This window comes from Allobosea sp. P4_E12 (assembly GCF_056401655.1).
In genome coordinates, this window is the sequence record NZ_JBFUIY010000001.1 from 1 (window position 1) to 225,162 (window position 225,162).

208 protein-coding genes, 1 tRNA gene, 2 other RNA genes and 1 pseudogene (1 of these 212 only partly in view) are annotated in these 225,162 nt (G+C 64.8%); 74 read left to right on the forward strand and 138 right to left on the reverse strand.

Annotated features, from left to right (window positions below; translation table 11 throughout):
* The 9 genes and pseudogenes from AC1DW9_RS00005 to AC1DW9_RS00045 form a co-directional block, all read right to left on the reverse strand.
* Positions 1-131, reverse strand: a pseudogene (locus tag AC1DW9_RS00005) (IS110 family transposase); the annotation flags it as partial.
* Between the two features lie 246 nt (positions 132-377).
* Positions 378-2,447 (reverse strand): M3 family metallopeptidase, encoded by a 2,070-nt coding sequence (locus AC1DW9_RS00010; RefSeq protein WP_476775134.1) that lies wholly within the window; start codon positions 2,445-2,447, stop codon positions 378-380.
* 30 nt (positions 2,448-2,477) lie between these two features.
* Positions 2,478-3,197: an NUDIX hydrolase gene (locus AC1DW9_RS00015; protein ID WP_441489240.1), complete on the reverse strand. Its 720-nt coding sequence runs from the start codon at positions 3,195-3,197 to the stop codon at positions 2,478-2,480.
* A gap of 13 nt (positions 3,198-3,210) precedes the next feature.
* Positions 3,211-4,110, reverse strand: coding sequence for a PhzF family phenazine biosynthesis protein (locus AC1DW9_RS00020; protein ID WP_441489241.1), 900 nt, complete (start codon positions 4,108-4,110; stop codon positions 3,211-3,213).
* Complete coding sequence (locus tag AC1DW9_RS00025; RefSeq protein ID WP_441508438.1) at positions 4,107-5,237, reverse strand: endonuclease/exonuclease/phosphatase family protein; 1,131 nt, start codon at positions 5,235-5,237, stop codon at positions 4,107-4,109. The genes AC1DW9_RS00020 and AC1DW9_RS00025 overlap by 4 nt, the downstream gene beginning before the upstream one ends.
* Before the next feature lie 17 nt (positions 5,238-5,254).
* Positions 5,255-6,103 (reverse strand): pyridoxal kinase PdxY, encoded by an 849-nt coding sequence (gene pdxY / locus AC1DW9_RS00030; protein ID WP_441508439.1) that lies wholly within the window; start codon positions 6,101-6,103, stop codon positions 5,255-5,257.
* Positions 6,104-6,204: 101 nt separating this feature from the next.
* Complete coding sequence (locus AC1DW9_RS00035; RefSeq protein ID WP_441508440.1) at positions 6,205-6,612, reverse strand: nuclear transport factor 2 family protein; 408 nt, start codon at positions 6,610-6,612, stop codon at positions 6,205-6,207.
* 58 nt (positions 6,613-6,670) lie between these two features.
* The gene (locus AC1DW9_RS00040; protein ID WP_069879884.1) at positions 6,671-7,702 is read right to left on the reverse strand and encodes an ABC transporter substrate-binding protein; all 1,032 of its coding nucleotides are present in this window, start codon (positions 7,700-7,702) and stop codon (positions 6,671-6,673) included.
* A gap of 168 nt (positions 7,703-7,870) precedes the next feature.
* On the reverse strand, positions 7,871-8,839 hold the full coding sequence (locus tag AC1DW9_RS00045; protein WP_441508441.1) for a carbon-nitrogen hydrolase family protein: 969 nt from the start codon (positions 8,837-8,839) through the stop codon (positions 7,871-7,873).
* 93 nt (positions 8,840-8,932) lie between these two features.
* On the opposite strand from AC1DW9_RS00045, the gene AC1DW9_RS00050 reads away from it, so the two are divergent.
* Complete coding sequence (locus AC1DW9_RS00050; protein ID WP_441489246.1) at positions 8,933-9,850, forward strand: LysR family transcriptional regulator; 918 nt, start codon at positions 8,933-8,935, stop codon at positions 9,848-9,850.
* 116 nt (positions 9,851-9,966) lie between these two features.
* On the opposite strand, the gene AC1DW9_RS00055 is transcribed toward AC1DW9_RS00050, so the two are convergent.
* On the reverse strand, positions 9,967-10,758 hold the full coding sequence (locus tag AC1DW9_RS00055; protein ID WP_441489247.1) for an ABC transporter permease: 792 nt from the start codon (positions 10,756-10,758) through the stop codon (positions 9,967-9,969).
* Positions 10,755-11,639 carry an ABC transporter ATP-binding protein gene (locus AC1DW9_RS00060; RefSeq protein WP_441489248.1) on the reverse strand — a complete coding sequence of 295 codons (885 nt, stop codon included), beginning with the start codon at positions 11,637-11,639 and terminating at the stop codon, positions 10,755-10,757. Before AC1DW9_RS00060 ends, AC1DW9_RS00055 begins: the two co-directional genes overlap by 4 nt.
* A 197-nt stretch (positions 11,640-11,836) precedes the next feature.
* Here AC1DW9_RS00060 and AC1DW9_RS00065 point away from each other — a divergent pair, with 197 nt between their 5' ends.
* The gene (locus AC1DW9_RS00065) at positions 11,837-12,361 is read left to right on the forward strand and encodes a DedA family protein (protein ID WP_441508442.1); all 525 of its coding nucleotides are present in this window, start codon (positions 11,837-11,839) and stop codon (positions 12,359-12,361) included.
* A 211-nt stretch (positions 12,362-12,572) separates the two neighbouring features.
* Positions 12,573-12,947: a ComEA family DNA-binding protein gene (locus AC1DW9_RS00070; protein WP_441508443.1), complete on the forward strand. Its 375-nt coding sequence runs from the start codon at positions 12,573-12,575 to the stop codon at positions 12,945-12,947.
* A 416-nt stretch (positions 12,948-13,363) separates the two neighbouring features.
* Here the strand turns inward: AC1DW9_RS00070 and ilvC are convergent, their stop codons facing one another.
* Positions 13,364-14,383, reverse strand: coding sequence for a ketol-acid reductoisomerase (ilvC, locus tag AC1DW9_RS00075; RefSeq protein WP_043237478.1), 1,020 nt, complete (start codon positions 14,381-14,383; stop codon positions 13,364-13,366).
* A 21-nt stretch (positions 14,384-14,404) separates the two neighbouring features.
* The gene (locus AC1DW9_RS00080) at positions 14,405-15,061 is read right to left on the reverse strand and encodes a TetR/AcrR family transcriptional regulator C-terminal domain-containing protein (protein ID WP_441508444.1); all 657 of its coding nucleotides are present in this window, start codon (positions 15,059-15,061) and stop codon (positions 14,405-14,407) included.
* 200 nt (positions 15,062-15,261) lie between these two features.
* On the opposite strand from AC1DW9_RS00080, the gene AC1DW9_RS00085 reads away from it, so the two are divergent.
* Entirely contained in the window at positions 15,262-15,807 is a 546-nt protein-coding gene (locus AC1DW9_RS00085; protein WP_441508445.1) for a DUF924 family protein, read from the forward strand.
* Between the two features lie 15 nt (positions 15,808-15,822).
* Here AC1DW9_RS00085 and AC1DW9_RS00090 read toward each other — a convergent pair whose 3' ends face one another.
* Genes AC1DW9_RS00090 through AC1DW9_RS00110 form a run of 5 tightly spaced genes read right to left on the reverse strand, consistent with a single transcriptional unit; the run spans position 15,823 to position 19,815 of the window.
* Positions 15,823-16,044, reverse strand: a complete 222-nt coding sequence (locus AC1DW9_RS00090) for a hypothetical protein (protein WP_441508446.1) — start codon at positions 16,042-16,044, stop codon at positions 15,823-15,825.
* Between the two features lie 9 nt (positions 16,045-16,053).
* Positions 16,054-16,596, reverse strand: coding sequence for an acetolactate synthase small subunit (gene ilvN / locus AC1DW9_RS00095; protein ID WP_069879874.1), 543 nt, complete (start codon positions 16,594-16,596; stop codon positions 16,054-16,056).
* Between the two features lie 34 nt (positions 16,597-16,630).
* Positions 16,631-17,320: a glutathione S-transferase family protein gene (locus tag AC1DW9_RS00100; protein ID WP_441508447.1), complete on the reverse strand. Its 690-nt coding sequence runs from the start codon at positions 17,318-17,320 to the stop codon at positions 16,631-16,633.
* The gene (locus tag AC1DW9_RS00105; protein ID WP_441508448.1) at positions 17,317-18,024 is read right to left on the reverse strand and encodes an aspartate/glutamate racemase family protein; all 708 of its coding nucleotides are present in this window, start codon (positions 18,022-18,024) and stop codon (positions 17,317-17,319) included. Before AC1DW9_RS00105 ends, AC1DW9_RS00100 begins: the two co-directional genes overlap by 4 nt.
* Before the next feature lie 30 nt (positions 18,025-18,054).
* Positions 18,055-19,815 carry an acetolactate synthase 3 large subunit gene (locus AC1DW9_RS00110; protein ID WP_069879871.1) on the reverse strand — a complete coding sequence of 587 codons (1,761 nt, stop codon included), beginning with the start codon at positions 19,813-19,815 and terminating at the stop codon, positions 18,055-18,057.
* 318 nt (positions 19,816-20,133) lie between these two features.
* Here AC1DW9_RS00110 and AC1DW9_RS00115 point away from each other — a divergent pair, with 318 nt between their 5' ends.
* On the forward strand, positions 20,134-21,594 hold the full coding sequence (locus tag AC1DW9_RS00115) for a GGDEF domain-containing protein (protein WP_441508449.1): 1,461 nt from the start codon (positions 20,134-20,136) through the stop codon (positions 21,592-21,594).
* Between the two features lie 2 nt (positions 21,595-21,596).
* On the opposite strand, the gene miaA is transcribed toward AC1DW9_RS00115, so the two are convergent.
* The gene (gene miaA / locus AC1DW9_RS00120) at positions 21,597-22,517 is read right to left on the reverse strand and encodes a tRNA (adenosine(37)-N6)-dimethylallyltransferase MiaA (RefSeq protein WP_441508450.1); all 921 of its coding nucleotides are present in this window, start codon (positions 22,515-22,517) and stop codon (positions 21,597-21,599) included.
* 18 nt (positions 22,518-22,535) lie between these two features.
* Between miaA and serB the strand changes: the two genes are divergently transcribed.
* Positions 22,536-23,423, forward strand: a complete 888-nt coding sequence (gene serB / locus AC1DW9_RS00125; RefSeq protein ID WP_441508451.1) for a phosphoserine phosphatase SerB — start codon at positions 22,536-22,538, stop codon at positions 23,421-23,423.
* A gap of 141 nt (positions 23,424-23,564) precedes the next feature.
* Here serB and AC1DW9_RS00130 read toward each other — a convergent pair whose 3' ends face one another.
* From AC1DW9_RS00130 to AC1DW9_RS00175, 10 genes are all read right to left on the reverse strand, one after another.
* Entirely contained in the window at positions 23,565-23,900 is a 336-nt protein-coding gene (locus AC1DW9_RS00130) for a DHCW motif cupin fold protein (protein ID WP_476775136.1), read from the reverse strand.
* Positions 23,901-24,053: 153 nt separating this feature from the next.
* Positions 24,054-25,577, reverse strand: a complete 1,524-nt coding sequence (locus AC1DW9_RS00135) for a Do family serine endopeptidase (RefSeq protein WP_441508452.1) — start codon at positions 25,575-25,577, stop codon at positions 24,054-24,056.
* A 125-nt stretch (positions 25,578-25,702) separates the two neighbouring features.
* The gene (locus AC1DW9_RS00140; protein WP_043237452.1) at positions 25,703-25,894 is read right to left on the reverse strand and encodes a DUF2065 domain-containing protein; all 192 of its coding nucleotides are present in this window, start codon (positions 25,892-25,894) and stop codon (positions 25,703-25,705) included.
* 19 nt (positions 25,895-25,913) lie between these two features.
* Positions 25,914-26,831: a protease modulator HflC gene (hflC, locus tag AC1DW9_RS00145; protein ID WP_441508453.1), complete on the reverse strand. Its 918-nt coding sequence runs from the start codon at positions 26,829-26,831 to the stop codon at positions 25,914-25,916.
* Positions 26,828-27,994 carry an FtsH protease activity modulator HflK gene (gene hflK, locus AC1DW9_RS00150; protein ID WP_441489263.1) on the reverse strand — a complete coding sequence of 389 codons (1,167 nt, stop codon included), beginning with the start codon at positions 27,992-27,994 and terminating at the stop codon, positions 26,828-26,830. The genes hflC and hflK overlap by 4 nt, the downstream gene beginning before the upstream one ends.
* A 150-nt stretch (positions 27,995-28,144) precedes the next feature.
* Positions 28,145-28,669 (reverse strand): dihydrofolate reductase, encoded by a 525-nt coding sequence (locus tag AC1DW9_RS00155; RefSeq protein ID WP_441489264.1) that lies wholly within the window; start codon positions 28,667-28,669, stop codon positions 28,145-28,147.
* Positions 28,666-29,148: a GNAT family N-acetyltransferase gene (locus tag AC1DW9_RS00160; protein ID WP_441489265.1), complete on the reverse strand. Its 483-nt coding sequence runs from the start codon at positions 29,146-29,148 to the stop codon at positions 28,666-28,668. The genes AC1DW9_RS00155 and AC1DW9_RS00160 overlap by 4 nt, the downstream gene beginning before the upstream one ends.
* Complete coding sequence (locus tag AC1DW9_RS00165; RefSeq protein ID WP_441508454.1) at positions 29,145-29,798, reverse strand: CPBP family intramembrane glutamic endopeptidase; 654 nt, start codon at positions 29,796-29,798, stop codon at positions 29,145-29,147. The genes AC1DW9_RS00160 and AC1DW9_RS00165 overlap by 4 nt, the downstream gene beginning before the upstream one ends.
* On the reverse strand, positions 29,798-30,013 hold the full coding sequence (locus tag AC1DW9_RS00170) for a thymidylate synthase (protein WP_441508455.1): 216 nt from the start codon (positions 30,011-30,013) through the stop codon (positions 29,798-29,800). The genes AC1DW9_RS00165 and AC1DW9_RS00170 overlap by 1 nt, the downstream gene beginning before the upstream one ends.
* Before the next feature lie 327 nt (positions 30,014-30,340).
* Entirely contained in the window at positions 30,341-31,792 is a 1,452-nt protein-coding gene (locus tag AC1DW9_RS00175) for an MFS transporter (protein WP_441508456.1), read from the reverse strand.
* Between AC1DW9_RS00175 and AC1DW9_RS00180 the strand changes: the two genes are divergently transcribed.
* A complete protein-coding gene (locus AC1DW9_RS00180; RefSeq protein WP_476775137.1) occupies positions 31,791-32,540 on the forward strand; it encodes a TetR/AcrR family transcriptional regulator in 750 nt (249 codons plus the stop codon). The two genes, AC1DW9_RS00175 and AC1DW9_RS00180, sit on opposite strands and share 2 nt — an antisense overlap.
* A gap of 238 nt (positions 32,541-32,778) precedes the next feature.
* Here AC1DW9_RS00180 and AC1DW9_RS00185 read toward each other — a convergent pair whose 3' ends face one another.
* From AC1DW9_RS00185 to AC1DW9_RS00205, 5 genes are read right to left on the reverse strand one after another with little or no spacing between them, the layout of a single operon-like run.
* Positions 32,779-33,975, reverse strand: a complete 1,197-nt coding sequence (locus AC1DW9_RS00185; protein WP_441508458.1) for an aminotransferase-like domain-containing protein — start codon at positions 33,973-33,975, stop codon at positions 32,779-32,781.
* 29 nt (positions 33,976-34,004) lie between these two features.
* Positions 34,005-35,648: a bifunctional 3-(3-hydroxy-phenyl)propionate/3-hydroxycinnamic acid hydroxylase gene (locus AC1DW9_RS00190; RefSeq protein WP_441508459.1), complete on the reverse strand. Its 1,644-nt coding sequence runs from the start codon at positions 35,646-35,648 to the stop codon at positions 34,005-34,007.
* Positions 35,645-36,433 carry an IclR family transcriptional regulator gene (locus AC1DW9_RS00195; protein WP_441508460.1) on the reverse strand — a complete coding sequence of 263 codons (789 nt, stop codon included), beginning with the start codon at positions 36,431-36,433 and terminating at the stop codon, positions 35,645-35,647. The genes AC1DW9_RS00190 and AC1DW9_RS00195 overlap by 4 nt, the downstream gene beginning before the upstream one ends.
* Positions 36,430-37,296, reverse strand: a complete 867-nt coding sequence (locus AC1DW9_RS00200) for a fumarylacetoacetate hydrolase family protein (RefSeq protein WP_441508461.1) — start codon at positions 37,294-37,296, stop codon at positions 36,430-36,432. Before AC1DW9_RS00200 ends, AC1DW9_RS00195 begins: the two co-directional genes overlap by 4 nt.
* Positions 37,297-37,306: 10 nt before the next feature.
* A complete protein-coding gene (locus AC1DW9_RS00205) occupies positions 37,307-38,149 on the reverse strand; it encodes a VOC family protein (RefSeq protein WP_441508462.1) in 843 nt (280 codons plus the stop codon).
* A gap of 141 nt (positions 38,150-38,290) precedes the next feature.
* On the opposite strand from AC1DW9_RS00205, the gene AC1DW9_RS00210 reads away from it, so the two are divergent.
* The 4 genes from AC1DW9_RS00210 to AC1DW9_RS00225 all read left to right on the forward strand — a co-directional run bounded on the left by AC1DW9_RS00210 (position 38,291) and on the right by AC1DW9_RS00225 (position 43,966).
* The gene (locus AC1DW9_RS00210; RefSeq protein WP_441489275.1) at positions 38,291-39,184 is read left to right on the forward strand and encodes a LysR family transcriptional regulator; all 894 of its coding nucleotides are present in this window, start codon (positions 38,291-38,293) and stop codon (positions 39,182-39,184) included.
* A 252-nt stretch (positions 39,185-39,436) separates the two neighbouring features.
* Complete coding sequence (locus AC1DW9_RS00215; protein ID WP_441508463.1) at positions 39,437-40,741, forward strand: MFS transporter; 1,305 nt, start codon at positions 39,437-39,439, stop codon at positions 40,739-40,741.
* Positions 40,742-40,822: 81 nt separating this feature from the next.
* Positions 40,823-42,460, forward strand: coding sequence for a benzoylformate decarboxylase (gene mdlC, locus AC1DW9_RS00220; protein ID WP_476775138.1), 1,638 nt, complete (start codon positions 40,823-40,825; stop codon positions 42,458-42,460).
* A 48-nt stretch (positions 42,461-42,508) separates the two neighbouring features.
* Complete coding sequence (locus AC1DW9_RS00225; RefSeq protein ID WP_441508465.1) at positions 42,509-43,966, forward strand: aldehyde dehydrogenase family protein; 1,458 nt, start codon at positions 42,509-42,511, stop codon at positions 43,964-43,966.
* A 21-nt stretch (positions 43,967-43,987) separates the two neighbouring features.
* On the opposite strand, the gene AC1DW9_RS00230 is transcribed toward AC1DW9_RS00225, so the two are convergent.
* A complete protein-coding gene (locus AC1DW9_RS00230) occupies positions 43,988-45,931 on the reverse strand; it encodes a hybrid sensor histidine kinase/response regulator (protein WP_476769042.1) in 1,944 nt (647 codons plus the stop codon).
* Positions 45,932-45,937: 6 nt separating this feature from the next.
* Positions 45,938-46,702: a Crp/Fnr family transcriptional regulator gene (locus AC1DW9_RS00235; RefSeq protein ID WP_441508467.1), complete on the reverse strand. Its 765-nt coding sequence runs from the start codon at positions 46,700-46,702 to the stop codon at positions 45,938-45,940.
* A 139-nt stretch (positions 46,703-46,841) separates the two neighbouring features.
* On the opposite strand from AC1DW9_RS00235, the gene AC1DW9_RS00240 reads away from it, so the two are divergent.
* Positions 46,842-47,573, forward strand: a complete 732-nt coding sequence (locus AC1DW9_RS00240) for a response regulator (protein WP_441508468.1) — start codon at positions 46,842-46,844, stop codon at positions 47,571-47,573.
* 296 nt (positions 47,574-47,869) lie between these two features.
* Here the strand turns inward: AC1DW9_RS00240 and AC1DW9_RS00245 are convergent, their stop codons facing one another.
* From AC1DW9_RS00245 to AC1DW9_RS00265, 5 genes are all read right to left on the reverse strand, one after another.
* Positions 47,870-48,865, reverse strand: coding sequence for an ABC transporter ATP-binding protein (locus AC1DW9_RS00245; RefSeq protein WP_441505365.1), 996 nt, complete (start codon positions 48,863-48,865; stop codon positions 47,870-47,872).
* Between the two features lie 460 nt (positions 48,866-49,325).
* Entirely contained in the window at positions 49,326-49,658 is a 333-nt protein-coding gene (locus AC1DW9_RS00250) for a c-type cytochrome (RefSeq protein ID WP_441505364.1), read from the reverse strand.
* Positions 49,659-49,701: 43 nt separating this feature from the next.
* Positions 49,702-50,085, reverse strand: coding sequence for a c-type cytochrome (locus AC1DW9_RS00255; protein ID WP_476775140.1), 384 nt, complete (start codon positions 50,083-50,085; stop codon positions 49,702-49,704).
* 151 nt (positions 50,086-50,236) lie between these two features.
* Positions 50,237-50,689: a baeRF12 domain-containing protein gene (locus AC1DW9_RS00260; protein ID WP_441505363.1), complete on the reverse strand. Its 453-nt coding sequence runs from the start codon at positions 50,687-50,689 to the stop codon at positions 50,237-50,239.
* A 122-nt stretch (positions 50,690-50,811) separates the two neighbouring features.
* Positions 50,812-51,213, reverse strand: coding sequence for a hypothetical protein (locus AC1DW9_RS00265; RefSeq protein WP_441505362.1), 402 nt, complete (start codon positions 51,211-51,213; stop codon positions 50,812-50,814).
* Between the two features lie 155 nt (positions 51,214-51,368).
* Here AC1DW9_RS00265 and AC1DW9_RS00270 point away from each other — a divergent pair, with 155 nt between their 5' ends.
* From AC1DW9_RS00270 to mgtA, 3 genes are all read left to right on the forward strand, one after another.
* Positions 51,369-53,183, forward strand: coding sequence for a PHA/PHB synthase family protein (locus AC1DW9_RS00270; protein WP_476854995.1), 1,815 nt, complete (start codon positions 51,369-51,371; stop codon positions 53,181-53,183).
* A gap of 169 nt (positions 53,184-53,352) precedes the next feature.
* A complete protein-coding gene (locus tag AC1DW9_RS00275; RefSeq protein ID WP_441505360.1) occupies positions 53,353-53,565 on the forward strand; it encodes a ChaB family protein in 213 nt (70 codons plus the stop codon).
* Positions 53,550-56,153 (forward strand): magnesium-translocating P-type ATPase, encoded by a 2,604-nt coding sequence (gene mgtA, locus AC1DW9_RS00280; protein ID WP_441505359.1) that lies wholly within the window; start codon positions 53,550-53,552, stop codon positions 56,151-56,153. The genes AC1DW9_RS00275 and mgtA overlap by 16 nt, the downstream gene beginning before the upstream one ends.
* Before the next feature lie 106 nt (positions 56,154-56,259).
* Here the strand turns inward: mgtA and AC1DW9_RS00285 are convergent, their stop codons facing one another.
* The 5 genes from AC1DW9_RS00285 to thyA all read right to left on the reverse strand — a co-directional run bounded on the left by AC1DW9_RS00285 (position 56,260) and on the right by thyA (position 62,196).
* Positions 56,260-57,243: a zinc-dependent alcohol dehydrogenase family protein gene (locus tag AC1DW9_RS00285; RefSeq protein ID WP_441505358.1), complete on the reverse strand. Its 984-nt coding sequence runs from the start codon at positions 57,241-57,243 to the stop codon at positions 56,260-56,262.
* 22 nt (positions 57,244-57,265) lie between these two features.
* The gene (locus tag AC1DW9_RS00290) at positions 57,266-58,003 is read right to left on the reverse strand and encodes a CBS domain-containing protein (protein ID WP_476854996.1); all 738 of its coding nucleotides are present in this window, start codon (positions 58,001-58,003) and stop codon (positions 57,266-57,268) included.
* Positions 58,004-58,280: 277 nt separating this feature from the next.
* Positions 58,281-59,876 (reverse strand): MBL fold metallo-hydrolase RNA specificity domain-containing protein, encoded by a 1,596-nt coding sequence (locus AC1DW9_RS00295; RefSeq protein ID WP_441505356.1) that lies wholly within the window; start codon positions 59,874-59,876, stop codon positions 58,281-58,283.
* 124 nt (positions 59,877-60,000) lie between these two features.
* Entirely contained in the window at positions 60,001-60,849 is an 849-nt protein-coding gene (locus AC1DW9_RS00300) for a universal stress protein (RefSeq protein WP_441505355.1), read from the reverse strand.
* Positions 60,850-61,296: 447 nt separating this feature from the next.
* Positions 61,297-62,196 carry a thymidylate synthase gene (thyA, locus tag AC1DW9_RS00305; protein WP_441505375.1) on the reverse strand — a complete coding sequence of 300 codons (900 nt, stop codon included), beginning with the start codon at positions 62,194-62,196 and terminating at the stop codon, positions 61,297-61,299.
* Positions 62,197-62,607: 411 nt separating this feature from the next.
* Between thyA and AC1DW9_RS00310 the strand changes: the two genes are divergently transcribed.
* The 6 genes from AC1DW9_RS00310 to AC1DW9_RS00335 all read left to right on the forward strand — a co-directional run bounded on the left by AC1DW9_RS00310 (position 62,608) and on the right by AC1DW9_RS00335 (position 65,836).
* Positions 62,608-62,913, forward strand: coding sequence for a PepSY domain-containing protein (locus tag AC1DW9_RS00310; RefSeq protein WP_441505354.1), 306 nt, complete (start codon positions 62,608-62,610; stop codon positions 62,911-62,913).
* A 36-nt stretch (positions 62,914-62,949) separates the two neighbouring features.
* Positions 62,950-63,312: a transfer-messenger RNA gene (ssrA, locus tag AC1DW9_RS00315) on the forward strand.
* A 62-nt stretch (positions 63,313-63,374) separates the two neighbouring features.
* Positions 63,375-63,989 carry an SspB family protein gene (locus AC1DW9_RS00320; RefSeq protein ID WP_441505353.1) on the forward strand — a complete coding sequence of 205 codons (615 nt, stop codon included), beginning with the start codon at positions 63,375-63,377 and terminating at the stop codon, positions 63,987-63,989.
* 9 nt (positions 63,990-63,998) lie between these two features.
* Complete coding sequence (gene fumC / locus AC1DW9_RS00325; protein WP_476775143.1) at positions 63,999-65,393, forward strand: class II fumarate hydratase; 1,395 nt, start codon at positions 63,999-64,001, stop codon at positions 65,391-65,393.
* 15 nt (positions 65,394-65,408) lie between these two features.
* Positions 65,409-65,615, forward strand: coding sequence for a DUF4169 family protein (locus AC1DW9_RS00330; protein WP_441505352.1), 207 nt, complete (start codon positions 65,409-65,411; stop codon positions 65,613-65,615).
* A complete protein-coding gene (locus AC1DW9_RS00335) occupies positions 65,612-65,836 on the forward strand; it encodes a ribbon-helix-helix domain-containing protein (RefSeq protein WP_069879848.1) in 225 nt (74 codons plus the stop codon). Before AC1DW9_RS00330 ends, AC1DW9_RS00335 begins: the two co-directional genes overlap by 4 nt.
* A 113-nt stretch (positions 65,837-65,949) precedes the next feature.
* Here the strand turns inward: AC1DW9_RS00335 and AC1DW9_RS00340 are convergent, their stop codons facing one another.
* Positions 65,950-69,546, reverse strand: a complete 3,597-nt coding sequence (locus AC1DW9_RS00340; protein ID WP_441505351.1) for an AsmA family protein — start codon at positions 69,544-69,546, stop codon at positions 65,950-65,952.
* Positions 69,547-69,652: 106 nt separating this feature from the next.
* Positions 69,653-71,086 (reverse strand): FAD-binding oxidoreductase, encoded by a 1,434-nt coding sequence (locus AC1DW9_RS00345; RefSeq protein WP_441505350.1) that lies wholly within the window; start codon positions 71,084-71,086, stop codon positions 69,653-69,655.
* A 249-nt stretch (positions 71,087-71,335) separates the two neighbouring features.
* Here AC1DW9_RS00345 and AC1DW9_RS00350 point away from each other — a divergent pair, with 249 nt between their 5' ends.
* Both AC1DW9_RS00350 and AC1DW9_RS00355 read left to right on the forward strand, forming a co-directional pair.
* Positions 71,336-71,896: a thioesterase family protein gene (locus AC1DW9_RS00350; RefSeq protein WP_441489286.1), complete on the forward strand. Its 561-nt coding sequence runs from the start codon at positions 71,336-71,338 to the stop codon at positions 71,894-71,896.
* Positions 71,897-71,988: 92 nt separating this feature from the next.
* Positions 71,989-72,270, forward strand: a complete 282-nt coding sequence (locus tag AC1DW9_RS00355) for a DUF427 domain-containing protein (RefSeq protein WP_441505349.1) — start codon at positions 71,989-71,991, stop codon at positions 72,268-72,270.
* Here the strand turns inward: AC1DW9_RS00355 and AC1DW9_RS00360 are convergent, their stop codons facing one another.
* From AC1DW9_RS00360 to AC1DW9_RS00370, 3 genes are read right to left on the reverse strand one after another with little or no spacing between them, the layout of a single operon-like run.
* Positions 72,271-73,071, reverse strand: a complete 801-nt coding sequence (locus tag AC1DW9_RS00360) for a potassium channel family protein (RefSeq protein WP_441489288.1) — start codon at positions 73,069-73,071, stop codon at positions 72,271-72,273.
* Positions 73,072-73,117: 46 nt separating this feature from the next.
* Complete coding sequence (locus AC1DW9_RS00365; RefSeq protein WP_441505348.1) at positions 73,118-73,786, reverse strand: class I SAM-dependent methyltransferase; 669 nt, start codon at positions 73,784-73,786, stop codon at positions 73,118-73,120.
* On the reverse strand, positions 73,783-75,033 hold the full coding sequence (locus AC1DW9_RS00370; RefSeq protein ID WP_476775145.1) for a BtaA family protein: 1,251 nt from the start codon (positions 75,031-75,033) through the stop codon (positions 73,783-73,785). The genes AC1DW9_RS00365 and AC1DW9_RS00370 overlap by 4 nt, the downstream gene beginning before the upstream one ends.
* Before the next feature lie 161 nt (positions 75,034-75,194).
* On the opposite strand from AC1DW9_RS00370, the gene msrB reads away from it, so the two are divergent.
* On the forward strand, positions 75,195-75,635 hold the full coding sequence (gene msrB / locus AC1DW9_RS00375) for a peptide-methionine (R)-S-oxide reductase MsrB (RefSeq protein WP_441489291.1): 441 nt from the start codon (positions 75,195-75,197) through the stop codon (positions 75,633-75,635).
* 56 nt (positions 75,636-75,691) lie between these two features.
* Here the strand turns inward: msrB and AC1DW9_RS00380 are convergent, their stop codons facing one another.
* Positions 75,692-77,347: an acyl-CoA dehydrogenase family protein gene (locus AC1DW9_RS00380; protein WP_476854997.1), complete on the reverse strand. Its 1,656-nt coding sequence runs from the start codon at positions 77,345-77,347 to the stop codon at positions 75,692-75,694.
* Positions 77,348-77,465: 118 nt separating this feature from the next.
* Here AC1DW9_RS00380 and AC1DW9_RS00385 point away from each other — a divergent pair, with 118 nt between their 5' ends.
* From AC1DW9_RS00385 to AC1DW9_RS00395, 3 genes are all read left to right on the forward strand, one after another.
* Positions 77,466-79,841, forward strand: coding sequence for an ATP-dependent helicase (locus tag AC1DW9_RS00385; RefSeq protein ID WP_441505346.1), 2,376 nt, complete (start codon positions 77,466-77,468; stop codon positions 79,839-79,841).
* A 122-nt stretch (positions 79,842-79,963) separates the two neighbouring features.
* A complete protein-coding gene (locus tag AC1DW9_RS00390) occupies positions 79,964-80,410 on the forward strand; it encodes a GNAT family N-acetyltransferase (protein WP_441505345.1) in 447 nt (148 codons plus the stop codon).
* 31 nt (positions 80,411-80,441) lie between these two features.
* On the forward strand, positions 80,442-81,389 hold the full coding sequence (locus tag AC1DW9_RS00395) for a 50S ribosomal protein L11 methyltransferase (RefSeq protein ID WP_441505344.1): 948 nt from the start codon (positions 80,442-80,444) through the stop codon (positions 81,387-81,389).
* Between the two features lie 41 nt (positions 81,390-81,430).
* Here AC1DW9_RS00395 and AC1DW9_RS00400 read toward each other — a convergent pair whose 3' ends face one another.
* Together AC1DW9_RS00400 and AC1DW9_RS00405 are read right to left on the reverse strand one after the other, a co-directional pair.
* Positions 81,431-81,559, reverse strand: coding sequence for a hypothetical protein (locus AC1DW9_RS00400; protein WP_441476779.1), 129 nt, complete (start codon positions 81,557-81,559; stop codon positions 81,431-81,433).
* Between the two features lie 53 nt (positions 81,560-81,612).
* Positions 81,613-81,843, reverse strand: a complete 231-nt coding sequence (locus AC1DW9_RS00405; protein ID WP_441489296.1) for a hypothetical protein — start codon at positions 81,841-81,843, stop codon at positions 81,613-81,615.
* A 304-nt stretch (positions 81,844-82,147) separates the two neighbouring features.
* On the opposite strand from AC1DW9_RS00405, the gene AC1DW9_RS00410 reads away from it, so the two are divergent.
* Positions 82,148-83,992: an aminopeptidase P family protein gene (locus AC1DW9_RS00410; RefSeq protein WP_476854998.1), complete on the forward strand. Its 1,845-nt coding sequence runs from the start codon at positions 82,148-82,150 to the stop codon at positions 83,990-83,992.
* A 75-nt stretch (positions 83,993-84,067) separates the two neighbouring features.
* Here the strand turns inward: AC1DW9_RS00410 and AC1DW9_RS00415 are convergent, their stop codons facing one another.
* The 4 genes from AC1DW9_RS00415 to AC1DW9_RS00430 form a co-directional block, all read right to left on the reverse strand.
* Positions 84,068-84,367, reverse strand: coding sequence for an AzlD family protein (locus AC1DW9_RS00415; protein ID WP_441489298.1), 300 nt, complete (start codon positions 84,365-84,367; stop codon positions 84,068-84,070).
* Positions 84,364-85,074, reverse strand: a complete 711-nt coding sequence (locus AC1DW9_RS00420; protein ID WP_476775147.1) for an AzlC family ABC transporter permease — start codon at positions 85,072-85,074, stop codon at positions 84,364-84,366. The genes AC1DW9_RS00415 and AC1DW9_RS00420 overlap by 4 nt, the downstream gene beginning before the upstream one ends.
* Positions 85,075-85,086: 12 nt before the next feature.
* Positions 85,087-85,950, reverse strand: a complete 864-nt coding sequence (locus tag AC1DW9_RS00425; RefSeq protein WP_441489300.1) for an AraC family ligand binding domain-containing protein — start codon at positions 85,948-85,950, stop codon at positions 85,087-85,089.
* Between the two features lie 83 nt (positions 85,951-86,033).
* Positions 86,034-87,275, reverse strand: coding sequence for an MFS transporter (locus AC1DW9_RS00430; RefSeq protein ID WP_441489301.1), 1,242 nt, complete (start codon positions 87,273-87,275; stop codon positions 86,034-86,036).
* 97 nt (positions 87,276-87,372) lie between these two features.
* On the opposite strand from AC1DW9_RS00430, the gene AC1DW9_RS00435 reads away from it, so the two are divergent.
* Together AC1DW9_RS00435 and AC1DW9_RS00440 are read left to right on the forward strand one after the other, a co-directional pair.
* On the forward strand, positions 87,373-88,362 hold the full coding sequence (locus tag AC1DW9_RS00435; protein WP_441505342.1) for an AraC family transcriptional regulator: 990 nt from the start codon (positions 87,373-87,375) through the stop codon (positions 88,360-88,362).
* A gap of 186 nt (positions 88,363-88,548) precedes the next feature.
* On the forward strand, positions 88,549-88,812 hold the full coding sequence (locus AC1DW9_RS00440) for a hypothetical protein (protein ID WP_441489303.1): 264 nt from the start codon (positions 88,549-88,551) through the stop codon (positions 88,810-88,812).
* A 79-nt stretch (positions 88,813-88,891) separates the two neighbouring features.
* Here the strand turns inward: AC1DW9_RS00440 and ligA are convergent, their stop codons facing one another.
* Positions 88,892-91,039: an NAD-dependent DNA ligase LigA gene (ligA, locus tag AC1DW9_RS00445; protein WP_441505341.1), complete on the reverse strand. Its 2,148-nt coding sequence runs from the start codon at positions 91,037-91,039 to the stop codon at positions 88,892-88,894.
* A gap of 227 nt (positions 91,040-91,266) precedes the next feature.
* On the opposite strand from ligA, the gene AC1DW9_RS00450 reads away from it, so the two are divergent.
* A complete protein-coding gene (locus tag AC1DW9_RS00450; protein ID WP_441505374.1) occupies positions 91,267-92,067 on the forward strand; it encodes a DUF2189 domain-containing protein in 801 nt (266 codons plus the stop codon).
* 1,014 nt (positions 92,068-93,081) lie between these two features.
* Here the strand turns inward: AC1DW9_RS00450 and AC1DW9_RS00455 are convergent.
* From AC1DW9_RS00455 to AC1DW9_RS00555, 21 genes are all read right to left on the reverse strand, one after another.
* Positions 93,082-95,166: a DEAD/DEAH box helicase gene (locus AC1DW9_RS00455; RefSeq protein ID WP_441505339.1), complete on the reverse strand. Its 2,085-nt coding sequence runs from the start codon at positions 95,164-95,166 to the stop codon at positions 93,082-93,084.
* Positions 95,167-95,321: 155 nt separating this feature from the next.
* Positions 95,322-97,022 carry a DNA repair protein RecN gene (gene recN, locus AC1DW9_RS00460; protein ID WP_441505338.1) on the reverse strand — a complete coding sequence of 567 codons (1,701 nt, stop codon included), beginning with the start codon at positions 97,020-97,022 and terminating at the stop codon, positions 95,322-95,324.
* A gap of 66 nt (positions 97,023-97,088) precedes the next feature.
* Positions 97,089-97,991, reverse strand: coding sequence for an outer membrane protein assembly factor BamD (locus AC1DW9_RS00465; RefSeq protein ID WP_441505373.1), 903 nt, complete (start codon positions 97,989-97,991; stop codon positions 97,089-97,091).
* Positions 97,992-98,166: 175 nt separating this feature from the next.
* Positions 98,167-99,111 (reverse strand): UDP-3-O-acyl-N-acetylglucosamine deacetylase, encoded by a 945-nt coding sequence (gene lpxC / locus AC1DW9_RS00470; protein WP_441489309.1) that lies wholly within the window; start codon positions 99,109-99,111, stop codon positions 98,167-98,169.
* A 310-nt stretch (positions 99,112-99,421) separates the two neighbouring features.
* Positions 99,422-101,122, reverse strand: coding sequence for a cell division protein FtsZ (gene ftsZ / locus AC1DW9_RS00475; RefSeq protein WP_441489310.1), 1,701 nt, complete (start codon positions 101,120-101,122; stop codon positions 99,422-99,424).
* 105 nt (positions 101,123-101,227) lie between these two features.
* Positions 101,228-102,520 carry a cell division protein FtsA gene (ftsA, locus tag AC1DW9_RS00480; RefSeq protein ID WP_069879824.1) on the reverse strand — a complete coding sequence of 431 codons (1,293 nt, stop codon included), beginning with the start codon at positions 102,518-102,520 and terminating at the stop codon, positions 101,228-101,230.
* A gap of 29 nt (positions 102,521-102,549) precedes the next feature.
* Complete coding sequence (locus AC1DW9_RS00485) at positions 102,550-103,512, reverse strand: cell division protein FtsQ/DivIB (RefSeq protein WP_441489311.1); 963 nt, start codon at positions 103,510-103,512, stop codon at positions 102,550-102,552.
* Positions 103,479-104,393, reverse strand: coding sequence for a D-alanine--D-alanine ligase (locus tag AC1DW9_RS00490; protein ID WP_441505337.1), 915 nt, complete (start codon positions 104,391-104,393; stop codon positions 103,479-103,481). The genes AC1DW9_RS00485 and AC1DW9_RS00490 overlap by 34 nt, the downstream gene beginning before the upstream one ends.
* A gap of 278 nt (positions 104,394-104,671) precedes the next feature.
* The gene (gene murB / locus AC1DW9_RS00495; protein ID WP_476854999.1) at positions 104,672-105,598 is read right to left on the reverse strand and encodes a UDP-N-acetylmuramate dehydrogenase; all 927 of its coding nucleotides are present in this window, start codon (positions 105,596-105,598) and stop codon (positions 104,672-104,674) included.
* Positions 105,595-107,007, reverse strand: coding sequence for a UDP-N-acetylmuramate--L-alanine ligase (gene murC / locus AC1DW9_RS00500; protein ID WP_441505335.1), 1,413 nt, complete (start codon positions 107,005-107,007; stop codon positions 105,595-105,597). The genes murB and murC overlap by 4 nt, the downstream gene beginning before the upstream one ends.
* A gap of 71 nt (positions 107,008-107,078) precedes the next feature.
* Positions 107,079-108,179, reverse strand: a complete 1,101-nt coding sequence (gene murG / locus AC1DW9_RS00505; RefSeq protein WP_441505334.1) for an undecaprenyldiphospho-muramoylpentapeptide beta-N-acetylglucosaminyltransferase — start codon at positions 108,177-108,179, stop codon at positions 107,079-107,081.
* 5 nt (positions 108,180-108,184) lie between these two features.
* Complete coding sequence (locus AC1DW9_RS00510; RefSeq protein ID WP_441489315.1) at positions 108,185-109,318, reverse strand: FtsW/RodA/SpoVE family cell cycle protein; 1,134 nt, start codon at positions 109,316-109,318, stop codon at positions 108,185-108,187.
* 109 nt (positions 109,319-109,427) lie between these two features.
* The gene (murD, locus tag AC1DW9_RS00515) at positions 109,428-110,849 is read right to left on the reverse strand and encodes a UDP-N-acetylmuramoyl-L-alanine--D-glutamate ligase (protein WP_441505333.1); all 1,422 of its coding nucleotides are present in this window, start codon (positions 110,847-110,849) and stop codon (positions 109,428-109,430) included.
* 2 nt (positions 110,850-110,851) lie between these two features.
* Entirely contained in the window at positions 110,852-111,934 is a 1,083-nt protein-coding gene (gene mraY, locus AC1DW9_RS00520; protein WP_069879816.1) for a phospho-N-acetylmuramoyl-pentapeptide-transferase, read from the reverse strand.
* Between the two features lie 19 nt (positions 111,935-111,953).
* Positions 111,954-113,381 carry a UDP-N-acetylmuramoylalanyl-D-glutamyl-2,6-diaminopimelate--D-alanyl-D-alanine ligase gene (locus AC1DW9_RS00525; RefSeq protein ID WP_441505332.1) on the reverse strand — a complete coding sequence of 476 codons (1,428 nt, stop codon included), beginning with the start codon at positions 113,379-113,381 and terminating at the stop codon, positions 111,954-111,956.
* A complete protein-coding gene (locus AC1DW9_RS00530) occupies positions 113,378-114,835 on the reverse strand; it encodes a UDP-N-acetylmuramoyl-L-alanyl-D-glutamate--2,6-diaminopimelate ligase (RefSeq protein WP_441505331.1) in 1,458 nt (485 codons plus the stop codon). Before AC1DW9_RS00530 ends, AC1DW9_RS00525 begins: the two co-directional genes overlap by 4 nt.
* A gap of 25 nt (positions 114,836-114,860) precedes the next feature.
* Positions 114,861-116,642, reverse strand: coding sequence for a peptidoglycan D,D-transpeptidase FtsI family protein (locus AC1DW9_RS00535; protein WP_113513789.1), 1,782 nt, complete (start codon positions 116,640-116,642; stop codon positions 114,861-114,863).
* On the reverse strand, positions 116,639-117,028 hold the full coding sequence (ftsL, locus tag AC1DW9_RS00540; RefSeq protein ID WP_113513791.1) for a cell division protein FtsL: 390 nt from the start codon (positions 117,026-117,028) through the stop codon (positions 116,639-116,641). Before ftsL ends, AC1DW9_RS00535 begins: the two co-directional genes overlap by 4 nt.
* Positions 117,029-117,030: 2 nt before the next feature.
* Positions 117,031-118,071: a 16S rRNA (cytosine(1402)-N(4))-methyltransferase RsmH gene (rsmH, locus tag AC1DW9_RS00545; protein ID WP_441505330.1), complete on the reverse strand. Its 1,041-nt coding sequence runs from the start codon at positions 118,069-118,071 to the stop codon at positions 117,031-117,033.
* Positions 118,068-118,547, reverse strand: coding sequence for a division/cell wall cluster transcriptional repressor MraZ (locus AC1DW9_RS00550; protein WP_441489322.1), 480 nt, complete (start codon positions 118,545-118,547; stop codon positions 118,068-118,070). The genes rsmH and AC1DW9_RS00550 overlap by 4 nt, the downstream gene beginning before the upstream one ends.
* A 353-nt stretch (positions 118,548-118,900) precedes the next feature.
* On the reverse strand, positions 118,901-119,365 hold the full coding sequence (locus tag AC1DW9_RS00555) for a MarR family winged helix-turn-helix transcriptional regulator (protein ID WP_441505372.1): 465 nt from the start codon (positions 119,363-119,365) through the stop codon (positions 118,901-118,903).
* Between the two features lie 172 nt (positions 119,366-119,537).
* Between AC1DW9_RS00555 and AC1DW9_RS00560 the strand changes: the two genes are divergently transcribed.
* Both AC1DW9_RS00560 and AC1DW9_RS00565 read left to right on the forward strand, forming a co-directional pair.
* Positions 119,538-119,963 (forward strand): organic hydroperoxide resistance protein, encoded by a 426-nt coding sequence (locus tag AC1DW9_RS00560; RefSeq protein WP_113513797.1) that lies wholly within the window; start codon positions 119,538-119,540, stop codon positions 119,961-119,963.
* Between the two features lie 129 nt (positions 119,964-120,092).
* The gene (locus AC1DW9_RS00565) at positions 120,093-121,046 is read left to right on the forward strand and encodes an MBL fold metallo-hydrolase (protein ID WP_441505329.1); all 954 of its coding nucleotides are present in this window, start codon (positions 120,093-120,095) and stop codon (positions 121,044-121,046) included.
* 46 nt (positions 121,047-121,092) lie between these two features.
* On the opposite strand, the gene rnpB is transcribed toward AC1DW9_RS00565, so the two are convergent.
* An RNA gene (gene rnpB, locus AC1DW9_RS00570) (RNase P RNA component class A) lies at positions 121,093-121,484 on the reverse strand.
* Between the two features lie 59 nt (positions 121,485-121,543).
* A complete protein-coding gene (locus AC1DW9_RS00575) occupies positions 121,544-122,170 on the reverse strand; it encodes a lytic transglycosylase domain-containing protein (RefSeq protein ID WP_441505328.1) in 627 nt (208 codons plus the stop codon).
* A gap of 464 nt (positions 122,171-122,634) precedes the next feature.
* On the opposite strand from AC1DW9_RS00575, the gene AC1DW9_RS00580 reads away from it, so the two are divergent.
* The 6 genes from AC1DW9_RS00580 (at position 122,635) to AC1DW9_RS00605 (ending at position 129,036) form a co-directional block, all read left to right on the forward strand.
* On the forward strand, positions 122,635-123,384 hold the full coding sequence (locus AC1DW9_RS00580; RefSeq protein ID WP_476855000.1) for a TerB family tellurite resistance protein: 750 nt from the start codon (positions 122,635-122,637) through the stop codon (positions 123,382-123,384).
* Positions 123,381-124,166, forward strand: a complete 786-nt coding sequence (locus tag AC1DW9_RS00585; protein WP_441489327.1) for an N-acetylmuramoyl-L-alanine amidase — start codon at positions 123,381-123,383, stop codon at positions 124,164-124,166. Before AC1DW9_RS00580 ends, AC1DW9_RS00585 begins: the two co-directional genes overlap by 4 nt.
* Positions 124,167-124,291: 125 nt before the next feature.
* A complete protein-coding gene (locus tag AC1DW9_RS00590) occupies positions 124,292-125,956 on the forward strand; it encodes an efflux RND transporter periplasmic adaptor subunit (protein ID WP_441505326.1) in 1,665 nt (554 codons plus the stop codon).
* Positions 125,957-125,966: 10 nt separating this feature from the next.
* Entirely contained in the window at positions 125,967-126,716 is a 750-nt protein-coding gene (locus tag AC1DW9_RS00595) for an ABC transporter ATP-binding protein (RefSeq protein WP_441505325.1), read from the forward strand.
* Positions 126,713-127,945, forward strand: coding sequence for an ABC transporter permease (locus AC1DW9_RS00600; protein WP_441505324.1), 1,233 nt, complete (start codon positions 126,713-126,715; stop codon positions 127,943-127,945). The genes AC1DW9_RS00595 and AC1DW9_RS00600 overlap by 4 nt, the downstream gene beginning before the upstream one ends.
* Before the next feature lie 119 nt (positions 127,946-128,064).
* Positions 128,065-129,036: a diguanylate cyclase domain-containing protein gene (locus tag AC1DW9_RS00605; protein WP_441505323.1), complete on the forward strand. Its 972-nt coding sequence runs from the start codon at positions 128,065-128,067 to the stop codon at positions 129,034-129,036.
* A 6-nt stretch (positions 129,037-129,042) separates the two neighbouring features.
* On the opposite strand, the gene AC1DW9_RS00610 is transcribed toward AC1DW9_RS00605, so the two are convergent.
* The gene (locus AC1DW9_RS00610; RefSeq protein ID WP_441505322.1) at positions 129,043-129,408 is read right to left on the reverse strand and encodes a winged helix-turn-helix transcriptional regulator; all 366 of its coding nucleotides are present in this window, start codon (positions 129,406-129,408) and stop codon (positions 129,043-129,045) included.
* Positions 129,409-129,530: 122 nt separating this feature from the next.
* On the opposite strand from AC1DW9_RS00610, the gene gstA reads away from it, so the two are divergent.
* The gene (gene gstA / locus AC1DW9_RS00615; RefSeq protein WP_069879800.1) at positions 129,531-130,139 is read left to right on the forward strand and encodes a glutathione transferase GstA; all 609 of its coding nucleotides are present in this window, start codon (positions 129,531-129,533) and stop codon (positions 130,137-130,139) included.
* Between the two features lie 14 nt (positions 130,140-130,153).
* Positions 130,154-130,537, forward strand: a complete 384-nt coding sequence (locus AC1DW9_RS00620; RefSeq protein ID WP_441505321.1) for a nuclear transport factor 2 family protein — start codon at positions 130,154-130,156, stop codon at positions 130,535-130,537.
* 119 nt (positions 130,538-130,656) lie between these two features.
* Here AC1DW9_RS00620 and AC1DW9_RS00625 read toward each other — a convergent pair whose 3' ends face one another.
* From AC1DW9_RS00625 to AC1DW9_RS00645, 5 genes are all read right to left on the reverse strand, one after another.
* Positions 130,657-131,079: a GNAT family N-acetyltransferase gene (locus AC1DW9_RS00625; protein ID WP_441505320.1), complete on the reverse strand. Its 423-nt coding sequence runs from the start codon at positions 131,077-131,079 to the stop codon at positions 130,657-130,659.
* Positions 131,079-134,834: a methionine synthase gene (gene metH / locus AC1DW9_RS00630; RefSeq protein ID WP_441505371.1), complete on the reverse strand. Its 3,756-nt coding sequence runs from the start codon at positions 134,832-134,834 to the stop codon at positions 131,079-131,081. Before metH ends, AC1DW9_RS00625 begins: the two co-directional genes overlap by 1 nt.
* A gap of 129 nt (positions 134,835-134,963) precedes the next feature.
* Positions 134,964-135,875: a methylenetetrahydrofolate reductase [NAD(P)H] gene (metF, locus tag AC1DW9_RS00635; RefSeq protein ID WP_441489334.1), complete on the reverse strand. Its 912-nt coding sequence runs from the start codon at positions 135,873-135,875 to the stop codon at positions 134,964-134,966.
* The gene (locus AC1DW9_RS00640) at positions 135,875-136,891 is read right to left on the reverse strand and encodes an ArsR/SmtB family transcription factor (RefSeq protein ID WP_476770606.1); all 1,017 of its coding nucleotides are present in this window, start codon (positions 136,889-136,891) and stop codon (positions 135,875-135,877) included. The genes metF and AC1DW9_RS00640 overlap by 1 nt, the downstream gene beginning before the upstream one ends.
* A gap of 124 nt (positions 136,892-137,015) precedes the next feature.
* Positions 137,016-138,365 carry an aminotransferase-like domain-containing protein gene (locus AC1DW9_RS00645; RefSeq protein WP_441505370.1) on the reverse strand — a complete coding sequence of 450 codons (1,350 nt, stop codon included), beginning with the start codon at positions 138,363-138,365 and terminating at the stop codon, positions 137,016-137,018.
* 159 nt (positions 138,366-138,524) lie between these two features.
* Here AC1DW9_RS00645 and AC1DW9_RS00650 point away from each other — a divergent pair, with 159 nt between their 5' ends.
* Positions 138,525-139,388, forward strand: a complete 864-nt coding sequence (locus tag AC1DW9_RS00650) for a DMT family transporter (RefSeq protein WP_441505318.1) — start codon at positions 138,525-138,527, stop codon at positions 139,386-139,388.
* A gap of 146 nt (positions 139,389-139,534) precedes the next feature.
* Here the strand turns inward: AC1DW9_RS00650 and AC1DW9_RS00655 are convergent, their stop codons facing one another.
* Both AC1DW9_RS00655 and AC1DW9_RS00660 read right to left on the reverse strand, forming a co-directional pair.
* Positions 139,535-139,738, reverse strand: coding sequence for a cold-shock protein (locus AC1DW9_RS00655; RefSeq protein ID WP_043233603.1), 204 nt, complete (start codon positions 139,736-139,738; stop codon positions 139,535-139,537).
* A gap of 130 nt (positions 139,739-139,868) precedes the next feature.
* Positions 139,869-142,067, reverse strand: coding sequence for a glycoside hydrolase family 3 N-terminal domain-containing protein (locus tag AC1DW9_RS00660; protein ID WP_476855001.1), 2,199 nt, complete (start codon positions 142,065-142,067; stop codon positions 139,869-139,871).
* Positions 142,068-142,189: 122 nt separating this feature from the next.
* Between AC1DW9_RS00660 and AC1DW9_RS00665 the strand changes: the two genes are divergently transcribed.
* Together AC1DW9_RS00665 and AC1DW9_RS00670 are read left to right on the forward strand one after the other, a co-directional pair.
* Positions 142,190-142,816 carry a YitT family protein gene (locus AC1DW9_RS00665; RefSeq protein ID WP_441505316.1) on the forward strand — a complete coding sequence of 209 codons (627 nt, stop codon included), beginning with the start codon at positions 142,190-142,192 and terminating at the stop codon, positions 142,814-142,816.
* A gap of 69 nt (positions 142,817-142,885) precedes the next feature.
* On the forward strand, positions 142,886-144,031 hold the full coding sequence (locus AC1DW9_RS00670) for an alpha-hydroxy acid oxidase (protein ID WP_476855002.1): 1,146 nt from the start codon (positions 142,886-142,888) through the stop codon (positions 144,029-144,031).
* A gap of 84 nt (positions 144,032-144,115) precedes the next feature.
* Here the strand turns inward: AC1DW9_RS00670 and ettA are convergent, their stop codons facing one another.
* Positions 144,116-145,768, reverse strand: coding sequence for an energy-dependent translational throttle protein EttA (ettA, locus tag AC1DW9_RS00675; RefSeq protein WP_476855003.1), 1,653 nt, complete (start codon positions 145,766-145,768; stop codon positions 144,116-144,118).
* Positions 145,769-145,873: 105 nt separating this feature from the next.
* The gene (locus AC1DW9_RS00680) at positions 145,874-146,797 is read right to left on the reverse strand and encodes an SDR family NAD(P)-dependent oxidoreductase (protein WP_441505314.1); all 924 of its coding nucleotides are present in this window, start codon (positions 146,795-146,797) and stop codon (positions 145,874-145,876) included.
* Between the two features lie 83 nt (positions 146,798-146,880).
* Between AC1DW9_RS00680 and AC1DW9_RS00685 the strand changes: the two genes are divergently transcribed.
* The gene (locus AC1DW9_RS00685; protein WP_476775150.1) at positions 146,881-147,504 is read left to right on the forward strand and encodes a TetR/AcrR family transcriptional regulator; all 624 of its coding nucleotides are present in this window, start codon (positions 146,881-146,883) and stop codon (positions 147,502-147,504) included.
* 83 nt (positions 147,505-147,587) lie between these two features.
* Here the strand turns inward: AC1DW9_RS00685 and AC1DW9_RS00690 are convergent, their stop codons facing one another.
* Positions 147,588-148,499 carry a DMT family transporter gene (locus tag AC1DW9_RS00690; protein WP_441505312.1) on the reverse strand — a complete coding sequence of 304 codons (912 nt, stop codon included), beginning with the start codon at positions 148,497-148,499 and terminating at the stop codon, positions 147,588-147,590.
* Positions 148,500-148,629: 130 nt separating this feature from the next.
* On the opposite strand from AC1DW9_RS00690, the gene AC1DW9_RS00695 reads away from it, so the two are divergent.
* Positions 148,630-149,064 carry an Lrp/AsnC family transcriptional regulator gene (locus AC1DW9_RS00695; RefSeq protein WP_476855004.1) on the forward strand — a complete coding sequence of 145 codons (435 nt, stop codon included), beginning with the start codon at positions 148,630-148,632 and terminating at the stop codon, positions 149,062-149,064.
* Positions 149,065-149,089: 25 nt separating this feature from the next.
* On the opposite strand, the gene AC1DW9_RS00700 is transcribed toward AC1DW9_RS00695, so the two are convergent.
* Positions 149,090-149,737: a dihydrofolate reductase family protein gene (locus AC1DW9_RS00700; RefSeq protein WP_441505311.1), complete on the reverse strand. Its 648-nt coding sequence runs from the start codon at positions 149,735-149,737 to the stop codon at positions 149,090-149,092.
* A gap of 171 nt (positions 149,738-149,908) precedes the next feature.
* Between AC1DW9_RS00700 and AC1DW9_RS00705 the strand changes: the two genes are divergently transcribed.
* Positions 149,909-150,715 carry an MBL fold metallo-hydrolase gene (locus tag AC1DW9_RS00705; RefSeq protein ID WP_441489344.1) on the forward strand — a complete coding sequence of 269 codons (807 nt, stop codon included), beginning with the start codon at positions 149,909-149,911 and terminating at the stop codon, positions 150,713-150,715.
* A 91-nt stretch (positions 150,716-150,806) separates the two neighbouring features.
* A complete protein-coding gene (locus tag AC1DW9_RS00710) occupies positions 150,807-151,133 on the forward strand; it encodes a hypothetical protein (protein ID WP_441489345.1) in 327 nt (108 codons plus the stop codon).
* A 19-nt stretch (positions 151,134-151,152) separates the two neighbouring features.
* Here the strand turns inward: AC1DW9_RS00710 and AC1DW9_RS00715 are convergent, their stop codons facing one another.
* On the reverse strand, positions 151,153-151,893 hold the full coding sequence (locus tag AC1DW9_RS00715; RefSeq protein ID WP_441489346.1) for a 3-oxoacyl-ACP reductase family protein: 741 nt from the start codon (positions 151,891-151,893) through the stop codon (positions 151,153-151,155).
* Positions 151,894-151,996: 103 nt separating this feature from the next.
* Between AC1DW9_RS00715 and AC1DW9_RS00720 the strand changes: the two genes are divergently transcribed.
* Positions 151,997-152,602 (forward strand): TetR/AcrR family transcriptional regulator, encoded by a 606-nt coding sequence (locus AC1DW9_RS00720; protein WP_441489347.1) that lies wholly within the window; start codon positions 151,997-151,999, stop codon positions 152,600-152,602.
* A gap of 1 nt (position 152,603) precedes the next feature.
* On the opposite strand, the gene AC1DW9_RS00725 is transcribed toward AC1DW9_RS00720, so the two are convergent.
* A complete protein-coding gene (locus tag AC1DW9_RS00725) occupies positions 152,604-154,421 on the reverse strand; it encodes a monovalent cation:proton antiporter-2 (CPA2) family protein (RefSeq protein WP_441489348.1) in 1,818 nt (605 codons plus the stop codon).
* A 105-nt stretch (positions 154,422-154,526) separates the two neighbouring features.
* Positions 154,527-155,537 carry an aldo/keto reductase gene (locus AC1DW9_RS00730; RefSeq protein ID WP_441505310.1) on the reverse strand — a complete coding sequence of 337 codons (1,011 nt, stop codon included), beginning with the start codon at positions 155,535-155,537 and terminating at the stop codon, positions 154,527-154,529.
* A gap of 148 nt (positions 155,538-155,685) precedes the next feature.
* Between AC1DW9_RS00730 and fliK the strand changes: the two genes are divergently transcribed.
* The 5 genes from fliK to AC1DW9_RS00755 all read left to right on the forward strand — a co-directional run bounded on the left by fliK (position 155,686) and on the right by AC1DW9_RS00755 (position 160,940).
* Complete coding sequence (fliK, locus tag AC1DW9_RS00735) at positions 155,686-157,239, forward strand: flagellar hook-length control protein FliK (RefSeq protein ID WP_441505309.1); 1,554 nt, start codon at positions 155,686-155,688, stop codon at positions 157,237-157,239.
* Positions 157,236-157,529 (forward strand): EscU/YscU/HrcU family type III secretion system export apparatus switch protein, encoded by a 294-nt coding sequence (locus tag AC1DW9_RS00740; RefSeq protein ID WP_476768411.1) that lies wholly within the window; start codon positions 157,236-157,238, stop codon positions 157,527-157,529. The genes fliK and AC1DW9_RS00740 overlap by 4 nt, the downstream gene beginning before the upstream one ends.
* A gap of 46 nt (positions 157,530-157,575) precedes the next feature.
* Complete coding sequence (locus tag AC1DW9_RS00745; RefSeq protein WP_476768410.1) at positions 157,576-158,718, forward strand: GNAT family N-acetyltransferase; 1,143 nt, start codon at positions 157,576-157,578, stop codon at positions 158,716-158,718.
* Positions 158,719-158,888: 170 nt separating this feature from the next.
* A complete protein-coding gene (gene mog, locus AC1DW9_RS00750; RefSeq protein ID WP_441505369.1) occupies positions 158,889-159,434 on the forward strand; it encodes a molybdopterin adenylyltransferase in 546 nt (181 codons plus the stop codon).
* Positions 159,435-159,521: 87 nt separating this feature from the next.
* A complete protein-coding gene (locus tag AC1DW9_RS00755; protein ID WP_441505306.1) occupies positions 159,522-160,940 on the forward strand; it encodes a mannose-1-phosphate guanylyltransferase/mannose-6-phosphate isomerase in 1,419 nt (472 codons plus the stop codon).
* 8 nt (positions 160,941-160,948) lie between these two features.
* On the opposite strand, the gene AC1DW9_RS00760 is transcribed toward AC1DW9_RS00755, so the two are convergent.
* The 19 genes from AC1DW9_RS00760 to AC1DW9_RS00850 form a co-directional block, all read right to left on the reverse strand.
* Complete coding sequence (locus AC1DW9_RS00760) at positions 160,949-161,518, reverse strand: glutathione peroxidase (protein ID WP_441505305.1); 570 nt, start codon at positions 161,516-161,518, stop codon at positions 160,949-160,951.
* A 225-nt stretch (positions 161,519-161,743) separates the two neighbouring features.
* Positions 161,744-162,127 (reverse strand): response regulator, encoded by a 384-nt coding sequence (locus AC1DW9_RS00765; protein ID WP_043233413.1) that lies wholly within the window; start codon positions 162,125-162,127, stop codon positions 161,744-161,746.
* 10 nt (positions 162,128-162,137) lie between these two features.
* Complete coding sequence (gene cheB / locus AC1DW9_RS00770; RefSeq protein ID WP_441489355.1) at positions 162,138-163,253, reverse strand: chemotaxis-specific protein-glutamate methyltransferase CheB; 1,116 nt, start codon at positions 163,251-163,253, stop codon at positions 162,138-162,140.
* Complete coding sequence (locus tag AC1DW9_RS00775) at positions 163,250-163,846, reverse strand: chemoreceptor glutamine deamidase CheD (protein ID WP_441489356.1); 597 nt, start codon at positions 163,844-163,846, stop codon at positions 163,250-163,252. Before AC1DW9_RS00775 ends, cheB begins: the two co-directional genes overlap by 4 nt.
* On the reverse strand, positions 163,843-164,691 hold the full coding sequence (locus AC1DW9_RS00780) for a CheR family methyltransferase (RefSeq protein WP_441505304.1): 849 nt from the start codon (positions 164,689-164,691) through the stop codon (positions 163,843-163,845). The genes AC1DW9_RS00775 and AC1DW9_RS00780 overlap by 4 nt, the downstream gene beginning before the upstream one ends.
* A gap of 24 nt (positions 164,692-164,715) precedes the next feature.
* Positions 164,716-166,716, reverse strand: coding sequence for a methyl-accepting chemotaxis protein (locus AC1DW9_RS00785; protein ID WP_441505303.1), 2,001 nt, complete (start codon positions 166,714-166,716; stop codon positions 164,716-164,718).
* Positions 166,717-166,792: 76 nt separating this feature from the next.
* A complete protein-coding gene (locus AC1DW9_RS00790; RefSeq protein WP_069882586.1) occupies positions 166,793-167,302 on the reverse strand; it encodes a chemotaxis protein CheW in 510 nt (169 codons plus the stop codon).
* Between the two features lie 2 nt (positions 167,303-167,304).
* The gene (locus AC1DW9_RS00795; protein WP_441505302.1) at positions 167,305-169,611 is read right to left on the reverse strand and encodes a chemotaxis protein CheA; all 2,307 of its coding nucleotides are present in this window, start codon (positions 169,609-169,611) and stop codon (positions 167,305-167,307) included.
* A gap of 9 nt (positions 169,612-169,620) precedes the next feature.
* Positions 169,621-169,980, reverse strand: coding sequence for a response regulator (locus tag AC1DW9_RS00800; protein WP_441476827.1), 360 nt, complete (start codon positions 169,978-169,980; stop codon positions 169,621-169,623).
* Positions 169,981-169,985: 5 nt separating this feature from the next.
* Complete coding sequence (locus AC1DW9_RS00805; RefSeq protein ID WP_441505301.1) at positions 169,986-170,282, reverse strand: STAS domain-containing protein; 297 nt, start codon at positions 170,280-170,282, stop codon at positions 169,986-169,988.
* Positions 170,283-170,378: 96 nt separating this feature from the next.
* Positions 170,379-170,867 (reverse strand): response regulator, encoded by a 489-nt coding sequence (locus AC1DW9_RS00810; protein ID WP_162768079.1) that lies wholly within the window; start codon positions 170,865-170,867, stop codon positions 170,379-170,381.
* A gap of 76 nt (positions 170,868-170,943) precedes the next feature.
* Positions 170,944-172,398 carry a methyl-accepting chemotaxis protein gene (locus AC1DW9_RS00815; protein WP_441505300.1) on the reverse strand — a complete coding sequence of 485 codons (1,455 nt, stop codon included), beginning with the start codon at positions 172,396-172,398 and terminating at the stop codon, positions 170,944-170,946.
* 107 nt (positions 172,399-172,505) lie between these two features.
* Positions 172,506-173,474, reverse strand: coding sequence for an ABC transporter ATP-binding protein (locus AC1DW9_RS00820; RefSeq protein WP_441489362.1), 969 nt, complete (start codon positions 173,472-173,474; stop codon positions 172,506-172,508).
* The gene (locus tag AC1DW9_RS00825; RefSeq protein WP_201788703.1) at positions 173,467-174,444 is read right to left on the reverse strand and encodes an ABC transporter ATP-binding protein; all 978 of its coding nucleotides are present in this window, start codon (positions 174,442-174,444) and stop codon (positions 173,467-173,469) included. The genes AC1DW9_RS00820 and AC1DW9_RS00825 overlap by 8 nt, the downstream gene beginning before the upstream one ends.
* An 11-nt stretch (positions 174,445-174,455) precedes the next feature.
* Positions 174,456-175,958, reverse strand: coding sequence for an amidohydrolase family protein (locus AC1DW9_RS00830; RefSeq protein WP_441489363.1), 1,503 nt, complete (start codon positions 175,956-175,958; stop codon positions 174,456-174,458).
* The gene (locus AC1DW9_RS00835) at positions 175,958-177,157 is read right to left on the reverse strand and encodes an amidohydrolase family protein (protein WP_441505299.1); all 1,200 of its coding nucleotides are present in this window, start codon (positions 177,155-177,157) and stop codon (positions 175,958-175,960) included. The genes AC1DW9_RS00830 and AC1DW9_RS00835 overlap by 1 nt, the downstream gene beginning before the upstream one ends.
* Before the next feature lie 21 nt (positions 177,158-177,178).
* Entirely contained in the window at positions 177,179-178,114 is a 936-nt protein-coding gene (locus AC1DW9_RS00840; protein ID WP_441489365.1) for an ABC transporter permease, read from the reverse strand.
* A complete protein-coding gene (locus AC1DW9_RS00845; protein WP_069879765.1) occupies positions 178,104-179,096 on the reverse strand; it encodes an ABC transporter permease in 993 nt (330 codons plus the stop codon). Before AC1DW9_RS00845 ends, AC1DW9_RS00840 begins: the two co-directional genes overlap by 11 nt.
* Before the next feature lie 65 nt (positions 179,097-179,161).
* Entirely contained in the window at positions 179,162-180,730 is a 1,569-nt protein-coding gene (locus tag AC1DW9_RS00850; RefSeq protein WP_476855005.1) for an ABC transporter substrate-binding protein, read from the reverse strand.
* Positions 180,731-180,981: 251 nt separating this feature from the next.
* Between AC1DW9_RS00850 and AC1DW9_RS00855 the strand changes: the two genes are divergently transcribed.
* From AC1DW9_RS00855 to AC1DW9_RS00865, 3 genes are all read left to right on the forward strand, one after another.
* Positions 180,982-181,692: a GntR family transcriptional regulator gene (locus AC1DW9_RS00855; protein ID WP_052513480.1), complete on the forward strand. Its 711-nt coding sequence runs from the start codon at positions 180,982-180,984 to the stop codon at positions 181,690-181,692.
* Complete coding sequence (locus AC1DW9_RS00860) at positions 181,689-182,396, forward strand: flavin reductase family protein (protein WP_201788634.1); 708 nt, start codon at positions 181,689-181,691, stop codon at positions 182,394-182,396. The genes AC1DW9_RS00855 and AC1DW9_RS00860 overlap by 4 nt, the downstream gene beginning before the upstream one ends.
* Positions 182,397-182,480: 84 nt before the next feature.
* Positions 182,481-184,259 carry an SLC13 family permease gene (locus AC1DW9_RS00865; RefSeq protein ID WP_441489367.1) on the forward strand — a complete coding sequence of 593 codons (1,779 nt, stop codon included), beginning with the start codon at positions 182,481-182,483 and terminating at the stop codon, positions 184,257-184,259.
* Here the strand turns inward: AC1DW9_RS00865 and AC1DW9_RS00870 are convergent.
* The 6 genes from AC1DW9_RS00870 to AC1DW9_RS00895 all read right to left on the reverse strand — a co-directional run bounded on the left by AC1DW9_RS00870 (position 184,251) and on the right by AC1DW9_RS00895 (position 191,825).
* Positions 184,251-185,150 (reverse strand): DMT family transporter, encoded by a 900-nt coding sequence (locus AC1DW9_RS00870; protein ID WP_441489368.1) that lies wholly within the window; start codon positions 185,148-185,150, stop codon positions 184,251-184,253. The genes AC1DW9_RS00865 and AC1DW9_RS00870 overlap by 9 nt on opposite strands.
* Positions 185,151-185,240: 90 nt before the next feature.
* Complete coding sequence (locus AC1DW9_RS00875; protein ID WP_441505297.1) at positions 185,241-186,530, reverse strand: ArgE/DapE family deacylase; 1,290 nt, start codon at positions 186,528-186,530, stop codon at positions 185,241-185,243.
* Between the two features lie 158 nt (positions 186,531-186,688).
* Complete coding sequence (locus AC1DW9_RS00880; RefSeq protein WP_441505296.1) at positions 186,689-188,296, reverse strand: ABC transporter ATP-binding protein; 1,608 nt, start codon at positions 188,294-188,296, stop codon at positions 186,689-186,691.
* The gene (locus AC1DW9_RS00885) at positions 188,296-189,132 is read right to left on the reverse strand and encodes an ABC transporter permease (RefSeq protein WP_476775152.1); all 837 of its coding nucleotides are present in this window, start codon (positions 189,130-189,132) and stop codon (positions 188,296-188,298) included. Before AC1DW9_RS00885 ends, AC1DW9_RS00880 begins: the two co-directional genes overlap by 1 nt.
* Positions 189,129-190,106, reverse strand: coding sequence for an ABC transporter permease (locus AC1DW9_RS00890; protein WP_069879759.1), 978 nt, complete (start codon positions 190,104-190,106; stop codon positions 189,129-189,131). The genes AC1DW9_RS00885 and AC1DW9_RS00890 overlap by 4 nt, the downstream gene beginning before the upstream one ends.
* A 162-nt stretch (positions 190,107-190,268) precedes the next feature.
* Positions 190,269-191,825, reverse strand: a complete 1,557-nt coding sequence (locus AC1DW9_RS00895; RefSeq protein ID WP_441505294.1) for an ABC transporter substrate-binding protein — start codon at positions 191,823-191,825, stop codon at positions 190,269-190,271.
* Between the two features lie 229 nt (positions 191,826-192,054).
* Here AC1DW9_RS00895 and AC1DW9_RS00900 point away from each other — a divergent pair, with 229 nt between their 5' ends.
* Both AC1DW9_RS00900 and AC1DW9_RS00905 read left to right on the forward strand, forming a co-directional pair.
* Entirely contained in the window at positions 192,055-192,858 is an 804-nt protein-coding gene (locus tag AC1DW9_RS00900; RefSeq protein ID WP_441505293.1) for an IclR family transcriptional regulator, read from the forward strand.
* Positions 192,859-193,136: 278 nt separating this feature from the next.
* On the forward strand, positions 193,137-193,571 hold the full coding sequence (locus tag AC1DW9_RS00905; RefSeq protein ID WP_441489374.1) for an NUDIX hydrolase: 435 nt from the start codon (positions 193,137-193,139) through the stop codon (positions 193,569-193,571).
* 56 nt (positions 193,572-193,627) lie between these two features.
* Here AC1DW9_RS00905 and AC1DW9_RS00910 read toward each other — a convergent pair whose 3' ends face one another.
* From AC1DW9_RS00910 to AC1DW9_RS00935, 6 genes are all read right to left on the reverse strand, one after another.
* Positions 193,628-194,641 carry an inorganic phosphate transporter gene (locus AC1DW9_RS00910; RefSeq protein WP_441505292.1) on the reverse strand — a complete coding sequence of 338 codons (1,014 nt, stop codon included), beginning with the start codon at positions 194,639-194,641 and terminating at the stop codon, positions 193,628-193,630.
* Positions 194,642-194,653: 12 nt separating this feature from the next.
* The gene (locus AC1DW9_RS00915) at positions 194,654-195,298 is read right to left on the reverse strand and encodes a DUF47 domain-containing protein (protein ID WP_441489375.1); all 645 of its coding nucleotides are present in this window, start codon (positions 195,296-195,298) and stop codon (positions 194,654-194,656) included.
* A gap of 129 nt (positions 195,299-195,427) precedes the next feature.
* Positions 195,428-195,503, reverse strand: a tRNA-Ile gene (locus tag AC1DW9_RS00920).
* A 121-nt stretch (positions 195,504-195,624) separates the two neighbouring features.
* On the reverse strand, positions 195,625-198,030 hold the full coding sequence (locus AC1DW9_RS00925) for a methyl-accepting chemotaxis protein (RefSeq protein WP_441505291.1): 2,406 nt from the start codon (positions 198,028-198,030) through the stop codon (positions 195,625-195,627).
* Between the two features lie 277 nt (positions 198,031-198,307).
* Positions 198,308-199,531, reverse strand: a complete 1,224-nt coding sequence (locus AC1DW9_RS00930; protein WP_441505290.1) for a TadE/TadG family type IV pilus assembly protein — start codon at positions 199,529-199,531, stop codon at positions 198,308-198,310.
* Positions 199,532-199,670: 139 nt separating this feature from the next.
* Positions 199,671-200,081 (reverse strand): acyl-CoA thioesterase, encoded by a 411-nt coding sequence (locus tag AC1DW9_RS00935; protein WP_441505289.1) that lies wholly within the window; start codon positions 200,079-200,081, stop codon positions 199,671-199,673.
* Between the two features lie 255 nt (positions 200,082-200,336).
* On the opposite strand from AC1DW9_RS00935, the gene AC1DW9_RS00940 reads away from it, so the two are divergent.
* Positions 200,337-200,759, forward strand: coding sequence for a VOC family protein (locus AC1DW9_RS00940; protein ID WP_441505288.1), 423 nt, complete (start codon positions 200,337-200,339; stop codon positions 200,757-200,759).
* On the opposite strand, the gene AC1DW9_RS00945 is transcribed toward AC1DW9_RS00940, so the two are convergent.
* From AC1DW9_RS00945 to AC1DW9_RS00955, 3 genes are all read right to left on the reverse strand, one after another.
* Entirely contained in the window at positions 200,760-201,983 is a 1,224-nt protein-coding gene (locus AC1DW9_RS00945; protein WP_441505287.1) for an MFS transporter, read from the reverse strand.
* Between the two features lie 204 nt (positions 201,984-202,187).
* Positions 202,188-203,570 carry an aldehyde dehydrogenase family protein gene (locus tag AC1DW9_RS00950; RefSeq protein ID WP_473965327.1) on the reverse strand — a complete coding sequence of 461 codons (1,383 nt, stop codon included), beginning with the start codon at positions 203,568-203,570 and terminating at the stop codon, positions 202,188-202,190.
* A 13-nt stretch (positions 203,571-203,583) separates the two neighbouring features.
* Positions 203,584-205,239, reverse strand: coding sequence for an acetolactate synthase large subunit (locus AC1DW9_RS00955; protein ID WP_441505285.1), 1,656 nt, complete (start codon positions 205,237-205,239; stop codon positions 203,584-203,586).
* Positions 205,240-205,562: 323 nt separating this feature from the next.
* On the opposite strand from AC1DW9_RS00955, the gene AC1DW9_RS00960 reads away from it, so the two are divergent.
* Both AC1DW9_RS00960 and AC1DW9_RS00965 read left to right on the forward strand, forming a co-directional pair.
* A complete protein-coding gene (locus tag AC1DW9_RS00960) occupies positions 205,563-206,357 on the forward strand; it encodes a hypothetical protein (RefSeq protein ID WP_441505284.1) in 795 nt (264 codons plus the stop codon).
* Positions 206,358-206,416: 59 nt separating this feature from the next.
* Positions 206,417-207,460, forward strand: a complete 1,044-nt coding sequence (locus AC1DW9_RS00965) for a 2-dehydropantoate 2-reductase (RefSeq protein WP_476775154.1) — start codon at positions 206,417-206,419, stop codon at positions 207,458-207,460.
* Positions 207,461-207,488: 28 nt separating this feature from the next.
* Here AC1DW9_RS00965 and AC1DW9_RS00970 read toward each other — a convergent pair whose 3' ends face one another.
* Positions 207,489-209,198: a putative bifunctional diguanylate cyclase/phosphodiesterase gene (locus AC1DW9_RS00970; RefSeq protein ID WP_476775155.1), complete on the reverse strand. Its 1,710-nt coding sequence runs from the start codon at positions 209,196-209,198 to the stop codon at positions 207,489-207,491.
* A gap of 363 nt (positions 209,199-209,561) precedes the next feature.
* Positions 209,562-209,849 (reverse strand): HlyU family transcriptional regulator, encoded by a 288-nt coding sequence (locus tag AC1DW9_RS00975; protein ID WP_069879743.1) that lies wholly within the window; start codon positions 209,847-209,849, stop codon positions 209,562-209,564.
* Positions 209,850-210,054: 205 nt separating this feature from the next.
* Between AC1DW9_RS00975 and AC1DW9_RS00980 the strand changes: the two genes are divergently transcribed.
* The 4 genes from AC1DW9_RS00980 to AC1DW9_RS00995 all read left to right on the forward strand — a co-directional run bounded on the left by AC1DW9_RS00980 (position 210,055) and on the right by AC1DW9_RS00995 (position 211,915).
* On the forward strand, positions 210,055-210,426 hold the full coding sequence (locus AC1DW9_RS00980) for a hypothetical protein (protein ID WP_441505281.1): 372 nt from the start codon (positions 210,055-210,057) through the stop codon (positions 210,424-210,426).
* Complete coding sequence (locus tag AC1DW9_RS00985; RefSeq protein ID WP_441505280.1) at positions 210,423-210,974, forward strand: TetR/AcrR family transcriptional regulator; 552 nt, start codon at positions 210,423-210,425, stop codon at positions 210,972-210,974. Before AC1DW9_RS00980 ends, AC1DW9_RS00985 begins: the two co-directional genes overlap by 4 nt.
* A 176-nt stretch (positions 210,975-211,150) precedes the next feature.
* On the forward strand, positions 211,151-211,468 hold the full coding sequence (locus AC1DW9_RS00990; protein WP_441505279.1) for a hypothetical protein: 318 nt from the start codon (positions 211,151-211,153) through the stop codon (positions 211,466-211,468).
* 177 nt (positions 211,469-211,645) lie between these two features.
* Entirely contained in the window at positions 211,646-211,915 is a 270-nt protein-coding gene (locus tag AC1DW9_RS00995) for a DUF2798 domain-containing protein (protein WP_476768567.1), read from the forward strand.
* A gap of 61 nt (positions 211,916-211,976) precedes the next feature.
* On the opposite strand, the gene rpoD is transcribed toward AC1DW9_RS00995, so the two are convergent.
* The 3 genes from rpoD to AC1DW9_RS01010 form a co-directional block, all read right to left on the reverse strand.
* On the reverse strand, positions 211,977-214,010 hold the full coding sequence (rpoD, locus tag AC1DW9_RS01000) for an RNA polymerase sigma factor RpoD (RefSeq protein WP_476855006.1): 2,034 nt from the start codon (positions 214,008-214,010) through the stop codon (positions 211,977-211,979).
* Between the two features lie 199 nt (positions 214,011-214,209).
* A complete protein-coding gene (dnaG, locus tag AC1DW9_RS01005) occupies positions 214,210-216,114 on the reverse strand; it encodes a DNA primase (protein ID WP_441489392.1) in 1,905 nt (634 codons plus the stop codon).
* Positions 216,115-216,221: 107 nt separating this feature from the next.
* A complete protein-coding gene (locus AC1DW9_RS01010) occupies positions 216,222-216,692 on the reverse strand; it encodes a GatB/YqeY domain-containing protein (protein WP_441505277.1) in 471 nt (156 codons plus the stop codon).
* Positions 216,693-216,839: 147 nt separating this feature from the next.
* On the opposite strand from AC1DW9_RS01010, the gene carA reads away from it, so the two are divergent.
* The 5 genes from carA (at position 216,840) to AC1DW9_RS01035 (ending at position 220,469) form a co-directional block, all read left to right on the forward strand.
* Positions 216,840-218,048, forward strand: a complete 1,209-nt coding sequence (carA, locus tag AC1DW9_RS01015; protein WP_476855007.1) for a glutamine-hydrolyzing carbamoyl-phosphate synthase small subunit — start codon at positions 216,840-216,842, stop codon at positions 218,046-218,048.
* 9 nt (positions 218,049-218,057) lie between these two features.
* The gene (locus AC1DW9_RS01020) at positions 218,058-218,384 is read left to right on the forward strand and encodes an NIPSNAP family protein (RefSeq protein WP_441505275.1); all 327 of its coding nucleotides are present in this window, start codon (positions 218,058-218,060) and stop codon (positions 218,382-218,384) included.
* Between the two features lie 175 nt (positions 218,385-218,559).
* Complete coding sequence (locus tag AC1DW9_RS01025) at positions 218,560-219,402, forward strand: prephenate dehydrogenase/arogenate dehydrogenase family protein (protein ID WP_441505274.1); 843 nt, start codon at positions 218,560-218,562, stop codon at positions 219,400-219,402.
* A 105-nt stretch (positions 219,403-219,507) separates the two neighbouring features.
* A complete protein-coding gene (locus tag AC1DW9_RS01030) occupies positions 219,508-219,933 on the forward strand; it encodes a group III truncated hemoglobin (RefSeq protein WP_441505273.1) in 426 nt (141 codons plus the stop codon).
* A gap of 218 nt (positions 219,934-220,151) precedes the next feature.
* Positions 220,152-220,469: a hypothetical protein gene (locus AC1DW9_RS01035; protein WP_441489398.1), complete on the forward strand. Its 318-nt coding sequence runs from the start codon at positions 220,152-220,154 to the stop codon at positions 220,467-220,469.
* 149 nt (positions 220,470-220,618) lie between these two features.
* On the opposite strand, the gene AC1DW9_RS01040 is transcribed toward AC1DW9_RS01035, so the two are convergent.
* A complete protein-coding gene (locus tag AC1DW9_RS01040) occupies positions 220,619-221,551 on the reverse strand; it encodes a LysR family transcriptional regulator (RefSeq protein ID WP_441489399.1) in 933 nt (310 codons plus the stop codon).
* An 88-nt stretch (positions 221,552-221,639) separates the two neighbouring features.
* Here AC1DW9_RS01040 and AC1DW9_RS01045 point away from each other — a divergent pair, with 88 nt between their 5' ends.
* Both AC1DW9_RS01045 and AC1DW9_RS01050 read left to right on the forward strand, forming a co-directional pair.
* Positions 221,640-222,533, forward strand: a complete 894-nt coding sequence (locus tag AC1DW9_RS01045) for a DMT family transporter (RefSeq protein ID WP_441505272.1) — start codon at positions 221,640-221,642, stop codon at positions 222,531-222,533.
* A 66-nt stretch (positions 222,534-222,599) separates the two neighbouring features.
* Positions 222,600-223,166, forward strand: coding sequence for a GNAT family N-acetyltransferase (locus tag AC1DW9_RS01050; RefSeq protein ID WP_441505271.1), 567 nt, complete (start codon positions 222,600-222,602; stop codon positions 223,164-223,166).
* A gap of 145 nt (positions 223,167-223,311) precedes the next feature.
* Here the strand turns inward: AC1DW9_RS01050 and AC1DW9_RS01055 are convergent, their stop codons facing one another.
* Positions 223,312-224,568: a class I SAM-dependent methyltransferase gene (locus AC1DW9_RS01055; protein WP_476768560.1), complete on the reverse strand. Its 1,257-nt coding sequence runs from the start codon at positions 224,566-224,568 to the stop codon at positions 223,312-223,314.
* Between the two features lie 196 nt (positions 224,569-224,764).
* Between AC1DW9_RS01055 and AC1DW9_RS01060 the strand changes: the two genes are divergently transcribed.
* A protein-coding gene (locus AC1DW9_RS01060; RefSeq protein WP_441505269.1) for a methyltransferase domain-containing protein crosses the window boundary here: on the forward strand, positions 224,765-225,162 show its 5' portion. The gene runs 295 nt beyond the window's last position; the window shows 398 of its 693 coding nt (coding positions 1-398); it begins with the start codon at positions 224,765-224,767; the stop codon falls past the right edge of the window.

Below are 225,162 nucleotides of genomic sequence, written 5' to 3' on the forward strand. Positions count from 1 at the left end.
TCGGCGAAAAACTCAACAAGCGCCTCGGGCTCGCTGGCGACCTTGATCTCGCGGGCGATCTTACCCGTCGCATCGACCACGCACACGCTGCTCTCTGTCAGAGAGACATCGATTCCAGCATAATGCTCCACGGCTGTTCCTCTCATGATGCTTGAGGCCGATCGCTCGGACCTCGTTTTCAACACCATCATTCTGAGGGACAGCCACCCAAAATGGCTATTCGAAGCGCCGGCCCATTACGGCATCTAGTCTAGTCTGCAGCACGCGTCGTGGTCGGGCTTGTCCCGACCACCTGTACTTCCGTCCAAGCTCCACGCTTCGCCCCCGACGGTTCAAGACGTGGATGGCCCGCGTGACAGGGAGAGCCTGCGCTTCGCCTACGCCGCCAGGCCTCGCTTCTCCAGCAGCGCATCGGGCGTGGGCAGCCTGCCCCTGAAGAGCGTGTAGGCCTCTGCCGGATCACGCGTATCGCCCGCCGAATAGATGAAACGCTTCAGCTTGGCGGCGACATCGGCAGCGAAGACGTCTCCAGCCTCGATGAAGGCATTGAAGGCGTCGGCATCCATCACCTCGGACCAGAGATAGCTGTAATAGCCGGCCGAATAGCCGTCGCCCGAGAAGACATGGGTGAAATGCGGCGTGCGGTGACGCATGATGATCTCGGCCGGCATGCCGATACGCTCCAGCTCTGCCGCCTCGAAGGCAAGCGGATCGACCGTTGCTGGATCCTTCAGCGAATGGAAGGCGAGGTCGACCAGCGCCGAGGAGGTGTATTCCACCGTCGCAAAGCCCTGATTGAAGGTCTGCGCCTTCTTGATCTTGTCGATCAGCCCCTCGGGGATCGGCTCGCCGGTCTCGGCATGCAAGCAATAGGCCTGCATCACCTCGCGCGTCAGGAACCAGTGCTCGTAAAGCTGGGAGGGCAACTCGACGAAATCGCGCGAGACCGAGGTGCCGGCGAGCGAGCCATAGGTCACGTCGGACAACAGCCCATGCAGGGCGTGGCCGAATTCATGGAACAGGGTGCGCGCATCGTCGATCGAAAGCAGCGCCGGCTTTCCGGCTGCGGGTTTCGCGAAATTGCAGACATTGACGATGATCGGGCGAACCTCGCCGCCGAGCTTCCGCTGGCCGCGATAGGCGCTCATCCAGGCGCCCGAACGTTTCGATGCGCGGGCGAAATAATCACCGAGGAAGAGCCCGATATGCCGGCCGCCCACGTCGCGGACCTCAAAGACGCGGACATCGGGATGATAGCCAGCGAGATCGTGCTTCTCCTCGAAGGTCAGGCCGAAGAGCTTGCCCGCGGTGTCGAAGGCTGCAGCGATGATGCGGTCGAGCTGGAGATAAGGCTTCAGCACCGCCTCATCGAGCGCATAGGTCTTCTGGCGCACCTTCTCGGCATAGTGGCGCCAGTCCCACGGTCGGATCGGGCCATTCTCGCCCTCCTCCTGCGCGAGCAGGGCAAGGTCAGCCGCTTCCTTCGCAGCCCGCGCCTTGGCCGGCTTCCAGACCAGTTCGAGCAGCCCCCGGACATTCTCCGGCGTCTTGGCCATGGAATCGTCGAGCTTGAAATGCGCGAAGGTCTCGAAGCCGAGCAGCTTCGCCTTCTCGGCACGCAAAGCCACCATCTCCGCGACGATGGCGCGGTTATCCGTCTCGCCGCCATTCTCGCCGCGCTTGCTCCAGGCCACGAAGGCCTCCTCGCGGAGCTCGCGGCGGGTGGAGAAAGTCAGGAAGGGCTCGATGATCGAACGTGAAAGTGTAACCGCATGCTTGCCATCATGGCCCCGGTCGCCAGCGGCATGGGCCATCGCCGCCCGGAGGAAGGGCGGCACGCCCGCGAGCTTGGCCTCGTCATCGAGGACAAGCGCATAGGAGGCCTCATCCTTGAGCACGTTCTGGCTGAACTGCGTGCCGAGCCCCGCCAGCCGCTCGTTGATCGCGGCAAGGCGTTTCTTTTCCTCGGGACCAAGCTGCGCACCCGAGCGAACGAAGCCGCGATAGGTCCGCGCCAGCAGGCGCTTCTGTTCGGCGTCCAGTCCCAGATTCTCGCGCTTCGCGAAGACCACATCGACGCGGGCGAACAGGGCCGGGTCCATCATGATTGCCGACCAGTGCCGCGAGGTGACCGGTGACATCTCGCGTTCGATCGACTGCAGCGCCTCGTTCGTGTCAGCCCCGGCGAGATTGTAGAAGACACCGCCGACGCGGCTGAGCGCGCGGCCCGACCGTTCCAGCGCTTCGATCACGTTGGCGAATTCAGGCACTGCCGGATCGTCGGAGATCGCCGCGATCTCCGACTTGTGCTTGGCCAGAGCCGCCTCGAATGCCGGCGTGATGTGTTCAGGCTTGATCACCGCGAAGGGTGGCAGGCCGAAGGGTGTCTCCCAGACGGCGGCGAAGGGATTGTCGACGGGTAGCGGCAAGGCTTCTGGCGCGGTCATCTCGTTCCGTTCCGGAAAAACAGGGGAAGGTCAGTCTTGAGCGTAGATATGGGCGAGATAGCGCCGCATGAAGGGCGGCATGTCGAGATGGTCGCTCTCGGCAAGATTGCGCACAATCACGATGTCGGAGAGTTCCGGCTCCGCCTGCTGCTTGATGCGTGACAGCATGATCTCGCGCGCCTCCTCGGCCGACCAGGACAGCGCCACCGGCCGCATGAAGGCGACGCGCCCCGTCAGGATCACCGCCGTCCAGCTTTCATCGACGTCGATTTCGCCCAAGGTCAGTCCGGTCTCCTCACAGAGTTCGCGGGTGACGCTGCCGGCAAGGTCGAGCATGCCGTCGTCCCTGAGATCTTCGCGATCCGGCGTACCGGCGGCGAAATAGACTTTGCCCGCATTGGCGGTGTGGTCGCCCATCACGCCGCAGAGAAAGGCGCCATCCGCCGCCCTCAGGGCCGCCATCGCATAGCCGTTGCGGACCACCGGGCCGGGATGGCCAAGATCGCGCCAGGTCATGAAGGCGGCGTAATCCGTCTCGAAATAGCGTGCGCTGAACACGCCATCCGCGATCGCGCCGCGATGCTGCAGCATGATCCGGCCATTGAACATCGCCGGCTTGCCGGCGCTGATCCTGGCCCAATGCGCGGCAATGGCAGTGTGGTTCTCCCGCGCGAAGACCCAGTCATGCGGCTCGACCACGGCCTCGACCCGCGCAAGCGGAACGATCGTCCCGTCGACAACACCATTCATCATTCGGTCCCACTCACAGCAGCACGCCCTCGCTCACCAGCACAGCTTCGCCGCCAATGCTGGCCGAAACGAGTCCACCGCGCTCGACCCGCAAAGTGAGTTCGATCTGCGACGGCCGTCCCATCTCGTACCCCTGCTCGATGACGAGGCGGTGCTCGCCATCGCCGGGACGATCGAAGGCCATCACAGCGGCGGCGAAGGCGGCAGCTGCGCCACCGGTCGCGGGGTCTTCGCCGATGCCCATCCCTGGCGCGAACATGCGGGCATGGAAGTGATGGCCCGCATCGCGGGTCTGCCGACAATAGACGAAGGCGTTGGGATGCTCGGCCGGCTTCATCACCGTATTCCACCGCATCATGTCGAGCGTGATGCGGCCCATCGCCTCGAGGCTCGCCACCGGAACCAGCGTAAAGCCGACTCCACCGGAGAATACGCCTGGCTCATGGGCATCGAAGCCGATCTCGGCAGGATCGAGCCCGAGCGCAGTTGCAAGCTCCACTGGCGATGCCGCTTCTCCGATCCGCTCCGGCAAGCGCGGCAAGGTGAAGGTCGCCCTGCCCTGATCATTCCCGACCGAGACGTCGCAGGAGACGGCACCGATCCGCTCCTCCAGGACGAGCTTGTCGTTTTCCCTGCCCGCCTGGGCATCGTGGAGAGCGAGCAGGATGGCTGTGCCGACGGTTGGATGGCCGGCGAATGGCAGCTCCCGGCCCGGCGTGAAAATCCGAATGGCGGCACGGTTGGCCGGGTGGGCGGGCGGCGCGACGAAGACCGTCTCGGACAGGTTGAATTCGCGCGTGATCGCCTGCATCGCCTCGGTGTCGAGGCCCTCTGCGTCCAGCACCACCGCCAAAGGGTTGCCGGCGTGACGTGCCCCGGTGAAGACATCGAGCGTGACGAAGCGGCGTTTCACGGCAACCCTCCCTTGGTGGCAGGCACGACCAGATCGATGGTCAGCGGGCAATGATCCGACGCCTTTGGCCTGTCCCAGCCGACGCGCGGATAGCGGTCGCTGCAGGTCGCCAGCCGCGCCATCGAACGATCGGGCTCGCGCGGATCGAGCGGCACGCGATAGGGCAAACCTCGCCGGATCATCTGCATGGCCGGATTGGGGTTCGCAGCCGCCAGCGCCGGCGACAGCAGGATATGGTCCAGCGGCATATGGCTATCGATGAGCCGCTGTTCGGCCTCCGACCAGTAGCGCCGGAAATGCGTCCAGCGCTCATGCTGGAGCAGATGCATGATCGGGTCGACAGCGAAATCCTCGAGCAACGGCTCGATGCCGCTATCCCCTTCGTCGACCAACTCGCCAAGTGGGCCAAGGCCATGGCGATAACCGTTGAGATCACCCAGCACGATCCAGTTGGCTTCGCGCCAAGACGCCCCGAACCAGGTCTTGACGATGTGCCTGACGGCCAGGGCCTCCGCCCGCCGGATCGGCAGGGTCTCCTGCCGGCCATCGTCGCGGCCGTTGTTCATCGACTTGAAATGGCAACCGAAGAGCGTCAGCGAACGGTCACCGAAGCTCAGCTCGACAGCGAGGCAATCGCGGGCAAAGACCCTGTCGCCCGGCCTGATGCCGAACCGCGCGAGCGAAGGATCATAAGCGCCGGCCTGGCCGAAGCTGAGGTCCTTGTGCGAGACGACACGGACCGCCTGGGGCGCCAGCAGATCGCGCCGGGCGCCAAAGCCGATATCGATGTCGCGCCTGTCATTGCCGTCGATCAGGGCGAAATGGCCGTAGCGGTAATCGGCGATGCGATGGACGTAATTGGCAAAGAACGCCTGCAGGCTCGCGAGCGAATCCACTTCCTGCAGCATCCAGATATCGGCTTGCGCCTCGGCGATGGCGAGCGCCGTCATCTGGCGCTTGTCGTCCTCAAGCGCCACCGCGAGCGAGCGCTCGACGGCATCGCGCTGGTCGGCGCGCGGAAAATGAAACAGCGACATCGCCGCAGAGGTGTCGATGCGTCCGCCATTCTCGAAGCGGTGGCGCGTCAGCAGGTTTTCGACATTGAAGGTGCCGACGCGCAGTTTCATCGAATTCAGCCTGCGGCTCAGATCGCTTCGGGCGTGAAGAGCTGCGAAGGCGTCACGAACTCGTCCTGCGCGGCGACCGTCAGGATCTCGCGCGAGCCGGCCTCCTTCGTCCGCTTCAGCAGGCCGTAGATCGAGGACGAGGCCTTGCTGAGGGCAGCGGCAGCCGATCCCTCGCGCATGTAGTGGACAAAGAAGAGGGCGGCGATCGCATCGCCCGCACCGTTGACGCTGATATCGATCTTCGGCGTGCGCACCCGGAAGGCGCCCTTGGCGTCGGCCGCCATCAGGTCGATCGCGTCCGCCGGCGTTTCTTCCGTGACCAGCGATGTCACCAGCACGACTTTCGGGCCGGCATCGCGCAGCGTTTCGACGGCGCGGTGCGCGTCGGCGATGGTCTTCACCTCGATATCCGTCAGGAGTTCGAGCTCGAACTGGTTCGGCGTGACGATATCGGCAGCCGGCACCGCCTGTTCGCGCATGAATTCGGGAATGCCCGGCCGCACGAAAATGCCGCGCCCGACATCGCCGATCACCGGATCGCAGCAATAGAGCGCATCGGGATTGGCCGCGCGGACACGTTCGACGGCAGACAGGATGGCGTGGCCGATATCGGCCGATCCCATATAGCCGGAGAGCACGCCGTCGCAGCCCGGCAGCACCCCACGTTCGGCAATGCCTCCCATCACCTCGTCGATCATGCCGCCCTCGAAGACCCGGCCCTTCCAGTCCCCGTAGCCCGTGTGATTCGAGAATTGCACGGTATGGATCGGCCAGACCTCGACCCCAAGTCGCTGCATCGGGAAAACGGCGGAGGCGTTGCCGACATGGCCAAAAGCGACATGGGACTGGATCGAGAGGATGTTCATGGCGCGCAGCATAAGCCTTCAACGAAACGACGCGGCGAACCTAGCGGTTGCCGCGCCGGGAGCAAATCGAAAGCGTTGATGCAGGCGATGACAAACGGCGATCAGGCAGAGCCGAGACGCATCACGCTGGCCGTGTCGGTGAACTGCGTCAGGCTTCGCACCTTGCCGTCTTCCACAGTGACCAGATCGACCGCCTCGAAGCTCTGGGTACGACCGGTCGGCACATGGGTGACATCGGCGCTCCAGTGAAACGAGGCGCGAGCGCCTTCGACGAGCAGCCCCAGCGTCCTGAACTTCGAAAAGGCGAACGTGCCGATCAGCCCGGCCATCTGCTCCCGAACCGCGGCACAGCCCGTCTGGGGGCTGCACATGGGCCCGAGATCCTCCGCTCCCATGAAATGGAACCGGCAATCGGGATGGAAGAAGGCCATCACTCCATCAAGATCCCCCTGCACACGCGCCTCATAGGCGCTCAGGAGCAAGGTCTCGATCGCAGCGCGCTCGGTCATCTCGGCTCTCCCAATGGAAGAGCCGAGTTTGACCGGCCTGCAGAAAGGAGTCGAGAGACTACGATCCGGCGGCGGCCTTCTTCGCGAAGCTGTCGATGAAGGTCTTGTTCAGGTCGACATTCGAGGTCGCAAGCTCAGGATCGAGCAGTTTCAGCGAGTCATACATGCTCTTCATCGCATCTGGCGTGGAAATGCCGGTGCGCGAATAACTTTCCTGCGAATTCTTGACGGCGCGCAGATAGAGCGGCTTGTCGCCGAGATGGTATTCGGCGGGGACGAGATCGGCGACATCCTCGGGCTTGGCCGTCTCCAGCCATTTCAGGGACTTGACCAGCGCGTTGACGAGTTTCTGCGTCGTGACCGGGTTCTTCTCGGCGAAATCATTCTTGAGATAGAGCACGGCAGCAGGGTTTGAACCGCCGAACAGCGCCTTGGTGCCGGCCTCGGTGCGGGTGTCGATCAGCGCCACGACATCGCCATCCGCTTCGAGCTTCGAGGTCACGGGATCGAGATGCGAGATGATGTCGACCTGGCCTTGCTTGATCGCGGCAACGGCGCTGGCGCCGGCACCGACACCGATGATCGGCGCGTCGGTCGCCTTCAGGCCGGCCTTGACCATGGCATATTGCGCGGTCAGCGAGGTCGAGGAGCCGGGCGCGGTGACGCCGATCTTCAAGCCCTTGAAATCGGCCGCGGATTTGACCTTGTCGGCAAGCTCCTTGCGCACGGCGATGGTGATCGCCGGGAAACGCCCGAGCTCAACCACGGCGCGGATGTCCTGCCCCTTGGCCTGCATCCGGATGGTATGCTCATAGGCGCCGGTCACGACATCGACCGAGCCGCCGACGAGGGCCTGCAACGACTTCGCGCCACCGCCGAAATCGTTGATCGTGACGTCGAGCCCCTGCTCCTTGAAGAAGCCCTTCTTCTCCGCGACCGTCAGCGGAAGATAATAGAGCAGCTGCTTGCCGCCGACGCCGAGCGTGACATTCGGCTTCTCGGCCGTCTGGGCCTGTGCGCCAAACGGCACGAAGCCGAGAGAGGTGGACAAGGCGAGCGCGGCCAGCGCGCCGCGACGGGTGAAGCTCATCGAATTTCCTCCTGATGGGATCGGTTTGCGCTTCTGAACTGGCGCAGTCGGCCCCGACGATAGGCGAGATTGCCCGGCACGGGCAACCTTCGCCTCCCCGATCAGCCCGAGGCCCGGAGCGCAACTTTCGTCTGAGTCCCCCAGGCGAACGCCGGTGAGCCCGCGTCGCTATAGCGTCCCCTCGCCCCGGAAGGACGCAACGCCCTGCCGGGTCCGGTTGACGATGAGGCGTGTCACATCCGGGCGGGCATAGTGTCCGGCCTGATCGAAATTCTGGCGCTCGCGCCTGACCTCGCGATGATCAAGCGTCGCAACGAGAAGCTCCTCGCGCCCCGTCACGGGCTCGATCACCCATTTGCCGTCAGGGCCGGCGATGCCGGAGCCGCCATCAGCGAGGATCTCGGGGCAGGTTTCCAGCATGGCAGCAGCAGGACTGCCGGCCGGCACATCCTGCTTGCGCATCAGTCCCGAGACCGCCAGCACGTAGCTGCGCCCCTCGCGCGCCAGGAAGCAGGTCGTATCCACCGTGTTGCGGAGGTTCCCCGGCCAAAGCGCCACATGCAGATTCTCACCCTGCGCGTACAGCGCTGCTCGCGACAGCGGCATCCAGTTCTCGAAGCAGTTCAGCCCGCCAACCGTGAAGGCCCCGACACGGTGCACCTGAAGACCATGTCCGTCGCCCGGCGCCCAGCTCAGCCTCTCTTCATAGGTCGGCATCAGCTTGCGATGCACCGACGCGATCATGCCATCCGCACCGATATGCACGCGCGAGCAATAGACGCTGTGCCCGCCGCGATCTGCCGGCCGCTCGATGATGCCGAGCATGACGGCGATGCCGCCGCGCTGCGCCGCAGCGCAGACCGCAGCCAGATGGCCGGCCTCGATCTGAACGGCCTGATCCAGATAATGCGCGTGAATCTCCTTCTGCAGCGACGATTCAAAGCGCGCCCCGTCGGTATGTTCGATCCAGAAGGGATAACCCGGCACCAGCGCCTCCCCGAACGCGACGAAGCCGCACCCTGCCGCGGCGGCGCGCGCTATCCAGTCGGCCACCTTCCCCAGTGTGGCATCGCGATCGAGCCATACCGGAGCGATCTGGGCGAGGCCCACGGTCAATCTGTCTGATACGGCGGTCATCGAGCCCCATCCCTGGCCTTGAGTGTGTTGCGRTGGCCGGGTTAAGGACGCGGACAAGATCAGTCCAATTAATCCTTGGAATACCCCTCGATCATGCCACCTAATGTCACTCTGGTGCAGCTGCGTTGTTTCGCCGGCGTCGTCGAACATGGCGGCTTCACGGTGGCGGCCGACCGCCTCTGCCTGTCGCAGTCAGCCGTGAGCCAGGCGGTCGCGGGGCTGGAACGGACGTTGGACGCCGCCTTGCTGCTGCGCGGCCGCGATGGATTGGTGCTGACGGCAGCCGGCGAAGCGGCCCTTGTCGAGACGCGTGCGGTACTCGCGGCCGTCGAACGGCTCGGCACTTGCAGCGGACTTGCCGGCAAGTTGAGCGGCACCTTGCGGATCGGCGTCGTACAGAGCGCAGCCATCCGGCTGCTGCCCGCATGGCTGCGGCGCCTGCGCACCGAGCATCCCGGCATCACGGTGAGCTTGTATGAAGGGACGGATCCGGAGGTCACCGCCTGGATCCAGGCCGGCGTGGTCGAGATCGGCATCACCAGCCGCACCCATCCCGAACTGGCAGCCCGCCCGGTCTATTCCGACGACTACCTCGTCGTTGTTCCCGCCGACCACGAGCTTGCATCCCGGGCCTCGCTCCCGCTCGCTGCCCTGGACGGGCAACGCATGCTGCTCTCGGGAGGCGGCTGCGAAACGCTCATCCAGGAACTCCTGACAGCAGCAGCCAGCCATCCCGAGATCGCCTGCCTCGTGCGCGACAACGCGACCTTGCTCAGCATGGTGCGTGAAGGGCTCGGCCTGACGATCATGCCCGAGCTGGCCCTCGACGACAGCCGCGGCGTGGTTGGGATCCCCCTCCGCCCGAACCTCCGTCGCACCTTGCACGCCGTATCGCCGCCCGCGGAGACGCTTCGCCCGGTCGCGACAGCCTTCCTGACCCTGATCGAAAACGGCGCCGCTGTCGGGCTCAAGGCTCGTCAGCAGCGCCCCAAGACAGCAAGCGCGGGGTGAACCGGCAGCGCCAGCCTAAAGCATCGGCCCGAAAAGTGGATTGCGGTTTTCGGGAAGGCCGATGCAAATACAGATGAATAGATCATCAGACTGGATACGATATCCGGTCTGATGATCTAAGTCGTCGTGGTCGCGCTCTGTCCGGGCCGCCAGACCAGCAGGCGCTTCTCGACGAAGGTGACAAGCGAATCGATCACGATGACGAAGAGCGCCAGGATCAGCATGCCGGAGAAAACGCCGGTGACATCGAAGACGCTCTCGGCCTCGTGGATCTTGTAGCCGAGACCGGCCGACGAGCCGAGATATTCGCCGACGACCGCACCGACCAGCGCAAAGCCGACAGAGGTGTGCAGCGAGGAGAACATCCAGGTCAGGGCCGACGGCCAGTAGACATGGCGGAAGAGCTGGCGCTCGTTCATGCCGAGCATGCGGGCATTGGCGAGCACCGTCGGCGAGACCTCGCGGACGCCCTGGTAGACGTTGAAGAAGACGATGAAGAAGACCAGCGTGAAGCCGAGCGCCACCTTCGACCAGATGCCGAGGCCGAACCAGAGCGCGAAGATCGGCGCCAGCACCACGCGCGGCAGCGCATTGGCCGCCTTGATATAGGGGTCGAACACCGCCGCCATCAGCTGCCGGCGCGCGAAGGTGAAGCCGAAGAAGACGCCCGCCGCCGAGCCGATGACGAAGGCGAGCACGGTCTCGGTCAGCGTGATGCCGAGATGGAAATAGATGTCGCCGCCAGTGAGCTGAGTCCAGGTCCGACCAAGGACCTGCAGCGGCGTCGAGAAGAAGAACTGGATCGTCTTGGTGTCGCCGAGCAGCGGATAGACGGTGAAGACGTGCCAGATCAGCAGGAACACGACCGCGACGAGAATCTGCAGTGCAAGGAGCGTCAGGCGGTTCACGAGGCGTCTCCCTGCACCAGTTCCTTGCCTTCGCCCATGGCGTAAGCCTTCTGCACCTCGATGCGCAGCGACGACCAGATGTCGCGATGGATCTCGTGGAAGGCCTTTTCCAGCCGGATCTCGGCGATATCGCGCGGGCGCGGCAGGGTGACTCTGTAATCGGCGACGATTCCGGCGGCCGGCCCCGCCGACATCACCACGACGCGGTCGGAGAGCGCGATCGCCTCCTCGAGATCATGGGTGACGAAGATCAACGCCTTTCGATCCTTCGACCAGAGATCCAGCAGCAAGTTGCCCATGATCTGCCGGGTCTGCGCATCGAGCGGTCCGAACGGCTCGTCCATCAGCAAAATCTCGGGATTGCGGATCAGCATCTGCGCGAGGCTGACGCGCTTGCGCTGGCCACCCGAGAGCATATGCGGATACCGATCGACGAAGGCACGCAGGCCGACACGGCCGAGCCAGTCTCGCGCACGGGCATCGGCCTCCGCAGCCGGCACGCCCATCGGCTCCAGCGCCACGGCGACATTCTGCAGCGCCGTCTTCCACGGCATCAGCGCGTCCTGCTGGAACAGGTAGCCCGCGCGCACATTCAGCCCCGCGAGCGGCTTGCCGAATATCCCGACCTTGCCGGCAGACGGGGTCAGCAGCCCAGCCGCAGCATTGAGCAAGGTCGACTTTCCACAGCCGGTCGGCCCCACGACCGAAACGAACTCCCCGGCCGAGACGGTGAGATCGATGCCGGTCACCGCCTTGTAGCGATGCCCGCCTGCAAGCTGGAAGGTGATGTCGATGCCGCTGAGATTGACAGCTGGCGCGGTATCCGCCCCGGGCACGCCAGCAGGGCCCGCACCAGCGTGCAGGCGGTCTTGAAGCTCCATAAAGCGTTCCCCAACGGCCTGCTGCGCCAAGCGCCTGGCCGAATATCGCGTTCGTTTGGCGAAACTCTAGGTGATCGCCTCCGGAAGGCAACCCAACCTTGGTCTTGTCCGGCAGATTCGCCGCAGCGCGCAGCTGTTGCATCCACGGCCCGAGGCAGCGATAAGCCAGCGCCTTGGCCTGAAAGATCTCGACCCTCATGCAGCAACTCGAAAGCCTGATGCAGGGACTCGTCGAGTTCATGCGCACCAACCAGCAATGGGCGATCCCGATCGTCTTTCTGGTGGCCTTCGCCGAATGTGTGGCGGTGCTGTCCTGGCTCGTACCCGCCACGGTGTTCTTCACCGCCTTCGGCGCGGCGGCGGGAGCCTCCGGTCTCGACCTGGTTCCGCTGGCTTTCGCGGCCTCGCTCGGCGCGGGTTGCGGCTTCTGGATCTCCTATTGGGCCGGCATCGTGCTCGGCCCGCGCATCGGAGAAACCTGGCCGCTCAAGAAGAACCCTGAACTGCTCGAGAAGGGACATGCCTTCTTCGAGAAATGGGGCATCTTCAGCATTCTCATTGGCCACTTCTTCGGGCCGCTGCGGGCGGTCATCGCCATCGTCGCCGGCATCGTGAAGATGCCGTTCCTGCCGTTCCAGCTCGCCAACTGGGCCGCGTCTTTCGCATGGGGCTTTGGCCTGCTCTATGGTGCCGGACGGCTGGCCGAGTTCGTCACGCGCTGATCCCGAAAACCGTCCGAACACTGAACGGCGCATTCAGGGCGGGTTCAGGCCAGAAGGCGCGAATTGACGGCGTTGCGTCGCGATATCGCCACTCACCAGTGCGGATCTGACGCGGCACGCCGAACGGCTCCAGGCTGCCGGCGTTGTCGAGGCGGGCGACCCGGCGCCTGTCCGATGCTACCCTCCCGGGGCAGGACTATGGAGTCCAACCATGAGCCTTTCGCGCATCATCTCGCCGATCGTCGCCCTCGCGCTGACCGCCGGCTTCGCCTTCGCACAACAGCCCGCCACGCAGCCGAGCGCCCCCGCACGTGCCCCGGCCCCAGTCACGACGCCCGCAGCGCCCGCCGCTGGCACAGCCGCCAAGCCTGCACAGCCCGCAGCCGCCGCTCAGGTCAAGAAGATCAACATCAACACCGCGACCGCCGCCGAACTCGACAGTCTCAAGGGCATCGGCGAAGCGCGCTCCAAGAAAATCATCGAGGAGCGCTCCAAGGCGAAGTTCAAAGACTTCAATGATCTCGTGAAGCGCAGCGTCCTGCCCTCGAATGTCGAGTCCGACATCAAGGACAAGATCACCTTCTGACCCCGCTATCCCTGCGAGGAGAAAGGCCTCCGGCGCAAAACGCCGGAGGCCTTTTCCGTTTTCGATGGTACCGCGTTCTTCGCCAAATCCTGCCGTCTGACGCAAACGCCCTTCAGTATCCGAAAAGTCCGAACACCGCGGCGAATACGATCACGAGCGACACTGCAAGCAAGGCCCGCGCACAGATAGGGCTGTCAATGACACTGTTCAGATTCATCGTCCTCATGGCCGCCTCCACGTACGACTGCCTCGACGAACGCATCGGACTGGAACCGGTTCCACGCCCGGAAAGGCGAGAGGGCGGACACATTACTGCATCCGCCCTCTCGGAATCAATGATTTGTTAACCCTCTCAGGCGCTTGGCGAGCGGTATTGCAGCGGCTCGCCAAGTCCGTGAGTCAGAGCCTGAGCCCGATCAGTTCTTGGTCTTGTCGACCAGCGCCTTGGCCTTGATCCAGGGCATCATGTCGCGCAGCTTGGCGCCGACTTCCTCGATCGGGTGCGCGGCCATACGGGCACGGGTGGCCTTGAACGAGGTCTGGTTGACCTTGTTCTCGAGCATCCAGTCGCGGGTGAACTTGCCCGACTGGATGTCGGTCAGCACGCGCTTCATCTCGGCCTTGGTCTCGGCGGTGATGATGCGCGGGCCGGTGACATACTCGCCGAACTCGGCGGTGTTCGAGATCGAATAGTTCATGTTGGCAATGCCGCCCTCATAGATGAGGTCGACGATCAGCTTTACTTCATGCAGGCACTCGAAATAGGCCATCTCGGGTGCATAGCCGGCCTCGGTCAGGGTCTCGTAGCCAGCCTTGATCAGCTCGACCAGGCCGCCGCAGAGCACGACCTGCTCGCCGAAGAGGTCGGTCTCGCACTCTTCCTTGAAGGTGGTCTCGATGATGCCGGCGCGACCGCCGCCATTGGCCGAAGCGTAAGACAGGCCGAGATCATGGGCGTTGCCGGTGGCGTCCTGGTGGATCGCGATCAGGGTCGGCACGCCGCCGCCGCGCTGATACTCCGAGCGCACGGTGTGGCCGGGGCCCTTCGGCGCGACCATCAGCACGTCGAGGTCCTTGCGCGGCTCGATCAGGTTGAAATGCACGTTGAGGCCGTGCGCGAAGAGCAGCGCGGCGCCTTCCTTCATGTTGCCATGCAGTTCGTCACGATAGATGTCGCCCTGCAGCTCGTCAGGGGTCAGCATCATCATGATGTCGGCGGTCTTGGCGGCCTCGGCCGGGGTCATGACCTTGAAGCCTGCTTCCTCGGCCTTCTTGCGGGTGGCCGAGCCGGCCTTCAGGGCGATGATCACGTCCTTCACGCCGGAATCGCGCAGGTTGAGCGCGTGGGCATGGCCCTGCGAGCCATAGCCGACGATGCAGACTTTCTTGCCCTTGATCAGATTGATGTCCGCATCGCGGTCGTAATAAACGCGCATAGGTTGCTCCTTGGTCTCGCGTTAGGGTTTTTCTTTGCCCGGAGCGGCTTCAACCGCGCCGTACAGAGTGAGGAATTGATCGGTCGCGCGCGCTGCATCGCGCTCGTTCTCCGCTGGGCTCAGCACGAGCGCATCACCCAGCAGCAGCCTGATCTGCACATCGCGCCCGACAAGGCCGAGGAATGTGCGAAAGGCGGTCTCCGTATCATCGAAAGCCAGGAGCCCCGCCTCACGGCCTGCGGCGAGAACCGGCTTCAGGCGTTCGCCAATGGCGACACGCCCGTTCGCCAGCACGATCCCGCCGAGATTGCCTGCCTTCGATCCCGCCTGGCTGATGGCAATCCGGTTCAGTGCAATCGAGGTGTCGCTGGTGATCACATTAAGCCAGTTCGCGGCAAAACGTATCAGGCTATCGCGCAGCGTCAGGGCATCGAGTTTCTGGCGATCATAATTGCCGGCGCGCACCTTCGAGGCCTGCCACTGCACGGTCGCGGTCAGCAGGCCGTCACGATCGCCGAACCACTTGTAGAGGGTTTCCTTCGAGCAGCTCGCACGCCGGGCGACAGCCGTCATCGTCAGGTGCTCGCCCTTCTCGACCATCAGGCCAAGCACAGCATCCAGCACGGCCTGTTGCCGGGCTGTCAGTCCTTCGCTCGATGTATCTGGAGTGGCGCTCAAGGATCAGTACCGTACGTTACGGTTCGGTCTCTACAGGAAGGTTTTTCTGAGCGCAAGGGCCAGCCTGCGAAGATCCTCGACACGGGCCCGGCCGGGTTTCGCTTCCGCCCGGAATGCGTCAATCTGCGCCGCCATCCGTCCCACCGGTTGGGGCAATTGCGCTTCATGGACAACGCGTTATCCGATCTGGAGATACAAGTATGAGCTTGCCTACGGCCGCCGAGACCGTCGCCTTCTGGCGGCAAGCCGGACCGGATAAGTGGTTCGACAAGGACGACGCCTTCGACCGGGAAATCCGCGATCGCTTTCTCGAGGCCCAGCGCGCCGCCGCGGCGGCCGAGCTCGGCTCTTGGGAAGAGACCCCCGAAGGCGCCTATGGGCTGCTCATCTTGCTGGACCAGTTTCCACGCAACCTGTATCGCGGCTCGCCCGAGGCCTTCGCCAGCGACGATCTCGCTGTCGAGGTCGCCGAGCGCGCCATCGCCCGCGGCTTCGACCAGCACTTCACCAATCCGGAGCGGCGCTTCTTCTACATGCCCTTCATGCATTCCGAAGAGCTGGACCATCAGGAACGCTGCATCGATCTGAGCCGCGCCTCGGGCGATGAGGACAGCACCAAATACGCGATCATCCACCGCGACATCATTCGCGACTTCGGCCGCTTCCCGCATCGCAACGCCATTCTCGGCCGGGACACGACACCCGAAGAGCGCGCATTTCTCGACGCGGGCGGCTTCAGCGGCTGAGGCTGCCGCGGGAGGCTAGCCTCCTCCCGCCTGCTGGCTCGCGATGCGCTGCAGGAAGATCGCCGCAATCGTCAGCAGGAAGCCCGCCCACCACAGCGGCGAACGCAGGCTCTTGCCGCTGCCGGGAGCTTCCGGCGGCGCCTTGCCATTGAGCCGCTGGATGATCGGCCAGGCGAAGCAGCCGAACCCGGCCCCCCCGAGCGCAAGCGCCACCATATTGAGCGAAGCCGCATCCATCGCCCTAGATCACATCGCCTCAGGGCCACGGCTCATCGCCGCGATGCCGGTGCGCGAGACTTCGGTGAGCCCGACCACGGTCATCAGCTTGATGAACCGCTCGATCTCCTCGGTCGAGCCCGTGAGCTCGAAGACGAAGGAGGTCAGGGAGGCATCGAGTGTGCGCGCGCCGAAAGCCGCCGCAAGCCGCATTGCCTCGACCCGATGGTCGCCCTTGCCGACGACCTTGACCAAGGCAAGCTCGCGCTCCAGCGCCTCGCCCTGCAGCGTCAGGTCGACGACCCGGTGCACGGGCACCAGCCGGTCGAGATGTGCCTTGATTTGCTCGATGACGTTGGCGGTGCCCGACGTGACCACGGTGATGCGCGAGATGTGCTTCTCGTGCTCGGTTTCCGAGACGGTGAGGCTCTCGATATTGTAGCCGCGGCCCGAGAACAGCCCGGCGATGCGGGCGAGAACGCCCGGTTCATTGTCGACGATCACCGCCAGCGTGTGGCGGGCGACCGGCTGGATCTTGGGAGCGTTCGGATAATGCGTGGCTGACGTCGGCATCGGACACCTGCAGGAGCTGAAGCGGAATTCGGAACTAGACGTGACGGAGATTGGCGATGGCGGGCTCGTCGACCTCGTCCTGGGTTACGATCCAGGGCTCGGCCAGGGCGGCCTTCAGCCAATCCCGATAGGAGGGATGGTCGAGCACCGCGGCCATATAGGCCGCACTGACCGGGTCGACCGGGATCGAATAGGTATCGAGCCTTGTGACGACGGGCGCATACATGGCATCGGCTGCCGAGAAGCCGCCGAAGAGGAAGGGCCCTCCCTCCGCCTCGCCGAAGCGGGAGCGAGCCTCGCGCCAGAGTGCAGTGATACGGGCGACATCCTTCGCGACGTCGCCCCCGCGATCGCGTGCCGCAAAGCGCTTGCCGAGATTCATCGGACAGGCCCGGCGCAACGCGAAGAAGCCAGCATGCATCTCGCTCGACATGGCACGGGCATGGGCGCGCGCCGCCCGGTCCCTTGGCCAGATCCCGAGATCGGGATAGCTGTCATGCAGGTATTCCATGATCGCGAGCGTCTCCCACGCCGCAATGTCCCCGTCGACCAGCGTTGGCACGGTGCCGCCGCTGCCCGGAGCCTCGGCGAAGATCGCCTCCTTGAAGCCAGGCTCGTCGAGCAGGACGAGCTTCTCATCGAAGGCAATGCCCTTGGCGCGCAGCACGAGCCAGGCCCGCAGCGACCAGGACGAGTAGCACTTGTTTCCGATCAGGAGCTTCATGCCGCCTGGCTCGCCGTTTCCAGGCCGAAATCGAGCGCCGCTTCGACATGCAGCGCCGTCGTGTCGAAGACCGGGATGTCGAAATCCGCTTGCGAGACCAGGAGGGTGATCTCGGTGCAGCCAAGGATCACCCCGTCCGCGCCCTGCTTTACCGCCGCTGCGACGATGTCGAGATAGCGTGCCTTCGAGGCAGGCTCGATCCGACCACGGCAGAGTTCCTCGTAGATGATGCGATGGACATCGTCGCGCTGTTCGGCATCGGGAACCATGGCCTCGACGCCGAACGCAGCGAGGCGCTCGCGATAAAAAGCCTGTTCCATCGTGAAGCGCGTCGCCAGCAATAGCGGCCGCCGCGACGGGCTTTTGCGGATCGCCGTCGCGGTCACGTCGGCCAGATGCAGGAACGGCACGCGAGTCGCAGCCATGATCCGGTCCGCCAGCTTGTGCATGGTATTGGTGCACAGCAGGATACAGTTCACGCCCGCCCGCTCGAGCCGGATGGCGCTGTCGGCCAGGAGATGGCCGGCCGCAGCCCAGTCCCCGCTCGCCTGCATCTCGGCGATCGGCGCGAAATCGAGCGAATGCAGCAGCACATCCGCCGAGTGCAGCCCGCCCCGAAGGGCGCGCACCCGCTCATTGAGCAGCCGGTAATAAACCGCGGTCGATTCCCAGCTCATGCCGCCGATCAGGCCGATCGTGCTCATGCCCGCGCCTCCTCGCCCGCTTGCCGATCGTCAGACAAGCTGCTTGCCCCTGGCATCGATGATATCGCCCGTATTTCCCTCGAAATCGGGCAGGATCATCTCGTTATGGGCCTTGCCCGACGGGATCATCGGGAAGCAGTTCTCTTCCTTCGCAACAAGGCAGTCGAAGATCACCGGCTTTGGCGTATCGATCATCTCGCGGATCGCATCATCGAGCTGGTCCGGATCCGAGCAGCGGATGCCGTGGCCGCCATAGGCTTCCGCGAGCTTCACGAAATCGGGCAACGAAGCCGAATAGCTCTCCGAATAGCGCCCGCCATGCAGCAGTTCCTGCCATTGACGAACCATGCCCATATATTCGTTGTTCAGGATGAAGATCTTGACCGGCAGCCGGTGCTGCACCGCCGTCGACATCTCCTGCATGTTCATCAGGATGGAGGCTTCGCCGGCGATGTCGACGACAAGCGCCTTCGGATGGGCCATCTGCACGCCGATTGCCGCCGGCAGGCCGTAGCCCATGGTGCCGAGTCCGCCGGAGGTCATCCAGCGGTTCGGCTCCTGGAAGTGGAAGTACTGCGCCGCCCACATCTGGTGCTGGCCGACTTCGGTGGTGATGTAGGTGTCGCGGTCCTTGGTCAGCTCATAGAGCCGCTCGATCGCGTATTGCGGCTTGATGACCGCACCGGACTGCTTGTAGCCGAGGCTGTTGCGCGCGCGCCAGCCGCTGATCTGCTCCCACCAGCCCTTCAAGGCCTCCTTGTCGACCTGCGGGCTCGTCTCGCGCCAGATCCGGACCATGTCCTCCAGGACATGGGCGCAATCACCGACGATGCCGATGTCGATCTTGACGTTCTTGTTGATCGAGGACGGGTCGATATCGACATGGATCTTCTTCGAGCGTGGCGAGAAGGCGTCGAGCCGACCGGTGATGCGGTCGTCGAAGCGTGCGCCGATATTGATCATGACGTCGCAGTCATGCATCGCAAGATTGGCTTCGTAGGTGCCGTGCATGCCCAGCATGCCGAGCCACTGCTTGTCGGCCGCCGGGAAAGCGCCCAGCCCCATCAGTGTCGAGGTGACGGGATAGCCGGTCAGCCGCGCCAGTTCGCGCAGCAGCGCCGAGGCGTGCGTGCCGGAATTGATGACGCCGCCGCCAGTGTAGAAGATCGGGCGCTTCGCCTTGGCCATCAGTTCGACTGCGGCCCTGATCTTGTTCAGGTCCCCCTTGACCGTCGGACGGTAGGTCTTGTGCTGGTTGTCGCGCGGGCGGGTGTACTCGCCCTTGGCGAACTGGATGTCCTTCGGAATGTCGACGACGACCGGCCCGGGACGGCCGTTGGCGGCGACATAGAAAGCCTCGTGCAGGATGCGCGGCAGATCCGCGATGCTCTTCACGAGATAATTATGCTTGGTGCAGGAACGCGTGATGCCGACCGTATCGCATTCCTGGAAGGCGTCGGAGCCGATCAGATGCGTCGGGACCTGCCCGGTGATGACGACAACCGGGATCGAGTCGAGCAGCGCGTCGGTCAACCCGGTGACGGCGTTGGTCGCGCCGGGGCCGGAGGTCACCAGGACGCAGCCAACCTTGCCCGAGGAGCGCGCATACCCCTCCGCTGAATGGACGGCACCCTGCTCGTGCCGGACCAGAATGTGCTTCACCTTGTCCTGGAGGAAGAGCGCGTCATAGATCGGCAGCACGGCGCCGCCGGGGTAGCCGAACAGATGTTCGACGCCTTGATCCTGAAGCGCACGGACGACCATTTCCGCGCCGGTCATCATCTCGCTCATGTCGCTCTCCTCGGGGGTCTTCGGGTCAGTTCAGGGAAAATCGGGCAATAAAAAAGGCCCTCGGAGGGGCCTGGGCGTGCGCTGGCGTCAGGGGCCAAGCGGTTTGTTCAACCGCCCCCTACCAGCGCACCCGTACGAGAATAAGCTTGCGCATCGCGCCCGACATCCTTTGCGATAATTGCGGCACGCTAGACGACCGGTTTGGCATGGTCAAGCTGCAAAAACTCATGGCCCTCAGTTCCGAAAATCCCATGACGAAAGGGAACACTTTTTCAAGAACGGCCTTGCTAAGGTCCTTGCGCGCGAAACGGGGCCGCCATGTATCAGGAAGTGCACACCGAAAATATCGTCGAACGCGCCCATGCGCCGGAAGTGGCCGAACTTCTGCAGCGCTTTGCCCTGCATGCCCCTGGCGCAGGCGGCGTCTCCTACGAGGCGCTGCTCAAGGACCTCATGCCCCGCTTCGGCGACGACCTCATGGTGTGTGTCCCGACCGGAGACGGCGACTATCGCTATGAGCATTACGGCCGCGAAATCACACGCTATGTCGGCGGCAGCCGGCAGAGCGAACGCATCTCGCAGATGACCCCTCAGGTCGCCCGGTTCACGATCCAATGCTATGATCAGGCCCTGACGCACGGCAAGCCGATGTATACGGTGCATCGCTCCCTCAAGACCGTCCGGGTGTGCCTGTGGGAGCGACTGGTCCTGCCGACCACCGGCACAAATGGCGATCGCTTCCTTGTCGTCTTCAGCCGGCCGCTGCAATTCCGCGAGGAACTGCTGACCACGGTTCTGGAGACCTCGCCCAGCGGCATTGTCGCATTGCGGGCCGTACGCGACGATGACGGCAATATCGAGCGCACGATCATCATCACCGCCAATCGCCGCGCGGCACTGATGGCGGGCCATCCCGACGAGAACCTGCTCGACACGGACGCCCGCACGAGCCTGCCCTTCCTCTCTGACGCCATGATCTGGCGCCGCTGCCTCTATGCCATCGAGCTGCGCCGCAACGACATCTTCGAATCCAGCTTTACGGTGAATGGCCGTGAGATCTGGCTCCAGCTCGCACTGGCGCCGCTCGGCGACGGGCTGGTGATCACGCTCACCGACATCTCCGAGCTGATGATCGCGAACCTGACGCTGCAGAGCCGGGCCGCAACGCTGGCGCTCGAGATCGGCCGGGAGCGTGCGACCCGACGGGCGCTGTCGCATGAGATCGGCCAGCGCGAGGAACGCGAGCAGGAACTGCGCCGCCTTGCCGAGACAGATCCGCTGACCGCACTCCTGAACCGGCGCTCCTTCATCGAGAAGGCCAATCGCGAGATCCTCGCGTGCGAAACGGACGGTGACGATGCGTCCCTGATCATCGTCGACATCGACCACTTCAAGAGCGTCAACGACACGCATGGCCATGTCGCCGGCGATGCCGTGATCAGGGCCTTCGCCGATCTCCTGCTTGGCCTGGTCAGGCCCGAGCGCGATCTGGTGGGGCGTTTCGGCGGTGAGGAGTTCGCCGTCTTCCTGCCACGCACCGGCTCCGCGGCCGCGATGCGCATCGCCCATCGTATCCAGGATGCGCTGACGATGCGCGAACTGCCGACCTCCGAGACGATGTCCCTGCGTGTCACTGCGAGCCTCGGGGTGGCGACCCGCGAGAGTGCGGAGAGCTTCGCGGAGTTCTTTGCGCGCGCCGACAGCGCCTTGTACCGCGCCAAGCACGAAGGCCGCGACTGCATCCGCTTCGCGGGGGCAGACGTCGCCGAAGCCGCCTGATCTCAGGCCCGTGTCTCCAGCTCGCGCAGCGCAAAGCCGAGAGCGGCCTCGGGGGCTACAGCATGCCAGCCCGCCATCTGGTGACGGAACCACGTGACCTGGCGCTTCGCATAGGCACGCGTGTCGGCCTGCCCCCTGGCAATGGCTTCCTTGAGGCTGAGCGCCCCGTCGAGATGGGCGATCAGGCCGGGCACGCCATGCGCGCGCATGACCGGCAGCAGGGGATCGAGCCCGCGCGCCCGTAGCGCTGTAACCTCTTCGAGGGCGCCCTCCCCCATCATCTGCTCGAAGCGTCGATCGATGCGGGCACGCACCAGATCGCGTTCGGGCGAGACGAAAAGCTGGAGCAGCGCTCCCCCGTCCAGCGGGCCTGGCTTGCGTGCGCCCTGAAAACTTGCCAGCGACCGCCCGGTCGCGGCAAAGACTTCCAGCGCTCTCATGATCCGCATGCGGTCGCTCGGACGCAGCCGCTCGGCCATGACGGGATCGCAGCGTTGAAGTTCGACATGGAGCGCAGCCGTCTCGCGCGCCTCGGCATGGGCACGAAAGGCCGAGCGAACTGCCTCGGGCACCGGCGGGATTTCCGAAAGGCCCTCGGTCAGCGCCTTGAAGTAGAGCCCCGTCCCGCCGACCAGCACCGGAAGCGACCCGTTGCCCGCCAGCTCGTCGAGGAGCGCGCTGACATCAGCGACATAGCGCATCGCCGAATGGTTCACGGCGCCGTCGACATGGCCATAGAGACGGTGAGGAACCATCGCCTCGTCGTCGATCGTCGGCCGCGCGGTGATGATCCGCAGATCGGCATAGACCTGCATCGAATCCGCATTGACGACGGTTCCGCCAAAGCGGCGCGCGATCTCGATCGCCAGCGCGGACTTGCCGCTCGCCGTAGGACCTGCGATGAGCACCGCCCTGTACGCCACGCTCAATCGGTCCTTCTCATGCTCGTCGCGACACTTGTTTCCGCTCACGGCCAGGCGCTGCTGAGCGACGCCCTGCTGACGCGTCTCGCCAATGCCGTATCCGGCGTAACCCGGCAAGCCCGCCTGGATGACGAGGTCGCAGCAGACCTCTTCGCGGATGGGGCGGACGCACGCAAGCTCGAAGCCGACATTCGGGCGGCGCTCGACGGAACCGCGGTCGATATCATTGTCCAGCCGGCGGCGACACGCCGTAAGGCGCTGTTCCTCGCCGACATGGATTCGACCATGATCGGTCAGGAATGCATCGACGAACTCGCCGCCTATGTCGGGCTCAAGGACAAGGTCGCAAGCATCACCGAACGCGCCATGCGCGGCGAGATTGCCTTTGAACCGGCGCTGCGCGAGCGCGTGGCGCTGCTGAAGGGCGTCCCGGCATCGGTCGTGGACGAGATCATCCGCGAGCGCATCACGCTGACGCCCGGAGGCCGGCAACTGGTGCGCACCATGCGCGCCAACGGAGCCTATACGGCGCTGGTCTCGGGTGGCTTCACCGTGTTCACGGGCCCGCTCGGCGCGACCATCGGCTTCGACGAAGATCGTTCCAACACGCTCCTTGTCGCAAACGGCGTCCTGACCGGCGAAGTCGAAGCCCCGATCCTCGGCAAACAGGCCAAGCTGGACTCGCTTGTCGAACTGCGCGAGCAGCGCAGCCTTTCAAGAGCCGCGACATTGGCGGTCGGCGACGGTGCCAACGATCTCGCGATGCTCGGCGAGGCCGGGCTTGGCGTCGCCTTCAGAGCGAAGCCGGCGGTTGCGGCTGCGGCAGATGCCCGGCTCGACCACGCGGATCTGACGGCGCTGCTCTACGCTCAGGGCTATCGCGGCGACGAGATCATCCAAGCCTGAATTATCGCACCGGATCGCGAATCCCGCCCGATAAGCCAGGCTTCGGTGTCTGCATCGCCCCGCAATCCGCCCTTCGGCCGATGATCCTTGTGTTTGCATCGGCTTTCCCGAAAACCGCAATCCACTTTTCGGGCCGATGCTTTAGTCGACGATGAACAGCTTTGCGCCCCTGGGCGCCTGTGAGCGATGCGCCTCGGCCTGATCGGCGACCTGATAGCTCATGCCAGGCCGGAGCGCGAAAGCGCGACCGTCTTCCAGCACGGTCTCCAATTCGCCCTCGAGGCAGAGCAGGACATGCCCCTTCGAGCACCAGTGATCCGAGACGTAGCCCGCGGAGTACTCGACCATGCGAACCCTGATCGCATTTTCCGCCGGTCCGAAGAAACGCGTGCGCCAGATCGCCTCGCCCTTCTCGCCTGGGTGACGCACCGGCTCCACTGAACTCCAGTCGACCGTTCCGAAAGGAATCTCGCTCATCCGCATCGCATATCCACTCCGCTGCTCGTCGCCCTGATCGCACACCGGACGGAGCGCAACCAATGCAAATTGCTCATCGGCCCGATCGCAATCCGGAGAAATGAAAAGGGCGGCCACGAGGGCCGCCCTTGATCCTGTCCAAGACCAGCTTGGTCAGTTCATCGTGACCGCGACGAAACGAACCTCACCCTGCCCGTTCGCGACCAGAAGCAGAGCCGACTTCTTGCCCTCCTTCTTCAGCGTATCCAGGCGCTTGGTCACGTCCTCGGGCGAGTTCACCGCCTCCTGGCCAACCTCGACGATCAGTTCACCAATCGAGATGCGCTTGTCCGCGGCATTGGAGTTGGGATCGACCTTGGTGATCACCACGCCCTTGGTGCCGTCCTTGATGGAGTAGCGCTTCCTGAGCTCGTCCGTCTGCTGCGAGAGCTCCAGACCCAAGGCCGTGGTCACGGCGGGCTTGGCCGGTTCGGCATTCGGCTTGGCAGAGGCCTGCTGGACCTTCTCGCCATCCTCGAGCCGGCCGAGCTTGACCGTCTTGACGACTTCCTTGCCCTTGCGGACCACCGTGATCGGCGCATCCTTGCCGACCGCCGTACCGGCGACAATCCGCGGCAGATCGCGCGAATCCTTCACTTCCTTTCCGTCGAACTTGACGATGACATCGCCCACTTCAAGTCCCGCCGGCTTGGCCGGGCCCTTGTCATCGATGCCGGCAACGAGCGCGCCGCGCGCCGTGCCGAGACCGAGCGCCTCGGCGGTGGCGTCGTCGACGCTCTGGATACGGACGCCGAGCCAGCCGCGGCGGGTCTCGCCGAACTCACGGAGCTGATCGACGACATTGACCGCCAGCGACGAGGGAACGGCAAAGCCGATGCCGACGGAGCCGCCGGTCGGCGACAGGATCGCGGTGTTGATGCCAATGACCTCACCGGCCATGTTGAACAGCGGGCCGCCGGAATTACCCTTGTTGATGGCCGCATCGGTCTGGATATAGGTGTCGTAGGGGCCCTGCTGGATATCGCGGTTGCGGGCCGAGACGATGCCCGACGACACGGAGCTGCCGAGGCCGAACGGATTGCCGATCGCCATGACAGGGTCGCCGATCCGCATCTTGTCGGAATCCCCGAACTTGACGGCATCGAGCGGCTTGTCGTGCTTCACGCGCAGCACCGCGAGATCGACCTTGGTGTCCTTGCCGATGATCTCCGCCTTCAGGCGCAGGCCACTGTTGAAGATCACCGTGATTTCGTTGGCGTCGCCGATGACGTGGTTGTTGGTGACGACGATGCCGGAGGAATCGATCACGAAGCCCGAGCCGGCCGATTGCGACCGTCGCTGCTGCGGCGGCTGGCCCTGGCCTTGGCCCTGCTGGCCCTGACCGCGGCGGTTGAAGAACTCCTCGAACAGATCGCCGAAGGGCGTATCGGGGCCGAGCTGCGGCAGTTGCGGCAGGTTGCGGCTGCGCGTGTCGCTCGTCGTGACAGCCGAGATATTGACCACCGCCGGCATCACCCGCTCGGCCAGGTCGGCGAGCGAGATCTGCCCCTGGACCAGCGGCGACACTCCCGTCGGCGGCTGGGCGATCACGGGCGTCGCCAGCATCGGCAGCGCCGCGACGCCGGCCACGAGCGCGGCCCGCGCAAGCCCGGAAGCGGAAACGATTTTCAGTGCCATCAATCAGGGTCCTCGTGAAGAAGCAGGCCGATCGTGCGGCCAGGATGTTGGCCTAGAGATTGAACCTCAAATTGCGGCGGAAGGGCGACACACAATCACGTCACCAGGCATTCCGACCGCCGCTTCTACACCCCGATGCGTACGAGCCAGACGAGGAGCACCCCGAACACGGCTGAACCGATACCGATCAGCCGCATTCGGTCTGCTGGCGTCTCCGCTGCGCTGCGCAAGGCATCCTTCGCCAGATTTGGAATCGCTGCGAACAAGATGCCTTCGATGGCGAAGACGAGGCCGAGCGCCGCGATGAAATCCAGCATACGCGACGCTCGCTATCGATCAGGGACTGGCCGCCGGGGCCGGCGTTGCAGCCGAGCTCTGGGGACGTCCCGTAGGGTCGTTGAAGTAGCGGAAGAACGGCGAATCCGGCGAAAGCAGCATCCGCGTGTCCCCCGGCTTGATGCTCGCCTCATAGGCCTGCATCGAGCGATAGAAGGTGAAGAACTCGGGATCCTTGCCGAAAGCCTCGGCGAAGACCTTGTTCCGCTCGCCCTCGCCCTCGCCTCGGATCTCGTCGGAACGACGCTGGGCTTCGGCGACGATCACGGTCGCGTCACGCTCGGCGCGGGCCCTGATCTCCTGCGCCTGCTGGGCGCCAAGCGCACGCGCCTCGGCAGCTTCGCGCTGACGCTCGGTCTGCATGCGCTGGAACACCGCCTGCGAGTTCGCTTGCGGCAGATCGACCCGACGCAGGCGGACATCGACGACCGTCATGCCGAAGCGGGCCGCCTCGCGGTTCACGTCGTCGCGGATACGGCTCATCAGCCGCGACCGGTCGGTCCGGACCACCGAGATGAAGCTGGCATCCGCGAGGACCGCGCGAACCTGACCATTGACGATCGAGGCAAGCTGCGAGTTGGCCCGCGGGATGTTGTTCACCGCCTGATAGAAGCGCAGCGGATCGGAGATCCGGTAGCGCGTGAAGGCGTCGACGACGAGCCGCTTCTGATCCGACGCGATGATTTCCTGGGCGGGAAGGTCGAGATCGAGGATGCGGTTGTCGAGCAGCGTCACCTGCTCGAAGGGGGCCGGCAGCTTCAGGTAGATGCCCGGAGCGGTGACGACGCTGCGGACCGCGCCGAAGCGCAACACGATGGCCGACTGGGTCTGCTGGACCACGAAGGTCGCGGCATAGAAGACGATCGCGGCGACGGCGAGGACGACAAGCGCACCAATGCGCAGGATGGAACCGTTCATCGGGTCGCTCCCGCCTGCGGCGCACCCGGCGCAGCGCGCCGTTGCTGGAGTTCGTTCAGCGGCAGGTAAGGCACGACACTTTGCCCGTTACCCCTCTGGTCGAGGATGATCTTGTCGGTGCCACCGAGCACACGCTCCATCGTCTCGAGGAAGAGACGCTCGCGGGTCACGGCCGGCGCCGCCTTGTACTGCAGATAGACAGCATTGAAGCGGCTGGCCTGGCCGCGCGCTTCCGCGACGGTCTGCTCCTTGAAGGCTTCCGCCGACTGGACCAGTTGCGCCGCACGACCGCGCGATTCCGGCACGACCCGATTGGCATAGGTCTGCGCCTCGTTGCGCAGGCGTTCCTGGTCGGAGCGCGCCGCCTGGACGTCACGGAACGCGTCGATGACCTGCTGCGGCGGATCGACCTTCTGCAGCTGGACGAGGCGGATCTGCACGCCAGCCTTGTAGCTGTCGAGCGTCTCCTGCATCAACTGGCGCACTTCGGTCTCGATTGCGGCACGATCCGTCGTCAGCACGGGCTGGATGTTGCGCTGGCCTATCACCTCGCGCATCGCGCTCTCGGCCACAGCCTTCACCGTGCCCGGCGGATCCTGGATATTGAAGACATAATTCTCCGGCGCGGCCGGATCGATCTGCCACTGCACGATCACGTCGATATCGACGATGTTCTCGTCGCCGGTCAGCATCAGGCTCTCTTCGCCGACATCCGTCTGGCGCGAGGTGCGGACCGATTCGATGGTGCGGAAGCCGACTTCCGTCGTGATCACATTGGTGACCTGGGGCTTGATCACGCTACCGATCGGGTAGGGCCAGTTGTAGTTCAGGCCTTCGCCGGTCTTGCCGATATATTTGCCGAAGCGGAGGTTGAGACCAACCTCGTTCGGCCGGACGATATACCAGCCCGTCATCAGCCAGATCACGATCAGGGCCAGGATGCCGAGAACCAGGCCACGTCCGCCGAGATTGCCGCCCGGCAGCAAATCCTTCAACCGATCCTGACTACGGCGCAAAATTTCTTCCAGATCCGGTGGCGAACCACCGCCACTGCCTCCGGGGCCCTGCCCCCACGGGCCGCCGCCGCCGCCACCACTTCCGCGCTGGCCCCAGGGTCCTCCCCCGCCGCCACCGCTACCGCCGCTCTGGTTGCTCCAAGGCATACTCGTGCCGTTCCTCACATCTGTACCACACGTGCCATAGGCGAACGGCGGCTGTTTGTCAGCGCCCTTAGGGAACGCGTGTCCGTGACTTGGTCATCGGACACGGATTCGTCAACGACGCAAGCCCTTCATCGTCAACGGAAACAGCGTTCAGGCCCGGCGGCGAAAGGTCGCGAAGGTGAAAGCATGCTCGTCATCGGCACTGCGAGGGTGGTTCTCCTGCTTCACGCGCTCGAACGCCGCCCTGTCCCAGACCGGAAAAAGGGCATCGCCTTCGGGCTCAGCGTGAACCTGGGTCAGTTCAACCCGATCGGCCAACGGCAAGGCCTGGGCGTAGATCTCGGCGCCCCCCGCAACAGTGACGGAATCCGCGCCCATCGCGAGGCCCAGCCGCTGACCGGCCTCGATCGCCTCGTCGAGGCCATGCGCGACATGAACGCCGTCGGCATTAAAACCGGGATCGCGTGTCAGGACGATGGTCTCGCGCCCCGGCAACGGCTTTCCGATCGAGAGAAAGGTCTTTCGCCCCATCAGCACCGGCCGGCCGAGCGTCAGGCCACGAAAATGCCTTAGGTCCGTCTTCAGCCGCCAGATCAGGCGATTATCGTCACCAATCACGCCATTATCGGCGACGGCGGCGATGATCACGATGGGAAGGGCTTGAGGTCCGCTCACACGCTCTCTCCCAACCGCCGCAGCGCGTCGCCGTCGAGGCGTTTGACCGTCCATTCCGATTGCGCGTTCGCGCCGAGAGAGCGGTAGAACACGCGCGAGGGCTCGTTCCAGTTCAGCACCCACCAGGCCAGGCGCGGCAGCCCCTCGTCGACGCAGCGCTTCGCCAGCCCTGCGATCAGGGCCTTGCCGATGCCTTTGCCGCGGAATTCAGGCCGGACATAGAGATCCTCGAGCCAGATGCCATGGCGGCCCGAGAAGGTCGAATAGGTATAGAACCAGACGGCGAATCCCGCAGGCGCACCTTCCCATTCGGCGATATCGCAGGCGACCTTGGGATCTGGCCCGAACAGGGCCTGCGCGAGTTGCTCTTCGCTGGCCGCGACCTCGTGCAGAAGCTCTTCGTATTCGGCGAGCTCCCTGATGAAGGTCAGGACGAGACCGGCCTCGTCGGGTCGGGCTGGACGGATGGAAAGGGTCATAGGAAGGTCCCCGCGACTACGATCGCCAGATTCATGCAGGCATGCAGCAGAATGGGTAGGCCGATTCCGCCGGAAACCTCGCGTGCATAGCTCAGGAACGCGCCAGCCGGCAGAACCGATACGACGTGCAGCAGCCCGTTCTCGATATGCAGCAGTCCGAAGGCCAGCGTCACGATCACCAAGGCCGGCCATGCGGAGAAGCGCTGGCGCAACCGCGTGAACAGCAGGCCACGGAACAATGCTTCCTCGACCACGGGGGCGAGCAGCACCGCATTCAGAAAACCGAGCCAACTGCGCTCCGAGCTGGACATCGCCTTGATGTCTTCGAGCGACCCTAGCAGCCCCGATGCCGCGACGGTCGCCTCGATAGCCAGTACGAGCAGCAACACGGCCACGAACCGGATGACGATGCGCCGATCCGCCGGCCACGAAAGGGCCGATGCACGCCGCCATGGTAGATCGCTCATCGCCCCGACTGCGAACACCGTGCCAAGCCCAACGCTCAGAAAGAACGCAGTCTCGCGAGCATCGAAGCCAAGGGGACGGCCAACGAGCGCTGTGGCCAGAACCGCGGCACCAGCCACCCCCGCATACCCGAGCGCGACCGCAAACAGAACCTGCCCGAACGCCGGAACAACTGCGCGGTCCATCATCCCGCGATCGGTGCCTTGATCGCCGCGTGCGCGTCGGAGGCTTCGAGCGCCACGTCCGAATTGAGCTGCAGCCGGGACCGGTCGAGACGGCCCAGATAGCGATGTGGATCACCGAAGAAGTGCGCAGCTTCGCCGAAGCCGAACTCCGTCACCCGGGCGGCGATCTGGGTCGGCAACGCGTGGCTTACGGTGTTAAACGGCTTTCCGAGCACGCGCATTATCCGCAGAATCGCTACGATCGCTTCGTTACTCCTTAGGATGAACCGAGACAACGCGCCATCAGTCGAACCGGCAGCTCCCCGGATCAGTCCGCAAGCAGGCCCTCACGGTCAGCAGCATGCCGCAGCCCCGAAGACGCGAGCGCTAGCTTCGCCGTTCGTCCCAGGCACGGCTGGCCTCATCTGAAACCCAAGAAGCCACCGCCTCATGACTGAAGCGATCGAGGGCATGAGCCGAAGATGGCGCCATGCGACATCGTGCCGAAGGCTCGAGATGGCGCACGACGCGCCATCTCCGCTTCGCACCGCGACGTCCAGGGTTCACACGCTGTCAGCGTTCGGCTGCTTCTGTTGCGCAACGAGGGCGACGATAATGCTGAGGACGATGCCCGCGGCTGCCAGCCAGAACGCCCGTTGGATGCCCTCGGCCACGGCGATCCGCAACGCGTCGCCCGCCAATCCGCCGACCTGGGAATTGGCAACGGCGATGAGAACCGCAAGGCCAATGGCGTTACCGACATTCAGCGTTGTCGACGCCATTCCCGAGGCGACGCCCTGCTCGTCATGATGAACGCCGGAAGCGGCCGCAATCCACATGCCGGTCCAGACAACACCCTGACCTATGCCGGAAATGATCAGCCCTGGGAGGATGATGAGGTAACTGCTTTCCGCAGCAGCACCGGGAACCATCAATGCCGTTCCGATAGCCCCCACGGCCATGCCGCCAATCAGCGTGGAGCGGATCGAAAGCCGCGTAACCAACCGCTCGCCGACCTGCGTCCCCACCGCAATCGCTATCGAGGGAACCAGAAACGCGAGCCCGGTCTGAAGAGCTGTGAAACCCTGCACGTTCTGGAACAACACCGTCAGAAAATAGGGCAGTGTGCCGAATGTCGCCATGTACAGGAATGTGATTGTCATTCCGGTCAGGAGGCTGCGATTGCGGAACAAGCGCAAGGGCATGAGCGGATCGGCACTCCGTGCTTCGATCACCACGAAAGCGGTGAGCAGGGCGGCAGCCAGGACAAAGCTCCAGATGATGCTGCCCGAACCCCAGCCATATTCCGGCCCCTGCACAAGCGCGAAGACGAGCAGTGTCGCCCCGGCGGTGACAGTCAGCGCGCCCGGCAGGTCGAAGCTGCGGCGTTCATGCCGCTTCGGGTCCCGCGGGATGACGAGGAATGCCGCGACGATGGCAATGCCGGCGAGCGCGACATTGACATAGAACACTGAGGGCCAGCCAAAGGCACTGGTGAGGAGACCACCGGCGATCGAACCGATCGTGAGGCCGCTTGCTCCGGCGCCACCCCAGACAGCGAGTGCCCTGTTGCGCTCCGGCCCCTCGGCAAACAGGCGGTTGACCAGGGACAATGTCGCCGGAAACAGGAATGCGCCTCCGATACCCTGAACCGCGCGCGCCAGGATGATGACTTCAGGGCTCCAGGCCAAGCCACCGATCAATGACGACAGCGCATAGAGCCAAAGGGCAAAGACGAACATTCGCCGCTGGCCGATCAGGTCGGCTGCCCGGCCGCCGAACAGCAGGAAGCCACCGGTGAACACCGTGTAGACACTGACCACCCATTGCAGGGTCTGGCCCGAAAAGCCCAGGCCCGCGCCGATCTCCGGCAACGCGACGAAGACGATGTTGAGGTCGAGTGCGATGATCAGTTGCGCGAAGGCGAGCAGCGCCAATGTCGCGCCGCGTTTTCCCCCAAGACCTCCCCTGACCGATGATCCGTCGGGCAGCGATGCCAGTTCCGATGCGCTCATGCGTGTCTCCGCTTCCTCGTTCTTTGTTGATCGACAAAGAATGAAAGCTTGCCAACCGGAGTCAAGCGAATTATTTACCGATCATCAAAGAATGGGGGCATCGATGGCGCGGCCACGGGAGTTCGATCGAGATCTGGCGCTTGAAAGGGCTCGCGACGCATTCTGGGCACGCGGCTACGAGGGAACGTCGATTGCTGATCTGGTGGCGGCGCTGGGTCTTGCCTCGGCACGCATCTACGCAGCCTTCGGCTCGAAGGAGGATTTGTTCCGGGAGGCGGTTGGGCTCTACGAGGAAGGCGACGGCAGCTTCGTCGCACGAGCGCTGGCCCAGGAGCCGAGCGCAGTGAAGGCCGTCGAAAGGATGCTAGGCGACGCCGTCGAGACCTACACGAAGCCCGGACGCCCATGGGGTTGCATGGTCGTATCGGCCGCGACCAACTGCGCCGTCGAGAATGACCGCGTGCGGGAATGGCTGGCCGAACGCCGCCTGAAGCAAACGGCGACCATCGTCGACAAGTTGGTGCAAGCCGTACGCGCCGGCGAGCTGAGACAGGATACCGACACCGACGCGATGGGCGACTATGTCACTGCGCTGATGCACGGCCTTTCCGTGCAAGCGCGGGATGGCGTGCCAGAGCAACGCCTCCTGACCATGTGCGACCTGGCCATGCAGAGGATGCGCGACCTGGTTGATCCCACCCATGAGGCTGTCATCGTGCCCAACCAGTCTGGGGCGGAGAGCATCTAGCGCCCCCGTCAGCCAGCCAGGATACCCTGGCGGCCAGGGGCGCTGGCCACAGAATGCAACCTTCGTTTGAGACAGAGGGAAACAGGCCCTCTCCCCTTCCCTGAACCTGTTGGTCAAACTTGCCGCCCGCGAGAGGGCGCGGCACGCGCAGGCGGAGAGCAACTGCGTGATTCAAGTGCCGTCGAGGATCGAGCACGCCGCGAACACGTCCCGAAACGCCAGGCCGGACCTCATCGCGTCAGCCCCGATCGGCCCCCGGCGCGCTGTCCCCCAGCACCTGCGCCAAGCGCCGCACGCCGTCCTGCATCCGATCGAGAGGTGCAGCTGAAAAACTGAGGCGTAACGCTGCCGCACCCTGCCCATCGGGCTGGAACGCAGAGCCGGGGACATAGGTCACTCCGACTTCAGCCGCACGGCTCAGCAAGGCATGCATGTCGAGATGCGCTTCCAGGTTCAGCCAGATGAACAGGCCTCCCTGGGGAACGATCCAGCTGGCGCGGTTGCCGAGCTCCGACTGGAGCGCCGCCAGCATCGTGTCGCGCCGAATGCGATAGGCGTCGCGAAGCCGGCCAGCATGTGTGTCGAGGATGCTGTCGAAAAGATCGAGGAGACAGGCCTGGGCAAGGGTACCCGCCTGCAGATCCTCGCTTTGTTTCATGAGAGCAAGTTTCGCGACCACCGCACGGGGGGCGACCAGCCAACCGACACGAAAGCCCGGCACGACCGCCTTGGAGAATGTACCGAGATAGATCGTCCGCGCGTCCTCGATCGAGCGGGCCTCCGTGTCGACCGCCAGCAGCGGCGGCAACGCCTCGCCCTCATAACGCAGCATCTCGTAGGGGTCGTCCTCGACGAGGATCGTATCGAGCTCACCGGCCAAGGCGACCAGTTCGCGCCGTTGGGCGAGCGACAAGGTCGCTCCGGTCGGGTTGTGGAAATTCGACATCGCGTAGATCAGCGCCGGCCGATCGTGAGTCCCGGCCCGTGCCGCTTCCAGCTCGCGCATCCGCGCGCCGTGCGCGGCAAAGACCTGCAGCGCCCCGGGATAGGTCGGCGTCTGGACGAGCACGGTCGCCCCGGGCTCGACCAGCAGCTCGGCGACGAGATCGAGCGCCTGTTGCGCGCCATTGGTGAGGAGAATGTTATGCCTGTCGCATTGCACGCCCTTGGCGCGCATGTAGGCGCTGATCCGGTCGCGCAAGGCAGGATCGCCCTCGCTAGCGCCATATTGCAGCGCAGCCCGCGCCGTTTCCGGTTTCGACAGGATCCTGGCCAGGCTGTCGCGGATCTCGGCAACGGGAAAGAGCGTGGAATCGGGTTCACCAGGTCCGAACGACACGCAATCGGCCGCCTTCGGCATGGTCGCAAGGCCACGAATGGCAGATGGTACGATGCGGTTGGCATAGCGCGAAAAGCGCCGCTCGAAGGCGGTCATCCGTGGTCCTGCGTGCGTGTCGGCGGTGCTCATCGGGTGGAAACCTCGGGTTCTGCAGGAGCCGGACCAGTGGCGGACGTGGTCGCATTCCAGGTTTGGCCAGCAAGATCGCGCATCGATCGCGCCATCCGGGCGATCGATGCGCTTTCCGCGACGCTGGCCGCGGCGACATAACGATCCGGCCGGACCAGCATCAGGATGTTGCGCCCAGCCGGCGACAGCGAGCTCATATGCCCGTCAGTGTCGCGTCCGGCGGAAACGTCAGGGCGGTCTTGAGAGGGATTGAAGGTGGTCGGCAGCACCGCGACGCGACGGAGCGAGCGAAGCCCGAAGCCTTCGGCCGTCGCCGCCATGCGCTGTGCATCCGGACCATAGGCGACGAGCGCGAACTGGCCGCCCATGACATCGTCCAGCCGCTGATAGCGGCGGTCCGTCATCTGGAGCAGCGGTTGCGGGAGCATCCGTCCGGCAAGACGCATTCCGCCATCGTCGGGAACGACAAAGCCTTTCTCATAGAAGGGTTTGGGCTTGTATTTCATCTGCGTGAAATGCGCGTGGATCCCCGGCGCCAGTTGGGCAAGCCGAAAGCCGAGTTGGATCATGGCCGCCTGCCGCCGGGAGGTCGGCATCATCACCCGCCCCATCTTGATGGCGAGCTGGATCAGGGCCCATGCATGCGGTGCCCGCTCGCGCTGATAGGTCGCCAGAAGCTCCGGCCCGAGCCGTCCCGAAATCACCTCGGCGAACTTCCAGGCAAGGTTATGCGCATCGCGGACACCGCTGTTCATACCCTGGCCGGCAAATGGCGGCGACAGATGCGCCGCATCGCCGGCCAGGAAGATGCGTTGCGTGTTCCAGCGATCGGCGATGCGGGCATGGAAGGCGTAGACTTGGCGACGGACGATTCGTGCGTCGGCATCGGGCCCGTGGGCTTCGAGCAGCGCACGCACATGGTCGGGGTGAGCCGCGCGCTCCTCGTCTTCGCCGTCGCGCAGCATGAATTCGTAGCGGCGGATTCCGTCCGGGCCGGGCAATGTGATCAGGGGGCGGTCGGGATCGCACACGACCCGCGTCTGGCGCAGCTGCTCCCGGGTCGAGGCCAGATCGACGATGAGCCAGCGTTGGCGATAGGTCGAGCCGCTGAGCGTTGCACCGACGACCTTGCGCAAGGCGCTGCTGGCACCGTCGCAGGCCGCCAGATAGCGGCCGCGAATGGCAATGCCGCCGCCGCTTCCAGAACGAAGGGACAGCGACACGCCGGAACCATCTTCCGCCACCGTCTCGCAGGAATGGCCGAACAGCGTCACCACATTGGGGAAACGGTCGAGCCCCCGGCGTAGCGCGGCTTCCAGCTTCGGCTGGGTGAAAGCGTTGCGCCGCGGAAAGCCATATTCCCGGGTGGCCGGCTCGACCTTGGCAAAGCAACGCCCGTCCCGGGTGAAATAATGTGAACCGTAGTCCAGGGCCACATCCTGCAGGACCGAATCGAGCAGGCCGGTTGCCTGCATGGTACGCAGCGACTCGTCGTCGATGGAGACCGCCCGTGGCTCCTGCACCGTGCTGCAATTGCGCTCGACCAGGATGACGTCGAGGCCAGCCTGTCCCAGCAGATTGGCCAGGGTCAGTCCAGTGGGACCGGCTCCAACGATCGCGACATCGCATTCCTGAATCATTGCGACACGTCCGCTCCGTCGAGCCGAGATCCGGACAACCGATCGCCCAGCAGGCTGGCTGAAGAGACGAGCAGGAGCACGAGTCGATGCTCGAGCTTTTCGTCCAGGCTGGCAGCATCGAGAACGAGGCTGATGCTGGCGGCAATGCCGAGCTCCGGCACCGCGACCGGGACGGCAATGCCGACGAGTCCCTCGTCGATCTCGCCGCGCGTGATGCAGTAGCCGCGCTTGCGGATGCCGGCCAGCAGATCGCGCAGTTCGGCGATCTTCATGGGCAGATCGGCCTGGTCGGCGCCGGGCTGCCCGCCGAAACTCCCCGCCACAAGCCGGGCCAGCCGTCGGGGCGGGACCAATGACAGGATCGTCTTGGACGTGGCGCCTCGCGTCAGCGGCATGGGCCGACCGCGTTCATAGGATGGCCGCGCCGGTAGATTTCCGACGGCTTCGTCGGCGACGCACAGCACGGTGTCGCCATAGAGACGCGCCAGCAACGCCACACAGGGGACACCCGCCTGCGCGATCAGATCATGCAGGCGGGACTGCCCGGCGCGCACCAGCGGATCGGTCAGGCGCACCAGCCGATCGAATTCGACGAAGGCGGGGCCGAGACGATAATGCGCCTCGTAGGCCGGTTCGAGAAACCCCTCGCCGACCAGCTCCCGCACGGTGCGATAGACGGTGCTCGCCGGCACGCTTAGCGCCTCCGACATGTCCTGAACCGTCCAGCTTCCCTTTGTTTCCCGGAACAGCCGAAGCAGACTGACGAAGCGGCCGAGCGCGTTCATGTCCGGTCCGGATCGGCTTCGGAGACGATCGGATTCGTCAGCCGACCTATCCCTTCGATCGAGACCTCGACCGTGTCGCCCGCTTGCATGAACAGTTGGGGCTCGCGCTTGAAGCCGACCCCGCCAGGCGTGCCGGTGATGATGACGTCCCCGGGGGCCAGCGGCGTGAAGTCCGAGACATAGGCGATGATGTCGGCGACGGGGAAGATCATCTCTCCCAGCGTGGCAGACTGAACGATCGATCCGTTGAGGCGAGTCTCGATCCGGGCCCGCGCGAACTCCACGATCTCGTCCGGCGTCACCAGTTCTGGGCCGAACGCCCCCGTGCCGGGGAAGTTCTTGCCCGGTGTGAACTGGTGGGTATGGCGCTGCCAATCCCGCAACGTGGCGTCGTTGAATGGCGCGTAGCCCGCGATCAGGTCGAGAGCCGAAGCCTTCGGCACCCGGAAACCGGGTCGGCCGATCACCACGGCCAGCTCCCCCTCGTAATCGAGCGCCTTGGATAGCCGCGGCAGCAGGATCGGCGCCCCATGCCCGATGAGCGTATCGGCAAACCGCGTGAAGATCGCGGGATGCGCGGCCTCCGGCCGCCCCGTCTCGCGACGGTGCTCCTCGTAGTTGAGGCCGACACACAGGATCTTGCCGGGATTGGGCAGAATCGGGTCGTAGCGAAACTGGCCCTCGGCATAATCGGCCTGGATCGGCTCGCGCACCGGCTCGACGAGCCCTAGCGCGGCGGCCTCCAGATAGGTCCGCAAGTCGGGAAGCACCGCGCCGAAGCGCGCTCCAAGATCGAAAATGCCGTTGGCGCCCGCAACGCCGTAGCTGGCGCGGTTCTCGGCTCTGAACGAAACGAATCTCATGGTGTGCTCCTCACGCGCGCAGGATCGCGCGCCCCCATAGGTTGAGCGTCCGCTCGGCATGGGGCCACTGCATGACCGGGCGATCGTGGACGACCTCCAGCTCGGCTGAGACCTCGATCCAGTTCCCGTCCGGATCCTCGATGAAAATGAACAGGTTGTTCCCGGGCCCATGCCGCCCGGGGCCCCACATCAGCGACACGCCGCGCGCGGCGAAATGATCCGACCAGTCGCGGATCGTGTTCCATTCGCCGGCTTCGTAGGAATGATGATCGATGCCCTGCCGGTCCTGCCGGAAGCAGGCCAGGTTGTGATGCTCGTGATTGCCGCGCATGAAGCACGTCATGACGCGGCCGGCGTCATCGACCACCCTGTCGGAGACGCCGAAGCCGAGCTTGCCGGCATAGAACCCTTCGATCGCTTCGACGTCCCGGGTTGCCAGCGTCAGATGCTGGATCGGTCCGCGGATGCGTCCGCGCGGCCCGGCCGTATCGGCGATGGCGCGGCCGAAGATCACCTCGTTGCCATCGGGGTCACATACGGAGAAGGCGTCGCTCTCGAACAGCGACACGGAAGCGTCGGCAGGCTCGAGCCCTTGCTCGACCGCCCGGGCACGCAGCCCCTCCAGCCCTTCGCTGTCGCGTACCGCAAAGCCTGCATGCTGGAGTGTCTTGGCCGGTCCCTGTGTCAGCAGCACGCGACGCTGCGGACCCACCAGCAGCGCCTCTTCCCCATCCAGCCGGATCAGCTCCATGTCCATGACCTCCGCATAGAAGGTGGCGAGCCGCTTCACATCCGGCGTTCTCAGATTGAGGTGGTGCAGATAGGCGCTGGCTTGCAAGGCGGTGAGCATCATTTTGCTACTCCATTCTTGGAATAGCGATATTATTAAGATAATGGATGAGTCAATTTCCCATATTTTGAGATTTTGACAAGATATCTCCACCTAATGGCAACGGCCGTCGGCTCGTTGCCAGCTTCGAGGGACGTCGCTTCGGTGAAACTCAATGACCGGCTTAGCCTCAAGACCCTGAAACTGATCATGGGCGTGGAGCGCCATGGCAACCTTTCGCTGGCCGCCGAGGAACTTCACATTGTGGTTTCGGCCGCAAGCCGTCGGATTCGCTTCCTCGAGGACTCGCTCGGCTTCCGCCTGATCGAGCGGACAGGCCGCGGGATCGGGCTGACGGCGCCCGGCCGGGCGATCGCGGCGCATGCGCACAGGATCCTTGCCGATGTCGACGAGCTTGAAGACGAGTTGCGTGACATCACGGACGGCGTCCTGGAGCAGATCAGACTGTCCGTCTCGGGGCCCGCGCTATTCCATGACCTCCCGGAGCAGTTGCGGAGGTTTCTCGGCGCCTTCCCACATGTCCGGCTCTCAGTCGAGGAACTCACCAGCAATGCAGTTGCCGAGAGCGTCCTCAATGGGCGGGCCGAGCTCGGTATCCTGCTGGGTGCGGAATCCAGCCCAGGCCTGCGCCTGAGACCCTATCGTCGCGACGCACTCGGGATCGTCGTCAGCCCCGAGCATCCTCTTGCGGGCGCGGCTGCTGTTCGCCTTGCCGATCTGCTCGACCAGGATTGGGTTCTGCCACCGGACTCGGCAATCGGGCATTTGCTGGCCCGCGAGGCCGCAAGCCATGGCGCGGAATTGTCTACGCGCGTCCGCGTCCATGGCATCGCGTCGATCTGCCGGGTGGTCCAGGGCGGTCTCGGCATTACGGTGCTGCCGATGCGCAGCGCGGCGCGCGAAATTGCAAGCCGAGGCCTTGTCGACATCCCGCTTGCCGAAGACTGGGCGCCTTGCAACCTGCATCTGGCGACCCAGCGCAACGCCGTTCTTACTCCGGCATTGACTGCTCTCGTCGATATGCTCGCGATCGAGTGAGACAGACCGGCGCGAACTCCAGCCGCCGCCCGAGCTCCTGAGACGCCCTCCCCGGCGCCCGCTCTCCGGGCGTTCCATTGTCGGCGAAGCCCGCTCCGCTCCACCCCGGCGGCAGTTTCCCGAATGCGAACGATGCTTGACGAAATACCGCTCGACCCGGAGCGAGGCCCACACCCATTCTCATTGCAACGATAGATCCTTCGCAGGCAGGCAGCATTGCGAAGAAGAAAATCTATGCAAGAGAGGAACGCCATGTCGGTCGCAGCACTGAACAGTCAATCTGCGCTTCTCAACAAGGATCGCACGAAGGTCGCCCTCTCCTGCTTCCTTGGGTCAGCGATCGAATGGTATGATTTCATGCTGTACGGGTTCCTGGCGCCTCTCGTCTTCGATAAACTGTTCTTCCCGCATGCGGACCCGGTCGCCGGCATGATTGCCGTGCTCGGCATCTTTGCCGTCGGCTTTGTCGCACGACCTCTCGGCGGCCTGTTCTTCGGTCACTTCGGCGATCGTCTCGGCCGAAAGCCGGTCATGGCGGCGACGCTGATTTTGATGGGTCTATCGACGACGGCCATCGGCCTGTTGCCGACCTATGATTCCATTGGAATCTGGGCGGCGGGCTTCCTGCTGGCCCTGCGTTTCCTGCAGGGCTTCGCCCTTGGCGGTGAGTCGACCGGAGCGCCGGTGCTGATGCTGGAGAGCGCGCCTGAAGGCAAACGCGGCGTCTTCGCCTCGATCGCCCAATCCGGCAATTTCGCCGGCGTCGTGATTGCGACACTGGTCGTATCCTTTGCCGCCGCGCTGCCGAGCGACGTCCTGCTGACATGGGGCTGGCGCGTGCCCTTCCTGTTGAGCATCGTGCTCGTGGGCCTCGGCTTCTACGTGCGGCTCAAGGTCGAAGAGTCGCCCGTATTCGAAGCGACGCGGACGCCTCCTGCGCGGGTACCGCTGTTGCAGGTGCTCGACAATTACAAGCGGCCGGCACTGATCGTGTTCTGCTGCGCCCTGGCGGAGTCCGGTGTGTTCTATCTCACATCCATCTTCGGCCTTTCATACGGGGTGAAAACGCTCGGCATCGATCAGGCCACGCTGCTGCGCGGCGTCCTGCTCGGCAATGTCATTGCCATCGCAATGGTGCCGCTGTTCGGCGCGCTGTCGGACCGTATCGGGCGGCGGGTGGTGCTGGGCACCGGCTTCGTCCTGGCCGGGCTCTATGTGGCCTTCCTCTTCTTTCCGCTGCTGCAGACCCGCGACACCCTGCTGGTCGTACTGGCCACGGCCATTCCCGGGGCGCTCATCCAGCCGATGCATATCGGCGTCACCTCGAGCTTCTATCCGGAGTTGTTCCCGGACACGCGCGTTCGCTTCAGCGGGGTATCACTTGGGCGGCAGTTCGGCACGATCTTCGGCGGCGGCGCCATGCCCGTCATCGCAGCGAGCCTGCTCGCCTGGAGCGGCGGCAGCCTTCTTCCCATCCTGATCTACTTCAGCCTGGTCTCGGTCATCGCCATCGGCGCCGTGATGGCTGCCGAAGAGACCAGGCTTCGCGCGATCTGAGCAAGAGCCGAAGCCGCCGCCTTCACCAACGCTTGCTCGCATCGGCGCGCGACGCGGCCGCAGCAAACCAATGGAATTGCCATGCAGACAGCAGACCAGTCCGCGGCCCTGCCCTCCGCCCTCACAAAACCGGCCGGCACTGTGCGCGATGCGACGATCGCCCTTCTCCGGTCGCTCGGGATGACGACGGTGTTCGGCAATCCCGGCTCGACCGAGCTTGCCTTCCTGCACGACTGGCCAAGCGATTTCCGCTATGTGCTCGCCCTGCAGGAAAGCAGTGCCGTCGGGATGGCCGACGGCCATGCCCAGGCAACCGGCTCGGCGGCCTTCGTCAATCTCCATTCCGCGGCCGGCGTCGGCCATGCGCTTGGGAGCATCTACACAGCCTACCGAAATCAAACGCCGCTGGTCATCACAGCCGGGCAACAAGCACGTGCGCTGCTGCCGCTGCGCCCATTTCTCGGCGCCGCCTCGGCTGCGGAGTTTCCCAAGCCCTATGTGAAATGGAGCTGCGAACCGGCGCGCCCGCAGGATGTGCCGCTGGCGATCGCCCAAGCTTACGCCATCGCCATGCAGAAGCCCTGCGGCCCTACCTTCGTCTCGATTCCTGCCGATGACTGGCAAGTTCCCTGCGAGCCCGTCGAGGCCCGGCCAACCAGCGGGGATTTCGGGCCCGATCCTGAAGGTCTTCGGGCATTCGCCAACGCGATCGATGCCAGCGAACGCCCGGCCATCGTCGTCGGTGCTGCGGTCGCACGGGACGAAGCGTCGGCACTTGCCGTTGCCCTCGCAGAACGTCTGGGCGCCGCAGTCTGGGCCGCACCGGTGGCAAGCAGAGCCTCGTTTCCGGAGGATCACCGGCTCTTCAACGGCTTTCTGCCCGCCGCCCCCGAACCGCTTGCCAAGATACTGGGACGGCACGACCTGGTGCTGATCCTTGGCGCCCCGGCCTTCACCTTTCACGTTCCCGGCGATCTCGCAGGCCTCAGGTCAGGGCCTCCCATCTTCCACATCACCGACGATGCAGATGCCGCCGCAGCCGCCATTGGTGGAGTGAGCTTGCTCTCGACGATGCGTCCCGCGATCTCCGGTCTGCTCGCGACTGTGCCGCTCCGCGATCGCCCACCCGCCACCGTTCGCGCCCCGGCACCGCGGATCGCCCCGACCGAACCGGTCCTGGCGAGCTTCGTCATGCAGACGATCGCAGATCTGCGTCACCCCGGCAGCGTGATCGTGGAGGAGGCGCCCTCGCACAAGGAAGCGCTCCAGCGGCATCTGCCGGTTCGGGATAACGGCTTCTACTGCATGGCGAGCGGCGGTTTGGGCTTCGCGCTGCCGGCATCGGTTGGGATTGCCCTCGCCAGGCCAACCCAAGCCGTCATCTGCGTGATTGGTGATGGATCGGCGATGTATTCCATCCAGGCCTTGTGGACCGCCGCACAGCACCGCCTCCCGATCACAGTGGTGGTTCTGAACAACGGTGGCTACGGCGCGATGCGCGCCTTCAGCCAACTCATGAAAAGGGCCGCACCACCGGGCATCGACCTGCCCGGCCTGGACTTCCCGGCACTCGCCGCCGGGCATGGCTGCGCGGGCGTGCGCGTCGCGCGCGCCGATGACCTCGCGCCGGCTCTTTCAGAAGCCTTCGCCAGCGCGAAGCCGCGGCTCGTCGAAGTGTTGGTCGATCGGGCCGTGCCTGGCCTCTACGGACTGGATTGAGGCGTTTGCGGCCACGGCCCCGCGCCGATGAGCCAGGAGGATATCGTCGTGAAACATCTGCCGAATGCGATGAACTGGATCAACGGGGCCTGGTGCGACAGCGCGAACCGCGTCCCCAGCATCAATCCTGCCACCGGCGGGCTCATCGGGTCCTTCGCGGACGCGACGCAAGCCGATGCGAAGCGCGCCGTTGCTGCCGCTCGAAACGCCTTCCTGCACAGCCCCTGGCGCGATGACCGGAGCTTGCGCGCCCGCGCCCTCAATGTGATCGCCGATCGCTTCGAAGCACGCGCCGAAGAACTGGCGCAGATGCTCGCAACAGAGAATGGCAAGATCCTGCCTGAGGCCCGGTTCGAAGTCTCCACGGTCGCGCCCAAGTTGCGCTACTGCTCAGCCTTGGCGCTCTCCCAGCATGGCCGGGCTCTGGAGGTTCGACCGGGCGCTTATTCCATGGCCTTGCGCGACCCGATCGGCGTCGCCGGACTCATCGTGCCGTGGAACAGCCCGGTCGTCCTGCTGATGCGCTCCCTCGGCCCGGCCCTCGCCGCCGGCACGACGGTCGTCGCCAAAATGCCTGGTCAGACCGCGCAGGTGAATGCTCTCGTCGCGCAGATCCTTTCGGAGATTGCGGAGTTGCCACCTGGCGTCGTGAACATCTTTTCCGAGAGCGGCATTTCCGGCTCGGGATTCCTGGTCGAGTCGCCCGACGTGCCGGTGATCAGTTTCACGGGCAGCACCCGCACGGGCCGGGCGATCGCGGCAGCCGGCGCATCGCGCTTGAAGCGCTTCGGCCTCGAGCTCGGCGGCAAGACGCCGATGATCGTGTTCAACGATGCCGATCTCGCGGCAGCGCTCCCGCAACTCGAGAAGGCCATCACAGTCTTCGCTGGCCAGTTCTGCATGGCCGGAAGCCGGATCCTGGCGGAGCGCGGCATCGCTGACCGTCTGCGGCAGGCCCTTGGCGCGCGGCTGGATCAGGTCAGAGTCGGCCCGGCATCCGATCCGAGGAGCGAAATGGGCCCGTTGATCGACAGGCGAAGCGTGGCCCGCGTCGATGCGATGGTGGAGAAAGCTCTGGCGGAGGGCGCTCAGGCCATCGTCCGCGGCGGCATCCCGCGCGAGCCTGCACTCGCGGCGGGGGCATTCTATCGACCGACACTGCTCGAGGTCTCCGATGCGAATCTGGTGATCGTCCAGGAAGAGGTGTTCGGACCGGTCGCGACCTTCCAGGTTTTCGAAGGCGAAGCGGAGGCCATCGCCCTCGCCAACAACAGCGATTTCGGCTTGGCCGCCAGCGTCTGGAGCCGCGATGTCGATCGGCCTCTCCGTGTCGCGCGCGAACTGCAGGTCGGCACGGTTTGGATCAATGATTGGGCCGCCATCCACGACGAGTTCGAGGAAGGCGGCTTCAAGCAAAGCGGCATCGGCCGACTGAATGGCCTCGCCTCTCTTCACGATTTCCAGGAGACGAAGCACATCGCGCTCAGAGCCGGAGGACTGCGATGAGAACCTGCTATGGCAAGCTGTTCAAATCGGGTCGCTCAGCAACTCCCGTAGCCGGACCGCCAGCTCCCGAGCGGTGTATGGCTTCCTGAGCCAGCTCCCCGCGGCGGCGAATTCTCGCCTTGCGATACTGGGCTCCGCATATCCTGAGGTGAAGAGGACCTTGATTCCGGGCCGGATGCGGCGGGCTCGCTTCGCCAGTTCATCCCCGGCTATGCCGCCAGGCATGATGATATCGGTGAAGAGCAGCCGGATTTCCGGGTGCTGCGAAAGCAGGTGGAGCGCCTCTACCCCGGTATTGGCCTGCAGCACCCTGTACCCTGCGTCCTCCAGCCTGGCGACGACGACATGGCGGACGCGCGCATCGTCCTCCGCCACCAGGATCGTTTCGGTCCCCCCTGGAATCTGGTTGTTATGTCCATCAGGGACTGGTGCTCGCCCAGGGGCACGCACAGGACTTCTCGTGGCTGCCGGCAGATACAACCGAACGCAGGTTCCCTGCCCCAACTCGCTGTAGAGCTGCACATGTCCGCCGGACTGTTTGGCAAAACCGTAGACCATGCTGAGACCAAGACCGCTTCCGGCGCCAACGTCCTTGGTCGTGAAGAACGGCTCGAAGGCGCGTTGCTGTGTTTCGGCCGACATGCCCCTTCCGGTGTCGCTGACGGAAATCAGCACGTAATTTCCTGTCCGCACATCCGGATGAATGCGGCTATAGTCGGCATCGAGCCGAACCGAAGCAACATCGACCGTAAGACGCCCGCCACGCGGCATCGCATCGCGGGCGTTCAAGGTGAGATTGAGCAGAGCGTTTTGCAGCTGCGACCCATCAATCAGAGCGTGGTGCGGCGCCCCCGTCACGACCGTGCGCAACTCTATGGACTCTCCAAGCGTGCGACGCAGGAGAGCTGAGAAGTTGCCGACCAGTTGGCTGACATCCATGAGCTTGGGATTGAGCGGTTGCCGGCGGCCAAAGGCCAGCAACTGTTCCGTCAGCTTGGCGCCGTCATCAGCGGCATCTTGGGCTTCGCGCACCAGATCGTGCAGCCTCCCGCTCTCGATGCGCCTTTCGATCATCTCGAGATTGCCGCTGATGACCGTAAGCAGATTGTTGAAATCGTGCGCGATACCGCCAGTCAAATGACCGACCGCCTCCATCTTGTGAGCCTGGCGCAACTCTTCTTCGATTTTTTGCCGGCTCGTCAGATCTCGGACGAAGCCGGTGAAGATACGGCTGCCATCGGCGACGGCCTCACCGATGGCGAGTTCCATCTGGAATTCGGTTCCATCAGCGCGCAATCCGGTCACCACGCGCCCGAAGCCTATGATGCGCCTTTCGCCGGTCGCCAAGTAGCGCGAGAGATAGCCATCATGCGCCTCCCGGTCCGGTGACGGCATCAGGATCCGGACGTTCGACCCGCAGACCTCATCCGCCGCATATCCGAAGAGCCGTTCGGCAGCGGCGCTGAAGGACAGGATCGTACCGATTTCATCGATGACGACCATCGCCTCCGGCACCGTGTCCAGGATCGAGCGCAGATGAGCGGAGCTGGCGGCGAGTTCGGTTTGCGTGCGCCGCAGATCGCTTACGTCGATGTTCACCTCCACGATCGAATAGCCTGCCCGGCTCTGCGACTTCACCGCGACCCAATGGCTCGCGACAGATATGGCACGCCCATCCCTGTGTCGGTGGGTCAATTCGCCCTTCCAGAGATTATGTTTCTTCAAGTAGGCGCGGATATCTTCGAGCGGCCGCGGGAAGACGGTTCGCAGAAGGTCATGCGCCACGACGCCGACCGCTTCCTCGCGGCTCCAGCCGTACAGATCCGCGCAACCGGATGTCCAGCGGCTGATCACCCCATCAAAGCCATGGACGATAATATTGGCACCATCGAGAATCCGTACGATCTCATCAAGACTGAAGTCACTGGTAACGGTGGACTCCATCGTCATCCCCGCGGATTGCATCAACTCTCAGTGAGGCCAGACCGCGCGCCGCACCGATGTCATGGTCGGCGGACGATCCTCATCATCGTCGCCATCCCCTTCACCAGCAAGCCTTGCCAGCCTTGCCAACTGGCGGATGATGATCGCGCTGCGTCCGCTGGGCGCGATCACGCCGCAGGCGATGAGCTTGCTCATGCTGCGCGATACGGTTTCGATCGTGAGGCCCAGATAATCCGCCATATCCAAGCGCGTCATCGGAACCGCGAGCAACGGCGAAGTCGGCCGACCTCCGGCCCGGCGGCGGGCAATGAGGAGCAGGAAGCTGCTCACGCGCTCTTCGGCGCTCTTGCGAGCAAGCAAGACCATCTGATCCTGGGCCGCAGCCATCTCGTCGCAGAACTGAGCAAACAGCTGCGGGCGAAGCTCGGGGCACCGATTGATCTCGTCCTGGAAACGGGAGCGGGCAAAGCGGCGCAGCTTTGCCGGTGTTATGGCTTCAGCCGTATAGAGATAATGATCCTTGAGCGACACACCCAGAAGATCTCCGGGATAGATGAAGCCGGTAATCACCCTGCGGCCATCGCTCATGATCTTGAAAACGCGCAAGACGCCCTCGACAACTTCGAAGACATGCGTTGCCTCGTCTCCCTCCCAAAAGACCGCAGCTCCAGTCTCGACCTTCTCGATGGGTTGCCGCCTGAACAAGCTCCCCAGGTCAGGAGCTGACACCTGCGCGTCCGGGAAGCTGCCGCGCGGTAAGCCTAAGCACGAAACACTGATGCCCGCTAACATGACACTCCCCTGCATAACCACTCATAGCCGGAGAATTGAGCGCCCTTCAGTGACGACGAAACGATAGGCCAGTTACCGTTGGTATAAAATTGTAACGGATTGTACGCTGGCTCGACGACTGTGATCCGGAAGCTCAGACATGGCCGAACAGCAAGCCCGGAACGAGCATCTTCTTGTCGTCGACGACGATATGCGCATCAGGCAGATGCTGGTCCGCTATTTTGAGGATGAGGGCTATCGCGTCACGGCGGTCGCCAACGGCCAGGGCATGCGCGAGTGCCTTCAGCGAACCTCGATCGACATGATTCTGCTCGATCTCGTCCTGCCCGCCGGCGAGGACGGGCTCGGATTGGCTCGCGAAGTCCGCTCCCACTCCGACGTTCCGATCATCATGCTGACCGGACGGAACGACATCGTCGACCGGGTCGTTGGGCTCGAGATCGGTGCCGACGACTATGTCGCCAAGCCGTTTCATCTTCGCGAGTTACTGGCACGGCTGCGTACGGTCATGCGCCGGCGTCACGCGTCAACAGCACCTGATCACAATGACCATCGCGCAATCGTCAGCTTCGATGGCTGGCGCCTCGATCTCGGACGACGCCAACTCCTTAGGGCGGACGGCTCTGACATCGTTCTCACGACCGGAGAGTTTGACATGCTGGCTGCGCTGTCAAAACACCCCGGACGCGTATTCTCCCGAGAAGTACTGATGGACATCACACACGGGCGGAGGCTGGAAGCTTTCGATCGAACGATCGACGCCCAAATTTCACGCCTGCGCAAGAAAATCGAGCAGGACCCGACGAGGCCGACGCTCATCAAGACGGTGCGAGGGGTCGGCTACGTCTTTACCGGAAAACCATCGCCCTGAAATCATCTACACTTATTTACTGGTAATAAATTCCGTCATTTCTGGAGAGCAAGGCCGGATACGATCAGGCTGATCAATATATTAGCCTGATCGACCTGCCCGCTCGATATTCGTACGATCCCATTAGGCAAACTGCATGGCAAACACCTAGGCAAGCATCTTAGCCCTGGCGGATCGATGTATCGAGAACTATCGCCAGCTCGCGATTCATGAGCCCCGCTCGCGGCCGCGCACCCGCTCTCGCGCGGGATCGCTCGATCCAGCGAGATGCGCGCACGCGCCCGCCGCGTCACGTTTCATCGACTGCTCGCGAAATCCTCCTCCGTGTCGAGGCGCGCGAACCCATTGACGATCAGATCGTATTTCACCACTGAAACTGCCAGGTTCCGTGCCCAATCGACCACGTCATTCCAGGGATCGACCACCCTTCCCGTCGCAGAAAGAAAGGTAATGACCGTCGCGATCTCCGTCTGACCGCGGACGACAAGCACGCCACCCAAGCCCAATATTAGAATTCCGCCTACGCTATAACTCAGATTCATCAGAAAATTCATTGAGAACTTCAAAGCGAATATTCCCATACTAATATCAAATACGATATTTAAATCGTCGTCATTCTGATTATCTCTGCCATATTTGCTGACAGTCAAAATATCAGATCCAATTTTTCGCAATAAAACTATTCTACCAGCAACTCTTGGATTGATTGCCCTCTGAATCAATGGAACAATAACGATTTGCGGCGCGAGAATTGCTGCACTCACCAGCGCCATTCGCGGCTCCAGTATCAAAAGGTAGCTGAAGACGCTGATCAAGAACCCAATCTCCACGATCGGGATACTGATGCTGGACCCGACGAAAGCGCCAACATCGTCACTTTCCGCCATAATCATTGACAGACCGACGGCATCGTTACCGTCTTGTCGTGACTTGGCCGAGCGCGTTGCAAGGCGAGTGTCGATCGCAACGCGCAGGGCCCGGGTCGCACTTTCCCCAATCCAAGCTCGATAGAGATTCATGAGGAGCTTGAGCAGCCCAAAACTGAGTATGATCACGGCTTGTGCGGTCACAAGCAGGAGAATGTCCCTGACCGCCCCTCCTTTGACCGCCGTATCGATCACCCTTCTTTGAATTTCGATTGGCGCGGCATTCAAGAGGAATACAGCGACAGAAATGACGGAAACCCATAATTGATGCCATCCGCTGATGCGAAAGACAAAATGAAAGAGAGACTTCGGCAGCGGTTCCGAGCCAGACAAATTTAGAGAAGTAGATGAAGGCTGGCTGAACATATGATTATTATTCGAACGAGACTGTTCGTTTGCGCCCAACCGCGACCACGCTCCGGCATCGTGGCATAAACAGCAAACTCTTTGGTATTCGGAGTGAGAATGCCCCGACGTTCGGCTGGAGAGCCCGTCGTGCGCGACCGGTTGAGCCCAAGTCGATGAGATGGGCGCCCCAATGGGCACGCTGCCGCCTGCTGGGAGAAGTGGCCAATGGAATTGGGGTCACGGCAAGTGATCCAGCCTCCTTACCGGGCCAAGCCTTCATCCCGTAGGCCGATCGTCGCATGGATGGGCGAATGGTTGGACCCAGATCGTTCATCAGGATACGCTCCACGCCAGGCTGATCATCATCGTTAGCTCAGCAGCCGACAGTTCCGTTGACCTGGATCAACTCCGCAGCGCCGGTCTGATCCTAAGGGCTGCGGCCCCCTGCGTCTGACATTGCGCTGAAACGAGGGCGGACTCAGCGCGATCTGAGGCTCAGGAGATAGGAGATGATGTCGTCGATTTCGGAGCGGCTGAATTGGTAGCGCGGCATTTGACCGTGAGGCGTCTGGAGAAACACCCGGAGCGAGAGCTCGGTCTGCTGGCTCGTATCGGCTATCGCCCCGAAATCTGGAGGCGTGCGGGCCCGATCTCGGTCCTCCCCGGTGATGCGATGGCATGCAGCGCACCATGTCGAGGCCAGATTGCGGCCAGCGGCAGCATCGCCGATACTCTGCGCAGCCGTCACATCGATCCCGATCATGGTCACCACCAGACCGAGGAACGAGGCGATCCTGAGAGGCTTGTCCATTTCCATCCTCCTGCGCAGCAGCCTGGCTCGCACACGCCTGGCCTTACCGGAACTCTGGCCTCCACTTTCGCGAAATCCGCCGGATATAGGCGACAAGCCCGTCGGTTTCGCTTTCGGTGAGACGAAACTCCGGCATTCCCGGGTGACGCACCACGGTTCCGTCAATCAAGACGGGAGCGGGATTGCCGCCGGGGTAACGTTCGGCGATGAGCGGAAAGCGTGGCGACCTGGGGTTGGGACTTTGACCTGTGCGCCCGACAGCATGACATCCACTGCAACGCTGAGCGACTTTCTTGCCCAAGTCCGCACTCTGGGCATTCTCAGGGCGTTGCGCATCCGCCGGCATCGCGTTCACGGCACTCGCCATAATACCAAGGCATGCGCCAAAGAGGAGCAAAATCGCAGAATGAGAGGGCTGTCGCTTCATGGTTTCAGCCTATCGGCCCTATCGCAGCTCGCATTGACACAGATCACGCTCTCTATCCGGCTCTCGCGATCCCCGGGCCGGCCTTCGCCCAGGGCCCGGAACTAAAGCCAGACACGGTGAAAATCACCTCCGGCGGAGGGCAATCAGCCGTTCACCTCAAAAGATGGCGCTCGATCTCGCCGACAGGCAGATTCGTCAGGTCCTTGACGATTTCCGCCACGACAAGAGCCTGCACGGCCGGAAGCAGCTGGCGACGCAGTTCACCCAGCACCTTGGGCGGCGCAATCAGGATGATGCGCTTGACACGGTCGACGCCGCTCCGTCGAGACAGAAAGAGTGCAACCTCGCCAACAAACGAGACCTCGGCAGCTGCGTGGCGGCTATTTGCTTCAACCGCGCTGCGCCCCTCGCCGAGAGACTGATGGACCCGACCTGGACGATCCGTCCCAAGCTCGCGATCGGGGGCGGACGGCCGTTCCATCGTGTGAAGGACCTGCAGCCGCAATCGGTCGACATCGCCATCATTTCGCAGGATGAGCGCCTTGGCGCCGTCGCACACGACAAGCCAGCTATCGCGTTGAACAAGGGGGAGACTGCTGGACATGGCTTGCCTCCTCCAGGCGCGACTGAGGCGCTACTGAGTTTCTCGGCCACGAACGGACAGGGTCCTGCGCTCGACGCCAAGAATGCATCAGGAATCCTTTCGGCGCCACAGCCGTATGCTGTCTATGCCGCGAGCTTACCTGCCCGGCCCGCTTCTTCGACAGCCTCAGTTGCGGTCGCGGTGACGACGGCCATTTCCTTGCGCATGATCGTCGCCAGTTGGTCGAACTCGGTGGAGTAGTCGCTCGCGATGCCCTGGCTGAACTTCCGGTGCGCCTCGACCGCTTCGCCAATTTCCTGGCAGTGACTGAGGGCATTGCACAATTCGGCCTGCGCCTTCATGCGCCGCCCCATAAAGGAAAGCCATTCTGCCCCCACAGTCAGATTTGCCTCCAATATGGCCTGGGGTACGGAAAGGGCGGTCGCGAATTGCGCCTGCATCGTTTTGCCCATCCCCTCCGGGAAGCCAAACGACGGGAAACCCAGTTTGTCGGGGCTGCTGGCGCGGTTCGTTGAAGCTACCATGTCTCGCCTCCTCTGAAGGCAGCGCACCAAGCGCTGCCTGGGTATCGATCATCAAGAACAATCCGGCGAGGGTCGCCTTGATGCAGGTCAACCACCGAACGGATTGCGACTGATAGTTTGTGTTTCGCGCGTGCGCTGGTGACGGGAGTTCGAACATGAATGTCGAATCCACCCTCTTCACTGATCCGAACACCACTCCTCATTTGACCAATGCGCCGCCCCTCCCGCCGGAGGCTCCACCACAACAGGACAGGCTTGGTCCCGAAGAGCCGTTGGATCGTTTCCTGCACGCCGGCATCGGCCGGATGGCCGCAGGTTTCTCGCCTATGGGCCTCGCAGAGGCCTGGTTCGATTGGGCCGTTCACCTATCGGTTTCGCCCGCCCGAATGGCCGAGATCGCCATCACCGGACTGTCGGAGGCCAGTCGCTTGGCCGAGMTGAATGTCCAGATGTTGACCAAGGGGGGCGAATGCTCGCCTTGCGAGCATTCGTTGCCTCAGGACAAGCGGTTCCGTCACCCAAGCTGGCGACAATGGCCGTTCGCGCTCTTCGCGGAATCCCTGCTCGCCTGCGAGAGAACACTCGATGAGGCAAGCCGCCACATTCATGGTTCGACTGAGCACCACATGGCACTGTTGCGCTTCGTGGGCCGGCAGGCCCTCGATCTCGTTGCTCCCTCCAATTTTCCGATGACCAATCCAGAGGTCCTGGATGCGACGCTGAAGAGCGGCGGGAGCAATCTCGTACGCGGTGCAAGCTTCGCGCTCGAGGATCTGCAGCGGCTTCTCGCCAGACAGCCACCGGTTGGCGCAGAGGCCTTCGTTCCCGGTCACACGCTCGCGATCACTCCCGGGCGGGTCGTCCATCGGACGCCGCTGGCCGAGATCATCCAGTATGCCCCTGCGACCCCGGCGGTGCATGCGGAGCCCGTCGTGATCATCCCCGCCTGGATCATGAAGTACTACATTCTCGATCTGCGCCCACAGAATTCGCTCGTGAAACATCTCGTCGACGCGGGCTTCACGGTGTTCATGGTCTCATGGAAGAATCCGAGCGCGGCCGATCGCGACGTCGGCCTCGACGACTATCGGGTTCAGGGTGTGCTTCCTGCCTTCGCCACGGCGCTGGCCATCACTGGCGCCAGACGGGCCCATGCCGTCGGCTACTGTATCGGAGGCACATTGCTGGGTCTCGCGGCCGCCGCGATGGCGCGTGACTACGACGACCGAATTGAGACCCTGACATTCCTGGCTGCGCAGACCGATTTTCGCCAGGCTGGCGAGTTGAGCCTCTTCGTCGACGAGAGCCAGCTGGCGATCCTCGACGACATGATGTCGGAGCAAGGCATCCTCGAAGCCTCGCGCATGGCGAGTACATTTCATCTGCTGCGCTCCAACGACCTGATCTGGTCTCGGATGATCCGTCACTATCTTCTCGGCCAGCGAGAGCCCATGGGCGATGTCGCAGCCTGGTCCACCGATGCGACACGGATGCCGTCCCGCATGCACAGCGAGTATCTGCGCTCGCTTTACCTCAACAACGACCTGGCGGAAGGACGCCTCCTGGTTGACGGACACCCGGTGTCCTTACGCGATATCCGTCGCCCGATCTTCGCCGTCGGTACCGAATGGGACCATGTCGCGCCCTGGCGCTCTGTCTTCAAGCTGCACATGCTGACGGATGCTGAAGTGACCTTCGCCCTTACGAATGGCGGCCACAATCAGGGCATCGTGTCCCCGCCTAGCAGGGCAGATCGCCATGTCCGGATCGCGACGGCGAAGATGCATGAACGGCATCAGGGACCAGAGCATTGGCTTCAGGCGGCGGAATACCATGAGGGTTCTTGGTGGCCTCACTGGTTTGCTTGGCTCGCCCTCCACTCAAGCAGCCAGACGTCGCGACCGCAGAGCGTCGCCACGCCCGGGGACGAGGCACTGGGCCCCGCGCCGGGGCTCTATGTGCACGGTTAAGCCCGCTGATCGAACGCTTCCCGGCGCGTTCGTGGAAAGGACGCCACCTCGCGCAAGGGATCGAAATGCGGGCCACATAGGCGCAGCTCGCGAGAACCGAACGTGCAGGGCCGCATTCGCGATCAATGCACCGTCCCAGCTCCGGATCCGACTGACGGGAGATCGCCTCATGCCTTATGCAAGGCTCGAAGACCTTCCCGCTTCTGTTCGGGCGCATTTGCCTGCCCACGCTCAGGAAATCTACCGCGCCGCTTTCAACAGCGCCTGGGAAGGCTACGCAGACCGGAGCGCTGAGGAGCACGAGGAAATCGCTCACCGCATTGCCTGGGCGGCCGTGAAGCACAGCTACCGCAAGGAGGGCGAGCAATGGATCGTGCGCTGAGCCTCGCGAAAGAGGCGCCCACGCGGTCGGGACCAGCCAATGGAGTGCCCGCCTTCTGGTCGGGCGACAATGACGAGATCTTGCGAGTACTCGATGTGCGGCCGGAGGGGATGACCTCCGAGGAGGCGCGCGCGCGAATGGGCCGCTATGGCCCGAATCTGGCTGTCACTGGCGTGCGCCGCAGTCTCGTGGGCAAGCTAGGCAAGCGACTTTGTGAACCCCTTATCGCCATCCTGCTCATTGCAGCCACGATCTCGGGCGCCACGGGAGACTGGCAGAGCTTCCTCATTATCCTGATCATTGTCCTGTTTTCCATCGGGCTCGACATTGCCCAGGAACACAAGGCCGAGACCACCATTGAGGCGTTGAGGCGCTCGGTCGCGGTGACGGCGTCGGTACGTCGCGATGGCAGGCTTCAGGAACTCGCCGTCAAGGAAATCGTACCGGGCGACGTGCTCGAACTCCGTGCCGGCGAACTCGTGCCCGCGGATGGCGTCGTGCTTTCCGCGAATGGCGCACTCGCCAACGAAGCACTCCTGACCGGCGAACCCTATCCCGTGGAAAAGCATCCGGGACCTTCCTCAGGGGCTTCGCTCTCCGACGCCTTCAACGCCCTGTTCGGCGGAACCAGTATCGTCGGCGGGGAGGCAGTCATGCTCGTGGTCGCGACTGGCGGTGCCACCTGCTTCGGCGCGATATCCAGCTCCGTCCAGGCGAAGGAGCCCCCGACCGCGTTCGAGCGTGGCGTGCATGCGCTCGGCATGTTGATCCTGCGGCTCACCGGGTTCCTGGTCCTCTTCGTGCTCCTAACGCAGCTTGTTCATCACGGCCTGTCGCTCGAGAGCTTCCTGTTCGCCGTTGCACTTGCAGTAGGCCTCACCCCCGAACTGCTGCCGATGGTCATGACGGTCACCCTCGCGCGCGGAGCGGTGCGGATGGCCACGAGCCAGGTCGTGGTGAAACGGTTGTCCGCCATCCACGATCTCGGCGCAATGGACGTCCTGTGCACCGACAAGACCGGCACCTTGACCGAGGCGAAAATCGTGCACGTCGCCAGCTTTGGGGCAGACGGCATGGAAAGCACACGCGCGGCACAGTTGGTGCGCCTGAACAGCCGTTTTGCCAGCGGCATGCGCAGCAATCTCGATGACGCGATCCTGGCCGGAGCGCCGACAGGTTTCGATGGCGGCTGGGCGCATGTCGACGATCTGCCTTTCGATTTCGAGCGGCGGCGAGCATCGGTCCTCATTTCGCACGGCACCGCCTCTGAGTTGATCACCAAGGGCGCACCAGAAGCGATGCTCGCCCTGTGCACGCAGATCGAGGCATCCGACGGGATCGTGACGCCGCTTGATGAGACCGAGCGGGTCAAAATCGCGACGCTGCTGGACGAGAGGGGGCGACAGGGCTTCCGTCTGCTAGGGATCGCCAGACGCGACATGCCCGCCAGCTGCCATCATGCAGAACTCACCGATGAAGCCGGGCTCACCTTTGTCGGTTGCGCCGCCTTCCTCGATCCTCCCAAGGCATCCGCGACGGAGGCTGTAGCCCAGCTCATCAAGGCGGGCGTCCGCGTCAAGATCATCTCTGGCGATGCCGCACCGGTCGTCGAGCACCTCGTCGAGACACTGGGCCTGCCGACCCGCGGCCTCATGACGGGAGAGGAGATTTCCGGCCTGTCCGAGATTTCCCTGGCTTCCCGAGCCGAAGGAGCCGACCTCTTCGTTCGCGTCTCACCCGACCAGAAGAGTCGGATCGTGCGCGCCTTGCGTCGGCATGGTCATACCGTCGGCTTCATCGGTGACGGTATCAATGACGCGCCCGCCATCCATGCGGCCGATGTCGGTCTATCGGTTGAAGGCGGGACCGATGTCGCTCGCCAGGCAGCCGACATCATTCTGCTGGCGCCGGATCTCGGCGTGCTGGCCGGGGGACTGGCAGAGGGCCGGCGCACCTATGCCAACATCATGAAATATGTCCGTATGGGAACGAGTTCGAACTTCGGCAACATGCTGTCGATGGCGCTTGCGTCGCTGGTGCTGCCTTTCCTGCCGCTGGCACCGCTCCAGATCCTTCTGAACAACCTGATCTACGATCTATCCGAGATCGGAATCCCCTTCGACAGGGCCGACGAGGAAACACTCGCCGCGCCGCAGGTTTGGGACATGAAATCGGTCCTGCGTTTCACGCTCATCATGGGACCGCTCTCATCGCTGTTCGACATCGCAACATTTGCCATGCTGATTTGGGTCTTCGCTGCGGACATCGCGATGTTCAGGACAGCCTGGTTCGTTGAATCGATTGCGACGCAGATCCTGGTGATCTTCATCATCAGGACCTCACGACCACTCTGGCGAAGCAGTCCTCATCCTGTTCTCATAGCAACGTCGCTTGGCGCCCTCGCGATTGCGCTCGCCCTGTCTCTGAGCCCGCTTGGCAGCTATTTCGGATTTGTCGCGCTGCCTCTGCCCATCCTCGCCGCCGTTGCCGGGCTTACTCTCGTTTACCTTGCCGCAGCCGAAGGGCTGAAGTCCCTCGCCATGGAGAACCGCCGCGGCAAGCCTGGCCGGCGCCGGTCGCCCCTCTAATGCATTGCGTAGAATACCAGAAACCGACCTTTGCTTGAGCGATGCTCGCAGTTGAGAGGATCGACCGCGCCCTTCGTATCCGGACGTTCCAGCCCATGTGACAGGGTCAGGGAACCAGTACTGCGGCGCCCTGGAGCCGTCCCGCCCGAAGGTCGGCAAGAGCCACATTCGCCCCGTCGAGTGGATAGGCCGTTGTCGTCGTCCTCACATCGGCCTGCTGAGCGATGGCGAGAAACTCCGTCGCGTCCTGCCGCGTCAGATTGGCAACCGAAACCAGTTGCCGCTCTTCCCAAAGAATCTTGTAGGGAAACTGCGGAATGTCGCTCATGTGGATACCGGCGCAGACAACCCGGCCGCCCTTGCGCACCGATCGCAGCGCGCCCGGCACCAGATCGCCGATCGGAGCGAAGATGATCGCCGCATCCAGTTGCTCGGGTGGCGCCGAGCCGGAACTCCCTGCCCACCGCGCCCCCAGCGAAAGCGCAAGCGTCTGCGCCGCCTCGTCACCGTTGCGCGTGAAGGCATAGACGTCGCGCCCCTGCCAGCAGCATAGCTGCACCAGGATGTGGGCAGCAGCGCCGAAGCCATAGAAGCCGATCCTGCGTCCCTCCCCGGCAATCCGAAGCGAGCGCCAACCGATCAGCCCGGCGCACATCAGCGGTGCGGTGGCGACCGGATCGTCGAATCCATTGAGTGGAAAGGCGAATGCCGAATCCGCCACGACATGGGTCGCGAAGCCGCCATCGCGAGTGTGCCCGGTAAATGTCGGCGCGTCGCAGAGGTTTTCGCGCCCCGAAGCACAATAGGGACAATGGCCGCAGGTGTGCCCCAACCAGGGGATCCCGACCCGCGTTCCAACGGCTGGTGTTGTAACGCCCGCGCCGACCGTCTCCACGATACCGACGATCTCGTGCCCCGGAACGATCGGCAGCCTCTGAGGGGTGAGTTCGCCATCGACGATATGCAGGTCGGTACGGCAGACGGCGCAGGCTTCGATCCGCACCCCGATCTCGCCGGGACCTGGCAGCGGGTCTGGCCGCTCCTCGAGAAACAGGGGCTGGCCGATCCTATGCAGCACCATGGCTCTCATCCGCCCAGATCCCTGGCAGCTGTCACCGGGCTTTCGAGATCTCATTTGGCGAGATCTCCTCTGGCAGGACCACGACCCCTGACATCGGCTCGACCCAGGCGAGTTGATCTGACACCGATTTGACGCCGGCGACGTTTTCAGCAGCGACGTGCGCTGCGCGTCGCTCGCGTTCGTCGAAGATCGTCCCGGTCAGTTCGACAGCGCCCTTATCGACATGGACGCGGATGAGCCCGCCCCCACCCCAACWCTGCCCGGAAAGCTCCGCCTGGATGGCAGCTCGGATCTGCTCGTCGTCCGTCGCCTGCGTATCGCCTGGCGACAGCGCGCGGGCCATCGGGCGCAAGAGATCCGATCGAGCGACGATACCCACGATCTTGCCGTTGTCCACGACGGGAAGGCGCTTGATGCTGCGTCGACTCATCATCTCGACGACCTCGTCGAGCGTAGCCCCCTTGGATATGGTGACGGCTCCATTCGTCATGACCTCTTCGACCTTCCGGCCATGGGCATGGACGTATTCATCGGCCACCTTTCCGGGGCTGACGAGAAATTCGAGCCACCAGGATCGTTTGCGCTCGGTCCCGAGTTCACTCCGGCGCAGGAAATCGCCTTCGCTCACTATCCCGACCAGCGTCCCGTCGCCCTCGACGACGGGCAGGCCACTGATCCTGTGAGCCAACATGAGCCGGGCAGCCTCAGCGACCGATGTCGAGGGCCGGATGCTGATAACCGGCGTTGTCATCACCGCTTCGACGAACATGGGAATCTCCTGTCGAGCGCCGCTTCCAGGCTGTTGACCAAGCGCCCCGAGACCGTTGTCGCGCGCGACCGCGACCACGATCCAATCTATAAAATGATTGGCCATCGAAGTTCAGTATGAAACATGGCCTGCCGTCCCGCCTTGATCCGAATCAAGAGCCGTTCGGCGCAAAGCCCCCATGGCGCTGGGTGTGTTTCACCGCTGCGGGGAGAAAAGGCCCTTCGCCGTGTCCTTTCAAGGCGTCCCTGAGATCGACCGTCGCGGCATTTGGCGACACCTATTCTTCGCCTGCAAGTGCTCTTCGCAAACGCCGGATCATCACGCCGCGCGAACGCTCGTCTGCGGCCTTGTCCATAGCCTCGTCGATATCGAGCAGGAGGCGCGAGCGCTCGTTGTGCCAGTCAAGCCGACCAATTTGATCCGGAGAGATGCGCCGCGGGAGGCCGATCGCAACAGGTTCTGCGCCGTTAGCAGTCAGTTCGTAGGTATCATCGAGCAGGGGTGACAAAATCTGCTCGGGCCGGAGCGACCTGCTCAACCGCATCCGCATGGCAGCTATGGCCGGTTCCTCCCCATGAACCAGAAAAAGGTTCAGTCGGAGCGGCAAACGTTCGCGAACCCAGGCCTCCAGTTCCGAACCGTCGGCATGGCCGGAATACATGTCGAGCGAGCGGATGCGCGCCCGCACGTCGATATCCTCGCCCTGAATGCGAACGCGCCTCGCTCCATCCTGAAGGATCCGCCCGAGCGTGCCTTGTGCCTGAAACCCGACGAACAGGACGGTTGCGTCTTCGCGCCAGAGCCAGTTCTTCAGCCGGTGGCGAATCCGCCCAGCCTCGCACATGCCGCTGGCTGCAATGATGACATGAAACCCTTGCCGCAGGTCAAGAGCCTTGCTCTGCTCAACGGTCTCGGTGAACCGTACGTTGCCGCCCTGAAGTGCGGCAACAAGCTCGTCACCGTGCTCCAATTCGCTTGCGTGCTGTTGAAAGGCGCCGCTCGCCTTGGTGGCGAGAGGAGAGTCGACATAGATGGGAGTAGGCGGGATCTCGCCATCCTTCATCAGGCCGACCAGATCGACGAGAAGCTCCTGCGTCCGCTCGACCGCAAAGGACGGAACGAGAAGTACGCCATTGCGACGCGCGGCTGCTCTCACCTCATCTCGCAACAGCAGGCGTCGACCGCCCGAGTTCGTCTCGATGCGGTCGCGGTCGCCATAGGTTGACTCGCAGACGAGGTAATCGAAATCCCGCGGCGCCTCCGGATTGGGCTGCAACAGCTTGTTCTGGGGGCCGATGTCGCCTGAAAACAGGATGCGCATGCGGGTATCGCCCCCCAGCTCCTCGAGCTCGACCTCGACTGACGCGGAACCAAGCAGGTGGCCCGCATTCCAAAACCGCGCGCGCACTCCGGGCGCAACCAGCGCCCACTCGTGATACGTCACAGCCTTGAACTGTATGAGACTGCGCTCAGCATCCTCCGCGGTGTAAATGGGGTCTACCTCGCGATCACGGCCCCGACGCGCATTGCGCCGATTGAGCTGCCTGACCTCATTTTCCTGAATGTGACCGGAATCCCGCAGCATGATGGCGCAGAGGTCGATGCTCGCCGCGGTGGCAAGGATAGGCCCTGCGAAGCCACCCTTGACGAGCTTCGGGATGAGCCCGCTGTGGTCGATATGTGCATGAGTCAACAGAACAGCATCGATCGCTGACTCCCGGAATGGAAATGCGCGGTAGTTCAGTTCCTTTTCGGTCTTTGCCCCCTGGAACATACCGCAGTCGACCAGCACGCGCGCTCCCAGTGTCTCCAGCAGGAAACATGAGCCGGTCACGGACTGCGCAGCACCGAAGAAGCTGAGTCGTATGGGCATCGCTGCCGCTCCTGAACGAACCCCAAGTTGAAACACCTCGGTCGCGTGCTGCAATCTGCGGGCGCAGCCAGTCCAAGTGGCCCGCGGGACATCGCGACGCATCCCTGCGCCGGAGTTCCCGGCCTCAATGGGACATCATGCAACATGTCGGCGCGGCCTTGAGCAGATCGTTTGTCACACCGCCCAAAATCCATTCGCGCATGCGGCTATGCCCATATGCCCCGGAAACGATGAGATCGGCCCCTTCTTGCCGGGCGAGTTCGGTGATCTGGTCGACTGGATCGCCGAGACCGTCCTGCCGCAGCACGGGACGCGCCGAGACATGGTGCTCGGACAGGTAGTGGCAGACGTCCTCCACCCCCTGCTCGCCAGCGTCCGCGCCAACGGAAACGACTTTCACCGCCTCGGCCTGCCTGAGGAGCGGCAGGGCGTCCCAGATGGCGCGCCGGGCTTCCCTTGTGCCCTTCCAGGCGACCACAATCCGCTTGGCTGAAAGAAACTCGAACCGGGGTGGCACGAGAAGAACGGGGCGCCCAAGATCCATGATGAGTTCTTCAGGCCCAACCGCCATGCCGCTATCGCTCACGTCGCCGGGAGCACGTCGGCCCAGCACCACGAGGTCGGCGGCACGTGACTGCGCCAGGATGAAGCCACGAGGCTGGCAGACCGTCGAACGCCATTCGATCCTGCTCGTCGTCCCCGCGGCCCGGCGAAAAACCTTCTCGGCCTCGATAAGGTTCTCCGCTGCCGCCCTCTTGGCATTCTCGACCAGTATGGGGTCCATTGCGACCGCCCCGTCGCCATAGTACGGGAGGACAAAATCTTCAGCGGCGATGCCGATCAATCGGCTCGAAAACCGGTGGGCGAGCGATGCGGCGAGCCCAATGAGCCCTTCTGCGTCTGGGCCGGGATAAACCAGAGCCATGATGCTGACATAGCTAATGCTGCTGGGTTTCGCCCTTGCCGGTGACATGCGGCTATCTCCTGCAGATCGTATCTTGGCCTGGGGCAGGCTCCCGCGCCGATGAATTGGGGGGATCCATGCTAGCCAGCACTGCAGCGCAGTTGGAATGGATCGAGCCTACGAGGCGTCTCCTGGAATGCTCCAGCAGGCAAAGCCGGGGGCTGCCGCCTATCTCGCACTTGCTAGAAGTGAGACGATTGCGACCAAGGATGCGTCGGTTCCTTCGAAGCATATCCGTGCCTCTTGGATGCCATTGAGAGCGCAGTCTTGCAGATGCTGACGCCAGCCCAATTGATCTAACGCAAGAATATCCTGCGCCTGATGCGCAACCCGCATCAATTCTCGTCGGACAACCTCATTTCAGCGCTCGACCGACGTCGACGGCGCGGCCCGAACTCCCCGGAGAGGTCGCGGTCACTGCTCCTGAAAAACTCAGCTGGGCTAGAACGATCGAGCTCAGACCGCCACGTCGGCCTTGATCGCCGCGTGAGGCGCGTAGCTTTCGACGTCAAAATCGTCGATGCGGTACTCGTCTATCGTCGCCGCCCGTCGGGTGAGCCGCATCGTGGGAAATGGCCGGGGCTCACGCGAAACCTGCTCCCGGGCCTGCCCCAGGTGATTAAGGTAGAGATGGACGTCCCCACCCACCCAGATCAGTTCGCCAGGACGGAGGTCCGCCTGCTGGGCCAGCATGAGTTGCAGTGCAGCGGCGCCGACAAAGTTGAACGGAGCTCCGAGGAGCAGATCAACCGACCTCTGGAACAAGAGGCAGTTCAGCCGCCCATCCGAGGTCACGTGGTACTGATACACCATGTGGCAAGGCGGAAGCGCCATCGCACCGAGTTCCGGCACGTTCCATCCATGGAAGAGCATTCGGCGGCTCGTTGGATTCGTCCGCAGCGCCTCGACCAGTGCCGCGATCTGATCATGCTCGCGGCCGTCGGCGCCCAGCCAGCGGCGCCATTGCTTGCCATAGACAGGGCCAAGTTCGCCCCAGCGAGCAGCAAAGGCGTCGTCCTCGACAACACGCTGCTCGAACGCGTCCTGCGAGATGGTCTCGCCTGTCTCACGGCGATAATGCGCAAGCGGCCAGTCGGTCCAGATTCGGACGTTCTCGCGAAGCAGAGGTTGGATATTGGTGCCCCCGGTCAAGAACCAGAGCATCTCCTTGACCGCGGTTTTCCAATAGACGCGTTTCGTCGTGAGGATAGGCGCACTGCCATCCGACAAATCGAATCGCACCATGGCGCCAAAAAGCGAGCGAGTGCCTACACCAGTACGGTCCAACCGCTCGTCTCCGCGCTCCAGGACGTCGGAAAGCAGGTCGAGATACTGGAATTCTGGATGCCTTCTGATCACTAGCCGCCTCCGCGAAGAGTCCGGGAGCTCTTGCCACTCCCAGGCTCGTTGGCCCTGAACATGTGTGTTAGCGGCACGATCCGTGCGTGCAACATATATACTGACAGGCTTCGAGGTCACCAGGCATCGGCAGGTTTGCCGCCGTGCAGCATACACAGGCAGCGGCCTCACTCGCCGGCCCCGTTCCAATGCACCGCCGCCTCCAAACGGTGGTGCGAACCTCCCCACTGGGCCTTCTCCGGCATCGCACATCCTGGAGACGGTATCGCATCGTCTGGAGCCATCGCATTGCAGTGCACACATGCGCTCACGGCAATGCGATAAGCCGCAAGGAAGCGCCTCAGACCAGCCGAAACAAAGCCATGATTGAGCCGCTCCCTGCCTCTGTTCAGGCTAGGGAGAACCAAAATGTCGATTCGCAGCGCAATGTGGCTCCTGCCGGTCGCCGTCCTGCTCTCCTTCCCTGCCGTGGCCGCCAACACCATGCCGTCCCCCGCTCCGAGCACCCGTGAAATCTCGATTACGGAAGCCCGCGAGATCGCTATCGATCACGGCATGGTCTGGATCGAGGATATCGAGCGCCATGGCGGTCGCTGGGAGCTCGGCGGGGTCGACAGTAACGGCGCCGAGATCGCGATCGATGTCAGCGTCAGTAACGGCAAGGTCCTCAGGATCATCCGGGATGAGCCAAATCTCGATATTCCGTCCCGGTGAGAGCCGGCGAAATTGCTTCGGATGGAGTGACGATGCTCTCTTTCCCCGCGCGCTCCGAGTCCCTATATTCGGTTTGCCACTCGCAAGAGCGGCTATGGCGATAAACGAACGTCGAAATAAGCCTTTCGGACCCGGGGGCGGTACCCGGCGCCTCCACCAGAGCCCGTGCGCGATTCGCGAGACGGGCTCCGGCGGGGGCGAAATAGGATCGACGAGGGTGTAAAGGTCGTTCTTTTGCTCGGCATGGTTCCGCCGTTATCGGGCCATTGCATAGTTGCCAACGACAACAATGCTCGGGTTGCTGTCGCCGCGTAAGCGGTGCTGGTTCCCAAACCAAAGCCCTTGCGCTTAGCCGCGTAAGGCGGGGCTCGGAGGCGCCTGGCAACAGAAGCCTCCACTTTTTTATGCGAGGGCCGGCGACTTTCTGCCTTGCTCGGAAGCGGACACGGATAGTCGATACGATGGTACAGGATATTCTTCGCTACGATCTCATGGTGCAGGACGCGCTGAAGGGTGTCGTACGGAAGATCCTGGCCGAGGCGAGCCGCGATGGCCTGCCGGGTGAGCACCATTTCTACATCACGTTCCGCACGACGGCCCCTGGCGTGCGCCTCTCGCAGCGACTGCGCGAAAAGCACCCGGACGAGATGACGGTCGTGCTCCAGCATCAGTTCTGGGACCTCAACGTCAGCGACCACGCCTTCGAGGTCGGTCTCTCGTTCTCCGGCGTGCCCGAAAGGCTGCTGGTGCCCTTCGATTCGATCACCACCTTCTTCGATCCCTCGGTCCAGTTCGGCCTGAAGTTCGAAACCCAGGAGGCTCCTGAAGAAGCCTCGGCGAGTGATCAGACCGCGGGAGCCGGAAAGGCACCACGCGGAGCCGGGTCCGAGCCCAGCGTAGCCGCCCCAACACCGCTTGCGCTCCCGGTAAAGCCACAATCCGCAAGTGCCACTGCGAAGAACAAGGCAGCCACCGACGACGAAGCGGACCCGGCGAAGGCCGACGCGGGCGCGGATGGTGACGAAGGCGGCGGCGCGCAGGTCGTCAGTCTCGATTCCTTCCGCAAGAAGACCTGATCAGAGCCTATGCCGGACACCCGCACAGAGACTGACTCCTTCGGCCCCATCGCCGTTCCTGCAGATCGCTACTGGGGTGCTCAGACCCAGCGCTCGCTCGAGAATTTCCGCATTGGCGGACCGAGCGAACGCATGCCGCTCCCGCTGATCCATGCTCTCGTGCTGGTCAAGAAGGCTGCCGCGCACGTCAATGCGCGGCTGGGGTTGATCGACCAGCGTGTCGCCGGCGCCATCGGCCAGGCGGCGGATGAAGCATTGGGCGGTCGCTTCGACGACCACTTCCCGCTTGTCGTCTGGCAGACCGGCTCCGGCACCCAGACCAACATGAACGTCAACGAGGTCCTCTCCAACCGCGCCAACGAGATCCTCGGCGCCGGCCTCGGCGCGAAGAGCCCGGTTCATCCCAACGATCAGGTCAACCGTGGCCAGTCGTCGAATGACAGCTTCCCGACCGCGATGCATATTGCCGCGGCGCTCGAGATTTCGCGCCTGCTGCTTCCGTCCCTGCGCAAGCTCGAACAGGCACTGCAGGACAAGGCACAGCGCTTCGCTTCGCTGATCAAGATCGGCCGGACGCATCTCCAGGACGCGACGCCCGTCACGCTCGGCCAGGAATTCTCGGGCTACGCCATGCAGATCCATCTTGGCATCGGGCGGATCGAGGCCTCGCTCGGYGGGCTGCATGCGCTGGCCCAAGGCGGCACGGCGGTCGGCACCGGCCTGAACACCCATCGCGACTTCGCCGCCTTCTTTGCCAAGGAAATGGCGGGGCTCACCGGCCTGCCCTTCCGCCCCGCCGCCAATGCGTTCGAGGCGTTGGCGAGCCATGGCGCGCTCACCGCCGCCCATGGCGCGCTCGCCGCGCTTGCCATGGATCTGTTCAAGATCGCCAATGACATCCGCCTGATGGGCTCGGGCCCACGCTCGGGTCTCGGCGAGATCAGCCTGCCCGAGAACGAGCCCGGTTCCTCGATCATGCCCGGCAAGGTCAATCCGACCCAGGCCGAAGCCTTGACCATGGTGGCCACACAGGTTCACGGCAACCAGGCGACAATCGGCTTCGCCGCGAGCCAGGGCCATTTCGAACTGAACGTCTTCAAGCCGGTGATCGCTGCCGCCTTCCTGCAATCGGTCAGGCTGCTCGCCGATGCCGCAGACAGCTTCCGCGTGCACTGCATTGAAGGGATCGTCGCCAATGAGGACCGGCTCGCCGAGTTGCTGTCCCGCTCGCTGATGCTGGTCACAGCACTTGCACCGGCCATCGGCTACGACAAGGCTGCCAACATCGCCAAGGCCGCCCATCACAATGGCACGACCCTGCGCGAGGAAGCCTTGAGGGCCGGTGTCGACGCCGAGTTGTTCGACAGCACGGTGCGGCCCGAGCGCATGCTCGGCCCGTCCTGAACAAGGCCGGGCGGAATGGCAGAGATCATCAATCTCCGGCGCGCCCGCAAACAGCGCCAGCGCGTAGCGGCCGAAGCCAAGGCCGACCAGAACCGTATCGACTTCGGACGGAGCAAAGCCGAGCGCAGCCTGACTGAAGCGCGGCGCGATAAGGCCATCCACGAACTCGACGGTCACAAGCTTGCGCTTTCACCCGATGACAAGGGCGAGACCCCGGGGTGAGCCGCGAGCGCAAACATTCTCTCGCCATTGCCGGGCACCGCACCAGCGTATCGCTCGAGGAGCCGTTCTGGGCGGCACTCAAGGAGATTGCCGGGCAGGAGCGCCGCACGCTTGCCGCACTCGTCGCCGATGTTGATTCCCGCCGCGGCGAGGCCAATCTCTCCTCCGCGCTGCGCCTGCACGTGCTGGCGCATTACCAGCGCCTGGCGGGACGCGGCTGACGGGCATCGCCTCGCCTGAGGAGCCAGATCCGCTCAGTTTCGAGGCTGATGGACACGCCGCTTCAAACCGGAAAATACTGGAATCACGGCGTGAAGCTCGTCGGTCAGTCCGGCTACGGAGTCCGCGAGAGCGGACGCGGCACGGGCTCTATCTGCAGGGGCGGTCCCAGCGATGGAGCCGGTGTCACCGGTCGCAAAATCTGCTCGGGAAAATTCTCGCGGGGTGCGCCAGGCAGGATCAGCGGGCCGCCAGGATGCTGAGGTTGAGCTGCACGCGTTGCCGCAGCGCGCGCCTCGATCTCCGCTCTGCGCCGCGCCTCGTCTGCTCGCCTGGCCTCTTCCACCCGGCGCTGCTCCTCGAGACGTTGCGCCTCCTGGGCGCGCCTGGCTTCTTCCAGGGCGCGCGCTTCCGCGGCACGGCGCTCGTCTTCGGCGCGCTTCTCCTCGGCAAGGCGGCGTTCTTCCTCCGCTTTCAGGAAGTCTGCAAGCTTGCGTTCGTTCTCACGCATCTCACGCTCGGCGCGCAGGCGGCGCGCATGCATTGCGCGCTCGCGTGCATCCGCCTCGAAGGCTTCGACCCGCTCCATCTCGCGGGCCAGCGCTCGCGCCGCCACGGCATTCGCGAAAGCTCCGACATCGGTCTCGCGCCGCAGTCCCGATAGCGGCCCGCGCCACGCCACGCCAAGTGCCGGCGCCGCCATCGGCCAGCCCTTGGGCAACGGGCCGAGTGGGCGCAGCCCCAGCCTCAGATCGGCGGTCAGCGCCCTGAGGTCGATCACTCCACTTGCCTCGGCCTGGAGATCCCCGCGCTCGATCGTCAACGGGGCGAGCCGCACGAGGCCACCGGCGAGCGTGAAGGGCAGCGTAATATCACCCAAAAGCCATGAGCCGCGGTCAAGAGCATCCGCCAGCCGGGTCTGCAAACGGCTGGTCTCGCTCTCGGATGCATCCTCTCCGGTCCCGGCAATGACGCGGGCATAGCCACCGGGATCGAACCGGGTGAGACTCGCGCCTGCGATGGTGAAACTACCGGCTCCCCCCAACCCCGCAACCAGCCGCGCGGGGCTCTCTCCGGAACCACCGCCCTCCACTTGACCTGACAGCTTCCCGGCAAGTGCGTTGCCGGTGAGCATCGCGAGATCGAGCTGCGCCAGCGCGATCCGGCCGGAAAGCTGCGCAAGCCCGCCTTCACGCCGTGCCGTAAGCCGCCCGGAGACCTTACCACCGGCATAGCTTCCCGAGAGCGCCTCGATCTGGATTTCGCCGGGGCTGGCATGCAGGGAGAAAGCCGCATCGTTCAGGGCGATATCATCACTGAAGAGCAGGGATTTGGCTTCGACCGACAGGCTGATCTCGCCAAGGCCCGAGGCCATGCCGAAACGGACCGCCGACCAGTTGCTGCCCGGAGATGCCGCCGCGGTTCCCAGGGACGAGCCGATCACGCTCCTCAGATCAACATATGGCAGCGCGAGCTTGCCGGAGATTGGCCCCTCTCTCGGCAAGGCCAGCGTCCCCCGTGCACTGCTTCCGCCAAGATTGGCGACAAGACCATCAAGCGCGATCTGGTCGCTGGCGAAGCGAACCATGCCATGCGCGTCCAGCACCGCATCGGGCAGGGCGCGCGCGAGCCCCTCCGGCAGGATCTGGCCGGGACGATCCGCTTGCACGGTCAGTCGCGGCACATCGGCGCCCGCCTCGCCGTCGACCACGATCGACAATCCAGGCCCCGCCAGCGAGCCACTGAGGCGCCCTTGCTGACGGTCGAGAACGAGCCTGCCAGGTCCACCCTGCATCGGTACCGGCAGGCCGAGAGCGGCGAAGAGCTGTCGACGATCGGCAAGATCAAAGCGCAGATTGGCTCCGGTCCATGTCCCGCTCCGGTCCAACCGCGCATTCAGGGCCAGCGTTCCGGCTTGCGCGCCGCCTTCCAGCAGCAGGGCCGTGTCGCCGGCCACCGTGCGCGTCAGGCGGTAGCTTGAATCCAGCCGTGAGAGCCCGTCCCCGGCGCGCCCGAGCGCTTGACGGAGCGCCTCCGGCAGAAGCGGCCCGGCAAGGGCTGCAAGCGCCTCGAAGCGTGGCGCACGAATGCGACCGGAGATTTCGCCCCCTTCCGGCAGCAGCGCACCGGCGCCGTTGACTGAAACTCCGCCGAACCCGTCGACGGCAAGCCGGCTGAGCCGCCAGTTGCTGCCCTCGCGTGCGAGAGCAAGCTGGGCGGAACCGGGCGGCGCATTGCGAAAACGGGCTCCGCTCAGCGACAGGTCGAGCGCCAGGTCGCGCGTCCCGATCAACCCGGCGAAACTCCCGCCCGCTGGCAGGGTATTGAGATCGAGCCCCTGCACCGCGAGCTTTGCCGCCAGCCGATCCGCGGCAATCTCTCCGGATCCGTCCAGCCTGACGCCGGAAGCCCCGGCGATGGTCAGGTGCTCGAAGCGCAGCTGTTCCGAGCTCCAATCGCCAACCGCTTCCGCATCGATCTGCCTCAGATCTGCAATCAGGTCGGAGAGGGCTGGATCGAGCCCGGCCCGCGCCAGCGCCAGCCCGACGCGGCGCGCGTCATCCGCCTTGAGGTTGAGCTTGCCACGAAATCCTGTGGCGTCGACTGCGCCCGTTGCACCGACCAGGGCGCCTGCGACGCGCAGCGAGGCCGATGCATTGGCCAACCCGACCTCGTTCAGCCGCCCACGCAGGGCGACAGCCGAAAAATCCTCGCCGCGCCACGCGAATTGATCGAGATCGAGGCTGAGATCGAGCGCGCCGGGAAGCCCGCGCAGGGCCCGCGCAAAGCCAACGCGTTCGCCAAGTGCCGTGGCCAGCGCGTCGCCATCCACGCGCCGCGCCCGCAAGGCAACCGAGCCTGTGCCTTGCATGGGCAGGAACTGCCCCTCGCCCTCCAGCCGGGCAACGCCGCCGGCAAGATCGACCGTAAGCCCGCTCAACTCGAACAGGTGACTGCCGCCGCTCACCCGCCCCGAAAGGCTGACGGCTCCACCCGGCGCAGCCGTGAACAGACCGTCCAGTCCTGGTGTGACGCCGCCCTTCTCGGTCGGCAACAGGAAGGCGCCGTCAAAGCTGAGCTGGCCCTCCTCCCCCGTCACGGTGGCCTTGGCGCGCAGGCGACCATCCGGCTCGATCGTTCCTGTCGCGAGGCGCAACGAGGAGCCGCCGACCTCGCCCTCCATGCGCCATGGGCCGGCAAGGCTGACCGCGGTGAGTTCCGCAGCGATCGGCGACACTGTGACGGGGTCCTTGCCCGCCTCCCGCCAGATTAGCGCCGAGCGGCGCACGCTGAAATGGTCGAGGCTGGTCTGCACAGGCAGGCCCGCACCAATCGGATGCGGCAGCAGCACCGCGCCTGCATCATTGGCAACAAGCGAGAGCGTCGCGCCTTCGACATCAGCGTCGGAGAAACGGAACTCACCACGCGCAAGCGCGGTCAATGCAAGCTCGACGGTGAGATGCTCGATCGTCGCGTGGCTCGCCTGTCCACCTTGATCGCCGATGCGGACATCGGCCAGGGTCAGCCGCGGCGACGGCAGCAATCTCAGGCCGATGCCGCCGGCAACGCGCGTCTCCGCGCCGAGCGTAGCGCTGAGGCGCTCCTCGATCTGCGGTCGATACAGTCGCCAATCGACAAAGCCCGGTCCGATCAACGCGGCCAGCAATGCCAGCACCAGGAGACCGGCCAGAACGGTCAGGGTCTCACGCACCTTTTAGCATCATCCCTCTTGTCGGCGGTTATGCGATCTTGCCGCCAACTCGCGGCGAGATCACGACATTCCAGTTCCCGATACCGCCGCGCAAGCTGTCTGGATGTCACAAGACCAGGATTTTGCCTGGATTGAGGATGTTCTGCGGGTCGAGCGAGCGCTTGAGCAGGCGCATCACATCCAGTGTCGCCGGGCCGTGCTCGATCTCGAGATACTTGATCTTCTTCTGACCAACGCCATGCTCGCCTGTGCAGGTGCCGCCCATGGCGAGGGCGCGCTTCACCAGCCGGTCGATGAAACCGCGGCAGCGCTCCATCTCGTCCTCATCGGCGAGGTCGACGAGTGGCTGGGTATGGAAATTGCCGTCTCCGACATGGCCGGCGATCGGGGCGATCAGACCGCTGGCCTCGATGTCACGCTTGGTTTCCTCGACGCATTCGGCAAGCTGGGAGATCGGCACGCAGACATCGGTCGCGACCGATTCAACGCCCGGCCGCAAGGCGCGAGCAGCCCAATAAGCGTCGTGGCGAGCCTGCCAAAGCTTCGACCGGTCCTCGGCCTTGGTCGCCCAGTCGAACGGTCCACCGCCGAAATCGGCGGCAATCTCGCCGAAGCGCTCCGCCTGCTCCTTCACGCCGGCCTCCGTGCCGTGGAACTCGACGAAGAGCATCGTCGTCTCCGGCAAGCCGAGCTTGGAATGCAGGTTCACGCCACGGATCATCACATCATCGAGCAGTTCGATGCGCGCGACCGGCAGACCGGACTGGATCGTCACGATGGTCGCGTCGCAGGCTGCCTTCACCGAAGGAAACGGGCAGACGCCGGCCGAAATCGCCTCCGGGATGCCGTGCAGCTTGAGCGTGACCTCGGTGATAATCCCGAGCGTGCCCTCCGAGCCGACGAGCAGGCGGGTCAGATCATAGCCGGCGGAGGTCTTCCGCGCGCGGCTGGACGTCTTCACGACCGAGCCGTCGGCCATCACCGCGGTCAGAGAAAGGACATTGTCCTTCATCGTGCCGTAGCGCACCGCATTCGTGCCCGAGGCGCGTGTCGCCGCCATGCCGCCGATGGACGCATCCGCGCCGGGGTCGATCGGGAAAAACAGCCCCTGGTCGCGCAGATGCTCGTTGAGTTCCTTGCGGGTCACGCCGGCTTCGACGACGCAATCGAGATCCTCGGCATGAACGGCAATGATGCGCTTCATCTGGCTGAGATCGACGCAGACGCCACCGAACGGCGCGTTGACATGGCCTTCGAGCGAGGTGCCCGTGCCGAATGCGATCACGGGGACGCCGTGGCTCGCACAGAGCTTGACGATCTCCGACACCTCTTCGGTGCTCTGCGGATAGACGACCGCATCCGGCGGCTGGTTCGGAATCCAGGTCAGCGTGTGGCCGTGCTGCTCCCGTACCGCCAGGCTCGTCACCAGCCTGTTGCCGAATCGGGCGGCGAGCGCCCGCGTCACCGCCTCGATCGCAGCCGGCGACGGCGGCAGGGTTGCGGCAGAGGCGGCATAAGAAGCAGTTGCAAAAAGGCTCATTGTCTTTTTCCGGGCTTGGCGCTTAACTTGGAACTGGTCGGCTTCGGAAGCGGTTGAATCTGACGAGGCAGACCGTAGCGATAGCAGGCGGGTTTGTCCTGCGTGTCGCCGTCGGCGGCAAGATCGCCGGGCGCATGGGAGGCGGTGCATCAGGCAGGGCATAGCTCGTCCGGCGGCGTCTTCAAGACGATGGTAGCGTGTCAGTGGAGTTCCGTTCCGCCGCACGCAACAACTCTGCGGGAGGCGGCCATGAAAGACGAGATCCGCGCTCCGGCGCTGTTCTTCTCCCCCTTCGTATCGTCCGCAATGCGGGTCGAAACGCCCTGGATCGACTATAACGGCCATCTCAACATGGCCTATTATCACGTGCTGTTCGATCGGGCCGTCGACGAGGTCTTCTCGCTCGTCGGCCTGAACCAGGACTATGTCGACACGCGCAACGCGTCCTATTTCGCGGCCGAATGCCATATCCTCTACAAGCGCGAATTGACCGAGGACGACCTCGTGCGGGTCACCGCACAACTGATCGCCTTCGACGAAAAGCGCCTGCACTACTATCTCGAAATGCGGCATGCGAGCGAAGGCTGGCTCGCGGCGACGAGTGAAAACCTCTCGCTGCATGTCGACATGGCGACCCGCAAGGTTTCGCCGTTTCCGCCCGATATCCTGGCCAATCTCGCCCTGATGAAAGCGGCGCATTGTCGCATGCCGCTGCCGGCCACGATCGGGCGCATCATCGGCATGCCGAAGAAGACGACGATCACGGTCGAGGATCAGCACGACGAGCGCGAGCTCGAAACGCGCCACTGAGAGCGGCAGAGCCGGCGCAGGCTGCCTGCCCCTGTCACTGGGCCCGACGCAGCCCCATCTTGGGCGATCAGCGACGGCCGAAAGGGGCGGAGATGGTCAAGGCAACCTGGAACGGCGCCGTTCTGGCAAAATCCGACAACACGGTCGTGGTCGAAGGCAACCACTACTTTCCACGCAGCGCGATCCGCTCTGAATTCTTCAAACCAAGCGAGACGACGTCGATCTGTCCGTGGAAGGGCACGGCCAACTACCATTCGATCGTCGTCGCAGGCGCTGAGAACAGGGACGCCGCCTGGTATTATGCCGAGCCCAAGGCCGCTGCCGCCGAGATCAAGGACCGCGTCGCCTTCTGGAAGGGTGTGGAGATTTCCTGATCAGTCGTTGTGATCGGGGATCTTCAGGACATGCCCGCAGGCCTTGCAATGCACGGCGTCCGGCTCGTGCCGCTGCAGTGCGCATTGCGGGCAGGGAAAGGTGACCTTGTTGGGCCGGAAGATCGCTTGCGCCAGACGCACGAACAGCGAGATCCCGACGATCATCACCACGATCGAGGTCAGCTTGCCGGCGGTGCCGGGCAAGGTGATGTCGCCGAAGCCCGTCGTCGTCACGGTCGCGACCGTGAAATAGAAAGCGTCGACATAACCCGCGAAGCCCGCCGTCTCGCGAAAGAAGAAGGTGTAGATGAAGCCCGTCACCACGAACAGGAAGGTCACGATATTGACCACCGCCCGTGCTGCGCTTTCCCACTCGGGGTAGCCCGCAGCGCGCAGCCGTTCCCAGATCAGCCCACGCTGTGACAGCGACCAGAGCCGCAGGATGCGCAGGAAGCCGAAATTCTCCAGCCATTGCGGCGCGAGCAGTGTTGCCAGGATGAAGAGATCGAGCAGCATGCTCGGCCGGCGCAGCAAGCGCGGAATCTTCGAGGAGGCCAGCATTCGCGCGCCGATCTCGATGACCATGATCACGGCGACGGAGTAATCGAGCCAATAGAAGAGCGGCCGTTCGCGGATCAGCGGTGTCGCGATGAAGAAGGCGATGATCAGCAGGTCGACGACCGCTGTCGCAAGCTGAAAGCGCATCGCCCCGGGAGAGCGGCCATGGTAGAGCTGGCGCAGGCCGTCCCGCAGTCTTTCGACCTGCCCTTCCCTGCGAACAGACGTCGTATCCTCGGCCATTCCATGGCGTTACAGGCCAAAGGATGGCGCGTCCAGCACCCGCTGCTCAGGCGGCCCGCCGCGTTGCCACGGCATGGATGGCGTAGCCGCGAAGGAGCCGGGTCGTGCGGCTCTCGACGCCCTCGATCCGCGACAATTCGGCGATTGCCTCGGGCAGATCATGCCTTGGCGTGACGTGAAACAATGTCAGCCAGCGATTCAGCATGGCCCTGAACGACGCAGGCAAGCCGGTCTGGTCGCCGAAATCGACGATATGCAGTGAACCGGTGGCCGTCAGCGTCCGCAGCGCCTGAGCGATCACGCCCCGCCAGGGGGGAATCATCGAGAGCGCATAGGAGATGACGATGCGATCAAATCCATCGCGCCCGAACAGGGCCGCCGCGTCGAAGCAGGTCGCGTCTGCCTGTGCCAGATGGATGCGCTCCGAGAGCCCCGATCGTGCCACGCTTCTCTCCGCCGTCGCGAGCATCTCGGCCGAGACGTCGAGACCGTAGCACTGCGTGCCCGGATAGGTCCGGGCGAGCTTGATCAGGTTGCGCCCTGTGCCGCAGCCGATTTCCAGGATCGCGCTGCCCGGCGCAGGATCGAGCTCGGCGATGAGCCGGTCCCGGCCAAGCAGATAGAATTTGCGGCTGGCGTCATAGATATGGCGCTGGTGGCGATACATCCGGTCCATCAGGCCGGCGGCCTCGGTCGTGGCGCGGCCAGCGCTCATGCCACCGCCCCCTGCAGCACATGGAGATGGAAGGCGCCATAGATCGACGAGCGATCGCGCGCTCCAAGCTCGCGGCTGCGTGCTTCCTCATAGCGCCATTGCGCGAGAATCGAGGCCGGCACCCGGCCCGGCAGCAGCCGCTCATCGGCAGCCGTCCGGAAGATTACGCGGGCGCCGGGTCGCGCCGTGCGCGTGATCTGCGTCCAGAGCGCCGTGAGATCCGCATCATTCATCCAGTCCTGAGCATCGAGCAGCACATAGGCATCGCAGCTCTTCGCAGGCTGGCTCTCGAGAAAGGCCGTGATCGCGCTCTGGTGATAGGCGACGTGGCCCGCCCGCTCTCGAACGGCCGCGAAATTCCGGCTTTCAAGATAGGGCGGCAAGGATGCGTTCTCGTCCGTCGCATAGCCCCGTCCAAAGGCCTGCCGGGCAAAATAGTTCGACTTCAGGTCGAAGCCGCAGGCCAGCCTTTCAAGCCGGCGCCGGAGCACGCCGCGTATCCCGGCGTCGCCGTCAGCCGCGAGGGCCTTGTACTGGGCCGGCGGGATGCCCAGCCCATAGAGCGAGGCCGGCTGGCGCACCAGCCAACGCACCAGGGGCTTGTCGAAGACGGGAGCGATATGCCTGTCGAACAGGGCGCGCTGCTCGGCCATGTCGCGAGCCTGCAGCATCACGCCCGGATCGCAGCCGAGCGTACGGCCAAGGAGATGTCCAGCCCCGATGAAACGGCCGAGCAGGCCGTACCGGTAGAAATTGCGGGCAAAGACCTGGATGCGCCGGCGCCCGCTCAGGCTGCGGCCTTCCCAGTAGCTGCGAGAGACGGCATCGAGGCGTGGCGCGATCTCGGCGTCATAGAGCGCGATATTCGCCTGCGATTGCGCCTCGCCGAAAAAGCGCAGGAACTGCTCATGGCCTGCCAGGCTGTCGAGTGCGGCGAGCTTGAGCTTGCCGAGCGCGATATGGGCGCCATTCAGATCGACAGCGCTGATCTTCGCCGGGTTGGCGGTGAGATAGGACAGGATGTTGCAGGAGCCGGACGCGATTGCCACGACATGATCATCGGGGCGCAGGTCCAGTGCCTCCATGTCGACGACCGGGTCTTCCCAGATCTGCGGATAGACGAGCCCGGAAAAGGCCAGGGTGAACAGGCGCTCCAACATCCCCGCCCGCGACAGCGGCTTGCTGCGATGCACCGCCGTGGTCAGGCCCATTGTGGTTTCCCGCCGAACCGTACGCGCCGTCTGCATTCTTCGTTCCTCGCGCGGTCCGTTGTGATGGCGAGCCGACTAGAGGAGTCGCGTGACGGTTGGGTGACGCGCCTTGCGGATCAGCTATCCGTGAGGGCGGGCTGACGTGGAGCGCAATCATCCCCATATTCCGCCCGAAACCTTTGAACGGGAGAATGACGATGGGACTGTCCGGACTGTTCGGCGGCAAGGTCAGGGAAGCCGGTGAGTTCGAATTCCAGTTGACCGACGAGGAGTGGCGCCGCCGCCTGACCCCGGAGCAGTACCACGTGCTGCGCGGGCATGGCACCGAGCGCGCCGGCTCCTGCGCCTTGAATTTCGAGAAGCGCGCCGGGCGGTTCACCTGCGCCGGTTGCGGCAACCCCTTGTTCCAGTCCGGCAAGAAATTCGAGAGTGGCACGGGCTGGCCGAGCTTCGACCAGCCACTGGAGGGTGCGGTCGGTATCAGCGAGGACAATAGCTACATGATGCAGCGCACCGAGGTGCATTGCGCCCGCTGCGGCGGCCATCTCGGCCATGTCTTCCCTGACGGCCCGCCACCGACCGGACTGCGCTACTGCATCAATGGCGTGGCGATGGATTTCGCTCCGGCCGAGGCCTGAGCCAGTCGGCCGGCCGCGCTCCCCTTCGGGAGGGCGGCCGCGCAAACGCGTGAGTGCTATTCCACCGCCGGGACGGCCCGATGCGCCAGCGCGGCAGCATCCACGGACGCCGGCAGATCGCCGAAATGGCCCGACCAGCGCCCCTCGAGCCGCGTCGCGATGAAGGCGTCTGCGACCATGTGAGGTGCGTGGCGCAGCAGCAACGAGGCCTGCAGCGCCAGCGCCAGCCGCTCGACCAGCCGCCGCGCCTGTCCTTCGCTTCGCACCAAAGTGGGTATCTCCGACTCCAGCGCGCTCAAATGCGCATCAAAGCGATTGTCGGCGCCGGYCGCGCGTCGCATCTCCTCGATCAGCGCCACGAGAGAGCCCGGCTCTCGCTCCAGCGAGCGCAGCACATCGAGACAAATGACGTTGCCCGAGCCCTCCCAGACGCTGTTGAGCGGCGCCTCCCGATAGAGCCGGGCCATGGGGTTTTCCTCGATAAAGCCGTTGCCGCCATGGCATTCCAGCGCCTCGACCACCACCGCCGGCGCGCGCTTCGAGACCCAGTATTTCGCAATCGGCGCGCCGATCCGCGCCAGCAACCGGTCGCTCTCGCTCGTTTCCTGACGGTCGAGCGCCGCAAACAGCCGAAAGGYGAGCCAGGCTGCAGCCTCGGCCTCGATCGCAAGATCGGCCAGCACGTTCTGCATGATCGGCTGATCGATCAGCCCGCGCTGGAAGGCGCGCCGATGGGCCGCGTGATGCGCCGCCAGCGAAACGGCGAGCCGCATCTGCCCGGCCGACGCCGCCGCAATGTCCAGCCGGGAGCCCTGGTTCATCGCCAGGCCGGTGCGCAGGCCCCGGCCTGGCTCGCCGATCATCTGGCCGATCGCACCGCGGAATTCGACCTCGGACGAGGCATTCGAGCGATTGCCGCATTTGTCCTTGAGCCGCTGGATCGCCACGCCGTTGCGCGAGCCGTCCGGCAGCCAGCCCGGCACGACGAAGCAGGAAATGCCCTCGGCGGTTCGGGCCAAGGTCAGGAACAGGTCGGAATGCGGCACCGAGAAGAACCACTTGTGCCCGGTCAGAGACCATGTCCCGTCGCCATTGTCCTCGGCGATGGTCTGGGTCTGGCGCAGGTCAGAGCCTCCCTGCTTCTCGGTCATTGCCGTGCCGACGGTCGCCCCTGTCTTGGCGGAGGCGGTCGTCTGGCGGCGGTCATAGCGGTTGGAGCTGACCAGGGCGCCCCACTTGCTCCAGAGGTCGGGTTCCTGCCTCAGGACCGGGATCGCGGCATAGGTCATGCTGATCGGGCAGCAGATGCCGCTTTCGCCCTGACTCCAGAGATAGGAGAGCGCAGCACGCGCCACCTGTGCGCCCGGGCCCGGCCTGTTCCATGCGAGCGAATGGGTCTCCTGCTCGATCGCAAGCCCCATCAATTCGTGCCAGGCCGGATGGAACTCGATCTGGTCGATGCGGTTGCCGAACCGGTCATGCGTCCTGAGTTCGGGCGGGAACCTGTTCGCCAGTCGCGCCAGGTCCTGCACCTGCGCCGAGCCGACAATGCGCCCTGCCGCGTGCAGGCGCTCCGAGGCCCAGCCTGCATCGAAGGCGGTGGCCGCCGCCTGCAACACGGGATCAGCCGCGAAGGCGTCGTAATCGCACAGTATGGGAACCTGGTTCGTCACTTCATGGGTGGAATGGCGGGAGGCGATATCCACATTCATCGCGGCGCGTCCTGACGATCGGGCGAGCATTCAACGCCCAACAGCCTTATCCAGCAATCTGCGGCGCGACAGCCTATATTGCCTCTGGAACGAATCACGATCAAAGCGACCTGAAGCCTTGTCCGATCACACCACGTCCGCCCCTCTGCCCCGCCCCGGCGGCCTCGCCGCCCGCGCCGCCGCACAGCCGGCGGCAGGCTATCTGGCAGGCCTCAACCCGGAGCAGCGGCAAGCGGTCGAGGCCACGGATGGCCCTGTTCTGGTCCTGGCAGGCGCCGGCACCGGCAAGACCCGTGTGCTGACCACGCGCATCGCCCATCTGATCGCCACCAACCGCGCCTATCCGTCCCAGATCCTCTCGGTGACCTTCACCAACAAGGCAGCGCGCGAGATGAAGGAGCGCATCGCAAGCCTCGTCGGCCCCGTGGCCGAAGGCATGCCCTGGCTCGGCACCTTCCACTCGATCTCGGCCAAGATCCTGCGCCGCCATGCCGAGCTCCTCGATCTGCGCTCGGACTTCACCATTCTCGATACCGACGACCAGATTCGCCTTATGAAGCAGGTCATCACGGCCGCCGGGATCGACGAGAAGCGCTGGCCCGGCCGCATGCTGGCGGGCTTCATCGACAGCTGGAAGAACCGCGGGCTTGCCCCCAAGGACGTGCCGCCGGGTGAAGCCGGCGTCTTCGCCGGAGGCAAGGGCGGCGCCCTTTATGCCGCCTATCAGGAGCGGCTGAAGACGCTGAACGCAGTCGATTTCGGCGATCTGCTGCTGCACTGCCTGACGCTGTTCCGGGAGCATGCCGATGTGCTCGCGACCTATCATGAGCGCTTCCGCTACATCCTGGTCGACGAATATCAGGACACCAACACCGCCCAGTATCTCTGGCTGCGCCTGCTGGCGCAGGGCCGGCGCAACATCGCCTGCGTCGGCGACGACGACCAGTCGATCTATGGCTGGCGCGGCGCCGAGGTCGACAACATCCTGCGCTTCGAGCACGATTTTCCCGGCGCGGTCGTGGTCAGGCTGGAACGGAACTACCGCTCGACCGGGCATATCCTCGCCACCGCCTCAAAACTGATTGCCCGCAACGAAGGCCGGCTCGGCAAGACATTGCGCACCGAGGACGAAGCCGGGGAGAAGGTCACGATCACCGGCGCCTGGGACAGCCAGGAGGAAGCCCGCCTGATCAGCGACGAGATCGAGGCGATGCAGAGCAAGGGCGAAAACCTTGCCGAGGTCGCCATCCTCGTCCGCATCTCCGCCCAGATGCGCGAGATCGAGGAGCGCTTCGTCCATGTCGGCGTGCCCTATCGCGTCATCGGCGGCCCACGCTTCTATGAGCGGGCCGAAATCCGCGACGCCATGGCCTATCTGCGCTGCGTGGTGAGCCAGACCGATGATCTCGCCTTCGAGCGCATCGTCAATGTGCCGAAGCGCGGGCTGGGCGACGCGACGGTCCAGCTTCTGCACAACCACGCCCGGGCAACCGGCCTGTCGCTGCTGCAATCGGCCCGTGCCGTGGTCGAGACCGAGGAACTGAAGCCGAAGGCCCGCACCGCGCTGCGCGAACTGGTCGAGGCCTTTGCCCGCTGGTCGACCAAGGCCGAACACATGAAGCAGGGCGAGCTTGCCGAGCAGGTGCTGGAGGAATCCGGCTATACCGAGATGTGGCAGAAGGATCGCTCGGCCGATGCCGCCGGCCGCCTCGAGAACCTCAAGGAACTGGTGCGCTCTCTGGACGAGTTCCCAGACCTGCCGGCCTTCCTTGAGCACGTCTCGCTGGTGATGGATGCCGATGGTGGCGAGGCCGGGGCGCGCGTCAGCATCATGACACTGCACGCGGCCAAGGGGCTCGAATTCGATACTGTCTTCCTGCCCGGCTGGGAGGAAGGCCTGTTCCCGAACCAGCGCGCGCTCGACGAAAGCGGCCGCGCCGGGCTGGAAGAAGAGCGCCGCCTCGCCCATGTCGGCCTGACCCGGGCCCGCAAGCGCCTGAAGCTCCTCTTCGCCTCGAACCGTCGGATTCACGGCCTCTGGCAATCGAGCCTGCCGAGCCGCTTCATCGACGAGTTGCCGGAGGAGCATGTCGAGGTCGTGCAGGCGCCGTCTACCTATAGCCAGGGCGGCTACGGCGCCTCGCGCTTCGACCGCATGGAAAGCTTCGGCTCCTCATACCAGACACCAGGCTGGCAGCGCGCTCAGGAGAATCGTGCGCGGAACGGCGGCGGCTCAGGCTTCTCGGACAACAGCGGCCGCGGTTTCGGCCAGGGTGGCTCGGGCTCGGGCCGCCAGCGCGGCCCGGTGCTGATCGAGGGCGAGTTGACGGCGAAATCGACCGGCAGCTCCGCTTTCGATGCCGGCGCCCGTGTCTTCCATATCAAGTTCGGCCCGGGCTCCGTCGCGAGCGTCGACGGTAACAAGCTGACCGTCGATTTCGACAAGGCGGGCCGGAAGATGGTGCTGGACTCGTTCGTGCAGAAGGCGGGCTGAGCAAGCGCAGCCGTCATGTCCGGCGCGCCGATGCAGAGCATCGCCGAAGCGGTTATGCAGGCCCGGATTGCCCCAGGCCGGTTCCGCAGGAATGCCGGCTCCAAGCCAGCAGGATCAGCACGATGCCCGACGTCGCGGTCAATCTGACCGACACCGCCAATCCCGATCTCCACGCGGTGATCTCGCAGGGCCTGCGGGACTACAATGTCGAGATGGGCGGCGTCAGCGACCACAGGCCACTGACGATCACCATCAAGGACAGCAGGAGTGATGAACTGATTGGCGGCCTGCTCGGTCGCACCTCGCTCGGCCTGCTGTTCATCGACCTGTTCTATGTGCCCAAGACCCAGCGCGGGTCGGGCCTCGGCACCCGCATTCTGCAGATGGCAGAGGCCGAGGGTTTTCGCCGAGGTTGCCGCAAGGCGGTGCTCTACACACTCAGCTTCCAGGCGCCGGACTTCTACAAGCGCTTTGGCTGGAGCGTCTTCGGTGAGATCGCGCTCGAACCGCCCGGAGCGACCCGCTATTTCATGACCAAGGACCTCGCCGCCCCTGCCGACGGCGCATGACATCCGCCCCTGCCCCTGCTATCCCGCCCGCATGCGTGAAGGTCTTCTCCCAGCCACGGTCGCGACCGTGCTCGAACTCTCAACCAGCGGCGACAAGGCGCGCGCGCTGACGGAACTGCTCGGCGAGATCTTCGATCCGACCGAGACGGCTATTTCCTCCTTTGAGATCGAGGACGGCGTCACCACGCTCTCGCTCAGCGCGCCGTGGAAGGTCGAGATTTATTTCGCGACCCATCCCGATGAAGACGCGGTGCGTGACATGCTGCGCCCGATCGTCGGCGACAGCATCGATTCAACCCCCTTCACCACCGTCAACCAGAAGGATTGGGTCGCCACCAGCCTCGACGGGCTCAAGCCCGTGCGGGCCGGGCGCGTGCTCGTCCATGGCGCGCATGACCGCGGCACGGTGCGGGTGAATGATGTCGCGATCGAGATCGAGGCGGCGCTCGCCTTCGGCACCGGCCATCACGGCACCACCGCCGGCTGCCTGCTGGCGCTTGATGCCGAACTCAAGAAGCGCCGCCCGCTGCGCGGCCTGGATGTCGGCACCGGCACCGGGATTCTGGGGCTCGCACTGGCGATGCAAACGAAGCGCCGCGTCGTCGCCGGCGATATCGATGCCGTCGCAGTCGAAGTCGCAGCGCGCAATGCTCGCGTCAACCACGCGCCAGGGGCGCTCGATCTCTATGTCGCGCCCGGCCTGCTCCACGCCAAGGCAAACCGGCCCGACCATTTCGATCTGGTCTTCGCCAATATTCTGGCCGGCCCGCTGAAGCGTCTCGCCCCGTCGCTCGCGCGCGTGCTGGCGCGGGACGGAACCCTGATCCTCTCCGGGCTTCTGGCGATGGATGTCGCCGGGATCGTCTCGACCTACCGGCACCAGGGCCTGTTCCTGGCGCGCCAGTCCCTGCGCGAGGGTTGGGCCACCCTCGTCATGAAAAGGGGCGGCGCGGCCCCAAGACCGCGCCGCCCCTACTAGGCCAGCCACCCAAAGAGGGTGTTGTCGCTCCGAGCTCAGGCTCAGAAGGCGATGTGGCCGTACTTCTGTTCCGCCTCGGCCTGCAGGGCGCGAGCGTCATGCCAGACGGCGGCGGTGAACTTGGCCGTATCGACGACCCATTCGAAGACGTGCTTGACGATGGCGATCATGGTCTTGGTCCTTTTTGGAGCGCGGGCGGCCTCTTCGGGCGCGGCGCTAAAGATCAGCGGTTGAACGGAAGCGCGGCGTCGTTCTTCAGCGCCGTTTGCGGAAAGCCGCCGAGCACGATCTCCGCCTCGTTGACGAGGTAGGAGCGCGCGCGCAGCTCACGGATGGCGGAGCGGCGACGGCTTTCGATCATTGCGACATAGAGGCGCTGCCAGAAGCTCAGACCCGCCGTGTTCATGGCTTTGGCGGCAGGCAGGGCTTCGGTCGCATTCAATACATAGGTCACAGGTCCATCTCCTCATTCCAAACGAAGGACAGTCCCGGTCGCTTCCTCGTTCTCTTATGCAACCAAAGTGGTACTTCTTCGCACTTGCGAGAAGATGATTTCGCAGATGCGAGATATGCGCATGACGCATGCGTACCCCAAATTTTCATTAACATTTGACGCCCACCGCATAGCGAAGAGGCAAAACGCCCAAAACGTCGGCTATGAGGGCCTGCCGACAAAGCAGGCAAGGATGTCGCATTTGCGCTGGCCTTCCGCCGGTTCTGACGCGACGATGGCGGGTATCGCCATGTTTGGACCCGCCATGACCGAATCGCCCGCGCACAATTTGCCGACCTGCCGCTTCCAGTCCTTTTCCGAACCGAGCAATCCGGCCGAAGTCGCGCCCCGCGTCGCGGCCCTGCGCAAGGCGCTCGCTGCACAAGGCCTGGACGGGTTCATCGTGCCGCGCGCGGACGAGCATCAGGGTGAATATGTTCCGGCCCATATGGCGCGGCTCGCCTGGCTCACCGGCTTCACCGGCTCGACCGGCAATGCCGTCGTGCTGACCGACAAGGCAGTCCTGATCGTCGACGGCCGTTACACGATCCAATCGGCCGAGCAGACCGACACGCAGGTCGTTGCGCCAGTGAAGATGGAAGAGACCCCGCTCGAACGCTGGATCGAAACGAACCTGCCTGCAGGGGCGAGGCTGGGCTACGATCCCTGGCTGCACACCGTCGATGGCGTCGCGAAGCTCGAGAAGGCGGTCGCGGCTGCCGGCGGCACACTGACCGCCGTTTCGCGGAACCCGATCGACGCCCTCTGGAGCGATCGCCCGGCCCCTCCAGCCGCGGCGGTCAAGGCCCATCGCGGTGACTATGCCGGTGAGACCACCGCCAGCAAACTTGCACGCATCCAGGAAGCGCTGACCAAGGCCAAGGTGGACGCATTGGTCATTTCCGACCCGCATGCCCTCGCCTGGACCTTCAATATCCGCGGCGGTGACGTCGAGCACACGCCCCTGCCGCTGGGCTATGGCATCGTCCCGCGCGAGGGGCGCCCGACCGTCTTCCTTGCACCCGAGAAGATCACGAACGAGGCGGGCGACGCCATCGGTGCGGTCGGTGAGATCGCCCCGCCGGCGGCACTCGAAAGGCAACTCGAGGCGCTAGGCAAGGCCAGGGCCAAGGTCCGGCTCGATCAGGCGACGGCCGCCTCCGCACTCGCCACCCTGATCCGCGATGCCGGTGGCACGCCCGATGCCGGCGCCGACCCGATCGCATTGATGAAGGCAAGGAAGAACGAAGCCGAGCTCAACGGGACCCGCGCCGCGCATCTGCGCGATGGCGCAGCCGTGGTGCGCTATCTGTCATGGCTCGCGCGCGAGGCGCCGAAGGGCAAACTCACCGAGATCGACGCGGTCGCCGCACTGGAATCCGAACGCCTGAAAACCGGCCTGCTCAAGGACGTCTCCTTCACCACCATCGCCGGCGCCGGCCCCAACGCCGCCCTGCCCCATTATCGCGTCACGGAATCCAGCAATCGCCGGCTCGAACCCGGCATCTTCCTGGTCGATTCCGGAGCGCAGTACGAGGACGGCACCACCGATATCACCCGCACCATTGCAGTCGGTACCCCGACCGCCGAGATGCGCGATCGCTATACACGCGTGCTCAAGGGCCATCTGGCGATCTCGCGCGTGGTCTTCGTCAAGGGAACGTCGGGCGCGCAGCTCGACGCACTGGCCCGCCTGCCGCTCTGGCAGGCCGGTCTCGATTTCGATCACGGCACCGGCCACGGCGTCGGCAGCTATCYCTCGGTGCATGAAGGGCCGCAGCGGCTCTCCAAGCTCGGCACGACGCCGTTGGAGCCGGGCATGATCCTCTCCAACGAACCCGGCTACTACAAGCAGGGCGAGTACGGCATCCGCATCGAGAACCTGATCGTAGTCGAGGAGCGGAAGATCCCCGGCGGCGACCGCACGATCTATGGTTTCGAGACCATCACCTGGTGCCCCTATGAACGGGCGCTGATCGAGCGCTCGCTGCTCGATGCCGGTGAGATCGCCTGGATCGACGCCTATCACGCGCAAGTCTGGGCCAAGCTCAGCCCGCGATTGGAGGGCGAAGCGAGGGCCTGGCTGGAAGCCGCCTGCAGGCCGCTATAGACGCCGACCACTGCAGTGACACCGCCGCCATCGCTGGGCTCGTCCCGACCATGACGGCGGCTTCAGGTCATGTCCTTAGATCACCATCCTCAGCCCGACCACGGCCAGCACCCCAACGGCAACGACAGCCAGCAGCGGCAGCCGCGTTGCAGCGAGTGCGGCGAGGAGTGCGGCTCCGGTCTCCGGCCAGCCGGTCGCCAGCGCACTCGGCGCGATGACCGCCACCAGCACGGCCGGCGGAATGGCGTCGAAGGCTGCCTGCGCGCGTGGCGACAGATCGAGCCGCCCCGCCAGCGCCAGTCCGGCGATCCGCGTCAGATAGGTGACGGCCGCCATGCCCAGGATGGCGATGAGATTCAGCGTGTCGAGTGTCACGACTTCACGCCCTCCGCAACCACGTCTGGCTCCCTCCCCGCAGCCAGCCAGGCGGCCAGCAGACCGCTCAGCGCCCCCGCCGCGACATGCCAGGGTGGCCCGACGAACTTGTAGGTCAGCGCCGATGCGATACCGGCAGCCGCCACCGTCCAGAACGTCACCCTGCCCTTCCAGAACGAAGCGACCAGCGCGATGAACAGCGCGGTGAAGGCAAAGTCGGCTCCGAGCCTGCGCGGGTCGCCCATTGCCGCGCCGACCGTTGCGCCCACAGTCGTCGTCGTCAGCCAGCATGAGACGAAGGGCACGATCATGCCGAACCAGTAGGCCGGCGTGAGCTGCCGCAGCCGGGCTCGCTTCTCCGCCAGCGCCCAGTTCTCGTCAGCCATGTAGTACAGGCCCGTCAGCTTCTGGGCCGTGCTGAAACGCCCAAGCTTTGGTGCAATCGACGCGCTCATCAGCACGTGGCGGGCATTGATCAGCAGGGTCGAGAAAATGATGGCGAAGACAGGCGCCGGGCTCGCCCAGAGTTCGACCGCAGCGAACTGGGCCCCGCCGGCAAAGACCAGCGCCCCCATGACGAAGACCTCCAGCGGCGAGAGGCCCTTGCCGGCCGCGAGCGCGCCAAAGAGCAGGCCGATCGGGACCGCAGCCAGGGCGGCCGGCCAGATATCGCTGAAGCCCAGACGGGCATCGTCGAGGATGGACATGCAAACAGCCCTTCAGGCCAGATGGGCAGCGCGGAAGGCGCCCGGAGTGACGCCGAGCCGCGCCTTGAAGGCGCGGGTCAGATGCGCCTGGTCGCAAAAGCCGGTCGCCGCCGCAACGTCGCCAGGCATCTCGCCGCGACGCAGGCGATCCCGCGCGCGGCGGACACGGATGTCGACGAGATAGGCATGCGGCGTCAGGCCGGTCTCGCGGCGGAAGGCACGGATCAGATGATGTCGTGGCAACCCGCAACGCCGCGCCATTTCAGCCAGTGAAAGGTCTTCGTCATAGCGCTGCTCGAGCAGCGCACGGGCCTCGGCGATCGGCCCGCGCTCGCGCCCGAGCGGACGCACCGAAAGATCGGCATGGCGCGCCAGGCAAAATGCGTAGGCGCGCAAGAGCCCTTCTTCACCCGCCAGGGCATCGCCGCTTTCCTCCAGCAGACGGTGCGCGGCAGAAAACAGCGCCGCAGCCTCCGGGTCGTGAACGCAGGGTTCGGCGAAGAACGGCGTGCCAAGCACCTCGAATCCGGTCAGCGAGGCCGCAACCTCCTGCATCAGTTCGACGGTCGGATAGGTCATCCGGTAGCGATAGCCGCCGGCATGCGGCAGGCCGTCATGGACATCGAGCGGATGGTTGAAAACCATGTCGCCGGCATGGGCATAAAGCCGCTGGCCCCGTGCATGCCAGATCTCGCAGCCCGCTTCGATCGTGCCGATCGCATAGGTCTCGTGCGCGTGCGGGGCATAGGAATGCGTCTGGAACTTCGCCGAAAGGCATTCCAGCCCCGCGAAACGTGAGGCCGTGAAGATGCGGGCATGCTCCCCCGCCAGCAGCGGAGTGTCCAGCAGCGCTTCGCCTTGGCTGATCAATTCCATGCCGCCAGGATACAGCGAATACCGGCCCTGATGTCTTGAAGAAAAGTGATGGCGACGATCACGCGGACCGTCGCCATCCGATCTCAGCCGGCCATGGCCGACGCCGCGCCGCTGGCAGCCGGTGGCTCGCGGCCCAGACCGAGGACGAGGGCAGCACCGAGCAGCGTCGCGGTGGCGAGATAGCCGACGGCGCCCAACGCGCCGAGATGGTCGACCAGCAATCCGCCGAAGATCGCCCCGCCCGCAATAGCGACCTGGAAGGCAGCGACGAGAAGGCCGCCCGCGGCTTCAGCCTGATCGGCAGCGACGCGCACCGTCCAGGTCTGGATGCCGACCGGCAGGAAGCCGAAGGCGAAGCCCCAGAGCGCAATTGCGAACCCCGACACGAGGGTCGAAGCCCCGAAGAGGAGCAGCGTGAGCGCCGCCAGGCCAATCGCGAGCGAGCCCAGCACGACGGCGGCCTTGACGCTGCGTGCGACCACGGCACCGCCAGCGAAATTGCCGAAGAAACCGCCGACGCCATAGGCCAGCAGAACCAGCGAGATCGCCTCGACCTTCAGAAGCGGTACCTGCTCCAGGAAGGGACGGACATAGGTGAATCCGGCGAAGTGCCCGGAGATGATCACCAGCACCGCGAACAGGACGAGCCGGATGCTCGGCCGCCCCAGCAGCTCGAAGAGAGTGCCGATGCTTGGCGCCGCCAGCGGCGGCAGCTTCGGCAACGTCAACACCTGGGCGAGCAGCGTCACCGCCCCGATGCCGGCCGAAATGACAAAGACGGCGCGCCAGCCGATCGCCTCGCCGAGATAGGCGCCGATCGGCGCGGCGCTGACCGTCGCGACCGAGACGCCGGTGAAGATGATCGACATCGCCCGCGGCAGCAGCCTTGCCGGGACGAGCCGCATCGCGGTCGCCGCCGCCATCGACCAGAAGCCGCCGAGGCCGATGCCGAGCAGCAGGCGCGCGAACAGAAGCGTCGTCAGCCCCGTGGCGACCGCAGCCAGCAGGCTCGACACCACCAGCAGCGACGTCAGCGCCCACATCACGATGCGCCTGTCGATACTTCTCGTCATGATCGCAGTCGCGACACCGGCGACCGCGCCGATGACGGCGGTCGCCGTTACGGCCTGCCCAGCTGCCCCGTCGCTGATGCCCAGGTCGGCAGCGATCGGCGTCAGCAGGCTTGCCGGCAGGAACTCGGCCGTGACCAGCCCGAACACGCCCATGGTGAGCGAGAAGATCGCCGGCCACGCCGCTTCGGTGCGTTCCTCGATCTCGGCAGGGATGAATTGCGGGTCCGCGGTAGCGGAAAGGGAATCGGACATGGCGGTCTCCAGGACGTCGGACCAGACAAGTAGAGATGACGCTCTGGAGCTTCCATGTTAGGAAATCCGGAATGCTTGACTATTCGTCCAGGAATCCATGACCGATCCGCTGACAGAAATGCTCCGTGGCCTGCGGCTGGAGGGCGTCGACTATGCTCGTTTCCAGATGACCGCCCCTTGGGGCCTGCTCTTTCCGGCGCAGCAGGCGGCGCGCTTCCACTTCGCCGCCGAGCGCGGCTGCTGGCTACGAACGCCGGAGAACGAGTGGATCCGCCTCGAGCAGGGAGATGCAGTACTGCTGCCGCGCGGTGCCGAGCACGCCTTGGCGAGCGCGCCCGGCGCCTGCACCAAGCCGCTCGGACAATGCCAGCTCCAGACCGTCTGCGGCGACATCGCCGAGGCGCGCGGTGGTGGCGACGGTGAACAGACCATGTTCTTCAGCGGCAGCATGAGCTTCAACGTCGATGGCCAGCACCCGCTGTTGCGGATGATGCCGGAACTGATGCGGCTGCACGAGCTCGCGGCCAACGAACCGGGCATCCCGCCCCTGCTCACGACCATGGCCTGCGAGCTCGCGCTGGACCGGGTCGGTGCCGGCAGCATCCTCACCCGCCTGGCCGACGTCGTCGCCGCTGCGCTGATCCGCTCCTGGGTCGAACGGGGTTGCGGTGATTCGACCGGCTGGGTCGCCGCGGCGCGCGATCCCGATATCGGGCGGGTCCTGGCCGCGATCCATCTCCATCCCAGCGAGGACTGGACCGTCGAGGCGCTTGCCGGAGTCATGCACGCGTCGCGCTCCGCGTTCGCCGAGCGCTTCGCCAGCGTCGTTGGCGAGACGCCGGCCCGTTATGTCGTGCAGGTCAGGATGCATCAGGCCCGGCAATGGCTCGTCCGCGACCGGATGAAAATCGCCATTGTCGCGCGCCGGCTCGGCTATGAATCGGAGGCCGCCTTCAGCCGCGCCTTCAAGCGCGTCATCGGTGCGCCGCCAAGCCACTTCCGAGCGGCGGAAACGGACGGGTTGGCGGCCTTCGACGGCGGTCCGCGGCCGGGCTCGGCGCCGCCGCAGCAGTTCGGCGGCACGTAACGCAAGCCTCTGTGAGTTTGGGTTAGGGCCTGGCGCACACCGGGCCTCGCCGTCACTCTAGATCGCCCCGATGAAATGGGTACGGAATCGGCAAGACGGCCGGAACTATGTGCCGAGGAAGCGGTTTTCCCTTCGACCGCCGAGTGCCCGCTGGGCGGCGCTGTGATCCGAATGGACACCATTATCATGACAACCAGATGTCTCGCTTTCGCCGGCGCAATGGCTCTCACGATCTTCGCCTTACCTCTGACAGCGAGCGCTCAGGGCGTGCCGCGTGGTGCTGCCCAAGGCGCCGATATCGGCAACAGAGCGGCCGGAGCGGTCGGCGGCGTTGCAGGAGCGGTCGTTGGCGGAGTCGCCGGAGGCGTGGTTGGCGGTGTAAAGGGCGTCGTCGGCATTCCGCAGAACACCGGTACCCCAAACAGTCATCGCCACCAACATCGCCGCTGATCGCCTTAGCTCGTGTCCCGCTTAGACAGTCTCGTCACGGCGGGAGCGCCGCGACGAAACAAGCCGATGGCAAGCAGCTTCAGGTGCGCACGAGGGTAAACCAGCCGGCCTCGTCGATCACCTTGACCCCGTGCTTCGCGGCGTCCTTGAGCTTCGAACCAGCTCCGGGTCCGGCGACCAGCAGGTCGGTCTTCGACGAGACCGAACCCGCGACCTTGGCGCCCAGCCGCTCGGCCATGGCCTTGGCCTCGTCACGGGTCATCTGCTCCAGCGCGCCGGTAAAGACGACGATCTTGCCGGCGACCGGACTCGTCGAAGCGACCGCCTCCAGCGGCTGCGGCGTCACCTGCGCCAGCAGCCGGTCGAGCGTTTCCTGATTGTGGGCCTCGGCGAAGAACTCGACCAGTGCCTCGACGACGGTCGGGCCGATGCCGTCGATGGCATCGAGCGCCTGCCGCTCGGGGGATTGCGGGTCAGCAGCGGTCGCTGCTTCGCGCAGGGCCTCGAACGATCCGTAATGCCGCGCCAGCAACCGTGCCGTGGTTTCACCGACATGGCGGATGCCAAGTCCGAAGACGAAGCGGTTGAGCGGTGGCGCGCGCCGGTCCTCGATCGCATCAAAGAGCTTCTTCACGCTTTGCGCGCCGAAGCCTTCCTTGTCCTTCAGCTTCTTGAGATTGGCAGCGTCGCGGGCCGCCAGCGTATAGATGTCGGCGGGTTCCCGTACCGACAGGTCGGGATCGGCATGGAAGAACTCGATCTGCTTGTCGCCGAGCCCGTCGATGTCGAGCGCGTCGCGGGAGACGAAATGCTTCAGCCGCTCGACAGCTTGCGCCGAGCAGATGAGCCCCCCGGTACAGCGGCGCACTGCATCTTCCTTGCCCGTGCGCGGGTTGATTTCGCGCGTCGCATGGCTGCCGCAGACCGGACACAGCGTCGGGAAGACATAGGGCTGCGAATCCCCCGGCCGTTTGCCGAGATCAACGGATTCGACGCGCGGGATCACGTCGCCGGCCCGCTTCACCGTCACCGTGTCGCCGACTCGGATATCGGCGCCGTCGCGGATCGGCTGGCCCTTGGAATCGAAGCCCCGGATGTAATCCTCGTTATGCAGGGTCGCGTTGGTGACGACGACACCACCGACAGTAACCGGGCGCAGCCGCGCAACCGGGCTGAGCGCGCCGGTGCGCCCGACCTGGATGTCGATCGCCTCGAGAAGGGTGGTCGCCAGTTCCGCCGGGAATTTATGCGCGATCGCCCAACGCGGCGCACGCGCGACGAAGCCGAGCCGGGTCTGGAGCGCGAGATCGTCGACCTTGTAGACCACGCCGTCGATATCGTAACCCAGCGTCGCGCGCTGGGCCTCGATCGCGCGGTAATGCGCCAGGAGCTCGCTGACACGCTCGCAGCGGCGCATCAGCGGGTTGGTCTTGAAGCCCCAGCGTCGGAAGGCTTCGACCACGCCGAACTGGGTCGCGGCTGGCAGTTCCGACATCTCGCCCCAGGCATAGGCAAAGAAACGAAGCGGCCGCGCGGCGGTTATCGAGACGTCGAGCTGGCGCAGCGATCCGGCTGCAGCATTGCGCGGATTGGCGAATTCGCGCTCGCCCTTCTCGCGCTGGCGATCATTGATGGCCGCAAAATCGGCATGGCCGAGATAGACCTCGCCGCGGACTTCCGCGACCTCCGGCACATCGTCCCCGACGAGCTTGTGCGGCATCTCCGAGATGGTGCGGGCATTGAGCGTGACATCCTCACCCTCCTCTCCGTCGCCACGCGTGGCCGCGGAAACGAGTTCGCCCTTCTCGTATCGCAGCGACAGCGACAGCCCGTCGATCTTGGGTTCGGCCGTGATGGCGAGCCCGGCATCATCCTTGCGCCCGAGGAAGCTGCGGATACGCATCGCGAAATCCGCGACGTCCTCATCCGAGAACGCATTGGCGAGCGAGAGCATCGGCACGCGGTGGCGGATCTTGGCGAATTTCGAGGACGGCCTGGCGCCAACCTTGTCGCTGAGCGCCTCATTGCCCTTCAGTTCCGCGAACACCTCTTCCAGCGCAACCAGCCGCCGACGCTTCGCGTCATAGGCGGAATCGTCGAGGATGGGCGCATCCTCCTGGAAATAGGCGCGGTCGGCCTCGGCGATCTCGGCGGCCAGCAGCTTATGCTCGGCGCGCGCCTGGCGGGGCGTCAGGTCTTCGACGGGTACGGGTTCGGCTTCGCTCATGACCGTTGTCTTAGGCGAGTTGCTGGAGTCGAGAAAGACCATCGCCTGCGCGCGTCTCACCATCGTGTTCGCACGGGCTTGCGACAAGTTCCGTCATCAGGCGTATAATGGTGGCGCTGGAATTGGATGCTCGACGCCTTCGGCGACTTGACCCAAGGATCGCGTCAGGACCGCCATTGCGCACCGGGCCAGAACCGGGAGGACTGCCAATGGCCAATCTCGACAGCATGATCTCCAATGCTGACCGCAAGACGAATGCGCCTGCCAAGCCCGTCATTGAGCCGCGCGTGCGCACCATCACCACGGCCGATCTGCGCGACGCGCTCTGGCGCGGTTACGAGGACTTCATGGCCCAGCCGAGCCATCTCGTCTTCATCGCATTCATCTATCCGATCGCGGGCGTCGTCATCGCTCAGCTCACTGTGAGCTACAACATCTTCCCATTGCTGTTCCCTCTGCTGTCCGGCTTTGCCCTGCTCGGCCCCTTCGCGGCCATCGGCCTCTACGAGATCAGCCGACGCCGGGAACGCGGCATGAACTCCTCATGGGCGCACGCCTTCGCGATCCTGAAATCCCGCTCGATCGGGACGATCCTTGCACTCGGAGCCTTACTGACCGGGCTCTTCATCACCTGGCTGCTCTCCGCCTGGCTGATCTATCGCTGGCTTCTTGGCGGCATGCCGGTGACCTCGATCGGCGACTTCCTCGGCGACGTACTGACGACACCGAACGGCTGGACCATGATCATCGTCGGTAACGCGCTCGGCGCGCTCTTCGCGATTGCCGCCTTTTCAATGACCGTGATCTCCTTCCCGCTGGTGCTCGACAAGCATGTCGATGTGGCAACGGCGATCCGCACCTCGGTTGCCGCGGTCGAAGCCAACCCGCGCGTCATGATGATCTGGGGCCTCATGGTCACCGGCCTGCTTATCCTCGGCTGCCTGCCGGTGCTGGTCGGTCTCGTCCTGGTCATGCCGATCCTCGGCCACGCCACCTGGCATCTCTACCGCAAGGTCGTGGAGAAATAGCCCGTCTTCCGCAACCGGGCCGGTTCGGCCCGGTTGCGCCGGGCTCCTCAGAAAATCTCTCACCGGCCTTGCCACCGCCTTCATTCTCGGCGCCGGCGCCCTCATCGGCGGCTCGCTGGCCACCGCCACCTCCGCGCAAGCCGCGCCTGGCTGGCACGGCCCTGGCCATCATGGCCATTTCGGCCGCGGTTTTCGTCATCCCCGCCCCTGGGGCTGGGGCCGCCCAGGCTGGGGATACCGCCCGGTCTACGCCAGCGCCTATTATGGCGGCTGCTACAAGGTGTTCCGTCGCGGTTTCGTTCCGGGCGTCGGCCCGGTGGTTCGCCCGGTCACCATCTGCCGCTGAACGCAGATGAATTCGCCTGAAGAGGGTGTCGGAGCGATCCGGCTCCCTCCCAACGCTGCCCGGCGGCGACATCGCTCCGCAGCCCAGCCCACACGCCCCTCGGGGTTCCATCGCGCCTGCAGCCGCCAACACCGTTTGGGAACCTTTGCGCGCCGCACCGGTTCAGTTCTCGTCACAACAGAATAGTGACGCTGAATCACGCGGGCGCCAGCAGCCCGATCAAAGCCGGGGGCTTCACATGAACAACATCATTTACATCGTCGGCCTCGTGGTCGTTGTCCTCGCTATCCTGTCCTTCCTGGGCTTGCGCTGACCCCAGGCCCGAGGAGCGCCAATCGCGGCAAGTTGGCGAACATTACGGACGTCAGCGACGCTCGCCGCCGGGGAGCACCCTCAGCGCTTGATCGCCGCCGGCTCACCACAATCCCGACTTGCTTTGTACCGGGACGCGACCACGTCCTGGCGTCAGCCGCATCCCATGGCGTCGCATCTCCGTTCGCGAGCGCTGCTCCCGTACGGTCTCGGCCGCGTGAATGACACAGAGTTCCCTGCCCACCGCTCACGATGGGCGGGTCACCGAAACGCGAAACGCCCCCTCCCAGCCTGGGAGGGGGCGTTTCTGAATGATCTCGAGCCCTGTTGCCAGGGCTGGCGAACGACGTCCCTGATCAGCGATCGTCCCGACGCGGCTTCTTGCTCTTGAACGGCTTGCCGGCAGGCTTGCCGCGCTCACCGCCTGCAAATCCGGCGTCCGGCTTGCCATGGCCGAAGCTCTTACCGCCATGGCTGGGCTTGGCGGAAAAGGGCTTGGCGCCGGCAAAGGGCTTTCCCTTGGCGAAGGGCTTGTCCGAGGGACCTGACTTCTTGTCGAAGGGCCGCTCGCTGGGGCGCAGCACAGCGTTCTCGTCATAGACGGGCTCGCGATCGCGCCGAACGGGATCATAAGGCTTGCCGCCATGCGCCTTGGCGCCGAAGGGCTTGCCCTTGCCTTCGTAAGGTTTCTTCTTGCCGGGGAATGGCGCGCTGGCCCGTTCATCATCGGCCCGCGGCGCGCGGGAATGGGATGCCTTTTCCGCGAAGGGTTTGGCCGGGCGCCGCTCGGCTTCGCCGGTCACGGGCTCGATCACGATCTTGTCCCGGTCGGTCGCGCTCGCCAGCGACGCGAAGCGTTCCGCGACATCGGCATCGATCTCGACCTTGGTTTCCGTGTCGAAGATGCGGATGGCGCCGACCTCGTCACGGGTGATCTTGCCGCGACGGCAGAGCATCGGCAGCAACTGCCTGGGATCGGCGCCGTCACGGCGGCCGATATTCAGCCGGAACCAGACCGTATCGCCACGCGGCCCGGCCTTGTGCGGCCTCTCCCCCTGCTCGCGGTCACGCTCGCGCGGACGGGCGTAATCCTCGGTGCTGCGCACCGGCCTGCGCTCGTCGCGCCCGAAACCGGGATCGCCGACCTCTTCCGCCGCCGGCAGGCGCGAACGATAGACCCTGACCAGGGCGGCCGCGATCTCCTGCGCCGAGCGACCGGCAAGCAGGGCTTCGACCATGCCGGCATCATCCTCGCTGGCCTCGCCGGTAAGCAGCGGATCCTGCAGCAGCCGCTCCTGATCGAGCGCGCGGATTTCCTCCTGCGTCGGAGCACCGGCCCAGACGGCTTCGACCTTGGCCTCGGAGAGCAGCATGTCGGCCTTGCGGCGCCGGGAGGGCGGCACCAGCAGGACGCTGGTCCCCTTCTTGCCCGCGCGGCCCGTCCGGCCGCTGCGGTGCTGCATGACCTCGGGATCGTTCGGCAGCTCGGCGTGGATGACCAATGTCAGGCCCGGCAGGTCGATGCCGCGCGCAGCCACGTCGGTCGCGACGCAGACGCGGGCACGCCCGTCGCGCAGGGCCTGCAGCGCCGAGTTGCGCTCGCTCTGGCTGAGCTCGCCTGAGAGCGCCACGGCCGAAAAGCCGCGCTCCAGCAGGATCGCCTCGAGGTGGCGGACCGCATTGCGGGTGTTGCAGAAGACCAGCGCGCAGGGCGAATCGTGGAAGCGCAGCAGGTTGACGACAGCGAGCTCGGCTTCCTTCGGGAAAACACGGATCGCGCGATACTCGATGTCGGCATGCCCGGTTGCCGAACCGGCCACCTCGATGCGCAGAGCATCACGTTGATAGCTCCTCGCCAGCGCGATGATCGCCTTGGGCAAGGTCGCGGAGAAGAGCAGGCTGCGGCGTTCCGCTGGGGTCGTCTTCAGAATGAATTCGAGATCGTCGCGGAAACCGAGATCGAGCATCTCGTCGGCTTCGTCGAGGACGACGGCTCGGAGCGCCGAGACATCGAGCCTGTGCCGCTCGATATGATCACGCAGGCGGCCGGGCGTGCCGACGACGATATGTGCACCCTCGTCCAGCAAGGCGGCCTCGCGGCGCGGATCCATGCCGCCGACACAGGAGATCACCCGGGCGCCGGCATGCTTGTAGAGCCAGGCGAGCTCGCGCTGGACCTGCAATGCCAGTTCGCGGGTCGGCGCGATGATCAGCGCCAGGGGCTGCCCGGCACGGCCCAGGACCTCGGCGCCCTCCAGCAGGGTCTCGCCGATGGCGAGCCCATAGGCGACGGTCTTGCCGGAGCCCGTCTGTGACGAGACCAGAAGGTCGCGTCCGGCCGCCGCCTCTTCCAGAACGGCGTTCTGGACGGGGGTCGGATCATTGTAGTTGCGTTCGGCGAGCGCACGCGCGAGCGGCGGGCTCGTGGGAAGGAATGCCATCGTTAATCGGCCTTGAGTTCATGCGCGCGGCGTGATGCGGCGCGGGAGATCGTGAGGCAGGCATCGCGGCGCGTGAAACGCAGCCATAACACCATAAGCCAGTCTGTGCCGCTCTTAGAGCAGAATTCGCAGAAAGGGAATGCAGATCGCTGTGGTCAGGCGCGCGCCGCCGCGCCATGCAGGCCAGCAGCCTCAAGGAGACGGGCGGCGGCAGCCCTCGCCTCCTCGGTGATGCTGGCACCGGCAAGCATGCGAGCGATCTCCTCGCGCCGTGTCCGGTCCTCGAGCGGCGTCACGCGCGTCACGGTGCGAGAGGCCGCGTCATTGTCCAGCGCCGATTTGGCAATCAGGAAATGACGCCCGGCCTTGGCCGCGACCTGCGGCGCATGCGTCACCGAGATGACCTGCACCTGTCGCGCCAGACGCGCCAGGCGCTCTCCGATCGCATCCGCGACCGCGCCCCCGACTCCGCTATCGATTTCGTCGAAGACAAGGGTCGGCGCCGACCCGCGCTCGGCAAGCACGACCTTCAGGGCAAGCATGAAGCGCGAGAGCTCGCCCCCGGACGCAACCTTCATCATCGGGCCGGGCCGCGTGCCGGGATTGGTTTCGACCCAGAATTCGACGCGGTCGAACCCTTCCGGACCACGCGCATCCTCGTCGCGATCGATATGGGTAATAAATCGCGCACGCTCGAGCTTCAGCGGCGGCAGTTCTGCCTTGACCGCAGTGTCGAGACGCAGCGCGGCCTCGCCGCGGGCAGCGGAGAGCGCCCGCGCCCTGGCGAGATAATCGGCTTCCGCCCGAGCGAGCTCCGCTTCGAGCCGGGCCAAGGAGCTCTCGCTCTCATCGAGATCGGCAAGGTCGGCACTCATCCGGGCCGCAAGATCGGCAAGTGCCTCGACGGGAACGTCGAACTTTCGGCCCGCTGCCCGCAAGGCGAACAGCCGTTCCTCGACCCGCTCCTGCTCGCGCGGATCGTACTCCGCCGCACGCATGGCCGCCGCGAGCGCTTCGCCCGCTTCTTCCAGCGCCACGATCGCGGTGTTGAGCGCCGCCATCGAGGGATCGACGAGTTCTGGTGCCTGCGCAGCCCGCCGCTCCAGCCGGCGGAGCACCGCCGCAAGAGAGGGGACAGGGGAAGCCTGGCCACCGACGGCCTCATAGGCATCGGAAAGATCCCGCGCCACCTTTTCCGCCTGCATCATGCCCTGGCGCCGGCTGGCCAGTGCATCTTCCTCGCCCGGTTCCGGCGCAAGCTTGCCAAGTTCGGCCACCGCGTGGCGCAGGAAATCGGCCTCCTTGCGTGCGGCCTCGACACGGATGCGCTGCGTCTGCAGCACCTGTCGCGCGCGCTTCAGCACATCGCTGGCCGTCGCCGTGATCTCGGCCTGTCCTTCGAGGCCGGCAAAACCGTCAAGTATGGCGCGGTGCTGGGCCGCATCGGTCAGGGCCCGGTCATCATGCTGACCATGGATCTCGACAATGGCGCTGCCGATCAGTCGCAGGATCTGGACGCTGACCGGCTGGTCATTGACGAAGGCGCGTGTCCGGCCATCCGCATATTGCACGCGTCGCAGGATCAGATCACCGTCTGTGTCGATCTCCTGGGCCTGCGCCAGCTTGCGAGCCGGATGGGCGAGCGGCAGGTCGAAGACGGCACTGACCTGACCTTGCGTCTCGCCATGGCGCACGAGCCCGCCGTCGCCGCGCCCACCGAGCGCCAGCGCAAAGCCGTCGAGCAGGATCGACTTGCCTGCACCGGTCTCACCGGTCAGCACGCTCAGCCCGGCGCCAAACGCCAGATCGAGCCGGTCGATCAGGACGATGTCGCGGATCGAAAGCTGCGCCAGCATGACGCTCAGCGCGTGTTTGAAGGGAGTGGCATGCGGTCCGTCACCCGGCCGTGCACCTGCCCGGCCTCAGCGGACGAGGCCGACGACCGAACGGGTGAAGCCGTTGAACAACCGGCTGATATAGGAGCCGCGATCCTCGCGGGGCTCGAGGCCCCCACTCTGAAGCAAGGTATAGGCGTCCTTGTACCAGGGGCTGTCGGGGAAGTTATGCCCGAGCACGGCAGCGGCAGTCTGCGCCTCATTGGTGATGCCCATCGCCATATAGGCCTCGGTCAGGCGCATCAGCGCCTCCTCGACATGGCGCGTGGTCTGGTACTTGGTGATGACGTCGCGGAAGCGGTTCACGGCACCGGTATAGTTGCGCTTCTCGAGATAGTAGCGCCCGACATTCATCTCCTTGCCCGCGAGCTGATCGCGCGCAACCAGCATCTTCTCGCGGGTGTCGATCACATATTCGGACTTCGGATAGCGATCGAGCAGCTCCTGCATCGCGGCAAGCGCGCGCTCGGTGCGCTCCTGGTCGCGCGTCGCGTCCGGGATCTGGTTATAATAGGACATCGCCATGATGTACTGCGCATAGGCAGCATCAGGGCTGGCTGGGTTCTGCGCCAGAAAGCGCTTGGACGCCGTGATCGCGTCTTCGTACTTGGCTGCCTGGAAGTTCGTATAGGCAACCATGATCAAGCCCTTTTTCGCGTAGGGCGAGAACGGCGCTTGCTTGTCGATCTCTTCGAACTTCTTGACCGCGCCTTCGCTGTCGCCGTTCTGAGAGCGAGCCAGCCCTTCGTTATAGAGCTTGTCGGCCGGCACATCCGCGATGATTTCCGGCTTGTAGACCTCAGGCTTGTCGAACGGATTGAGCGACGACATCGTGTCGCAGCCGCCGAGCAGCAAGGCGGCGCCGAGCGTCAGGGCAACGCCCATCCGCATCGGTCGGGCGCTTTGGGAAGTCGGGTTATTCAGCCGCATGACGCTCACGTCGTCCGTCCTCTTTCGCTCGTCACCGCAAGATGGCGAAGGATGCCTTTACCTCAGACGCAGCGCTCACGCTACCGGGGAAAGGCAGGTTACGAACATGCGGGGCCCATGCTGCATTCGATAAAAAGCAGGCGAATGCAAGGCGCGCGCGAAACTGTTCGACTGCTCAGTGCAGATCGGGCGCGAAGGCCGCGGGGGCCGCAACGGCCATCTGCACGGCACGGTGCGCATAGACCGGCTCGGCCTCGACGATCGCGTAATTCGCGCGATCCGCGAACAAGGCTTCCAGAACGGTCACATTCATGCGGTGACCGCCGCAATAGGAGCGAAACTCGCCGAGAATCGGATAGCCGGCCAGCGCAAGATCGCCCACTGCGTCCAGCACCTTGTGGCGCACGAACTCGTCGGCGTAGCGCAGGCCTTCGGGGTTGACCACCTTGTCGTCGCCGATCGCGACAGTGTTGTCGAGCGAGGCGCCAAGCGCGAAACCCGCCTTCCAGAGCTGTTCGACTTCGCGCATGAAACCGAAGGTGCGGGCACGCGAAATCTCGCGGGCATAGGCGACCGGCTCGAGGTCGAAGATCTTGCGCTGACGGCCGATCGCCGGGGTGTCGAAATCGATCTCGACATCAAGGCGGAAGCCGCTGTCGAACGGCGCGAGCTCGGCAAAGCCGCGCCCCTTCTCGACGCGGACCGGCTGCAGGACCTTGAGATAACGGCGGTTCGCACCGAGCGTGACGATGCCGACATCTTCGATCGCCGTGACGAATTCCGCCGCGCTGCCGTCCATGATCGGCATTTCGGGGCCGTCGATCTCGATCAGGACATTGTCGAGCCCAAGGCCGGCGCAGGCCGACATCAGGTGCTCGATGGTCGCGACGGAGGCGGCACCGCGATCGCCGATCACGGTGCAGAGCTCAGCGGCGCTCACCTTGTTGTAGCGGGCATGGATCAGGTGCGAGGGGCCGCCCTCGGACTCCTTGCGGAGGAAGACGATGCCGGAGTTCGCGTTGGACGGCTTGAGGCAGATTCCGGCGGGGGCTCCGGAATGAACACCGATTCCCTTCAAGGACACGGGAGCGCGGAGTGTGGTCTGCCGATCAAAATTCATTCCGGTATCCAATCTCGAACGCTAACGATCTCGGCTGCACAACGCTACGGGCTGCCTGACGGTCGTCTGCGGTCCTTCAGTTGGGCGGCGCCTGGCGGTTGCCGGTGCCGTCATCCCCCTTTGGGGCAAGCGCAACATACGCCTTAGGTGGATGCCGACAAAATCACGCTTTCTTTCGCTCTGTAACAAGCGAACTCAATCAGAGAAAAATAACCATCCCATTGAAGTATATGGTTTTTCAAACGTAAACAGAGCCCGGAGCGAGGGTTCGCTCCGGGCTCTGTTACAACTGTCGCAGGCGCTGTAGCGCTCAGTTCGCCTGGCGGCGCAGGAACGCGGGAATCTCCAGCTGATCCTCTTCGCTGCTGCGATTCGGCGCAGCACGGCCCAGCTGGTCGAGCTGGCCTTGCGCCGGGCGCGAGGCCGGCACAGCCGGCCGGCGCATGTATTCGGCATGGGCAGCGCTCGGCGCCGGAGCGGCAGGCTGCATCGGCGGCGGCGCGTGGCGCACCGGCGCCTGCGGCTGGGCCTCGTCCTCATCCTTGCGACCGAAACCAACCGAGGCGAGACGCTGCATCAGCGACATGCGCTTCTGGTCGGCCTGGGCCGGAGGCTGCGGAACAGACTGCGCACCGCGGCTCGCCGCGATCTGGTTCTGCGCCGGCATCGGCAGGTCCTCGATCCGCGGCATCCGCGTCGGGCGGACGACCGCACGCTCCGGGGCCGGGGCGATGAAGCTGTCCTCGTGACGCATCATCGGCTCTTCATGCATCATCGGCTGGCTCACCGGAGCGGCCGCGATCACCGGACGCGGCTGCACCGGTTCGATGCGGATGTCTTCCGCAACGCTCGGCTGCACCGGAGCCGACTGGCGCACGGTCTCGACATTCACAGGCGCACGCATCTCCAGCATAGGCTCGGCATGAACCGGAGCCGCGGCGCGCGGTGCGGCTGCGGTGTTGCGCAGACGCGCTTCGGCCTTCAGACGCTCGGCAACCTGGGCGATACGGGCTTCGGTATCATCCATTTCAGCCTGGGTGCTGATCGGCTTGTCGATACCGGTGGCCACGACGGAGACGCGCACGACGCCCTCGAGCGATTCGTCGAATGTCGCACCGACGATGATATTGGCCTCGGAATCAACCTCTTCGCGGATGCGGGTGGCAGCTTCGTCGACCTCATAGAGCTTCATGTCGCGCCCGCCGGTGATCGAGATCAGCAGGCCACGCGCGCCCTTCATCGAGACATCGTCGAGCAGCGGATTGTTGATCGCAGCCTGGGCCGCGGTCAGCGCACGCTTCTCGCCCTGCGCCTCGCCGGTGCCCATCATCGCCTTGCCCATGCCGCGCATCACGGCGCGAACGTCGGCGAAGTCGAGATTGATCAGGCCGGGGCGGACCATCAGGTCGGTGATGCAGGCGACGCCGGAATAGAGCACCTGGTCGGCCATGCCGAAGGCATCGGCGAAGCCGGTGGTCTCGTTGGCGACGCGGAACAGGTTCTGGTTCGGGATGACGATCAGCGTATCGACCGCCTCGTTCAGCTCCGAGATGCCAGCCTCCGCCATGCGCATGCGGCGATGGCCCTCGAACTGGAACGGCTTCGTGACGACGCCGACAGTCAGTATACCCATGTCGCGGGCGACGCGGGCGATCGCAGGGGCCGCACCGGTGCCGGTGCCGCCGCCCATGCCGGCGGTGATGAAGACCATGTGCGCGCCGGCAAGGTGATCACGGATCTCGTCGATCACCTCTTCCGCCGCCGCACGCCCGACTTCCGGCTGCGAGCCGGCGCCGAGGCCTTCGGTGACCTGCAGGCCCATCTGCACGATGCGCGAAGCACGCGAGAGCGCCAGAGCCTGCGCATCGGTATTGGCAACGACGAAATCGACCCCATCGAGGCCGGCTTCGATCATGTTGTTGACCGCGTTGCCGCCGGCTCCGCCGACACCGAACACGGTGATCCGGGGCTTTAGCTCCCGGATGTCAGGGGCTTGCAGATTCATCGCCATGGTTGCCTCTTTCGATTTCTTGTCCGGCGCCTGGCGGGAGCCGTCCCGATTGCTACGATTTTACTCTTGGGTCGGAACGGCGCCGCGCCGCCCGGCCCGATACCCTTAGAAACTGTCTTTCAGCCAACGCCCGACACGCGAGAAATACCCGTCCGTCCCCGTCGCGAAGTAAGCGCCGCTCGCGCGAGGCTCGAAATGTTCGACATGAGCGACCTGCGGGTAGACCAGCAGGCCGACCGCGGTCGCAAAAGCTGGTCCCTTGCCAGCCTCCGGCAAGCCCTTGATCCCGAGCGGCCGGCCGGTGCGGACCTGGCCGCCGAGCAGCCGGCGCGCCGTCTCCGGCAAACCGGTCAACTGGCAGGCACCGCCCGTCAGCACGACGCGGCGGCCGGCCTGGGCCGAAAAGCCGGCAGCGTTGAGCCGGTCACGCACGAGCTCGAGGATTTCCTCGACCCGCGGCTTGATGATGCGGATCAGATGCGATTTCGCCAGATGGTTCGGGGTGTCGCGCTCGTCATCGTCGACCTGCGGCACCGAGATCATGTCGCGTTCGTCCGAAGCGCTGGAGATCGCCGATCCGTGCAGCGTCTTCAGCCGCTCGGCGGCCGAGACACGGGTCGACAACCCACGCGCCACGTCCATGGTGATGTGATTGCCACCGACCGCAATGGCGTCGGCATGGACCAGATGGCCGCCCGAGAAAACACCGAGGCTGGTGGTGCCGCCGCCCAGGTCGACGACGACGACGCCCATTTCGGCCTCGTCGTCGACGAGAACCGAGAGACCGGAAGCATAGGGAGACGCGACGACCGCCTCGACCTCGAGATGGCAACGCTCGACCGCCAGCATGACGTTGCGGGCAGCAGCCGCCTCGCTGGCGACGACATGCATGTCGACGGAGAGCTTGCCGCCGACGAGGCCGCGCGGATCAAGCACGCCCGGCACGCCGTCGAGCGCATATCCGGTCGGCAATGCGTGCATCACCGCCTTGCCGGGCTTGATCGCATGCGTCGCGGCGACCGCGAGAACCCGCTTCACATCGGAATCGCTGACCGAGCCGCTACGCAGGTCGACACTGGCGGCATAATGCTGCGAGCCGATGCGCCCACCGGTCAGGTTGACGATGACGGACTGGACCTCGACCTTGGCCATGCGCTCGGCCGCATCGACAGCGGCCCGGATCGCGCGTTCGGCGTTTTCGAGATCGATGATGGCGCCGCCCTTCACGCCGAGCGAACGCTGATGGCCGATGCCGATGATGCGCGCGACATGAGTGCGCCCGCGCAACCGCTCGTTCGCCTCGGCCGGGTTCAGCTCGGCGATCAGGCAGACCACCTTGCTCGTTCCGACGTCCAGAATCGACAAGGTCGCGCTCTTGCGCGACGAAAGCGGACGCATCCGTGGTGTCAGGCCCTGAGAGGTGAAGTTCACGCCTCGCCTCCCTTCTTCTTGGTCTTGCTCTTGAGCTGCTCGGCGCGGGTCGCCGCCCCCTCTTCCGTCAACCGCATCACCACCCGATCGGGCTGGCGCAGGTCGATGGCGAGCAGGTCCTTGTCCAGCAGCCTGAAATCCGTTTCGAGGCCGGCGAGACGTTTGACGGCCTCCCCCGGCGCGATCTCCGGCAGGCGGATATCCATGCCGTTGTCGAGCTTGAGGTTCCAGCGCCGGCCGGCAATCAGGCTGGCCGCACGGATGCGCGGCGCCAATGGTCCAGCGTCGGCGAGCAGTGCGACGTATTCACGGGCGCGGGTATTGGCGTCTGGGCCGACGACGAGCGGCAGATGGGCGAAGCGGCCATCATCCATCTTGTCGATGACCGTGCCATCGGCTGCGATCAGGAAAAGGTCGCCCTTCACCTGCCAGAGGGCGAAGGGTTCACGCTCCGTCAGCGTGATCGCGATCTCGCTGGGATAGAGCTTGCGAACCGTCGCCTGGCGAATCAGCGGCGTCGCCTCGAGGCGACGGCGCGCCTCGTCCGCATCGAAGAAGGCGACCGAGGTCTTCGAATCGATTCCTGCAGCGATCAGGACCTCGATCTCGGACAGCTCCGAGATTCCAGAGATCGTCACCCTGTCGACGCCGAGCCCGACCAGGCGCGCCAGCATATGGCGCGGCTCGCCGTAGTTCTCCTGCATCGTTTCGACATGTCCGCCCTGCACGAAGCCTGTCCCGATACTCAATCCAAGAAACCCAAGAGCCAGCCAGGTCCCGATCCGCTGCGGCAGGCGCTGCCACAGCGGGAGGGCCACCGCACTGCGCCGCGACGACCGGAACCAGCGACGCGAACGCTCGCCGACCAGAAGTTGCGGCCCTGCGGCCGGCATCGATGAACGTCGGGCAGGCACCGCCGCCGCTTTCATCGATCGAGGGAGGCGTCCTCCACCATCCATTTGACGAGCTCACCGAAGTTCAGGCCCGCGTGGGCAGCCAACTCGGGCACCAGGCTGGTTTCGGTCATCCCGGGCTGCGTATTGACCTCCAGCCAGACGAGAGTGTCGGTCTCGTCGTCGTAGCGGAAGTCAGAACGGCTGACGCCCCGGCACCCGATTGCTTGATGCGCCGTTAACGCACACTCTTCGATCTGCTGGTAAATTTTTGGTAAAATTTGAGCCGGGCAGATGTGGATCGAACCACCTTTCGTGTATTTCGCATCGTAGTCGTAGAACTCGCCCGTCGCGGCCCGGATCTCGGTCACACCAAGGGATTTGTCGCCCATGATCGCGCAGGTCAGCTCCCGCCCGGCGACGAAGCTCTCGGCCAGCAACATGTCCCCGCACGGCCAGTCCTCCCGCGCCACTTCCTGCGGAGGATGTTCGCGCCCCTTTTTCACGATGATGACCCCGACCGAGGACCCCTCATTGACGGGTTTCAGCACATAGGGCGGCGGCAGAGGGTGCGTCTTGGCGGCCTCGAAGCGCGACAGGGTAACGCCGCGCGCGACCGGAACCCCGGCAGCCGCAACGACCGTCTTCGCCCTGTCCTTGCGCAGTGCGAGCGCCGAGGCGAGCACCCCGGAATGGGTGTAGGGAATGCGCAGAATCTCGAGCAGGCCCTGGATGGTGCCGTCCTCGCCAAAGCGGCCATGAAGCGCGTTGAAGGCGACGTCCGGGCGCAGCCGATCCAGCACATCGGCAATATCGCGCTGCACATCGATTCGCGTCACGCGGTAGCCGACGCTCTCCAAGGCCCTCGCGCAGCCGTCGCCGGTATTGAGGCTGACCTCCCGCTCGACGGACCATCCGCCCATCAAGACTGCGACGTGTTTGGTCATTGAATCGCTACTCCGCTTCCCCGAGACCCTCGGGGGAGCATGGTTAACGACGCGTTAACGCAGCGGCGGCGAGGCGATCGAAACATCGCCTCCCACGACACATCCTGCGGCGAGGCGCAGTCCGGGCGAAGGCGCGGACTGCGTTACACACTCCCCCGATCGCACTCGGGCAGGCCGACACATGGCTGACCGGTCAGTGGTTTCGCGGGGCCGCCCCATGGCGACGTCTTGATCGCGCGACCACGCCGGGTGCTGGCGACCATTCGTTTCCCAGCGGCCTATACCGCGACGCCGAGCCGCTTGATCTCCCAGTGCAGCTCGAAGCCCGAGGTCTGCTTGACCCGGCGGCGAACCTCCTCGCCCAGACCTTCGATATCGGCGGCCGTCGCGCCGCCGGCATTGATCAGGAAGTTGCAATGCATCTCGGAGACCTGGGCACCGCCGACCCGCAATCCGCGGCAGCCGGCAGCGTCGATCAGTTGCCAGGCCTTGCCGCCGGGCGGGTTCTTGAAGGTCGAGYCACCGGTGCGCTCCTTGATCGGTTGAGCGGCCTCGCGAGCCGCCGTTACCCGGTCCATCTCCGCAAAGATCGCAGCCTGATCGCCTGGCCGCCCCTGGAACAGGGCCGACGTGAAGACTATGTCCATCGTCGCTGCCGCGCTATTGCGGTAGGTGAAGCCCATCTCCGCATGGGAGAGCGTGACGATCTCGCCCTTGCGGGTCACGCCACGCGCCGAGACGAGCACATCGGTGGTCTCGCCGCCGTGAGCACCGGCATTCATTCGCAGCGCGCCGCCGATGCAACCGGGGATGCCGCGATAGAAGGCGAGGCCGTCGAGCGAGGCATCGGCGGCTGCCCGCGCCACCTTGACGTCCGGCACCGCCGTGCCACTGCGCAACCGGTTGCCGTCTTCGAGCGAGATCTCGCCGAACGCCTTACCGCCGAGTCGAATGACGACGCCGGGAATGCCACCATCGCGCACGATCAGGTTCGAGCCGAGCCCGACGACCGTGACAGGAATCTCGGCCGGAAGCCTGGACAACAAATAGGCCAGGTCCTGCTCGTCAGCCGGCGTGAACAGCACCTGCGCCGGGCCACCGACGCGGAACCAGGTCAGCCCTGCCATCTCCTGGTTGGCCAGGAGCCTACCGCGCAATTCGGGCGCGGCCGCGCGAAGGTCGGGGGTGATGTCGGGGAAGCTCACTGCTTGCCACCCAGCCCGGCGAGTTCGCCCGGCAACGCATAGGCCCATTGCGTGATGTTGCCGGCGCCCAGCAGCACGACATAGTCGCCCGGCCCCGCGAACTCCGCCACCATGCCCGCGAGTTTCTCGGGAGCCTCCAGGGCCAGCGCATGGCGGTGGCCGCGCGCCTTGATACCTGAGACGAGGCTATCCCGGTCGGCACCGGGAATCGGAGCCTCGCCGGCGGCGTAGGTGTCGGCGACGATCACCGTATCGGCATCGTTGAAGCAGGCCGCAAAATCGTCGAACAGGCTGGAAAGCCGCGTATAGCGATGCGGCTGCACCACGGCGATGACCTTGCTCCTGGTCGAGGCGCGCGCCGCCTTGAGCACGGCGGCGATCTCCACGGGATGGTGGCCGTAATCGTCGAAGATCAGTGCGCCGTTCCACTCGCCGGTCTTGGTGAAGCGGCGCTTGACGCCGCCGAAACCGGCAAGGGCCTCGCGGATCTTCTCGACCGGAATGCCAAGGTCATAGGCGACCGCGATCGCGGCGGTGGCATTGAGCGCATTGTGGTGACCGGGCATCGGCATCACGAGATCGCGCACGACCTCGTCGCGCCCACGCTTGCGGTCGCGGATCAGCAGCGTGAACCGGGCCTGTCCGCCGGAGAGATCGATGTCGATCAACCGGAAATCCGCCTGCGGGTTCTCGCCATAGGTCACGACGCGCCGGTCTTCGATCTGCCCGACGAGGCCCTGCACCGTGGGATGATCGATGCACATCACCGCGAAGCCGTAGAAGGGCAGGTTCTCGACGAAGGAGCGGAAGGCCTCCTTGATCGCATCGAAGGTCTTGAAGTGGTCGAGATGCTCGGGATCTATATTGGTGACGATCGCCACGTCGGCAGGGAGCTTCAGGAAGGTGCCGTCCGACTCGTCGGCCTCGACCACCATCCAGTCGCTCTCGCCCATGCGCGCATTGGTGCCATAGGCGTTGATGATGCCGCCATTGATCACCGTCGGGTCGAGCCCACCCTTCTCGAGCAGGGTCGCAACCAGCGAGGTCGTGGTCGTCTTGCCATGCGTGCCGGCTACGGCGACGCAGGATTTCAACCGCATCAGTTCGGCCAGCATTTCGGCGCGGCGCACCACGGGCAGGCGCTGCTCGCGCGCGGCCGTGAGTTCGGGATTGTCGCGTCTGATCGCCGTGGAGACGACGACGACCTCCGCCCCCTCGATGTTCTCGGCGGCATGGCCAACGAAGGTCTTGATGCCCTTGTCCGCGAGCCGACGGACATTGGCATTGTCGGACGCGTCCGAACCCTGGACCTTGTAGCCGAGATTATGCAGCACCTCGGCGATACCGGACATGCCGATGCCGCCGATGCCGACGAAATGAATGGAGCCGAGCTTGGGCGGCAGCTTCATGGGTCAGGTGTCTCCTGCGGATTACGGCATGTCGCGAAAAGGTGGGAACGAGCTTTCCGTCAAGACATGCCTCAGAACGTGATCCCTGCGACCTGCAGAACCAGGCGGGCAAGCCGGTCGGCCGCATCGGGAATTCCCGCGCTCTTGGCGCTGTCGGCCATGGCAGTCAAGCGCGACGGGTCTGCGATCAGGGCCGAAAGCTCGCCCGCCAGCCGGCGCGGCGTGAATTCCGGCTGCAGGATGCGGATGGTGCCGCCCGCCCGTTCGAGCACCGCGGCATTGGCGGCCTGGTCCTGATCGAGCGAGCCCGGCAAGGGCACCAGCAGCGACGGCCGCCCGATCACGGTGAGCTCGGCGACGGTCGAGGCGCCCGCCCGGCCGATCACGAGATGCGCTGCACCCATGCGCGTCGGCAGGTCCTTGAAGAAGGGCGCGATCTCGGCTGCGACGCCGAGTTCGGAATAGATCCGCCTGACGCGCTCGCCATCCTCCGCGCGGGCCTGCTGCACGATGTGGAGACGGCCTCGTTCCGCAGGCGTCAGCAGTTGAATCGCCGGCGGCACGATATCGGCCATGATCCGGGCACCCTGGCTGCCCCCGAAAACGAGCAGCCTCAGCGGCCCTGTCGACGGATCGGCATAGGGAGAGACGGCGGCAATGACCGCGGGGCGAACGGGATTGCCGACCTGCCTGCATTTTGCGGCGCGAGCGGCATCGAGGCCACCGACCTCGGCAAAGCCCGTCGCAATGATGTCGACCCGGCCGGACAGGAAGCGATTGGCGCGGCCGATGACGGCGTTCTGCTCATGCACCATGGTTTTCACGCCGGCGAATGAGGCGGCGAGCACCGGCGGAACGGTCGGATAACCGCCGAAGCCGACAACGACGGCAGGCTGCAGTGTCTTGATGATGCGACGCGCGACGAGGACGCCCTTCATCAGCTCGAGCGCCGCGCCCGCCATCTTGAGCGGCGAGCGACCGGACGGCGTCGCCGCCGGGACCGGGTGAACGGACTCGGCCGGGAAGCCACCGGCATACTCGACCGCGCGCGCGTCGGTGACGAGCGCGACCCGCACGTCATGGCGGTGCAGCGCGTGGCTCAGCGCCTCGGCGGGAAAGAGATGGCCGCCGGTGCCCCCTGCGGCGAGAACGACGAGCGGACGCTGTGCCATGTCCGTCAACGCCCGAATTCACCAAAGCCCTCGGCACGCGGGCGTTTGCGGGTCAGGGCCAGCAGGAAGCCTGTACCCAGCGCCAGCGAGAGCAGCGAGGAGCCACCATAGGAAATGAACGGCAAGGTCATGCCCTTGGCCGGCATCATGTGCAGGTTGACCATCATGTTGATCGCAGCCTGGATGCCGAACAGCAGCGCCAGCCCCGTCACCGCGAGACGGATGAAGGGATCCTCTGCCTTCTGGGCCACGAAGAGTGCGCGCAGCACGATCAAGGCGAAGAGTGCCACCAGCAGGATACAGACGACGATGCCGAACTCCTCCGCCGTCACGGCGAAGATGAAATCGGTATGCGCGTCGGGCAGGATGCGCTTCACGGTGCCCTCGCCCGGCCCTTTGCCGAGCCAGCCGCCCTGAGCAAAGCTCTCGAGCGCGGTATCGACCTGGAAGGTGTCGCCAGAGCCCTTGTCCATGAAGCGCTCGATGCGGGCGCGCACATGTGGAACGAGCTGATAGGCGATGAGCAGGCCGAACATGCCGGCGCCACCGAGACCCGCCACCCAGAACCAGTGCAGGCCGGCAACGAAGAACAGCCCGCCCCAGACGAGGCTGACCAGCACCGTCTGGCCGAAATCCGGCTGCAGGACCAGAGGCGTGATCGTCAGCGGCAACAGCGCGAACGCCATCAGCGTACCCGGCAGGTCCGGCCGGCGCATGCCCTCCGAAAAGGCCCAGGCAGCGAGCACGACGAATGCAGGCTTCAGGAATTCAGACGGCTGGACGGAGCCGAGCGGGCCGAGCGTCAGCCAGCGACGCGCGCCCTTCACCTCGACGCCGAAATACAGCGTCGCCACCACCATCGCGAGCGCGACCACATAAATCAAAAGCGCCGCGCGCCGGACCTGCCGCGGCGTCAGGAACGAGGCCGCGAGGAAGATGGCAAAGGCAGCCAGCAGGTAGAACACCTGTCGGTTGACGAAGTGGAAGGTCGAAAGACCGAGCCGCTCGGCCACCGGCGGCCCRCCCGCCATCAGCAGCACGACACCGGAGACCATCAGCGTCACCAGGGTCGACAGGATGATGCGGTCGATCGACCACCACCAGCGACCGCTGAGACTGGGTTCCGCGCGTGAGACCATGCTCTGGCTCCATCAACCAGACGGGCGAAATTCAGCCGCCCGTTTCAGCGAATCACATTGGCAACGATTGGTTAACCGATTGATTCCGACTTGATGCGAACGCCCGTTTTCAACCTGCCTTGAAGCCCGGCAGTGCCTTCACGAGTGCGCGGAACGCATCGCCCCGCACCTCGAAATTCGGGTACTGATCGTAGGACGCGCAGGCCGGCGAGAGCAGAACGGCAAGCTCGGCCTCCCCCGGATGCGTCGCCGCGTCGCTGGCGGCCGCGGCGACCGCATCATCGAGCGTGCCGCTGCGGAGATAATCCACTCGGCCATCGTCATCGAAGGTCGCGGCGAAGGCATCCGTTGCCGCGCCGATCAGATAGGCCCTCGCGATGTTCGGGAAGTAGCGCCTCAGGCTCTCGATACCGCCCTCCTTGGCCTTGCCGCCGAGGATCCAGAAGATGTCGCGGAACGAGGTCAGCGCCTTCTCGGTGGAATCCGCATTGGTCGCCTTGGAATCGTTGATGAAGACGACGCGGCCGACACGGCCGATCTCCTCCATGCGGTGTGCGAGCCCGGGATAGGTCTTGAAGCCGGCAGCGACCTCCTCGGCGGAGAGGCCGACCGCCACGCAGGCGGCAAAGGCAGCCGCCGCGTTCTGCGCATTGTGCGAGCCTCGCAACGAGCCGATGCCGGCGAGATTGGCGACCACGCGCGGCTTGCCGTCGCGGACTTCGACGATGCGGGTATCGAGCTTGCCGGCATTGGCGGTGACGCCGGCGAAGACGCCCTCGTCGAGCGGCTGCTCTCCGCTGATCTTGACCAGCGGGCGCCCGGAAGCGGCGCGCCGGCGCGCCATCTGCTTGGAGGCCTCGTCATCGACGCCGACGATGGCAATGTCGGCGGCTTCGACCATGCGTTCCTTGATCGCGGCGTAGGCCTCCAGCGTGCCATGCCGGTCGAGATGGTCCGGCGTCAGGTTCATCTGGATTCCGACGCTTGGCGCCAGCGACGGAGTCAGGTCGATCTGGAAGGTCGAGCACTCGATGACATGGACACGCCGCGCGGCGGGCGGCTCGAGGGCGAGAACCGCAGTGCCGATATTGCCGCCCATCTGCACGTCCCGGCCGGCCTGGTGCAGCACATGGCTGATCAGTGCGGTCGTGGTCGACTTGCCGTTGGTGCCGGTGATGCAGATCACAGGCGCATCGGGGGCGATCGTCGCCCGCTCACGGAAGAAGAGTTCGATATCGCCGATGATCTCGACGCCGGCGCCTTGCGCCTTTCCGACCGTCCAATGCGGCTGCGGATGGGTCAGAGGCACGCCCGGCGAGAGGATGAAGCTCGCGAAATCCGCCCAGTCGGCCGTTGCGAGATCGACGATGCCGATGCCCTCGCCCGCCGCCTTGTCACGGCTTTCGGTCTTGTCGTCCCAGGCCGCGACCTCGGCACCGCCCGCGATCAAGGCGCGCGCCGTCGCCAGCCCCGAGCCGCCAAGGCCGAACAACGCGACCTTGCGGCCAGCAAATACGGTCACCGGCGTCATGATCAGCGCAGCTTCAGCGTGGCGAGACCGACCAGAGCCAACACGACGGAAATGATCCAGAAGCGGATCACGACCTGCGGCTCGGTCCAGCCCAGTTTCTCGAAATGGTGATGGATCGGCGCCATCAGGAAGACCCGCTTGCCCGTGCGCTTGAAGACGAAGACCTGGATGATGACCGAGAGCGCCTCGACCACGAAGAGGCCGCCGACGATCGCCAGCACGATCTCATGCTTGGTCGCAACCGCGATCACGCCAAGCAGGCCGCCGAGGCCGAGCGAGCCGGTATCCCCCATGAAGATCTGGGCCGGCGGCGCGTTGAACCAGAGGAAGCCCAAGCCGGCGCCGATCACGGCGCCGCAGATCACGGCAAGTTCGCCGGCGCCCGGCACATGGTGGATCTGCAGGTAATTGGCGAAGATCGCGTTGCCGGCGAGATAGGAGATGAAGCCGAATGTCGCGGCGGCGATCATCACGGGCACGATCGCGAGCCCGTCGAGGCCGTCGGTGAGATTCACCGCATTGCCGGCTCCGACCACGACGAAGGCGGTCACGAAGGGGAAGAGCAGGCCGAGCGGAATGACCAGTTCCTTAAGGAACGGCATCGCGAAGCCGGATGAAATCGCCGGCGGGCCAAGCCGCATGATGAAGTAGCAGGCGATGAGTGCGATCACGACCTCGATCGAAAGCCGCGCCTTGCCGGAGAAGCCCTTATGGGACTGCTTCGTGACCTTGAGATAGTCGTCATAGAAGCCGATGGCGCCATAGGCAGCGGTCACCGCAAGCACGATCCAGACATAGGAGTTGCGCAGATTGCCCCAGAGCAGGACCGCGGCGAACAGTCCCGACAGGATCATCAGGCCGCCCATGGTCGGCGTCCCGCGCTTGGCAAGATGCGTCTCCGGACCGTCGGTCCGGATCGGCTGGCCCTTGCCCTGCTTGATCCGCAGCCAGGAAATCGCAGCAGGCCCGAAGAAAAAGACGAAAAGCAGCGCCGTCGCGGTGGCGCCACCGGCGCGGAACGTGATGTAGCGGAACACGTTCAGAATCGGGAAGGCCCCGGCGAAGTCGGCAAGCCAGACGAGCATCGGCTATGTTCCTCTTGTCTCAGTCGTCGGCAGGCACGGCAGGAAACCGGGCGGCGATGGCCTTGACGACCAAGCCCATATGGGAGCCGAGCGACCCCTTGACGGTGACGACGTCCCCGGCCCGGATGGCGTCCAGGACAAGCGGCGCAAGCTCGCTCGACTGCGCCGCATAAGCACCGCGCATGCCCGATGGCAAGATGTCGTAAAGTCCGCGCATCAGCGGCCCACAGGCAAAAACCCGGTCGATCGCGTTTCCGGTGATGGGGTCCGCGAGCCCCGCGTGCAGCTGCGGAGCGCTCGGGCCGAGTTCCCGCATGTCGCCCAGCACCGCGACGCGGCGGCCTCGTCCCGTCACGGGAATGCGACCCAGGTTCTCGATTGCGGCCCGGACCGAAGCCGGGTTGCCGTTATAGCTCTCGTCGATCAGCGTGAACGGGCCCGATGGCGTGCTCAGCATCTGGCGTGCGCCACGACCGGCAGGCGGCGTAAGGTCGCCGAGTGCGAGCACCGCCAGTGCCAGATCAGCGCCAACAGCCTCGACCGCAGCGAGAACCGCGAGCGAATTCAGCACGATATGCTTGCCCGGGCTGCCGAGCCGGTAGGTCACAGGCTTGCCGAGCACCACTGCATCCACCGTCGAGACATCCGGCTTGAGCGAGCAGGACAGGAGCCTGACATCGGCATCGGCACTCTCGCCGAAGCTGATGATCCGCCCGGCAGGGCTCTCTTCGGCCAGGCGCCTCAGCAGCGCGGCCTGAGCGATGTCGGCATTGACGATAGCAGTGCCGCCCGGCTTCAGCCCTGTGAAGATCGCAGCCTTCTCCTCCGCAATCCCCTCGACCGACTCGAAGGCGGCGAGATGGACGGGCTGGACCGTCGTGACGATCGCGACGTCCGGCGAAACCATCCTGGCGAGTGGCAGGATCTCGCCCGGATTGCTCATGCCGATCTCATAGACGCCATAGCGCACGGAAGCCGGCGTGCGGGTCAGCGTCAGCGGCACACCCCAGTGATTGTTGTAGGAGGCGACCGGAGCATGGGTCTCGCCCTGACGGGACAGGACAAGTCGCAACGCCTCCTTGGTGCCGGTCTTGCCGACCGAGCCGGTCACCGCGATGACCGCGGCCGTGAGTTCGGCCCGGCGAGCCATGCCGGCCAATTCCATCGCGTGCAGCACGTCGGAGACAACGGCGCAGGGCCCTGCCCCGATAAAGCTCGCGGCATGAGCTTCATCGATGACGGCAAGCGCCGCCCCCTTTGCCAGGGCGGCCTCGACGAACTCATGTCCGTCGCGTTCCCCGCCCTTGATCGCGAAGAAGACGTCGCCGGGCTGCAGCGTCCGGGTATCGATCGAAGCGCCGGTCACAGCGGCCGGCATCTCGCCGCGCAGCCTGGCTCCCATGGCGCCGATCAGGCGCTCTCCCGACCACAAAGGCATGCCGCTCATGCTTCGATCTCCGCGATGGCCGTCCGCACCACGTCGTGATCGGAAAAAGGCAGGGTCCGATCGCCTATGATCTGGCCGGTTTCATGGCCTTTTCCCGCCACCACGAGGAGATCCCCGGGAGCGATCAGGCCGACGGCGGTGCGAATGGCCTCGGCCCTGTCGCCGATCTCGCGCAGCCCCGGAGCAGCCGCGAGGATCTCGGCGCGGATTGCAGCGGGGCTCTCGCTGCGTGGGTTGTCGTCGGTGACGATCGCGATATCGGAGCACTCGGCCGCGATACGACCCATGATCGGACGCTTGCCGCGATCACGATCGCCGCCGCAGCCGAAAACGCAGATCAGCCGGCCGGGCGCATAGGGCCGCAAGGTCGCGAGCACCGCCGCCAGCGCATCCGGCTTATGGGCGTAATCGACGACGACGAGACCACCATTGATCTCTCCGACACGCTCGAGCCGTCCGGCCACGCCACGCAGCCCCGCGATCGCCTGGAGTGAAGCGTCTTCGTTTTCCCCCGTTGCGATGGCCAGGCCTGCGGCGACCAGCGCATTGCCGGCCATGAAGTCGCCGACCAGGGGCAGCACGACCTCGAGCTCGCGCTGCTTCACCCGAATCCTGAGCCGTTGCAAAAAGCCTTCGCGCGCTGCGCCGAGCAGGGTCAGCGTTTCACCCGCCTTGCCGATGCCGATGATCGGATGCCCCTTGGCGAGCGCGGCCTGGGCTGCCTCGCCGGCGTAAGGCTCGTCGCGGTTGATCACGACCGGCGCTCCCTCGGGCAGAAGCTCCCAGAGCCTGAGCTTGGCTGCGAGATAGTCCGCCACGCTCGGATGATAATCGAGATGGTCGTGCCCGAGATTGAGGAAGGCGCCAGCCTTCAATCTCACTCCGTCCAGGCGGCGCTGGTCGAGCCCGTGAGAGGACGCTTCCATCGCGAGATGACTGATGCCTTCCCCTGCGAGCTTGTCGAGCGAGGCGTGCAGCGAAATCGGGTCCGGCGTGGTCAGAGAGCCGTAATCAGCGCCCCGCGACGTCACGACGCCGATCGTGCCGAGGCTGGCTGCTTCATGGCCCAATGCCGAGAAGATCTGTCGGGTGAAGTCGGCAACCGAGGATTTGCCGCTGGTCCCGGTTACCGCCACGATCGTACCGGGCTGGCGCGGATGCACCCGCGCAGCCGCAAGCGCCAGAGCCCGGCGCGGGTCGTCGACACGCGCGAAGGCCACCGAGGGGTCGAGCTCTGCTGGACGCGCATGATCCGTGACGATGGCGGCAGCACCGCGCGCAACGGCATCTGCAACGAAGCGTGCGCCGTCTGTCCTGGCGCCGGCATAGGCGACGAAGACGTCCCCCGGCTTGACCTTGCGGCTGTCCATCGCGACCCCGCCGACACGGCGGGACGCACCTTCGGCGAATGCCCCGGGGAAAAGTTCACCGAGACTGAATTCGCTGCTGCCCATGATCTCGCCTGTCAGTTTCGTTGCTTCAGCGCGTTCCCCAGGCGCCGAGCTTCGCCATCAGCGGGAACGGGGCGACCGGCGGTTCGAAACGCGGCGGCAAGCCGAGGATCGGCGCGGCGCGTTCGATGACCTTGCCGGTCGTGATACCGGCATTCCAGGCGGCGGTCGAATAGCCCCCGCTCTCGGCATAGCCCTTGGGCTCGTCATAGATCGAGAGGAAGAGATAGCGCGGCTTGTCTGCCGGCACGATCGCCATGAAGGTCGTGAAGTTGCGGTTCTTGGCGTAGCGCCCACCGATGACCTTTTCGGCCGTGCCGGTCTTGCCGCCGACGAAATAGCCCGGGACGTCCGCCTTGCGGGCTGAGCCACGCTCGCCATTGATGCGCATGATGTAGCGCATCGCCTCCGAGGTTTCCGGCTTGATGACGCGAACCCCGAGGCGCTTGGCGTCCTCCTCCGAGCGCTTGATGAACGTCGGAGTGATCAGGTTGCCGCCATTGACCAGCGCCCCGACAGCAGCCAGGGCCTGGATCGGCGCAACCGCGAGGCCGTGACCGAAGGCGATGGTCGCGGTGTTGAGCTCGCCCCAGCGCGGCGGGATGAGCGGCTCGGCGCTCTCGGGCAACTCGGTCCGCATGCGATCGAGCTGGGCCATCTTGCGCAGGAAGGCCTTGTGGCCTTCCACACCGACGGACAGCGCCATCTTGACCGAGCCCATATTCGACGAATGCACGAACACTTCCGGCACGGTCAGTGTTCGGCCCGTGCCATGGTACTCGCGAATGACATGGCGGCCGAAGCGCATCATGCCGCCTGCAGTCGAATAGGTGGAGTTGATGTTTGCCTTGCCGGAGTCCAGCGCCATCGCAACCGTCAGCGCCTTGAAGGTCGAGCCCATTTCGTAGACGCCGACATTGATCCGGTTGATACGGTCCTTCTCCTGCGCATCGACCGGGTTGCTCGGGTCATAGTCGGGCAGGGACACCGAGGCGATCATCTCGCCTGTCGTCACATCCATGATCGCACCGGCCGCCGCAATGGCCCGGTACTTCTCCATGCCCTTGACCAACTCGTCGCGCAGCAGGTGCTGCACGCGCAGGTCGATCGACAGGGCCACGGGCTTGAGATCCGACGCCTGGGTTGCGAGACCGGCGCCGTTCAGATCCTGCAGCCCCTGCGAGTCGATATATTTCTCCATTCCCGCAATGCCGACATTGTCGACATTGGCAAAGCCGAGCACATGCGCCGCCGCCGGCCCATTCGGGTAGACGCGCTTGTTCTCGGGCACGAAGCCGACGCCGGGAATGCCGAGGCGATGAACCTCGGCTTGCTGGCGCGGCGTGATCTCGCGCTTGACCCAGATGAAGCCGCGCTTGGTGCCGAGCCGGTCGCGCAGATCCTTTGCATCGAGATCAGGCAGGACGGCAGTCAGCAGCTCGGTTGCCTCGTCCTTGTCGAGGATCTTGCGCGGCTCGGCGAAGACCGAGACGGTCCTGATGTCAGTCGCGAGAACGGTTCCGTTGCGGTCGACGATATCTGGCCGTGCGGCCGAGATCGCGTTGGAGGTCGCGCGGCGCAGACCGACCTGCTCGTTCGGCAAGGTGGCGAGCATCACCAGACGGCCGGTAATGGCCAGGAACAGGGCGGAGAAGCCCAGGATCACGAGACCGACGCGCGGCTGGCTCTTCTCGCCGCTCATCCGGAAGACATCGCGCAGGAAATGCAGCCGCCCGCGCGGCACCGGCTGCCCCTCCTCGATATCGTCCGGACGCTGGTGGTCGGTCGCAGAGAGCTTCGGCTCGGTCATGGGCGGGCTCCCGGCGTGGTGACGCCACTCGTCTTGCGATCCCTCGGTGTTTCGGTCGGCAGACCGAGGCCGAGATCCTCAAGCTTTCGGCCGATGGAATCCACCTTCGGACCGCGGTTCGGGATATCCGAGGCGCGCACGACCTGCGTCACCGAGAATGGCTGGAGGTCGAGATGGCGCTCGCTCAGTGTCTGCAACCGATCGGGCCGGTTCAGGAACTGCCATTCCGCCTTGAGCACGGCGATCGCATCGCGCTCGCGCTGCGCCTTGGCCTTGAGCTTTTGCAACTGCTCGGATTCGAGCGTCGTCTCGTATTTGATCGTGTAGGCATAGAGCGCCGAGGAGACCAGAGCGCAGATCGCAACCACATGCAGGAGCTTGATCATCCCTAGGATCTCCGGCGAGGCTGCGGTGACGGCACGCCTGCAAGCGCAGTGAGCTCGGGCTCCGGCGCGCGAGCCGGAGCGGCAGTGCGCTGCGCTGCACGCAACTTGGCGGAACGAGCCCGCGGATTACTCCGCATCTCCTCCTCGGAAGGCGCGACGGCTCCCCTGGTCACCAGCGAGAAGGTCGCGACAGGCGCTGTCGTGGCCGGCGCATGGCGCGAAGCCGCCGGTGCACGCCCAGAGCGGGTCGCCAGGAACTGCTTGACGATGCGGTCCTCGAGCGAATGAAAGGTCACGACAGCCAGGCGTCCGCCCTCGCCCAGCGCCTCTTCGGCAGCGTGCAGGGCCCGCACCAATTCGCCGAGCTCGTCATTGACCGCGATGCGCAAGGCCTGGAATACGCGGGTCGCCGGATGCGCACCGCCGGGCTCAACCCAGACGATGCTGGCCACGAGTTCAGCCAGTTGCTTCGTCGTCGTCAGCGGTGCCTTGCGCCGAGCCTCGACGATCGCGCGTGCGACGCCTCGCGAACGACGCTCCTCGCCGTAGTGATAGAAAATATTGGCGAGCAGTCCCTCCTCCGCCTCATTGACGAGGTCGGCGGCGCTCTGCCCATCCCGGCCCATGCGCATGTCGAGCGGGCCATCGAAGCGAAAGGAGAAACCGCGCTCCGCCTCGTCGATCTGCATCGAGGAGACGCCGATATCGAGCACGACGCCGTCCAGCGGGATCATCTTGAACAGCCGGGCTTCCTTGGCGAGATCTCCAAAGCAGGCCTGCGACAAGGTCAGCCGCCCGTTCGCTTCGGCAACCAGCCCTGCCCCACCGGTGATTGCCGTCGGGTCGCGGTCAAGCGCGAGCAGGGTCACATTCGGCTCTCGCGCCAGCAGCTCGCGAGAATAACCGCCGGCCCCGAAGGTGCCGTCGAGATAGCGTCCGCCCGGCCTGATCGCGAGCGCGTCGAGGGCTTCCGCCATGAGGACCGGAACATGTCGGGTCGACCCGCCAGCGGCCCCGTGATCCCGGCTGCCGTGCCCCGTCATACCCCTGTCGCTCCCGGTGTCATGGTCATGTGCGAACCCAGCGTGCGCTTGACGTCGCGCAAGCGGCTGCGCGCCGCCTCCAGATGCGCCTGGAAGCGAGCCGGCTCCCAGAGCTGAAACTTGTGGCCGTGGCCCACGAAGGTCACCGCATCGGCGATGCCGGCATGCGCCCTCAGGGTCTCGCTGAGCATGATACGCCCTTCCGGATCGACCTTCAGCACCTCCGAGGTGCCGTTCAGCGCTGTCGAGAGAGATTCCCACTCGTCCGAGAAGGGGGAAAAGCGAGAGAGAATGTCGTCGATCGTCGCTCGCAGCGCGTGTCCGCCGGCATCGAGCGCTTCCAGATCGAGCGAGGGATGGACGTAGAGCCCTTCGTAGCCGTCCTTCGCCAGGACGGCGCGAAAGCTCGCAGGGATCGAAACGCGCCCCTTGGCATCCAGCCGATTGGTGAAATTCGAGACGAAGCGGTCCGTCAATGCCGCCTCCCGGCTCGCTCCCCACCGGCGCGTAGCAGCGCCTCGGCGGCGGGTTCGAGGCCTCCCATCGAAGCAGGCACAGCAGGATCGAGACGCAAGATCCGCGCGGCACACGGACCTTGTTCTGCGTTCTGCCTGCCGGCTTCGACGGGATGATTTGGGATAGCATGGGCAAATATGGGCGTCAATGGAATCGCATTCGCCGACGCAGTGACGCCGGCCCTGGTTCGCATCACAGCCTGTTAAGGTTAAGCATCCGTAAGCGCGGGCGTTTTCTCGGAAATCCGGCACGCACAAGCGCCCGCCTACGGCATCTCGACCGGGCGACCTCGATGAAAAATGGCGGACCGGCTTTACGCGGGTCCGCCGGCAGCCTTGAGCAGCGTCTGGCGTAGCGCGTGCAGATCTTCGGTCAGCGCAGCGACCCGCTCCGCCGAGCCACCGATCGCGCAGGCCATCCTTTCAGGCACGAGCCGAGCCTTCTCGCTGAGCGCCCGCCCTGCTTCGGTCAGGTTCAGCCGGACCTGCCGCTCATCCTCGCGGCTGCGCTCCCGACGGACCAGACCAGCGACCTCCAGTCGCTTGAGCAGCGGCGTCAGCGTGCCGGAATCGAGCATCAATCGCTCCCCGATCTCCTTCACCGTCCCGCCGTCATGATCCCATAGGACAAGCATGACGAGATATTGCGGGTAGGTCAGACCGAGTTCGGCGAGTACCGCACGATAGAGGCGGGTGAAGGCATGCCCCGCGGAATAGATCGCGAAACAGAGCTGTTCCTCCGCCTTCGGAAGCGGCGTGGCGGGAACCTTCGGCGTCATCATCTCTTCGTTTGGCATGGAGCAACGGGCCCTTCAAACTCCGGGCTTCGCGCAGCCCGATCACCGATCCGTGATGCGCTTATCATCTTGTTGACAATTCAATTGTGCACAATCTAAATCGGCACGCAAGTTCACAGAAACCCCAGGTCCCCCGAAGCCAAGGAGTTCGACCATGAAGATCCTCTACACCGCTCATGGCTCCGCCACCGGCGGACGCGAAGGCCAGGCCGCCACCGACACGGGCAACGTCAAGCTGGTGCTGAACACGCCAAAGGAGCTGGGCGGCGGCGGCGGCGACGGCACCAATCCCGAGCAGCTCTTCTCAATGGGCTATTCCGCTTGCTTCCTGGGTGCGCTGAAATTCGTCGCCGGCAAGGAGCAGGTGAAGATTCCACCGGAGGCGCGCGTCAGCGCCGATGTCGGCATCGGCCCGCGCGACGACGGCACCGGCTTCGGCATCGCCGTGAAACTGACCATCTCGGTCCCGGGCGTCGACAAGGCCGTGGTCGAGGACCTCGTCAAGAAGGCCCATATCGTCTGCCCGTATTCCCACGCGACACGCGGAAATATCGACGTCGATCTCCAGGTTGCGGCCTGAGGTCGCGCTGCCCATCTGAACTCCCGTGGTCGGGCACCGCCCCGACCACGAGACGATCAAGCCCGGCGCAAGACGGGCGCAGGCATCGTTTCCGGAAGCCCTCGATCCCTCTCGCCTCTGGAACAGACCATGTTCAACCGCCGCAACTTCCTCGCCGGCGCGGCTGCAGCCAGCATGCTGCCCGCACTCCCCGCTTTTGCCCGCGCCCCGCAAACGGCGGCGCAGGTCGCAGGCATCTATCGCCGCAAGATCGGCGATATCGAAGTCACTGCCATTCTCGACGGCTATATTCCGTTGAATGCCCAGGCCTTCCTTGGCGCGGATCCCACCCAGGTCGAACAGATCCTGGCCAATGCGGGTCTGGGCGAGAGCCTGCCGACCTCGGTCAACGCCTTCGTCGTCAACACCCGCGAGCGGACCTATCTCGTCGACACCGGAACGGGCTTCAACACGGCCTTCGGCCCGACGATGGGACGCGCCGAAGGCAATCTGCGCGCGGCTGGCATCGATCCGGCGCAGGTCGATGCGGTGATCCTGACCCATGCCCATCCGGATCATGCCGAGGGCCTGCTGACGGCAGAGAAGACCGCACGCTTCCCCAATGCCGAAGTGATCATCAACGAGACCGAATATGCCTTCTGGCATGACGAGGGCGTGCTCGCCCAGGCGCCGGCCGAAGCCAGGCCCTTCTTCGCCTCGGCCCGCAATGCATTCGCCCCCTATGCGAGCCGCACCCGCAAGGTGCAGCCCGGTGAGGTCGCTCCCGGCCTCAGCCTCGAGCTTGTGCCGGGCCATACGCCTGGTCACAGCCTGCTCCGGATCAACTCAGGCCCTGAGCAACTCATGCTTGTCGGCGATACCATCCACAATGCCGTGCTTCAGACGGCACGTCCCGACATCGCCTTCGTGTTCGATCTCGATGGCAAGCAGGCAGCGGCCTCGCGTAAACGCGTGCTCGACATGGTGGCGAGCGACGGCGTCCTGATCACCGGCTCGCATATCGCCTTCCCCGGCTTCGGCAAGGTGCTGAAGGACGGCGCGGCCTTCAAGTTCGTGCCGGCCGAGTGGACCTACGCACTGTAGAGACGCAAGGAGCGGCTCAAGCCGCTCTTTGCCCCGCGGGGCTGAAGGTGCCAGCCGGCCTGTAAGCCGGGTTCTGGATGGCCGGCGCATTGCTGCACCGACGTGACGGCCATTCCTCTGGGACGCACATTACTGCGCGCCTCGAGCAACCAACCCGGACGACCAGGCCTGGAAACCGGCCCCCTCCCCCTTGCGGGAGAAGCATCGTCCCTATTCGGTTTTGCTCCCGGTGGGGCTTGCCATGCCGTCCCCGTTGCCGGGTCCGCGGTGCGCTCTTACCGCACCTTTTCACCCTTACCCCGCGCCGAGGCGCGAGGCGGTTCGATCTCTGTGGCGCTTTCCCTGGGGTCGCCCCCGCCGGACGTTATCCGGCACCGTATTTCCGTGGAGCCCGGACTTTCCTCCCCCGCGAACGGGAGCGGCCGTCCGGCCGACTGGCAGCGGCGCTAGTGCGCCCTCCCCCGGCCCGCGTCAAGCGAGGCGGGGGCTGTTGCCCGTCAATTCTGTGCGCTGATCGTGCGGACCTTGGCGCAATAGGTGCGGTTGGCCCCGCTCATGCGCTGGGCCATGTGCCCGCTCTGGTATTTCATCACCGTGCGGCAGGTATCGCCACCAGCCAGGCGGTAGGCTTCCGCCAGATATTTCACCGCGTAGCGGGCATTGGTCTCGGCATCGAGCAGACCGCTGGCGCTGCCGGTATAGCCCATGCCGCGCGCCGTCTGGTGGCGGATCTGCATCAGCCCCAGATTGCCGGCATTCGAGGCGCGGGGGTTGTAGCGGCTCTCGATGCGCACGACCGCGTCGGCCAGCGCAAACGGAACGCCATTGGCGGCAGCATGGCGTGCAACGATCGCTTGGAGCCCACCGGCTCCAGCCGGAGCAGTCAGTGCCGCACGACGGTGGGTGCCCGCCTTGGCGCGGTTTCCGCGTTCCGCCGGGGCGGGGGGCGTGGTCTTAGACGTCGCCGAACCGGCCTCCTGTGCAGACGCCTCACGCTTGATTTCCGCGTCCCGGACGATGAAGGCGAGAGCATCGCTCTCGCTATTCGTAGCAGCCTTGGCAGACTGCAAAGAGGCGAGGCAAATCACGAGCGCGGCAGCTGCACCGCTGGAGGTATATTTCATCTTTTGTGGACCCCATCCATCAGAAAGGCGTTTGATGGGGAGACCGAACTGATCTGAGAATGTGTTGATAATCTGACGCCAGGCAGCGCGAATCTAAGCTATACTCGCCCCCGGTTTTTATTAATGCCTTTACTACGATAGAGGTATACTCCGTGTATTATCCGATGCCGCGAACACGCTGCCAAAGCGTTCGCAACCGGGACGAGCCGAATCAAACCATTGCCCCATTGCTGACGTATTCCGGGCCGGAAGCCGTATTTATCCTCATTTTTCACCCCCGGAGGATCGCGCGCGCGCCGGAAGAGCCCCCCGAGCGGGTGCGGGCGCACCCGTCTGCGCGACAACCGCCATGCCCCAGGTCGCTTCATGTGGCGCATCGCGGTGGTTTTCGTCGGACCGGGCTTGGATGCCCCGGCTGGACCGGGCAAACTGCGCGCGGGGCTGAATCGGGAGTTGCCTGAACGATGGTTTCGTCTTTTTGGGGCGCGCTCGGTGGCGGCGGTCTTGGACTGGCGCTGGGCGGCCCGCTCGGCGCGCTGGTTGGTGCGCTTGCCGGCCACGTCCTGGTCGATCGCGAGGGAGCGCCCTTCGGCCCCGCGCCGCGCGAGCTGATTTTCACGACCRGACTGGTTGCCCTCTCCGCGAAGATGGCCCGCTCCGACGGCGTCGTCACCCGCGACGAGATCGCGGCCTTCCGGCGCATCGTGACCGTGCCTCCTGAGCAGGAGGCACGGATCGAGAGCCTGTTCGATCTCGCCAAGCAGACAAGCGCCGGCTTCGAGGCCTACGCTACGCAGATCGCCGAGAGCTTCAAGGATGAGCCGGCGCTGCTGGAAGACGTGCTCGACGGGCTCTTCCTGATTGCGGCGGCCGATGGCGCGATCCACGAGGCCGAGCATGCCTATCTGCGCCATGTGGCCGAGATCTTCTCGATCAACGCCGCCGGCTTTGCCCGCATCGAAGCGCGCCACATGCGTCGGCCGGACGATCCTTACCTCGTGCTCGGCGCCAGCCGGGAGATGAGCGATGCCCAGCTGAAACAGCATTACCGCCGCCTCGTCGCCAAAAACCACCCCGACCGCGAGATCGCACGCGGGCTGCCCGAGGAAGCGATCGCAATCGCCACGCGCCGCCTCGCTGCCATCAATGCTGCCTGGGATCTGATCGAGACGGAGCGAGGCCTCGGCACCGCCAGACTTCCGGAGCCCGCATGAGCCTCGCCGCCACTCCTGACAGCCGCTTTGCCGCGAAGATCTTTCCCTCGCCGAACCACGGCGAGCGCAAGGACGCGCTCGGTGCCCTCCGACGCCCCGACATGCTGATCCTGCACTACACCGGCATGAGCGACGCAGGCGCAGCGCTGCAATGGCTCTGCAACCCGGTCTCGCAGGTTTCCTCGCATTATTTTGTCTTCGAGAACGGCCATGTGCTGCAGCTCGTCCCCGAAGGCCGCCGCGCCTGGCATGCCGGCGCTTCGCATTGGGCCGGCGAGACCGATATCAACTCCTGTTCGATCGGCATCGAGATCGCCAATCCCGGCCATCCCGGCGGCATGCCCGATTTCACGTCGGAACAGGTGATTGCCACACTCAATCTGAGCCGCGACATCTGCGAGCGCTGGAGCATTCCACCCGAGCGCGTCCTGGCCCATTCCGACATCGCACCGGGCCGGAAGATCGACCCCGGTGAGAAATTCCCATGGCGGCAATTCGCGGAGGGCGGCGTCGGCATCTGGTCCGAGCCAGCCCCGATCCGTAGCGGTCGCTTCTTTGCCCGGGGCGAGAGCGGCCAGCCGGTCGAGGCGCTGCAGGCGATGTTTGCCATGCTCGGCTATGGCGTCACGGTCGATGGCATCTACGACGAGAAATTCGAAGCCGTCGTCGCAGCCTTTCAACGCCATTGGCGGCAGGAAAAGGTCGACGGTGTCGCCGATGCCTCGACGATCACGACACTGCGCGACCTCGTGGCGATGACGCGGGGCGCGCGGATGGCGTGAGCCCGGGAGCTGGGCGCGGCATACGCCAACATTGCAGTAAGTTAACTCGCCTGCCTGTTCGCTTTCTGGCATCGTTCCCCCCTTGCGAAATGTGTCCGGCTGCGCCGGATGACGGGGACAACGACTTGCGCAAACTGGTGATCGCTGCCGGCCTTGGTCTGACCGCCGCAGCAGCAGGCTATTGGGCAATCCGCCCCACGGGGGGAGCAGCCAGTGACGTCGCCTATCGTACGGCGCCGATTGATCGGGGCCAGATCACCGCAGCCGTTCGCGCCACCGGCACCTTGACCCCGATGACCACCGTCCTGGTCGGCTCGATGCTGTCGGGCCAGATCGTCGAGATCCTTGCGGACTACAATTCGCAAGTGAAGGCCGGCCAGGTGGTAGCCCGGCTCAACAGCGACCAGATCCGGACGCGGCGCGATGCTGCCGCCGCCGATCTCGCCCAAGGCAAGGCCGACCTTATCGTCAAGCGCGCCCAGCTCGACCGCGCCAAGTCGAGCCGTCTCAAGGCCAATTCAACCGTCAAGGACCTTGAAGCACAGCGCGATCGCGTCGCCGCCCAATTGGCCGATGCAAGACGCACGTTCGACCGGCAGAACGAGCTTTTCAACCGCAACACCGGCTCGCAGCAGAACCTGGACAGCGCCCGAACCCAGGTCGAGATCCAGACCGCCACGCTCGCCTCGACCGAGGCGCAGATCGCCTCGGCCAAGGCCGAACTCAACGGGCTCGACGCCGACATCCTGCTGGCGGAGGGGCAGCTTCAGTCCGGCGAGGCCCTGATCGCCAGTCGCGAAGCCAAGCTCAAGGACATCCTGATCGATCTCGAGCGAACCGATATCCGCTCGCCGGTCGACGGCGTCGTGGTGCAGCGCCAGGTCGATCTTGGTCAGACCGTCGCCGCCTCGCTCTCCGCGCCCGTCCTGTTCCAGATCGCGCAGGACCTGCGTGAGATCGACATCTACGCCAATATCGACGAGGCCGATGTGGGCCGCCTCCAGCCTGGCCAGCCCGTCTCCTTCACGGTCAACGCCTATCCGAACCGCACCTTCGAAGGTCGCGTCAACATGGTGCGACTGGGTGCGCAGACCATCCAGAACGTCGTCACCTATACCGGAGTCGTGCGCGTCGAGAACCGCGACATGGCACTGCTACCGGGCATGACGGCCAATATTCAGGTGGTTACGGAAGACCGCAGCAACGCATTGCGTGTCCCCAATGCAGCCTTGCGCTTCCGCCCGCCCGGTCAGGCGGCGGGACCAGCAGGCGCCGCCGCATCCCCATCGGGAAGCCCGCAGGCCGGACGCGGTGGCGCCCGCGCCGTCACCGCGCTGCGCGAGCGCCTCGAAACAGAGCTGCAGCCGACTGCCGAACAGAAGCAGGCGATCACCGCCATCCTCGAGGAGCGCCGCGGTCCCGGTCGTGCCGCGTTGGCCGGCCTCTCCGAGGACGAGCGTCGCGCCGCCTTCCGCGCCGCTCGCAGCGAAATGCGCACGAAGATCTCGGCCGCTCTCGATCCGGAACGCCGCGCCAAGTTCGAGGCCATGATGGAGGAAGGCCGCGCTTCCTCGCAAAGGGGAGTTCCCGGACGCGTCTATGTGCTCGATGGCGAGGGCCAGCCCAAGGTGATCCAACTTATGCTCGGCCCGACCGACGGCGCCTATACCGAGATCGTCTCCAGCGACCTCAAGGAAGGCATGCAGGTCCTCGTCGGCGGCGGCCCGCGCAGCGCTGCCGCAGCTGAACCCGCCGGCCGCCCACCGGTACGCGGACCGCGTCTGTTCTGAAGGCAGCCTCATGGCCCTGATCGAAGTGCATGAACTCAGCCGGATCTATAGCCTCGATTCCGGCAGCGTGATCGCGCTCGACCGGGTGTCGCTTGAGATCGAGGCCGGCGATCTGGTCGCAGTGATGGGCCCCTCCGGCTCGGGAAAATCCACGTTCATGAACCTGATCGGCTGCCTGGACCGGCCGACCGGCGGCCATTACCGGCTCGATGGTGTCGCGGTCGAAACCTTGTCGAGCGATGGTCTGGCTGAGCTGCGCAATCGCAAGCTCGGCTTCGTCTTCCAGCAGTTCAACCTGCTGCCTCGCGTCGACGCCTGTGCCAATGTCGAACTCCCCATGGTCTATGCCGGTCGCGACCGCAAGCTACGCCGCGAGAAGGCACTTGCCGCGCTTGGACGCGTCGGGCTGGCGGAGCGTGCTCATCACCGGCCGATGCAGCTGTCCGGCGGCCAGCAGCAGCGTGTCGCCATCGCTCGCGCCCTGGTGAACGAACCGCGCCTTCTGCTCGCCGACGAGCCGACCGGCGCACTCGACAGCCGGACCGCGCTCGAAATCCTGGCGCTGTTCCAGGACCTGAACCACGAAGGCGTGACCGTCGTCATCGTCACCCACGACGCCGAGGTCGCGCGCCATGCGCGGCGCGTCATTCGCTTCCGTGACGGGCACATCCTTTCCGATCAGCGACAGGAGCCCGCCGACGCACGTGCCGCGCTGGCAGCGCTAGACCACGCGCCGCCGACAGCCGAGGTTGCGGCATGAGCTTTTGGGAAGCCATCCGCTCGGCTCTCTCCGCCATCGGCGCCAACGCGCTGCGCTCGGCCCTGACGATGCTCGGCATCATCATTGGCGTAGCCGCCGTCATCGCCATGGTCGCGATCGGCTCCGGCGCGCGCGAACGCGTCACCGGGCAGATCAAGTCGCTCGGCGCCAATCTCGCCATCATCCAGTCCGGCAATGTCACGCAAGGGGGCGTCAGGCTGGGCGCGGGGGCCTCTTCGACCCTGACAGACGAGGATGCGCGCGCCGTCCTTGCCGAGGTCGAGAACGTTACTGCTGCAGCGCCCGTCATTGTCACGCGGGCCCAGGCCGTCTACGCCGGCACCAACTGGTCGACACAGATCACGGCGACCGATCTCGATTTCTTCACCGCGCGCGAATGGAGCGTGGCCGAGGGCCGGCTGTTCGAGCCGGAGGAGTTGCGGCGCGGTGAGATCGTCGCCGTCATCGGCCAGACCGTCGCCAAGAACCTCTTCGGCGAGCAGGATCCACTCGACCAGATGTTCCGCATCCGCAATGTGCCGTTCAAGGTCATCGGCGTGATGGCGCCCAAGGGCCAGTCGGCCCTCGGACAGGATCAGGACGACGTCATCTTTGTGCCGCTGGACACCGGTCGGCGCCGGATCATCGGCCGCAACTATGCCCGCGATCGTTCAGTCCAGACCATCATGGTGAAATTTGCCAGCGAAGACGCAATCGCTCCCGGCATCGCGGACACGACTGCTCTGCTGCGCCAGCGCCACAGGCTTCCCGAAGATCAGGACGACGATTTCATCGTCCGCAACCTGACCGAGATCGCCAATACCGCGACGGCCGCCGCCACCACCCTCTCCTGGCTGCTCGCCGCCGTCGCCGCCGTTTCGCTGCTGGTGGGCGGCATCGGCATCATGAACATCATGCTGGTCTCGGTGACCGAGAGGACCCGCGAGATCGGCTTGCGGCTTGCCGTGGGTGCGCGTCAGCGCGACGTGCTCGCCCAGTTCCTGATCGAGGCCACGACGCTCGCGACCATCGGCGGCGCCGTCGGCATCGCACTTGGCGTCGGTGCGGCTCTCACCATCGCCCGCATCGCCAATTGGCCCTCGGTCATCTCGATCGAGACGATCCTGATCGCGGTCGGTGTCTCCGGGATGATCGGCGTCTTCTTCGGTTTCTATCCGGCGCGGCAGGCGGCGCGCCTCGACCCGATCGAAGCTCTGCGGCGGGAATAGCGCGAAAGCGAATCCCCACCGTTGCAAGACCCCGTTAATCATCATCGCCTAGCGTCGATTGTATCGCAGCCGAACGCGCAAAGCTGGTTGCTTGGCGCGTAAGCCGAGACCTGAAACCCATGTCGCTGCAAGACGCCGAAGCCCGACGCCTCTACGATCAAGCCACATTATTGGCCGGTATCGGCGCCTGGGAATGCGAACTCGCCACCCAACAACTCAGCTGGACAGCCGGTGTCTACGATCTCTTCGGCCTGCCGCGTGGCTCGACCCTGCACCGCCCATCTACGGTCGAACTCTACACGAACGATTCCCGCACCGAGATGGAGCGCCTTCGCGCCACGATGGTCCGCACCGGCAAGGGCTTTGTCCTCGATGCCAGGATCACGACCGCCGGAGGGAGCAGCCGCTGGATGCGCCTGAGTGCCGATATCACGCACAAGCGGGGGCGCCCCTGGCGCATCTATGGGGCCAAGCAGGACATTACCGGCGAGAAGCAGATGTGGCAGGGCTTGCGTCAGCTCGCCTATAGCGACCCGCTCACCGGCCTCGCCAACCGCCGGGCGTTCGAGGCGCAGCTAGCCGAGCTGCGGCGCATTCCGGCTGACGGCTGCGCCGTGGGCGCACTCGCCCTCATCGATCTCGACATGTTCAAGCCGATCAATGACCATCTCGGCCACGCCGCTGGCGATGAATGTTTGCGGCAAGTGGCCCTGCGGTTGGAGGCCACGCTGAGCGACGCGTTGACGATCGCCCGCATCGGCGGGGACGAATTCGCGCTGCTGATCTGCTCGACCGCCGGCTCGTCCCATATCCTGCACCGGCTGAACCAGGCCCTCGCGGCGCTGGCGCGCCCCGTCACCTGGAACGGTCGGTTGATCGAGATCAGTGCCTCGATCGGTGCGACGATGCTGCTCCCGGGCCGACACCATGATCCTGACCGGAGCTTCGCCGAAGCCGATTCTGCGCTCTATGTCGCCAAAGCCTCAGGCCGCAATCGGTTGCATCTCTTCGGCGAGCCATTGCAGGGACAGCCCAGCGCGGATGCGATGCAGGGCGCGCTCGCGGATATGAGAGCGCTTCGCGCCGGCTGAAGCGTTTCAGGCGGCTTCAGCCGCCTGCCCCATGCGTTCCTTCAGACGCTGCCCGACCGCGACGATCGCCTCGATCGCCGGCATCAGCTCCAACCCGAGACCCGTCAGCCCATATTCGGCTGATGGTGGCGAGCTCGGCAGCACGCGCCGCTCGATGATGCCGCGGCTTTCGAGATCGCGCAGGCGCTCGCTCAACATCTTGGCCGAGATCAGGGGCATGTCATGGCGCAGCTCGCCGAAGCGACGGGGACCAGCGCTCAGATACCAGATCACATTCGGCGTCCAGGCCTTGCCCAGAACCTGCATGCAGGTGCCGACGGCGCAGGTCGGCGGCGGAGTTTTCGCCCGATTCTTCCGTATCTTCAACGCCATGCGAGGCTGTCTCCGGTTACCGGAATGATACCGGAAAATGCGGTAACGACAAGTTACTGGGTATACAGAAGTTATCGCCCTGCCTACCCCTGTGGTCACCGGTCAACACGGAGACGCACACCATGAAGCTCTACTACGCCCCCGGCGCCTGCTCGCTCTCGCCCCACATCGCGCTGCGCGAAGCCGGCCTGCCATTCACCCTGGAGAAGGTCGACACCAAGACCAGAACGACCGAGACCGGCGCCGATTTCACAACGGTCAATCCGCGCGGCTACGTACCGGCGTTGCAGCTCGACAGCGGCGAGGTGCTGACCGAAGGCGCGGCGATCGTCCAGTATATCGCGGACCTTAAGCCCGAGGCGGAGCTCGCGCCAAAGGCCGGAACGCTGGCGCGCGCACGGCTGCAGGAGGAGCTCAATTTCATCGCTTCCGAGTTGCACAAGGCCTTCGGCCCGCTGTTCAGCACCACGATTGGCGACGATGCCAGGCGTGAAGCGAAGGAGAAGGTCGCCCGCCGCTTTGGCGACGTCGAGCAGAAGCTCTCGGACGGGCGTCCCTACCTTCTCGGCGAGACCTTCAGCGTCGCCGACGCCTATCTCTTCGTCGTCACGAACTGGGCGAACCATACTGGCGTTGCGCTCGATGCCTGGCCGAAGCTCCAGGCCTTCATGCAGCGTCTGACCGGCCGCAACACCGTGCGCCAGGCGATGCAGGCCGAAGGCCTGATCTAAAGGAGCCGTCTGCGATGGATGCCCGCTTTACCGAAATCGTCGAGGTCCTGACGCGCTATTTCGATGGCCTCTATCACAGCGATGCCGACAAGCTCGCCGGGGTCTTCCATCCGCAGGCGATCTATGCCTGCGCCAGCGAGAGCAGTCTCATCCATCTGACCATGGATGCCTATCTGCCCATGGTCGCAAAGCGCCCCTCCCCGGCCAGCCGGGGCGAGGCGCGGCAGGACCGCATCCTCTCCATCGAATTTGCCGGACCAGTGACCGCGCTCGCCCGCGTCGCATGCGCCATCGGGCCGAAATCCTTCATCGACCTGCTCAGCGCCGTCCGGCTCGACGGGCGTTGGCAGATCATCGCCAAGGTCTTTCACGTCGATCTGGCGGCGCCGTCTCCCTGACCCTGCGGTCCGCGAGGCAGCGATCGGGGGCTGGCGATCGGCGGCGCTCCCGTCACCAAGTTCGGCCGCCTCGGGTTAAAGCGCCGACGCAACCACGTTAGCGCCGAAGCGAAGCAAGCCTAGACCGGTCCGAGCGGCTTGACGAAGACGGCCTGGCCGTCGAGCGCAAGGCCCATGTCGCGCCAGCCATGCTGGCGGTAGAAGCGCGCAGCACGGGTCGTCGCGCCTGTCGTCAGGTATGCTTGCCGGTGCCCCTTCTCCGCAAGCCGCTCCAGCGCCGCATCCAGGAGTGCGCGACCATGGCCGTGCCCTTCGTGATCGGGAGCGATGAAGAGCGCCCAGATGAGAGCCGTCTGGTGGTTGGCGCAGGTGAAGCCGACAATCTCGCCGCCCTCCTCGCTGACGAGGAAGATGGCCTGCTCCATATACCAGGCGACCTCCTCATCGCTGACCTTGGAAGGGTCGCGGAGCACGTTCTCCTTCACGGCCTGCCGGATCACGCCGATGCGCGGCAGATCGGCCGGGATAGCCGCCCGCAGCATCACTCGGCGGCCTCGAGCCGATAGGCGCTGGGCTCGTAGTTGAGGATCGGCGCAAGCCAGCGCTCGACCTCTTGTATCGCCATGCCCTTGCGCGCCGCGTAATCCTCGACCTGGTCGCGCTCGACCTTGGCGACACCGAAATAATAGGCGTCCGGGTGCGACAGATAGAGTCCTGAAACCGAGGAGCCCGGCCACATCGCAAAGCTCTCGGTCAGCTTCACGCCGACCCGCCGCTCGGCCTGCAGCAACTCGAACAGCGTTTCCTTCTCGGTGTGATCGGGCTGGGCCGGATACCCCGGCGCCGGCCGGATGCCGCGATATTCCTCGCGGATCAAATCCTCATTGGCGAGATTCTCGTCGGGGGCATAACCCCAGAACTGCGTGCGAACGAGCTGGTGCATGCGTTCGGCCATCGCCTCGGCGAAGCGGTCGGCCAGCGCCTTGACCATGATCGAGCGGTAATCGTCGTTGTCGCGGGCGAATTTCTCGGAGATGCGTTCCTCCTCCGCTCCCGCGGTCACCACAAAGGCGCCGATATAGTCAGGCCGCTCGATGCCCTCGGGCGCGACGAAGTCCGAAATGCACATGTTGGGCTTGCCGTCGCGCTTCGAAAGCTGCTGACGCAAGCCGTGGAAGGTCGCCAGCGTGTCCTGGCGGCTCTCCCCGGTATAGAGCCGGATATCGTCCCCGACGGCGTTGGCCGGCCAGAAGCCGATCACCGCCTTGGGATTGAACCAGCGCTCCTCGACGATGCGCTTCAGCATCGCCTGCGCATCGTCCCAGAGCGCGCGTGCCGCCTCGCCCTGCTTCTCGTCCTGCAAGATCGCAGGGAAGCGTCCCTTCATCTCCCAGGTCTGGAAGAACGGCGTCCAGTCGATCACCGGCACGAGATCGGCGATGTCATAGGTCCGGAACACGCGCGTGCCGAGGAAGCTCGGCTTTGGTGGGGTGTAGTTCGCCCAATCCGCCTTGAAGGCATTCGTCCGCGCCTTCACCAGCGGCAGGCGCTGCTTGTCGGCCTCGGAGCGGCGATGGGCGGCGGCGACCTTGGCGTACTCGCCCCTGACGCCCTCGATATAAGCCGGCTTTTGGTCCTGCGAGAGCAGGCTCGAGACGACGCCGACGGCGCGCGATGCGTCGGTGACATAGACCGTCTGCCCCTGGCTATAGGCCGGGTGGATCTTCACCGCCGTATGCACGCGGCTGGTCGTTGCGCCGCCGATCAGGAGCGGAATGTCGAAACCCTCGCGCTCCATCTCGGAGGCGACGGTGACCATCTCGTCGAGGGAAGGCGTGATCAGGCCCGAGAGGCCGATGATGTCGACCTTCTCCTTGCGCGCGACATCGAGGATCTTCTGCGTCGGCACCATCACGCCGAGGTCGATGACCTCGTAGTTATTGCACTGGAGCACGACGCCGACGATGTTCTTGCCGATGTCATGGACATCGCCCTTCACCGTCGCCATCAGCACCTTACCGGCGGCCGAACGCTCGGAACCACCGTTCAGGCGCTTCTCCTCCTCCATATAGGGCATGAGATAGGCCACCGCCTGCTTCATCACGCGGGCCGATTTCACCACCTGCGGCAGGAACATCTTGCCGGCGCCGAACAGGTCACCGACCACGTTCATGCCGGCCATCAGCGGCCCTTCGATGACATGGAGCGGCTTCTCGGCTGCGGCGCGGGCCTCCTCGACATCGGTGTCGATGAAGGCGGTGATGCCGTTGACCAGTGCGTATTCCAGCCGCTTCTCGACCGGGTTATCGCGCCAGGCCATGTCCTTGCCGGAAATCGCAACCGAACCGTCTCCCTTGAAGCGCGGGGCGGCATCGAGCAGTCGTTCGGTCGAATCCTTGCGACGGTTGAGGACGACATCCTCGCAGAGCTCGCGCAGTTCGGGATCGAGGTCGTCATAGGAGCCGAGCTGACCCGCATTGACGATGCCCATGTCCATGCCGGCCTTGATGCAATGGTACAGGAACACCGAATGCATCGCTTCGCGGACCTTCTCGTTGCCGCGGAACGAGAAGGACAGGTTCGAGACGCCGCCCGAGATATGGGCATGCGGCAGGGTCTCGCGGATCGCCCTGGTCGCCTCGATGAAGTCGTTGCCGTAGTTGTCGTGCTCCTCGATGCCGGTCGCGACGGCAAAGATGTTGGGATCGAAGATGATATCCTCGGGCGGGAAGCCGATCTGCTCGGTCAAGAGCTTGTAGGCCCGCGTACAGATCTCGATCTTGCGTTCGAAGGTGTCGGCCTGGCCGGTCTCGTCGAAGGCCATCACCACCACCGCCGCGCCGTAGTTGCGGCAGATACGGGCGTGATCGAGGAAAGCCTCCTCGCCYTCCTTCATCGAGATCGAATTGACGATCGGCTTGCCCTGGATCGTCTTCAGGCCGGCTTCGATGACGTGGAACTTCGACGAGTCGACCATGATCGGCACGCGGGAGATGTCCGGCTCCGAAGCGATCAGATTGCAGAACTCGGTCATGGCCTTCTCGGAATCGAGCAGGCCTTCGTCCATGTTGATGTCGATGACCTGCGCGCCATTGGCGACCTGGTCGCGTGCCACATCCAACGCTGCGGCGAAGTCGCCTTCCTTGACCAGCTTGCGGAAGCGGGCCGAGCCGGTGACGTTGGTGCGCTCGCCGACATTGACGAAGGGAATGGTCTCGTCGAGCGTGAAAGGCTCGAGCCCAGCCAGCCGCAGATAGCGCTTGATCTCCGGCACGGCGCGCGGCGGCTTGCCCGCGACGGCTTCCGCGATCGCGCGGATATGGCCGGGCGTCGTGCCGCAGCAGCCGCCAACGACATTGACGAGCCCGGCATCGGCGAACTCAGCGAGCATTCCGGCCGTCGCCTCGGGGCTTTCGTCATACAGGCCGAATTCATTGGGCAGGCCGGCATTCGGATAGGCGCAGATCAGCGTATCGGCAACGCGCGACAGATCCTTGATATGCGCCCGCATCTCACGCGCGCCGAGCGCACAGTTGAGACCAACCGTCAGCGGCGCGGCATGGCGGATCGCATTCCAGAACGCCTCCGTGGTCTGGCCCGAGAGCGTGCGCCCCGAAAGGTCGGTGATCGTGCCGGAGATCATCACCGGCAGGCGCAGGCCCTTCTCGCGATAGACCTCCTCGATCGCAACGATCGCGGCCTTGGCATTGAGCGTGTCGAAAATGGTTTCGACCAATATCAGCTCGGAACCGCCATCGATCAGGCCACGCACCTGTTCGGCATAGGATTCGCGCACCTGATCGAAGGTCACCGCGCGGAAACCCGGATTGTTCACATCCGGCGAGATCGAAAGCGTACGGTTCGTCGGCCCAATCGCGCCGGCAACGAAACGACGGCGCCCATCGACCTTCTGAGCGAGAGCGGCCGCTTCGCGCGCGAGCTTCGCCGAGGCGACGTTCAGCTCATAGGCGAGCGCCTCCATGCCGTAATCGGCCTGGGCGATCTGCGTCGACGAAAACGTGTTGGTTTCGACGATATCGGCACCCGCCTGGAAATAGGCGAGGTGGATTTCGCGAATGGCGTCCGGCTGGGTCAGGACCAGCAGGTCGTTATTGCCCTTGAGATCGTGGTTCCAGCCCTTGAAGCGCTCGCCGCGAAACTCTGCTTCCGAGAGCTTCAGGTTCTGGATCTGCGTCCCCATCGCACCGTCGAGCACGAGGATGCGCTCGGACGCGGACTGGCGAAGCGCGCGCTCGATCTCGATGCCATCGACCTGGCTGGGATTGTAGTCTGACATCGCGAACGCCTTCGTCATGAAACTCTGCTCGTATGGTCTTCCCGTCATTGCGAGGAGCAAAGCGACGGAGCAATCCAGAGGCCACTGAAGACAGGCTGGATCGCTTTGCTCCCAATGACGGCTGGCACGCTACTCCGCGGCCGCCTGCTGCGGCGCGGCCCTGTCGGGCTTCAAGCCGACAAGATGGCAGATCGCGTAGACCAGGTCGGCCTTGTTCATCGTGTAGAAATGCAGGTCGGAGACGCCACGGTCGATCAGGTCGAGCACCTGCTCGGCGCAAACCGCGGCCGCCACGAGCCGGCGCGTCGCGGCGTCGTCTTCCAGGCCCTCGAACCGATCGGCCAGCCATTGCGGCACGCTCGCGCCCGTCTTGGTGGCGAAGCTCGCCGTCTGCTTGAAATTCAGGACGGGGACGATTCCGGGCAGGATCGGGATATCGATCCCCCGAGCCCTGACCTTGTCGAGATAGCGGAAATAGACGTCGTTATCGAAGAAGAACTGAGTGATCGCCCGGGTCGCACCGGCATCGACCTTCTTCTTCAGGGCATCGATATCGGCATCGAGCGAGGCCGCTTCCGGATGCTTTTCGGGATAGGCCGAGACTGTCACCTCGAAATCGGCGACGCGCCGGATCCCGGCGACCAGATCAGAGGTCTGGTGATAGCCCTGCGGGTGCGGCTCGTAGACCGTTCCCAGTCCACCGGCCGGGTCACCGCGCAGCGCCACGATATGGCGCACGCCGGCCGCCCAATAGGAGCGGATCACGTCGTCGACCTCGGCGCAGGTGGCGGAAACGCAGGTCAGGTGCGCCGCCGGCTTCAGCCGGGTCTCGTCAACCATGCGCTTGACGGTGTTGTGGGTGCGTTCTCGCGTCGAACCGCCGGCACCATAGGTCACCGACACGAAGGTGGGTCCAAGCGGCTCGAGACGGTGCACGCTCTCCCAGAGTGTCGTCTCCATCTCCGGTGTCTTCGGAGGAAAGAACTCGAAAGAGACGCTGGGCCGGCGGGTGCCGTGCCGGCTGGGGCGAAACGCATTCATCAGGCCACCTCGAAACTGGAATTCTGACGCAGCGGGAAATCCCCCTGCACGCGCCGGTCACGTCCACGCCAGAGCATCACGGAGAGTTGGCCGGACGCCCCCTCGGCCGAGGTCACCTCTTCGGAAAGATCGCAGCTCAATCCTGCCTCCGCGAACCAGCCGGCGATCTGGGCCCGCGAGAAACCGAGCCGGCGATGCGCGTGCTCGGTTCGCAGGAACTCCATCTCGTGCGGCGCGAAATCGACCACGATCAGCCGGCCGCCGGGGGCGAGCATCGCGGCCGCCTCGCGCAGTGCGCGGCCGGGGTCATCGAGGAAATGCAGAACCTGATGGATGATCACCAGATCGAAGGCCCCGCGTGCGAAAGGCAAGGCGTGAATATCGCCCTGTCGCAGCTCAACCCGGGACAGCCCGGCCTTCTCGAGATTGGCGCGCGCCACGGCGAGCATGGCATGGCTGGCATCGACACCGATGGCACGGCCGAATTTTGGGGCGATCCGCTCCAGCATCCGGCCCGTCCCCGTGCCGAGGTCGAGCATCGCGCCGGAAGAGCCCTCCCCGGCAGCCGCCTCGACGGCCGCCTCGACAGCATCGTCGGGGACATGCAGCGACCGCAGCCGGTCCCAGTCCCGAGCCACGCTGGCGAAATAGGACTGCGCCGCCTCGGCGCGCGTGGAGCGAACGGCAGCGAGCCTCTCGCGGTCCGCGGCGAGTTCAGGATCCGCCCGATCGAGCCACGCAGCCAGGGAGGCCGCGAAGGCGCCGCCCGCTCCCGCTTCGTCGAGCCGGAAGAAGGCCCATGCCCCCTCACGATAGCGACGAACCAGCCCGGCCTCGGCCAGGAGCTTGAGATGGCGGGAAATGCGGGGCTGAGACTGCCCCAGAATATCGGTCAGATCCGAAACGGAGAGCTCGCCCTCCGCCAACAGAGCCAGGATGCGCAGCCGTGTCTCCTCGCCGGCCGCGCGCAGGCCCGCAAGCAAGGATGACGAGGACAGCGTCGTGGGTTGGCGCAAAGGATCAGCCTTCGAAATTCAGAAAAACATATAAAGATATCTTTATGTCAAAAGAGGAGAAAGAGCAAGCACCTTCCTCGCGCCAGCGAGATCCCGCCCCCCTGTCAGCCAATGTTGGCACCACTCAGCGCCGCATCGCCGCTTCAAGCGCTGTGTAGATGCGCGGGTCAGACGATTGCGAGACGTTGAAGCGCAGGAATCGTCCCGCCGTTAGCGACACGCTGAAGGCATTTCCGGGGGCCAGGACGATATTCTCCGCCAGCACGCGCTGCGCGATCTCGGCGGCATCCAGCCCGTCCGGCAGGCGACACCACAGGAACATGCCTGCACGCGGCTCGATCCACGGCTCGATTCCGATAGCCTTCAACAGCGCGCAAGTCTCCGTCATGGCGCGCCCCAACCGCCCACGCAGCCCGTCCATATGCTTGCGATAGGTACCATCCTTCAAGGCGCCCAGTAAAAACTCCGCCGAGACCCGACTGGCTCCGAAGGACGTGGCGATCTTGAGATCGGTCAGCCCCTCGATCCAGTCGCGTCGCGCCGCGATGAAGCCACATCGCAGCGAGGCCGACAGCGTCTTGGAGAAGCTGCCGATATGCACGACCCGATCGAGGCCATCGAAGGCGGCAAGCCGCGGCGCCGGTTCCAACTCGAAATCGGCAAAGATATCGTCCTCGATGATCGTCAACCCTGACTGCTCAGCCAATTTGAGCAGCCGATGCGCAATCACGGGAGACAGCACGGCTCCCGTTGGATTGTGCAACGCGGAATTGGTGACGTAGAGCCGTGGCCGATGCGCGGCGAGCACCTGTTCGAAGCGCACGATATCGGGGCCGTTCGGCGTATAGGGAACGCTGACGACCTTGGCTCGATGAGCCCGCAGCAGGGCCTGGAAGTTGAAGTAGCAGGGGTCGTCGACCACCACCGTATCACCCGGTTCGATCAGGAAGCGACAGATCAGATCGATGGCCTGGGTTCCGGACTCGGTCAGCACGATCTGGTCCGGCCCGGCCTCGATCCCATGCTCCGCCATGCGCCGGGCGAGTAGATGACGTAACGGCAACAGCCCGAGCGGAGTGCCATAATCGGCCAACGTGGAGGCATCGGCGCGTGAGAGCGATCGGAGTGTCCTGCGCAGGCTTTCCTCCGGTAGCCATGATGCGGGAAGCCAGCCGCAGCCGGGCTTCAGGAAATCCTCGCCGGCCTCCAGCGATTGTCGCGAGACCCAGAGCGGATCGACTGCACGGTCGAGACGCGGCCCGATCTCCGCCAGCGACAGGGGTGGCAGATGCCCCGCGACATAGAAGCCCGAGCCGCGGCGCGAGCGGATCGCCCCCTCTGCGGCAAGCCGGTCATAGGCCTCGACCACCGTCGACTTCGAGACGCCCATCGTTTCGGCAAAGGCGCGGATCGAGGGCAGCCTGGCCCCCGGAGCCAGCACCCGCCCCGCCATGCGCTGGCGAACAGCCTGCATGACACGCCCGACAAGCGTGCCGTCATCGTCCAGGAGTGTCACGCAATCACCTAATTGTATTGCCACTTGCAGCATGACAGTTTGCACCAACTGTCATGCACCGTCTCTGGCAAAAGATGCAGATCCCGGCCAATGCAGGCCGCGAACGGAGGCTTCCTGATGGACAAGAGCATGAGCGGTTGGATCAACGGCTTTCTCGGCGTGCTGATCTTCAGCGCTTCGCTGCCTGCAACGCGTGTTGCCGTGGTCGATCTCGACCCCGTTTTCCTGACCGCAGCACGCGCCGCAATCGCCGGCCTGCTGGGCCTGTGCCTGCTTCTCGCCTTCCGGCAAACGCGACCGCAACGGAGCGACCTTCTCCCGCTGATTGTGGTCGCGCTGAGTGTTGTCGTCGGCTTTCCGCTCCTGACGGCGCTGGCGCTGAAACATGTCAGCTCGGCTCACTCGATCGTCTTCATTGGCCTTCTGCCGCTGGCAACGGCGAGCTTCGGCGTCCTGCGCGGCGGCGAACGTCCCCGCCCGGTCTTCTGGCTGTTCTCCTGCCTGGGCAGCGCTCTTGTCGCCGGATTTGCGATGACCCAGGGCTTTGTCGCCTCCTCGGTCGGAGATCTGCTGATGCTCGCCGCGGTCATCATCTGCGGCCTCGGTTACGCCGAGGGCGCGCGACTGTCGCGAAAGCTCGGAGGCTGGCAGGTGATTTCCTGGGCGCTGGTGCTCTCCCTGCCGGTCATGGTCACGCTCAGCGCGTTGACCCTTCCGGCCTCGTTTGCCGATGTCGGCCGGCCGGCCTGGATCGGCCTGGCCTATGTCTCGGTGTTCAGCATGCTGGTGGGGTTCGTGTTCTGGTATCGCGGCCTGGCACAGGGCGGTATCGCCGCCGTCGGACAGCTGCAATTGCTGCAGCCCTTCTTCGGGCTGATGCTCGCCGCTCTGTTGCTGCATGAGGCCGTGAGCTGGCCGATGGTCGCCGTTAGCGCCGGCGTGGCACTTTGCGTGGCAGGCGCCAAGCACTTCGCACGGTAAGCGCACGCACGGCCATCCGTGCCATGCACCCCGGCACTTGCGAGATCTGGAGCCAGCCCCACATCCCGTCAGTGAATGGGCCGCGCGCGACCGCCCATCATAGCGGCCGTTTCAAGGGTCGCTATGAGCGCGCGAGGCCCGAGAGGTCAGAGCAGCTGGAGCGAGCCTGCCGCCGTTTTGCCGCGTTCGGTTTTCAGATCGAACGAGACTTTCTGTCCTTCCGTCAGAGTCATCAGGCCCGCTTCTTTCACGGCTGTGATGTGTACGAACACATCCTTGCCGCCATCTGAAGGCTGAATGAATCCGAAGCCCTTCTCAGTATTGAACCATTTCACGGTTCCGGTCGCCATAGCCGCATCCCCTGAAGCCAGCTTCTTGCGGATCTTCGGATGCATGCATCCGAATGCCCGACCAGAGGAGGATTGACCGAAAATGCAAAGATGTCGAGGCCAATCGTCAAGCAGGAGCGTCTGGCGATGACTATGGCTTAATCACCTCAAACTGTGTCTTCGCCTCAGCCAACGCGGAACCGCCAAGATAAACCTCGAACAGACCCGGCTCGATAACATAACGTCCGGTGTCGTCGTGATATCCCAGCTTCTGGGCTTCCAGCTTGAAACGGACGGTCCTGGTCTCGCCCGCCTTGATCGCGAGCTTGTTGAAGCCCTTGAGTTCGCGGACCGGTCGGGACCGGGTCGCGACCGGCTGGCGGATATAAAGCTGCGTCACTTCCTGGCCGTCGCGCGAGCCGGAATTGGTCACATCGACCGAGATTTCTGCGATGCCATTGATCGGGATGCGCGAGCGGTCGACACGCGGATTGGCATAGGTGAAGCGAGAGTAGGAAAGACCGAAGCCGAAGGGATAAAGCGGCTCGTTCTTCTCATCCATGTAGATCGACTCGTAGCGCTGCCGGATCTTCTGCGGTCGCCCCGTCGGGAGATGGTTGTAGTAGATCGGGATCTGCCCGACCGAGCGCGGATAGCTCATCGGCGTGCGGCCCGCCGGATTCGCTGCTCCAGTCAGGACCTCGGCGATCGCCGTGCGCCCCTCGGTGCCGCCGTGGAAGGTCTGCACGATCGCGGCGACATGGGCGTCGGCCCAGGTGAGGACCAGCGGGCGGCCAGTGGCCAGCACCAGCACGACGGGCTTGCCCGTCGCGACGAGTGCCTCGAGCAGTTCCTGCTGCACGCCGGGCAGGCCGAGATTCGCGCGCGAGGCGCCCTCCCCGATGAACTCGCAATCCTCGCCGAGCATGGCGATGACGAGATCACTCGCCGCGGCCGCGCGGAGCGCTGCCTCCTTGTCCGCGAATTCGGTGCCGCAGTTCCTTGTGAAGGCCGGCTCGTAGACGACCTCGACCCCGGCCTGGACGCGCTCCTTCAACGCGTCGGGCAAGGACTGGATGGCGCGCCGTCCGAGCCCGGCCGGATCGGTCCAGACCCGCTCGGCCTCCGGCACGGCCATGGCGCCGATCACCGCGAGCCGCTTGACGGAAGACGCAACAGGCAGGGTTTCGTTGGCGTTCTTGAGCAGGATGATGCCTTCGCGCGCCGCGCGCAGTGCGACCTCGCGCGCCTCCTGCGTCTGCATCAGAGCCGGGGCAGCGGCCGGGTCGACATCGGGCCGCTCGAACAGGCCCAGGTGGAACTTTACGCGCAACACGCGGCGCACCGCCTCGTCGAGCATCTTCACCGAGACCCGACCAGCCTTCACCTCGGCCGCCAGGTGCTTGTCATAGACGTCACCCATCATATCCATGTCGATGCCGGCCAGCAGCGCCTTGCGCGCGGCCTCGGCATCGTCCTTGGCAATGCCATGCAGTCTGAGTTCGGTGATCGAGCCGAAATCCGAGACAACGAAACCCTTGAATCCCCAGTTCTGGCGCAGCAGCCCGGTCAGCAGCCCGCCATGCGCGGTGGTCGGGACGCCGTTCAGCGCATTGAACGCCGCCATAGCGGTCATCGAACCAGCCTCGAACGAGGCCTTGAATGGCGGCAGGTAGAGATCGAAGAGCTGGCTGGTCGGGATCCAGGTCGAGTTGTAGTCACGCCCGGCTTCGCCCGCACCGTAACCGACGAAATGCTTGACGGTCGTCGCCACGCCGCCGCGCTGATAGCCATGCGTGCGCGATGCAGCGACAATGGAGCCGAAATAGGCGTCTTCCCCCGCCCCCTCGAGGACGCGGCCCCAACGCGGATCACGCGAGATGTCGACCATCGGCGCGAAGGTCCATTGGATGCCGGCGGCGCGCGCTTCACGCCCCGTCCAATAGGCCGCCTCCTCGATCAGCTCCGGGTTCCAGGTCGAAGCCTGACCAAGCGGAAGCGGAAAATAGGTCGAGAAGCCGTGGACGGCATCGAGACCGATGATCAGCGGGATCTTCAGCCGGGACTCGCGCGCTGCTTTCTGGACATCCRCAACCTCCTGCGGCACGACGAAGTTCATCACCCCGCCCATCCGGCCTTCGCGGATGCGTGCGGCGTTGAACCCCTCGCCACGACCCGAGAGATGCAGCTGACCGACCTTCTCGTCGAGCGTCATCGTCTTGAGCAACGCCTCGATGCGCGTCTCGATGAGCTTCGCCTCGCGCCCGGTTTTCCAGGCAACGGTGTCCTGTGCCGGCGCGGCATGGGCAAGGAGCGTCAGGCAGAGCGCAGCGGCGAGCCGCAGAATCATGAGGAAATCTCGCAGGGTGGCGGTAGGGATGATCCGGCCCTACAGGATCAACCGGCGTGGCTCAACCGTTGCATCGTCGCGCCCGACGACCAAAGCCCTTTCAACCCAGCCGGATATCCATCATGAGCGACGCGGCGACCTCAGCCCCACCGACCGAGCGCCATAGTTTCTACGAAGACGTCTTCGCCATGCTGCTCGGCACATTGCTCGTCAGCATCGGCATCAGCCTCTACAGCAAGGCGACCCTGCTCACGAGCGGGGCGGCAGGGCTGGCATTGCTGTTCCAGCTTGCCACCGGGATCAATTTCGGCCTGCTCTTCTTCGCCATCAACCTCCCATTCTATTGGCTCGCGGTCCGTCGCATGGGCTGGCGCTTCGCGTTACGGACCTTCATCGCGGTCGGGCTCGTCTCGCTCTTCACCTGGTTCACGCCCGGCTGGATGGCGATCGCAACCGTGGACCCGGTTTATGCCGCGGTCGCCGGCGGCAGCCTGATCGGTCTTGGTGTCCTTGCGCTGTTTCGCCATCGCACCGGGCTGGGTGGCGTCAACATTCTCGCACTCTACCTGCAGGAGAAGCACGATATCCGCGCCGGCTGGTTTCAGCTTGGCATCGATGCGCTGATCCTCATCTGTGCACTCTTCATGCTGCCGCTGGAGAAAGTGCTGATTTCGCTGCTGGGAGCTGCCGTGCTCAACCTGATCCTGGCAGTCAATCATAAGCCCGGCCGGTATAGCGGGGTCACGTAGCGGGCGGTTGCCTGCGGCAGGGTTCCATGCGACCGAGCGGTCAGGAGCGAAAATGCGGAGCCAGCCGACATGTCCCAGCCCTTGACCATCGAAGACCTGCGCATCCTGGCCCAGCGCCGGGTGCCGCGCATGTTCTACGACTACGCCGATTCCGGCGCCTGGACCGAGGGCACCTATCGCGCCAACGAGGCCGACTTCGCCGCCATCAAGCTGCGCCAGCGCGTCGCCGTCAACATGACCAACCGCACGCTGGCGACCACGCTGGCCGGCCAGGCCGCCACGATGCCGGTTGCACTCGCCCCGACCGGCCTCACCGGAATGCAGCACGCCGACGGCGAAATCCTCGCCGCCCGCGCTGCAGCCAAGGCCGGCGTCCCCTTCACGCTCTCGACCATGAGCATCTGCTCGATCGAGGATGTCGCCGAGAACACCGACGCACCGTTCTGGTTCCAGCTCTACGTGATGAAGGACCGCGACTTCATCATTCGCCTGATCGATCGTGCCAAGGCGGCGCAGTGCTCGGCCCTGGTCCTGACGCTCGACCTCCAGATCCTCGGCCAGCGCCACAAGGATATCCGCAACGGGCTCTCCGCCCCGCCGAAGCCGACGATCGCCAATCTGATCAACCTCGCGACCAAGCCGCGCTGGTGCCTTGRCATGCTCGGCACCAAGCGCCGCAGCTTTGGAAACATCGTCGGCCACGCCAAGGGCGTCGGCGATCTCTCATCGCTCTCCTCCTGGACGGCCGAACAGTTCGATCCGGCGCTAAGCTGGGACGATGTGAAGTGGATCAAGGATCGCTGGGGCGGCAAACTGATCCTGAAGGGTATTCTCGATCCAGAGGATGCCGAGCTCGCTGCCAGAAGCGGTGCCGACGCTCTGATCGTCTCGAACCATGGCGGCCGCCAGCTCGACGGCGCCGTCTCTTCGATCGCGGCGCTGCCGGGCATCGTCGAGCAGGTCGGCGGCCGCATGGAAGTCCTGATGGATGGCGGCATCCGCTCCGGACAGGATGTGATCAAGGCGGTGGCGCTCGGCGCCCGCGGCGTGATGATCGGCCGCGCCTTCCTTTACGGCCTCGGTGCCATGGGCGAGGAAGGCGTGACCCGCTGCCTCGACATCATCCGCAAGGAGCTCGACGTCACCATGGCGCTCTGCGGCCTGCGCGACATCCAGCAGGTCGACGGGAACATCCTGGTGAAAGGCAAGGCCTGAGCCTCGTCCAGATCGGCAGCCCCAATGGAAAGGCCCGCGCCCCCATTCAGGAGCGCGGGCCTTTTGTCTTCGAGGTTCAGAAGATCAGCGCGAGAACTTCTTGTACTGAATCCGCTTCGGGATCGTGGAATCGATCCCCAGCCGGCGCTTCTTGTCTTCCTCGTAATCGGCAAAGTTGCCCTCGAACCACTCGACATGGCTGTCGCCCTCGAAGGCGAGGATATGGGTCGCGATACGGTCGAGGAACCAGCGATCGTGGCTGATGATCACGGCGCAGCCGGCGTAATCCTCCAGCGCCTCTTCGAGCGCGCGCAGCGTSTCGACGTCGAGRTCGTTGGTCGGCTCGTCGAGSAGCAGGACGTTCGCGCCCGATTTCAGCATCTTGGCAAGATGGACGCGGTTGCGCTCACCGCCCGAGAGCGATCCGACCTTCTTCTGCTGGTCGCCGCCCTTGAAGTTGAAAGTCGAGCAATAGGCGCGCGAATTCACCTCACGCTTGCCGAGATAGAGGATGTCGTTGCCGCCTGAGATTTCCTCCCAGACGTTCTTCTTGTCGTCGAGCGAGTCGCGGCTCTGGTCGACATAGCCGAGCTTGACGCTCTCGCCGATGGTGATCGAACCGGAATCCGGCTTCTCCTGCCCGGTGATCATCCGGAACAGCGTGGTCTTGCCGGCGCCGTTCGGTCCGATGATGCCGACGATGCCGCCCGGCGGCAGCTTGAAGGACAACCCGTCGATCAGCAGCTTGTCCTGGAAGCCCTTCGACAGATTGTCGAAATCGACGACATTGTTGCCGAGGCGCTCGGCGATCGGGATGACGATCTGCGCGGTATCCGGCCCCTTGTTCGAGGCCTTCTGCACCAGTTCGTCATAGCGCTGGATGCGGGCCTTGCTCTTGGCCTGGCGCGCCTTAGGCGAAGCCGAAATCCATTCCTGCTCGCGTTCCAGCGTCTTCTGACGCGAGACGTCCTCCCGGCCCTCCTGGGCGAGGCGCTTCTGCTTCTGCACCGACCAGGCGGAGTAGTTCCCCTCGTAGGGAATGCCCTGGCCGCGATCGAGCTCGAGAATCCAGCTGGTGACATTGTCGAGGAAGTAGCGATCGTGGGTGACGATCAGGATCGCGCCCGGATAGGTCCGCAAATGGCCTTCGAGCCAGGCGGTGGTTTCGGCGTCGAGATGGTTGGTCGGTTCGTCGAGCAGCAGCAGTTCCGGCTGCTCGAGCAGCAGCTTGCAGAGCGCGACACGGCGGCGTTCGCCGCCCGAGAGCTTCGAGACCTGCCAGTCGTCGGGCGGGCAGCGCAACGCGTCCATCGCCTGGTCGACCTTGGAATCGAGATCCCACAGGCCCTTGGCCTCGATCTCGTCCTGGAGCTTGGTCATCTCGTCCGCGGTCTCGTCCGAATAGTTCATCGCGAGCTCGTTGTAGCGGTCGAGGATCGCCTTCTGCGGCGCGACGCCGAGCATCACGTTGTCGCGCACATTCAGGCTCTCATCGAGCTTGGGCTCCTGCGGCAGGTAGCCGACCCGGGCGCCCTCGGCCACCCAGGCCTCGCCGGTCCATTCCTTGTCATAGCCTGCCATGATCTTGAGCAGGGTCGACTTGCCGGCGCCGTTGACGCCGAGCACACCGATCTTGGCGTCCGGGTAGAACGACAGATGGATGTCCTTCAGCACCTGCTTGCCGCCCGGATAGGTCTTCGACAGGCCGCGCATATGGTAGATGAACTGACGGGACATGGATGTGCGGCTCCGCTTCGGACTGATCGCGCCGGGGCTTTCGGGAAGAGTGCCGCGTATGTAGCGAGGCTGGCCGCTTGCTGCAACCGCCCGTCGTCAACTCCCTCAGGCCCGCAGCGTCATCGCGCCGTCGACGACGATCGAAGCCCCCGTCAGATAAGGGTGGGTCGCGGCCGCCAGGTCGAGCGCGACAGCGGCCATTTCCCGCGCCGTCGCCATGCGGCCCATGGTCGGGATATTGTCCTTGGCCCATTGCGCTCCGCCAATCTGCCAGACGGCGTCGGGCGCAGCCATCATGCCCGCAACGCCGCGGACCAGTTCGGTATCGGTCGTACCCGGCAGAAGGGCGTTCACCCTGATGCCGTGTTTGACATAGTCGAGCGCCGCGGCGCGCACGAGCCCCGTCAACGCCGCCTTGCTGGCGACATAGGCCGACTGGCTCTCCCGGCATGTCGTGGCCACTGTCGACGAGGTCACGACGATCTGGCCGCCCGCCGACATCATGTGCGGGATCTGGTACTTCATCGCCAGGAACACACCGCGCAGGTTGGTGCTCAAAATGTCGTCGAACTCCGCCGCCTCGTAGCTATGCAGGGGCTTCTGAAGCGTGATCCCGGCATTGTTGAAGGCAACGTGCAAACCGCCGTATCGGGTAACGGAGCTCTCGACGAACCGTCGGACATCGTCCTCCCTGCGGATGTCGGCCCGGATATAGAGCGCCTCTCCGCCGGCTGCCTTGATGCTGCGCTCGACCTCTTGGCCAAGCGCCTCGCGCCGACCGCAGAAGGCGACCTTTCCGCCTTCGGCAGCGAAGGCCTCCACAGCCGCGCGGCCAATGCCGGAGGTCCCTCCCGTGACGAGCACGACCTTGTTTTCAAAGCGGCGGCGCCCATCCAGCACGACCGGTGCCGGTGCCGCCGCAGCGGCCCCGAGCATTGCGCCGCCGGCCAGGCCGGCCGCCGCACCGACGGCCATTCCCAATCCGGAGCCGGCGATTGCAAGCCGACGCGTGATGTGTCTGGTTTCCATGGCCTAACCTCTTGCATTTCGCTAATCTGAACAGCGATCAGATGCGTAGACAATAATTTGAACACCGTCAAGATAGAGGCGATATGAATCCGGCATCGAAGAGCGGCTACCATCATGGCGACCTGCGCGATGCGCTTGTGTCAGCCACCGACCGAATCCTGATCGAGCGCGGCCTTGACGGGTTCAGCCTGCGCGAGGCGGCACGGCGCGCAGGCGTTTCGGCAGGCGCGCCCGCGCATCATTTCGGCAGCGTCTCCGGCCTCCTGACGGAAGTCGCCATTCGCGGGTTCGAGGAGCTGGTCGCCTTCCTGAGAGCAGGCGAGGCGGAAGGAGGCACTGATCCGCTCGCGCGGTTGCACGGGCAAGGAACCGGCTATGTCCGGTTCGCCGTCGCATTCCCGGGCCGGTTCGCCCTGATGTTCCGCAAGGACCGTCTCGATGACGGCAATGAGCGCCTGTTGCTGGTCGGTGAGACGGCACGCCATGAGCTGGAGCGAGCCATGGCCGCCTGCCTCGGCCGTGATGTCTCCTCGCCGCACGTAGCGCTTGCGGCCATGGGAGCCTGGTCGCTCGTGCACGGCTTCGCCCATCTCGCCCTGGACGGGAAACTCGGCGGTCCCGCAGCAGTGGCGGTCGCCATCGACGACATGCTGCCGCAGCTGCTGGCCATGTACCGGCCAGATCGGGGACGGCAAGGCGATGTGTAGCTTTCCTCGCCCCCCGTTTTGGCCGCCGGACAGACGCTCCATGCGGCAGCCATGCTCGCGCCGCGCAGATGCGATTGCTGCGTCTATTCGGCCGGAAGCCGTACGATCGAGGTCGCATCAGGCCGCCGCCACGGCACCCAGCCGAGCGTCATGCCCGCCGCGGCAATCAGGATCGCAGCGGCTCCGATGATCTGGAGAAGCTGCGGCTGGTGGCCGAAGGCCGTCAGATCGACGATGATCGCGACGATCGGATAGATGAAGGACAGCGCGCCGGTCAGCGTCGTCGGCAACCGCTGGATCGCCATATAGAGCAGCACGAACATCAGCCCGGTATGGACGACGCCGAGCGTGCCAAGCAGCGCCCAGGTCTCCGCGCCGGCGGGCAACTGCGCCAGGCTGGCGAAGGGAGTGAGCATCGCGATCCCGACCAGGACCTGGACCAGCACGATCAGATAGGGCGCAACGCCCTTCAGCGCCTTCGCCACGATAGCGGCCAGCGCGTAGAAGAAGGCCGCGCCGAGTGCCATGGCGATGCCCGTGAGATAATCGGTCCCAACCGCCCCCGCGCCCGGCTTCGCCTGCATGATCAGCACCATGCCGGTAAAGGAGATCGCGAGCCAGAACAGCTTCGTGACGGTCAGTCGTTCGGCAAACAGCAGCGCGCCGAGCCCGACGAGCATGAAGGGCTGGGTGTTGTAGACCACCGTCGCAACCGAGATCGAAGCGCGCGAATAGGCCGAGAACAGCAGCAGCCAGTTCAGGACGACGGCAACGCCGCCTATCGCGGCGAGCGCGAGCTTGCGACCGGTCATCGCGCCGCGCCGAAGCAGCCCCAGGGCTCCGCAGACGATCAACAGGGTCGCGGCACCGAAAGCGCAGCGCCAGAACACCACATCCATCACCGGCTGGCCGGAGCGAACCACGAACCAGCCGATCGTGCCTGAGATCATCATGGCGGCCGTCATCTCGGCCACGCCGCGCCTATGGTCCGTCATCACCACCTCCACCCAGAAATGAAGCCGGATGATAGGATGACGGAATCCCGCGTTCTATGGATTACATGAGACAAATCAGAGAGAATACCTCATATTGTAAGGGTCAAACCTCAGGAGACCTGATAACCATATGATCGACGAGCTGGACCGGAACATCATCGACATTCTAGCCGGGGATGMCCGCATCTCCCTGAAGGAGCTGGCTCAGCGGGTGAATCTGTCTTCGCCCAGCGTCTCCGAGCGGCTTCGACGGCTGGAAGAGCGCGGCGTAATCCGCGCCTTCACCGTCGACATCGATCCCCATGCGATCGGCTACCAATTGCAGGCGATCGTCCGGATCCGCCCCCTCCCCGGCAAACTACACGCGGTCCAGCAGTTGATCGAGGAGATCCCGGAATTCTCGGAATGCGACAAGGTCACCGGCGATGACTGCTTCATCGGCCGGCTGCATCTGCGCTCCATCGAACAGCTCGACCAGATCCTCGACCGGATCGCGGACAAGGCGGAGACCAGTTCGGCCATCGTGAAGAGCCAGCCGGTGAAGCGGCGCCTGCCCCCGCTATGAGGTGCAGGCTCCGCGCCGCGATTGATCAGGCTCGCCTGGTCACGACAATATGTGTGGCGGCGGGCGTCGCACTGTGCTGCGTGCTGGTATAGCCCAATGCGGGCAGGTCGAGATCAATGAAGAGGTTCTCGCCGGTGCCGAGCAGGATCGGCGAGACGGCGAGGTGCATCTCGTCGACTGCCCCCGCGCGCAGATAGTCCCGGATCGTCGCAACGCCACCGCCGAGCCTGATGTCCTTGCCACCTGCGGCTTCACTGGCGCGTTGGAGTGCCGCCTCCGGCCCATCGGTGACGAAGTGAAATGTCGTGCCGCCCGTCATCTCCAGCGGGGGGCGCGCATGATGGGTCAGTACGAAGACCGGAACATGATAGGGCGGATTGTCCCCCCACCAGCCTTTCCAGGCCTCGTCCGGCCATTCTCCCCGGATCGGCCCGAACATGTTCCGGCCCATGATCCAGGAGCCGATATTGGCAAAGCCGCGCGCGGCAAAATCGTCATCGACGCCGGTTTCGCCGCCCTCTTGCCCGAACATCTCTCGGAAAGTGCGCGTGCCGAACGCCCAGCGATGCAGCTTCGCACCGTTCACGCCGAGCGGATTGTCGACATCCTGGCTGGGTCCGGCACCGTAACCGTCCAGCGACAGCGAAAACCCGCGAACCACCAGCCTCGTCATGGCGATCATTCCAAACCAGTTGCAAAACGATATCGGATTCTTGCCATAACCGATCCTGATATGCAACCGGTCATCCCAATCGGACGATAGTCACGAAACTGACAGCCTGGCTTTCGCAGCCCGGAATTTTGCCTAAACCTTGGCTGCGGGAACGCAGCGGGAGCGAAGTTCATGAGACTGTCGACGACGCTAGGCCGAGCCGTCTTCGGATTGCTCGCGACGCTGGCGTGCCTGGCGCCGGCGCAAGCCCAATCCGACGAGCCCGGCTGCCGCCCGGAGATGGCAAGCCTCCGCCCGCCGATCCAGCGCGCGGCGCTCGCCAAGGACGAGGTCCGGCTGACCTTCGTCGGCCACGCCACCTTCCTGATCGAGACGCCCGGCGGCGTGAAGGCCGCCACCGACTACAACGACTACATCCGGCCGCGCGAAACGCCGGATATCGCGACGATGAACAAGGCGCATTCGACCCACAATTCGCGCAATCCCGATCCCGCCATCAAGCAGGTCCTGCCCGGCTGGGACCCTGCCGGCAAGGGCGCCGCGAAGCACGACGTCACGCTCGGCGACATGCGCGTACGCAATGTGCCGACCAATATCCGCTCCTATTCCGGATCGACCGATTTCGACGGCAACTCGATGTTCGTCTTCGAGATCGGCGATCTCTGCATCGCCCATCTCGGGCATCTGCACCACCCGCTCGAACCCGGCCATCTGCGCGCGCTCGGCCGCGTCGACGTCGTGCTCTTCCCGGTCGATGGCAGCTATACGCTCGATCAGGAAGGCATGATCGAGGTGCTGAAATCGGTGCAGGCCAAGGTGATGATCCCGATGCATTTCTTCGGCGGCTCGAGCCTCAGTCGTTTCCTCGCGCGCTCCCAGGATCTCTGGCCCGTCGAACGCCGGGCCGAGGCCGAAATCACGATCAGCAAGGCTATGCTGCCGCCCAAGCCGACGATCATCGTCCTGCCCGGAAACTGACCGGCCTCTCCGGTTTTCAGGCGCGCATTAAGGCTTTTCTTGCCCTCCCGTTCCGCAGCGGCAATCTGTTCCCGTCTCATGGGAGTGCAGCATGATCCGGGTTCTCACGACTGCCGTCATTGCCGCCCTGTTGCTGCCGGCGGGTGCCGAAGCCGCGAAATTCCGCGGCGGAAGCCGTTCGTCGCATGGAAGCTCCCAGACCAGTTCCAGCGGAGGAAGCGGGACCTCCGTCGGGGTCGCGCCGCGGGTCGGCCGATCCTCACAGCAGGAAGCGGCCAAGGGCGACGCCCCGTCGCGCCCTCCCTTCCCGACGGCCAGCGCGGCGGCCCCAGCGATGCTGCGGCTCAGCACCGCCGAGGAACCAAGGATCTGGTGCCGCAGCGAAGTGGTGGTCGGCGGCTTCTGCATGCTGAACTGAGCCGCCGCCAGGCCAATCTTCAGGTGTTGGCGCCCCCATCGATTGCAAAGCCCGCCCCGGTGACGAAACGCGCTTCTTCGCTCGCCAGATAGGCCACCAGCCCCGCGATATCCTCTGGCTTGCCGTAGCGCGGGATCGCCATGCGGGCGCGCTGCTCATCGGCCTGCGGGCCGATCGCCGGATTCATGTCTGTGTCGGTTGAGCCGGGATGCACGATATTGACCGTAATGCCGCGCGGGCCGAGGTCGCGGGCGAGCCCCTTGGTGAAGCCGATCAGCGCCGCCTTGCTCATCGCGTAGAGCGTCGCACCCTCTTCGACCACGCGATCTGCGAGGCAGGACCCGGTCGAGATGATGCGTCCGCCGACGCCGAGATGCGCCGCGGCCGCCTGTGAGGCGAGCACGACAGCGCGAACGTTGACGGCAAGTGTCGCGTCGATATCGGCGAGACTCCACTCGGCAACCGCTCCTCCACGCCAGATGCCGGCGTTGTTGACCAGAATGTCGAGCCCGCCCAGCGAGGCCGCGGCCTTGTCGACCGCCCCCTTGACCGCCACCGGATCCGCGCTGTCGGCAGCAAGTGCGAATCCCTTGCGGCCAAGGGCCTCGATGGCGCGGACCACCTCGCCTGCCTTGTCGGCGGAGTGCTCAAAGGTGATCGCCACATCGGCGCCCTCGCGAGCCAATCGCAGGGCGATCGCGGCACCGATGCCGCGGCTGCCGCCCGTGACCAGGGCCTTCTTTCCAGTGAAGCGTGACATCAGGCAGTTCCATTTCTGTGATGATTGATACAGAAACAGATGGAGCGCTTGCCTCCCACCGTCAAGATAATTATCTACCGATCGATACAGAAAAGGAATGGCAATGACGGAACGCGGCCGCCCCCGCGCCTTCGATCGATCCGACGCCCTGAAGAAGGCGATGCTGATTTTCTGGGCAAAGGGCTATCAGGCCACCTCCCTCAGCGATCTGACGGGAGCGATGGGCATTGGCTCGCCGAGCCTCTATGCCGCCTTCGGCAGCAAGGAGGAACTCTATTGCGAAGCCATCGACTTCTTCGAAGCGAGTGAAAGCGATGAGATCGCCGGCCCGTTGACAGCAGCGCCAACCGCCCGAGAGGCGGTCTCGGCGTTCCTGGCTGCAAGCGCCGCCGTATTCACGCGGCCGGGGCGCCCGCCCGGCTGCATGATCGTGCTCTCGGCGGTGAATGCCGTTGGCGTCAGCGACGAGACCGCGACCAAACTGCGTGATATGCGCGCCGGAAGCGTCGCGACCATCGCCCGGCGGTTGCGCGCTGCGATCGACGCCGGCGAGATCCCGCCTGGTATCGATGCCGAAGCCCTCGCGAGCTATTACGTCACCGTTCAGCAGGGTATGTCGATCCAGGCGCGCGACGGTGCTTCCCGCCAGCAACTGGACGCGGTTGTCCGCGGCGCGATGGCGGGCTGGGAACAGTTGACGGCCGGCTAGTCTAGGGGCCGCCGACATCGCCATAATCATCCGGGGCGGAGCCCAGAATCTTGCCGGGCGCCTTAGGTGCGGTCAGCGGGGTCGGTATCGGTGTATTGCCGTGGAGGAGATCGTTGCCCGCATGAATATCGCTCGCGACCTGGAGATCCAGCCGTTCATCGTCGCGACGACGCACATCCTCGGCAATCTCAGCGACCTCCTCCTCCGACAGTCCCATGCTGCGCAGTGCGGCTGCGCCGAAAAGCATGGCGGATTCGAAGGTCTCACGAATCTGGTATTCGACATTGCTGCGGATCAGGTCCATCGCGTGGCCGCGATCGTAGGCTCGCACGAACAGCTTCGCGTGCGGGAATTCGGCCTGCGCCATGGCGACGATCCTGTCGGCAGTCACGCGATTATCGACACAGACCAGGATCACCTGCGCCCGCTCGGCGCCGGCAGCATGCAGGATCTCGCGCCGCGTGCCGTCACCGTAATAGACTTTGAAGCCGAAATTCGACGCGGCACGGATCAGTTCGACATCGACTTCGATGATCGAGACGCTGCAGCCCCGCGCCAGCAATGTCTGGCTGGCAACCTGTCCGAAACGCCCAAAGCCGATCATCAACGCGCTGCCATGCAGGCCGGAGGCAATCTCGACGCCGTCCAGCGAGGTCTGCTCCGGTGGCAGGAAGCGATCGAGAGCCAATACGAGCAAGGGGGTAAGCGCCATCGACAGGATGACCGTGGCGCTGGCCACTGCGTTGACCTCAGCGCCGAAGATGCCCGCCGCTGCCGCAGCAGCATAGAGCACGAAGGCGAATTCACCGCCCTGTGAGAACAGTGCCACCCGCGTGATGGCGTCGCGGGTCCTGGAGCCGAACAGCTTGGCGACGATGAAGATACCACTGGCCTTCACCGCCATGAACGCCACCACGGCCAACGCGACCAGACGCCATTCACGGGCGATCAGGTCGAGTTCGAGCGACATGCCGACGGCAAGGAAGAACAGGCCGAGCAGGATCCCGCGGAACGGCTCGATATCGGCTTCGAGCTGGTGCCGAAAACTCGACTCCGACAACAACACGCCGGCGAGAAAGGCCCCCATCGCCATGGAGAGCCCACTCAACTGCATGGCGAGCGCTGCTCCGAGCACGACCAGCAAGGCAGCCGCGGTCATGACTTCGCGGGCTTGCGCAGCCGCAAGCAGCCGGAACATCGGGTTGAGCAACCAGCGCCCCGCCACCACGAGACCAATAACGGAGCCGGCGGCGATCAGAAGCGGGAGCCAGTCGCCGGTATCCCCCGGCTTCGCCGGCGCAAGGAGAGCAACGATCGCCAGCAGCGGCACGATCGCAAGGTCTTCGAGCAAGAGGATCGACACCGCCTGCTGCCCATGCAGTGTCGAGGTCTCGCCACGCTCGTTCAGCATCTGCATGACGACGGCGGTCGAGGACAGGACGAAGCCCATTCCGGCCACGAAGGCAGCCGGAAGGCTCAGGCCCGCGAGCAGGCCGACACCGGTCAGCAGCGCACCGCACAAGCAGACCTGCGCGGCACCCAGCCCGAAGATCTCACCCTTCAGCTTCCAGAGCCGGGAGGGCTGCATCTCCAGGCCGATGATGAACAGGAACATAACGACGCCGAACTCGGCGACGTGGAGCACGGCCTCCGGGTTGGCGAAGAGACCGAGCCCCGATGGCCCGATGGCGACACCGGCGGTGAAGTAACCGAGCACGGAACCAAGGCCGAGACGACGAAAGATCGGCACCGCGACGACGCCCGCGCCCAGGAGCGCCACGACCTTGACGAGATCACCGGTAAGGCCTTCGACCGCCATGCGCCCTCCTGCTCCTGCCAGGCATCGGCCCGGCTGCGGCACTCGCAAGCGCCTATTGGCGCAGCCCATCCGGAAAGAGCAAGCTCCACGCCGGCGAGGCCGGCCTCAGGCCTTGCGCGTGATCCGGCCCTCCAGCGGGTAGGCTGGATCGCTGTAACCCGGCGTCGAGGGATGGCCGGCAGGCACGAGCCGATCGACCAGGGCCTCATCCTCGGCGTCGAAGCGGGCATCGAGCGCCGCGAGATAGGCCTGCCATTGTTCGAGGGTGCGCGGACCGGCGATCGCCGCCGTCACCAGCGCATTGTTCAGCACCCACTGCACCGCGAACTGGATCGGGGTCAGCCCCTTCGCGGCCGCATGGTCGCGGATCGTGCGGGCGATGATCAGCGATTCCTCGCGCCATTCGGTCTGCATGATCCGCTTGTCCGCGCGGCCGGCCCGCGTGCCCTCCGGCGGTGCCTGACCCGGTTCGTATTTCGCGGTCAGAATGCCGCGGGCGAGAGGCGAATAGGACGCGACACCCAGGCCGTAGAAATCGCAGGCGGGCAAATGCTCGACCTCGGGCATGCGGTTCATCGCGTTGTAATAGGGCTGGCTGACCACGGGCCGGTCGATGCCGAGTTCATCGCAGAGCCGGCAGATTTCCGCGACGCGCCAGGAGCGGTAGTTCGAAACGCCGAAATGCCGGATCTTGCCCTCACGCACGAGATCGGCGAGCGCATGCACCGTCTCGCCAAGCGGCACGGTGTGGTCTTCCTTGTGGAGATAGTAGATATCGATGAAATCCGTCCCGAGCCGCCGAAGGCTGTCCTCGCAGGCCTGCATCACCCATTTCCGGGAGAGGCCACTCTGATAGGGCCCCGGCCCCATAACGCTCGCGACCTTGGTGGCCAGAACCCAGTCATGCCGGTTCGCGGCAATCGCCCGCCCGGTCACCTCTTCGGAGCGGCCCTCGTTATAGACGTCGGCCGTGTCGATGAAATTGATCCCGGCCGCGCGCGCGTGATCGACGATGGCTCGTGCATCGCCTTCCTCAGTCGCACCTCCGAACATCATCGTCCCCAGGCATAGCGGCGAAACCTTCAGGCCGGAACGGCCGAGCCGACGATAGTTCATCTGCGTTGTCCCTGATGCATTGGCGCGCAAACCTGCCTCATCACCTGCGCCCGCACCAGAGCGAGGCACGCAGAGATGCCTTGCAAGGGCAAGAGATTCCTTAAGATTTCATGGGAAGCTGCGACAGTCAGTCAATGGTCGCTCCCGCATGAATCTCGCCGCTCTCGTCCAGAGCCAGACCCTCGCCACCTTGCTTGCAGCCTTGGCTCCCGGAGCCGGGCTCGAGCCCGGCAAGACGGTCGAAGCGCGCTTGCTCTCCCTGGGCAAGGACGGTACCGTGACCGCTTTGGTCGATGGCGTGAAGATCGATCTCGTTCTCGCCGGCCCGGAAGTCCGACAGGCTGCGCTGCAGCCCGGCACAACGCTCACACTCAAAATCGAGGCTCCGGAAGACGGTGGAACGGGGGTGCGGGCGACGCTGCTTGCGGCTCGCCCCCCTGGCGAAGCTCTCACTCCTCCGGCTCAGTTGGTGCCCATCGACGGTCCGCGGCGCGAGCCGGCGCTCGCACCGCTTGCGCTGGAGACGGGCCGCAGCGCCAAGCCGTCGGCTCCGGAGGCCGCCACTCCCGGCCTGCCGGCTTCGTCGCGTCTTGCCGGCGCGAGCTCTTCAGCACCTTTGCCAATCCCCGCTACCGTCGCGGTGGCCCCTGCGCCGCCCCAACGGCTGCAGTCCGAGGCGACGCCCTCGCCGCGCGCACTTGCCGGCCCGCTGATGGGCGAGGCTCTCGCTCGCCAGGACAGTCTCGCGCCGCTCTTCGCCAATCTGCAGGTGCTTGCCAACGGTACGATCTCCCTCATCCTGCCCAAGCCCCTGATGGGCCTGATCGACCAGATCCTGGCTCAGGCCATGCCGGCCGAGCGTAGACCCGTAACCGGCCAGGGCTTGAAGCAGGCCGTCGCACGCTCCGGACTTTTCCTGGATGCGCAGGAGGCAAGACTGCCTTCGCGAGCAAGCGACCGCCCGGAGGCAGCCGCACCACGCCCCTCTCCTCACGGCGATCTGAAGGCGGGGTTACGCGCGCTCAGCGACATGCTGCGGCCGCTTGTCGCCCCGGACGCCGCCGCTCCAGGGCTCAAACCGTCGGGAACAGAACCAAGGACGGCAGAGCAGGCAACGAGCGATGCGGAAGCGCATATCCGCCCGTCCCCGCCACGGCGCGACGGCGCGCTCGCCCCTCAATCGATTGCCGAACCCACCCTGTCGGCCGGAGAGAAGCCGCTCGTCATCGCACGCACGCTGCTCGACCAGACCGAAGCCGCGCTCGACCGCGTCAAGCTCGCGCAGTTCGCATCTCTGCCGCCAGAACCCAACCGTCCCGAGGCCGCACAAGGCCAACGCTGGGTGACGGAGATCCCTCTCGCTTTCCAAGCGGGCACCGCGATCCTGCCGCTGCATATCGAGAAGGACCCGCCGCGACGCAGCCCCTCTGGTGTCGAAGGGCCCCTCTGGCGCGTGCGCTTTGCCCTCGACGCCGAGCCGATGGGTCCGCTGCAAGGTGTCGTAACGCTCCAGGGACGCGCGGTGAGCGTCTCGCTTTGGGCCGAACGCGAAGGAACGAGCCAGTTCCTGCGCGGCGCTGCGCCTGATCTCCAGGCAGCGCTGGCCAATGCAAAATTTGAAGACGGAACCGTCGACATTCATACCGGCCAGCCGCAAGCCAGGCGAGCGACCGCCGGCCAGTTCCTGGACCGTCTGTCATGAGCCCTCCCTCTCCCGATCCGCTCGCGGTCGCGCTCGAGTATGACGGCCATGGCGCCCCGCGCGTCACGGCAAAGGGCCGCGGAGAGCTTGCTCAACGCATCATCGAGACCGCCCGCGAACATGATGTCGACATCGAGCGGAACGCTGTGCTCGCGCAGGCTCTCTCCACGGTCGAGCTGGACGATCAGATCCCCGAGGAACTCTACCGGGCTGCGGCGCAGGTCATCGCCTTTGTGCTATCGTTACGGGGCGAGATGCGCCTCGGTAGGCAGGGCGGCGGCCAGTCTTGATCCAGTTCTGCCCAGAGCCTGCTTGCCGCCTCCGCACGAGGGTCGGATGAGCGCCGAGATCGTCATCAGGCGCACGCGGCTTGGCGATTATGTCGGCTATGGTGCAGCCTTCGCCGAACTCGCGGAACGAGCGGTCGAGCCCAATCCCGCCATGTCGCCAGCCACTGTCGCGGCTGCGCGGGTCCTGGTTCCAGATGATCGCATCGTCATCCTGACGGCCTGGCGCAGTGAAGCGCTCGGTTCCGAGAGCCTCGTCGGAATCTGGGTGTTGCGTCGGCAGCGCGACTGGCGCAGCGGCCTTACCCCCATCCTCGCCGCTCCGCTCGTGCCGCTCTACGAGGTTTCATCGGCCCCCGTGCTGGACCGCGACAATGCCGAGGATATCGCGCTCGCTCTGCTGCGCCACCTCGCCGCATCGCGCGACCTGCCGAAAACCCTGGCTCTGCCGCTCCTGCCCGTGCAGGGGCCAGGTTTTCGTGCGCTCCAGGAGGCTTGCCGGGTCACCGGCAGCGGGCTGACGACATTCGAAACCTGGCAGCGTCCCGTGATGATCGCTCAGCCCGGCGACGATGCCGAGCGCTATCTCCGTCGCGCCCTTGGCTCAAGCTACAAGAAGCGCATGCAGCAGTTCCGGGCGATCGCACGGAACGGCGTGGTCTCCTTCCAGCGCAAGCGTCGCCAAGCCGCAGGCGAGGCGTTCGAGACCTTCCTCGCGCTCGAAGCGGCAGGCTGGAAGGGGGAAGCCGCGACCGCAATCGCCTGCCTGCCTAATGACGCGGCCTATTTCCACCGGCTGGTCGAGCTCTTCGTCGAACAGGACGCGCTCCAGCTCGACACGCTGCTGCTCGATGGCAAGCCCATGGCGATGGGCCTGCTCGTCGAAAGCGGAAATACCCGCCAGTTCCTGAAGATCGCCTATGACGAGACCCAGGCGCGCCATTCGCCAGGGCGAGCGCTGACCATTGCGATGCTCCAAGCCGATTTCACGGAGACGCCGCCGGTCTTCTTCGACAGCGGCGCAGGCGACGGCGTCGATCCCGGAACCTATGTCTGGGGCGAGCGCAGGACCATGGCGAATGCGATCATCGCGATCGGCAGCGCGATACCGGGGCCGGCACAGGTCGCCGCCCTGGCCCGCACGTGGCTGCGGCGCCTGCGGAATCGTCATCAATCGGCAAAGCATCGATAGAGATCACGCGGCTCGCCTGGCGACCTCGCACGCATCAACTGAGAGCAACTCCGGCGACGCCGCCCTGTCGAGCCGACGTCGGGCTCGGAAGGCGGCGGCTCATGACGAGATTGACCAGGCTCGCCACCTGCCCGATACCGGCCAGGATCATCCTGCAACGGTGCGACGGCATGACCAGCGATATCAAGATCGGAATCGTCACGGTATCCGACCGGGCCTCAGCCGGCATCTATGCCGACGAGGGCGGCCCCGCCATTCGCGACTACCTGAAGAATGCGCTCACTTCGCCCTGGACGGCCGTTGCGCGGGTCATCCCGGACGACCGCAAGGCGATTGCCGACACCCTGATTGAACTTGCCGACCGCGAGGGCTGCTGTCTCATCGTCACGACGGGAGGCACCGGTCCCGCTCCCCGCGACGTCACGCCCGAGGCCACGGACGACGTTGTCGAGAAACCGATGCCCGGCTTCGGCGAACTGATGCGCCAGGTCAGCCTCACCAAGGTGCCGACCGCGATACTCTCGCGCCAGACCGCCGGCATCCGTGGTCGCTCGCTCATCGTCAACCTGCCGGGACGGCCCCGCGCGATCGCCGAATGCCTCGACGCCGTGATGCCCGCCATACCCTACTGCATTGACCTGATCGAGGGCCCCTACCTGGACACCGACCCGACCGTCATCGTCGCCTTTCGTCCGGGCCAGAAGGCCAAGGCCTGAATTTTTCCACGACCCTGCATTTAACCAATGGTAGTGACGTTGCTGTAAGGCAGCAGGGTCACGACCTGCCTGAGAAGAGCGCGCTTGATGTCAGTCCCGAAAATCGTTCCGCTCGTCATGGCCGGCGGAGCCGGCACCCGGCTTTGGCCGCTGTCGCGCGATACGTTGCCCAAGCAGTTCATTCCGCTGCTCGGAGACGGGATCTCGACCTTCCAGGCGACCCTGCAGCGGCTGCATGACCCGCGCTTCGATGCGCCGATCGTCATCACCAACAATGACTTTCGCTTTATCGTTGCCGAACAGATGCTCGCGATCGGCATCAAGGGCGAGATCGTCCTGGAGCCGGAGCGACGCGATTCCGCCGCAGCGGTCGCAGTCGGCTCGCTATTGGCAGAACAGCGCAGGGCCGGCGCAATCTGTGCGGCCTTTGCAGCCGATCACGTCATTCAGGCGACTGCGGCATTCCGCGACGATTGCGCGATCGCAGCCGAGCTCGCTGCGTCCGGCCTGATCATGACGCTCGGCATTCCCCCGACGCATCCCTCGACGGCCTATGGCTATCTCGCACCCGGCGAGCCGCTGCCCGGCGAGCGCGCGAAACGTCTGCAGCGTTTTGTCGAGAAGCCCGACCTGGAACGCGCCACGCGCTATCTCGAGGAGGGATATCTCTGGAACAGCGGCAATTTCGTCTTTGCCGCGGCGACGATGTGCGACGAGATGGAACGCCACGTTCCGGACGTGCTGAATGCCGCGCGTGAAGCGATTGCCAAGGCGACCCGCGACCTCGACTTCCTGCGCCTCGATCCGGAGGCCTTTGCCCAGGCCACCAAGATTTCAATCGACTACGCCGTGATGGAGCGGACGCGGGCGGCCGGTGTCGTGCAGGCAAGCTTCGACTGGTCCGATATCGGCGCCTGGGACTCGATCCACGAGATCAAACAGAAGGACGCCGATCGCAACGTCCTCGAAGGCGAGGTGGTCGCGCTCGATAGCCACGGCATCTATGTCCGCAGCGATGACGTGTTGACGACGGTTCTCGGCCTCGACGATGTCGTCGTGGTTGCGACGCGCGATGCCGTGCTCGTCTCGTCAATGGCCGCCGCCGGCAAGGTCAAGAACCTCGTCGAGTTGATGAAGACCGATGGCCGGCCGCAGGCGAGCGAGCACTTGAGGGTCTACCGGCCCTGGGGCTGGTATCAGCGCATCGATATCGGCCAGCGCTTCCAGGTTAAGCGCATCAACGTCAAGCCGGGCGGGCTGCTCAGCCTGCAGAAGCACTTTCATCGCGCCGAGCATTGGGTCGTGGTTTCGGGAACAGCCGAAGTTACGGTCGATGCCAAGGTCACGCACGTGCATGAGAATGAATCGGTGTACTTGCCGATCGGCTGCGTCCACCGCTTGCGCAATCCCGGCAGGATCGACCTCGAACTGATCGAGGTACAGGTCGGCTCCTATACCGGCGAGGACGACATCATCCGCATCGAAGACATCTACGCGCGTAGCTGAAGGCGGGCTCAGGCGGCGTGCAGCTCCTGACCGATAGCCCGGATCAGCTGTGAGCCGACCGGGTCCGAGCTCGCGGGAAAGCCGCCTACGAGGCTGCCATCGCGCCCGACCAGATACTTATGGAAGTTCCAGGTCGGGACTTCGGCCGGCCGCCGTGTCGCCGCCCAGCGATAGAATGGATGGGCGTCCGGGCCGCGCACGCTCGATTTCGCGGCGAACGGGTAAGTCGCGCCATAGGTCTGGCGCGCTGCTTCCGCGATAGCCACGCCTTCCAGCGGCTCCTGCCCGCCGAAGTCATTGCACGGCACCGCCAGCAACATCAGGCCACGGCCGGAATAGCGTTGCCACAGCTGCTCAAGTGTTGCGAACTGCCCTGCGTAGCCGCAATTGGTAGCCGTGTTGACGATCAGGATCGGCTTGCCGCGATAGGCCGCCAGCGGAATATGGCCGCCCTCGAGCCGGGCGAACGCAAACTGGTAGGCGTCGGGTGCGCTCTGCATATCCGGCGATATGGCAAATGATGGGCTCGCAGCGAGCCCGCCGATCAGGCTCAACACGTCACGACGAAGCAGCGGCATGGCCTGCCCTCCCGCCAAACCTCATAATCCGGCGCAGATACTGGCGCAAATGAGAGCGCCCCGCAGCCATGATGGCCCGAGGCGCTGGATCACAATGGTGAGATTAGATCATCGGACAGGAAATCGTATCCGGTCCGATGATCTATCCCTTTATCTTTGCACCGGCTTTCCCGAAAACCGCAATCCACTTTTCGGGCCGATGCTTTAGCCTCGAGCCGCCTGCGCTCAGCAGGCGAGAACCTTCTTCACCCGCACCTCGAGATCGCGGAGCTCATAGGGTTTCACGACATAGTGGTCGGCGCCGTTGCTGGTCGCCTCGTCCATCTTGTCCACCGAGCGCTCGGAGGTCGCCATGATGATCTTGATCTGGTTGAGCTCCGGCACGGAACGGATCGCCCGCAGCAGATCGATGCCGCTCATTCCGTCCATGTTCCAGTCGAGCAAAAGCAGATCATAGCGCTTGGTCTGCATCTTCATCAGCGCTTCGCGCGCATTCTCCGCCTCATCGATGTCCTGGAACTCGATCTGCTTCAGGAAATAGGTGGCAAGACCGCGCATGCTCTTCTGGTCGTCGACCACGAGGATCCGGTAGTCACTTCTGGCTTTCATCACGCTCTCCTCACGCGGTGCGCTGATGCGGACGTTCTGCGATCAGGTGGCCGATAGCGGCGCCAATCTGGTCGAGTGCCACAACGCGATCAGCGGCCCCGATCTCGAATGCTGCTTTCGGCATCCCGTTTACCACACAGGTTTCGCCACTTTGAATTAACGTCTCGGCGCCGGCTTTGCGCATGGCTAACAAACCGTCTGCCCCGTCCCGGCCCATCCCGGTCAGCAGCACGCCTACCGCATGGGCACCCAGGCTGCGCGCCACCGAGTGGAACATGACATCGACCGATGGCGAATGACCGCTGACCAGCGGCCCTTCCTTCAGGACACAGACCAGTTCCCCACGGCGCTCCTCGATCTCGAGATGGCGCAGGCCACCTGGCGCGACGACCGCCATGCCAGGCTTCAGCTTGTCCCCGTCAGCCGCCTCGCGGACGTCAAGCCCGGTGGCCGCCGCCAGGCGTGCCGCGAATTTTGCCGTGTAGCCGGCGGGCATGTGCTGAACCACGACCATCGGGATGCGCAGATTGGCGAGGTCCCGCATCACCACCTGCACGGCCGGTACGCCGCCAGTCGAGGCGCCGATGGCGATCAACGACGTACGCCCACCGGGCGAGGCGGAAGCGCGCCCAGGTTCACGAACGGGAGCTGGCCTTGCCGGCGCGGCTTCGCGCGCCAGAGCGCGCGCGGCTGCAAGCATCTTTCGACTGGCCGAGGCGCGGTGAAGCGCAGCCACCAGATGCTTCATGAAGCCTTCGAGCGTATGCGTCGTGCCGTCCGGCTTCTCGATGAAGTCGATCGCCCCCAGTTCGAGCGCCTGGATGGTGTTGTCGGCGCCTGGGCCGCCGAAGGCTGAGACGATCAGCACCGGCAACGGATCCTGCTTCAGCACGCGCGCCAGCAATTTGAGGCCGTGCCGTCCCGGCAGTTCGAGATCGAGCGTCAGCAGGTCTGGCCGCAGCTCCTGGATCGCGTCCCAACCCTCCTCCGCGCTGCCGGCGACGCCGATCACCTTGAAGCCGGGGGCGGAGTCGATGATCTGCGTCATGAGCTTCTGCATCAGGACGGAATCGTCGACGACAAGGACAGTGACGGGTTTGGCCGATGGTGCTTGGTTCAGGGTCATGTGAAGATCTCGACATCACCTGCGACAGGCTGGGTCTTAAGTCGGTTGAGATAGGCCACTTCCTGCTCATGCTCGCTGCTGCGGACGCTCGGCTGCACATGCTGCACCCAGGCCCGTCCCGTGGAAGGCTGGTAGTGGATTCGCCGTGAGCGTGTGCCGCCGACATCCTTGGAGACGATGGGAATGCCTTCCCGGTTGAGGAAGTCGAGCACGAAGGCAATGTTGCCGTCGCCTATGGCGAGCATGGTCGCCCCCGACAGGACCCGTGCCCCGCCGAAGACCTTGGCTTCGAGATGATTTCGTTTGCCGCCGCGCTTGAGCAGGCCGTTGATGAGAACTTCCATCGCGGTGTCGCCATAACGCTCGCCGGCGCTGGCATCGTTGCCACTGTTGTTCTTCGGCAGCAGGAAATGGTTCAGCCCACCGACCCCTGCCTGCGGATCGCGCATGCAGACCGAGATGCACGAGCCCAGCACAGTCGCGACGATCTCGTCCTTCGCCGAGGTGATCTCGTGCTCACCTGGCGCGACCGTGATGATCGTCGCCTCGAAACGGGGGTCGAAATAGCGCCGAGAGGACCGCGTGATACTCATGGGGTTCTCTCGTAGATCGTGCGGCCGATCAGCCTGAGCTGCGGGTGAGGTTGCGGGAGCGACTCGGAATGACCGAGATAGAGGAAACCTCCCGGCGCAAGCAGATCGACGAAGCGGTCGAGGATCGTGGCCTTGGTCCGGGTATCGAAATAGATGAAGACGTTTCGGCAGAAAATGGCATCGAATGGGCCACGCATCGGCCAGTTTTCGATGAGATTGAGCCGCTTGAAGGCGATCAGCCGGCGCAGATCATCGCTGATCCGCGCCTCTCCACGCCCGACCTGCCCGTCCAGGCGCAGCAGCGGCCTGACATCGGCGGGCAGACGCTCGAACAGCTCCGCCGGATAGATGCCCGCTTCCGCCCGGTTGAGGATGTCCGTGTCGATATCAGTCGCCAGAATGCGGAAATCGAGATCGCTGCGTGAGCCGATGACGTCGCGCGAGACAGCCGCAATGCTGTAGGGCTCCTCGCCGGAGGAGCAGGCAGAGGACCAGATCCGGATACGCCCGCGCCGGCCGCCGCGTTCCTGAACCAGCCTCGGCAGCACATCGCGGCGCAAATGGTCGAAGTGATGCCGCTCGCGGAAGAAGGCGGTGTGGTTGGTGGTGACCGCGTTGATCAGCTCGGGGATCTCGTCCTGCGCGCCCGGCGTCTTCAGGAAGGCGCAGTACTCCGCGACCGAGCCCATTCCCAACGCCTTGACGCGTCGGGAAAGGCGACCGCGCGTCATCGCTTCCTTGTGTTCGCGGATGACGATGCCGGCATGCTCGTAGACGAGCTTCGATATGAAGCCCATGTCCTCACGCGTCAGCGTGGCTTCGGGAAGACCTTGAGGCGCGAGCATCACTGTGAACCTGACAACATCGAACTAGAACTCGGCCCAATCATCGACACGCCCATTGGCGATGCGGCGCGGCGCTGGACGGACCGCCGGGGCTTTCGTCAGTTCCGGCCGACGCGACTCCGGGCGGCGGACCGCCGGCGCGACACGCGCCTGCTCGACGAGCGCTGCAGCCGCAAGTCGCTGCAACCGGGCGGGCTCGGTCTGCGCAGCATGAACCGACGGCGCAGCGAACCCTTCCTCGATGCGGAAGACGGCAACAAGCTGTTTCAGCCTGTCGATTTCCGCCATCAGTTCATGTGCCGATGACGCACTCTGCTCCGCCAAAGCCGAGTTCTGCTGGGTCATCTCGTCCATATGGGCGACGGTCTGGCTCATCTCCTCGATGCCATGGGCCTGCTCGGCGGTCGCGGAAGAGATCTCCGCGACGGTCGCAGAGACCTTGCTCGCAGCGGCCACGATCCGCTCCAGAGCTTCACCGGTGCTGCGTACGAAGCGCACGCCCTCGCCGACCTGCTCGTTGGAGGTCGCGATGAGACCCTTGATATCCCGCGCAGCCTGAGCGGAACGCTGTGCCAGGGCGCGCACTTCGGAGGCCACAACGGCAAACCCCTTGCCCGCATCACCGGCCCGCGCAGCCTCGACCGCCGCATTGAGCGCCAGCAGATTGGTCTGGAAGGCAATACCGTCGATCACGGAGACGATCTCCGAGATGCGGACGGAGGACGTCTCGATCCGTTCGATCGCGCCAACCGCCTGGGACACGACAACCCTGCCGTCATTGGCCACATTCATGGCCTCTCCGGCCAGCTGGGTCGCCTCGCGGGAGCGGGCCGCGCTCTGCTTGACGGAGGCTGCCAGCTCCTCGGTCGTCGCGGCAGTTTCCTCCAGATTGCCGGCTGTCGCTTCAGTCCGCCTGGCAAGGTCGCCTGCGCCGGAATTGATCTCGCTCGCGGCTCGCGAAACATTGCCTGCCGTCAGTTGGATGGTCGAGACGGTCTGGCCGAGATGGGCGAGTGCTCCGTTCAGGCTGCGCTTCAGCTCTGCGAGGCGGCCGCGATAGTCCCCCTCCATGCGGTGGCTCAGGTCGCCCTCAGCCAGTCCACCGAGCACGCTCGAAAATTCGCCGACCGCGCCTTCGACCAGCGTATTGATCTGATTCAGGCCCTCGGCGATGCGAGCCATCGCCTCCGGCTTGCCCGCAAGCGGAATACGACGCGAGAAGTCGCCCTCGACGGCCGCCGAGACGACATCTGCAACCTCGTTGGCGGCGGCAAGTTCGTCGGTCAGTTCCAGCCATTCGACGGCGGTGCCGAGACGCTCGCCATTGGCATGCAGGACAGGGCTCAAAGACAGCGAAATAGTCCGCCGGCCGAGCGCATAGCGGATCGCGCGGGCCCCGCCGACATCATGCCGCCCGAACACGGCGTCGCCATAGACGGCATCCATGACCCGGCCAAGCATGTCCTTGGCCGAGCAGCCCGGGAAGGCCGTGCGAAAATCCTCCTGGGCCTCGGCAAAGAACTTCAGCAGCGACTTGTTGACGTAGACGACGCGGTTCTGCCGATCGCAGACCATGACATTGGTGCGGCAGTCATCGAGCGCGGCACGGATACGCGCAGCTTCGACCCCTGTCTCGTGAATGCTCTTCAGGGCGCGGGCAAGGTCGCCGATCTCGTCGCCGCGGGCGAGGCCCGGGATCGCGGCGTTCTCGCCCTGGGCCAACAGGCCGACCGCATCGCGCATCTCGACGATGGGCCGGTAGATCGAGCGCGCCGCAAACCAGCCGACGGCCGCGATCGCGACCAGCGAAACGGCGCTGATCCCCAGCATCTGCGGAATGGCCGATCGCACGGCACCGTCGATATCGGCGGCGCTCAGCCCGAGCTGCGCGAGGTCATTCAGCCGCCCCCAGGCGACATGATAGGCGGCGGCGCCGATGGCGCCGCCCGAAACGAAAGCCGCGCCGAGAAACATCAGCGGCAGCCGTACCGAGAGTCTCGAAAGGGAACCGGCGAAGCTGCCCATGTTCTTGTCGTGTCTTTCTTGGCGCGTTGGCCTTCCCCGGCTCAGTCATCTGGCGCGTTGCCGCGTCAGATGATGATCAAGCCGCCCGGGTGGTCCGAGCGAGAGGGGTTTCCGCCCCGCCTTCGCGGATCACGGCCGCGAGGTCGAGCAAGGCGACGATCTCGGTGTCGAGCAACACGAGGCCTTCGATCAGGCCATGCTCGTCACGCTCCAGATCCGGCGCCGGGCGAACCGCGCTGACCGGAACATCGACGATGTCGGAGACCGAGTCGACCAGCAGGCCGGCGGTCTTGTCCTCGACATCGACGACGACGATGACGTGGGTTGCCGTGGCATCGGTGACACCGAGGCCGATCGAGGTGCGCAGGTCGTAGACCGCGAGAATGACGCCGCGCAGATTGAGCACGCCGCGCACATGCGGAGCCGCATGCGGCAGGGGCGTGGTCACCTGCCAGCCCTTGATTTCACGAACCATGCCGACATCGATGCCGAAAGTCCGATCACCGACGCGGAAGGTAACGATACGACGCACGGCTGATTCAGGCTGCGCCGACGAGAAGTGCTTTTCGCCGAGTTGAAGGGTCATGATCATCCAGCCATTTTCAGTTCGGGAGCGGGTTGCCGGCTGCCGGTCGCGGCCAGCCTCAGCATCGAGTCGACATCGAGGATCAGGGCGACGAGGCCGTCGCCGAGGATGGTCGCGGCGGATGCGCCGTTGACCGCGCCGTAATTCGCCTCGAGGCTCTTCACGACGACCTGCTGCTGGCCGACGATCTCGTCGACCGCAATTCCGACATTACCGCCGCGCTCGGTTTCGGCGATGATGATGATGTTCTCGTCGCGCTGCCCGGACGAGCCCATCACGGCGCCGAGCCGGTAGAGCGGTGTGACCTCACCGCGCCAGCGCAGGACTTCCTGGCCGAAGGTGAGATGCTCGATCGGCGTATTGGCGAGGTGCTGGGTCTCGATCACACTCGCGATCGGGATGACGTAGCGATCGTCACCGCAGCGGATCACCATGCCCTCGAGCACGGCGAGCGTCAGCGGCAATGCCAGGGTGAACTTGCAACCGCGGCCGGGCTCGGAATCGACGCTGATGCGGCCGCCAAGCGACTCGACATTGCGCCGCACCACATCCATGCCGACGCCGCGGCCCGAGATGTCGCTGACGGCCTCCGCGGTCGAAAGCCCGGCGGCGAAGATCAACTGGTCGATCTCCTCGGGTGCAAGCTTTTCATCGGGGCCGACAAGACCACGCGAACGGGCCTTGCCCAGTAGCTTCTCGCGATTGATGCCGCGCCCGTCATCGGTGACGGAAATCACGATGCGCCCGGCCCGATGTTCGGCGGTGAGCTGGATCGTACCCTCCGGCCCCTTGCCTGCTGCCAGGCGTTCCTCCGGCGTCTCCAGGCCATGATCCATCGAATTGCGGATCATGTGAGTCAGCGGATCGGCAAGCTCTTCGATGATCGTCTTGTCGACCTCGGTGTTTTCGCCTTCGAGCACCAGGCGCACTTCCTTGCCCAGGGTCTGCGCAAGCTCGCGGACGAGGCGCGGCATGCGCTGGAACACGGCCTTCACCGGCTGCGCGCGCACGGCCATGACATGGTCCTGCAGCTCGCGTGTCTGGCGCGACAGCGTCAGGATGCCCTCGGCGGTCTTGGCATAGACGTCATAAGGCAGCGAGCGCACGCATTCGACCAGCATGGACTGGGTAATGACGATCTCGCCGACGAGATTCATCAGCTTGTCGATGCGGTCGAGATCGACACGAACGCTGACGGCCTGGCGTTGGCGGGCCGCAGGAGCATCATTGGCAGGAGCACGAAGCGCAGGACGCGGCACCGGCGGAGCCGCCGCCTCGACTGGGGCCGGCGCAGGAGCCGGCACAGGAACGGGTTCCGGCGCAGCGGCCGGAGCAGGCCCGAGCTTCGCCAGGATTGCCGAGAGATCGGCAGCAACCGACTGCGGCACCTCTGCTTCGACGGCAGCGACTGGCGCGAACGAGACCACATCGTCATTGGCCGGCTCGGGCATCGCCTCGATCTCGAACTCCTCGGTCGCGAGGGTGAAATCGAACTTGCCGTGCAGCTCTTCGACCGACAACTGCGTGCGCAGGTTCACGGCAAAGCGCATCCAGCAATCGGTGACGTCGAGTTCCTCCAGCGACGGCACGTGGCTCAGGTCGCAGGAGACGGAAACGATATCCTCCGGCGGCAGAGCCGCCAGCACGACGCGGGGTTCGATCACACGGCGGAAGAGGTCGCGATCCGGCGTGATGCGCAGGCACATCTCGCTGCCGGCCTTCACCGGCTCGGCCGGAGCGACGGCGGCAACTGGCTCGTCGTCCCAGCCGTCATCGATCGGCTTCACGGGCGCGGCGGACTTCGCCTCGACCATCGCAAGCAGATTGCCGAGCGCTGCGATACCCGGCGGGGCGTCGTCGCTCGCAGGCGCGGAGGCCGATGGCACTGGAGGTGCGGAAGCGGCAGCGGCAGGAGCTGCTGCGACGGGTTCGGCCTGCCCGACACGTTCCAGCGCCTCGAGCAGATCAGGACGCGGGCGGGCCGGTTCGTCATTGCGCGCCGCCGACACCAGATCGGCAACGGCATCCGAGCAGCGCAGGAACAGTCCGAAGGGAGCGTCCTCGATCGCGACACGCCCCGAACGCAAATGATCGAGCGAGGCCTCGAAGACATGGGCGAAGGCGACGAGCTCCGTGCAACCGAAGGCCCCTGCCCCGCCCTTGATCGAATGGATCGCGCGAAATGCGGCGTTGACGTCCTCGGGCTCGCGTGAGCCCTCATCAAGCGCCTGAAGCTTTTGCTCCAGAGCGCCGAGAAGCTCTTCGCATTCCTGGAAGAACGTTTGTTTGAGTTCCGCTAACGGATCCATCGGCCAGCCTTAGTTCTGATAGCGAGCAACGAGGCCGAGCAGGGTGTTGGGCTCGAACGGCTTGACCATCCAGGCGCTGGCACCGGCGCGCCGGCCCTCCGCCTTGATCTCGGCGCCGTTTTCCGTCGTCAACACGATGATCGGCGTATTCTGGCCGGCCGGTCGGGCACGGCAGGCGCGCGTGAACTCGATTCCGTCCATCAACGGCATGTTGAGGTCGGTGATCACCAGATCGGGCTGGAACTGGTCGAACTTGACGAGGCCGTCCTCGCCGTTCTCCGCTTCCGCCACCTCATGTCCGGCATTGCGAAGCGTCAGGCTGAGCAGACTGAGCAGGGTCTTCGTATCGTCGATGGCCAGGATTCGCATCGATATCACTCCAGGACGAGAGCGCTTTGGGCAGGATCGAAGCCGATCGCCTGCAGGGACTTGCGGCACTCTTCCGAGGCCGCCTTGAGAGTGACGCTGAGCCCCTTTGCCTGCGCACTGGTCGCGGCGGCATGGAGCAACTGAATCCAGAGGCTGGGCAGGGGGCCAGCTTCAGCGCATTCGACGGCGATGCTCTCCTTCTGCTCCAGCGCGACGAGCAGCTGATTGCGGAAGGCTGCCGCCTCGGAACGACCGAGAAAGGCTGGAAGCGAGACGGTGATGACCACGGCGGCGGGACCCATGATTGGCGGATGGAAGATCACGCCAGATTGGTAAAAATTTCGCTAATCGGCGGCACCCCGGCATCAACGCTTTGGGCGTTTCCGAGGCAGATGTGGTCAGAACATGGCATTGCTGATGGCACGCGGAACGAGCGAGATGCTGCCGTTCTGCTCCTTGTACTTGCGCGGGATGTTGATGATCCCGGACAGGTGCAGCCAGAGCGCGTTGGGCGAGATCGGCTTGGTGATGATCTCGTGCGCCCCGAGCTTGGCCGCCTGCACGACCGAGCGGCGGTCGGGGCGTTCCATCATCACCAGGACCGGAGCCTTGGCGAAGGGCGAAGTCTTGAACGAACGGATCGACGCCAGGCATTTGACACTGCCGGAATCGGGCAGGTCCCAGTCCAGGACCACGATGTTCGGCTGCTTCTGGATGAACATCGTTGCGGCCGAGGACAAATCCGGGGCCTCGAAGATGCGGTGGAGCGACGCCTGGTAGAGCATGGTCCGGACGATGCGCCGGTAATGCGCGCTGCTATCGATCAGCAGGACCGAGAGATTGGGAAAAGACGGCGCGATATGCATGACGCTGGACCGGACACTCACTCAACCCGACGCGCCATCCTGGCGCTACGCGTAGTCTTGCCTGCAGGAACGCTCACAGGCCGTTAATGCGGTCGCCTCAAACGCTGAGACCGAAGCGAATTCCGCCCCAATGGCGCCCCTTGACCCAGATCGGCGCGGAGAGGTCCTCCATGACGAGAAACTGGCCGCCGCCCATGTCGCGCCGATAGGTCTGCAGCAGGAAGGGTTTCTGGTTGCGGGCAGCCGCCAACCCGGTGCGATCCGCGAAGACGCGGCGGTTCCGGCAATTCGCGTTGTTCCAGATCGGATCCCGTCCCTGCGCCTGCGAGTACTTGCGGTTATGGGTCGGCAGAAAGCCGTTGCGATCGACGGCCGCGCAGAAAACGACGCGCTTGTCTGCGGCCAGCAGCCTTTCCTGGAGCGGCGGCAGCAGACGATCGGTCAACGCGACGAAACGCGTCATATGCTGCAGGGGGTCCGAGCCGCCGATCGGACGATAGGTCTCATCGAAGAGATCGGCCATCGTGACTTTGCCTTGTGCCACGGCGTCCTCGAAGAGGCCGGAAATGGCTTGCGCCGTCTCCATGGCGGTGGCGATCAGTTCCGATTGCGCGGTGCGCACGCCGGAAGCCGCAATCGAACCGAGGATCGCCTCGCTGATCGAGACGAGCGAAGCCGCCCGGCCCGACGCGAGATCGAGATTGCCGCTCGACTGGTCGACGCCGGCGACCAGCGCCTTGAGATCCTCGCCGACCTTGGCGAAGGCGATGGCATTCTCCCGCGTCGGATTCGAGATCGCATCGATATCGCCGATCAGCCCGACGACCGAGCGACCGAAAATGTCGAGTTCGCCGACCTGCCGGGATATTCCCCTGCTCTCCTCGCTCGCGCGGCGGGCGACCGCTGCATTCTCGAAACTGCGGCGGGCAAGCTGATCGACCGTTTCCACAAGCGCGTCGAGCTGTCGGGTGCTGAGTGCGGTCGCCTCACGCGTCTGCTCGGAGAGTTGCTTCACGGCCGCAGCGATGACCGCAAACCCGCGCCCCGCCGAACCACTCCGCGCCGCCTCGACACCGGCATTGATCGAGAGCAGTTGGATCTCGCGCGTGATCGTCTGGATGGCGTCGCTCGCCTCGCGAACCTTGTGGGCATTGGTGACGGCCTCGGCAAGCGCAGCCGAAATCGATTCGGCCCCCTGGCTCAGCGTCTCGATATCGCTCTGGGCAGCATTCAGCCCCTGCCGAACCGCTCCCGTGACCCGTTCCAGGCCACTCTTGACGACAGACGCCGCCTTCTGAGCGTCTTCCGCCGAACTCTGGATCGAGCGATTGGAGAGCGAAACCTGCTCGACGGACGCAACGACGCGGTGCAGCCCTTCGGCCTGGCCTTCGAGCTGTCGTGTGACATCGCCGATGCGGCCGGAAATATCCGTGATCTCGACCCCGAGCTTGCCGAAGCGCTCCGCGATCTCGCCAATGGCGCGGGCGGCCGCAGTCCCATTGAGCACATCCTCATTGGCCGTCTCCGGCAGCTTGAGCGCCTGTGCTTGCATGGCGAGATGTATCCGCGACCAGAGGAAGCCTCGCTTACCCTAGGCAAAACACGGTAAATCGCGCGTTAACGGCCAGTTCGGCCGTTAACCATCCCTCCGCGTACCGATCACGCTCTGTCGCAGGCGAGGCGGACATCGCCGAAATCGCGCAGCGGGGGGCGTTGCTGCGAACAGCGCTCGACGGCACTCGCACAGCGCGGGTGAAACGCGCAGCCGCTCGGCGGCGCAATCGGGCTCGGCACCTCGCCCGACATCGGCTTGCGCTCCCGGTTCGGTCTCTCGACATCGGGAATCGTCTCGAGCAGCAGCCGCGTATAGGGATGGCGCGGCAGGTTGAAGACCTCATCGGCGGGGCCGGCCTCGACGAAGCGGCCGAGATACATGATCGCCAGATGGTCGGACATGTGCCGAACCACCGAGAGATTATGGCTGATGAAGAGATAGGTCAGGCCGAACTCGGCCTGCAGCCTCACCATGAGATTGAGGATCTGTGCCTGCACGGAGACGTCGAGTGCCGAGGTCGGCTCGTCGCAGACCAGGAAATCGGCCTCGGTCGCCAGTGCACGGGCGATCGAGATGCGCTGCCGCTGCCCGCCAGAGAATTCATGCGGGAAGCGCCGGGCGTCGGCGCGGGACAGACCGACGATCTCGAGCAGATCGCCGACGCGTTCCGTCGCCTCGGCGTCATCGCGGCGCAGCTTCAGCTCGCGGATCGGCTCGGCGATGATGTCGCCGACCCGCCAGCGCGGATTCAGGCTGGCGTAGGGATCCTGGAAGATCATCTGAACGCGTGGCGGACCGAAGCTGCCATCGAGGCGGCGGATATCGGCGAAGCGCAAGCTGCCCTCGGTCGGGCGCTGCAGCCCGACGATCATCCGTGCCAGCGTCGACTTCCCGCAGCCGGACTCGCCGACGATGCTGAAAGTGGTGCCACGCTGGACCGTGAAGGAGATATCCTCGACCGCCCTCAACACACGGCGCGGCTCATGCGAAGCCAGACGGGACAGCCAGGGCGCCGAGACGTCGAAGCGGCACGACGCCGCCTTCACCTCGAGAATGGTTTCGGTTTCAGCCATGAACCAGCTCGCGCAAGGGGAAATGGCAGGCGGCGATATGGAGCCCCGCGCCCAGCGAAGGCCGCTCGTCGCGGCAGCGGTCGCGGCAAGAACCGCACCGCGGATTGAAGGCGCAGCCCTTCGGTATGGCGTTCAGTCGCGGCATGGCGCCGTCGATCTGGTTGAGATGGCGATGGCGCTCATGCACGCTCGGGATCGAAGCCATCAGCCCGGCCGTATAGGGATGGCTGGGGTGGCGCGTCACATCCTTCACAGGGCCGACCTCGACGACCCGTCCGGCATACATCACCGCGACCCTGTCTGCCGTCTCGGCGATCACGCCCATGTCATGTGTCACCAGCATGATCGCTGTGCCATGCTCGCGGCAGAGCCGCTTGAGCAGGCTCATGATCTGCGCCTGGATCGAAACGTCGAGCGCCGTCGTCGGCTCGTCCGCGATGATCAGCTTGGGTTCGGCGCAGAGAGCCAGCGCGATCACCACACGCTGGCGCATGCCGCCCGAGAACTGATGCGGATAATGGTCGATCCGCGTTTCGGCGGCGGGAATGCCGACTTCCTTGAGAAGGTGGAGCGCCCGTGCCCGCGCCTCGCCACGGCTGACCGGCAGATGCGCCAGGATCGTCTCGACGATCTGATCCCCAACCCGGAGCAGTGGATGGAGCGAGGTCAGCGGATCCTGGAAGATCGCGCCGATCTCCTTGCCCCGCACCAGGCGCATCGCCTCAGCTGGGAGATTGTCGATGCGCCGGCCGTTGAGATGGATGCTGCCGCCTGCAACCCGGCCGGGCGGATCGAGCAGGCCGATCACCGCCGTACCGGTCAGGGATTTGCCCGCCCCCGACTCGCCGACAACGCCAAGGATCTCGCCTGGCGCGATCTCGAGCGAAACGCCGTCGAGCGCCGTCAGCGGGCCATGTCGGCCGTCGAAGACGACCTTGAGGTCCCGCACCGAGAGCAGCGACTGGGGCACGGCCATGGCGGTCATGTTCTCTCCTCCCCACGTTCGACCGGATAGCTTGACGAGAAGATCTCGGAAGCCGGCGGGTGGCCATGTGTCCGGCGCGGGTACTGCGCCATCACGCCTTCGAACTGTTTCTGCGCGCGCCGCTTGTCCGCAGCTTCGTCGACGCCCGGGATCTCGCGGTCCTCCATGACGAAGCGGCCGTCGATGATCACCGTCGCGAAGTCGCGGCCGTGTCCGGCGAGCAGCATGGTCTGGATCGGATCGATGACCTGGCCGAGATGTGGCCGGTCGAGATCGAAGACCGTGATATCGGCCCGTGCGCCGGGCTGGAGCCTGCCGAGATCCGGGCGGCCAAGCGCATCGGCACCGCCAATGGTCGCCGCGTCGTAATAGTCCTCGCTGCGCACGCTGGCCGAGCTGCCCGCCATGGTGCGGGCGAGGATCATGCCGACCTGCATGTTCATGATCATGTCCGGTGGGCTGGTATCGGTGCCGAGGCCGAGATTCAGGCCCATCTCGCGATAGCGGCCGAAATGATCGATGGCATTGCCGTGGCGTCCGGAAACCAGAGGACAGTGCACGATGGTCGAACCGGCATCGCGGATGATCTCGAGATCGCGGCCAGGCCGGGAAATGTGCCTGCTGCCGGAGACATAGGTTCCGTGAGGCAGGAGCGTCCGCTCGGTCAGAAAGCCGAGCTTCTCCAGCCATTCCGGCGGGCTCATGCCGTGCTGCGCCAGCACGAGATCGTACTCGATCTTCGACTGGCAGCAGTGCAGCCGCACCGGCACGCCAAGCGTCCGGCCGGCCTCCGTCGTGCGCCGAAGCAGTTCGGCAGTCGAGGTCTCGATCCGGTCCGGCGCGAGCATGGTGCGGACGAGTCCGCCGGCGGCGCCCTCAAAGCGCTCGCAGAAGGCGATCGCCTCCGCGAGCTCGGCAAGGCCGCGAGGCTCGTCATAAGCCGTCGTGATCCTGCCATCGGCCTCGACCACCTGGTTCCCGGTGCGGTAGGCCGGGCCGAGATAGGCGCGCAGGCCGAGTTTCGCCGCGGCTTCTGCCGCATCGGAGAACTCTTCCGGCGTCTCGCCCCATTGCCGGTAGAACAGCGAGGCGATCGGCAGCGCCGTGGTGATGCCATTGCGGATCAACGTCGCGAAGGCATGATGCTTCTGGAAGGCAAGCTCCTCCCGCGAATACATCTCGACCGGGCCGGCCTCGATATAGGAACGCGGCCAGACACGCCCCTTCTTCCAGGCCGGTTGGTTGTCATAGGCGAGGATGGTGGTGTCGAGATCGGAAAGCGCGTCGAGATCGACGAAGCCGGGTCCGATCAGCGCGTTGCCGTAATCGATCCGGCGCATGACCTCGCCGGGGAAGCGATGGCCGATGAAGACCACTTCGCCATTCTCGAAGACGATCTCGCCATTCTCGATGAGCCGATGCCGGCCGTCGCGGTGGCCCACGAGCCAGCGCGCGGTCAGCAGGACCCTGCCCTTGGGGTGCGGCGCGGCCTGCAGCATCAGGGTGCGCTCTTGATCGAGACGCCGTCGCGCGCGACGATCTTGCCGCCCTTGACGACGCGACGCTTCGGCGAGCGGGTCACGATCGCCTCGGCCAGCGTCTCGCCGGGCACGAGCACGAGATCGGCCCGACAGCCCTGGCTCAGCCCGTAGCCGTCGAGTTCCATCACCTTGGCACCCTCGATGGTGCAGACATCGAGCGCGATCCGGAGTTCATCGTCGCGCCGGAAGTTGTTGCGCAGGCCGACGAACATGGCGCGCTCCAGCATGTCGGCATTGCCATACGGCCCCCAGGTGTCGCGGATGCCGTCTGAGCCGGAGCAGACCCGGATGCCGGCCTCGATCAGCCGCTTCACCGGCGGGGCCGGCCTGCTCGCCGGCGCCGTCGTCATGATGGCAATGTCGAGCTCGGCGAGCTGGGCGATCAGCGGATCGATGAGCGCCGGGTCCGGCGTGCCGAGGCAGAAGGCATGGCTGATCGTGACCTTGCCCTTCATGCCGAGTGCCCGTGTACGCTCGATGATCATGTCCATCGAGAAGGCGCCGACCTCACCCGGCTCATGCAGGTGGATGTCGAGCGGCTTGCCGTAGCGCTGGCAGAGCGCAAACACGGCGTCGAGATGGCCCTTGGGATCACGGTCGATCGTGCAGGGATCGAGGCCGCCGACCACTTCCGCGCCGAGCTTCATGGCCTCGTCCATCAGCTCCAGCGTGCCGGGCCGGCGCAGCATGCCGGACTGCGGGAAGGCGACGATCTCGACGTCGATGATGTCGCGATAATAGTCGCGCATCTTCATCACGCCCTCGACGCCCCACATGCCGTGGTCGGTATCGATGTCGATATGGCTGCGGATATGGGTCGAGCCCATCAGCGAGGACTGGATGCTCTGGCGGGCCGATTGCTGATAGGGATCGATGCCGAGCCGACGCTTGTTCAGGCGCTCATTGTCGATCTTGTCGAGAAGTCTCGGGCCAACTTCGTTCTTGTACCAGGGCAGGCCCCAGAGGCTCTTGTCGAGATGGGTGTGAGCCTCGACCAGGCCGGGCAGCAGGATCTCGTTGCGGCCATCCTCGACCACGACACCGGCCGGCGCGGCAAGCCCGGTCCCGAGGCGGGCAATCCGCCCCTTCTCGATCAGGATATCGGTCGCCTCGCCGCCAAGCGGGCGAATATTGCGCAGCAGAAGATCGGTAGCCATCGTTTCCTCGTCAGTTTCTTGTCAGCGGAGTTTCGGATTCAGCGCATCGCGTAGCCAGTCGCCGAGCAGGTTGACCGAGAGCACGATCAGCCCGAGCTGCAGTGACGGGAAGACGACCAGCCACCAGGAGCCGGAGAACAGGTACTGGTTGCCGATGCGGATCAGCGTGCCGAGCGAAGGCTGGGTGATCGGCATCCCGACGCCCAGGAAGGACAGGGTCGCTTCCGACAGGATTGCCAGACCGAGATTGAGCGTCGCGGCGACCATCACCGGCGTCAGGGTGTTTGGCAGGATGTGGCGGCGCATGATTCGCGCCGGCGCGACCTTGATGATGCGCGCAGCGAGCACGTATTCCTTGCGCCGTTCGACCATGGTGGAGGCGCGCACGGTGCGCGCATACTGCACCCAGTTGGTCAGCGAGATCGAGACCACCAGCACCACCGCAGCGAAAGGCTCACGCAGGCCGGGTGGCAGCAACTCGCGGAAGATAGCGCTGACCAGGATCGCCATCAGCAGGGTCGGGATCGAGAGAACGGTGTCGCCGAGGCGCATCAGGAGGTTGTCGATGCGGCCGCCATAGAAGCCCGAGACCAGCCCGACCGTAACGCCGAGCCCCATCGAGACGATCACCGCCGCGATGCCGATCAGCAGCGAGACGCGCGTGCCGTACAGAATGGCCGACAACACATCGCGTCCCTGCGGGTCCGTGCCAAGCAGAAACGGCCACTCCCCGCCGGCCTGCCAGATCGGCGGGATCTCGGCCTTGTCGATGAAGACCTGAGCGAGATCATGCGGGTTCTGCGGCGCGATCAGGGGCGCGAGAAACGCGGTCGCGATCAGCAGCACCAGCACCAGCGTCGAAAGCCAGGCCGCGGGAGTGCGGCAGAAGCTCCAGCCGATATCGCTGTCGAGGAAGCGGCGCAGGCGGCCGGGCTTGGCAGTGGCATCAACGGGCATTGGCGGCTCCCGAAATCGCATCTTCGCGCAGCCTCGGATCGACATAGGCGTAGAGCAGGTCGACCAGCGCGTTCAGTGACACGAAGATGAAGGAGACGACGATCAGATAGGCCGCCATCACCGGGATATCGACGAAGGTCACGGCCTGGACGAAGAGCATGCCCATGCCCGGCCATTGGAAGACGGTTTCGGTCACCAGCGCGAAGGCGATCAGGTTGCCGATCTGCAGACCGGTCACCGTGATCACCGGCATCAGGCAGTTGCGCAGCGCATGGCGGAAATTCACCGCGCGAGCCGGCAGGCCCCGCGCCCGGGCGAAGCGGATGAAATCGGTGCGCATCGTCTCCAGCATCTCGGCCCGCACCAGCCGCATCACCAGCGTGATCTGGAAGAGCGAGAGCGTGATGCCCGGCAGGATCAGCGCCCGCCGGCCGGACGGCGTCAGGAAACCTGTGCTCCACCAGCCGATCTGCACCACCTCGCCGCGGCCGAAGGCCGGCAGCCATTGCAGCGTCACCGAGAAGAGCAGGATGAACAGGATGCCGAGCGCAAAGCTTGGCAGGGAGACGCCGAGCACAGAGACGAATTGCAGCGACTTGGCGAGCAGGCTGTCACGTCTGATCGCCGTGTAGACGCCGAGCGGAATCCCGACTGCGAGCGACAGGAAGGTCGCCACCAGCACCAGTTCGAAAGTGGCCGGGAAGCGCTCCGTGATCAGCGTGAAAACATCCTGCTGATTGCGATAGGAGATGCCGAAATCGCCGCGCGCCGCGTTGCCGACAAAGGTCGCAAATTGCAGGACGAAGCCCCGGTCGAGACCGAGCCGCACGCGCAACTCGTCGCGCTGCGCCTGGCTCGCCTGCTCGTTCAGCATCAGCTCGACGGGGTCGCCGACGAAGCGAAAGATCAGGAAGGCGAGGAAGGCGACGGCGAGCATCACGCCAGCCGCGTTCAGCAGTCGTTTCAGCAGGAAAGCCGGCATCGTCCCCTCCGGTCACAATGGGCCGGGAGCGCCTAAACGCTCCCGGTCGGTCGATGCGGTTCAGCTTACTTCAGCATCGTCAGCCACAGGCGCGGCTTGTTGTCGGAGGCCTGCACGGTCGAGGTCACCGTGTTGCGCATCGCCCACGCCATCGGCTGCTGATGCAGCGGAATGAAGAGATGCTCTGCCTTGGCGATCTTGAGCGCCTCCATCATCATCGGGATGCGCTTGCTGTTGTCGAGTTCGACGCCGGCCTTGTCGATCAGCGCATCGATGCGCGGATCGCCCCAGTTGCCCCAGTTGAACACGCCGCCCGTGCCGCTCTTCGAGCGCAGCACCTGCACCAGCAGCGAGTAGGCGTCGATCATAGGCTCATTGGCCCAGCCAAAGGAGATCACGTCGAAATCGCCCTTGACGCGTTTCGGTGTCTGCTGGCTGCGCGGGGCGAGGCTGAGATTGGGCTTCAGGCCGGCGCGCGACCACATCGAAGCGACCGCCTGGCAGAACTCCTCCTCGTTGACCAGGCTGTCGGCCTGACAATTGAACTGGAAGGAGAAGCCGTTGGGATAACCGGCGGCCGCCAGCAGCTTCTTGGCCCCCTCGAGATCGAAGGGCAGGCGCACATCCTGGGACGGCTCGTAGCCTGGGATCGCCGGAGCGACCAGCGCGCCGGTATTGCGCGAGAGGCCGCGCATGRCCCGCTTCTGGACGGCATCGATGTCGATCGCGCGATAGAGCGCCTCACGGACCCGGATATCCTTGAAGGGGTTCTTGTCCTTCACATCGCTCTCGAACAGCGCATCCTTCAGATTGAGGGCGAAGAAGACCGAGCGCAGCTCGTTGGTCTGCAGGACCTTGACGTCGGGCGAAGCCGCGAGCCGCGGCAGATCCTGCAAGGGCGCGACATTGGTGAAGTCGATCTCGCCGGAGAGCAACGCGGCGACACGGGTCGAGGCCGAGGTGATCGGCGTGAACTCGATGACGTCGATATTGTGCTGCGGCTTGTCCCACCAGGTCGGGTTCTTGATGAAGATCGTCTTGGCGTCGGCGCGGCGGCTTTCGACCTTGAACGGGCCGGTGCCGTTGGTGTTGTCGGTTGCGTAGCCCTTGATACCCTTGCCGGAATCGGTCGGGAGCGAGGTGTTGTTCGCCTCCATCCACTCCTTGTCGAAGATGAAGATGTTGGTGAGGTCGTTCAGCAGCAGCGGATACGGGCCGTTGACCTCGATCTCGACGGTATAGTCGTCGATCTTCTTGGCGCTCTTGTAGGCCGGCAGATTACCCTTGAGCGGCGAGGTGTCATGCGTGACGCGGTCGAGCGAGGCGATCACGTCGTCAGCGGTGAAGGGGTTGCCATTGTGGAACTTCACACCCTGACGCAGCTTGAAGCGCCAGACCGTGGGGGAGACCGTCTCCCATGATTCCGCCAGGGCCGGCTCGATCTTGAGATCGCCGGTGTAGCGCACCAGCCCCTCATAGACATGATTGAGCACGGAGAGCGTGAACGTCTCGCCGTAGGAATAGGGGTCGAGCGAGGCGATCTCGCGCGACGCGCCCCATTTCAGGGTCTTCGCCTCAGCCGCGCCGTTCAGCGCCAGAGCCGCGACAGCCGCCAACAACCAGTGCTTCTTCATCGATCTCTCCTCTCGATGAACCTGCGGCGCATCTTTGGCGCTCGGTCAGGCTCGGTGCCCCTCGTGAATGCCCAATCCCGCGCCACCCTGGCACTTTGTGCAGCATCTCGTGCGCAATCAACAATCAATATTGCATACGATAGAGATATCGTATTGTATACGATTATCGCAGACAAGGGGAAACTGGAGTGGAGCGGGATCCCGTGACATGGAGTGAGGCTGAGACGGCCGAGCCAGAGCGGAGACGCACCATGCCGACGGAACCCCGCCCTCATGGATTGCGTGCGCAATCCGTGTACAAGGCGCTGCGACGCGCGATCATCGAGCAGGCGTTGCGGCCTGGCATGAAGCTTCCCGAAGACTCGATCGGCGAACAGCTCGGTGTCAGCCGTACGCTGGTGCGCGAGGCCTTCGGGCGGCTCGCCGTCGAGGGCCTGGTCGAGCTCAAGCCCAATCGCGGCGCCTCGGTCGCCTATCCCACCCTGGAAGAAGCCCGCGACGTCTTCGACGTCCGCCGCAGCCTTGAACGGTTGGTCGCCGAGACCCTTGCCGGCCGGCTCACTCCGGCGCAGATCACCGAACTTGAGCACCATGTCCGGCAGGAGGAAGCCGCACATGGACAGGACGGGCCGGAATCAATCCGGCTCTCTGGCGATTTCCACATCCGGCTCGCCGAGATGACCGGGAACGTCCTGCTGCTGCGCTATATCCAGGAGCTGAGCTCGCGCTGCTCGCTGGTTCTGGCGATCTACGGCCGTCCGCATTCGTCGGAATGCGCCGTCTCGGAGCACAGGCAGCTGATCGAGGCGCTGAAGCGCGGCGATGCGAAGCAGGCCGCCGAGCTGATGGATCATCATCTGCAGGCCGTGGTCACGCGCGCCCTGCTCACTCCCCGGGCGGAGCGCGACATCCGCGACCTGCTCGCCCCCTACGCATTGAGCGAAGGACTGACTCCCCCATGACCGCTCAGCCGCGCGTCCAGCCCAAGTCCGACACCCAGCCCTCGATCGTCACCTTCGATTTCGCGTCGCTCACGCCACGCGAGCGCTACAAGCTCCTGATCGGCGCGGTCGTGCCACGCCCGATCGCGCTGGTGACGACGGTCGATGCGCAGGGCGTCGTCAACGCCGCGCCGTTCAGCTTCTTCAACTGCCTTTCGGCCGATCCCGCGATCCTGGCCCTTGGCGTCGAGTATCGCCCGACAGGGGGCCAGAAGGATACCGGTCGCAATGTCCGCGATACCCTCGCCTTCACCGTGAACATCGTCTCTGACGCGCTCATTGCCGGCATGAATGTCTGCGCGGTGCCTTTTGCGCCGGGCATCGACGAATTGCGCGAAGCGGGGCTCGATGCCCTGCCGGGCGTCAAAGTGCCCTGCCCCTGGATCGGTCAGGCACCCGCCGCCTTCGAATGTCGCCACCACACCACGCTCGGCATCGGCAACTCCCGAGAGATCATCCTCGGCGAAGTCGTCTACGCCCATTTCCGGGCCGACATCGTCGACGAACGGCTCCATGTCGACCCGGTCGGGCTCGACGCCATCGGCCGAATGGGCGGTCATGGCTATGCCACGACCCGCGACTATTTCGACCTGCCCACGATGTCGGTCGACACCTGGACCCAGCGCCCGGAAGAGGCGAACCGGCGCACGTCGCTGAAGGACTGAACGTCCGATTGCAGGCTTGCGGAACGATCCGCTGAAGTGGAGGTTGGACAAGGCGCCGGCCCGGGCGCGGCCTCCAGGGACTGCATGACTCTCGATCAATCGCTCTCCATCGCCGTCATCACAACGATGATGGCGCTCTTCGTCTGGGGCCGCCTCCGCTATGATGTCGTCGCGGCGCTGGCACTCCTCGCCGCGCTGGCTCTGGGCCTTGTACCGGCCAAGGACGCCTTCAAGGGCTTTTCCGACGATATCGTCATCATTGTCGGCAGCGCGCTCGTGGTCAGCGCAGCGGTCGCGCGCTCCGGCATCATCGAGCGCGCACTCAGCCATGTTGCGCCCTATGTCCGCTCGACACAGATGCAGATCTCGCTGCTCGTGTTCTCGGTCGCGGTGATGTCGGCGATCATCAAGAATATCGGTGCGCTCGCGATGATGCTGCCGATCGCCTACCAGCTCGCCCGGAAGGGTGGAAAATCGCCATCCATCTTCCTGATGCCGATGGCCTTCGCCTCGCTGCTCGGCGGCATCGTCACGCTGGTCGGCACCTCGCCGAACATCATCGTCGCCCGCGTCCGCGAGGAACTGACCGGCCGCCCCTTCGAGATGTTCGACTTTGCGCCGGTCGGCCTCGGTCTCGCGCTCGCCGGCTGCCTGTTTCTATGCGTGGGCTACCGCCTGCTGCCGCGCGACCGGCAAGGCGCAGCCTCGCTCGAACAGGCGCTCGACATCTCCGACTATGTCACCGAGGTTCAAGTTCCCCAGCGCTCGGCGCTTGCCGGCAAAACCATCTCCGAGCTCAAGGCCATTGCGGAGGGTGAGGTCGATGTCGTCGCCATCCTGCGCTCCAAGACGCGGCTGTCCGCCCCGTTCCCAGATGCCGGCCTGCGTCCCGGCGATATCCTGTTGCTGCGCGGCGAGCCCAAGGCGCTTGAGCGCGTGGTCGCGCAGGGCGGCCTCCAACTCGATGCCGACCAGCGCCCGACCCATAGCACGGGCGCGCTCGATCAGATCACCGTGAGCGAGGCGATCGTCGGCCCCGTCTCATTACTGACGGGACGCTCCGTTGGCGAAATCGAGCTACACGAGCGCTATCGCGTCAATCTGCTCGCGGTGAGCCGCTCGGGCGAGCGCTTCCGGGAACGCCTGCGCAACATCACCCTGCGCACCGGCGATGTCGTCGTCCTCCAGGGCGACGAGAAAATCCTGCCGGAGCGAATGCGCGAACTGGGCCTGATGCCGCTCGCGGAACGCGCGCTGACGCTCGGCAGTGCCCGCAGGGGCTGGGTTACCGGCGCGATCCTGCTTGCGACCGTGATCGCGATCGCCTTCAACCTCGTCCCGGTTTCGGTCGCGTTCTTTGCGGCAGCCGCGCTGCTCGTCACCTTCCGAGCGATCTCGCCGCGCGACGCCTATGATTCGATCGAATGGCCCATCCTCGTCATGCTGGCGGCCCTGATCCCGGTCAGCGACACTTTGCGCTCGACTGGAACCACGGATCTGCTCGCCGGCTGGCTCGCGAGTGTCGGCATGCACCTTCCCGGCTGGGGCGCGGTGGCGCTGATTCTCGTCTCTGCCATGGCGGTCACGCCCTTCCTGAACAACGCTGCGACAGTGCTGGTCATGGCCCCGATCGGCGCGAGCTTTGCGAAGAGCCTCGGTTACAGCCCCGATGCCTTCCTGATGGCGGTGGCGATCGGTGCGGCCTGCGACTTCCTCACGCCGATCGGCCACCAGTGCAACACGCTGGTGATGGGTCCGGGAGGGTATCGCTTCGGCGACTACGCCCGGCTTGGCGCGCCGCTGTCGCTGCTGGTGATCCTGCTCGGTGTGCCGCTGATCATGCTGGTCTGGCCGCTACGATAGGGCTTTGGCCCCGCGCCGCCGCTGCGGCAGCATGATGGTCCCGGATGCGGCGACCACCAGTACGAGGCCGAGCCAGTCGCTCGGCGTCGGTCGCTCGCCGAGCAGCAGCACGGAACCCAGAACGCCGACGGCCGGCACCATCAGCGTGCCAAGGCTGGCAATGCCCGCGGGCAGCCGCGCGATCACCGTGAACCACAGGAAATAGGCCAGCGCCTGTGCTCCCAGGATATGGAAGGTCAACGCGGCGAAGGTCCGTGCCTCCAGCATCTTGGGAACGGGCAGGCCCTCGAAGACCAGCATGCCGATCCCGGCGACAACGCCGCCGATCAGCAGCTGCCACGCGGCGATGGTCAGTGCCGGCGCCGAAACCGGCCAGCGCTTGGTGACGATCGTGCCCAGGGCCCAGCTCACGCTGGCGATCAGCGCGTAGAGCAGGCCGATGGAGAACGAGCCGCTGGCGAGCAATGGCAGGCCGAGGCACAGCAATCCCGCAGCGCCGAGGCCGAGGCCGAGAAGGCGCCTTCGGTCAAAGGGCTCGGCAAGGACGAACCGTGCGAGCAATGTCGCCCAGATCGGCATGGTGAAGGTCAGGATCGCCGCCCGCGAGGTCGGCGCGGCGAGCTGTGCGAAGGCAAGCAATACGTTGAAGGCGGCAATCGAAAGGAAGCCGGCAATCGCCAGCCTCAGCCATTGGCCTCTGGGCACCGCCAGAGACTGCCCACGTGCGAGCCCTATGGCGACCAGAGCCAGCCCCGCAAAGCTCATGCCGCCGGCCCGGAGCGTCCAGGGCGCGATCTCGGTCAGCGCGATGCGGACAGCCGGCCAGTTGAAGCCCCAGAGCAGACCGAGCAACGGAACGAGCAGAAGCGAACGGCCGGGGGTTTGCGACATGGCGTGACTATGGCCGAACCGGCGGCGCCATCGTCATGCCAAATCGCGCAGGAGCCGATGCACGTTTATCGCCCCGGCCGCCGCGCGGCGTCACTCCGGGACGCTCTCGACGCCGCACCATTCGGCCACGAACAGGGCCATGGTTCCGGTGATGCGCTTCAGCGAGGCGAGGCTAACCCGCTCGTCGAAAGCGTGGATGTTCTCCGAGATCGGGCCATAGCACAGCGCCGGAATCTTGTCGTAGAGCGCGTAGACGCGGGTATCGAGATAGCCCGCCGTCATGAAGCTCTTCAGTGGTTTGCCGGTCGCGCCCTGATGCGCCCGGCCGAGCACGGCCTCCGCCTCGCTGCCGGGTTCGAGCACATAGCCTTCCGAATAGAAGCCGTTGAAGGTCACGCTCGGCGGATTGTTGGCGAGGAACGAATCGCCACGCGCATGCGTCAGCACGCGGGCCTCGATCCGCTTCGCCAATTCCTCGGCGCTGACCCCGGGATAGAGTCCGATGCGGCAGTCGATCCTGCACCAGCACGGCACGGAGGAGGCCCAGTCGCCGCCCTCGATCTTGCCGATATTCAGGTTGATCGGATGGGCGACGTCCTCGAAATGCTCGCGTCCGGCCTTCTCCGCGTTGAGTTCCTCCTCGAGCTTCCGCAGCGCCCCGATGACGCGATAGGCCCCGTCGATCGCGTTCGCGCCCGCGCCCATCTCGCGCACATGCATCGGCACGCCACGCACCTCGATCTGGAACCAGAGCACACCGGTATTGGCGCGCACCAGCATTTCCTCCTCTGGCTCGGGGATAAGCACCGCATCGGCCTTGTAGCCGCGCAGATGCGTCATCAGCGCGCCGTTACCGGTCGATTCCTCCTCGACCACCGACTGCACGTAGACCGTGGCCGCCGGCTGCAGGCCGATGCGCCGGAGCGCGTCGAGGCAGAACAGGTTGGCGGCATGGCCAGCCTTCATGTCCGCGCCACCACGGCCATAGAGCCAATCTCCCTCGATCACCGGGTCGAAGGGCCGATGCGTCCAAAACGTGTCCGGCCCGGTCGGCACGACATCGACATGCGCCTGCAGGATCAGGGAGCGCCCCTTTTCCTCGCGCGGGTGATGGATGCCGACGACGATCGGCGCATCCGAATGCTCATCGGAGAACGGCGCACCACCGGGATGGGCCGCGATCGCCTCGCGATCCATTCCGAAGCGGTCCATCGTGAAGCCACGCCCCTTCAGCGCCCGGAAGACGAAATCCTGCACCGCGTGTTCTTGCCCGCGCAGCGAGCCGAAGCGGATCATCTCCTGGGTGAAGGCGATTTGCTCGGCAAAGCCGGCCTCCACTGAGGCAAGGATGCGGTCGCGAAGCGCGGGATCGAGAGGCATGGGCAGGTCTCCGGTCGGTTAGGCGGCAAGCAGGTGCTCGCCGTCACGCTCAGCCTTGTGCCGAGCATCCGCGCCTCGCGACGCGGATGGCAGGTGTGGACATGGATGGTCGGGACAGGCCCGACCAGGACGATGAGGCAATGGCCGGCAAGGCTGCGTCACAGCGCGAAGCGGCGGCCGCCGGGCACGGCGGCGAGCAGTTGGCGCGTGTAGTCATGCTGCGGATTGGCGAAGAGCGCAGCCGTCGGGCCGGTCTCGACGATACGCCCGCGCTGCATCACGGCGATGCGGTCGCAGATCTGCGCAGCCACGCGCAGGTCATGCGTGACGAACAGGATCGCCAGGCCGAGCCGCTGCTGGATATCCTTGATCAGCGTCAGGATCTGAGCCTGAACCGAGACGTCGAGCGCCGAGACTGCCTCGTCCGCGACCAGCACGTCGGGCTCGAGCGCGAGCGCGCGGGCGATGCCGATGCGCTGGCGCTGCCCGCCCGAGAATTCATGCGGGTAGCGGTCTATCGCATTGGCCGAGAGGCCGACGAGCTCAAGCAGCTCCCTTGCCCGCCCGAGCGCCTGCGCGCGCGGCGTGCCATGGGCCACCGGCCCGTCCGAGATGATCCGCCCTACCGTCTGGCGCGGATTGAGCGAGGCGAACGGATCCTGGAAGACCATCTGGATGCGCTTGCGATGCTCGCGCAGCGCTGCCGGACCGAGATCACTCAGGACGAGGTCTCCCAGGGCGATCCGCCCGCCATCGGGCTCGATCAGCCTGAGGCAGCAGCGCCCGACCGTCGACTTGCCCGACCCGGATTCGCCAACCAACCCAAGCGTTTCGCCGCGAGCCAGGGTGAAGCTGATATCGTCGGCAGCCTTCACCTCGCGACCGGGCCGGAAGAAGCTGCGCTTGCGATAGACCTTGCCGAGTTTCTCGACGCTCAGCACAGGCACGGTCTCGGCGATCGGCGGGCGCTCCGGCGGCGTCATCGACGGCACGGCCGCGAGCAGCCGCTTCGTGTAGTCGTGCCTCGGTTGCGACAGCACGGCATCGGCCGTGCCCTCCTCGACGAGTTTGCCCTGCTGCAGCACGGCGATGCGATCGGCGATCTCGGCAACGACGCCGAAATCATGGGTGATGAAGAGCACCGCCGTTCCATGCTTGCGACGCAGATTGTCGATCAGCTTCAGGATCTGCGCCTGCGTGGTCACGTCGAGCGCGGTGGTGGGCTCGTCGGCGATCAGGAGCTTCGGCTCGAGTGCGAGCGCCATCGCGATCATCACGCGCTGACGCTGGCCGCCGGAAAGCTCATGCGGATAGGCCTTGGCCAAGCGTTCGGGGTCGGGCAGGCCGACCTCGGTCAGCAACGCGAGCGCACGGGCACGGCGCTCGGCATTGCTGTGCAGGCCATGCGCCTCGAACGTCTCGACGATCTGGTCGGCCACCCGCATCACCGGGTTGAGCGAGGTCATCGGCTCCTGGAAGATCATGCCGACCTCACGGCCGCGCACGTCCTGCATCGCAGCCTCGTCGAGCGCCAGCAGATCGCGACCCGCAAGGCGGATCGCACCCGCAGCGGGCTTCACCGCCTTCGGCAGCAGCCCCATCACCGCATGCGCGATCATCGACTTGCCGGAGCCGGATTCGCCGACGACGCAGAGCGTTTCACCGGGAGCGATGGTCAAAGAGACATCCTCGACCGCGAAGGCGCGGTCGGCGAGGGCCGGGAGAGCTAGCTTCAATCCCTCGATCGCGAGAACGGGCGTCGTCATCACTCCCTCCCCCGCCCCAGACGCGGGTTCAGCGCGTCGTTCAGCCCCTCGCCGGCAAGATTGAGCGCAAGAACCGTGAGGAAGATAGCAAGGCCGGGGAAGAAGCTGATCCACCAGGCATCGATCAGGCGAGTGCGCCCGGCACCGACCATATAGCCCCAGCTCATCAGGTTGGGGTCGCCCAGCCCGAGGAAGGAGAGCGAGGATTCGAGCAGGATCGCCGAGCCGATCATCAGCGAGCCCATCACGATGATCGGCGCGATGGTGTTGGGCAGCACCTGGCTGAAGATGATGCGCGGCGTCGACTGGCCGATCGTCACGGCGGCCTGCACATATTCGCGCGTCTTCAGCGACAGGACCTCGCCACGCACCAGTCGCGCCACGGGCGGCCAACTGACTACCCCGATCGCGAGCACGATCGAACCAAGCTGTGGTTGCAGGATCGCGACCATGACGATGGCGAGTGCGAAGCTGGGGATCGTCTGGAAGAACTCGGTGAAGCGCATCAACGCATCATCGACGAAGCCGCCCGCATAGCCTGCAATCGCGCCGAGCGGCACGCCGATCAGCAGCGCGACCACCGTCGAGACCACGCCGATCATCAACGAGACACGCGCGCCATGCACCAGCCCTGAAGCGATGTTGCGCCCCAGCGTATCTGTGCCGAGCGGGAAGCGCTCCATGGCGAAGGGTGCAAGGAACGGACGGCCGACCGTGCGCCATGGCGATTGTGGAAAGAGCGACGGCGCCAGCAAGGCGAAGACGATGACGACGAGCAGGATGATCAACCCGACCACCGCCCCGCGGTTGCGCGCGAAACGCTTAAGGAAGCTCATGATGTCGCCTCGATGCGCGGGTCGGCCAGCCGGTAGACCAGGTCCGTGAGGATATTGAAGCCGACGACCATGGCCGACGAGACGAAGAAGACACCGAGCAGCACCGAGTAATCGCGCTGCACCAGGGCATCGAACATCAAGCGGCCGATGCCGGGCCAGGCGAAGACCGTCTCGGTCAGCACGGCCCCGCCGACGAGCTGGCCCGCCTGCAGGCCAGCCAGCGTCACGACCGGAAGGATAGCGTTGCGCGCGACATGCCGGCGCGAGACGACCCCGGGTGAAAGCCCCTTCGCGCGCGCCGTCTTGACGAAATCGGCACCGGCAATCTCCAGCATAGAGGCCCGCATCATTCGCGCGTAGAGCGCCGTGAAGAACAATCCGAGCGTCAGCGCCGGCAGGAAGAGATGCTGCGCGATATCGAGCGCCCGAGCGAGGCCGGTATAGTTCGCGCCGATCGTCTCGAAGCCGACATTCGGCACGAGGCCGAGCTTCAGCGAGAAGACGATCTGGCTCATCAGCGCGATCCAGAAGAGCGGTGTCGCGTAGAAGACGAGGGCAAGCGTGGTGATGACGCTGTCCTGCCAGCGCCCGGCACGCCGCGCCGCAAGCGCGCCCATCAGGACGCCCAACCCCAGCGAGACGAGAAAGGCTGCGCCGGTCAGCAGCAGGGTCGCGGGCAGTCGGTCCAGGATCAGCTCGAGCACGGGCCTCTGCTGGCGATAACTGAAACCGAGATCGAGCGAGGCATAGCCCTTGAGATAGATCCAGAGCTGTTGGATCAGCGGCTGGTCGAGGCCAAAGCGCGCCCGCAACTGCTCGAGCAGCACCGCATCGGCCGCACCGGCCTCTCCCGCGAGAACCTGCGCGGGATCGCCCGGTGCGGCGCGGATCAGGAAGAAATTCAGGATCGCGATGGCGAAGAGGACGACGATCCCCTTCACCAGCCGGCCCGCGAGAAATTGAGCGAGGTTCATCAAAATCCTTCGGCGCTACGGACGGGCAAGATGACCGGTCCGCGTCTCCCCGAAAGGAGCACGCTCAAACCCGGGATGGTCTTCAGGAAGAGGCGCGTCACAGAGTAGTGGCGTCATGTCGTCCCGGATCGCCGCGACGCGACGTCCGGGACGGCAATGGCCTCACTCCTTCCAGGCGTCGCGGAAACCGTCATCCACGCCAATGCCGGTGGTGACGAGGTTCTTGACGTTGCAGCGATAGATCGTCGGGAAGTCCATCTCGAGCAGCCAAAGTACCGGCAGCTCGTCTGCCAGCAGCTTCTGCACCTTGGTATACAGCTCCTGGCGCTGCGCATCTGTCGGCGCGACGGCCGCCTCGGCGAAGAGCTTGTCGACCTCCGGGTTCGAATACCCGCCGACATTGGCGAAGGGATTACCCTTGGCGATGTTGCTCGAGATGTAGCTGCGCGCCACACCCATCGCCGGATCGCCGAGCTGGTAGAGGAAGTTGAAATTCAGGTCGAAGTCCCAGTTGCTGGCCTTCTGGGTCCAACCGGGCACGTCGGTGTTTTCGATCTGAATCTTGACCCCGACATCCTCGAGATTCTGCTTGATCGCCTCGGACCAACGGCTCCAGGTCTCGCCATAGGGCAGGTTGAGCAGCTTGATCGTCTCGCCCTTGTAGCCAGACGCCTTGATCAGCTCCTTCGCCTTCGCCGGATCGAAAGCATATGTCGGCACGTCGGACGAGTAGAAGCGCGTCTTCGACGAGATCGGCCCTGTCGGCAGCTTGCCGAGCCCGCCCCAGACCACATCCTTCCCGAATTCGCGATCGATCGCGTACATCAGGCCCTGGCGGAATTGCTTGTTGCCGAGGATGCCGTTGCGCACATTCGGCGTCAGCCAGGCATGCGGGGCGAACATCTCCCAGCCGTTGGTCGTCATGCAGGTATTGGGCAGCTTCGAGAGCCGCGCCACGTCGTAGACATCGACAGAGCCCCCGGTCAGCACGTCGACCTTGCCGGTCTCGTACGCCACCGCGCGCGCCGCCGCATCCGGGATGATCTGCCAGTAGATCTCGTCGAGGTTCGGCTTGCCCTTCAGCCAATAGTTCTCGTTCTTGACGAGGTGGATATAGGAGCCCTTCTTCCACTCCTTCAGCTTGAACGGACCGGTGCCGATTGGCGTGTTGTTCGCCGGATTCGCCCGATAATCCGTGCCGTCATAGATGTGTTTCGGGATCATCGGCGCCGAAGCGACTTCCTGGGTCATGATCATCGGGCCGAAGGGCTGCTTCAGTGTGATCTTGACCGTGAGATCATCGACCTTCTCGATTTTCTCGACCTGAGCGTTGACGATCGGCCGCCAGCGCGGATGAACCTCGCGCAGGAACTTATCGAGGGTGAACACGACGTCGTCCGCCGTGAAGGGCTTGCCGTCATGCCAGGTCACGCCCTCCTGGAGCTTGAAGGTGTAGACCTTCGCGTCAGGAGAAATCTCCCAGCTCTTGGCGAGCGATGGCTGCGGATTGAGCTTCTCGTCGTAACGCAGCAGCGACTCGTAGATATTGCCGGCGACCATGTTGGTCGGGCCATTCTGGTTCAGCCCCTGCATCAGCATTGGAGGCTCGGGCTGCACCACGACATGCACGGTGCCCCCCTTCTTCGGCTCCTGCGCGGTGGCTGCCCCGAGCGCGAGCACTGAAGCGGCAAGCGCCAGGCCAAGTCTCAATCCGGTCATCGTTGTTCTCCCGTTCCCCTGTGCCGGTTCCGGCAGCTGCGTGAGCGCACCGGGCACGGCCTCTCTTTTCGACTGGCATCGCGGCCTACCGGGATCGCACCCGAACATGTGCCGATTAGCAAGCTCCGCGCCATTGAAAGCCAGAGTCAAAATTCGTGTCAATGACTGACATGGCGTGTTATTAGACGACACGATGAAAGATCGGGCGATTGGCGCTGCGAGAGGGCCGATGAACAGCGCAGGCGACAGCCGGACCGCGAAACTTCCGCCGGGCGTCCCGATCGTCAGGGCGCTCGACCGGGCCATTGCCCTGCTCCGCGCCTTCCGCCCCGAGCAACCACGCCTCGGGCTGAGCGAGCTCGCTCGCCAGGTCGGACTCGACAAGGGCACGACGCGGCGGCTGCTGCAGACATTGCAGCTCAACGAACTGGTCGAGCACGACGAACGCTCGCAGACCTATGCATTGGCGGTCGGGCTGATCGAACTCGGCAGCGCCGTCACGACCGGGCGCGAGCTTCGGGACGTGGCCGGCCCCTATCTGACCGAGATCGCCGAGAAGACCGGCGCGACCTCGTTCCTATGGGTTCATATCTCGGGCCGCGCACTCTGCGTGGACCGCGTGCGCGCCTCACTGCCGCATGTCGATGCGACATGGTTCGCGGTCGGTGCTCAGGCGCCGCTGAACTGCGGCGGCGGCCCACGGGTGATCCTGGCCTATCTCGACGAGGCGCAGCGGCGACAGGCACTGGCCCTGGAACTGCCAAAGCGCGCGCCGGCAAGCCAGACGGACCCCGACCTGCTCTGGCGCGAGGCTGATCGTATTCGCGCGCAAGGCTGGGAGCTGGCCGCCGACGACTTCTTCATTGGCTTGACGGGCGTCGGCGTACCGATCTTCGACCGCAGCGGCGCGCTTGCCGGCGCACTCAGCATCTCGTCGCTGACCTCGATCGTCGCACCTGAAGGGCGCCCAGCGCATCTCGATGCCTTGCAGGACGCTGCCATGCGCATCGGGGCGCGCCTTCTCCCCGCCTGATCGACGTCTGCCTAAGCAGCAGGCTAGGGAAAGGCAGCTGATTCCTGTATGGGACGCAAGGCGCGCGACGAACCCGCCAATCGGCGAGCGCGCTTGCCGACTGGAGCCGACGCTCGGGCTCTCAAGGGCTTCGAGCGTTCATTTCGCTGCAATGAAGCATGGCCATCACCGCTGAGGCGGTCAATCCACGGCCTTTAAGGCGTTGGACGGCTATTCGATATTGATTTGCCGGCTTTCTAACATAGGTTCTGTTTACGGATGGGAGGGCACAGGTTTCGATGAAGAAGGCGAAGTCAGGATTGGGGAAGCCGCGCTCGCAGATCGCCGCGCTCCCCATCCGCCGATCGCCGACGGGGGAGCCGGAGCTTCTCCTGGTCACGACACGCACGACGCGGCGATGGATCGTTCCCAAGGGCTGGCCCATCAAGGGCAAGAAGAACCATGAGGCTGCGGCGATCGAAGCGCGCGAAGAAGCCGGCGTGATCGGCAAGGCCCACAAGAAGCCCGCGGGGCGCTACATCTATTGGAAGCGGATGAGCGACCACTTCGTTCTCTGCAAGGTGGCGCTCTATATTCTTGATGTCGAGCGTCGGCTTGAAAAATGGGCCGAGCACAATCAGCGGCTTTCGCACTGGTTCACGCTTGAAGATGCTGCCGAGATTGTCGACGAGCCCGGCCTGAAGGCTGCGATCCGCGCGCTGAAGTTGAATTGACCGACGCTGCGGGTTGCGCAGACTCAGCGCCCCTCGGCGGCGCCTCCTGATCCCGGTCACCGCCCGGTCAGGAACAGGCCGGAGACAAAATAGGCGATAGCCGAGATCAGTCCTGCCATCGGCATCGTCACGATCCAGGCGAAGACGATGCCGCGAGCCACCCCCCATCGCACGGCCGTCACGCGCCGGGCGGCGCCGACACCGATGATCGCGCCTGTGATCGTATGCGTCGTCGAGACGGGGATGCCGAGATAGGTCGCCATGAACAGCGTGATCGCGCCGCCCGTCTCCGCGCAGAAACCCTGCTGGGGTGAAAGCCGGGTGATCTTCGAGCCCATGGTGTGAACGATCCGCCAACCTCCACAGAGCGTGCCGAATGCCATGGCCGCCTGGCAGGAGATGACGACCCAGAACGGCACCGAGAACGTCTCGCCCATCATGCCATGCGAGAACAGCAGCACCGCAATGATGCCCATCGTCTTCTGCGCATCATTCGCCCCGTGTCCGAGCGAGTAGAGCGAAGCCGAAACGAACTGCAGCAGCCGGAAGGTGCTGTCGACCTTGATAGGGGCCACGCGCAGGAACACCCAGGAGACGATCAGGACGAGGACCAGCGCCAGGGCGAAGCCGATGGCCGGAGACATGAAAATCGCGACGAAGGTCTTGCCGAGCCCCCACCAGACGATCGACGAGAAGCCAGCCTTGCTCAGCCCGGCCCCGACCAGTCCGCCGATCAGTGCATGCGACGAACTCGACGGAATGCCTGCAATCCAGGTGACGACATTCCAGACGATGGCGCCGGTCAGGGCACCGAAGATGACACGGTCATCGACGATGGCGGTCTGGACAATGCCGGACCCGACGGTCTCGGCGACATGCAGGCCGAAGAACAGGAACGCGATGAAATTGAAGAAGGCAGCCCAGAACACCGCCCAGCGCGGCGCCAGAACCCTGGTCGAGACGATGGTCGCGATCGAATTGGCCGCATCGTGAAGTCCGTTCAGGAAATCGAACAGAAGCGCGACCGCGATCAGGAAGACCAGGGCAAAGGCGACGCTTGAGAAATCCACCGGGCCAACCGCCTAGAGATGTTCGAGGACGATACGGCTGACGCGCTTGGCGACATCCTCGAAACGGTCCACCACCTTCTCGAGATGGTCGTAGATCTCTGCGCCGACGATGAAACCCATCGTGTCCGAAGTCTGGTGCGCCTTGAACAACGCCTTCAGGCCCTGGTCGTGCAGTTCGTCGGATCGCTCCTCGATGGCCCGGATATCCTTGGCGAGTGCGCCGATCGAAATCGCATGTTTCTTGATGTCGCGCAGCATCGGCAGCAGCACGACGACGCGCTCGGACGCCTGGACGATGACCGCCCCGAGTTCCTTCATGCAGGGCTCGAAGCTCGTAACCTCGAACAGCGTGATCGCCTTTACGGTCTTCTGCATCTGGTCGATGGCATCGTCCATCGAACCGATCAGCTCCTCGATATCGCCACGGTCGAAGGGCGTGATGAAGGTGCGGCCGACTTCCAGCATTACCTCCGCGGCGATCTCGTCAGCGCGATTTTCCTGGAAAAGCACCTCGGTGCAACCTGCCTCCACCGGGGTTTCGCCCCTGAGGAGGCCGTTCAGGGCCGCGGCACCTGCCACCAATGTCCTGGAATGGCTCTCGAACAGGTCGAAGAACTTGGGCTCCTTGGGCAGGAGCTTCTGAAACCAGCCGAGCATCGGCGCCTCGTTATGTCATCGATCCGTCACAATCGCGATAAGCGGTTGGTATATCGCTGTAAAGCGGCATGCGCGATCGCACGGGGCGTAATCCCGAGGGCGGCCGTCGCTAGGTGATTGAGAGGGAAATGGTGGGCCGGGCCGGATTCGAACCGGCACCGGCGCTGTTATGAGCAGCGAGCTCTAACCGTTGAGCTACCGGCCCGCTCTTCGCCTAACACCCTCGCCTTCTGTCCCGCAAGACCCCAGGCAGCCCCCGCAACTGAAACGGCCCCGCTGCGTCTCGCGAGCGGGGCCGTTAGCAATGGTTGGATGCAGTGGATCGCTCAGGCCGCCCGGGCGACCGACGCCCCGCCGTGCCCGGCGACGTGTCCCTCGCGGAACTGGAAGCGCCCGATATGTTCGGTCAGCGCGCGGGTCTGCTCATCCGTCAGTGCGAGCGCGGCATTCGTCTCCTCGACCAGCGCAGCATTCTGATGCGCCATCGTGCCGATGCCGTCGATCTCGTTGTTGATGGCGGAAACGTCGCTTGCCTGGCTCCGCGCCGTTTGCGAGATGCCGTTCATCAGTCCGGAGAGATCGTTGACCGAGGACACAATACTTTCGAACATCGCCGAGGTCTCCTCGACGAGGCCGACACCGACCGCGACATCGCCATGCGCGGCCTCGACCAGGCGCTTGACGTCGTTCGAGGCATCCGCCGAGCGCTTCGCGAGACTGCGCACCTCGGCCGCGACGACCGCGAAACCGCGGCCGCTGTCGCCGGCGCGCGCCGCCTCCACTGCCGCATTGAGSGCCAGCAGGTTGGTCTGGAARGCGATCTCGTCGATCATCGAGATGACTTCCGAGATCTTGTCCGACGACGCGCGGATGCGGCGCATCGCGTCCAGCGCCGAGGCGACGACCTTTTCGCCCTGCTGGGCACGCTGCTCGGCGCTCTCGGCCATGCCCATGGCTTGCGAGGCCTCGTCGGCCGTCTTCTTCACGGTGCCCGCGAAGGCGCCGAGCTGATTGGTCGCCATCGAGACAGCGTTGCTTTCTTCCGTCGTACGCTCGGCGAGGTCGGTGACACCATCGAGAATCTCGCTGGTCGCACTGCGCACGGCCGAAACCGTATCCGAAAGACGCGCGAGCGTGCTTTCGAACTCTTCGGCGAGGCCGTTGGCGCCGTCCTTGAGCTCGGCGAAAGCGCCGTGATAGCTGCCCTTGACCCGGGTCGAGAGCTGGCCAGCCGACAGTTCGGCCAGCACTTCGCAGGTTTCCGAAAGCCCGGCCTGGACGGTTTCGAGCAGGGCATTGACGGAACCCGCAAGCGCGTTGAGCTCGGCATCTGCGAAGCTTGCCGAGACGCGGCGGCTGAAGTCGCCGGCGGCCGCGGCCTCGACCACCTGGCCGAAGGCTTCCCCCAGCTCCTGCATCATCTCACGACGGCGCTGCTGCGCCAGGGCCTCGTCCTCGATCTTCGCAGCTTCGGCGGCTCGCAGCGCCAAGGCATTGTCGCGGAACAGCAGCACGCTGCGCGCAATGTCCGAGATCTCGTCATTGCCCTTGGTCTCGACGGTTGCGTCCAGCTGCCCATCGGCAATGGCCCGTGTCGCCGTCCACAGCTTGTTGAGACGGCCGACGATCATCGGGCGGACATAGAAGAGCGAGAGCGCCAGCGCGACGAGCAGCGAGCCGAGGCCGATTGCGCCGAGCCACCACTTGCTGTCCTCGATCAGGTTGCCGGTCGACGTGCCCGCGGAATGCGCCTCGTCACGAGCCGCCTTGACCAGCGTCTCGACCTCGCGGCGCACCACTTCAGCCGCGCGATTGAGGTCCGACAGGCCGGCGCGGATTGCGCCCTGAGTCACGATGTCGCGGTCGCGCACATCGAAAAGGCCGCTGCTTCCTTCGGCGACGTTGAGGATCGCATTGACCGAGCGCACGCGGCCCTGGTTCGGCACGATCTTCTCAGCGTCGGCGAGGCCGGTGCGGACAAGCTTGGCAATGGCCTGGAAGCGTTCGCGCGCGGTTCCAAGCTGCGAGCTGTCGCTGATCTGGGCGATCTCGCGCAGGATGCCGCCGAGCTCGCTGACATCGGCCTGTAGGCTTCTGGCCAGGTCGAAGGCCGTGAAATCGCGGCCGGCGAGCGATTTCAGAGCCGAGGTCAGCTCGTCGCCCGACAGATTGGCCGCATTCTCGATGCCATAGGCAAGATTGAACTTCGCCTCTTCAGCCTCGGTTCCGACAGCCCTGACGAAGTCCTCTCGGGCCTTTCCCAGGGTCTCGATCGCGATCTGCGCCTCGCTGGAGTTGCGCAACCGCTGCCCCGTCAGATCGTTCAGATCGTTGATCTGCCGTGAAAGTTCGTCGATCGCCTTCTGGGCCTTTGCCTTGTCCTGCCCGCGATCGGAGATCTTGCGCAGCAGTTCGAACTGCTTGGCTTCAATGAGATCGAGCTCTCCCGTCAGCTCGGACCGCTCCTTGGCATTCTGGACTTCGCTGAAACGCGCGGCGAGTGCCGTGGATTTCGTCGCCGCCTGCGAGAGCTCGAGCGCCAGCTCGACCACCGGCATCTTGTTCTCGATCATGTCGTTGACCGTCTGGTTCACCCGGCCATAGGAAAACCAGGCGACCGCGGATGCGACGATCGTCAGTACGGTCAGAATGCCGAGCGCGGCATAGATGCGCGCGGCAATGCCGACGCGCAGCGGCGTGCGCTGCCGCGTGGGCTTCTTGACCTTCTTCATAGTCGTTCTCCGGGATGCATGCAGCGCGCGACGGCGGGGCCTCAGGAAGGAAACCGCGACGCAGACAGCGGGGCCCGGCAGGAGCCTCGTTGATCAGGCATGAACAGTTCCCCAGCTCTCTTTAGGTCAGCCCTTAGAGTTAGGCTTCTTGAGCCCTAGGATCGGGGACATGCGCTTAAAAAACGCTTAAGTGAGCGCCCTGTTCTGAATCGCCCGATGGAACGGGCGATTCAGCTTCCGTTAACCTCTTCGAAAGGCCGGCGCGCACCGGTCCGGCTCAATGCGTCAACGTCGGTATCTTGGTTTTGGTTGCGATGGCTTCAGCGAGCTTCTTGACGAGYTGCGTATTGCCTTCAGTCAGCGTGCCTCCTTGAAAGAAACCGGGCCACTTCCTGACTGGCAACCAGTTTGTCGTGCCTGAATCGCCGAAGAAGACCAGCATCCTGTTTTCCTGATCCATCTTGACGCTGGAACTCCACTTGTAATTAAGGCCAGGGGCAGCGGGCGGCGTACCCGTCCAGGTCCGTGGCATGATGTCAGCTGCTGGATAATCAGGATTCTTCAGGGATTGGCTGTGGGATGGCTGGTGCGCATCGGCGTCGGTCCAGACGGCAATGACGTTGAACGATGCCGTGATCACCTGGCCTGCGCTCGCTCCACCGACCACGGCCGCGCCCTTCTTGATCCAGTTCGAATTCATGCCCTCATTGACGCATTCGAGACCCGATTCAGGCAGGTCGCCGCCACCGCTGGCCTGTTCCGGCGATACGAAGTTCGAGAAGAGCGTCGACTGGTCGGGCAACCTCCAGAACTCGCCCACTTTCATGGGAGGCCGGTCGCCATAGTCCCGAGGGTCTTTTTTTGTGCCGCTATTGCCCCCGAAATCACGGTAGAAAATGGGCTTCACCCGCATCGACTCGAAGGGATCGATCTTCTTCGCCTTCAGCTCATCGTTCAGATTCTTCTCGAAATTCAGGGCAGCGTTCTTCACCGCGTTGAGCGTGTTCTGCATCGACCCGGTCGCGTCGATGCACATCACCAGATCGAGATGGCGGACCTGCGGCCGTGCGATGAGCGCCTTCGCCGTGGTCGCGACCTTGGTCGAGGATCCTCCGATGAAGTTGCCGAACATTGTCTTGACGTTCGCGCTCGCATCCCCCTTCACCGCTGCCGCACCGTCGACGATGGCAAAGCTGGAGATGACGGCGGTGCCGGGAAAGCCCGGCGGCAAGGCCGCCGTTAGGTAGCGGTTCGCGGCGGCAATCCGCTCGCTGTCGCTTTCGTTCAGCTTGGCCGCGGCCAGAACCGCCGAATCGAGGGCGCTTTGCAGATCGATGCGGGCATTCTGGGCCTGCGACGTATCGACGAGAACGCCTATGAGCGCGATCAGCGGAACCAGCAGGATCGCGAAGATCATGGCAATGGCACCGCGTTCGTCTCCGCGCAGTCGGGACGACAAAACGCTCAGTTTGCGGAGACGAAGAACGACCGAGCGATGCATGGCGATGGTTGTCCAATGGAGTTTGACCCATGGAAAGAACCATCTGGCCCTGTCACAATTGTTAATGCGCTGCTTCAACCTCTTGGCGCAGTGAAGAATCCTTTAGCGTGATCGCAGAAACCTGGCAGCAACCCGGCGCTCATGCGCCCGGAAGCGGCGGCACTGGCCGCGGACGGCCGTCCTCGTCGATCGCAACGAAGGTGAAGGTCGCATCGGTGACCTTCTCGTGCAGGGTCGTCCGAAAGCGCTTCGCCCAGGCCTCGACATGGATCTTCATCGAGGTCCGGCCAACGGATTCGACTTGGGTGTAGACGCTGAGGACATCGCCGACCTTGACCGGGCGGATGAAAGTCATGGCTTCGACCGCGATCGTCACCACCCTGCCCTGTGCACGATCGACGCCGGCTATTCCACCGGCCGAATCCATCCGAGACATCACCCAGCCGCCGAAGATGTCGCCATTGGCATTGGTATCGGCCGGCATGGCGATGGTGCGAACCGTCAAATCGCCCAACGGCTCCTCGTCCGGCTTTAGGCCTGGCTCGATCATCTCTGCTCCCTTCCTCTCCGACATGGAGGGAATGGAGCACATGACGCAGCATCGGCGCCAGCGCGAAGCCTGTGGCAATCCCCACGAACGGCCTCGAGACAATTGCGCAGGAGCCCGCGAAGCCCCTTCCGGCATCGCCATTGAGAAGGGAAGACCAGCGCTGCTGGAGAGGCTCCCTGCGGCGCTGACGATCCATGGATCGCAGAGACATCGGTCCTCGCTCCTGCGCTATGATCAGTCGTTGAGGAGGACGCCATGACGAGACCACCGGCCATGATTTGCATTTCGCTGCGCTATGCGGATGCTCCGCGCATGTATGACTGGCTGATCGAGGCCCTCGGCTTCGAGAAGCACGCCGCCTATTACTCGGACGACGGCAAGACGCTGCTCCATGGCGAGCTTCGCATGGGCGAGAGCTTCGTGATGCTCGGCTCTGCCGACAACAATCCCTTCGGCAAGCTGGTTTCACGCCCGGCTGAGCTCGGTGGCACCACAGCCTCGCCCTATATCGCAACCGACGATATCGATGCCCGGTGCGAGCGCGCCCGCAAGGCCGGTGCCGAGATCTGCATGGAGCCGACGGACCAGCCCTATGGCAGCCGCGACTTCATCTGCAAGGATCCGGAGGGGCATGTCTGGTGCTTCGGCACCTATCGGCCGGGACCGATGGCGGGGTGATCAGGCTGGCTGCAGCCGCGGCCTTGCCCGCAGCATCAGCCAGGAGACCACGGCGAGATTGATCAGGTTCCAGGCCAGCCCGTTCAGGAAGGCAACCCTGTAGGAGGCAAAGAGGTCGTAGATCAGCCCGGAGATATAGCCGCCGAAGGCCATGCCGAGAATCGTCGCCGACATCACGATGCCGATCCGCACCCCGGCCTCCTTGGCCGGCAGGTACTCGCGGATGATCACCGCATACATCGGCACGATCCCGCCCTGGAACAGACCAAAGATGCCGGTGACGATGTAGAGCGAGGTCAGCCCGTCGAAAAAGAGATAGAGGAAGAGCGCAACACCCTGCATCACCGAGCCAAGCGCCAGGGTTGCCGCTCCGCCGATCCTGTCAGAGACGAAGCCGGAACCGATGCGGCTGACGATGCCGAGCAGCAGCATCAACGAGAGCATTTCGGCGCCACGCGCGACGCCGTAGCCAAGGTCGCCGCAATAGGCGACGATATGGACCTGCGGCATCGCCATTGCGACGCAGCAGGCGAAGCCGGCGACCGAAAGCAGCAATTGCAGCTGGTTCGCTGAAAGGCCGAGATCGCCGCGAGCCCCGGCACTCGAAGCCTCGGCCGCTGCCAGCGTTTCGGCGGCCGGGCGCCTGCGGAAGAACAGGGAAAGCGGCACCAGCACAACCAGCGCCGTCAGGCCGATGCCGATATGCGTGGCGCGCCAGCCATGGTTCTGCAATCCCCAGGTGATCACCTGCGGCCAGATCACGCCCGCGAGATAGCTGCCGGATGCTCCGAAGACCACGGCGAGCCCGCGATGCTTGCGGAACCAGTGCGAGAGATCGGCGATCAGAGGCGAGAACCCCGCAGCGCCGCCGATCCCGATCAGCAGGCCGTGGGCGAGCGCGAATTGCCAGAGCGTGCCGGCAAGACCCGCAAGCACATAGCCCGCACCGAGGAAGACCCCACCCATCACGATCGGAACGACGATGCCGTAACGATCGGCGATCCGGCCCATCAGGATATTGCCGACGCCGAAACCGAGCATGACGGCGGTATAGGGCAGCGAAGCGCCCGCCCGCGCCGTGCCGAACTCAGCCTGAACGGAGGGAAGCACGACGACCACGGACCAGGTGCCGACGCAGGCGACGGTGCCGACGAGCAGCGCCATCGCCAGCCGCAGCCAGGCATAGGAGGAATCAGGCGCGTAGCGCTCGTGCTGAAGAGACATGTTTCCTCGCCGGCCGATTTTAGAGAACGGCTCTCTTATGACGCGGCGATGATTAGGCACCGCGAACCCACGCGGCAAGCGCGCCGGCCGCAGTGGGGCACGGCGTCCGCAGCGCGACGCGGCAGTTCTGGCATGCCAAAGGCAGACGGCGCGCGGGGTGCCTATCCCTCGGCCCGCGAGACCTCGGTTCGCCCGCGGACCAGGCTACGGACGCCGCATCATGATCATCTTCTCCTGCGCCATCTCGCGCATGGTGAAGGGAATGCCGCCAATGCCGTAGCCGGACTCGCGCCGGCCCGCGAAGGGCATCCAGTCGGTCCGAAATGCGGTCGGGTCGTTGATCATCACCGCGGAGGCATCGAGACGGTCGGCGGCCCGCATCGCGACATCGATATCCTGCGCGAAGACGCTGGCCTGGAACGCGACCGGGAGCGAATTCGCCTGTGCGATCGCGTCATCGAGCCGCCGGTAGCGATAGACGCAGGTCACAGGCCCGAAGACCTCTTCGCGCGAGACCTTTGCCTCAGTGGACGGGTCAAGCAGCACGGTCGGTTGCAGGGTCGTTTCCGAGATGCGGCCGCCGCCGACTGCGAGCTTCGCCCCACCGCTCACGGCCTCCTCGACCCACGAGGCGATCCGGTCGGCCTCGCGGGGATGGATCAGCGGCCCGACTTCGGTATCGGCAAGCGTCGGATCCCCGACACGCAGCTTCGCGACCCGCGCGATCAAGCGTTCGGTGAATGCCGCAGCGATGTCCTCATGCACGAAAATGCGCTGCGTCGACACGCAGACCTGCCCTGCATGATAGTAGCCGCCCTTGACGATCGGCTCGATGATGCGGTCGAGATCGGCGCTGCGATCGACGATCGCGGGTGCCGCTCCGCCATGCTCCAGCGCCGAGCGTGCGCCATGGGCAAGCTTGCTGTGCAGATACCAGCCGACCTTCGCCGAGCCGATGAAGCTCAGGAAACCGATGCGCCGGTCTATCGCCAATTTCTCGGCAAGCGCATTGCTCTCAGGAATGAAGCTCTGGCACCAGGCCTCCGGCAAGCCGGCTTCGTGAACGAGAGCCACGAAGTCGCGGCAGGAAAGCGGCGTCGGGCCGGCCGGCTTGATGATCACCGGACAGCCGACGGCGATCGCCGGAGCGACCTGATGCACGATCAGGTTCAGCGGATGGTTGAAGGCCGAGATCGCGGCGACGATCCCGATCGGCTCCTTGGTGGTGAAGGCCCAGCGGCCCGCTCCCGCCGCCGAGAGGCCCATCGGAATCTCGCGCCCGGCAAAATTCCGCAGCTCGTCGGCGGCATTGTGCACGCCGTCGATTGCGCGGGTGGTTTCGACGATGGCGTCCGGCAGCGGCTTGCCACCCTCGCGCGCGATCTGCATGGCAAAATGATCGCGTCGGGCCTCCATGAGACCGGCCAGTCGCCGTAGAATGGCGATGCGCTCATAGGGCTTCAGCCAGCCATCCCGATCCCGGAACACACGTTCGGCCGCCTGCAGCTTGGCTTCGAGCGCAGCAGCGTCATCGGTCTCGATTTCGGCGATAGGAGCGCGGTCAAAGGCTTGAACAATCTGCAGCATCGTCCCTCTCCCGTCAGGCCAGCTCGATATCGGGCGTACGGTTGCGCAACTCGTCCACCAGAACGCGCGTGTTCTCGGAATAGTCGATCGGCACCTCGACGAGATGAACGCCGCCACCCGCGAATGCGGCTTCCAGCGTTGGAGCAAGATCCTCCGCTGCGGCGACGCGAGACCCCTTGGCACCATAGGCTTCGGCATAACGGACGAAATCCGGATTGCCGAAGGTCAGGCCGAAATCCGGGAAATTATCGACCGCCTGCTTCCAGCGGATCATGCCATAGGCATTGTCGTTGAGGATGACGACGACGAGATTGAGGCCGAGCCGGACGGCGGTTTCCATCTCCTGCGAGTTCATCATGAAGCCGCCATCGCCGCAGACGGCCATGACGCGGCGTTCGGGATACAGCATCGCCGCCATCATCGCGGAGGGCAGCCCTGCCCCCATCGTTGCGAGCGCATTGTCGAGCAGCAGCGTATTGGCGACATGGGTGCGGTAGTTTCGGGCGAACCAGATCTTGTACATGCCGTTGTCGAGGCAGACGATGCCATCCTCCGGCATCACCTGGCGTACGTCATGGACGATGCGCTGGGGCGTGATCGGAAAGCGGTCCTCATCGGCACGGTCATTGATCCGCGCCAGGATCCTTTGACGCAGATCGAGCAGCGACACATCGGGTTCAAGCTTGCCGCCGAGCCGTTCGGCAAGCTGCGTCACGGTCGCGCCGATATCGCCGATCACCTCGGCGTCGGGGTGGTAGACCTGCTCCACATTGGCGGATTGATAGCCGATATGGATCACCTTCGGACCGCCAGCGCTCTGCATCAGGAAGGGCGGCTTCTCGACCGTGTCGTGACCGATCGAGATGATCAGGTCGGCCCGGTTCACGGCCTCATGGACATAGTCTCGTTCGGAGAGGGCAGCGGTCCCCATATAGAGGTTCGAGCCGCCGGTGACGGCGCCCTTGCCCATCTGGGTGTTGAAGAAGGGCAGCCTTGTACGCCGCACAAAGGCCGAGAGTGCCTCGACGAGACGCGGCCGGTTGCCGGCAGCACCGATCATGACCAGCGGCCTCTTTGCCGCCAGGATCATCTCGGCCGCGCGGTCGAGCGCCGCGGTCTGCGCAACCGGCCGCTCGAGCGGATGAACCGGGATGACGGGGATGTCGTCGATCTCCTCGGCAGCGACATCCTCGGGCAACTCGAGATGCACCGGCCCCGGCCGTTCTTCCATCGCGACGCGGAAGGCGTCGCGCACAGCAGCCGGGATGCTGGCGGCGCTGACGATCTGCCGTGTCATCTTGGTCAGCGGCTTCATCGAGGCGACGACATCGACGATCTGGAAACGCGCCTGCTTGGCGGTCATGATCGCCTTCTGGCCGGTGATCATGATCATCGGCATGGCACCGAGATGGGCATAGGCCGCGCCGGTCGAAAAGTTCAGGGCACCCGGTCCGAGCGTCGCGATGCAGACCCCCGGTCGGCCCGTCAGCCGACCATGCGTCGCCGCCATGAAGGCCGCAGCCTGCTCATGCCGCGTCAGGACGAGCTTGATACCGGAATTGCGGAGGGACTCGACGACATCGAGATTTTCCTCGCCCGGCACACCGAAGATGCAGTCGACGCCCTCATTCTCGAGCGCCGCTACCAGGAGATCGGACCCCTTCTTCATCACTCGCTGCCTTTCACAAGAGCACTGCCCCGGGGGCAGAGGCTAGAGCGCCGCAGCGCGAAGGGAAAGCGTCATCGGCCACGCTGCCTCGGTATTCGTCGCGAGGACATCCCTTGCCAGGAGAGCCAACCGGCGCACCTGCAGTCGCCCCTCGTCTGCTCATGCCCAAAGATCAGATGCCGAATAGCATCGGCGGCGCGCAATTCCGGTGCACGGAAACTATCGGGCAAACGTGCAGGCTTGGCAGCGGTTGCCGCAGCGTCTCTAGGATAGCCACGCACACTTTCCGATTCGCTGGCCTGGCCTACCCCGGAAAACTGACGATGAACCGGGGACTTTTGCTCGCCCTGATGGCAGCGAGCGCGCCGATCGCGATCGCCACTGCAAGCGAGCAGGATGCCGAGGAGCTCTCGAAACAGCTGCAGAACCCGGTCGCGAGCATGATCAGCGTACCGATTCAAAGCAATTTCCAGTTCCGTGGCGGGCCTGATCGGGATGGCTTTTCGTCGACCAGCAACATCCAGCCGGTCATCCCGGTGTCGCTGAACCAGGACTGGAACCTGATCGTCAGAACAATCCTGCCCGTCATACACCGTGAAAGTTACGGCCCGGCCGATGGCGTGGGCCTCGGCGACACCACCCAGAGCTTCTTCTTCACGCCGAAGACCCCGAAGAACGGCTTCGTCTGGGGTATCGGGCCGGCCTTCATGTGGCCGACGGCAACAAGTGACCGCTTCGGCTCGGGCAAATGGGGAGCGGGGCCGACCGCCCTGATGCTGGTTCAGGACGGAGCATGGACGGTCGGCGGGCTGGCCAATCATATCTGGTCCTATGCCGGCCCCGAAGGACGCAAGGATGTCAGCGCGACGTTCCTGCAGCCCTTCCTGTCTTACAGCCTCGGCCAGGGCCTCAGCCTCTCCCTCAATACGGAAGCAAGTTACGACTGGATCGCCCGGCAATGGACGGTTCCGATCAATGTCGGCGTCGGCCAGGTATTCAAGCTCGGCAATCAGGCGATGAGCGCCGGACTAGGCTTCCAGTACTATGCGGTCAGACCGACCGAAGGGCCGCGCTGGGGCGTTCGTGCCACGCTGACCTTCCTCCTCCCGGAGAAATAGGAGCGAAACGCGCGGGCGTCCGGCTTGCTGCGGATGGAGGCGTTGGGCATCCTTTCCCGATGGCGGGGATCTGCATCTACGGCGCCGGTTCGGTCGGCTGTTATATCGGCGGCCGGCTGCTCGCGGCTGGCGCCGATGTCAGCTTCGTCGGCCGTGAGCGCATCGCCTCCGAGATTCGCCGGCATGGCCTTGCACTGTCGCATTACCAGGGTGGACGCTGGCAGCTCCCGCCATCGACCATCGACTTCTCGACCGTTGCCGGGGCTGCAAAGGCAGTTGGGCTGGTATTGGTGACCGTGAAGTCGGCTGCGACACGTGCTGCCGCTGCCGAACTCGCAACGATTCTCGGCCCCAAGACCATCGTCATCAGCTTCCAGAACGGCCTGGGCCATGCCGACCGTCTGCGTAACGCCTTGCCAGGCCGAACTGTGCTGGAGGGCATGGTCCCGTTCAATGTGGTGATGTCGGGGCCAGGCACCTTCCATCAGGCGTCGCAAGGCGCGCTTGCGGTCAAGGCGCATGCGGAGCTTGATCCCTATCTCGCAGCCTTCACAGCCGCCGGGCTGCCGCTCAGCCAGTACCCGGACATCGTGCCGGTTCAATGGGCAAAACTGCTGTTCAATCTCAACAACGCGATCAACGCACTCGCCAACGTCCCGCTGAAGGAAGAACTGTCGCAACGCGCCTACCGGCGCTGCCTTGCGCTGGCCCAAGCGGAGGCCCTCGCACTGCTGGAACGCTCAGGCATTCGTCCGGCCCGGCTGACGCCATTGCCCGCCAGCTGGCTTCCACGGCTGCTCGATGCGCCTGACTGGGTATTTGCAAGGCTGGCGAGCAAGATGCTGACGATCGCCCCGGTCGCGCGCTCCTCGATGGCGGATGATCTTGCAGCTGGCCGCCCGACCGAGATCGACTGGATCAATGGCGAGGTGCTGCGCCTGGCCGAGCAGCATGGAACACGCGCGCCAGCGAACGAGCGGCTGCATGCATTGGTGCAGGCGGCCGAGAGGAGCACCACGCGCCCGCACTGGTCCGGAGAAGCCTTGTTTGCGGAACTGCGGCAGGCGGCCGGCACGCACGAACAGCGGGCCGTACGGCGATAGCCGCCCCCGGATAAGCAGGCGATGCCGCTCAGGCGCCGCCAGTCAACGGGGCATAGGCCGCGGCATCCAGTGGCCGGCCGAGCAGATAACCCTGCGTTGAGTCGCAACCCTCGCAGATCAGGAAGTCGAGCTGTTCGGGTGTTTCGACGCCTTCCGCCACCACCTCGATGCCCAGGGCATGCCCAAGCTGGATGATGGCGCGGGTGATCGCAACGGCTTCGAGCGTGACGCCGAGCGTTGCGACGAAGCTGCGGTCGATCTTCAGCGTCGTCAGAGGAAAGCGATGAAGATAGGACAGCGACGAATAGCCGGTGCCGAAATCATCGAGCGCGATCCGCACCCCAAGTGCGCGCAGGCGCGACAGGGTTGCCATGGCGCGGTCGGCATCGGTGACCATCACCCCTTCGGTGATCTCGAGTTCCAGCCGCTCCGGATCGAGGCCGGTCTCCCTCAGCACCTCCTCCACGAGGCCGGGCAGCGCGTCAGCCGCGAATTCGAGCGGCGAGATGTTGACGGAGATCCTGAGGGGCTCTTTCCAGCGCACCGCTTCGCGGCAGGCCGCGCGAAGGACGTGAGCCCCAAGCGCGGCGATAAGGCCGCCCTCTTCCGCTGCTGGGATAAACAACGAGGGTGAGACGACGCCACGTGAAGGATGGCGCCAGCGTGCCAATGCCTCGAACCCGACGACGCTGCCATCCGCCCGGAACTGCGGCTGATAATGCAACAGGATCGCCCCGGTCTCGATGGCCTGGCGCAGATGAGCGCGCAGGTCGAGACGTTCGCGCTCGCGCTCCTGCTCGGCAAAGTCAAACATCCGGACGCGGCTGCGCCCTTCGGTCTTGGCGAGACGCAAGGCCGCATTGGCGGCGTCGAGCAATCCGGATTCGCTGTCGCTGTCCTCGGGGAAGCGGGCGCAGCCCATGCTGACGCTCACCGCGTGACGGGCCCTTCCATTGATGAAATCAGCTTCCAGGGCAAAGCGCACCTGTTCGGCCTGCAAGAGACCATGCTCTCCACCCGGGGAGTGTCGCGACACCAGGACGAATTCGTCGCTGCCGATTCGCGCCGCGAAGCTGCCCTCGATCGATCCCAGACGCCTGGCGAGTTCGATCAGGAGGCTGTCCCCAGTTACCTGGCCATACTCCTCGTTGAAACACTTGAAGCGGTCGGGATCGATCCGCATCACAAGGAAGCTCTCGCCTTCATGCTTCGCGCGTTCCATGCGCTCGGCCAGATACGAGCGAAGGGCGAAACGGTTCGGGAGCCCCGTCAGGGCATCGTTGCGGGATAGATGGGCGATCTTCTTCTCGGCATACTTTCGCTCGCTGATGTCGACCAGCAGATTGAAGCCCCCGACGAGCCTGCCGCTGGCATCGAAGAGCGGCGTCGGAAATGGCATGAAAGGGATGCAGCTCCCATCAGGCCGCTCGGCCTGCGCCTCGACGCCCCGGATGGGCCGGCCCTCGCGCAGCGCAATCGCCATCGGGCACTGATCATGCGGCAGATGCTCACCGTCCTTGGTCAGCAAGCGGTGGGAAATGCACCAGAAATCCGCGCCAATGCGCGGTTCGCGGCCGGCAAACTCGGCAGCAGCGCGATTGAAGTAGGTCAGGCGCCCATCGGCATCCGTGACATAGACGGCAGCGGGAAGCTGATCGAGAACGCTCGCAAGCCAGGCGTTATCCTCAGCGCGAGAGCCTAGCAGCGGCATTGCAGCAACAAGGGGCGCGAGATCCACGTCGCTCCCGGCGAAAGTCGCAAGCCCGGATATCACGGCGCCCGCTGCGTTTGCGAGGCGTGATCAAGAGCTTCTGGGTCGGCAGCTGCTCGATGCATCGAGAATTCCGTGTCGCCTCATTCTGTGGTCACTGAGCGATGACAGCACGGAGATGCCAATAAAATATTAAGCCCCCGATCAATTGGGATGGAGAAAACCCGACATACGGAACTAAAGAGACCAAAATATCCAAATTTGAAAATCTATTACGGCAGATTACAACACATAATCTCAAATCTATACGAAATGACACAAGAAAAAAGTCAGATAAAAAGCAAGAATGTCGCAAAGTAAGGAACGATAATCCTCGGGACAGTGGAAATTCTATTTGAAAATGGCTTCACCCTGCTCATCGATGAGCTGCTGCCCCTTCAGCAAGGTAAAGTCGGCGGCCTCCGCCACACCAGGGAAACGATCCGCCCGCACGAAGCGATGCGTCTTCAGGTCACCACCGACATCCTTCTCGATGACGCCGCAAAGCTGATACTGCCCGCCCTCCTGGTAAGGCGTGGCGTGAATCGTGAAGCCTCTGTGCTCCAAGGTCTTGAGCGGTCCAGGGGCCGGTTTCTCGGCCTTCTCACCAAGGCCGAACAGGGATTTCAGGAATGACATGGGGCCTCCATCGCGATCTCGATCTGTATAGGGCAGAAACAGCCCGAGAGGGAGCCAGCCTCGTGCATCTTCACATATATTGAGCGACGCGGGCGCTCCTCAGCGATTGTACAACTCGCCATCGCACGCGTCCCCTGGCCTCCTTGCCACACATAACGTTTAATACCATACTGTATGGTATTAAACGAACATCGAGTGCACTCGGATGAATGGTTGGTTCCTGGGCGCTGCAGCGATCGCAGTCTTGACCTGCGTGATCCATGTCTGGCTCGGTGGGCGCGAAGTTGCCCAGCCGCTCCTAGCCTCCGGCGGGTTGGGCAAGGTGCCCAAATTCACCAATTACTATTGCTGGCACCTGGTCACGATCGTGCTGGCGGGGCTCGCGCTCGCTTTCGGCCTCGTTGCCTGGCACGCAGGCAGCCGCGACCTTGGGGCGTTTGCGACAGGGTGCGCTGGACTCTTCGCCCTCTGGAGCCTGGCCATGATCCGGCGCTTCCGGCTGAGACCCACTCATTTCCCGCAATGGGCCCTGTTCATTCCCATGACCGCCTGCGGCGCACTGGGGTTGTGGTGGTGAAGGCAGCCGCCCGCCGTTTCTCGCAGAAGGATTGGCTCGACCTCGGCCTCGAGGCGCTTGCTGAAGCCGGCCCTGCCGGCGTGACCATCGAAGCGCTCTGCCGGCGCGGCGGCAAGACCAAGGGCTCATTCTACGCGCATTTCGTGACGAGCGAGGCCTATCTCAGCGCACTCGCGGAGCATTGGCGCGAGGCTTACACCCGCCGGCTCGTCGAAGCCGCCGATACCGGCGAACATCCGGACGCCAGACTCTCCGTCCTCGACCAGATGGCGCTGCGCCTCGACAGCCGCGTCGAGCAAGGCATGCGCCGGCTTGCCGCCAACGACACCGCCGTGAGGCGCGTTTGCATCGAGGTGGACCGTGAACGCATCGCCTATCTCGCCGGGCTGCACCGGGCCTCCGGACGCTTCGATGACAAGAATGCGCTCGCTCTCGCTCGTCTCGAATACGCAGCCTTCATCGGCTTCCAGCAGATCGACACAGGCGCCGGCAACGCGGGCGCGGCCGAGAGTTATCGGCTGCTCCTCAAGCTCGCCGGCAGGACCTGACCACCGCATGGTGAAGGGCCGGACCTTGACCTCACCGTTCAGTGATCCCCCCATCGACTTTCGGCGTTTCTTGAAAGCAGGCAACCCGGATCCCACGTTTTAAGGGTTCAGGGCGACCGTCGTGCCCCTTGACGCCAGGTTCATCTCTCGCGGCGCCTCTGAATAGGGAGGTGGCCATGAGACGGATCAGGACGCTGTCGTCCCTGCTGCTCGCACTCGCCACAGTGAGTTACGCGGGTACTGCGCAAGCACAGGCGCCGCGAGGGCCGCCTTGCGCAGCGCGAAGCGAAGTCGTCGGACATCTGCGCGACATTTACGGCGAACACCTTGTCGGCAACGGCCTCGCCGAGGGCGGCTATATGCTTGAGCTCTTTACGGGCCCGGCCGGTAGCTGGACCGTTTTTGCCACCACGCCCGAAGGCATGAGCTGCCTGATTTCGGCAGGCAACTCATGGGAGCCGCTGCCAAGGCCCGACATCTTCGCCGGCCGCTGAATCGGAAGGGGAATGTGGTGCTTGGCAGGAGGCCAGGCAGCGGTTAGAAGGCCGCATCGCTCCAGGGAGTGGTCGTAAGCGTCTCACGTCAGGCAACGCATCCACCGCGGCGTTGCGCCGATGGATGCCGAAAGCGCCTCCCCAAGCGACACCGCCTGTCCTGAGAGCTCGTTCTCCATGTCTCCGACTGACGTCTCACGCCCGCGCTGCAAGCTGCCGGCACGATATGCCGGCATCGTCATGCCCTTCATCCTGTCGATCGTAATGACCTTCATCGTCTCAGGCATCTCGACATTGAAGGCGCTCGGTCCTTCCATGACCGCGCTGCAGACTTGGCCCGCCTCCTGGGCCCTGTCCTGGCTGGTCGCCTTCCCGACTTTGCTTGTCGTGCTGCCCCTCGTGCGACGGCTAGTGGCACTTGTCGTCGCCACGCCCAGCCAAGGCTGAAGGTCCCCCTCAAAAGGAAAGGGCGGCTCGCGCCGCCCTTCGCTGATCCCGAGTGCTGAGTTCAGTTGTCGAGGAAGCTGCGCAGCTTCCGCGACCGGCTCGGGTGCTTGAGCTTGCGCAGCGCCTTGGCTTCGATCTGACGGATACGCTCGCGCGTCACCGAGAACTGCTGGCCGACCTCTTCGAGAGTGTGGTCGGTGTTCATGCCGATGCCGAAGCGCATGCGCAGCACACGCTCCTCGCGCGGCGTGAGCGAGGCCAGCACCCGCGTCGTCGTCTCGCGCAGATTCGACTGGATCGCCGCGTCGATCGGCAGGATCGCGTTCTTGTCTTCGATGAAGTCGCCGAGATGCGAATCTTCCTCGTCGCCGATCGGCGTTTCCAGCGAGATCGGCTCCTTGGCGATCTTCAGCACCTTGCGCACCTTTTCGAGCGGCATGGCGAGCTTCTCGGCCAGCTCCTCAGGCGTCGGCTCGCGGCCGATCTCGTGCAGCATCTGGCGCGAGGTCCGGACGATCTTGTTGATCGTCTCGAYCATGTGCACCGGGATGCGGATGGTGCGGGCCTGATCGGCGATCGAGCGTGTGATCGCCTGCCGGATCCACCACGTCGCGTAGGTCGAGAACTTGTAGCCGCGACGATACTCGAATTTGTCGACCGCCTTCATCAGGCCGATATTCCCCTCCTGGATCAGGTCGAGGAATTGCAGGCCGCGATTCGTGTACTTCTTGGCGATCGAGATCACGAGACGCAGATTGGCCTCGATCATCTCCTTCTTCGCCTGCCGGGCTTCGCGCTCGCCCTTCTGGACCATCAGCACGATCTTGCGGAATTCCTGGATCTCCAGGCCGGTCTCGGAGGCAAGCGTGTGGATGTCCTCGCGCAGCTCCTTGATCCGGTCCTTCTCGGACCCGACGAATTCGCGCCAGCCGCGCGAACCGAGCTTGGAGACGCGCAGGACCCATTTGGGGTCGAGCTCGCCGCCGACATGCTGCTTGAGGAAATCGTCGCGCGCGACGCCATAGGTTTCGGCCAGGCGGAGCAGGCGCGTCTCATGCGAGATCAGGCGCTTGTTGATGTCGTAGAGCTGCTCGACAAGCGCTTCGATGCGGTTGTTGTTGAGCGAGAGCGACTTCACCGCGGTGATGATGTCGTCCTTGAGCTTCTTGTACTTGCGATCCTGCGACGGCGAGAGCTTGGTGTTCTCCAGCCGGTTGGCGATATCCTGGTCCTGCAGACGCCGCAGCTTCTTGTAGTTGTCTGCGATCGAATCGAAGGTCTCGAGCACGCGCGGCTTCAGCTCGGCTTCCATTGCCGAAAGTGAAACGTTGTTCTCGATGTCGTCGTCATCCATCTCGGGCGGCGGTTCGCCACCCTCGCCACCGAAGGCCGGGGCGCCGCCTGCCGGCTGGCCTTCGCCTTCTTCGCCCTCTTCACCCGGCAACTGCACCGGATTCTTGCCGTCGGGACCGGCATAAGTGGCTTCGAGATCGATGATGTCGCGCAGCAGAACCTTGCCGTCGACGAGTTCGTCCCGCCAGATAATGATGGCCTGGAAGGTCAGCGGGCTTTCGCAGAGCCCGGCGATCATCGCCTCGCGGCCGGCCTCGATGCGCTTGGCGATCGCGATTTCGCCTTCGCGCGACAGGAGCTCGACCGAGCCCATCTCGCGCAGATACATGCGGACCGGATCGTCCGTGCGCTCGGTCGGCTCGAGATTGCGCTTGACCTCGACCGGCAGCGCCGAACGGGAGGTCTCGACGAGATCGCCCTCGCCTTCTTCGTCGTCGCCGCCGCCGTCCTTGCCGCGCTGGGCGCGTTCCTCGCCGGCGGCCTCGGGATCTTCGTTGTCGACGACGTTGATGCCCTGCTCGCTGAGCTGGCCAAGCACGTCCTCGATCTGCTCCGAGGAGAATTCCTCGGAAGGCAGGACTTCGTTCAGTTCGTCATAGGTGACATAGCCGCGCTTCTTGGCGAGCTTGATCATCCGGCGTACGGCCTGATCCGTCAGATCCAGCAGCGGCCCATCAGTGGTCGGGGGGGCTTCCGGTGCGACCTGATCGGTCTTTTCCCGTTCGCTCGCTTTAGTCGCCATCAATCAGCGCTCCGCACTCTCGCGTGGCAGGAGGCGCGAAGTGCCCCATGTCGACGCATAAAAGGGCGGCGCGGCCGCTGGTCCGGCGCGCTCACCCCACCCAAATCATCTCGACCAGATGGACCCGATCCTCCTTAGGAATCGTGAACCACCCATGCCCCGTGCGACAGTGACGACGACAGCGAAAGCTATGTTCCGATCAATCACCTGCCATGGCCTCGGTGCCCTCGAGGTTCTCGAGCCGGGCCTTGACGTCTTTGATCCAGGCGAAATTTGCTTCAGTCGCTTCGTCAGCCAGTGCGCGCTCGGCTGCCTTCAACTCGCTATGTAACGTTCGCGCCCGATGATGCAAGACGATTGCCTGACGAATCGATTCAAAAACTGATTCCGGATCAGCCGCTTGGGCGAGTTTCAGCCGCTCGGCCGGACCTGTGACGGCCATCAGCGCAGCCCTGGCTTCCTGGACCCTTGGCTGGTCGAGCCGATTCGCCAGGGCATCCTGATCCAGCCCGTCGCCGAAGGCGGCATCGAGCAGCACCTGCCTGAAACGCTCGGCCGCCATGCCGTCGAGCGAAAGCTCCGACAATTCATCGGCGCAACGCAGGATCAATCCGGAATGGCTCGCCAACGCCAGCAGGATAAAGGCCTCGCGCTTATCCTCGCCGCGCCCTTGCGACACGATGCGCGAGCGCGAAAGCTGCGAGCTTGCCCTCAGCGGCACGGCCTGGCGGTTCGCACCGCCGCCACCACCGCCCTGCCCGCGATTGCCGGCGCCGCCCCGCCCCCGTTGCTGCCCGCCTCCACCGAAATTCCTTTCGGCGCGGGCAGGAGCAGCACTGGTGAAGAGCTGAGACAGCCGCTCTTCCATCTCGATGCGATAATGGCGCCGCGTCACCTCGTCGCGGATATGTCCGAGCGCCTCCTTCAGCCGACGTTCGAAGGCCGCCCGGCGCTCGGGCGTATCGAGCGACCCGGCTTCGACCTCGCGGTTCCAGAGCATGTCGACCAGCGGCCGCGCCGCCTTGAGCACCTCGGCGATCGCGACCTTGCCGCCGGAGCGTGCCAGGTCATCCGGGTCCTGCCCGTCCGGCAACAGGGCGAAGGCGAGCGACTTCCCGGGCTCGAGCAGCGGCAAGCCGATATCGATCGCACGGCTCGCGGCCTTGCGCCCGGCCTTGTCGCCGTCCAGGCAAATCACAGGCTCGTCGGCCATGCGCCAGAGCAGGCCGATCTGGTCCTCGGTCAACGCCGTGCCAAGCGGGGCAACGACCTGCGGGAAGCCCGCCATCGTCATGGCGATGACGTCGACATAGCCTTCGACCACGATGACCTGCCCGACATCATGAGCAGCCTTGCGGGCATTGTGGTGGTTGAACAGCAGCCGCCCCTTGTGAAAGAGGGGTGTCTCCGGCGAATTCAGATATTTGGCGGAAACCTCGGCACTCATCGCCCGGCCGCCGAAGGCGATGACCCGCCCGCGCGCATCGTGGATCGGGAACATGATCCGGTCGCGGAAGCGATCATAGGGCACGGCGATCTCATCGCCATGGATCAGCAGCCCGGCCTCCATCATCAAGGCGGCATCGACCCCCTTGCCCGCCAGATGGTCGCGCAGCGCGAAGCGATCTGGCGGCGCGTAGCCGATGCGAAACTGCCTCCTCGGCTCTCCGTCGAGGCCGCGGCCCGACAGATAGCGCCGCGCCGCGACGCCACGCTCGGCGGCCAACTCGGCTTCGAAGAAGCACGCCGCAAGCTCCACGACCTCGTGGAGCCCCTTGCGCCTCTCCTCCTGGACCTGCGCCTCATGCGTCACGGTCGGCAGGATCACGCCGGCCTGGGAGGCCAGCTTCTCGACCGCTTCAGGGAAGGAGAGCCCTTCGGTCTCCATCACGAACTTGAAGATGTCGCCGTTCTTGCCGGAGGAGAAATCGAAGAAGGAGCCCTTCTGGTCATTGACGAAGAAGGACGGTGTCTTCTCGGCATTGAAGGGCGAAAGCCCCTTCCATTCCCGCCCGGCCTTGGCGAGGCGCACGCGTTTGCCCACGACCGCCGAAACCGGCAGCCGCGCCTTGATCTCCTCAAGGACGGATGGGGGGAACTTCATGGCTTCCTATGTGGGGCCTGGCGCACAGGAAGCCAATCGCCGATCCGCAAGCGGACCGGCTTATCGGCTCTATCCACAGCACCGGCGCCCCCGGCACTCGCTTGCGATCAACCGCCGAGCGCAGCCTTCACCAGACCGCTCGCCTTGGCGAAGTCCATCTGGCCCGCGTAATTCGCGCGCAGGGTCGCAATGACCTTGCCCATGTCCTTGACCGAGGCCGCGCCGCTCTCGGTCACTGCAGCCGCAATCGCCGCCTTCACCTCGTCCTCATCCATCTGCTTCGGCAGATAGGCGGAGATGACGTCGACCTCGGCACGTTCGCCGGCAGCAAGCTCCGGACGGCCATTGGCGTCGTAGATCGCGATCGATTCCTGGCGCTGCTTGATCATCTTCTGCAGCAGAGCGAGGATTTCGTCGGGAGAGGCCTCGCCCTTGCCGGCGCCGCGCGCCTCGATGTCCTTGTCCTTCAAGGCGGCCTGGATCAGGCGGATCGCGCCGACCTTGCCCTTCTCGCCGGCCTTCATCGCTTCTTTCAGCTCGCTGGTGAAGCGCTCACGCAGGCTCGTCATGTTCGTCATTCCCTTTTCTTGTATCAGGCCGGCGCAGGCCTCGATTGACGACGTGGACCGGCGTCTTTAAGGCTCGCGTTCCAGATCGGCGGAGCGCGAAGCCGCTGCCCCGCCCCACACATTGCCGCCTCGTCGCGGCCTGGACGAGACATAGACATGACCGCTCCCGAAGGAAACCCCGCCACCGGCGGCTGGACAGAACCGCGCGCGACCGCTCTCCTCGTGCTGGCCAACGGCACCGTGCTGGAAGGCTTCGGCCTCGGCGCCGTCGCTGAAGCGCCGGGCGAGGTCTGCTTCAACACGGCGATGACCGGTTATCAGGAAATCCTGACCGACCCGTCCTATGCCGGGCAGATCATCACCTTCACCTTCCCCCATATCGGCAATGTCGGCGTCAACGACGAGGACACCGAGACGGTGAACGCCGCGGCGTCCTCAGGCGTGCGCGGCATCGTGATCCATGCCGACATCACCGAACCCTCGAACTGGCGCGCCACGCGGCATCTCGACGCCTGGCTGAAGGCTCGCAACATCGTCGGCATCGCCGGCGTCGATACACGCGCCCTGACCGCCTTGATCCGCGACAACGGCATGCCGAACGCGATCCTCGCCCATAATCCCGACGGCATCTTCGATCTTCCCCGTCTCAAGCAGCAGGCCGCCGCCCTGCCCGACATGGCCGGGCTCGATCTCGTGCCGCTGGTCACCGCCGCCCAGCGTTACGACTGGAGCGAGACGCCGTGGCAATGGCCCGCCGGATACGGCAAGCGCGAGAGCGCGGCACACAGGGTCGTCGCAATCGATTATGGCGTGAAGCGCAACATCCTGCGCCTGCTCGCAAAGGCCGGCTGCGAGGTGACCGTAGTGCCTTCGACAACCAGCGCCGCCGACATCCTGGCGCTGAGCCCCGACGGTGTTTTCCTCTCCAACGGCCCTGGCGACCCCGCCGCGACCGGCGAATATGCCGTGCCGGTCATTCGCGAACTTCTCGACCGGAAGATTCCGACTTTCGGCATCTGCCTCGGCCACCAGATGCTCGCGCTCGCCATTGGCGGGCAAACCATGAAGATGAAGCAGGGGCACCACGGCGCCAACCATCCAGTGCAGGACAAGACCACCGGCAAGGTCGAGATCGTCTCGATGAACCACGGCTTTGCCGTCGACCCCACGACGCTTCCGGCCAATGCGAAGGAGACGCATGTCTCGCTCTTCGACGGCTCGAACTGCGGCATCGCCCTCGACGATCGGCCGGMCTTCAGCGTCCAGCACCATCCAGAAGCCTCCCCCGGGCCGCAGGACAGCCATTATCTCTTCGCCCGCTTCGTGGAGTTGATGGAAACCGAAAAGGCCAAGGCCGCAGCCTGAGGCGACGCGATGCTCCACCAGTTGCGCATCTACGAGATCTTCGAACGCAACAAGTCGGCTTTCCATGCGCGCTTCCGCGACCACGCGGCGCGCATCATGGCGCGCCACGGCTTCGAGATCGTGGGGATGTGGGAAACCCGGAGCGCAACGCGAACGGAATTCGCCTATATCCTTGCCTGGCCCGACGCCGAGACCAAGGCAGCGCGCTGGGCGAGCTTCATGGCCGATCCCGAATGGACCGAGATCAAACGCGTCACCGCGATCGAGCATGGCGACCTCGTCGGCGCCATCGAGGATCGCCTGATGGTGCTGACCGACTATTCCCCCAGGCTCTGAGTTGACAGGCCGACCGGCCCGCGGTTTAAGCGCGCCATGACCATGTCCTGCCTCCTCGCGCGGAACTATTACGCCCCGTCCTCATAAGGCGGTGGCATTCCCATGTTCAACCGCCGCGCTGGCGGTTGAATTCAGGCAGTCACCCGGCATCGCGGCCTCCATTAGGAAAAACGCGATGCACTCCTCCCGCAAAACCGTCTCGTCTATCGGCATCATGGGCTTTGGCGCGTTCGGCCGACTCATGGCTCGTCATCTCCAGCCACATTTTCCGCTCTTCGTCTGCGATCCCGAGCGGCCGCCCGATGCCGACAGAGCGGGCAAGGGCCTCGTTCCATCGAATGTGAAGACAGTCGGCGCCTGCGATGTCGTGATCCTCGCCGTGCCGGTCGATCGGATCCAGACCGCGATTGCGGCCCTTCGGCCGCATCTGCGGGCGGGCGCGCTGGTGCTGGATGTCGGTTCGGTCAAGATTGGCCCGGCGCGCGCCATGCAGGCCGACCTGCCGGAAGACGTCGACATTCTCGGCACTCACCCGCTGTTTGGTCCGCAAAGCGCACGTCACGGCATCAAGGGACTGAAGATTGCGCTGTGCCCGGTCCGCGGGCACAGCGGTCCGCGCGTCGCCGCCTTCCTGCGCAAGGTGCTCGGATTGAGGGTGATCATGACCACGCCCGACGCACATGACCGCGAAACAGCCATGGTTCAGGGCCTGACACATCTGATTGCCAAGATCCTGGTGCGGATGGAGCCGCTGCCGCACCGCATGACGACGGCCAGCTTCGATCTCCTGATGCAGGCGACCGATATGGTCCGGCATGATGCGCCGAACGTCTTCATGGCGATCGAGCGCGCCAATCCACATGCCAGGGCAGTCCGCGACAGGTTCTTTGCCCTTGCCGAGGAGATGCGGCAGTTGCTGGAAGACGATCACCTCGCCCGGCCCGCGCAGACCCTGTCTCGGAGATCCGCAGCCGAGGCCAGTGTCCAGGCATGGCCGGTGATTGGACATGGCAAGTGACGAGGCATGGCAGGTGAGCTTGAACAATCGACCACGCCGCATAGATCTCGCCGCAAGCCGCCAGCACATCCTGACGCGCAGCGGCGGCTGGACCGCAGGAAGACAATGACCGACAATCCGCTTGCCGATCCGGCCACCGCCCATCCCGACCTCGACGAGGCGACAATCGGCCTGCTCGTCCGCACATTCTACAGTCGGGCGCGGCTGGACGACGTGATCGGACCGGTATTCGAGGCCGCCGTCGATGATTGGGATGACCATATCGGCAAGATCAGCGAGTTCTGGAGCAGCGTGATGCTGCGCACCGGTCGTTATGGCGGCCGGCCGATGCGACCGCACCTGATCCTGCCGCTGGAAGGCAGGCATTTCGACCGCTGGCTCGAACTTTTCGAGGCGACAGCGCAGGAACTCTGTCCGCCTGCCATCGCCCAGGCCTTCATCATACGGGCACGCCGGATCGCCGATAGCTTCGAAATGGCGCGGGCGTCGCAGCGCGGCGAAGTCGGAATACCACGCCATAGCGCGAGGTGATCACCGAGGGCGGAGAGGCTTGCTGCGAGCCGATCCGCCTATGCGCTCTCAGTCGACGTCGCGGTTTTCCCTTACGACATCGCGGCGGAAATGCGCCCAGTTCAAATAGCAACTTGCTCTTTTTGCATTGCTCCTATCTCAATATCCTACTATCCAACACAACTCACGGCTGAAAAGCTCCCAACTGCTGTCGTGAGAGAACGATCCGGAGCATTGCGATGGAACGTAGAGGAAGCGAACGCACGCGATCATGGGCACATCAAGTGCTGATCGCTGTTGAGGGCGACGATTTCCTGTCCAGGCTCCATGCCATGGATGCGTGGCTCAGCCAGTGGGAAATTCCCTATCGTGCCGTCTCGGTGCCGCGCGACAACGGGGCGATCCGGATCTGTTTTTCAGATGAGAGGTTCGCCCGCGCATTTCATGTCAATCTGGGCGGCCTGCGCGTCCCTTCCGACCCATTGGCCACGGAACTGGCTGCGGATCCCGCCAAGGATGACTTCTACCAATTGGTCGATCGCAAGATCGCCAACTGAACCGAGTTCGGATTCGATCCCGCATCAAGGGGTAGATCTGCCGAAGCAGGCATGGGTCGAGACCGGATCTCGCCCCTTCCGCGGAATGGCCCATCGTTGGGATGCCCGCGACCGCCTTCGCAGCATACAGATGCGTCACGCCGGGCGCGCTAAGCTGCCTTTGCTTCCGTTTTCAAGAAGGCAGTCAGCCGTGCCGCAGACAAGCCCGCTTCTTGCGCGATCCGCGTCGCCAGTGCAGCGGCTGCGGGGCGTGGCTGCCCGATCGGACGGTCGAGCCAGTAGGAAACCGGATTGAGCGCAGTGCGTGGATCAACAGCCACCACGCGCCCTACCTCGATCTGCGCCTGCGCCAGCGGTGGACGGGCAAGCGCCACACCCAGCCCGCAGGCGGCGGCATCGAGCACGAGATTGTAATCCTCGAAACGTCGATCCTGCGGACGGGGTCGGTAATCCAGCCCCTGCGCCGCAAACCAGGCCCGCCAGCCGGATGCATCGGAATCATGGATCAGCGGCTGGTCGAGCAGCCGCGCGGCCTTGCCGGCACCGATGCTCCGCACAAGCTCCGGCGAAGCGATTGGAAAACACCATTCCTCGAAAAGCTGGACCGAGACCCGCCCCGGCGCCCCGCCGCGTCCACAGCGAATGGCGAGGTCGATGCCCTCACTCTCCAGATCGACCCGGCGATGGTCGACCTGAAGCACGATGCGCAGATCGGGATCGCCGCTCTCGAGCCATTTCATGCGGGGCATCAGCCACAGGCTGCACACTGAAGGAATCGCGCTGAAGCGCACGACCGCGGCACCGCGCGGCTCGGTCCAGCGATCCGATGTGTCCGCGATCAGCGCGAAGGCCTCCTGCGTGCGCTGCATCAGTCGCTGGCCCTCTGGCGTCAGCGCGACGCCGCGCGCCTGCCGGGCGAAGAGCCGGGTGCCGAGCCAATGCTCGAGCTTGGCCACCTGCCGACTGATCGCGCCATGGGTCAGGTTGAGCGTCTCGGCCGCCGCCGAGAAGCTTCCCGAGCGGGCCGCCGCCTCGAAGGCACGCAGAGTGTCGAGCGGGGGTAATCCGGAGCTGTGATCCATGCTCACAGATCATGCTCGAATTACTCGTTTGTCAATCAGCTTGCCCGGGTATCTATCACGTGTCGCCCCCTGACCACCGAGGCTCGACATGAACTCGCTCAACCCAGCCGTCTCCACGCCGCGCAGCCTCGATCCGGCCACCGTCGCCGTCGTCGCCTTTACCGTGATCGCCTGGGCTTCCGCCTTTCCCGCGATCCGGGCCGGGCTGACGGCGTTAGGGCCGATCGAGCTCGGCGCCGCTCGTTTCGCGATCGCGGCCGTCCCGAGCGCGATCTTTCTCGCCATTATGCGCCCTGCCCTGCCCGGCTGGTCCGATGGCTGGCGCTTCCTTCTTGGTGGGTTGGTTCATGTCGCGCTCTACACGACCCTGCTGAATTTCGGCGAGAAGACGGTCTCTGCCGGCGCCGCGAGCTTCATCATCAACGTCAATCCGATCATCACCGCCGGATTGGCGATGCTGATCCTCGGCGAACGCTTCGGGCCACTCGCCTGGCTCGGCACCGCGATCTCCTTCGCCGGCATTGGCCTGATCGCATTAGGCGAAGGCCAGGGCATCGAGCTCAGCACCGGCGTCCTCTTCATCCTTGGCGCTGCACTCTGCCAATCGGTCACCGCCGTCGTCCAGAAGCCGCTTTTCGCCCGGCACAAGGCGCTCACCGTCTCGGCCTGGAACATGGTCGTGGGTGCACTGGCCCTCTCCCCGTTCCTCCCGCATGCCGTCAGCCAGTCGGCCTCTGCGTCGAGCGAAGCTCTCTTTGCCGTCGTCTATCTCGGGATTGTGCCAAGCCTGCTCGCCTATGCGACCTGGACGATGATGCTCGCGCGGCTGCCTGCGGGCCGCGCCTCGAACTTCATGTATTGCGTGCCACCGGTCGCGACCTTGATGGGCTTTCTCTGGCTCGGCGAGGCTCCGACTGCACTCGGCATCCTCGGTGGGGTCATGGCGCTGGGCGGTGTCGTGATTGTCAATCTGAAGCGCTGAGAGCACCAGCTTCCCCCACGGGCGCCCGCTGCGATACTGTTCCTCGCCTGCCCCGCGAGGATGCGTATGACCAGTGATCAGCCCAGTGCCATTCAATCATCTCCGTCTGCCGCTGGCGTTCGCGTACGACCATTGGTGGGGGAAGACTGGGTCGCACTCCGCGCGCTGCGCTTGGTTGCGCTTTCCGACACGCCGGAAGCCTTCGGCGCGAGCCACGCCGAAGAGGCCGCCCAACCGGACAGCTTCTTCCGCTCGCGCCTCTCGGCCGAGGAACCCAACAGGGTCTTCGGGGCCTTCTCCGACAGCGGTGACCTGATCGGGATCGCTGGCTTCCGTGCAACGACCTCCGCCAAGTCGCGCCACAAGGGCGTGCTCTGGGGCGTCTATGTCGTGGCCGGCTGGCGCGGGGACGGCGTCGGCCGCGCCCTCGTCGATGCCGTCATCGGACACGCCGCCCGCCACGTCCTGGTGCTCCAAGCTTGTGTCGTGACGACGAACCGTGCCGCGCACTCGCTCTACGCCCGGCTTGGCTTTGCCCCCTATGGCATCGAGTCCAAGGCGTTGTACGTCAACGGCCAGTTCTATGACGAAGCGCTTCTGGCGCTGGATTTCACGCAAGCCACCGACGCTTGAGGCGCTAGCCCAACGAGCGCCGGCCGAGGCACGATGCGAACTCACCGCGGCCAGCCCGTTGGGAAGAGCCGGGATCCATGCCTGAGCGCCGGCGGAGATGTTCCAACCCGTATCCGAGGCCCTACGGAACGGCATGTCGCCCGCCTCAGAAACCCTGCGCCTCCAAAGCCTTCTCGTTCTCGGTGATGTAGTCGCGGATCACCGGCACAGCGCTCTTGTGCGGCCCTAGCAGGAGCTGGAAAACCATGTCTCCCCCGATATCGAACGAGATCTCGCAGGCCGAGAGGTAGAACTCCCACATCCGCGCGAAACGCTCGCCCATCATACCGACGACCTCCTCGCGCTTGGCGAGAAACCGCTGTCGCCAGGCAGCCAGCGTCCAGTGGTAATGCCGGCGCCAGAACTCGCAGTCCGACGACCAGAGCCCTGTCTGCTCGACCGCGGCGAATACCTCCGACATCGCTGGGGCGTACCCGCCCGGGAAGATGTATTTGTCGAAGAACGGTCCAGTGAAGCCCGGAGGGCCGACCCGGCCGATACAGTGCACCAACGCAATCCCGTCCGGCGTCAGAAGATCGCGGATCTTCTCGAAATATTCGAGATAATGCGCAACGCCGACATGCTCCATCATGCCGACCGAGACGACGCGGTCGAAGCTGCCGGTCAGTTCGCGATAGTCCTTGTTGATGAAAGTGACGCTGCCGCCGACCCCGGCCGCTTCGGCCCGCTTCTGCGCCGCCGCCATCTGGTCGGGCGAGACATTCAGCCCGGTCACCTTGGCCCCACAGGCCTTGGCGAGATAGATCGCGAGCTCGCCCCAGCCCGAACCGATATCCAGAACCGTCATGCCGGGTTCGATCTTCAGCTTGGCCGCGATATGGCGGAGTTTTGCCTTCTGCGCGGCTTCGAGCCCGACCTCCGGACTATGCCAATAGGCACAGGAATAGGTCATCGTCTCGTCGAGCCAGAGCCGGTAGAAATCGGTCGGGATATCGTAGTGGTGCTTGACCTTCTTGCCGGCCACGCCGAGCGGGTTGTGCATGCGGAAGCGCCGGATGCGAAAGCGGATGTTGCGGATCGCCTTTTGCAGCGGATGCTTGCGCATCTCCTTGCGCTGCAGCCAGAACAGGCTGAGCAGGTCATGGATCGTCGAGCCGTCCTCGAAATTCACCCGCCCGTCCATGTAGCCTTCGGCCAGGGCCAGTTCGGGATTCAGAAAGATCTCCCGCTCGATCTTGTCGTCCGAGAAGCGCACGGTGACAGCCGGCGCCGTCTTGTTCTGACCTGCGAACAGGATCGCCCCTGGGCCCGGCCCGAAGACATGGCGCTTGTCGTCCGGGGTGATCACCGTCAGGCGTCCTTGCCTGACGAAGCGTTTCAGAAGTCGCGGCAACAGCAGCATGCAAGCCTCCCAGCCTTGCGCGACCTTAAGCCGAGCGGTCGGCGCAGGGAAATGCCGAGCCGGCAGAAGGATGCGGAACTGGCGAGGTGTTGCGCGAACTCCATATCGGCGGTTGCCGATACCCGCAGCGACAGCGTAGTCCTGAGGCCGAAACGGGCGCCCGTGTGTCCGTCACTGAGCGGATGACGGCGAGACGATGTCCTGGCGCGATTTCTGGAACAGCGAGCACGCGATCTATGTCTCGCCCCGTCACAAGCTGCTGCATTACCGCCAGATCGCCACCGACCTGATTCGCCATATCCCCTCGCCCGAGGCGGTCGTACTGGATCACGGTTGTGGCGAAGCCCTCGCCGCCGATCGCGTCGCCGCAGCCTGCGCCAGGCTCTATCTCTGCGAGGCCGCCCCGAGCGTGCGTGAAAAGCTGCGCGCGACCTTTGGCGCGATCCCGGCGATCACCGTCGTCTCGCCGGAGGAGATCGAGGCACTGGACGACGGCGCGCTCGATCTCGTCGTCGCCAACTCGCTGATCCAGTATCTCGGCCGCGAGGAGCTGGCGCAGTTGCTCCTGCTCTGGCGGCGCAAGCTGAAGCCCGG

Excerpts from the sequence above, each read along its gene's own strand:
- AC1DW9_RS00010 (WP_476775134.1), bottom strand. The coding sequence starts at position 2,447 with ATGACCGCGCCAGAAGCCTTGCCGCTACCCGTCGACAATCCCTTCGCC.
- AC1DW9_RS00015 (WP_441489240.1), bottom strand. The coding sequence starts at position 3,197 with ATGAATGGTGTTGTCGACGGGACGATCGTTCCGCTTGCGCGGGTCGAG.
- AC1DW9_RS00025 (WP_441508438.1), bottom strand. The coding sequence starts at position 5,237 with ATGAAACTGCGCGTCGGCACCTTCAATGTCGAAAACCTGCTGACGCGC.
- pdxY (WP_441508439.1), bottom strand. The coding sequence starts at position 6,103 with ATGAACATCCTCTCGATCCAGTCCCATGTCGCTTTTGGCCATGTCGGC.
- AC1DW9_RS00035 (WP_441508440.1), bottom strand. The coding sequence starts at position 6,612 with ATGACCGAGCGCGCTGCGATCGAGACCTTGCTCCTGAGCGCCTATGAG.
- AC1DW9_RS00040 (WP_069879884.1), bottom strand. The coding sequence starts at position 7,702 with ATGAGCTTCACCCGTCGCGGCGCGCTGGCCGCGCTCGCCTTGTCCACC.
- AC1DW9_RS00045 (WP_441508441.1), bottom strand. The coding sequence starts at position 8,839 with ATGACCGCCGTATCAGACAGATTGACCGTGGGCCTCGCCCAGATCGCT.
- AC1DW9_RS00050 (WP_441489246.1), top strand. The coding sequence starts at position 8,933 with ATGCCACCTAATGTCACTCTGGTGCAGCTGCGTTGTTTCGCCGGCGTC.
- AC1DW9_RS00060 (WP_441489248.1), bottom strand. The coding sequence starts at position 11,639 with ATGGAGCTTCAAGACCGCCTGCACGCTGGTGCGGGCCCTGCTGGCGTG.
- AC1DW9_RS00065 (WP_441508442.1), top strand. The coding sequence starts at position 11,837 with ATGCAGCAACTCGAAAGCCTGATGCAGGGACTCGTCGAGTTCATGCGC.
- AC1DW9_RS00070 (WP_441508443.1), top strand. The coding sequence starts at position 12,573 with ATGAGCCTTTCGCGCATCATCTCGCCGATCGTCGCCCTCGCGCTGACC.
- ilvC (WP_043237478.1), bottom strand. The coding sequence starts at position 14,383 with ATGCGCGTTTATTACGACCGCGATGCGGACATCAATCTGATCAAGGGC.
- AC1DW9_RS00085 (WP_441508445.1), top strand. The coding sequence starts at position 15,262 with ATGAGCTTGCCTACGGCCGCCGAGACCGTCGCCTTCTGGCGGCAAGCC.
- AC1DW9_RS00090 (WP_441508446.1), bottom strand. The coding sequence starts at position 16,044 with ATGGATGCGGCTTCGCTCAATATGGTGGCGCTTGCGCTCGGGGGGGCC.
- ilvN (WP_069879874.1), bottom strand. The coding sequence starts at position 16,596 with ATGCCGACGTCAGCCACGCATTATCCGAACGCTCCCAAGATCCAGCCG.
- AC1DW9_RS00100 (WP_441508447.1), bottom strand. The coding sequence starts at position 17,320 with ATGAAGCTCCTGATCGGAAACAAGTGCTACTCGTCCTGGTCGCTGCGG.
- AC1DW9_RS00105 (WP_441508448.1), bottom strand. The coding sequence starts at position 18,024 with ATGAGCACGATCGGCCTGATCGGCGGCATGAGCTGGGAATCGACCGCG.
- AC1DW9_RS00110 (WP_069879871.1), bottom strand. The coding sequence starts at position 19,815 with ATGAGCGAGATGATGACCGGCGCGGAAATGGTCGTCCGTGCGCTTCAG.
- AC1DW9_RS00115 (WP_441508449.1), top strand. The coding sequence starts at position 20,134 with ATGTATCAGGAAGTGCACACCGAAAATATCGTCGAACGCGCCCATGCG.
- serB (WP_441508451.1), top strand. The coding sequence starts at position 22,536 with ATGCTCGTCGCGACACTTGTTTCCGCTCACGGCCAGGCGCTGCTGAGC.
- AC1DW9_RS00130 (WP_476775136.1), bottom strand. The coding sequence starts at position 23,900 with ATGAGCGAGATTCCTTTCGGAACGGTCGACTGGAGTTCAGTGGAGCCG.
- AC1DW9_RS00135 (WP_441508452.1), bottom strand. The coding sequence starts at position 25,577 with ATGGCACTGAAAATCGTTTCCGCTTCCGGGCTTGCGCGGGCCGCGCTC.
- AC1DW9_RS00140 (WP_043237452.1), bottom strand. The coding sequence starts at position 25,894 with ATGCTGGATTTCATCGCGGCGCTCGGCCTCGTCTTCGCCATCGAAGGC.
- hflC (WP_441508453.1), bottom strand. The coding sequence starts at position 26,831 with ATGAACGGTTCCATCCTGCGCATTGGTGCGCTTGTCGTCCTCGCCGTC.
- hflK (WP_441489263.1), bottom strand. The coding sequence starts at position 27,994 with ATGCCTTGGAGCAACCAGAGCGGCGGTAGCGGTGGCGGCGGGGGAGGA.
- AC1DW9_RS00160 (WP_441489265.1), bottom strand. The coding sequence starts at position 29,148 with ATGACCCTTTCCATCCGTCCAGCCCGACCCGACGAGGCCGGTCTCGTC.
- AC1DW9_RS00165 (WP_441508454.1), bottom strand. The coding sequence starts at position 29,798 with ATGGACCGCGCAGTTGTTCCGGCGTTCGGGCAGGTTCTGTTTGCGGTC.
- AC1DW9_RS00180 (WP_476775137.1), top strand. The coding sequence starts at position 31,791 with ATGCGTGTCTCCGCTTCCTCGTTCTTTGTTGATCGACAAAGAATGAAA.
- AC1DW9_RS00175 (WP_441508456.1), bottom strand. The coding sequence starts at position 31,792 with ATGAGCGCATCGGAACTGGCATCGCTGCCCGACGGATCATCGGTCAGG.
- AC1DW9_RS00185 (WP_441508458.1), bottom strand. The coding sequence starts at position 33,975 with ATGACCGCCTTCGAGCGGCGCTTTTCGCGCTATGCCAACCGCATCGTA.
- AC1DW9_RS00190 (WP_441508459.1), bottom strand. The coding sequence starts at position 35,648 with ATGATTCAGGAATGCGATGTCGCGATCGTTGGAGCCGGTCCCACTGGA.
- AC1DW9_RS00195 (WP_441508460.1), bottom strand. The coding sequence starts at position 36,433 with ATGAACGCGCTCGGCCGCTTCGTCAGTCTGCTTCGGCTGTTCCGGGAA.
- AC1DW9_RS00200 (WP_441508461.1), bottom strand. The coding sequence starts at position 37,296 with ATGAGATTCGTTTCGTTCAGAGCCGAGAACCGCGCCAGCTACGGCGTT.
- AC1DW9_RS00205 (WP_441508462.1), bottom strand. The coding sequence starts at position 38,149 with ATGATGCTCACCGCCTTGCAAGCCAGCGCCTATCTGCACCACCTCAAT.
- AC1DW9_RS00215 (WP_441508463.1), top strand. The coding sequence starts at position 39,437 with ATGTCGGTCGCAGCACTGAACAGTCAATCTGCGCTTCTCAACAAGGAT.
- mdlC (WP_476775138.1), top strand. The coding sequence starts at position 40,823 with ATGCAGACAGCAGACCAGTCCGCGGCCCTGCCCTCCGCCCTCACAAAA.
- AC1DW9_RS00230 (WP_476769042.1), bottom strand. The coding sequence starts at position 45,931 with ATGCAATCCGCGGGGATGACGATGGAGTCCACCGTTACCAGTGACTTC.
- AC1DW9_RS00235 (WP_441508467.1), bottom strand. The coding sequence starts at position 46,702 with ATGTTAGCGGGCATCAGTGTTTCGTGCTTAGGCTTACCGCGCGGCAGC.
- AC1DW9_RS00240 (WP_441508468.1), top strand. The coding sequence starts at position 46,842 with ATGGCCGAACAGCAAGCCCGGAACGAGCATCTTCTTGTCGTCGACGAC.
- AC1DW9_RS00245 (WP_441505365.1), bottom strand. The coding sequence starts at position 48,865 with ATGTTCAGCCAGCCTTCATCTACTTCTCTAAATTTGTCTGGCTCGGAA.
- AC1DW9_RS00250 (WP_441505364.1), bottom strand. The coding sequence starts at position 49,658 with ATGGACAAGCCTCTCAGGATCGCCTCGTTCCTCGGTCTGGTGGTGACC.
- AC1DW9_RS00255 (WP_476775140.1), bottom strand. The coding sequence starts at position 50,085 with ATGAAGCGACAGCCCTCTCATTCTGCGATTTTGCTCCTCTTTGGCGCA.
- AC1DW9_RS00260 (WP_441505363.1), bottom strand. The coding sequence starts at position 50,689 with ATGTCCAGCAGTCTCCCCCTTGTTCAACGCGATAGCTGGCTTGTCGTG.
- AC1DW9_RS00265 (WP_441505362.1), bottom strand. The coding sequence starts at position 51,213 with ATGGTAGCTTCAACGAACCGCGCCAGCAGCCCCGACAAACTGGGTTTC.
- AC1DW9_RS00275 (WP_441505360.1), top strand. The coding sequence starts at position 53,353 with ATGCCTTATGCAAGGCTCGAAGACCTTCCCGCTTCTGTTCGGGCGCAT.
- mgtA (WP_441505359.1), top strand. The coding sequence starts at position 53,550 with ATGGATCGTGCGCTGAGCCTCGCGAAAGAGGCGCCCACGCGGTCGGGA.
- AC1DW9_RS00285 (WP_441505358.1), bottom strand. The coding sequence starts at position 57,243 with ATGAGAGCCATGGTGCTGCATAGGATCGGCCAGCCCCTGTTTCTCGAG.
- AC1DW9_RS00295 (WP_441505356.1), bottom strand. The coding sequence starts at position 59,876 with ATGCCCATACGACTCAGCTTCTTCGGTGCTGCGCAGTCCGTGACCGGC.
- AC1DW9_RS00300 (WP_441505355.1), bottom strand. The coding sequence starts at position 60,849 with ATGTCACCGGCAAGGGCGAAACCCAGCAGCATTAGCTATGTCAGCATC.
- AC1DW9_RS00310 (WP_441505354.1), top strand. The coding sequence starts at position 62,608 with ATGTCGATTCGCAGCGCAATGTGGCTCCTGCCGGTCGCCGTCCTGCTC.
- AC1DW9_RS00320 (WP_441505353.1), top strand. The coding sequence starts at position 63,375 with ATGGTACAGGATATTCTTCGCTACGATCTCATGGTGCAGGACGCGCTG.
- AC1DW9_RS00330 (WP_441505352.1), top strand. The coding sequence starts at position 65,409 with ATGGCAGAGATCATCAATCTCCGGCGCGCCCGCAAACAGCGCCAGCGC.
- AC1DW9_RS00345 (WP_441505350.1), bottom strand. The coding sequence starts at position 71,086 with ATGAGCCTTTTTGCAACTGCTTCTTATGCCGCCTCTGCCGCAACCCTG.
- AC1DW9_RS00350 (WP_441489286.1), top strand. The coding sequence starts at position 71,336 with ATGAAAGACGAGATCCGCGCTCCGGCGCTGTTCTTCTCCCCCTTCGTA.
- AC1DW9_RS00355 (WP_441505349.1), top strand. The coding sequence starts at position 71,989 with ATGGTCAAGGCAACCTGGAACGGCGCCGTTCTGGCAAAATCCGACAAC.
- AC1DW9_RS00360 (WP_441489288.1), bottom strand. The coding sequence starts at position 73,071 with ATGGCCGAGGATACGACGTCTGTTCGCAGGGAAGGGCAGGTCGAAAGA.
- AC1DW9_RS00365 (WP_441505348.1), bottom strand. The coding sequence starts at position 73,786 with ATGAGCGCTGGCCGCGCCACGACCGAGGCCGCCGGCCTGATGGACCGG.
- AC1DW9_RS00370 (WP_476775145.1), bottom strand. The coding sequence starts at position 75,033 with ATGCAGACGGCGCGTACGGTTCGGCGGGAAACCACAATGGGCCTGACC.
- msrB (WP_441489291.1), top strand. The coding sequence starts at position 75,195 with ATGGGACTGTCCGGACTGTTCGGCGGCAAGGTCAGGGAAGCCGGTGAG.
- AC1DW9_RS00390 (WP_441505345.1), top strand. The coding sequence starts at position 79,964 with ATGCCCGACGTCGCGGTCAATCTGACCGACACCGCCAATCCCGATCTC.
- AC1DW9_RS00395 (WP_441505344.1), top strand. The coding sequence starts at position 80,442 with ATGCGTGAAGGTCTTCTCCCAGCCACGGTCGCGACCGTGCTCGAACTC.
- AC1DW9_RS00400 (WP_441476779.1), bottom strand. The coding sequence starts at position 81,559 with ATGATCGCCATCGTCAAGCACGTCTTCGAATGGGTCGTCGATACGGCC.
- AC1DW9_RS00420 (WP_476775147.1), bottom strand. The coding sequence starts at position 85,074 with ATGTCCATCCTCGACGATGCCCGTCTGGGCTTCAGCGATATCTGGCCG.
- AC1DW9_RS00425 (WP_441489300.1), bottom strand. The coding sequence starts at position 85,950 with ATGGAATTGATCAGCCAAGGCGAAGCGCTGCTGGACACTCCGCTGCTG.
- AC1DW9_RS00430 (WP_441489301.1), bottom strand. The coding sequence starts at position 87,275 with ATGTCCGATTCCCTTTCCGCTACCGCGGACCCGCAATTCATCCCTGCC.
- AC1DW9_RS00435 (WP_441505342.1), top strand. The coding sequence starts at position 87,373 with ATGACCGATCCGCTGACAGAAATGCTCCGTGGCCTGCGGCTGGAGGGC.
- AC1DW9_RS00440 (WP_441489303.1), top strand. The coding sequence starts at position 88,549 with ATGACAACCAGATGTCTCGCTTTCGCCGGCGCAATGGCTCTCACGATC.
- ligA (WP_441505341.1), bottom strand. The coding sequence starts at position 91,039 with ATGAGCGAAGCCGAACCCGTACCCGTCGAAGACCTGACGCCCCGCCAG.
- AC1DW9_RS00450 (WP_441505374.1), top strand. The coding sequence starts at position 91,267 with ATGATCTCCAATGCTGACCGCAAGACGAATGCGCCTGCCAAGCCCGTC.
- AC1DW9_RS00455 (WP_441505339.1), bottom strand. The coding sequence starts at position 95,166 with ATGGCATTCCTTCCCACGAGCCCGCCGCTCGCGCGTGCGCTCGCCGAA.
- recN (WP_441505338.1), bottom strand. The coding sequence starts at position 97,022 with ATGCTGGCGCAGCTTTCGATCCGCGACATCGTCCTGATCGACCGGCTC.
- AC1DW9_RS00465 (WP_441505373.1), bottom strand. The coding sequence starts at position 97,991 with ATGCGGCTGAATAACCCGACTTCCCAAAGCGCCCGACCGATGCGGATG.
- lpxC (WP_441489309.1), bottom strand. The coding sequence starts at position 99,111 with ATGAATTTTGATCGGCAGACCACACTCCGCGCTCCCGTGTCCTTGAAG.
- ftsZ (WP_441489310.1), bottom strand. The coding sequence starts at position 101,122 with ATGGCGATGAATCTGCAAGCCCCTGACATCCGGGAGCTAAAGCCCCGG.
- ftsA (WP_069879824.1), bottom strand. The coding sequence starts at position 102,520 with ATGCGTCCGCTTTCGTCGCGCAAGAGCGCGACCTTGTCGATTCTGGAC.
- AC1DW9_RS00485 (WP_441489311.1), bottom strand. The coding sequence starts at position 103,512 with ATGGATGGTGGAGGACGCCTCCCTCGATCGATGAAAGCGGCGGCGGTG.
- AC1DW9_RS00490 (WP_441505337.1), bottom strand. The coding sequence starts at position 104,393 with ATGACCAAACACGTCGCAGTCTTGATGGGCGGATGGTCCGTCGAGCGG.
- murC (WP_441505335.1), bottom strand. The coding sequence starts at position 107,007 with ATGAAGCTGCCGCCCAAGCTCGGCTCCATTCATTTCGTCGGCATCGGC.
- murG (WP_441505334.1), bottom strand. The coding sequence starts at position 108,179 with ATGGCACAGCGTCCGCTCGTCGTTCTCGCCGCAGGGGGCACCGGCGGC.
- murD (WP_441505333.1), bottom strand. The coding sequence starts at position 110,849 with ATGACGCCGGTGACCGTATTTGCTGGCCGCAAGGTCGCGTTGTTCGGC.
- mraY (WP_069879816.1), bottom strand. The coding sequence starts at position 111,934 with ATGCTCGTCTGGCTTGCCGACTTCGCCGGGGCCTTCCCGATTCTGAAC.
- AC1DW9_RS00525 (WP_441505332.1), bottom strand. The coding sequence starts at position 113,381 with ATGAGCGGCATGCCTTTGTGGTCGGGAGAGCGCCTGATCGGCGCCATG.
- AC1DW9_RS00530 (WP_441505331.1), bottom strand. The coding sequence starts at position 114,835 with ATGGGCAGCAGCGAATTCAGTCTCGGTGAACTTTTCCCCGGGGCATTC.
- AC1DW9_RS00535 (WP_113513789.1), bottom strand. The coding sequence starts at position 116,642 with ATGACCGAGCCGAAGCTCTCTGCGACCGACCACCAGCGTCCGGACGAT.
- ftsL (WP_113513791.1), bottom strand. The coding sequence starts at position 117,028 with ATGATCAAGCTCCTGCATGTGGTTGCGATCTGCGCTCTGGTCTCCTCG.
- rsmH (WP_441505330.1), bottom strand. The coding sequence starts at position 118,071 with ATGACGGGGCACGGCAGCCGGGATCACGGGGCCGCTGGCGGGTCGACC.
- AC1DW9_RS00555 (WP_441505372.1), bottom strand. The coding sequence starts at position 119,365 with ATGACGCCGAAGGTTCCCGCCACGCCGCTTCCGAAGGCGGAGGAACAG.
- AC1DW9_RS00560 (WP_113513797.1), top strand. The coding sequence starts at position 119,538 with ATGAAGATCCTCTACACCGCTCATGGCTCCGCCACCGGCGGACGCGAA.
- AC1DW9_RS00565 (WP_441505329.1), top strand. The coding sequence starts at position 120,093 with ATGTTCAACCGCCGCAACTTCCTCGCCGGCGCGGCTGCAGCCAGCATG.
- AC1DW9_RS00575 (WP_441505328.1), bottom strand. The coding sequence starts at position 122,170 with ATGAAATATACCTCCAGCGGTGCAGCTGCCGCGCTCGTGATTTGCCTC.
- AC1DW9_RS00585 (WP_441489327.1), top strand. The coding sequence starts at position 123,381 with ATGAGCCTCGCCGCCACTCCTGACAGCCGCTTTGCCGCGAAGATCTTT.
- AC1DW9_RS00595 (WP_441505325.1), top strand. The coding sequence starts at position 125,967 with ATGGCCCTGATCGAAGTGCATGAACTCAGCCGGATCTATAGCCTCGAT.
- AC1DW9_RS00600 (WP_441505324.1), top strand. The coding sequence starts at position 126,713 with ATGAGCTTTTGGGAAGCCATCCGCTCGGCTCTCTCCGCCATCGGCGCC.
- AC1DW9_RS00605 (WP_441505323.1), top strand. The coding sequence starts at position 128,065 with ATGTCGCTGCAAGACGCCGAAGCCCGACGCCTCTACGATCAAGCCACA.
- AC1DW9_RS00610 (WP_441505322.1), bottom strand. The coding sequence starts at position 129,408 with ATGGCGTTGAAGATACGGAAGAATCGGGCGAAAACTCCGCCGCCGACC.
- gstA (WP_069879800.1), top strand. The coding sequence starts at position 129,531 with ATGAAGCTCTACTACGCCCCCGGCGCCTGCTCGCTCTCGCCCCACATC.
- AC1DW9_RS00620 (WP_441505321.1), top strand. The coding sequence starts at position 130,154 with ATGGATGCCCGCTTTACCGAAATCGTCGAGGTCCTGACGCGCTATTTC.
- AC1DW9_RS00625 (WP_441505320.1), bottom strand. The coding sequence starts at position 131,079 with ATGCTGCGGGCGGCTATCCCGGCCGATCTGCCGCGCATCGGCGTGATC.
- metF (WP_441489334.1), bottom strand. The coding sequence starts at position 135,875 with ATGAATGCGTTTCGCCCCAGCCGGCACGGCACCCGCCGGCCCAGCGTC.
- AC1DW9_RS00645 (WP_441505370.1), bottom strand. The coding sequence starts at position 138,365 with ATGCAGGCTGTTCGCCAGCGCATGGCGGGGCGGGTGCTGGCTCCGGGG.
- AC1DW9_RS00650 (WP_441505318.1), top strand. The coding sequence starts at position 138,525 with ATGGACAAGAGCATGAGCGGTTGGATCAACGGCTTTCTCGGCGTGCTG.
- AC1DW9_RS00655 (WP_043233603.1), bottom strand. The coding sequence starts at position 139,738 with ATGGCGACCGGAACCGTGAAATGGTTCAATACTGAGAAGGGCTTCGGA.
- AC1DW9_RS00665 (WP_441505316.1), top strand. The coding sequence starts at position 142,190 with ATGAGCGACGCGGCGACCTCAGCCCCACCGACCGAGCGCCATAGTTTC.
- AC1DW9_RS00680 (WP_441505314.1), bottom strand. The coding sequence starts at position 146,797 with ATGGAAACCAGACACATCACGCGTCGGCTTGCAATCGCCGGCTCCGGA.
- AC1DW9_RS00685 (WP_476775150.1), top strand. The coding sequence starts at position 146,881 with ATGAATCCGGCATCGAAGAGCGGCTACCATCATGGCGACCTGCGCGAT.
- AC1DW9_RS00690 (WP_441505312.1), bottom strand. The coding sequence starts at position 148,499 with ATGACGGACCATAGGCGCGGCGTGGCCGAGATGACGGCCGCCATGATG.
- AC1DW9_RS00700 (WP_441505311.1), bottom strand. The coding sequence starts at position 149,737 with ATGACGAGGCTGGTGGTTCGCGGGTTTTCGCTGTCGCTGGACGGTTAC.
- AC1DW9_RS00705 (WP_441489344.1), top strand. The coding sequence starts at position 149,909 with ATGAGACTGTCGACGACGCTAGGCCGAGCCGTCTTCGGATTGCTCGCG.
- AC1DW9_RS00710 (WP_441489345.1), top strand. The coding sequence starts at position 150,807 with ATGATCCGGGTTCTCACGACTGCCGTCATTGCCGCCCTGTTGCTGCCG.
- AC1DW9_RS00715 (WP_441489346.1), bottom strand. The coding sequence starts at position 151,893 with ATGTCACGCTTCACTGGAAAGAAGGCCCTGGTCACGGGCGGCAGCCGC.
- AC1DW9_RS00720 (WP_441489347.1), top strand. The coding sequence starts at position 151,997 with ATGACGGAACGCGGCCGCCCCCGCGCCTTCGATCGATCCGACGCCCTG.
- AC1DW9_RS00725 (WP_441489348.1), bottom strand. The coding sequence starts at position 154,421 with ATGGCGGTCGAAGGCCTTACCGGTGATCTCGTCAAGGTCGTGGCGCTC.
- AC1DW9_RS00730 (WP_441505310.1), bottom strand. The coding sequence starts at position 155,537 with ATGAACTATCGTCGGCTCGGCCGTTCCGGCCTGAAGGTTTCGCCGCTA.
- fliK (WP_441505309.1), top strand. The coding sequence starts at position 155,686 with ATGAATCTCGCCGCTCTCGTCCAGAGCCAGACCCTCGCCACCTTGCTT.
- AC1DW9_RS00740 (WP_476768411.1), top strand. The coding sequence starts at position 157,236 with ATGAGCCCTCCCTCTCCCGATCCGCTCGCGGTCGCGCTCGAGTATGAC.
- AC1DW9_RS00745 (WP_476768410.1), top strand. The coding sequence starts at position 157,576 with ATGAGCGCCGAGATCGTCATCAGGCGCACGCGGCTTGGCGATTATGTC.
- mog (WP_441505369.1), top strand. The coding sequence starts at position 158,889 with ATGACCAGCGATATCAAGATCGGAATCGTCACGGTATCCGACCGGGCC.
- AC1DW9_RS00755 (WP_441505306.1), top strand. The coding sequence starts at position 159,522 with ATGTCAGTCCCGAAAATCGTTCCGCTCGTCATGGCCGGCGGAGCCGGC.
- AC1DW9_RS00760 (WP_441505305.1), bottom strand. The coding sequence starts at position 161,518 with ATGCCGCTGCTTCGTCGTGACGTGTTGAGCCTGATCGGCGGGCTCGCT.
- AC1DW9_RS00765 (WP_043233413.1), bottom strand. The coding sequence starts at position 162,127 with ATGAAAGCCAGAAGTGACTACCGGATCCTCGTGGTCGACGACCAGAAG.
- cheB (WP_441489355.1), bottom strand. The coding sequence starts at position 163,253 with ATGACCCTGAACCAAGCACCATCGGCCAAACCCGTCACTGTCCTTGTC.
- AC1DW9_RS00775 (WP_441489356.1), bottom strand. The coding sequence starts at position 163,846 with ATGAGTATCACGCGGTCCTCTCGGCGCTATTTCGACCCCCGTTTCGAG.
- AC1DW9_RS00780 (WP_441505304.1), bottom strand. The coding sequence starts at position 164,691 with ATGCTCGCGCCTCAAGGTCTTCCCGAAGCCACGCTGACGCGTGAGGAC.
- AC1DW9_RS00785 (WP_441505303.1), bottom strand. The coding sequence starts at position 166,716 with ATGGGCAGCTTCGCCGGTTCCCTTTCGAGACTCTCGGTACGGCTGCCG.
- AC1DW9_RS00790 (WP_069882586.1), bottom strand. The coding sequence starts at position 167,302 with ATGACCCTTCAACTCGGCGAAAAGCACTTCTCGTCGGCGCAGCCTGAA.
- AC1DW9_RS00795 (WP_441505302.1), bottom strand. The coding sequence starts at position 169,611 with ATGGATCCGTTAGCGGAACTCAAACAAACGTTCTTCCAGGAATGCGAA.
- AC1DW9_RS00800 (WP_441476827.1), bottom strand. The coding sequence starts at position 169,980 with ATGCGAATCCTGGCCATCGACGATACGAAGACCCTGCTCAGTCTGCTC.
- AC1DW9_RS00805 (WP_441505301.1), bottom strand. The coding sequence starts at position 170,282 with ATGGGTCCCGCCGCCGTGGTCATCACCGTCTCGCTTCCAGCCTTTCTC.
- AC1DW9_RS00815 (WP_441505300.1), bottom strand. The coding sequence starts at position 172,398 with ATGCAAGCACAGGCGCTCAAGCTGCCGGAGACGGCCAATGAGGATGTG.
- AC1DW9_RS00820 (WP_441489362.1), bottom strand. The coding sequence starts at position 173,474 with ATGGCTGAAACCGAAACCATTCTCGAGGTGAAGGCGGCGTCGTGCCGC.
- AC1DW9_RS00830 (WP_441489363.1), bottom strand. The coding sequence starts at position 175,958 with ATGCTGCAGGCCGCGCCGCACCCCAAGGGCAGGGTCCTGCTGACCGCG.
- AC1DW9_RS00835 (WP_441505299.1), bottom strand. The coding sequence starts at position 177,157 with ATGGCTACCGATCTTCTGCTGCGCAATATTCGCCCGCTTGGCGGCGAG.
- AC1DW9_RS00840 (WP_441489365.1), bottom strand. The coding sequence starts at position 178,114 with ATGCCCGTTGATGCCACTGCCAAGCCCGGCCGCCTGCGCCGCTTCCTC.
- AC1DW9_RS00845 (WP_069879765.1), bottom strand. The coding sequence starts at position 179,096 with ATGCCGGCTTTCCTGCTGAAACGACTGCTGAACGCGGCTGGCGTGATG.
- AC1DW9_RS00855 (WP_052513480.1), top strand. The coding sequence starts at position 180,982 with ATGCCGACGGAACCCCGCCCTCATGGATTGCGTGCGCAATCCGTGTAC.
- AC1DW9_RS00860 (WP_201788634.1), top strand. The coding sequence starts at position 181,689 with ATGACCGCTCAGCCGCGCGTCCAGCCCAAGTCCGACACCCAGCCCTCG.
- AC1DW9_RS00865 (WP_441489367.1), top strand. The coding sequence starts at position 182,481 with ATGACTCTCGATCAATCGCTCTCCATCGCCGTCATCACAACGATGATG.
- AC1DW9_RS00870 (WP_441489368.1), bottom strand. The coding sequence starts at position 185,150 with ATGTCGCAAACCCCCGGCCGTTCGCTTCTGCTCGTTCCGTTGCTCGGT.
- AC1DW9_RS00875 (WP_441505297.1), bottom strand. The coding sequence starts at position 186,530 with ATGCCTCTCGATCCCGCGCTTCGCGACCGCATCCTTGCCTCAGTGGAG.
- AC1DW9_RS00880 (WP_441505296.1), bottom strand. The coding sequence starts at position 188,296 with ATGACGACGCCCGTTCTCGCGATCGAGGGATTGAAGCTAGCTCTCCCG.
- AC1DW9_RS00885 (WP_476775152.1), bottom strand. The coding sequence starts at position 189,132 with ATGAGCTTCCTTAAGCGTTTCGCGCGCAACCGCGGGGCGGTGGTCGGG.
- AC1DW9_RS00890 (WP_069879759.1), bottom strand. The coding sequence starts at position 190,106 with ATGAACCTCGCTCAATTTCTCGCGGGCCGGCTGGTGAAGGGGATCGTC.
- AC1DW9_RS00895 (WP_441505294.1), bottom strand. The coding sequence starts at position 191,825 with ATGACCGGATTGAGACTTGGCCTGGCGCTTGCCGCTTCAGTGCTCGCG.
- AC1DW9_RS00900 (WP_441505293.1), top strand. The coding sequence starts at position 192,055 with ATGAACAGCGCAGGCGACAGCCGGACCGCGAAACTTCCGCCGGGCGTC.
- AC1DW9_RS00905 (WP_441489374.1), top strand. The coding sequence starts at position 193,137 with ATGAAGAAGGCGAAGTCAGGATTGGGGAAGCCGCGCTCGCAGATCGCC.
- AC1DW9_RS00915 (WP_441489375.1), bottom strand. The coding sequence starts at position 195,298 with ATGCTCGGCTGGTTTCAGAAGCTCCTGCCCAAGGAGCCCAAGTTCTTC.
- AC1DW9_RS00935 (WP_441505289.1), bottom strand. The coding sequence starts at position 200,081 with ATGATCGAGCCAGGCCTAAAGCCGGACGAGGAGCCGTTGGGCGATTTG.
- AC1DW9_RS00940 (WP_441505288.1), top strand. The coding sequence starts at position 200,337 with ATGACGAGACCACCGGCCATGATTTGCATTTCGCTGCGCTATGCGGAT.
- AC1DW9_RS00945 (WP_441505287.1), bottom strand. The coding sequence starts at position 201,983 with ATGTCTCTTCAGCACGAGCGCTACGCGCCTGATTCCTCCTATGCCTGG.
- AC1DW9_RS00950 (WP_473965327.1), bottom strand. The coding sequence starts at position 203,570 with ATGCTGCAGATTGTTCAAGCCTTTGACCGCGCTCCTATCGCCGAAATC.
- AC1DW9_RS00955 (WP_441505285.1), bottom strand. The coding sequence starts at position 205,239 with ATGAAGAAGGGGTCCGATCTCCTGGTAGCGGCGCTCGAGAATGAGGGC.
- AC1DW9_RS00960 (WP_441505284.1), top strand. The coding sequence starts at position 205,563 with ATGAACCGGGGACTTTTGCTCGCCCTGATGGCAGCGAGCGCGCCGATC.
- AC1DW9_RS00965 (WP_476775154.1), top strand. The coding sequence starts at position 206,417 with ATGGCGGGGATCTGCATCTACGGCGCCGGTTCGGTCGGCTGTTATATC.
- AC1DW9_RS00975 (WP_069879743.1), bottom strand. The coding sequence starts at position 209,849 with ATGTCATTCCTGAAATCCCTGTTCGGCCTTGGTGAGAAGGCCGAGAAA.
- AC1DW9_RS00980 (WP_441505281.1), top strand. The coding sequence starts at position 210,055 with ATGAATGGTTGGTTCCTGGGCGCTGCAGCGATCGCAGTCTTGACCTGC.
- AC1DW9_RS00990 (WP_441505279.1), top strand. The coding sequence starts at position 211,151 with ATGAGACGGATCAGGACGCTGTCGTCCCTGCTGCTCGCACTCGCCACA.
- AC1DW9_RS00995 (WP_476768567.1), top strand. The coding sequence starts at position 211,646 with ATGTCTCCGACTGACGTCTCACGCCCGCGCTGCAAGCTGCCGGCACGA.
- dnaG (WP_441489392.1), bottom strand. The coding sequence starts at position 216,114 with ATGAAGTTCCCCCCATCCGTCCTTGAGGAGATCAAGGCGCGGCTGCCG.
- AC1DW9_RS01010 (WP_441505277.1), bottom strand. The coding sequence starts at position 216,692 with ATGACGAACATGACGAGCCTGCGTGAGCGCTTCACCAGCGAGCTGAAA.
- AC1DW9_RS01020 (WP_441505275.1), top strand. The coding sequence starts at position 218,058 with ATGCTCCACCAGTTGCGCATCTACGAGATCTTCGAACGCAACAAGTCG.
- AC1DW9_RS01025 (WP_441505274.1), top strand. The coding sequence starts at position 218,560 with ATGCACTCCTCCCGCAAAACCGTCTCGTCTATCGGCATCATGGGCTTT.
- AC1DW9_RS01030 (WP_441505273.1), top strand. The coding sequence starts at position 219,508 with ATGACCGACAATCCGCTTGCCGATCCGGCCACCGCCCATCCCGACCTC.
- AC1DW9_RS01035 (WP_441489398.1), top strand. The coding sequence starts at position 220,152 with ATGGAACGTAGAGGAAGCGAACGCACGCGATCATGGGCACATCAAGTG.
- AC1DW9_RS01040 (WP_441489399.1), bottom strand. The coding sequence starts at position 221,551 with ATGGATCACAGCTCCGGATTACCCCCGCTCGACACTCTGCGTGCCTTC.
- AC1DW9_RS01045 (WP_441505272.1), top strand. The coding sequence starts at position 221,640 with ATGAACTCGCTCAACCCAGCCGTCTCCACGCCGCGCAGCCTCGATCCG.
- AC1DW9_RS01050 (WP_441505271.1), top strand. The coding sequence starts at position 222,600 with ATGACCAGTGATCAGCCCAGTGCCATTCAATCATCTCCGTCTGCCGCT.
- AC1DW9_RS01055 (WP_476768560.1), bottom strand. The coding sequence starts at position 224,568 with ATGCTGCTGTTGCCGCGACTTCTGAAACGCTTCGTCAGGCAAGGACGC.